180 protein-coding genes, 7 tRNA genes and 1 pseudogene (1 of these 188 cut by a window edge) are annotated in these 214,817 nt (G+C 42.1%); 87 read left to right on the top strand and 101 right to left on the bottom strand.

Going from position 1 to position 214,817, the window contains the following annotated elements; all coding sequences use genetic code 11:
* The 9 genes from CL667_12390 to CL667_12350 all read right to left on the bottom strand — a co-directional run.
* The coding region (locus CL667_12390) for a hypothetical protein (GenBank protein MAL18496.1) at window positions 1-94 on the bottom strand (94 nt) is incomplete at its 3' end.
* Window positions 95-151: 57 nt separating this feature from the next.
* Window positions 152-223, bottom strand: a tRNA-Thr gene (locus tag CL667_12385).
* 4 nt (window positions 224-227) lie between these two features.
* Window positions 228-303, bottom strand: a tRNA-Gly gene (locus CL667_12380).
* Between the two features lie 7 nt (window positions 304-310).
* Window positions 311-393 (bottom strand) — tRNA-Tyr (locus tag CL667_12375).
* Window positions 394-420: 27 nt separating this feature from the next.
* Window positions 421-493: transfer RNA gene (locus CL667_12370), tRNA-Thr, on the bottom strand.
* Window positions 494-560: 67 nt separating this feature from the next.
* The gene (locus CL667_12365; GenBank protein MAL18495.1) at window positions 561-1,208 is read right to left on the bottom strand and encodes a DedA family protein; all 648 of its coding nucleotides are present in this window, start codon (window positions 1,206-1,208) and stop codon (window positions 561-563) included.
* Complete coding sequence (locus tag CL667_12360) at window positions 1,208-1,684, bottom strand: 2-C-methyl-D-erythritol 2,4-cyclodiphosphate synthase (GenBank protein MAL18494.1); 477 nt, start codon at window positions 1,682-1,684, stop codon at window positions 1,208-1,210. The genes CL667_12365 and CL667_12360 overlap by 1 nt, the downstream gene beginning before the upstream one ends.
* A gap of 5 nt (window positions 1,685-1,689) precedes the next feature.
* Complete coding sequence (ispD, locus tag CL667_12355) at window positions 1,690-2,379, bottom strand: 2-C-methyl-D-erythritol 4-phosphate cytidylyltransferase (protein MAL18493.1); 690 nt, start codon at window positions 2,377-2,379, stop codon at window positions 1,690-1,692.
* Between the two features lie 2 nt (window positions 2,380-2,381).
* Window positions 2,382-3,437 carry a tRNA preQ1(34) S-adenosylmethionine ribosyltransferase-isomerase QueA gene (locus tag CL667_12350; protein MAL18492.1) on the bottom strand — a complete coding sequence of 352 codons (1,056 nt, stop codon included), beginning with the start codon at window positions 3,435-3,437 and terminating at the stop codon, window positions 2,382-2,384.
* A 166-nt stretch (window positions 3,438-3,603) separates the two neighbouring features.
* Between CL667_12350 and CL667_12345 the strand changes: the two genes are divergently transcribed.
* The 9 genes from CL667_12345 (at window position 3,604) to CL667_12305 (ending at window position 14,410) form a co-directional block, all read left to right on the top strand.
* Complete coding sequence (locus CL667_12345) at window positions 3,604-4,122, top strand: hypothetical protein (protein MAL18491.1); 519 nt, start codon at window positions 3,604-3,606, stop codon at window positions 4,120-4,122.
* A gap of 16 nt (window positions 4,123-4,138) precedes the next feature.
* Window positions 4,139-4,603, top strand: a complete 465-nt coding sequence (locus CL667_12340; protein MAL18490.1) for a hypothetical protein — start codon at window positions 4,139-4,141, stop codon at window positions 4,601-4,603.
* A 3-nt stretch (window positions 4,604-4,606) separates the two neighbouring features.
* Window positions 4,607-5,026 carry a ribosome silencing factor gene (gene rsfS, locus CL667_12335; protein ID MAL18489.1) on the top strand — a complete coding sequence of 140 codons (420 nt, stop codon included), beginning with the start codon at window positions 4,607-4,609 and terminating at the stop codon, window positions 5,024-5,026.
* Between the two features lie 6 nt (window positions 5,027-5,032).
* Window positions 5,033-6,016, top strand: a complete 984-nt coding sequence (locus CL667_12330) for a D-glycerate dehydrogenase (GenBank protein MAL18488.1) — start codon at window positions 5,033-5,035, stop codon at window positions 6,014-6,016.
* Between the two features lie 27 nt (window positions 6,017-6,043).
* A complete protein-coding gene (locus CL667_12325) occupies window positions 6,044-9,955 on the top strand; it encodes a hypothetical protein (GenBank protein ID MAL18487.1) in 3,912 nt (1,303 codons plus the stop codon).
* A 73-nt stretch (window positions 9,956-10,028) separates the two neighbouring features.
* Entirely contained in the window at window positions 10,029-11,372 is a 1,344-nt protein-coding gene (locus tag CL667_12320; protein MAL18486.1) for an MATE family efflux transporter, read from the top strand.
* Window positions 11,373-11,434: 62 nt separating this feature from the next.
* Complete coding sequence (locus CL667_12315) at window positions 11,435-12,541, top strand: type III polyketide synthase (protein MAL18485.1); 1,107 nt, start codon at window positions 11,435-11,437, stop codon at window positions 12,539-12,541.
* Window positions 12,542-12,543: 2 nt separating this feature from the next.
* Window positions 12,544-13,239 (top strand): hypothetical protein, encoded by a 696-nt coding sequence (locus CL667_12310; protein MAL18484.1) that lies wholly within the window; start codon window positions 12,544-12,546, stop codon window positions 13,237-13,239.
* Window positions 13,226-14,410 carry an oxidoreductase gene (locus CL667_12305; protein MAL18483.1) on the top strand — a complete coding sequence of 395 codons (1,185 nt, stop codon included), beginning with the start codon at window positions 13,226-13,228 and terminating at the stop codon, window positions 14,408-14,410. The genes CL667_12310 and CL667_12305 overlap by 14 nt, the downstream gene beginning before the upstream one ends.
* On the opposite strand, the gene CL667_12300 is transcribed toward CL667_12305, so the two are convergent.
* Both CL667_12300 and acnA read right to left on the bottom strand, forming a co-directional pair.
* Entirely contained in the window at window positions 14,407-15,552 is a 1,146-nt protein-coding gene (locus tag CL667_12300) for a hypothetical protein (protein MAL18482.1), read from the bottom strand. The two genes, CL667_12305 and CL667_12300, sit on opposite strands and share 4 nt — an antisense overlap.
* 217 nt (window positions 15,553-15,769) lie before the next feature.
* Window positions 15,770-18,481 (bottom strand): aconitate hydratase AcnA, encoded by a 2,712-nt coding sequence (acnA, locus tag CL667_12295; GenBank protein ID MAL18481.1) that lies wholly within the window; start codon window positions 18,479-18,481, stop codon window positions 15,770-15,772.
* 259 nt (window positions 18,482-18,740) lie between these two features.
* Here acnA and CL667_12290 point away from each other — a divergent pair, with 259 nt between their 5' ends.
* The 5 genes from CL667_12290 (at window position 18,741) to CL667_12270 (ending at window position 22,276) form a co-directional block, all read left to right on the top strand.
* Window positions 18,741-19,184 carry a 50S ribosomal protein L13 gene (locus CL667_12290; GenBank protein ID MAL18480.1) on the top strand — a complete coding sequence of 148 codons (444 nt, stop codon included), beginning with the start codon at window positions 18,741-18,743 and terminating at the stop codon, window positions 19,182-19,184.
* 6 nt (window positions 19,185-19,190) lie between these two features.
* Window positions 19,191-19,577 (top strand): 30S ribosomal protein S9, encoded by a 387-nt coding sequence (locus CL667_12285; GenBank protein MAL18479.1) that lies wholly within the window; start codon window positions 19,191-19,193, stop codon window positions 19,575-19,577.
* 138 nt (window positions 19,578-19,715) lie between these two features.
* Window positions 19,716-20,615, top strand: coding sequence for a 30S ribosomal protein S2 (gene rpsB, locus CL667_12280; GenBank protein ID MAL18478.1), 900 nt, complete (start codon window positions 19,716-19,718; stop codon window positions 20,613-20,615).
* 33 nt (window positions 20,616-20,648) lie between these two features.
* Window positions 20,649-21,482, top strand: a complete 834-nt coding sequence (locus CL667_12275) for an elongation factor Ts (protein MAL18477.1) — start codon at window positions 20,649-20,651, stop codon at window positions 21,480-21,482.
* A gap of 74 nt (window positions 21,483-21,556) precedes the next feature.
* A complete protein-coding gene (locus CL667_12270) occupies window positions 21,557-22,276 on the top strand; it encodes a UMP kinase (GenBank protein ID MAL18476.1) in 720 nt (239 codons plus the stop codon).
* 125 nt (window positions 22,277-22,401) lie between these two features.
* Here the strand turns inward: CL667_12270 and CL667_12265 are convergent, their stop codons facing one another.
* The 5 genes from CL667_12265 to CL667_12245 form a co-directional block, all read right to left on the bottom strand.
* Window positions 22,402-23,388, bottom strand: a complete 987-nt coding sequence (locus tag CL667_12265; GenBank protein MAL18475.1) for a hypothetical protein — start codon at window positions 23,386-23,388, stop codon at window positions 22,402-22,404.
* Complete coding sequence (locus CL667_12260; GenBank protein MAL18474.1) at window positions 23,370-24,599, bottom strand: imidazolonepropionase; 1,230 nt, start codon at window positions 24,597-24,599, stop codon at window positions 23,370-23,372. The genes CL667_12265 and CL667_12260 overlap by 19 nt, the downstream gene beginning before the upstream one ends.
* 78 nt (window positions 24,600-24,677) lie before the next feature.
* A complete protein-coding gene (locus CL667_12255) occupies window positions 24,678-26,327 on the bottom strand; it encodes a urocanate hydratase (GenBank protein ID MAL18473.1) in 1,650 nt (549 codons plus the stop codon).
* 75 nt (window positions 26,328-26,402) lie between these two features.
* Window positions 26,403-26,954: a hypothetical protein gene (locus tag CL667_12250; GenBank protein MAL18472.1), complete on the bottom strand. Its 552-nt coding sequence runs from the start codon at window positions 26,952-26,954 to the stop codon at window positions 26,403-26,405.
* A gap of 121 nt (window positions 26,955-27,075) precedes the next feature.
* Entirely contained in the window at window positions 27,076-28,209 is a 1,134-nt protein-coding gene (locus tag CL667_12245) for a cystathionine gamma-synthase (protein MAL18471.1), read from the bottom strand.
* Window positions 28,210-28,420: 211 nt separating this feature from the next.
* Here CL667_12245 and CL667_12240 point away from each other — a divergent pair, with 211 nt between their 5' ends.
* Complete coding sequence (locus tag CL667_12240) at window positions 28,421-29,713, top strand: hypothetical protein (protein MAL18470.1); 1,293 nt, start codon at window positions 28,421-28,423, stop codon at window positions 29,711-29,713.
* 28 nt (window positions 29,714-29,741) lie between these two features.
* Here CL667_12240 and CL667_12235 read toward each other — a convergent pair whose 3' ends face one another.
* From CL667_12235 to CL667_12225, 3 genes are all read right to left on the bottom strand, one after another.
* Window positions 29,742-30,977, bottom strand: coding sequence for a peptidase M48 (locus tag CL667_12235; GenBank protein MAL18469.1), 1,236 nt, complete (start codon window positions 30,975-30,977; stop codon window positions 29,742-29,744).
* An 81-nt stretch (window positions 30,978-31,058) separates the two neighbouring features.
* On the bottom strand, window positions 31,059-31,505 hold the full coding sequence (locus CL667_12230; protein MAL18468.1) for a hypothetical protein: 447 nt from the start codon (window positions 31,503-31,505) through the stop codon (window positions 31,059-31,061).
* 57 nt (window positions 31,506-31,562) lie between these two features.
* Complete coding sequence (locus tag CL667_12225; protein MAL18467.1) at window positions 31,563-32,018, bottom strand: magnesium transporter; 456 nt, start codon at window positions 32,016-32,018, stop codon at window positions 31,563-31,565.
* A 221-nt stretch (window positions 32,019-32,239) separates the two neighbouring features.
* Here CL667_12225 and CL667_12220 point away from each other — a divergent pair, with 221 nt between their 5' ends.
* The 8 genes from CL667_12220 (at window position 32,240) to CL667_12185 (ending at window position 42,535) form a co-directional block, all read left to right on the top strand.
* Window positions 32,240-33,181, top strand: a complete 942-nt coding sequence (locus tag CL667_12220; GenBank protein MAL18466.1) for a ring-cleaving dioxygenase — start codon at window positions 32,240-32,242, stop codon at window positions 33,179-33,181.
* Between the two features lie 62 nt (window positions 33,182-33,243).
* A complete protein-coding gene (locus CL667_12215) occupies window positions 33,244-33,912 on the top strand; it encodes a phospholipase (GenBank protein ID MAL18465.1) in 669 nt (222 codons plus the stop codon).
* A gap of 71 nt (window positions 33,913-33,983) precedes the next feature.
* Complete coding sequence (locus tag CL667_12210) at window positions 33,984-35,552, top strand: potassium transporter KefC (GenBank protein MAL18464.1); 1,569 nt, start codon at window positions 33,984-33,986, stop codon at window positions 35,550-35,552.
* Window positions 35,549-36,073 (top strand): disulfide bond formation protein DsbA, encoded by a 525-nt coding sequence (locus CL667_12205; protein MAL18463.1) that lies wholly within the window; start codon window positions 35,549-35,551, stop codon window positions 36,071-36,073. The genes CL667_12210 and CL667_12205 overlap by 4 nt, the downstream gene beginning before the upstream one ends.
* A 15-nt stretch (window positions 36,074-36,088) precedes the next feature.
* Window positions 36,089-36,346 (top strand): hypothetical protein, encoded by a 258-nt coding sequence (locus tag CL667_12200; GenBank protein ID MAL18462.1) that lies wholly within the window; start codon window positions 36,089-36,091, stop codon window positions 36,344-36,346.
* Complete coding sequence (locus CL667_12195) at window positions 36,346-37,731, top strand: hypothetical protein (protein ID MAL18461.1); 1,386 nt, start codon at window positions 36,346-36,348, stop codon at window positions 37,729-37,731. The genes CL667_12200 and CL667_12195 overlap by 1 nt, the downstream gene beginning before the upstream one ends.
* An 89-nt stretch (window positions 37,732-37,820) precedes the next feature.
* Window positions 37,821-39,488, top strand: coding sequence for a fused response regulator/thioredoxin-disulfide reductase (locus CL667_12190; GenBank protein MAL18460.1), 1,668 nt, complete (start codon window positions 37,821-37,823; stop codon window positions 39,486-39,488).
* Between the two features lie 161 nt (window positions 39,489-39,649).
* Window positions 39,650-42,535, top strand: coding sequence for a hypothetical protein (locus tag CL667_12185; GenBank protein ID MAL18459.1), 2,886 nt, complete (start codon window positions 39,650-39,652; stop codon window positions 42,533-42,535).
* Window positions 42,536-42,791: 256 nt separating this feature from the next.
* Here CL667_12185 and CL667_12180 read toward each other — a convergent pair whose 3' ends face one another.
* Both CL667_12180 and CL667_12175 read right to left on the bottom strand, forming a co-directional pair.
* Window positions 42,792-44,639, bottom strand: a complete 1,848-nt coding sequence (locus tag CL667_12180; protein ID MAL18458.1) for a TIGR03545 family protein — start codon at window positions 44,637-44,639, stop codon at window positions 42,792-42,794.
* Window positions 44,640-44,643: 4 nt separating this feature from the next.
* Window positions 44,644-45,156 (bottom strand): TIGR03546 family protein, encoded by a 513-nt coding sequence (locus tag CL667_12175; GenBank protein ID MAL18457.1) that lies wholly within the window; start codon window positions 45,154-45,156, stop codon window positions 44,644-44,646.
* A gap of 193 nt (window positions 45,157-45,349) precedes the next feature.
* Here CL667_12175 and CL667_12170 point away from each other — a divergent pair, with 193 nt between their 5' ends.
* Window positions 45,350-46,708: a hypothetical protein gene (locus CL667_12170; protein ID MAL18456.1), complete on the top strand. Its 1,359-nt coding sequence runs from the start codon at window positions 45,350-45,352 to the stop codon at window positions 46,706-46,708.
* A gap of 159 nt (window positions 46,709-46,867) precedes the next feature.
* A complete protein-coding gene (locus tag CL667_12165) occupies window positions 46,868-48,094 on the top strand; it encodes an 8-amino-7-oxononanoate synthase (protein ID MAL18455.1) in 1,227 nt (408 codons plus the stop codon).
* Between the two features lie 277 nt (window positions 48,095-48,371).
* Here CL667_12165 and CL667_12160 read toward each other — a convergent pair whose 3' ends face one another.
* Window positions 48,372-49,151, bottom strand: a complete 780-nt coding sequence (locus CL667_12160) for a biotin--[acetyl-CoA-carboxylase] ligase (protein ID MAL18454.1) — start codon at window positions 49,149-49,151, stop codon at window positions 48,372-48,374.
* Window positions 49,152-49,245: 94 nt separating this feature from the next.
* Window positions 49,246-49,545 (bottom strand): glycoside hydrolase, encoded by a 300-nt coding sequence (locus CL667_12155; protein ID MAL18453.1) that lies wholly within the window; start codon window positions 49,543-49,545, stop codon window positions 49,246-49,248.
* A gap of 934 nt (window positions 49,546-50,479) precedes the next feature.
* Between CL667_12155 and secA the strand changes: the two genes are divergently transcribed.
* From secA to CL667_12135, 4 genes are all read left to right on the top strand, one after another.
* Window positions 50,480-53,875 carry a preprotein translocase subunit SecA gene (gene secA / locus CL667_12150; GenBank protein MAL18452.1) on the top strand — a complete coding sequence of 1,132 codons (3,396 nt, stop codon included), beginning with the start codon at window positions 50,480-50,482 and terminating at the stop codon, window positions 53,873-53,875.
* Between the two features lie 237 nt (window positions 53,876-54,112).
* Window positions 54,113-54,874, top strand: a complete 762-nt coding sequence (locus CL667_12145) for a hypothetical protein (protein ID MAL18451.1) — start codon at window positions 54,113-54,115, stop codon at window positions 54,872-54,874.
* 53 nt (window positions 54,875-54,927) lie between these two features.
* The gene (locus CL667_12140) at window positions 54,928-55,521 is read left to right on the top strand and encodes a hypothetical protein (protein ID MAL18450.1); all 594 of its coding nucleotides are present in this window, start codon (window positions 54,928-54,930) and stop codon (window positions 55,519-55,521) included.
* Window positions 55,522-55,524: 3 nt separating this feature from the next.
* A complete protein-coding gene (locus CL667_12135) occupies window positions 55,525-56,493 on the top strand; it encodes a hypothetical protein (GenBank protein ID MAL18449.1) in 969 nt (322 codons plus the stop codon).
* 10 nt (window positions 56,494-56,503) lie between these two features.
* Here CL667_12135 and CL667_12130 read toward each other — a convergent pair whose 3' ends face one another.
* The 5 genes from CL667_12130 to CL667_12110 form a co-directional block, all read right to left on the bottom strand.
* Complete coding sequence (locus CL667_12130; GenBank protein MAL18448.1) at window positions 56,504-56,881, bottom strand: bleomycin resistance protein; 378 nt, start codon at window positions 56,879-56,881, stop codon at window positions 56,504-56,506.
* A gap of 66 nt (window positions 56,882-56,947) precedes the next feature.
* Window positions 56,948-57,379, bottom strand: coding sequence for a MarR family transcriptional regulator (locus CL667_12125; GenBank protein MAL18447.1), 432 nt, complete (start codon window positions 57,377-57,379; stop codon window positions 56,948-56,950).
* 112 nt (window positions 57,380-57,491) lie between these two features.
* The gene (locus CL667_12120; protein ID MAL18446.1) at window positions 57,492-58,394 is read right to left on the bottom strand and encodes an EamA family transporter; all 903 of its coding nucleotides are present in this window, start codon (window positions 58,392-58,394) and stop codon (window positions 57,492-57,494) included.
* A gap of 77 nt (window positions 58,395-58,471) precedes the next feature.
* Entirely contained in the window at window positions 58,472-58,804 is a 333-nt protein-coding gene (locus CL667_12115; protein MAL18445.1) for a hypothetical protein, read from the bottom strand.
* A 38-nt stretch (window positions 58,805-58,842) separates the two neighbouring features.
* Entirely contained in the window at window positions 58,843-59,640 is a 798-nt protein-coding gene (locus tag CL667_12110; GenBank protein ID MAL18444.1) for a hypothetical protein, read from the bottom strand.
* Between the two features lie 254 nt (window positions 59,641-59,894).
* Here CL667_12110 and CL667_12105 point away from each other — a divergent pair, with 254 nt between their 5' ends.
* Together CL667_12105 and CL667_12100 are read left to right on the top strand one after the other, a co-directional pair.
* Window positions 59,895-62,387 carry a hypothetical protein gene (locus tag CL667_12105; protein MAL18443.1) on the top strand — a complete coding sequence of 831 codons (2,493 nt, stop codon included), beginning with the start codon at window positions 59,895-59,897 and terminating at the stop codon, window positions 62,385-62,387.
* A gap of 193 nt (window positions 62,388-62,580) precedes the next feature.
* Entirely contained in the window at window positions 62,581-64,959 is a 2,379-nt protein-coding gene (locus tag CL667_12100) for a hypothetical protein (protein ID MAL18442.1), read from the top strand.
* Between the two features lie 13 nt (window positions 64,960-64,972).
* Here the strand turns inward: CL667_12100 and CL667_12095 are convergent, their stop codons facing one another.
* From CL667_12095 to hutH, 4 genes are all read right to left on the bottom strand, one after another.
* Window positions 64,973-66,532 (bottom strand): hypothetical protein, encoded by a 1,560-nt coding sequence (locus tag CL667_12095; GenBank protein MAL18441.1) that lies wholly within the window; start codon window positions 66,530-66,532, stop codon window positions 64,973-64,975.
* A complete protein-coding gene (locus tag CL667_12090; GenBank protein ID MAL18440.1) occupies window positions 66,516-67,937 on the bottom strand; it encodes an amidohydrolase in 1,422 nt (473 codons plus the stop codon). Before CL667_12090 ends, CL667_12095 begins: the two co-directional genes overlap by 17 nt.
* Window positions 67,938-68,047: 110 nt before the next feature.
* The gene (locus CL667_12085; protein ID MAL18439.1) at window positions 68,048-68,524 is read right to left on the bottom strand and encodes a hypothetical protein; all 477 of its coding nucleotides are present in this window, start codon (window positions 68,522-68,524) and stop codon (window positions 68,048-68,050) included.
* 64 nt (window positions 68,525-68,588) lie between these two features.
* The gene (gene hutH, locus CL667_12080) at window positions 68,589-70,073 is read right to left on the bottom strand and encodes a histidine ammonia-lyase (protein ID MAL18438.1); all 1,485 of its coding nucleotides are present in this window, start codon (window positions 70,071-70,073) and stop codon (window positions 68,589-68,591) included.
* 140 nt (window positions 70,074-70,213) lie between these two features.
* Between hutH and CL667_12075 the strand changes: the two genes are divergently transcribed.
* Window positions 70,214-71,893: an MFS transporter gene (locus tag CL667_12075; GenBank protein ID MAL18437.1), complete on the top strand. Its 1,680-nt coding sequence runs from the start codon at window positions 70,214-70,216 to the stop codon at window positions 71,891-71,893.
* Window positions 71,894-71,974: 81 nt separating this feature from the next.
* Here CL667_12075 and CL667_12070 read toward each other — a convergent pair whose 3' ends face one another.
* Window positions 71,975-72,643 (bottom strand): hypothetical protein, encoded by a 669-nt coding sequence (locus CL667_12070; GenBank protein MAL18436.1) that lies wholly within the window; start codon window positions 72,641-72,643, stop codon window positions 71,975-71,977.
* A 167-nt stretch (window positions 72,644-72,810) separates the two neighbouring features.
* On the bottom strand, window positions 72,811-73,692 hold the full coding sequence (locus tag CL667_12065) for a hypothetical protein (protein ID MAL18435.1): 882 nt from the start codon (window positions 73,690-73,692) through the stop codon (window positions 72,811-72,813).
* Between CL667_12065 and CL667_12060 the strand changes: the two genes are divergently transcribed.
* Window positions 73,595-74,968, top strand: coding sequence for a tRNA uridine-5-carboxymethylaminomethyl(34) synthesis GTPase MnmE (locus CL667_12060; protein MAL18434.1), 1,374 nt, complete (start codon window positions 73,595-73,597; stop codon window positions 74,966-74,968). The genes CL667_12065 and CL667_12060 overlap by 98 nt on opposite strands.
* Before the next feature lie 3 nt (window positions 74,969-74,971).
* Here CL667_12060 and CL667_12055 read toward each other — a convergent pair whose 3' ends face one another.
* On the bottom strand, window positions 74,972-76,027 hold the full coding sequence (locus tag CL667_12055) for a hypothetical protein (protein ID MAL18433.1): 1,056 nt from the start codon (window positions 76,025-76,027) through the stop codon (window positions 74,972-74,974).
* A 256-nt stretch (window positions 76,028-76,283) separates the two neighbouring features.
* The gene (locus CL667_12050; GenBank protein MAL18432.1) at window positions 76,284-76,928 is read right to left on the bottom strand and encodes an NAD(P)H-dependent oxidoreductase; all 645 of its coding nucleotides are present in this window, start codon (window positions 76,926-76,928) and stop codon (window positions 76,284-76,286) included.
* 195 nt (window positions 76,929-77,123) lie between these two features.
* Here CL667_12050 and CL667_12045 point away from each other — a divergent pair, with 195 nt between their 5' ends.
* Together CL667_12045 and CL667_12040 are read left to right on the top strand one after the other, a co-directional pair.
* Window positions 77,124-77,669 (top strand): hypothetical protein, encoded by a 546-nt coding sequence (locus CL667_12045; GenBank protein ID MAL18431.1) that lies wholly within the window; start codon window positions 77,124-77,126, stop codon window positions 77,667-77,669.
* Between the two features lie 116 nt (window positions 77,670-77,785).
* On the top strand, window positions 77,786-77,950 hold the full coding sequence (locus tag CL667_12040) for a DUF1328 domain-containing protein (protein MAL18430.1): 165 nt from the start codon (window positions 77,786-77,788) through the stop codon (window positions 77,948-77,950).
* 108 nt (window positions 77,951-78,058) lie between these two features.
* Here the strand turns inward: CL667_12040 and CL667_12035 are convergent, their stop codons facing one another.
* Window positions 78,059-80,446, bottom strand: coding sequence for a hypothetical protein (locus CL667_12035; GenBank protein ID MAL18429.1), 2,388 nt, complete (start codon window positions 80,444-80,446; stop codon window positions 78,059-78,061).
* A gap of 245 nt (window positions 80,447-80,691) precedes the next feature.
* Between CL667_12035 and CL667_12030 the strand changes: the two genes are divergently transcribed.
* Window positions 80,692-81,111, top strand: coding sequence for a hypothetical protein (locus CL667_12030; protein ID MAL18428.1), 420 nt, complete (start codon window positions 80,692-80,694; stop codon window positions 81,109-81,111).
* 98 nt (window positions 81,112-81,209) lie between these two features.
* Here the strand turns inward: CL667_12030 and CL667_12025 are convergent, their stop codons facing one another.
* Entirely contained in the window at window positions 81,210-82,178 is a 969-nt protein-coding gene (locus tag CL667_12025; GenBank protein ID MAL18427.1) for a hypothetical protein, read from the bottom strand.
* Window positions 82,179-82,508: 330 nt separating this feature from the next.
* On the opposite strand from CL667_12025, the gene CL667_12020 reads away from it, so the two are divergent.
* The 3 genes from CL667_12020 to CL667_12010 are packed head-to-tail and all read left to right on the top strand — an operon-like array spanning window position 82,509 to window position 85,072.
* Window positions 82,509-83,459: a glyoxalase gene (locus tag CL667_12020; GenBank protein ID MAL18426.1), complete on the top strand. Its 951-nt coding sequence runs from the start codon at window positions 82,509-82,511 to the stop codon at window positions 83,457-83,459.
* A complete protein-coding gene (locus CL667_12015) occupies window positions 83,449-84,309 on the top strand; it encodes a 3-oxoadipate--succinyl-CoA transferase subunit A (protein MAL18425.1) in 861 nt (286 codons plus the stop codon). The genes CL667_12020 and CL667_12015 overlap by 11 nt, the downstream gene beginning before the upstream one ends.
* On the top strand, window positions 84,302-85,072 hold the full coding sequence (locus CL667_12010; protein ID MAL18424.1) for a 3-oxoadipate--succinyl-CoA transferase subunit B: 771 nt from the start codon (window positions 84,302-84,304) through the stop codon (window positions 85,070-85,072). Before CL667_12015 ends, CL667_12010 begins: the two co-directional genes overlap by 8 nt.
* Window positions 85,073-85,203: 131 nt before the next feature.
* On the opposite strand, the gene secG is transcribed toward CL667_12010, so the two are convergent.
* The gene (gene secG, locus CL667_12005; protein MAL18423.1) at window positions 85,204-85,587 is read right to left on the bottom strand and encodes a preprotein translocase subunit SecG; all 384 of its coding nucleotides are present in this window, start codon (window positions 85,585-85,587) and stop codon (window positions 85,204-85,206) included.
* Between the two features lie 94 nt (window positions 85,588-85,681).
* Here secG and CL667_12000 point away from each other — a divergent pair, with 94 nt between their 5' ends.
* Window positions 85,682-86,599: a mechanosensitive ion channel protein MscS gene (locus CL667_12000; protein ID MAL18422.1), complete on the top strand. Its 918-nt coding sequence runs from the start codon at window positions 85,682-85,684 to the stop codon at window positions 86,597-86,599.
* 82 nt (window positions 86,600-86,681) lie between these two features.
* Here CL667_12000 and CL667_11995 read toward each other — a convergent pair whose 3' ends face one another.
* Window positions 86,682-87,365, bottom strand: a complete 684-nt coding sequence (locus tag CL667_11995) for a hypothetical protein (GenBank protein MAL18421.1) — start codon at window positions 87,363-87,365, stop codon at window positions 86,682-86,684.
* 53 nt (window positions 87,366-87,418) lie between these two features.
* Window positions 87,419-87,796, bottom strand: a complete 378-nt coding sequence (locus tag CL667_11990) for a GxxExxY protein (protein ID MAL18420.1) — start codon at window positions 87,794-87,796, stop codon at window positions 87,419-87,421.
* 143 nt (window positions 87,797-87,939) lie between these two features.
* On the opposite strand from CL667_11990, the gene CL667_11985 reads away from it, so the two are divergent.
* The 5 genes from CL667_11985 (at window position 87,940) to CL667_11965 (ending at window position 95,988) form a co-directional block, all read left to right on the top strand.
* The gene (locus CL667_11985; protein ID MAL18419.1) at window positions 87,940-88,878 is read left to right on the top strand and encodes a hypothetical protein; all 939 of its coding nucleotides are present in this window, start codon (window positions 87,940-87,942) and stop codon (window positions 88,876-88,878) included.
* 349 nt (window positions 88,879-89,227) lie between these two features.
* Entirely contained in the window at window positions 89,228-90,898 is a 1,671-nt protein-coding gene (locus CL667_11980) for a hypothetical protein (GenBank protein ID MAL18418.1), read from the top strand.
* A gap of 1,247 nt (window positions 90,899-92,145) precedes the next feature.
* Window positions 92,146-93,711, top strand: a complete 1,566-nt coding sequence (locus CL667_11975; protein ID MAL18417.1) for a sodium:proton antiporter — start codon at window positions 92,146-92,148, stop codon at window positions 93,709-93,711.
* A gap of 108 nt (window positions 93,712-93,819) precedes the next feature.
* Complete coding sequence (locus CL667_11970; GenBank protein MAL18416.1) at window positions 93,820-95,025, top strand: hypothetical protein; 1,206 nt, start codon at window positions 93,820-93,822, stop codon at window positions 95,023-95,025.
* An 84-nt stretch (window positions 95,026-95,109) separates the two neighbouring features.
* Entirely contained in the window at window positions 95,110-95,988 is an 879-nt protein-coding gene (locus CL667_11965) for a hypothetical protein (protein ID MAL18415.1), read from the top strand.
* Window positions 95,989-96,516: 528 nt separating this feature from the next.
* Here CL667_11965 and CL667_11960 read toward each other — a convergent pair.
* The 9 genes from CL667_11960 to CL667_11920 form a co-directional block, all read right to left on the bottom strand.
* Window positions 96,517-96,810: a hypothetical protein gene (locus CL667_11960; protein MAL18414.1), complete on the bottom strand. Its 294-nt coding sequence runs from the start codon at window positions 96,808-96,810 to the stop codon at window positions 96,517-96,519.
* 366 nt (window positions 96,811-97,176) lie between these two features.
* The gene (locus CL667_11955; GenBank protein MAL18413.1) at window positions 97,177-97,998 is read right to left on the bottom strand and encodes a dienelactone hydrolase; all 822 of its coding nucleotides are present in this window, start codon (window positions 97,996-97,998) and stop codon (window positions 97,177-97,179) included.
* Between the two features lie 145 nt (window positions 97,999-98,143).
* Window positions 98,144-99,343, bottom strand: a complete 1,200-nt coding sequence (locus CL667_11950) for a restriction endonuclease (GenBank protein MAL18412.1) — start codon at window positions 99,341-99,343, stop codon at window positions 98,144-98,146.
* Window positions 99,344-99,391: 48 nt separating this feature from the next.
* Window positions 99,392-100,666, bottom strand: coding sequence for a DNA (cytosine-5-)-methyltransferase (locus CL667_11945; GenBank protein MAL18411.1), 1,275 nt, complete (start codon window positions 100,664-100,666; stop codon window positions 99,392-99,394).
* A 66-nt stretch (window positions 100,667-100,732) separates the two neighbouring features.
* Window positions 100,733-100,930, bottom strand: coding sequence for a hypothetical protein (locus CL667_11940; GenBank protein MAL18410.1), 198 nt, complete (start codon window positions 100,928-100,930; stop codon window positions 100,733-100,735).
* 15 nt (window positions 100,931-100,945) lie between these two features.
* Window positions 100,946-101,125 carry a DeoR family transcriptional regulator gene (locus tag CL667_11935; protein MAL18409.1) on the bottom strand — a complete coding sequence of 60 codons (180 nt, stop codon included), beginning with the start codon at window positions 101,123-101,125 and terminating at the stop codon, window positions 100,946-100,948.
* Window positions 101,106-101,432: a hypothetical protein gene (locus CL667_11930; protein ID MAL18408.1), complete on the bottom strand. Its 327-nt coding sequence runs from the start codon at window positions 101,430-101,432 to the stop codon at window positions 101,106-101,108. The genes CL667_11935 and CL667_11930 overlap by 20 nt, the downstream gene beginning before the upstream one ends.
* Before the next feature lie 161 nt (window positions 101,433-101,593).
* Window positions 101,594-104,470 carry an acylaminoacyl-peptidase gene (locus CL667_11925; protein MAL18407.1) on the bottom strand — a complete coding sequence of 959 codons (2,877 nt, stop codon included), beginning with the start codon at window positions 104,468-104,470 and terminating at the stop codon, window positions 101,594-101,596.
* Between the two features lie 402 nt (window positions 104,471-104,872).
* Window positions 104,873-105,139 (bottom strand): hypothetical protein, encoded by a 267-nt coding sequence (locus CL667_11920; GenBank protein ID MAL18406.1) that lies wholly within the window; start codon window positions 105,137-105,139, stop codon window positions 104,873-104,875.
* 175 nt (window positions 105,140-105,314) lie between these two features.
* On the opposite strand from CL667_11920, the gene CL667_11915 reads away from it, so the two are divergent.
* On the top strand, window positions 105,315-107,525 hold the full coding sequence (locus tag CL667_11915) for a dipeptidyl aminopeptidase (protein ID MAL18405.1): 2,211 nt from the start codon (window positions 105,315-105,317) through the stop codon (window positions 107,523-107,525).
* Window positions 107,526-107,806: 281 nt separating this feature from the next.
* Here the strand turns inward: CL667_11915 and CL667_11910 are convergent, their stop codons facing one another.
* Both CL667_11910 and CL667_11905 read right to left on the bottom strand, forming a co-directional pair.
* The gene (locus tag CL667_11910; protein MAL18404.1) at window positions 107,807-109,105 is read right to left on the bottom strand and encodes a peptidase M24; all 1,299 of its coding nucleotides are present in this window, start codon (window positions 109,103-109,105) and stop codon (window positions 107,807-107,809) included.
* A gap of 397 nt (window positions 109,106-109,502) precedes the next feature.
* Window positions 109,503-110,033 carry a hypothetical protein gene (locus CL667_11905; GenBank protein MAL18403.1) on the bottom strand — a complete coding sequence of 177 codons (531 nt, stop codon included), beginning with the start codon at window positions 110,031-110,033 and terminating at the stop codon, window positions 109,503-109,505.
* 395 nt (window positions 110,034-110,428) lie between these two features.
* On the opposite strand from CL667_11905, the gene tilS reads away from it, so the two are divergent.
* The 4 genes from tilS to CL667_11885 all read left to right on the top strand — a co-directional run bounded on the left by tilS (window position 110,429) and on the right by CL667_11885 (window position 115,849).
* Window positions 110,429-111,775 carry a tRNA lysidine(34) synthetase TilS gene (gene tilS / locus CL667_11900; GenBank protein MAL18402.1) on the top strand — a complete coding sequence of 449 codons (1,347 nt, stop codon included), beginning with the start codon at window positions 110,429-110,431 and terminating at the stop codon, window positions 111,773-111,775.
* A gap of 1 nt (window position 111,776) precedes the next feature.
* A complete protein-coding gene (gene hpt, locus CL667_11895; GenBank protein ID MAL18401.1) occupies window positions 111,777-112,343 on the top strand; it encodes a hypoxanthine phosphoribosyltransferase in 567 nt (188 codons plus the stop codon).
* A gap of 47 nt (window positions 112,344-112,390) precedes the next feature.
* Window positions 112,391-115,669: a hypothetical protein gene (locus CL667_11890; protein MAL18400.1), complete on the top strand. Its 3,279-nt coding sequence runs from the start codon at window positions 112,391-112,393 to the stop codon at window positions 115,667-115,669.
* A gap of 91 nt (window positions 115,670-115,760) precedes the next feature.
* Window positions 115,761-115,849: transfer RNA gene (locus CL667_11885), tRNA-Ser, on the top strand.
* Window positions 115,850-115,907: 58 nt separating this feature from the next.
* Here CL667_11885 and CL667_11880 read toward each other — a convergent pair.
* From CL667_11880 to CL667_11860, 5 genes are all read right to left on the bottom strand, one after another.
* Window positions 115,908-118,067, bottom strand: coding sequence for a hypothetical protein (locus tag CL667_11880; protein ID MAL18399.1), 2,160 nt, complete (start codon window positions 118,065-118,067; stop codon window positions 115,908-115,910).
* A gap of 4 nt (window positions 118,068-118,071) precedes the next feature.
* A complete protein-coding gene (locus CL667_11875; GenBank protein ID MAL18398.1) occupies window positions 118,072-120,816 on the bottom strand; it encodes a hypothetical protein in 2,745 nt (914 codons plus the stop codon).
* A 51-nt stretch (window positions 120,817-120,867) separates the two neighbouring features.
* Window positions 120,868-121,611 carry a hypothetical protein gene (locus CL667_11870; protein MAL18397.1) on the bottom strand — a complete coding sequence of 248 codons (744 nt, stop codon included), beginning with the start codon at window positions 121,609-121,611 and terminating at the stop codon, window positions 120,868-120,870.
* A 10-nt stretch (window positions 121,612-121,621) separates the two neighbouring features.
* The gene (locus CL667_11865) at window positions 121,622-122,779 is read right to left on the bottom strand and encodes a hypothetical protein (protein ID MAL18396.1); all 1,158 of its coding nucleotides are present in this window, start codon (window positions 122,777-122,779) and stop codon (window positions 121,622-121,624) included.
* A 184-nt stretch (window positions 122,780-122,963) separates the two neighbouring features.
* A tRNA-Ala gene (locus tag CL667_11860) sits at window positions 122,964-123,040 on the bottom strand.
* Window positions 123,041-123,186: 146 nt separating this feature from the next.
* On the opposite strand from CL667_11860, the gene CL667_11855 reads away from it, so the two are divergent.
* Window positions 123,187-124,092, top strand: coding sequence for a hypothetical protein (locus tag CL667_11855; protein MAL18395.1), 906 nt, complete (start codon window positions 123,187-123,189; stop codon window positions 124,090-124,092).
* A gap of 81 nt (window positions 124,093-124,173) precedes the next feature.
* Here the strand turns inward: CL667_11855 and CL667_11850 are convergent, their stop codons facing one another.
* A complete protein-coding gene (locus CL667_11850; GenBank protein MAL18394.1) occupies window positions 124,174-126,603 on the bottom strand; it encodes a hypothetical protein in 2,430 nt (809 codons plus the stop codon).
* A 145-nt stretch (window positions 126,604-126,748) separates the two neighbouring features.
* Here CL667_11850 and CL667_11845 point away from each other — a divergent pair.
* Window positions 126,749-126,821 (top strand) — tRNA-Arg (locus CL667_11845).
* On the opposite strand, the gene CL667_11840 is transcribed toward CL667_11845, so the two are convergent.
* The 4 genes from CL667_11840 to CL667_11825 are packed head-to-tail and all read right to left on the bottom strand — an operon-like array spanning window position 126,819 to window position 129,690.
* The gene (locus CL667_11840) at window positions 126,819-127,589 is read right to left on the bottom strand and encodes a hypothetical protein (GenBank protein ID MAL18393.1); all 771 of its coding nucleotides are present in this window, start codon (window positions 127,587-127,589) and stop codon (window positions 126,819-126,821) included. The two genes, CL667_11845 and CL667_11840, sit on opposite strands and share 3 nt — an antisense overlap.
* Before the next feature lie 46 nt (window positions 127,590-127,635).
* On the bottom strand, window positions 127,636-128,295 hold the full coding sequence (locus tag CL667_11835) for a hypothetical protein (protein MAL18392.1): 660 nt from the start codon (window positions 128,293-128,295) through the stop codon (window positions 127,636-127,638).
* A gap of 38 nt (window positions 128,296-128,333) precedes the next feature.
* A complete protein-coding gene (locus tag CL667_11830; GenBank protein ID MAL18391.1) occupies window positions 128,334-128,618 on the bottom strand; it encodes a hypothetical protein in 285 nt (94 codons plus the stop codon).
* A gap of 25 nt (window positions 128,619-128,643) precedes the next feature.
* Window positions 128,644-129,690, bottom strand: a complete 1,047-nt coding sequence (locus CL667_11825) for an iron ABC transporter ATP-binding protein (protein MAL18390.1) — start codon at window positions 129,688-129,690, stop codon at window positions 128,644-128,646.
* 175 nt (window positions 129,691-129,865) lie between these two features.
* Between CL667_11825 and CL667_11820 the strand changes: the two genes are divergently transcribed.
* The 4 genes from CL667_11820 to CL667_11805 all read left to right on the top strand — a co-directional run bounded on the left by CL667_11820 (window position 129,866) and on the right by CL667_11805 (window position 133,129).
* Window positions 129,866-130,357, top strand: coding sequence for an SPOR domain-containing protein (locus tag CL667_11820; protein MAL18389.1), 492 nt, complete (start codon window positions 129,866-129,868; stop codon window positions 130,355-130,357).
* Between the two features lie 249 nt (window positions 130,358-130,606).
* Window positions 130,607-130,954, top strand: a complete 348-nt coding sequence (locus CL667_11815; GenBank protein ID MAL18388.1) for an anti-anti-sigma factor — start codon at window positions 130,607-130,609, stop codon at window positions 130,952-130,954.
* Window positions 130,955-130,966: 12 nt separating this feature from the next.
* The gene (locus CL667_11810) at window positions 130,967-131,389 is read left to right on the top strand and encodes an ATP-binding protein (GenBank protein MAL18387.1); all 423 of its coding nucleotides are present in this window, start codon (window positions 130,967-130,969) and stop codon (window positions 131,387-131,389) included.
* 93 nt (window positions 131,390-131,482) lie between these two features.
* Entirely contained in the window at window positions 131,483-133,129 is a 1,647-nt protein-coding gene (locus CL667_11805) for a hypothetical protein (GenBank protein ID MAL18386.1), read from the top strand.
* On the opposite strand, the gene CL667_11800 is transcribed toward CL667_11805, so the two are convergent.
* The 7 genes from CL667_11800 to CL667_11770 all read right to left on the bottom strand — a co-directional run bounded on the left by CL667_11800 (window position 133,122) and on the right by CL667_11770 (window position 143,159).
* Complete coding sequence (locus tag CL667_11800; protein MAL18385.1) at window positions 133,122-134,627, bottom strand: lytic transglycosylase F; 1,506 nt, start codon at window positions 134,625-134,627, stop codon at window positions 133,122-133,124. The two genes, CL667_11805 and CL667_11800, sit on opposite strands and share 8 nt — an antisense overlap.
* A gap of 252 nt (window positions 134,628-134,879) precedes the next feature.
* Window positions 134,880-135,749 carry an EamA family transporter gene (locus tag CL667_11795; GenBank protein MAL18384.1) on the bottom strand — a complete coding sequence of 290 codons (870 nt, stop codon included), beginning with the start codon at window positions 135,747-135,749 and terminating at the stop codon, window positions 134,880-134,882.
* 44 nt (window positions 135,750-135,793) lie between these two features.
* Window positions 135,794-136,201, bottom strand: a complete 408-nt coding sequence (locus CL667_11790) for a hypothetical protein (GenBank protein ID MAL18383.1) — start codon at window positions 136,199-136,201, stop codon at window positions 135,794-135,796.
* Window positions 136,202-136,304: 103 nt separating this feature from the next.
* On the bottom strand, window positions 136,305-139,799 hold the full coding sequence (locus CL667_11785) for a copper transporter (protein MAL18382.1): 3,495 nt from the start codon (window positions 139,797-139,799) through the stop codon (window positions 136,305-136,307).
* Between the two features lie 18 nt (window positions 139,800-139,817).
* The gene (locus CL667_11780) at window positions 139,818-140,939 is read right to left on the bottom strand and encodes a hypothetical protein (GenBank protein MAL18381.1); all 1,122 of its coding nucleotides are present in this window, start codon (window positions 140,937-140,939) and stop codon (window positions 139,818-139,820) included.
* Complete coding sequence (locus tag CL667_11775; GenBank protein ID MAL18380.1) at window positions 140,936-142,402, bottom strand: hypothetical protein; 1,467 nt, start codon at window positions 142,400-142,402, stop codon at window positions 140,936-140,938. The genes CL667_11780 and CL667_11775 overlap by 4 nt, the downstream gene beginning before the upstream one ends.
* Before the next feature lie 52 nt (window positions 142,403-142,454).
* Complete coding sequence (locus CL667_11770; GenBank protein ID MAL18379.1) at window positions 142,455-143,159, bottom strand: hypothetical protein; 705 nt, start codon at window positions 143,157-143,159, stop codon at window positions 142,455-142,457.
* 196 nt (window positions 143,160-143,355) lie between these two features.
* Here CL667_11770 and CL667_11765 point away from each other — a divergent pair, with 196 nt between their 5' ends.
* Entirely contained in the window at window positions 143,356-144,267 is a 912-nt protein-coding gene (locus tag CL667_11765; protein MAL18378.1) for an EamA family transporter, read from the top strand.
* Window positions 144,268-144,275: 8 nt separating this feature from the next.
* Complete coding sequence (locus tag CL667_11760; GenBank protein MAL18377.1) at window positions 144,276-145,997, top strand: hypothetical protein; 1,722 nt, start codon at window positions 144,276-144,278, stop codon at window positions 145,995-145,997.
* A 10-nt stretch (window positions 145,998-146,007) separates the two neighbouring features.
* Here the strand turns inward: CL667_11760 and CL667_11755 are convergent, their stop codons facing one another.
* Both CL667_11755 and CL667_11750 read right to left on the bottom strand, forming a co-directional pair.
* Window positions 146,008-147,732: a hypothetical protein gene (locus CL667_11755; GenBank protein MAL18376.1), complete on the bottom strand. Its 1,725-nt coding sequence runs from the start codon at window positions 147,730-147,732 to the stop codon at window positions 146,008-146,010.
* Window positions 147,732-148,997: a hypothetical protein gene (locus CL667_11750; protein ID MAL18375.1), complete on the bottom strand. Its 1,266-nt coding sequence runs from the start codon at window positions 148,995-148,997 to the stop codon at window positions 147,732-147,734. Before CL667_11750 ends, CL667_11755 begins: the two co-directional genes overlap by 1 nt.
* Window positions 148,998-149,083: 86 nt before the next feature.
* Between CL667_11750 and CL667_11745 the strand changes: the two genes are divergently transcribed.
* Window positions 149,084-150,250: a hypothetical protein gene (locus CL667_11745; GenBank protein MAL18374.1), complete on the top strand. Its 1,167-nt coding sequence runs from the start codon at window positions 149,084-149,086 to the stop codon at window positions 150,248-150,250.
* Here the strand turns inward: CL667_11745 and CL667_11740 are convergent.
* From CL667_11740 to CL667_11710, 7 genes are all read right to left on the bottom strand, one after another.
* Window positions 150,242-151,039: a glycosyl transferase family 2 gene (locus tag CL667_11740; GenBank protein ID MAL18373.1), complete on the bottom strand. Its 798-nt coding sequence runs from the start codon at window positions 151,037-151,039 to the stop codon at window positions 150,242-150,244. The two genes, CL667_11745 and CL667_11740, sit on opposite strands and share 9 nt — an antisense overlap.
* 185 nt (window positions 151,040-151,224) lie before the next feature.
* The gene (locus CL667_11735) at window positions 151,225-152,310 is read right to left on the bottom strand and encodes a glycosyl transferase (GenBank protein ID MAL18372.1); all 1,086 of its coding nucleotides are present in this window, start codon (window positions 152,308-152,310) and stop codon (window positions 151,225-151,227) included.
* A 5-nt stretch (window positions 152,311-152,315) separates the two neighbouring features.
* A complete protein-coding gene (locus CL667_11730) occupies window positions 152,316-153,608 on the bottom strand; it encodes a hypothetical protein (GenBank protein MAL18371.1) in 1,293 nt (430 codons plus the stop codon).
* Window positions 153,595-154,806, bottom strand: coding sequence for a hypothetical protein (locus tag CL667_11725; GenBank protein ID MAL18370.1), 1,212 nt, complete (start codon window positions 154,804-154,806; stop codon window positions 153,595-153,597). Before CL667_11725 ends, CL667_11730 begins: the two co-directional genes overlap by 14 nt.
* Window positions 154,807-154,814: 8 nt before the next feature.
* Entirely contained in the window at window positions 154,815-155,765 is a 951-nt protein-coding gene (locus tag CL667_11720) for an aspartate carbamoyltransferase (protein ID MAL18369.1), read from the bottom strand.
* Entirely contained in the window at window positions 155,758-156,291 is a 534-nt protein-coding gene (locus CL667_11715; protein MAL18368.1) for a bifunctional pyr operon transcriptional regulator/uracil phosphoribosyltransferase, read from the bottom strand. Before CL667_11715 ends, CL667_11720 begins: the two co-directional genes overlap by 8 nt.
* A gap of 98 nt (window positions 156,292-156,389) precedes the next feature.
* Window positions 156,390-157,121, bottom strand: coding sequence for an SAM-dependent methyltransferase (locus CL667_11710; protein MAL18367.1), 732 nt, complete (start codon window positions 157,119-157,121; stop codon window positions 156,390-156,392).
* Between the two features lie 127 nt (window positions 157,122-157,248).
* Here CL667_11710 and CL667_11705 point away from each other — a divergent pair, with 127 nt between their 5' ends.
* Together CL667_11705 and CL667_11700 are read left to right on the top strand one after the other, a co-directional pair.
* A complete protein-coding gene (locus CL667_11705) occupies window positions 157,249-158,454 on the top strand; it encodes an ADP-forming succinate--CoA ligase subunit beta (GenBank protein ID MAL18366.1) in 1,206 nt (401 codons plus the stop codon).
* A 94-nt stretch (window positions 158,455-158,548) separates the two neighbouring features.
* Window positions 158,549-158,920 (top strand): hypothetical protein, encoded by a 372-nt coding sequence (locus CL667_11700; protein MAL18365.1) that lies wholly within the window; start codon window positions 158,549-158,551, stop codon window positions 158,918-158,920.
* Window positions 158,921-158,928: 8 nt separating this feature from the next.
* Here the strand turns inward: CL667_11700 and bshA are convergent, their stop codons facing one another.
* Window positions 158,929-160,071: an N-acetyl-alpha-D-glucosaminyl L-malate synthase BshA gene (bshA, locus tag CL667_11695; protein MAL18364.1), complete on the bottom strand. Its 1,143-nt coding sequence runs from the start codon at window positions 160,069-160,071 to the stop codon at window positions 158,929-158,931.
* Between the two features lie 220 nt (window positions 160,072-160,291).
* Here bshA and CL667_11690 point away from each other — a divergent pair, with 220 nt between their 5' ends.
* Window positions 160,292-161,047, top strand: coding sequence for a YebC/PmpR family DNA-binding transcriptional regulator (locus CL667_11690; protein MAL18363.1), 756 nt, complete (start codon window positions 160,292-160,294; stop codon window positions 161,045-161,047).
* Between the two features lie 4 nt (window positions 161,048-161,051).
* Window positions 161,052-161,696: a hypothetical protein gene (locus tag CL667_11685; protein MAL18362.1), complete on the top strand. Its 645-nt coding sequence runs from the start codon at window positions 161,052-161,054 to the stop codon at window positions 161,694-161,696.
* Window positions 161,697-161,871: 175 nt separating this feature from the next.
* Here the strand turns inward: CL667_11685 and CL667_11680 are convergent, their stop codons facing one another.
* On the bottom strand, window positions 161,872-162,069 hold the full coding sequence (locus tag CL667_11680; protein ID MAL18361.1) for a hypothetical protein: 198 nt from the start codon (window positions 162,067-162,069) through the stop codon (window positions 161,872-161,874).
* Between the two features lie 145 nt (window positions 162,070-162,214).
* Between CL667_11680 and CL667_11675 the strand changes: the two genes are divergently transcribed.
* From CL667_11675 to CL667_11665, 3 genes are all read left to right on the top strand, one after another.
* Window positions 162,215-163,960 carry a hypothetical protein gene (locus tag CL667_11675; protein ID MAL18360.1) on the top strand — a complete coding sequence of 582 codons (1,746 nt, stop codon included), beginning with the start codon at window positions 162,215-162,217 and terminating at the stop codon, window positions 163,958-163,960.
* Window positions 163,957-164,724: a hypothetical protein gene (locus CL667_11670; GenBank protein MAL18359.1), complete on the top strand. Its 768-nt coding sequence runs from the start codon at window positions 163,957-163,959 to the stop codon at window positions 164,722-164,724. Before CL667_11675 ends, CL667_11670 begins: the two co-directional genes overlap by 4 nt.
* Window positions 164,725-164,819: 95 nt before the next feature.
* Window positions 164,820-166,193 (top strand): peptidase M20, encoded by a 1,374-nt coding sequence (locus tag CL667_11665; protein ID MAL18358.1) that lies wholly within the window; start codon window positions 164,820-164,822, stop codon window positions 166,191-166,193.
* A 250-nt stretch (window positions 166,194-166,443) separates the two neighbouring features.
* Here the strand turns inward: CL667_11665 and CL667_11660 are convergent, their stop codons facing one another.
* The 8 genes from CL667_11660 to CL667_11625 form a co-directional block, all read right to left on the bottom strand.
* Window positions 166,444-167,928 (bottom strand): hypothetical protein, encoded by a 1,485-nt coding sequence (locus CL667_11660; protein MAL18357.1) that lies wholly within the window; start codon window positions 167,926-167,928, stop codon window positions 166,444-166,446.
* Window positions 167,921-169,279: a hypothetical protein gene (locus tag CL667_11655; protein ID MAL18356.1), complete on the bottom strand. Its 1,359-nt coding sequence runs from the start codon at window positions 169,277-169,279 to the stop codon at window positions 167,921-167,923. Before CL667_11655 ends, CL667_11660 begins: the two co-directional genes overlap by 8 nt.
* Window positions 169,280-169,289: 10 nt before the next feature.
* Window positions 169,290-170,549, bottom strand: a complete 1,260-nt coding sequence (locus CL667_11650) for an RND transporter (GenBank protein MAL18355.1) — start codon at window positions 170,547-170,549, stop codon at window positions 169,290-169,292.
* 141 nt (window positions 170,550-170,690) lie between these two features.
* Entirely contained in the window at window positions 170,691-172,919 is a 2,229-nt protein-coding gene (locus CL667_11645; GenBank protein MAL18354.1) for a Na-K-Cl cotransporter, read from the bottom strand.
* A 65-nt stretch (window positions 172,920-172,984) separates the two neighbouring features.
* Window positions 172,985-173,407, bottom strand: a complete 423-nt coding sequence (locus tag CL667_11640; protein MAL18353.1) for an aspartate 1-decarboxylase — start codon at window positions 173,405-173,407, stop codon at window positions 172,985-172,987.
* 10 nt (window positions 173,408-173,417) lie between these two features.
* Window positions 173,418-174,269, bottom strand: coding sequence for a pantoate--beta-alanine ligase (locus CL667_11635; protein ID MAL18352.1), 852 nt, complete (start codon window positions 174,267-174,269; stop codon window positions 173,418-173,420).
* A 64-nt stretch (window positions 174,270-174,333) separates the two neighbouring features.
* Window positions 174,334-176,079 (bottom strand): 2-oxoglutarate dehydrogenase, E2 component, dihydrolipoamide succinyltransferase, encoded by a 1,746-nt coding sequence (sucB, locus tag CL667_11630; GenBank protein MAL18351.1) that lies wholly within the window; start codon window positions 176,077-176,079, stop codon window positions 174,334-174,336.
* Window positions 176,080-176,282: 203 nt separating this feature from the next.
* Window positions 176,283-176,912: a hypothetical protein gene (locus tag CL667_11625; GenBank protein ID MAL18350.1), complete on the bottom strand. Its 630-nt coding sequence runs from the start codon at window positions 176,910-176,912 to the stop codon at window positions 176,283-176,285.
* A gap of 232 nt (window positions 176,913-177,144) precedes the next feature.
* On the opposite strand from CL667_11625, the gene CL667_11620 reads away from it, so the two are divergent.
* From CL667_11620 to CL667_11605, 4 genes are all read left to right on the top strand, one after another.
* Window positions 177,145-177,714: a ribosome recycling factor gene (locus CL667_11620; protein ID MAL18349.1), complete on the top strand. Its 570-nt coding sequence runs from the start codon at window positions 177,145-177,147 to the stop codon at window positions 177,712-177,714.
* Window positions 177,715-177,785: 71 nt separating this feature from the next.
* Window positions 177,786-178,154, top strand: a complete 369-nt coding sequence (locus tag CL667_11615; protein ID MAL18348.1) for a four helix bundle protein — start codon at window positions 177,786-177,788, stop codon at window positions 178,152-178,154.
* Window positions 178,155-178,184: 30 nt separating this feature from the next.
* Entirely contained in the window at window positions 178,185-181,715 is a 3,531-nt protein-coding gene (gene smc / locus CL667_11610) for a chromosome segregation protein SMC (protein ID MAL18347.1), read from the top strand.
* Between the two features lie 127 nt (window positions 181,716-181,842).
* A complete protein-coding gene (locus CL667_11605; protein ID MAL18346.1) occupies window positions 181,843-182,733 on the top strand; it encodes a hypothetical protein in 891 nt (296 codons plus the stop codon).
* A gap of 40 nt (window positions 182,734-182,773) precedes the next feature.
* Here CL667_11605 and CL667_11600 read toward each other — a convergent pair whose 3' ends face one another.
* The 3 genes from CL667_11600 to CL667_11590 all read right to left on the bottom strand — a co-directional run bounded on the left by CL667_11600 (window position 182,774) and on the right by CL667_11590 (window position 187,192).
* Complete coding sequence (locus CL667_11600; protein MAL18345.1) at window positions 182,774-183,931, bottom strand: O-succinylhomoserine sulfhydrylase; 1,158 nt, start codon at window positions 183,929-183,931, stop codon at window positions 182,774-182,776.
* Between the two features lie 86 nt (window positions 183,932-184,017).
* On the bottom strand, window positions 184,018-186,519 hold the full coding sequence (locus CL667_11595) for a zinc carboxypeptidase (GenBank protein ID MAL18344.1): 2,502 nt from the start codon (window positions 186,517-186,519) through the stop codon (window positions 184,018-184,020).
* Between the two features lie 181 nt (window positions 186,520-186,700).
* On the bottom strand, window positions 186,701-187,192 hold the full coding sequence (locus tag CL667_11590) for a transposase (protein MAL18343.1): 492 nt from the start codon (window positions 187,190-187,192) through the stop codon (window positions 186,701-186,703).
* Window positions 187,193-187,439: 247 nt separating this feature from the next.
* Between CL667_11590 and CL667_11585 the strand changes: the two genes are divergently transcribed.
* Window positions 187,440-189,029: an exopolyphosphatase gene (locus tag CL667_11585; protein ID MAL18342.1), complete on the top strand. Its 1,590-nt coding sequence runs from the start codon at window positions 187,440-187,442 to the stop codon at window positions 189,027-189,029.
* Between the two features lie 112 nt (window positions 189,030-189,141).
* On the opposite strand, the gene CL667_11580 is transcribed toward CL667_11585, so the two are convergent.
* The 5 genes from CL667_11580 to CL667_11560 all read right to left on the bottom strand — a co-directional run bounded on the left by CL667_11580 (window position 189,142) and on the right by CL667_11560 (window position 194,879).
* Entirely contained in the window at window positions 189,142-190,515 is a 1,374-nt protein-coding gene (locus tag CL667_11580; GenBank protein MAL18341.1) for a peptidase M28, read from the bottom strand.
* Between the two features lie 40 nt (window positions 190,516-190,555).
* Entirely contained in the window at window positions 190,556-190,975 is a 420-nt protein-coding gene (locus CL667_11575; protein MAL18340.1) for a hypothetical protein, read from the bottom strand.
* Between the two features lie 127 nt (window positions 190,976-191,102).
* Window positions 191,103-192,428: a hypothetical protein gene (locus tag CL667_11570; protein ID MAL18339.1), complete on the bottom strand. Its 1,326-nt coding sequence runs from the start codon at window positions 192,426-192,428 to the stop codon at window positions 191,103-191,105.
* Window positions 192,425-193,186, bottom strand: coding sequence for a hypothetical protein (locus tag CL667_11565; protein MAL18338.1), 762 nt, complete (start codon window positions 193,184-193,186; stop codon window positions 192,425-192,427). The genes CL667_11570 and CL667_11565 overlap by 4 nt, the downstream gene beginning before the upstream one ends.
* Window position 193,187: 1 nt before the next feature.
* Window positions 193,188-194,879 (bottom strand): hypothetical protein, encoded by a 1,692-nt coding sequence (locus tag CL667_11560; GenBank protein ID MAL18337.1) that lies wholly within the window; start codon window positions 194,877-194,879, stop codon window positions 193,188-193,190.
* 294 nt (window positions 194,880-195,173) lie between these two features.
* On the opposite strand from CL667_11560, the gene CL667_11555 reads away from it, so the two are divergent.
* From CL667_11555 to CL667_11490, 14 genes are all read left to right on the top strand, one after another.
* Window positions 195,174-195,674 (top strand): hypothetical protein, encoded by a 501-nt coding sequence (locus tag CL667_11555; protein ID MAL18336.1) that lies wholly within the window; start codon window positions 195,174-195,176, stop codon window positions 195,672-195,674.
* Window positions 195,675-195,926: 252 nt separating this feature from the next.
* Window positions 195,927-196,571 carry a GNAT family N-acetyltransferase gene (locus CL667_11550; protein MAL18335.1) on the top strand — a complete coding sequence of 215 codons (645 nt, stop codon included), beginning with the start codon at window positions 195,927-195,929 and terminating at the stop codon, window positions 196,569-196,571.
* Between the two features lie 85 nt (window positions 196,572-196,656).
* Entirely contained in the window at window positions 196,657-197,853 is a 1,197-nt protein-coding gene (gene argG / locus CL667_11545) for an argininosuccinate synthase (GenBank protein ID MAL18334.1), read from the top strand.
* A complete protein-coding gene (locus CL667_11540; protein MAL18333.1) occupies window positions 197,846-198,808 on the top strand; it encodes an N-acetyl-gamma-glutamyl-phosphate reductase in 963 nt (320 codons plus the stop codon). The genes argG and CL667_11540 overlap by 8 nt, the downstream gene beginning before the upstream one ends.
* 2 nt (window positions 198,809-198,810) lie before the next feature.
* Window positions 198,811-199,620: a pyrroline-5-carboxylate reductase gene (gene proC / locus CL667_11535; protein MAL18332.1), complete on the top strand. Its 810-nt coding sequence runs from the start codon at window positions 198,811-198,813 to the stop codon at window positions 199,618-199,620.
* A 1-nt stretch (window position 199,621) separates the two neighbouring features.
* Complete coding sequence (locus CL667_11530; GenBank protein MAL18331.1) at window positions 199,622-200,749, top strand: aspartate aminotransferase family protein; 1,128 nt, start codon at window positions 199,622-199,624, stop codon at window positions 200,747-200,749.
* A 202-nt stretch (window positions 200,750-200,951) separates the two neighbouring features.
* Window positions 200,952-201,902, top strand: a complete 951-nt coding sequence (locus CL667_11525) for an acetylornithine carbamoyltransferase (GenBank protein ID MAL18330.1) — start codon at window positions 200,952-200,954, stop codon at window positions 201,900-201,902.
* Window positions 201,899-202,660: an acetylglutamate kinase gene (gene argB, locus CL667_11520; protein MAL18329.1), complete on the top strand. Its 762-nt coding sequence runs from the start codon at window positions 201,899-201,901 to the stop codon at window positions 202,658-202,660. Before CL667_11525 ends, argB begins: the two co-directional genes overlap by 4 nt.
* A gap of 41 nt (window positions 202,661-202,701) precedes the next feature.
* The gene (locus CL667_11515; protein MAL18328.1) at window positions 202,702-203,775 is read left to right on the top strand and encodes an acetylornithine deacetylase; all 1,074 of its coding nucleotides are present in this window, start codon (window positions 202,702-202,704) and stop codon (window positions 203,773-203,775) included.
* A 123-nt stretch (window positions 203,776-203,898) separates the two neighbouring features.
* Window positions 203,899-205,194 (top strand): argininosuccinate lyase, encoded by a 1,296-nt coding sequence (gene argH / locus CL667_11510; GenBank protein MAL18327.1) that lies wholly within the window; start codon window positions 203,899-203,901, stop codon window positions 205,192-205,194.
* A gap of 87 nt (window positions 205,195-205,281) precedes the next feature.
* A complete protein-coding gene (locus CL667_11505; GenBank protein MAL18326.1) occupies window positions 205,282-205,824 on the top strand; it encodes a 2'-5' RNA ligase in 543 nt (180 codons plus the stop codon).
* 74 nt (window positions 205,825-205,898) lie between these two features.
* Entirely contained in the window at window positions 205,899-206,855 is a 957-nt protein-coding gene (locus CL667_11500; protein MAL18325.1) for a zinc-binding oxidoreductase, read from the top strand.
* Between the two features lie 66 nt (window positions 206,856-206,921).
* On the top strand, window positions 206,922-207,113 hold the full coding sequence (locus CL667_11495; protein MAL18324.1) for a CPXCG motif-containing cysteine-rich protein: 192 nt from the start codon (window positions 206,922-206,924) through the stop codon (window positions 207,111-207,113).
* 1 nt (window position 207,114) lies between these two features.
* On the top strand, window positions 207,115-207,693 hold the full coding sequence (locus tag CL667_11490) for a hypothetical protein (protein ID MAL18323.1): 579 nt from the start codon (window positions 207,115-207,117) through the stop codon (window positions 207,691-207,693).
* A 66-nt stretch (window positions 207,694-207,759) separates the two neighbouring features.
* Here CL667_11490 and CL667_11485 read toward each other — a convergent pair whose 3' ends face one another.
* Entirely contained in the window at window positions 207,760-208,083 is a 324-nt protein-coding gene (locus CL667_11485) for a cupin (protein ID MAL18322.1), read from the bottom strand.
* 281 nt (window positions 208,084-208,364) lie between these two features.
* Window positions 208,365-208,970 (bottom strand): hypothetical protein, encoded by a 606-nt coding sequence (locus CL667_11480; protein MAL18321.1) that lies wholly within the window; start codon window positions 208,968-208,970, stop codon window positions 208,365-208,367.
* 71 nt (window positions 208,971-209,041) lie between these two features.
* On the opposite strand from CL667_11480, the gene CL667_11475 reads away from it, so the two are divergent.
* Window positions 209,042-210,385, top strand: a complete 1,344-nt coding sequence (locus CL667_11475) for a hypothetical protein (protein ID MAL18320.1) — start codon at window positions 209,042-209,044, stop codon at window positions 210,383-210,385.
* A gap of 65 nt (window positions 210,386-210,450) precedes the next feature.
* Here CL667_11475 and CL667_11470 read toward each other — a convergent pair whose 3' ends face one another.
* Window positions 210,451-210,885 (bottom strand): hypothetical protein, encoded by a 435-nt coding sequence (locus CL667_11470; protein ID MAL18319.1) that lies wholly within the window; start codon window positions 210,883-210,885, stop codon window positions 210,451-210,453.
* A 399-nt stretch (window positions 210,886-211,284) separates the two neighbouring features.
* On the opposite strand from CL667_11470, the gene ggt reads away from it, so the two are divergent.
* Window positions 211,285-213,018, top strand: a complete 1,734-nt coding sequence (gene ggt / locus CL667_11465; protein ID MAL18318.1) for a gamma-glutamyltransferase — start codon at window positions 211,285-211,287, stop codon at window positions 213,016-213,018.
* A gap of 410 nt (window positions 213,019-213,428) precedes the next feature.
* On the opposite strand, the pseudogene CL667_11460 reads toward ggt, so the two are convergent.
* Both CL667_11460 and CL667_11455 read right to left on the bottom strand, forming a co-directional pair.
* Window positions 213,429-214,128 (bottom strand): annotated as a pseudogene (locus tag CL667_11460) (hypothetical protein).
* 129 nt (window positions 214,129-214,257) lie between these two features.
* Window positions 214,258-214,817 carry the end of a hypothetical protein gene (locus tag CL667_11455; protein ID MAL18317.1) on the bottom strand. The gene runs 1,330 nt beyond the window's last position, so 560 of the gene's 1,890 nt are visible here — the last part of the coding sequence; its start codon lies off the right edge, out of view; its stop codon occupies window positions 214,258-214,260.

The following is a 214,817-nucleotide window of genomic DNA, read 5'->3' as shown; positions in this document are numbered from 1 at the left end:
TGGCCGCCGTCAAGGTCGTCTTCCCGTGATCTACGTGTCCAATCGTGCCCACGTTCACATGGGGCTTATTCCGTTGAAAGGTCTCTTTTGCCATGATTAAGCTGTTTTGTTAAGTATTGTTTATAAATTCATCAAAAAAATATTCGACCTGAGCCGATACTCGGATTTGAACCGAGGACCCCTTCCTTACCATGGAAGTGCTCTACCTCTGAGCTATATCGGCATCGTTGAGCGAGCGACCGGGATCGAACCGGCAACATTCACCTTGGAAGGGTGACACTCTACCAATTGAGTTACGCTCGCTTACGCGTGGGGAGAGCAGGATTCGAACCTGCGAAGTCTTACGACAACAGATTTACAGTCTGCCCCAGTTGGCCGCTTTGGTATCTCCCCAGAATAACAGTAAAATTTAGTCCGCTGAGCCAGTGACCGGATTCGAACCGATGACCGACGGTTTACAAAACCGTTGCTCTACCAACTGAGCTACACTGGCTTTTCGCGAAAGACTTCAAAATTAAGTATGATAGCTTTGATTGTCAATAAGCTTTTGTGAAAAACTTTCACTCTTTCTCATCTTTTACGTTACTTTTCTTTCTGCGATAAGAAAAGTATGCCTTACCCCCCACGAACAGCACGATTAAGGCCAATATCACCTTCCCATAGTTAGATAAGTACTCGCCGATAACCGGCCAATTGTCACGTATTACCCACCCCATTCCCAGCAATAGACTATTCCACAGAATCGAACTCACCAAAGAACTGAGAATTGTGGGTATCACTTTGAGATGTGAGATGCCAGCTGTGAGCGAAATTACAGAACGGGTACCGGCCAAAAATCGATTTAGAACAACAACGCCCTGGCCCCACTTTTCCATCCACTTCTTACCTCGTGCAAAATATTTATAGTCAATAAATCTAAGTAGAAAATGGCTATCTCGATTTTCTTCAATTTGCCCACCCCATCTGTGGCCAAGCCAATACATCGTCATGAATCCTGCAACCGAAGAAATGACAGTAAGACTCCAAATTGGGAAAATCTGAATCAACCCTTCTGCCGCAAGATACCCGCCAAAGGCAACAATTACGTCGCCAGGCATCGGCGGGACCAAATTCTCTACATAAGCAATTCCAAAAAAGATAAGATACACTCCCAATGGAGGTACTACACTAATCCAATCAACAATACTCTGTACAATTTGATCTGCCATCAGCTTGCTTTAACAATGAGTGCAACTGCCTGGGCAATTATCCCTTCTTCCCTTCCTGCAAAACCCATTTTTTCAGAAGTTGTAGCCTTCACTGATATGTCCTCAGCCGAACAGTCTAGTTCGCTCGCTATACTTTTTCTGATTTCATCAATATAAGGACGAAGTTTAGGCTGCTCTGCTACGACTGTCGCATCAAGGTTACCTAGTTTATAGCCTCGGTCCTGGATTAGATTATAACTTTCGCGAAGCAACTTACGGCTGTCTGCATTTTTGAATGCCGGATCAGTGTCCGGAAAGTGAGACCCAATATCTCCAAGAGCGAGCGCCCCCAAGAGTGCATCGGTTATGGCATGAAGTAAAACATCGGCATCGGAATGACCAAGCAAACCCTTTTCGTATGGAATTTCAACTCCTCCAAGAATCAGCCTTCGACCTTCTTGAAAGCGGTGAACATCATAACCGTACCCAATCCTGATTTTATTCATGACCCTTTTCCTATAATTAGTTCGGCAATTTTTAAATCTACAGGATAGGTAATTTTTAAATTTTCCCGGTCACCTTCCACCATCTGTACCTTTCCGCTGATGCGCTCCACCAATGAAGCGTCGTCCGTACCAACATACCCATCACTGATGGCTGACTCGTATGCATCTATTAACAGTTGGCGCTGAAAAACCTGAGGAGTTTGCGCTTGCCAAAGAAAAGATCGGTTAGGTGTTTCTTGAATAGTTAAGGACTCATCTACTCTTTTTATAGTGTCTTTTGCAGGCACCCCAAGCACAGCACCGCCAACCTTCTCTGCTGCACGGCAACATTCTTCAATCAATTCAACCCGCACAAAAGGACGAACGGCATCGTGCACTGCAACCAAGTCTATTTCTTCACCTACATGCTTGAGGGCATTATATATAGAAAATTGCCGCTCTTTTCCTCCCTCCACAATATCGAAATGCACATCGGTAACGAAATGGCCAACTATATTCTCTATCTCATTAATATAGCTTTTGGAGGTTGCTACAATTATCTGTTTTACTTCAGAGAATTCTAGAAACCGGGCAATCGTGTGCTCAAGAATGGATTTCTCTCCCACCTTTATAAACGGCTTGGGAATTGCAGAAACCATTCTCTCGCCCGATCCTGCCGCCGGTATTATGACCGACAGTTTTGACATTCTTAAAGAATCAACATTGCATCACCGAATGTAAACAGTCGGTAATCATTCTTTTTGGCTTCTTCGTAAGCTTCCATCAAGAAATCATATCCTGCAAAAGCAGCAGAAAGCATCAAGCGAGTAGACTCAGGCTGATGGAAATTGATAATCAACCCTTCTGTAATCTTGAAGTTATACGGAGGATAAATAAACTTATCTGTCCAACCTGTTCCGGCTTTTGACATTCCGCTTGCCATTACACTGGTTTCAATGGTTCTACAAGAACTTGAGCCGATGGCAATAACTCGGTTTTTCTTTTTCTTGAGCGTTTCGTTGATCTTGTCAGAAGTATCTTTAGAGATAAAGAAGTTATCTGAGTCCATGCGGTGCTTAGTCAAATCTTCAACTTCCACATTTCTGAAAATACCCCAACCTATATGAAGAGTTGTAGGTAAAAACTCTACACCTTTCTTTTTGATTTTGTCTACCAGCTCTTGGGTAAAATGCATGCCTGCTGCCGGTGCAGCAACTGCTCCTCGCTCAGTAGCAAATATTGTTTGATAACGCTCTTTATCTTCTTCAACAGGCTCTCTTTCCACATAAGGAGGAAGTGGCATCTTACCGAGCTCATCTAATCGATTATAAAGCTCCTGATTTGGACCTTCATATAGGAAACGAATTGTACGGCCACGGGAAGTTGTGTTATCCACTACCTCAGCCATCAGTTCTTCGTCTTCTTCTCCGAAATACAGCTTGTTTCCGATTCTGATTTTACGCGCCGGTTCTACCAGTACATCCCAAAGCATATTTTCAGGCATGAGCTCTCTGAGTAAGAAAACTTCAATATCCGCTTCGGTTTTCTCCTTTTTACCATTGAGGCGTGCAGGGAATACTTTCGTATTATTATAAATCATGATGTCATCTTTATTCAGATACTCATGAATTTTATCGAAGGTTGTATGTTCGATTGTTCTTTCTGCACGATTAAGAACCATCAACTTTGCTGAATCTCTTTTTTTCAGCGGTTCTTCAGGAATGTTTAAATCGTCAGTCTCAAATTTGAAATCGGTGAGCTTCATTAGCTTTCTATAGGTTTTTCAGTACAGTTAGAAAAGTTGATTAAAATAGCCTTTTTTTTTGGCGATTTCAATGCACCCCTACATTCTCTCTTGTTTATTATTATTTGCCAATTCGTTATACTTATGTAATTGCTCTTGCGTTCAACTGTAAACCTTTGCGAGCACCATGAAAAAATTATTCACACTCACTTTTGTATTCGCTCTATTTTTGAGCTTTCAACTTTCTGCCCAACTCAGAGAGGACTTACCTGCCTATAACGACTTTTCAGGGCCTGTTATCAATAACCAAGAGGCTACCGTTCAGACATGGCTTAGTAATTTTTTTCAGAATAACGTAACGATGAGTCACTCTTATTCCATGAACTTTGGATCGGTTGGCGGCAATTATCAGAATGTGAATTCATACACAAACACGCTCAATTTTCTCTTTACAGAAAATTTAACCGGGCGCATGGATGTTTCTTTTCTTCATTCTCCTTTCGGAGCCTCCAATTTTGTTGACACAGATAATAACATTGGTGGAGAGGTGCTCATCAGAAATGCTGAGTTGAATTACAAGATAAGTGATAACGCTCATATTCAGCTTCGTTACCAGCAGTTACCTAGCAACTACGGGTACTTCAATCCCTATGGTTATGGCTTTAGTCCTTATGGTAATAATCGTTTTGGCAATACCTGGTACTAGTAGAAATGATTAGTTGATGGCAGATACAAACGGCAAAAGCTCTTCCGGTACAAACGAACTTTTTTTAAATGCTGCCATCGGGTTTTTAAGTGTACTCTTAATTGTTCTGGTCGCCGCACTTTTCACTCGTATTATTTATCCCAGAATATTTAATGAAAGAGCTGAACTACAATCAGAGCTGATAAGCGAAATCATCCAAATTGAAGTCCTGAATGGGTGCGGGATTTCAGGAATAGCAAATTCATATACCGGTTTATTGCGTAAAAATGGTTTCGATGTAGTTGAAACCGGTAATTTTGAAACGTTTGACCTCCAAGAAACCATTATAATATCAAGGAGCGGTGTTATGGATAATGCCTACCGGGTAGCAAATGCCTTGGGAGTATCACAGGCTAACGTAATAAGAGAATCCTCTCCCGACTTTTATCTCGATGTAAGCGTAATTATAGGACATGACTTTGAAAAACTTAATACTGATTAATTTATGACAGACATTAAACAACCGGCAAAGAAACAATTTAAAAATTCCTATTCGGATGACTCTCCAAATTCACAAGAAATGGTGGAAGTTATCACAGAAGCTTTACTAAGCCGAAAAGGTAAAGAAATTACCGTGCTGGATGTTTCAAAGCTTACCACACTTACCGATTATTTTGTAGTCTGCCACGGTAACTCTGATGTACAGGTTAAGGCTCTTTCTGATGCTGTTGAAGAAGACATCAGAGAAAAGATGGGTGAAAGAGCTTGGAAGAAAGAGGGACTTCAGGGTCGCTCATGGGTTATCCTCGACTTTGTAAACATTGTAGTCCACGTAATGAGTAAAGAGAAGCGCGACTTTTACGGTCTTGAGCGCATGTGGAATGATGCAGAGGTGACTTATATAAAAGATGAGGACGAGGAGTAAACTTTCTTGAGTTCTTCGTTACCGCATATCCTTGTTACAGAACCCATTCCTAAAAATGTAATTTCATTTCTAAGGGAGCACGGTACAGTTACCGTAGCAGAGAAAGGCACTTATCAGACTGAAGAAGACCTTATCCGAGACATTCCTTCTTATGATGCTCTTTTGTGCATGCTTTCTAGCCCGGTTACTGAAAAGGTTTTAGAAGCAGGTGAGAAACTTCAGGTAGTGGCAAACTTTGCCGTCGGATATGATAATATCGATGTTGAGGCTGCGCATAAGAGAGGCGTTAAAGTAGCCAACACGCCCGATGTTCTTACCGAAGCTTGTGGCGACTATGCCATGGGTTTACTTCTGGCCCTTTCAAGAAAGTTCAAAGAGGCTGAGCAATACTTAAGGGATGGTAAGTTCAAAGGCTGGGAACCACTTGGGTTTCTTGGGATGGAGTTGAGAGACCGAACTTTAGGGATCATTGGAATGGGGAGAATAGGTCAGGCTTTTGCCCATCGCGCCAAAGCTTTTGGGATGAATATCATTTATCACAACCGTACTCCTATCGACTCTGAAACTGAACAGGAACTTAAGGCTGAATATATCAAAGACCACAAAGAGCTTGCACGGCGGTCTGATGTGATTAGTTTGAATTGCCCGCTCACCCCAGAAACTCATCATTTGGTGGATAAAAAGTTTTTGGAAACACTTCCCGGTCATGCCTTGCTGGTTAATATTTCAAGAGGGGCCGTTATTGATGAGGCAGCTTTAGCAGAAGCACTTCATAATAAAACTATAGCCGGTGCCGCTCTGGATGTTTTTGAAGAAGAACCAAAAGTTCATCCTAATCTGCTTTCTGCACCTAACACCGTCTTGCTTCCCCATATTGCGAGTGCTACCCACCGAACGAGAGAGGATATCGGAATGCTGGCCGCAGAAGCAATCACCTCCGTTCTTGATGGCAAAGCTGATCATAAAATACCAAACTTGATTAGCCCCTAATTTACGCTCATATTCGTTGAATAAATTATGAGCAAAGCTATCTTGAAATCCCCCATTCACAACAATACCTGGGCGCTTGCCTTCCTTCTTACATTAGTTGCTCTAATGTATGGGATATTCGAGATTTGGACAGAACAAGGCGACCTTACCGAGCTGGAGCAAACCACCCTGGCCAATGAAGCGATTAATACCGCACTTCAAAACTATCTCAATTTTGAGCAGGAGTTTGTAAACCAAAGCAACCAGTTTTCAGTGTTTGCAAAGCAACAGCTTCAGAATAACGAACCTCTTAGTTCAATAACAACTGAAGCAGATAAGGAATATGATTTTTGGGGTATTTCTTTATTTAAAGGGAATGAAAATATTCTTTGGACGGGATTCTCTCCACAACAAGTTTCACCTGAAGTAAAGCCTACCGGTAATAATGCCTATGTAAGCATTGAGCAAAGCAATAATGTGACTTTTCTGAATTATAGCACGCATATTACAGCTCAACTGAATGACACATTGATTCAATACACAGTAATCACCCGTAAAAAGGTGAAGCAGGAAAACATTCTGCCCATTGGCGATGATTCCGAACTAATGCCTTCTGACTTTTTACAGCCTGAGGCCGATTATCCGGTCCACTTCAGCTTTTTTGAAGAACCACCCCAAAACCCGCAATTCATTACAAGGATATCGACTCAAAGTGTAGATTCAGCCGGCGTTATTTATACTCTAAAGGATGACTACTCTGAATATCGCTCCATTAAGCAAAACCAATACTTTTTGTACCGGGCCATTTTCTATGTTGTACTGATAAGCCTGATCACGCTTTTCCTTATCTCTATTTCTCGAGAACTCACTACCTGGAAATCTTTATTGTTGAAGTTATTTGCTATTACTCTGGCATGGCTTTTCTTCTCCAACATCGACTATGGAGTGGGATGGATTGAAATCTTTTATGCTCTGGGTCAACAAGACTTCGAAGCAATAAAACCCCTTGTCAAATATGGGGTACATTCGTTCTTTATTCTGCTTTTGACAATCGTTTGCTTCAATCCATTGTTAAGTTCAAGTCTTGAAGTCAAGAATTCCTCAAGTGTAATCACTACCGTTCTAATAGCTTTCTTTGGTTTTCTCAGCGCTACCCTGCTTCATTTTTATTTATTGGAAACCTATTCCTTATTTACAGAGACATCCATTGCTGTTTTAGATCTTGAAGTTTTCCCACACTTGGAGACCTTTCTTTTTTATGTGATTTCCGGAGTATTCTGCATTTCATCTATTACACTGCTCACCATTTTAGGATGGTTTCTGATGAAACTCACTCCTCAGTCCCTGTCTGTTTCATTATTGATTATGCTGGGTGGATATTTGATTGGGCTTTTTGTCATTTTTGTTTTGAGTTTATATCCCGAAAAAGCGGGATGGCTGGTACTCACTACCACTTTATTCTTTGCGACTATACTTGTTTTCATTTTTCTGGCACACCGAAACCCGGCCCTATTTACTTTTGCATCCCGGCTCAGGCTTCTGCTCCTTTTTAGCTACATCGCAGTTTGTATTTCCTATATCGCCGTTTACAAAGGTTACTCCATACGCCTGAACAGCCAAATGGAAAAAGCAGCTCAGCTTTTTGTTGATGAAGAAGCAACACAGGCTGAAATAATTGCCCGAAACTTGCTAACTCAGTTAGAGCAGTCCGTATCTAATCTCACTTTGAATGACTTTATTCAGCGGCCTGCTTTTGTAGAAAATTATTTTACTCAGCAAACCCAGAACCTTTTGCAACAAGACTGGGAGCGTTTTTCGATTTCAACTCAGCTTGTAAATAATCAGGGTGAAATTATTGGAGAATATTCCTCTGATCTGGATTCTCCGGCCTGGACTCGTGCCTTTAATATGCTCTCGCTGGTCATTCCTTTTGAAGAGGAACAAATCCGTGTTGAAAATCTTCGCCCTATTGTCCGGGAGCGTCCACTTAATGAAGCCAACTCAAACTACTCTTCCTTCCGCCGGGCGTGGATTCCTCTTTATCAGGATGGAAATACTGAACAACGCATCGGCTGGATATTGTGCTCAGTGTATCGCGAGCGTCCTCAATATGAGAAACCCCTCCGTGCTGTTATTGCTTCTGAAGGGAGTGAAAGCTGGAATGCCTCCATCAGCATTATCGAGTATATCGACGGCCTTGCTGCACGCCGGAATATTGTTGGAACACCTTTAGACATTCCCGGATATCTAAGCTTACCCTCAGAGATTCTCTCAGAGACCAAATCTGACTCCTCTTTTTATCGAACAACGGGGTTGGGCAATCAACATATCCGCGAGTACTTTGTGGCATCTTCAGCTAATCAAATTATACGAGCAGCAACCAACGATCCCGGTTTTGATAATCACCTTTTTTCAGTGATCCGGTTTTTCTTTTGCGTACTCATAATTGGGCTGTTGGTTTTAGGTTCATTATTCTGGAAAAAGGATCTCAATATATTAGGGCATAATCGACGCTTCCGAGATCGCCTGATTGACCGCTTTATTTTTGCTTCGCTGATTTGCCTGATGGCATTAATTGGAACAACCTACTATGCCATAAAAAGTCAAAACCAGAAAGGCGTTCAGGATCAATTGCTGAGCAAGCTTGATAACCTCACGGAATCTATATCATTTCAGGAATCTCTCTCGCCCGAAGAGTCCCGCATTCCCCTCAGTGAATTGACTTCTACCCTGGATGCTGATGCTGCCCTATACCGTGATAATACCGTTGATATTTCTACAACAAGCCAAATTTATAATCAAAATTTATTGCCCCGTATGCTGCCCTGGGATGTGTATGAGTCTATATATAGCCGTGGCAACCAGCAGGTAACACGGAAAGTAACCCTGGGGAGTCAGCAGTTACTTATAGGATATCAGCCCTGGCTTAATGAGGATAGTGAAATTGCTGGCATTGTTGCGATTCCGACCTTCCTAGAAGCCCCTAAGTTTAATGAACAGCTACTTTCAACTACCAGCTACCTTCTTGGTTTCTATGTAGTGATATTTGGGTTTTTCATTATTGGAGCTGCCCTTATCTCAACTCAGCTAACCTCTCCCCTTGAGGCTTTGCGGGAAGGACTTAAAAAGATTTCCGGCGGTGATTTAGAAACGACTTTACCTGTTAAGAGTAAGGACGAAATTGGTTCTCTTACCAATGCCTATAATGTGATGGTTTACCGTCTTAAAGATCTGCAACAAGATTTAGCCAAAGCCGAACGGGAAGCGGCATGGAAAGAAATGGCGCAGCAAGTTGCTCATGAAATCAAGAATCCGTTAACCCCAATGAAGCTCAACCTACAACATCTTCAAAGGCAACTGAACGTTTCAGAAGAAGACTTCATAAAAATGAAGCCGCAAATTGAGAAAGTTGCCACGAACATGATTGATCAGATTGAATCGCTAAGTAAAATAGCTTCCGACTTCTCAAAGTTTGCGCAGCCAACCGAGCAGGAATTCAACGAGATTGAAGTCAATGCTTTATTGGAATCTATTGCTGAACTGTATAAGTCTGAAGATCAACTAAAGATAGTATCTGAACTCTATCCCGAGGAACTTTATGTAATGGGAGTGAAAGAGGAACTTAGACGGGTATTGGTAAACCTCGTGAAAAATGCGACTGAAGCAATGCCCAACGGCGGAGAGATAACGCTCTGTTCTCTTACAGATGATGACAAGTCTTTCGTTTTGATCGAAGTTATTGATAATGGGGAGGGAATTCCGAAAGAAAACAGCGAGGACATCTTTGTGCCTAATTTCTCAACCAAGTCAAGCGGAACAGGTCTGGGATTAGCGATCTCCAAAAAGATTATTGAAGAACATGACGGTAAGATTTCTTTTGAATCTACCCCGGGTGAAAAAACCACCTTTAAAATCAGCCTTCCAATTCACCACAAAGAATCCAAGTACCGCAAGGATTAAAAGCCGGTCGTTAGGATTTTTATTCAAACTTAATCTCTATTGGTGAATATTTGTCCGTACCTTTGCTGCCCTGATGAACAATTCCCAAAAAGAAATAAAAAAAGAAGGGCTCAAACTTGTAGCGATTGGCAGCCCTATTATTGCTACTCAGCTACTTCGCATGGGGCTTAACTTCACCGACACCGTAATGGCTGGAAACCTGTCAGCCCTTGACCTCGCCTCTGTAGCTATTGGAAATGCTATCTACATGCCTATCGGGATTTTCTGCATGGCTACCCTCATTGCCATCAACCCCATTGTATCTCAGTTTTTAGGAGCCCGTGAATTTGACCTGATTGGGAAAAGTGCCCGCCAAATGTTTTGGCTGGTTTTGATGCTGGCTATTCCATGTTTCTTCCTTATCCGAAACCTTGAGATTGTAATGCAGCTTATGGGTGTAACTGCTGAAATTATCCCCATTGCTGATGGATACCTCAAAGCGATCTCCTGGGGCATATTACCATTACTAGCCTATGCAGGTGTTCGGTATTTCAGTGAAGGATTATCAGTCACCAGACCGGCTATGTACATTGCTGCGGCCAGCTTGGTTTTAAATGTGGGTGCAAATTATGTGCTTATGTATGGGAAATTAGGTTTCCCTCAGCTTGGTGCTGTTGGAACAGGATATGCTACTTCCATCATAAACTTATTCGGGGCCATTGTATTTATTGCTTTCACGGCTTCTTTTAAACCTTTTAAGCGATTCAATATTTTTGCCCGGACTAAAGGCCCGGAGTGGAAGTACATCCGAGAGTTAATTACGGTAGGAGTTCCTAATGGGATCAGTTCTTCTATGGAGGTACTTCTTTTTGCTACGGTCAGTTTATTGATGGGGACACTCAGCGTGAAGGCTGCCGCTGCTCACCAAATTGCTATAAATGTTGCGGCTACCATGTTTATGATCCCCTTTGGACTTTCCATGGCTATCTCCCAAAGAGTAGGGTTTTCTCTGGGTCAAGGTTCAATGGAAAAGGCTCGTTTTCGGGGATTTGTGGGGATTGCTATTTGTGCCGGAGTCATGACCCTCACGGCCATGCTTCTATTTCTCGCTCCGGAATTCATCATCAGTATTTACACCGATGACATCGAAGTAGCGGGAGTTGCTGTTACGCTGGTTTTTATGGCCGCTATATTCCAAATCTCTGATGGACTTCAGGTAGGAGCATTCGGTGCTCTTCGCGGATTAAAAGATACGCGCGTTCCCATGATTGTGAATTTCATCTCCTACTGGCTCGTTGGCTTCCCAACGGGATATATTCTTGGAATTTATCTTGGCTTTGGTCCTGAAGGATTATGGATTGGGTTGATTGGAGGGCTTTCTGTCGCCGCTATCTTGCATAATTATCGATTCAATAAACTCACGAAAATCAGATCCTAAGATTTGAATGAAGCCTGCCCCCAAAAGGTTTGGATAACACACGCAAATTGTTATCCTTCTGCATGCCCGTTTTCATTCATGACATAGCGACTTCGGTTCCCCCATTTTTCAGTGATCAGCAGCATATTCGCGAGGTCATGAAGAAGCATATCGGCACGGATCGGAAATCTGAAGCTATAATCCACCGCATTTATACTCAATCCGGAATTGAGAAACGCCATTCTGTAGTACAAGATTTTGAACCCAACAAATACGGGCAGTTATTCTTCAACGGACAGGTTAAAAGTGACCCCGGAACAGCAGCCCGAAACAAGGTTTATGAGAAAGAATCAAAAAAGCTGTTTGTAGATGTGGCTCGAAAGCTTCTCGCTGATAACCCACACATTTCTTCGAATGAAATTACCCATGTAATTACCGTTTCCTGTACCGGTTTTTATGCTCCCGGCCCGGATTATGAAATCGTAAAAGCCCTGAAACTAAAACCTTCTACAGAACGCTTTCACGTCGGTTTTATGGGCTGTTATGCCGCTTTTCCGGCTATGAAAATGGCTAAATCATTTTGTATTTCTGATCCAGATGCTGTGGTATTAGTCGTTAGTGCTGAACTATGTACCCTGCATTTTCAATTCAAGAATGATGTCGATAATCTACTTTCCGGATCTGTTTTTGCTGATGGTGCCGGGGGGATGATTGTCTCTTCAAAACAGCCCAAGAAGCAAGCGTTTGAAATCAGCAAGTTTGCTTCCTCTCTCGCCCCAAAAGGCGAAAAAGATATGGCCTGGACCATCGGTGATTCCGGCTTCGACATGATATTATCGACCTATGTTCCAGATATCATACAGGAAAACCTGGAGACCGTTATCAAACCGCTCTATCATGAATACGGAATAACGAATGATGACATCAACCATTGGGCCCTTCACCCCGGCGGACGCTCAATCCTTGACAAAATTGAGAGCAATCTTGAGTTGAAGCCAAACCAAATTTCAGCTTCCCGCGAGGTGCTTGCCGAATATGGAAATATGAGCAGCGCTACTATACTATTTGTGCTAAAGAAACTAATGCAGTCTGATTTGCAGCCCGAACAACGCATTTTATCAATGGCTTTCGGTCCCGGACTAACCATTGAAAGCGGTCTTTTTAGTGTTCATCATCCCCAGTCTTTGTAGTCATGGCAACCTTTCTTTCACAGAGACAGCCCGACTTAGTGGAGCAAATGGATCGGGAGAATTGTAACCGAATCTTGTTAAAAAACACCTATGAGCAGTTTCCGCTCATCAACACATTACTTTCTAAATGGAAGAAGGTTTATAAGAAAGAGCTGCTGCCCGAGATGTCAGAAAATAGGATCTATTCACTGTTAGATATTGGTTTTGGTGGTGGTGATATCCCCATTAAACTTGCTCAGTGGGCTAAAAAAGATGGCATTCAGCTAAATATCACAGCGATTGATACAGATATCAGAGCTTTTAATTTTGTACGGGAAATATATCCCGAAGGACTTGTTAACTGGAAACACTGTTCCTCCACGGATCTGGTGTTGAATAAGGAGAAGTATGACTTTGTGATTTCAAATCATGTTCTGCACCACCTCTCTGAAAACCAGATCCCCACTCTTCTGAAAGAAAGCAGAAAGCTTGCTACCAAAAAGATAATTTTCTCTGATATTGAGAGAAGCGCAATTGGATATGGTCTTTTCAAAGTGATTACCCCTTTTATATTTAAAAGCTCGTTTATTACAGAAGATGGACTCACTTCAATTAAGAAAAGCTTCACTTACCGTGAACTACTAAAACGTGCTCCTCAGGGTTGGAAGGTCAAGCAAATGTTCCCATTTCGATTACTTCTGACCTATGAAAAAAGCTAAAACTGACATACCGGTTGTCATTGTAGGAGGAGGCCCGGTTGGACTATTTCTTGCCATAAGTTTGCTGAAAAAGGGAATTAAATGCAGAGTCTTGGAAAAGCGTAAAGAGCCCGTTCCTGATTCTCGTTCACTTGGTATTCATCCTGTTTCATTGGAGCTTTTTGATGAACTTGGCATCACCGAACCTTTCTTACGCGAAGGCTTAATAATTAAAAAAGGCCTCGCTTTAACTGCAGATAAAAGCTTAGGTGAAATTTCTTTTGAAGATTGCCCGCCACCCCACAACTACATCTTAGCTTGCCCCCAGTTCACCACCGAAAAAATTCTACGAAAAGAACTTTATAAGCTTGATAACCAGGCTCTTGTTCTTGGGGCTGAATTCGAGTTTTTGAATGAAATGGATGACCACATTGAGGTGGTTTATTCTACAGATGAACAAGCAAGTCAACGTTTAAGAGGTGCTTTTTTGATAGGTTGTGACGGTAAGAATAGCTCAGTCCGCCAACATGCTTCTATTCATTATTCCGGCAAAAGATATGATGACACCTATATTATGGGTGATTTTGAAGACACCACTGATTTTGGGCCTGATGCTGCAGTCTTCCTATTAAAAAATGGACTCATCGAATGTTTCCCGCTTCCAAATGGCATGCGCCGCTGGGTTGTTAAAACAGACCACTATCATTCTGACCCAACACAACTCCAATTAGCTGAATTAGTCAGCAATAGAATTGGGTATAACCTCACTAATATAAAAAGCACGATGCTGAGTAGTTTTGGTGTTCAGCATTTTATGGCAGAAAATTTCTGCAAGGGCAGGGTTGTTCTTGCAGGTGATGCTGCTCATGTGGTTAGTCCCATAGGAGGTCAAGGAATGAATCTTGGCTGGCTTGACTGCAAAGAGTTAGCAACCTCCCTCGAAGATATCACGAATTATAGGGGGGCAAAATCTTCGGAATACGCTTTCCAAAAGCTACTGTCTTATTCAAAAAAACAGCGAAAAATCGCTTCGAAAGTAGCGAAACGGGCTGAAATCAATATGGCTCTTGGAAGAAAGTCTAACTTTCCGTTTTTGAGGAATGTATTTATAAAGGGAATGCTGCATTCACCTTTTAAAACTAAGGTAGCTGAACTCTTTACTATGCGTGGCCTGAGCAGCTGGTGGATTTAAACTGGAAACGATAAGAAACAGGTTGAACCAATTTCTGCATTTTTGTTATACCTGATTGTGCCCTCAAGCTTACTAACCAGAGACTCAATAATAAGCTTTCCATGTGGACGATTATTTTTATCGTCAGATTCTTCACTAAACCCAATTCCATCGTCAGTTACGATAAGTGCAATCTTGTCTTTGCTCGTTTTCTTTAAGCTGATTACTATTTCACCAGTATTTTTCTTGGTGAATGCATGTTTATAAGCATTAATTAAAAGCTCGTTTAGTATAAGTCCGCATAACATGCTTCGGTTTGGGTCAAGAGTAATCTCTTCCAACTGTATATTCAGTCTGATGTCTTTTTCAGATGTGTCAAAAACCTTTTCCACATTTTGGGCAATTGCTGTCAGATATCGGGATAGTTCTAACTTTTCTGAATCGCGCTGATCATATAACAGTGAATGAGCTTCTGCTACTGACCGAATTCTTGAATTCGTAGAACTCAATAAGTCGCGATACTTTTCATCCTTTACATCACGAAGATCAAATTCGAGAAGTCCACATATCATCGACAGGTTATTTTTCAGCCGATGGTGAATCTCCATCATTTGCATATCCCTTTCTTTCAGCTTTTCCTCAATCTCATCGTACCTTTTTGAACGTTCAATAGCGGAAGAAACATGCAAAGCTAGTGACTCAAACACAGGGACATCTTCATTTTCAAACGACTTCCCTCCTTTTTTGTTGATAGCCTGAAGAACACCGAATGCATTACCCTTGCTATCCTGCAAAGGAACACAAATAATATTTCGTGTGGTAAAACCGGTTGACAAATCCTTCCAAAAAATATCACTTTCAACTACATCATTAGAAATGAAGGGTTGATTATAAGAGATTACCCAACCGCCAATTCCTTTGCTTTTAGGCACTCTCATACCCATAATTTCATCTTTAACCGGACCGGTAGGAATACTGACGTTTAAATCTCCGGTCGATTCATCGAGAAGCATTAGTGAGCTAGCCTCAGAATTCATCACAACCTTGGCTGCCTCCATACACTTGCGCAAAACTTCCTTGAGTTGTAAGGTTCTATTTATACCATCTACAACATGAAGCAGAAGTCTTTCATACCCGAAAGTCTCTACATTTTCCTCGGCCATTTTTTTATTTCGATCTTTGATAGGATTACCCGAAATGGTGCTAACGTGTACCTTTTTTAATTATTAAAAAAATTCTGGACCCCTCCAATTTGGCAAAATGTAGTAATTGTAGTGCACAATAAAAAAGCACAGATTAAAAAATCTGTGCTTTTGAAATTACATTTTACCAACCGTAGAAAAAGGTAATAGCCTTTTTCAGTTGAAGTATGTTGCTAAATCAATTCTGTTCTTTACTTTTTTTCAAGTAATCGAGCAGTACTGTGTGCAAGATTCCACCATTTCGGTAGTAATCAACTTCAACCGGGGTATCGATTCGGCAATCAGTCATAAACTCAATTACCTCACCACCGGTTTTAGTGGCTGTGACTTTTATTTCGCCACGAGCTTCCACATCATCATCCACGTGGATGTCAAATGTTTCTGATCCGTCCAATCCAAGTGTATCTGCACTTTCACCTTCTTTAAACTGAAGTGGAAGTACACCCATTTGGATAAGGTTAGAACGGTGAATACGCTCGTAAGAAGTCGCAATTACCGTTTCAATACCTAAGAGTGCGGTACCTTTGGCAGCCCAGTCACGAGATGAACCCGTTCCATACTGCTTGCCGGCTAAGGCTACTAATGGTGTATTGGATTCTTTGTATTTCAGAGATGCATCATAAATAGTCGTGATTTCATCATCAGGGAAATACTTGGTATAGCCACCTTCTTTGCCTGGGGCAAGTTGGTTTTTGAAGCGAACGTTGGCAAAAGTACCACGTGTCATTACGCGATCATTACCACGTCGGGAACCATAAGAGTTGAAGTCCTTCTTCTCCACATCATGGTCTTTCAGATACTTACCTGCCGGTGAGTCTTCTGCAATATTACCTGCAGGAGAAATGTGATCAGTAGTGATAGAATCCCCAACCTTAACAAGAGCTCTTGCTCCTTTAATTGGTTTGATCGGCTCAGGCTCTTCTGACATTCCCATAAAGAATGGCGGCTCCTGAATGTATGTTGATTCATCACTCCAGTCGAACAGGTCTCCACCTGAAACCGGAATTTCTTCCCAAGTTGGCGATTCAAAAATATCACCATACATCTTATCAAAAAGCTCTGGACGGATAGCAGCATCTAAGTGCTCAGCAATTTCAGCTGTTGTAGGCCAGATTTCTTTTAGATAAACATCTTTTCCATCTTTGTCTTTACCCAAAGGCTCCGTAGCAAGATCAATGTCTACACTACCAGCCAGTGCATAGGCAACAATTAGTGGAGGAGAAGCCAAATAGTTCGCTTTCACCCAAGGGTGAATTCGTCCTTCAAAGTTACGATTCCCGGATAAAACACCGGCAGCAATCAGGTCTCCTTCTTTAATAGCCCTTTCAACAGCCTCTGGCAATGGACCGGAGTTACCGATACACGTTGTGCATCCGTACCCTACCAGGTTAAAGCCAAGCTTGTCCATATATTCTGTAAGACCAGCTTCTTTAAGATATTCGGTTACTACACGAGAACCCGGAGCAAGTGATGTTTTCACATAAGCGGGAACTTTGAGTCCTCTTTCGACGGCCTTCTTCGCTACAATTCCGGCTCCCAGCATTACGCTTGGGTTGGAAGTGTTGGTACAAGAGGTGATGGCAGCGATAACAACGTCACCGTGCTTCATCTCAATCTCTTGCCCGTTTTTGTACAGGCCTTTATTAGCTAGTTTTTCCTGAGCCAGATTGAATCCCATAGTAGGATTATCACTGGTCAATGAATTTTCAAATGCTTTCTTCATATTACCGAGTGTAATACGGTCATGCGGTAGTTTTGGCCCGGCAAGCGATGTTTCTACCGTGCTTAAATCTAATTCGAGCGTTGAAGAAAATTCCGGATCCGGAGTATCATCGGTTCTGAAAAGTCCCTGCGCTTTGGTATAGTTTTCAACCAATTGTACAAGTTCTTCTGAACGTCCGGTTCTTCTCATATACCGGAGAGATTCTTTATCAATAGGAAAGAAGCCCATTGTTGCTCCATATTCGGGAGCCATGTTTGCAATAGTAGCTCTGTCAGGAAGGCTCATGTTACTGAGTCCGTCTCCATAAAATTCAACAAACTTACCTACTACGCCGTGCTCACGTAGCATTTGTGTAACAGTAAGGGTAAGGTCAGTTGCAGTGACACCTTCACGAAGTTTCCCGGTTAATTTCATTCCGGTTACTTCAGGAACTAACATTGAAATCGGTTGCCCCAACATGGCAGCTTCCGCTTCAATACCACCAACACCCCAGCCAAGAATGCCGAGTCCGTTAATCATCGTGGTGTGGGAATCAGTTCCCACCAATGTATCAGGATAAGCTGTTGTGGAACCGTCTTCTTCTTTACGGGTGAAAACTCCGCGACCTAAATACTCAAGATTTACCTGGTGAACAATTCCACGACCCGGAGGTACTACACGGAAATTATCAAAAGCTTCTTTACCCCATTTCAGGAATTCGTAACGTTCATTGTTACGTTCCATCTCTTTCTCAACGTTGAACTCGAGTGCGGCATCGTTACCGAACATATCAACCTGAACGGAGTGATCAATTACTAAATCTACAGGAACTTGGGGGTTGATATCGGTTGCTTCCCCACCCATTCGTTCCATCGCAGATCGGAGTGCAGCTAAATCAACCACTGCAGGAACTCCGGTGAAATCCTGAAGGACAACACGGGATGGTTTAAAAGGAATTTCTCCCTGCGGGTCTTTGGCATTATAGTTAGCCAATGCCTCAATATCTTTTTCAGTTACTGCATATCCATCAAATTCTCGCAGTACCGCTTCCAACAATATCTTTACTGAGAATGGTAGTTTATCAACTTTATCATAACCCAGCTCTTTTAGTTTTGGAAGACTATGCAGATAGGCCTTTCCCGAACCGGTTTCAAATTCAACTCTGGTTTCTTTCAGTTTGTCGCTCATTTTATACTCAATTTAGATTTTCCTTCTTCTACGCCCAAAGGTACAAATCTTTTGGCGCTTTGTCTTTATCTTGTCACTATAAATAGAATTGGAGCTGCCTATTTAATAGGATTTAATATTAATACAAAAGTTAACGCTGATTAAATCCATTGGCCAATCTGAGAATAGTGGAACTTTCTACCCTTCTGCTATTGATATCTACCAGAATAACTTCTATCTTATTCGACTTTCCAATTTGACGAAATAAAAGAGTTTAATCGTGGACACATTAAGTTTTAAGACATACTCAGCTAAACCCAGCGACATTGAAAAAAAATGGGTACTCATTGATGCTGAAGATCAGCCTCTGGGTCGCCTGAGTAGCGAAGTAGCAAAAATATTGAGAGGCAAAACAAAGCCAACTTTCACTCCTCACATGGATACCGGTGATAACGTAATCGTTATCAATGCGGAAAAAGTGAAACTGACTGGTAAGAAAATGACGGACAAAACGTACTTCCGTCACACATTCTACCCAGGTGGTGAAAGATTTGAAACAGCTGAAGAGATGATGGAGAAAGATCCAACATCTTTAGTTACTACTGCTGTTAAAGGCATGCTTCCCAAAACAAAGTTAGGCAACAAGATTGCCACTAACTTGAGAGTGTATGCCGGACCTGTACATCCGCATACTGCACAAGAACCTGAAATCATTGAGCTTTAATCAATAATGGCACAAGCGAATTACATAGGACGACGAAAAACAGCAACGGCTAGATTATACATCCAGCCGGGTAAAGGCGAGATTATCGTCAATCACAAACCTATCGAAGAATATTTTCCAGTTAAAGCCCGACGTAACATCGCTCTGCATGCAATGAGTGTTACTGAAACGGAAGGCAAGTACGACATTAAAATCACTGTTCGTGGTGGTGGAAGTACCGGACAAGCCGGCGCCATATCTCACGCACTTGCTCGTGCTTTGGATGGAGAGAATGAAGACATGCATGATGTTCTTAAAGGACATGGACTTCTTACCCGAGATGACAGAATGGTAGAGCGTAAAAAATACGGTCAGCCTAAAGCTCGTAAGAAATTCCAGTTCTCTAAGCGTTAATATTTACGCAACCAATTTTTTCAAAACACAATCACACATGTGTGGCGACCCTGCGTTTGGTGTCTCAGGCTTGACCTGAGATTGACGTTCGGGAATGACCCGCACAGAGGATTAACCTAAACTTACATACTTAATACAATGCCAAAAGCTGCATCTATACAAGACCTGCTAAAGTCAGGCGCTCACTTCGGTCACCTTACCCGACGATGGAATCCAAAAATGAAGGACTTCATCTTCATGCAACGCAACGGGATTCACGTCATTGACCTGAAGAAAACACAATCATATTTACAAGAAGCCCTCGATGAGATCCAAAAACTTTCTCGTGCTGGCAAAACTATTCTTTTTGTAGGTACTAAGAAGCAATCTACAGAAATCATCAAAACCGAAGCGTTACGCTGTGGAATGCCACACATTACGCACCGCTGGTTAGGTGGTATGTTGACTAACTTCAGTACTGTTCGCAAAAGTATTTCTCGTATGGAAGAAATTGAGCGCATGAAAACAGACGGTACGTTCGAAGAATTGACTAAGAAAGAAGGTTTGATGCTTCAGCGTGAGCAAGACAAACTTAATGATACCCTTGGCGGTATTAAAAACATGGGTCGCCTGCCCGGTGCTATTTTTGTTGTTGATATTATTAAAGAGCACCTCGCTGTTAAGGAAGCTATCAAACTTCACATTCCTATTATTGCGATGGTTGATACCAACAGTGATCCAGACGTTCCTGACTTTATTGTTCCTTGTAATGATGATTCAGCGCGCACGATCCAATTGGTAGCTACTCAGGTTGCTGACGCTATTATTGAAGGTTCAGCTGAACGCGAAGCACAGCAAGAAGACGACGTGATGGAACAAGCTGCTGCTGATGCTAAAAGTGAGAAGAAAGACGACGATGTTGATGTTAAAGACGCTGCTAAAGGAACTAAGCTGCGTTCTCGTCGCAAGAAAAAGTCTTCTAAGAAAGATGACAACAAAAAAGCTGACAAGGCAGAAGCAAAAGCTGATGCTGACGACAGCAATGATGAAGAAGAATAAAAATTTTCAACACCTAAAATACTATTCAGAATAATGAGCATTTCTGCTAGTGACGTAAAAAAACTTCGTGATATGACCGGAGCGGGCATGATGGACTGTAAGAAAGCCCTCTCTGAAGCCGACGGTGATTTTGACCGTGCCGTTGAGATCCTTCGTAAAAAAGGACAGAAAGTATCCGAAAAGAGATCTGACCGTGAAGCGAACCAAGGATTGATTCTGAGTCGCATCAATGACGAAAAAACAAAAGCTACTCTCCTCGAGATTAACTGTGAGACAGACTTTGTTGCACGTAACGAAGAATTCCAGGAAGACGCTGAGTCTTTCCTAAACGCTGCTTTCGACAACGACATCGACAATGTAGATGATCTGTTGAAAATTGAGCTTGATGGTTTGACTATCGAGAAGCACCTGGAAGAGATGGTGGGTAAGATTGGTGAGAAGATCGAGATTAATAACGTAGTACTTGTTACTACCGAAGGAACTCTGATTTCTTACATTCACCCAGGAAACCAGTTAGGTGTACTTGCTGAATTTGACGGCGACCTTACAGATGCTGAAATCGGCAAAGATGTTGCTATGCAAGTAGCTGCAATGAAGCCTCTATCTGTAACACGTGATGGCGTGGACAGCACTCTTGTTGAGAAAGAGCTTGAAATCGCTAAAGATCAGTTACTAAATGAAGGCAAACCTGAGCATATTGCTGAGCAAGCCGCTAAAGGTAAACTGCGTCGTTTCTACGAAGAGCGAGTTCTTCTAGAGCAGAAGTTTGTGAAAGACAATGGTGTTTCCGTGAAGGAATATCTCGAGCAAAATAATGCTCCCCTTGTTAAATCCTTCCACAGGCTGCAACTCGGCGAAAACGACTAATAAATTTTCTTTACATTAAGGCTGTCAAAATTGACAGCCTTTTTTTTGTCTTATAAAAAATAATCGAGGATAACGTGGGAAATAAATACAATAGAGTGCTTCTCAAACTCAGCGGTGAAGCACTTTTAGGTGAACAAGGACACGGAATTGATGCGGATATTTTAAGCGCTTACGCTAAAGAGATTAAATCCATTCAGGAAGCAGGCGTTCAGGTTTCTATTGTAATTGGAGGAGGTAACATATTCCGCGGTGTTAAAGGAGCAACTGAAGGCATGGATCGTGTGCAAGGTGATTATATGGGAATGCTTGCCACCATGATCAATAGCATGGCATTACAGGACTCCCTCGAACAGATTAATGTACAGACTCGCCTTATGAGTGCTATCCGCATGGAAGCTATTGCAGAGCCTTACATCAGAAGGCGTGCAATCCGTCACCTCGAAAAAGGACGCGTGGTTATCTTTGGTGCTGGCACCGGAAACCCATATTTCACTACAGATACAGCCGGTTCTCTCCGCGCTATCGAAATTGAATGTGATGTAATCCTAAAAGGAACCCGCGTGGATGGAATCTATGATTCTGACCCTGAGAAAAATCCTGACGCTAAAAAGTTTGATGTAATCACCGGGGATGATGTCCTCAAACGACGCTTGTCTGTTATGGACTTAACCGCTTTCACTCTGTGCCGCGAAAACAAAACCCCGATCATTGTCTTCAATATGAATAAAGAAGGCAACCTGAAGAAAATTGTGGTGGATGGTAAGGACGAAGGGACTACGGTTACCTGGGATTGATTTAACACCTTTAAGATTGTCATTCTGAGCGGAATCGAAGAATCTTCAAAGCTTAATGCGACTATTTTAGGTTTTCCAATCTCTTGAAGATCCTTCGGGAGTACCCTCAGGATGACTTTGTTGTTTCAATCAAAAAGGAAACCGTACACAAACTGAGCGGCTAATTTCACTGTCCGGTTGTCGAGGTCGTGTTTGGGATTGACTTCGGTGATTTCGAACACTCTAAGGTTCTCTTTTTGTTTAGCGTGATGAATACATTCCATCACTTCCCTTCCTGAAAAACCAACAGGCGAAGACGCACTTACCCCCGGGGCATCGGAAGCCTGAATAGAATCCATATCTAATCCCAGAAAAAATGGACGGGTACCAATCTGTCCTAATATATGCTGAAAAGCCGGGCTGACTCTCTCATCTAACACATCCTGCAAATAATGTACATTCACGCCTAATTCTTTAGCATTTTCTAAATAATAGGCTCCGTTTGATTCCGACCTAATCCCAAATTCATAAAATTGCTGCGGGCTTAAATAATGATCTTCAATGAGTTTTCGATAAGGCGTTCCGCTTGTCATCTCCTCAGCTATGCGCATATCTAAGTGGGCATCGATATTGATGGCAGATATCTCTCGTTCATTTTCAGCCAAAGCCCGGACATCCGCATAAGAAATATCATTTCCCCCACCTAATACAATCACCCTTTTATCATCTCTCAAAAACTCGGAGACAATCGTAGATAGTCGATTATGGATTTCTTCCAATGCATCGGGGTTTTGATTCAAATCAGGGAAGTCAGTAATCTCTGAAGAATCAAATAAGTCAGTTATCACATTTCCTGCATCGAATAGTTTAACCGCATTATCTCTTTTTACCTGAAGTTTATAGAGTTGCTCACGGATTTTATTCGGTGCTTCTGCCGCTCCTATTCTCCCATTATTTCTGTACACGCCTTCATGTTGTGGACATCCAATTAATACATGAGTTGCCTGATCATAATCCCGTTCTTCAAAATACATCTCTTGCACAAACCAGTGATCATTCGGGTCATGAGATCGTACTGACCTCATTTCATCTGAAACCGGTTTAAGAATTTTTTCTAATCTCGTGATGCCCAAACCTTTTCTCCCTTTTTGATAACAGTATGCACGTGATTCTCCCCGAAAAAATAAGCCAGGTCTTTGTAGTTATTGGTATCCAAGAGCAAGACATCTGCCTGAAATCCCGGAGCGATGCAGCCGAGTTTCTCTTTCTCCAACGCTTTGGCTCCGTTCTGCGTGGCACAGCTCAATGCTTCTTCTACCGACATTCCCATTTTGGTGCAGGCCATGCTCATCAGTAATTGCATGGAAATCGTCATGGACGAACCCGGGTTAAAATCAGTAGCTAACGCAACCAGCGCTCCACGATCTAACAGCTTTCGAGCTGGGGAATAAGGAATATTCAGAAAGTAGGAGACGCCGGGCAAAACAGTAGCCACGGTATTTGATCGGGCAATTCTTTCGATATCTTCCTCACTTAAAACCTCTAAATGATCTACCGATATGGCATTCAGGCTAAGTGCCATTTCTACACCGCCAATATCGTTAAATTGGTTCGTGTGAAGTTTAGGCTTGAGTCTATATTCCAAACCCTTCTCTAAAATCCGGCGAGATTCATCTACCGTAAAATAGCCATCTTCACAGAACACATCACAGTAATCGGCCAGCTCGGCAACCTCGGGAATCATAGCCAATACGTCTTCCAGATATTCTTCTTTGGTTGAATTTTTTGGGACGGCATGAGCTCCTAAAAAAGTAGCTGATAGTTCAACAGGTTGTTCTTCTTTAAGCTCGTTGATTACCTCCAGCATCTTGCGTTCATTGTCTAAATTCAACCCATATCCACTTTTAATTTCCATCGTGGTAATGCCCTGCTTCAGAGCTTTTTGCAAACGAATTCGAGCAACATCTTTTAGCTGCTCTTTGGTAGCCAGTTGGGTAGCCTCAACAGTAGAAACAATCCCGCCTCCCTGATCTGCAATTTCCTCATAACTCATTCCTGCTGAACGCATCGCAAATTCATCGGCTCGATTTCCGCCAAACACTAAATGGGAATGAGAATCTACAAAACCGGGAACAGCTGCCTTCCCTTCCGCATCTAAAATAGTGGGATGCCCTTCTACCTGCTCCAGCACTTCTGACAAAGATCCCACGGACTTAATAACTCCATCCGAAATATAGATCGCTCCGTTTTGAATAACATTCAGACTCCGAAGCTCTGAGCCTCGTAGCACACCCGGTTTTGGTGTGGCAATTTGAGATATGTTTTGAATTAATAAATCAGGCATAGGTGTTAGATTTACAATATGATAATCAATCCGTAGGGACGTATCATGATACGTCCCTACGGATGATATTTCTGCCAATTATTCTAAAAAAGGCAATTTCAGTTGATGTTCTTTCGCGCAATCAATGGCGATTTCGTATCCGGCATCGGCATGGCGCATGACTCCGGTTGCAGGATCATTCCATAGAACGCGATTCAATCTTGCCGCTGCGTCATCGGTTCCATCCGCAACAATCACCAAGCCCGCATGTTGTGAGAACCCCATCCCCACACCACCTCCATGATGAAAAGAAACCCAGGTTGCGCCTGATGAGGTATTCAGTAAAGCATTCAAAATCGGCCAGTCCGATACCGCATCAGATCCATCTTTCATAGCTTCGGTTTCACGGTTTGGACTTGCCACAGATCCGGAATCAAGATGATCGCGGCCAATAACGACCGGTGCTTTCAGCTCTCCACTTTTCACCATTTCGTTGAAGGCCAGTCCGAGTTTATAGCGCTGACCTAATCCCACCCAGCAAATGCGGGAAGGCAATCCCTGAAAGTGAATCTGGTCTTTGGCCATATCCAGCCAATTGTGAAGGTGAGGATCGTCGGGAATGAGTTCTTTTACTTTTTGATCGGTTTTATAGATATCCTCGGGATCACCGGAAAGTGCAACCCAACGAAACGGGCCAATTCCTTTACAGAAAAGCGGACGAATATACTCCGGCACAAAACCGGGGATGTTGAAGGCATCTTCCACCCCTTGATCGAAAGCTTCCTGACGAATATTGTTTCCATAGTCAAAAGTAGGGATACCTTGTTTCTGGAAATCCAGCATCGCCTTCACTTGTATCGCAATTGATTTCTGAGCCTTTAAAGTTACTTCTTTAGGATTCGACTTCTGCTTTTCCAGCCATTCATCCACCGTCATTCCCAACGGCAAATACCCGTTTAATGGATCGTGTGCGCTAGTTTGGTCGGTGACGGCATCCGGCAGAATTTTACGTTCTAAAAGTTTTGGATAGGTATCAGCAGCATTGCCATGAAGGCCTACTGTGACCGGTTTTTTGTCTTCCACTGATTTCTCAATAATCCCCAGCGCTTCATCCAAAGAAGTGGCTTTTTGATCGACATATCCGGTTCGAATTCTCATATCAATTCGGTCTTCCCGACATTCAACAGCCAGCATACTGGCGCCGGCCATTTTTGCGGCCAAGGGTTGAGCTCCGCCCATCCCTCCAAGTCCGCCCGTGAGAATCCACTTTCCGGACAAGTCACCACCGAAATGCTTTTTCCCCATGGCTACGAATGTCTCATAGGTTCCCTGCACAATGCCCTGACTTCCAATGTAGATCCATGATCCGGCCGTCATTTGTCCGTACATCATCAGGCCTTTTTTATCGAGCTCGTTGAAGTGATCCCAGTTTGCCCATTTTGGCACGAGATTCGAGTTGGCGATCAAAACCCGGGGAGCATCTTTGTGGGTTTTGAAAATCCCGACCGGCTTCCCTGATTGAACCAACAGTGTTTCTTCGTCACTCATGGATTTAAGGGATTCCAGTATGCCATCAAAACTTTCCCAATTACGGGCGGCGCGTCCGATACCTCCATACACCACCAGTTCTTCCGGCTTTTCAGCTACATCCGGATCGAGATTATTCTGGATCATGCGGAAAGGAGCTTCCGTCAGCCAGCTTTTACAGTTAAGGTTTGTTCCCGTCGGCGCTTTAATTGTTCTTCCCATCTCCTGTAGATTTTATTCCTGTAATCAACTCCACGGCAGGAATGTACAGGAATTTTTGGGAAGACTCATCTCAAACTAATTCTCAGTCTCAACCCCTACAAACTCATTGAAGTTTTGCTCCAGATAGGCATCGGTTCCTACATACTCTAAAATCTGAACATATAGTTCTTCGGGAATAAACCCGGGCTGACCGGCAATAATCTCTCCTTCCGAATCAAAGAAAATAAAGGTGGGCGTTCCTGTGATTCTCATGGCTCGGCTAAATTGCATTTGGGTCATCTGTTGACCTCGGAAAGTCAATGAGTCCTGAGATTCAGTGTCCATCCAAACGGAATAGAAATGCTCATTGGTGAGTTCTTTAACGGATTCCTGCGTAAAAACTTCTTTCTCCATCTTCTTACAATAAGTACACCAGGATGCATTTCCATAAACCAGCACTTTTTTATCATTTTCACCAGCCAGTTTAATTGCTTCTCCCAGCTCCTTCCACTCAAACATATCGGGGCGGTTTTGGGATTGTGCGATAGAAATCCCAAGCAGTGAAATCAGTAATACCAGAACACTTTTCTTTGTCATATAAACTATACTACGCTTCGGTTTTATTATTGATGACACTAACGAATACATTATTACGATGTTATTGTTGAAGGGGCTGAAGTCATTTGGTGGCAAGCACCAAGAAGATCCCTACCTTCACCATAAAGACCTTAGAGATTTTTAGACGCTTTAAAACCTTCTTTATCTAAGGCTAAGATAAGGCTAATTGCAAATCTTCAATAATATCATCCGGATGTTCCAGCCCTACACTTAGCCGAATTAAATTATCGGGTGTGGGTGACTCTTCGCCTTCAGACGATTTTCGGTGTTCCCAGATGCTTTCAATTCCACCTAAACTGGTGGCTGCTTTAATCATCTTGCTTCCTGAAACAGCTTTTATCGCCTCATTCGCTCCCCCGTGAACCAGAAAAGATATCATTCCGCCGAAATCATCCATTTGCTCTTTGGCAATTTCGTGGCCGGGATGAGTTTCCAATCCCGGGTAATACACTTCTTTTACTTTGGGGTGATCATTCAAAAAGGCAGCCACCTTACGAGCATTTTCGTTGTGTGCTCTCATCCGGTATGGAAAAGAACGAATACTTCGTGAGAGCAACCAGCAATCCTGAGGCGAAGGAACGGCGCCTTGAACTACCTGAATGGTCCGAATTTTATCAAACAGTTTTTCACTGCCGCGAGTTATAACAGCACCGCCCAAAATATCACTGTGTCCACCCAAATATTTAGTGGTTGAGTGAATGACAACGTCAGCTCCAAGATCCAGCGGACGCATATTGTAAGGAGTCGGCCAGGTATTATCTACCGCAACGATTGCACCATATTTCCCGGCGAGCTTGTTAATCTTGATCACATCTGTAATCAATAGTCGTGGATTAGAAGGAGTTTCAACCCACACCATTTGGGTATTTTCTTTAAGCTTGGAATCTACTTCCTCAAGATTCGTCATATCGATAAACTCAACCTCGAGGTTCCAACGCTCCGCAAATTCCCAAACCAGCTTTCGAGTTCCGAAGTAAACGTCCTCAGGAACCAATATATGGGCACCGGAGTCCATGGATTGGAATACCGATGAAATAGCCGCTATACCGGAAGAGAACGCCGCGCATGAATCCCCATTTTCTAAATCCCGGATTACATGTTCGAGCTGTACCCGGTTCGGATTCGACAAGCGGGAGTATTTCCAATCGTCCTCTTTGCGTCCTCCTTTTCGGTGTTCAAAAATGGTGGACATTTCGATGGGGGGAACAACCGATGCATTCTCTTCTGATGCGTGATCCATCCCGGAATGAATAGCTATGGTCTCAATATTTTTTTTCATGGGCATATTCTCTATTTAGCCAAAAATAAATAAAATATCGGCGATCCTCCTTAATTTATTTTGGTTCCGACCGATAAAATAAAGCCTAAACTGTGTTTAAATAGTTAAAGAAGATTCTCTTTTTCTTTCGTTCTTTATTTTTTAGTTGAATTGGCTTTTATGACATAAATCACTTTTTTATAATCACTTCTGTTTACAATATTCAACATTCTGATACATGGCAAAATTTTGGGATAGGTATAAATCTAGGGTAAATAGAAATTGTATTGGGGAATTAACTCACACAGAGGGACTCGAATATTGGAAAAATAAGCTTTTTGCGTCTCTCATTATTCACCTAATGCCGCTTGGCATTATGATCATTATCCCCTCGGCCCTTGTTGTTTTCTTTCTGGGTCAATTAACCCTGGCGATTATCTATATCAGCTTTGGAATCGCTATTTCGTTAATCACGCTATACCCAAACCTGAGAGTAAGTTTACGAAAATACCTTTTTCTATTTCTTATTTACTCAGTCGCAGCCATTCTTATTTTTTTCATGGGAGATCATGGAGCCGGCTTAACCTACCTATTTGGGGCCACTGTGTTTTCCCTATTGATATTAAGAACCAGAATCGGCGTACTAACCATATTTATAAATATCGGTATCTGCATTATACACGCCTTTTTCATTTATAATGAGATGGTTGAATATCCTTTGAGGGATAGTTTTCAAGTAGCTTCATGGTTTGCCATTTCCGCAAACTCCATATTAATGAGTATTGTGGCGGTGATATTTATGCCGATGCTTTTCAAAGGACTTCAGGAGACTATTGAATCTCAGGATAACCTAAAACAGAATTTGTTGGTCCAGCAGAATGAACTGGAAAACTCACTCAAAGAAAAGAATACGCTTCTAGCTGAAATCCACCATCGGGTAAAAAACAATCTCGCCGTTATCTCAGGAATGCTCCAACTGCAATACTTTAAAGAAAAAGATGAGCTATTGCGAAAAAAGCTAATTGACAGCACCCTGCGTATTAAGTCAATGGCTAACATTCATGAGCAACTTTATCAGTCCAATAGCTTTTCAAACATGGCTTTTGATCAGGGCTTGAAAGATTTGGTTCAAACCATTTTAGACACTCTCGACTATGATGCGAAGATTGAGACTGAATTTAATCTCGAGCCGTTAAATTTAAATATTGGTCAGGCGGTTCCCTGTTGCTTAATTGTAAATGAAGTGCTTACGAATGCAATTAAACATGCCTTTATTGATAGAAACAAAGGACTCATTTCTTTTAATCTTGAGCATATTGATCACCAGCTCCGATTAGAAATTTCGGATGACGGGGTAGGTTTCAGTGAAAACAAAGAATCAGGTCTCGAAGACTCTTTGGGCATGGTATTAATTTCAACCCTCGCCGAACAGTTAGACGCAGATTATACGTATGGATCAAACCCATCTGCTCCCGGTTCAGTTTTTAGCATACAGTTCAAAGTTACTGACAGCCCCGATAGCCTTGCCTAATGAAACGAATGCAAACGGGTTAGTTCTATCACCCTTTCGATTTTAAATTCCGAATTCGCTCCAGCACGGGCGGATGCGAATAATTCAGAAATACGTAGAACGAATGGGGCGTCAGGTTAGAGAGGTTATCCTTGGAAAGTTTCTTCAGGGTAGAAATCATGTCTTCAGGTTCGCCCGTTGTTTCTGCAGCATAATTATCCGCTTCAAACTCATGTTTGCGGGAAATCATCTGCATAAAGATGGATAAGATCATATCAATTGGAGCATAGAGCATTCCAAAGAAAATAAGCCCTACATATACCGACATTTCATCCATATAAAAAGCGTCAAAAAGCCCTTCTGCTTGTAAGAAAATAGACAGCAAAAAGAACATCACACCCGTTTGGGCAATACTGGTTATCATTCCCTTTATGATGTGCTTTTTCTTGTAGTGACCAATCTCATGTGCCAGCACCGCTACTAATTCCTGGATGGTGTGATTTTCAATCAGCGTGTCATAAAGTGCGACTCTTTTATTCTTCCCAAAACCTGTAAAGAAAGCGTTGGATTTGCTGGATCGCTTAGAGCCGTCAATCACGAATAATCCCTGTAAAGGGAAGTCTACTTTATCGGTATAATTTTCTATGGAGGTGCGCAATTCGCCTTCTTCCAGTGGGGTGAATTTATTGAACAGCGGCATGATCCATGTCGGTGCTACATACTGCATGATGAGCGTGAAAGCTGTTACTGCTCCCCAGGCATAAAGCCAGGCTAAGTCTCCCGCATACATAAAGAACCAGAGGATTCCCGCAAGTAATGGAGTTCCGATAAGCAACCCTAAGCCTAAGCCCTTCACCATATCCATCACAAAGGTCTTTGGTGTTGTTTTGTTGAAGCCAAACCGTTCTTCAATCACAAAAGTAGAATAGATACTGAATGGGAGGGTGATGATCGTTTTTGAGAAGATCAGAATGCCGATGTAGATCAAACCGGTAACCAGTTCCCCAAAACCCCATGCCCGTACAATTTCGTCAAGCCAGTTGAAGCCTCCGGAAAACCAGAATCCTAGAACCAGCGCCAGATCAAAACCACCGGTCAAAAAGCCAAACTTTGTTCTAACTTTAGTGTACTCCTGTGATTTGGCATAAGTGTCTTCGTCATAAACACCCTCAAACTCCTCGGGCAGTTTCTTTGAAAGAGATTTTAGATTCAGGTAGTTGGAAGTGATATCCAGAATAAAATCGATGGCGATGGTCACCAGAATAATGATGGCGTAAATATTCACTGAAATAGGTTTTTAGATCCTTTAAAATTCAAAGAATAAAGGTAAGCATGTTTAGCCGGATTTATATATCGATAAACTACTCTAATTCAGGGATACTTTATCAATTTTCAGTTCTACAACGTAATCTTTCTTAGGAATCGGGTTTTGATAAGTTTGGGGATAAGGTGAGACTTCACTTAGCTGTATAAAATATTCTTTAACTAATAAATTTTGATCAAGCCTTTCATGAGTATTTAACACTAAATCAATCTCATCTCCCTTAACAATTACTTTAAATGTTACTTCAGCATTTCCTGCCCATGCGCAAAATGCATCCATCGGACATCTCCCTTCGTTTACCTCTACAAATTCAATGCTTAGGTCTTCTCTTTCGTTATAAATCGCATTCTTATACTGCAAGCTAAATTCCTGTCCCAGCTCGAAGTCTAAATCTGTGACCTCAGTATTGTTATCAAATAATGGAGCTTCGCAAGATGCGAATAATAAAACCGTACATATCAGAATGGTAAGTTGTGTAATTGATCTCATAATTCTCCTCGTTTAGATCATGCTGATAGTAACGTTTATTTCGAGATTATTGTATCTCTATTCTGAATACGGGCTCTCATAATCTGAAATTTCTGCAATATAACTGGTCAGCATTCCAAACAAAAAGTTTACAACAACTAAGAGAAACGTTACTCCTACTCCAAGCCAATACTGTTTTAAGGCAATACTTACTCCTACCCCGGCCGCCATCAAAATGGTTGCTGCTGTTGTAAGATACCGAACAACCGTTTCCGATGAGCTTTTAAGGATTGTACCTGCCCCAATAAAACTAACACCCACAATTACGGCATGCACCATACGGATGGGGTCCACGCCCATTCCTTGCGTCTCAATTATTTGACTAAAGTCTTCAATCACTACTCGTCCCAATGAAACCAGCAAAGCTGCTGAACCGGAAATAATCATGTTCGTTTTTAAGCCGGCTGGCTTTCGTTTCCACTCCCTTTCGAATCCTAAAATTCCACCTAAGATCAATGCAATACCTACATCCATCAATACGCATGATTGCGCTAATAAATCCATAGTTCTAATAGCTTAAGGTTCCTGATTTTCTTTTCTCATTTATATAAAAGGATCAATCCCGACTTTGTTCCTCAGAATAGAGAATCACCTATCACAGCTATAGAGAATAACAAATTAGTTTAATATTAAACTAATGAATGATTAATTGTATATTTGAGTTGTGATAAGCGAATTACAAAACACCTGATATAATGAAACATCAAAAAGGAATACACCACATAACGGTACTTGCCGGAGAAGCTCAAAAAAATGCGGAATTTTATACCCATGTACTTGGTATGAGGCTGGTCAAGAAGTCAGTAAACCAAGATGATCCGGGTACCTACCATCTATTTTATGGTAACCAATCTGCTAATCCGGGATCAAGCTTAACGTTTTTCCCATGGCCAAATGCGGTAAAGGGAAAACCAGGAACCGGAGAGGTGGTAAACGTAGGTTTACAAGTTCCTGAAGGCACTCAGGATTATTGGAAAACCCGTCTCAACGATAATGATGTTGATTTCGAAGAAGTGGATGTTTTCGGAAGAACTGCTCTTCGATTCCAAGATCCCGACGGATTAGAATTAGACATCGTATTTGAAGGCGATGCTAAAGAAAAAGTCGAGAACGTTGATTACGTAGTTCCTTTTGAAAAAACCATTCAGGGATTTTGGGGTGCACGCATGAAGCTGACCGAAAAAGATCATACTGAAAAGCTTATCAACGAGCTATTTGAGTTTGAGGAAGTAGCTCAGGAAGGCAACCAATACTTATATCAAACGGATGCTACTATCGGTCACTCGGTTATTATTGAAGTAGCAGATGCCCCTGAACATGGACAAAATGGACGAGGTATTGTCCATCACATTGCATTCCGTGCGGAGAATAAAGAAGAGCTTGATCAGCTTCGCCAGAATGTAGGAGGACGCGGACTTAACCCAACTCAAATCATTGATCGGCATTGGTTCAATTCTGTGTACTACAGAATCCCTGCCGGCGTACTTTTCGAGATGGCTTCTGACGATCCCGGTTATACTGTAGATGAGGAATTCGAAGCACTGGGTGAGCACCTGATTTTACCTCCATGGCTAGAAAGTAAAAGAGATCGCATTGAACAAATTCTACCTGATATCAAAGTCAGTTACGCAAAGTAGTAGTTTGATGCTTTTTTGAAAGCTATAATACTTTATGATTTTTAATCTTTATATACCAAATAATGAGTTTTTTCACAGCAACAACAGATACTAATTTTGAAGGACCACACCAGCAAACTAATGTTGCAGAGGCAGGAACACCTGCTTCAGAGGCCAATGCAGCGATGATTATGATTCATGGACGTGGAGCGACTGCACCTAGTATTCTCGAGATGGTTTCAACGTTCGAAACAGATAAGAAAATCGCATACCGTGCCCCTCAGGCTAATGGAAATACGTGGTACCCTTATTCTTTTCTTGCCCCAACCGATCAAAATCAGCCGGGATTATCATCAGGACTTCAAAAGATCCATGATATCATAGAAGAACTGGAGTCTGAAGGTATTTCTAAAGAGAACATATACCTGCTCGGGTTTTCACAAGGGGCATGCCTGGCATCCGAGTTTGTAGCCCGTCACCCCGCCAAATATGCCGGACTTATCGCACTAAGTGGTGGAGTAATTGGTGATGCAGTAAACCCTGAAGAATATAGCGGAGACCTCAATGGTACTCCTGTGTTTTTGGGCTGCAGCGATGTTGATGCTCATATACCCAAAGAACGGGTAAATGAAACAGAAGAATTACTGAAGAAGTTAGGCGCCAGCGTTACAAAAAAATTATATCCGGGCATGGGACACCTTGTCAACAATGATGAGATTGAGCATATTAATGCTCTACTTAATTCAAAATGAAAGATGAAAAATTAAAAATAGGGCTTGCACCAATTTTTTAATTTTTCATTTTGAATCTTTAATTCACATATATGGAAATTCTTTGGCTGGCAGCTGCCTATGTTCTCGGGATGGCTGTATCCCGACTTAAACTCCCACCGCTGGTCGGCTTCTTGGGCGCCGGTATCGTTTTGTCCTTTTTTGGGTTTGAAACTACCGATACACTTCATGAGATTGGACACCTCGGTGTTCTATTTCTGCTATTTACCGTAGGCCTTCATCTTCGGATTAAGAGTATTATTCGTCCTGAGGTTCTGGGCGCCGGAGGTATCCACCTGGCGCTTACGGCCGCTGTTTTCGGATTGATAGCTTCCTTCTTTGGCTATGGGCTAACAGAATCCATCATTATAGGTATACTGCTGGGCTTCTCGAGTACCGTTTTAGCAGCTAAAGCACTGGAAGACCGTGGCGAGCTAGGCGCCTATCATGCCCGTGTTTCCATCGGGATTTTGATTTTACAGGATATTGTAGCCATTGCTCTATTGGCATTAACCGGTGGCGGAGTTCCTTCCGTTTGGAGCTTTGCATTGCTGGCACTTCCTCTTTTCCGACCTCTTATACTAAAAGCTCTGGTTGCCAGCGGACATGATGAACTACAGCTTCTATTCGCTCTGATTTTAGCTATTGGCGGAGGTGCTTTATTTGAAGTTGTTGGGCTTTCATCAGAGCTGGGAGCTTTGGTTGCCGGAGCATTAATTTCTGGACATAAATTAGCCGATGAACTCACACACAAACTCTGGGGACTTAAAGAAGCCTTTCTTGTTGGTTTTTTCCTTGAAGTTGGACTCGCTGGATTACCCGAATACAACGAACTCATTTTCTGTTTGGTGATTTTGGCCTTACTCCCACTTAAATCTGTCTTGTACTTCTTCTTACTGGTAGGTTTCAAACTCCGTTCACGAAACTCATTTCTGGTGACAACCACCTTAACTTCCTACAGTGAATTTACGCTGATAGCCGGAATAGTAGCTGTTTCAGGAGGGTTTATCCCCGAAACCGTAGTAACCAGCTTTGCGTTGCTGGTTGCCGTTTCCTATGCTATTAATGCGCCACTTTCATCTAATGTGAATGCCATTTGGAGTCGCTTTGAATATTCTTTGCTAAAGTACGAGCGGGACGTGAAACATCCCGGTCAACAGGTTATTTCTTTGGGAAGTGCCAACTATCTGGTAGTGGGGATGGGACAAGCGGGCTCATCTGCCTACAAATATCTTAAATATTATGAGCACAAGGTTATTGGAATGGATGTTGATCCCGCTAAAATTGAAGAGAACATTCAGGAAAAAAGACGGGTAGTTTATGGTGATGCCCGCGATCCTGAACTTTGGGAAAACATTGACCTCTCAAATATTAAGGCCATTATGCTGGCAATCCCCAACCCCGGCACAAAAGTAGAAGCCACACAGTTGCTTCGTAAATATGGTTATAAAGGAGATGTAGTTGCACTCACCATGAGAAGCGATGAGCATAAAGCCTTGCGTGAGGCTGGAGCAACCGCTGTTTGTCTGCCAATGTCTCAAGCCGGCAAAAAGCTTGCTGAGTTAAGCCTGGAAGAAGGTAAATCCGAAAGCACTTCTTTGAACTTAACCTTCGACCGATGAGCGATTTATATATCGACCTTACTGAGGATGACTATATCCTGGGTAATCCCGAAGCGAAATTCACTTTACTTGAATATGGTGATTATGAATGCCCCTATTCGCGAATGGGTTATCGGTTCGCCCAAATGCTCCTCAAAAACTATCCAGATACGTTAAAATTTTCGTTTCGAAACTTCCCCCTACGGAAAAAGCATCCCAATGCACAAATAGCTGCAGAAGCCGCTTTATGCGCCGGGAGTCAGAATCGGTTTTGGGAAATGCACGATCTGCTTTTTGAAAATAACCGCGCCCTCAGCGAAGCCAAAATTATCGAATTCGCTGAAGATATCGGACTGGACATGTACAGATTCAAAGTGGACTTAACTACTAATGAATTTGCAAAGCAGGTCACAACTGACTTTCGGGGAGGCGTAAAAAGCGGCGTTGACGATACCCCCACCTTTTTCGTAAATGGTGAACGATATTCCGGTGAGTTAGACTATAAAGAATTAAAGGCGTTTATTGAGACCTTCCAGAAATAACTAATTGATCCTCATATGCCCTGCACTCACAAAGACTCGATTACCGTAACAAGCACCTCAATTGATGTCTGTCAGGATTGCGTTGAACAAGGAGATTCATGGGTTCACATAAGAATGTGCATGAGTTGTGGTTATGTGGGTTGCTGTGATTCATCCAAGAACAAACATGCACGGGCTCATTTTGAAGAGTCAAACCATCCTATTATTCGCTCTATTGAACCCGGCGAAGATTGGCGCTGGTGCTATATTGATGAACTATATTTCCGTCCCTAATGGATGATTATATTTTAAAAGGCATTCAGACATTTCCCCAATTTTCAGGTGTTCCTGAAGGTGAACTCCGAGCCTACATCAACTTATCAGAGGTGTGCACCTACCAGCCTGATGAAGTTATTATCAAACCCGGCGATGAAATCAATAGAATGTACCTGGTGCTGGATGGGAATATAAAGTTACAAATAAAACGGGGCGAGCAATTTACCGTTATTGACAATTTTGAGGGCGGAGACCTTACCGGGAAATTACCCTTCTCCAGACTTCAGTCTTCCATAGCTTATGTAACGGTAATGGAAGAAACCACTATTCTGGTAACCCATGAAGACAAGTTCCCCGAATTGGCATCACACTATAAACTCATTGAGTCTTTTGTACACGCCCTGTCTGATCGAATTCGATATTTCACAACTGAGCAACAGCAGAATGAAAAATTGGTTGCTTTAGGTAAGCTCTCCGCGGGTTTAGCCCATGAGCTAAATAATCCGGCTTCAGCTATGGTCAGAAGCGCTACTGCCTTGAAAAAAAATCTACACGCCAAGCCTGAAAAATTTAAAAAAATGATGGAGCTGGAGCTTAGCAGTGAGCAAGTGGATGCCATCAATGAACTGATTTTTACAAAGCTCAAACAAGATATTCCAACCCTTTCGCTTATGGAGAAAACATCTCTGGAAGATGAAATAGCTGACTGGCTGGAAGATCATCAGATTGAAGAACCCTACGAACTATCAGAAACCTTTGCCGAGTTTGGTTTTACAGAAGAAGAACTTCAGACCATAAAAGATTTGGGCTCGGAAGAAATGCTTGGCGCTATTCTGAAGTGGGTTGAGGATGTTTTTGTAACCGAAAAGATGATCGACGAAGTTGAAGATGCTTCCCGCCGAATTTCTGACCTGGTTTCCTCCATCAAGACGTATTCTCATATGGATCAGGCTAACGAGAAACAGCCGGTTGAGCTCATTAAGTTGTTCAAGAGCACTCTCAACATTTTAAATCATAAGATTAAAGAAAAGCAGGTTAGCGTTGTGGTTGACGTGCCTGAAGATTTGCCTGAATTTTGTGGGTATGTAAGTGAACTGAATCAGGTGTGGATGAATTTACTGGACAATGCAATTGATGCCTTAAATGATGAGGGCAAGATTGAAATCTCAGCTAAAACTACTAAAGGCGATCTCAGAATCTATTTCAAAGATAACGGAGAAGGAATTCCTGAGGACATTCAGTCAAAGATCTTTGATCCCTTTTTTACAACCAAAGGAGTCGGGCAAGGCACGGGACTTGGGCTCGATTTTGTCCGTAAAATTGTATCCAAACACGAAGGCACTATTTCTGTTCAATCCCAACCCGGAGAAACTATTTTCGAACTTTGTTTTCCACTAAATTGAATTCAAAATTAAAGATGAAAAATTTAAAATTGCATTGAGCATTTTTCCGAATCTTCACCTTTAATTTTAAATTTTGAATTCCCGAAGGGATGAGTAAACCCATAATTTTTGCGATTGATGATGATCCACAGGTGATACGCACCATTACCCGGGATTTGCGTAGTCAGTATCGGAATGATTATCGGATTTTAAGTACTGATTCAGCCAAAGAAGCCCTTGAAACACTCCCGGAGCTTAAGAAAAAGGGGGAGACGGTAGCTTTATTTTTAAGTGATCAGCGGATGCCACAAATGCTGGGCGTTGAGTTTTTAGAGAAGGCGAAAGAAATTTTCCCGGAAGCCAAGCGGGTTCTGCTGACTGCCTATTCCGACATGGAAGCTGCCATAAGTGCGATCAATGATGTTCAGCTGGATTACTACTTATTGAAGCCCTGGGATCCTCCCGAAGAAAAACTATACCCGGTCCTTGACGATCAGCTGGATGAATGGCTTGCCAATTTCAAACCCGAGTTTCGGGGGATTCGACTTGTGGGCTATCAATACTCTCCGAAGTCACATGCTATCAAAGATTACTTATCCGGTAACCTGATTCCCTATCGCTGGTTAGATATAGAAGGCAATGAAAAAGCGAAAGAGCTACTAAACGACCACAAAGTAAATACGGAGCATTTGCCGGCCATCTTTTTTGAAGATGGAAGTCATTTTACAGACCCATCCCCAAAAGAAATTGCAAAGAAGCTGGGTCGAAGTCCCACTGCCTCTGAGAATATTTATGACGTTGCAATTATTGGTGCGGGGCCGGCTGGCTTAGCTGCAGCTGTTTATGGAGGTTCAGAAGGGTTAAACACACTGCTGATTGAAAAAAGAGCTCCCGGTGGACAAGCTGGAACTAGCTCAAGAATTGAGAATTATCTCGGCTTTCCTAAGGGACTCAGTGGTTCTGATTTAGCCCGGCGTGCAATCACCCAAGCCAAGCGTTTTGGAGTGGAATTTTTATCCCCACAAGAAGTGGTAGATATATCACTCACCGACCAGTATAAAACCATAAAAATGGTAGATGGTTTTGAGGTAAACGCAAAAGCAGTAGTAATTACCACCGGAGTGAATTACCGAAAATTAGAGAGTAAAGGTATCTCTGATTTCACCGGTGCCGGAATTTATTATGGCGCTGCCATGACTGAAGCTCATGCTTTCAAAGATAAAAAAGTATATATCGTTGGTGGTGGGAACTCAGCAGGTCAAGCCGCTATGTATTTATCCACTTTCGCAAAAGAAGTCAAAATCTTGATTCGCGGTGAATCGCTTGTTTCCAGTATGTCTTCCTATCTAATCCATCAGCTTGATGACACAGATAACATCACAGTGATGCCACATACTGAAATCGAAGAAGCTTGCGGGGAAGGGAATCTTCAAAAACTGATCTTGCACAACAATGAGGAAGACAATCGGTTCGATGTTGAAGCTGATGGCCTATTCATTTTCATAGGTGCCCGCCCCTACACTGATTGGATTAAAGCAAATGTCATCAAGAGTGATCGTGGTTTTATTGAAACCGGCAAAGAGCTTCACCGATACGATAACTTCTCAAAAACCTGGAAGCTGGAACGCCAACCTTATCTTTTAGAAACCTGTTCTCCGGGTATCTTTGCCGCAGGTGATGTACGCGCTGGAGCAATGAACCGAGTGGCTTCTGCCGTGGGTGAAGGCTCTATGGCTATCAAATATGTCCATGAGTATTTAGCAGATTCCAATACCTGACATTACTTAATAAATCCTTTACCTCTCTCCACTATAAATCTGTTATATTGTTAATGATGTGTAATTCCCGGTAATAAGGACAGGGAAGCTTCCACCGGCACAACCGTAAATCGTGCTGTCACCACTTCTTGTATAAAAATAATCATCAAATTTGGAAGGCAATGGCATACCCCAAAACCATCAACCATAAAGCAGCAATTCTTACTTTTGTACTGTCGCTGTTTTTTGCATCCTCTGCATTTTCACAAAGCTGTCCGGCACAAGGGACACAAATTTTTCCTGACTTAGCAGGACAAGAATTACTGGATGCTTTGGTTCAGGAATATGGAACTACCGACAACATCAGTTATGATAACGCCAGAGATATTCTCTATTCTGAAATTGATAATAAAAATGATTCCCTAACCACAATTTATACCGGCTATAGAATCTATCTCGACCCAAATAACGATCCAAGTACCGATGCTTTTGGTAAAGACGTAAACGCCGAACACAGCTGGCCGCAAAGTAAAGGAGCTTCAACAGAGCCTGCTCGTTCCGACATGCATCATTTATTTCCGGCGTATTCCCGAGCCAACAGCGCCAGGGGAAATCATCCGTACTATGAAATTCCGGATCAGGAAACAGAGACTTGGTGGCGACTCGATCAGGATGTTCCCAATCCCGATGGCAATGTAATTGATGAATACAGCGAGTACAGAGACTCACACCCAAACTCTGATTATTCCGCAAGCTGGGAACCCCGAGAAGTTTCCAAAGGTGATGTCGCCCGAGCCGCTTTCTATTTCTATACCATGTATAAAACTCAGGCTGATGCTGCCGACCCTATTTTCTTCGAAATCCAGAAAGACTTCCTTCGCAACTGGAACACTGTAGATGCTGTTTCCACAACCGAGTACAATAGAACCTGCGCCATTGCTGAAATTTCCGGTAATGACGTCAATCCTTTTGTGATTGACCCCTCCCTCGTTGAACGTGCTTATTTTGAAGGCGAAATCAGCCAGACCAATGTTGAGTTTTCAGCTACCGTACTTTCTTTTGATGAAAGTCAGTCTTCGGTTGAAATTGAAGTTTCTATAACCAACCCTAATGCAGATACAGCAACCACCGTTGATGTGGTTTACTCAGGCGGAACCGCCACTTCCGGCGATGACTTCCAGGCATTCACTACCCAAACACTCACTTTTCCGGCTGGTTCTCTGGATCGTCAATCTGTGACGATAAACCTAACGGACGATAATCTTGAAGAAGGGAACGAGACCATTATTCTGGGCTTAGAAAATGCTTCCGGACCTGAACAAGCAGTAATCGGGTCAGCTAACTCGACTGAAATTACCATTCGCGATAATGATGGACAAACCCCTTCTGCTGCATGGGTCAATGAAATGCATTATGACAACGACGGCGGTGACCAAGGTGAGTTCGTTGAAATAGCTGTGAATGCCGAGTTCGCAGACCTAACCGATGTTACCCTGAGCCTCTATAATGGAAATGGCGGCTCTGTTTACGCCACTTACTCTGGAAGTGATTTCACTGCTGGTGATACTGAAAATGGTATTTCATTCTTTTATGTAGATCTTCCTGTTAATGGATTACAAAACGGAAGTCCGGATGGAATGAGCCTCGATATTGGTGGCGAACTGATTCAATTCCTTTCTTATGAAGGAACTTTTACCGCTACTGACGGTCCAGCTCAGGATATTGAAAGTACTGATATTGGAATTGAGGAAAGCGGGACGGCTCCGGTCGGAAATTCCCTTTCCCTGGCAGGAACCGGTTCTGGTTATGCTGATTTTAGCTGGGAAAACACCGAAAGCAATACAAAAGGATCAATCAACACCAACCAGACCATTGAAGGTAGTGGCTCCGGAACCGAAACGACCCTCGTAGATTTCGCTGCTGCAGAACAACTTATTTTGGAAGATGAGGGAAGTGTAGAAGTAGCACTAAGCATCACAAATCCGAATACTGAAACAGCTACGATGGTCTCTGTTTCTCAAGTTGGAGGAACGGCTACCGAAGATGATTTTGAAAGTTTTGCTACTCAAAACCTAACTTTCCCAGCAGGCTCATCGGATAATCAGTCCTTTTCTATCTCTATCGCAGATGATGATATGTATGAGAAAAATGAAACCATTTTACTGGCTATCGAAAGTGTCAGTGGACCTGCTAATGCTGAGATTGGAATAACTGACACTCTTTCTATAACCATACAGAATGATGATAATCCTAATACCACTTATATGTGGGTAAATGAAATTCACTACCAGAATGCGGGACCAGACAGCAGTGAGTTTGTTGAAATTGCCTTTCTCTCTGCTATTCCGGTAAAACGTAATATGGATATTGAAGATGATATCACCCTAACACTATACAATGGTAATAGTGGTGAATCTTATGCTTCTTTTACAGGAGAGGACATCCAGGCCTCGGAAAATAATGCGGACCCACACTTAATTTTCACTGTTGATGTTACTGGAATTCAAAATGGCGATCCGGATGGCTTAAGTATTTCATTAAGTGGAGAATTACAGCAGTTCATATCATACGGCGGGAGTTTCGCAGCAGTTAATGGTCCGGCTAAAGATTACCAAAGTATAGATATTGGCATTACTGAATCTGAGGCTGCAACTTCCTCTTTCTCTTTAGCTCTGACAGGTACCGGTTCTACTTATCAAGACTTTACATGGACTGTAAGCGAATCTTCTTCCAAAGGTTTTGAAAACGATGGACAGGAATTCCGTATTCCCTCTTCCAACGAAGACGAAAACCCAACCATCGCCGAAGATTTCAAACTTCACCAAAACTACCCGAATCCGTTTAACCCAACTACCAACATTAGTTATGAGTTGAAGAATGCGGTGGATGTCACCCTTTCCGTTTATAACGTGTTGGGGCAAAAAGTAGTGACGTTGGTCAGCGGAATGAAAACCGCCGGATCCCACTCTGCTACTTTTGATGCTTCTGGCTTATCGAGCGGCGTATATTTCTATCAGCTAAGAGCTGGAGAAGTTACCTTTACCCAAAAGATGTTGCTGTCGAAGTAGATCCTAAGTTACCGTAAGGGCGTATCGCAATACGCCCTTACTTTTTAAGACTATTTCTGAACAGTTAGGTTGATTTGTATTTAATAAGTTGTCACCCTGAACTTGATTCAGGGTCTGAGGTGCGAAAAACAAGATGCCGATACATCTCTCAATAAAGCATCGGCCTATTCAGATGCTGAATCTAGTTCAGCATGACAACACAACTATTTTAGAAAAAGGAATTCGCTTTCTATAGTCTTGTGAAATAAAGGACAGATTAAAAATCGATGCCGATTTTGTCTTTAATTTTATCCTTCACGGAATCTTCCAACTCTTTTTTACGCTCTTCGAGTTCTTTCTTTTTCTCTTCTACTACTTTGAGCTGCTCTTCTACTTTGGCCTGAATTTCTTCGTACCGTTGGCGTAACTCTGCTTCTTTCTCCGCTTTAAATTCTTCGAGCTGTTCTTTTTTACCTTCTACCTGTTTCTGAACTTCAGCTTCGATTTTACGCTTGGCGTTTTCCACTTCCTGGCTTACAGTCTGCTTTAACGCATTCATAAATAAATCATCCACATTAGACCGAACTCTGACCCGTAACGGCCCATCTACATTATCAATCAAGGCAGCAACGTCAATTTGATCAGTACTACCAATCGCATTTCGAATCAGGGATTCTATTCTATTCTTGGGCTGACCCGCTGCCTCAAAATCAAAGCTGATATTCTTAGCCAAATAGTCGATCCGGCTATCTATTCGTTTATCGATGATATTCATATCCACATTCAGCTCTCCCTGCCCTGTTTTGAGCTCATAAGGGAGTAAGTCCGAAGGAGATATTCTGGCTTTCGAAAGAGTAAAACCTGAATAATTTACGTTGAAGCTTTCACGAGGCTCTTCTTCTAAATAGTTCAATTCACCGTTCACCGTCAAGGCTACCTCGTTTTCATCCGTCCCATTGATATCAAACTTTACCGGCTCGCCTGTTTTCTTTTGGCTGCTGCTGATATTGGTTACCATTCCGGAAATATCAATATCCGACTTCGTTCTTCCAGAAAGCTCTATGTTTTTAAACCAAAATCCGGGATAATCATATTTGTCACTGAATTCATAATCGAGACCTTCGTATCGAGGAATTTCCTGTGTTGAATCCTCATCACCCACTAATCGGCTCCCATACTCGCGGGCAATAGCTACATACTCTAAATAGGCCGCATAATCGCCCAGTAAATTCTGGCCGAATAAAGCCGTTCCGATGTTTTGAACATCCAAATCCGGAAGTTTTGCCACATTTAAAGCTCGCTGGTAGTCATCCCGAATCCAGTTATCTACCTGACCCAAGTCATCCCGAGTGGTTCCGTAATCTTGCTCAAAGTCACTCTTCAGGTTTTCAGCGCGGGTCTTGAGAGAGTCAACCTGCTTACGCAGTTTCTGGACATTTTCAATAGCCTCAACCACCTGCTTAGGGTTCTTTATCTCCTTTGGTTTGATGGCCTCAACAGTTGTCCGAACTTCAGCAATCTCCTCATTTACCTTTGTATTTTTGAAGGTGCTATCCCACTTACTGTAATTCTGCTGAATGCCGTTTCGAAGAGAATCAATTTTATCAACGGATTGAATATTTACCTTCGCCATCAGGCTGTCCACGTTTAAGTCGTTGCGAACATCGGTAAACTTAACTTCGGCATTTTTTGAAGCCTCGCTGCTAACCTGACTTACCACCCCATATACAAATCCCGGTTCGCTGTCTTCTTCAATTTCTTCCGGCATCTCGAAAGCACCGTCCGTTTCCCTTTCGGTATCTATCTGAAATCCGGTTAAGCGGACATTATCTACGATTACTTTATTCTTCAAAATTAACGGCCAAAACTCCATACTGAATTCAGTATCGCCCGTTTCGAACGTATTTTGCATAGTATTGTTTGAATTAGCCACCTGAAGCCGCCCCCATTTCACCTGCAGATCCCAGAGACTAAATTCAAAGTCATCCAATTCTACTTTTGCCTCATTCAGCAAACTTGCCTGATATTCAACTTGCCCCTCAACCCACTCATCAGTAATGAAAAAAGTAGCTGCGAAGCCAATCCCTACTAATATTAAAACTGTAATTATTCCGCCTATTCTCATGACCCTATCCTCTCACTCTGCTTACCGTTTCATAAATACTGTACAGCTTGGTTCCCTTGAAGGCCTTAACCACTTTCCATTTCATCATTTTTTCGTGGATATGTTTTCTGTACTGAAGAACTCCATACTTAGCTAAAGGAAACATGGGTATGCAAAGTATGATAGCCGTCGCTAAACTCCCGATAACAACTGTATTATAAAACTCCGTAAGGGCAATCCATTCATTATTATACATGCTGGTCCAGGTTTCCTGCATACTTTCAAGCTCGAGCAGCCAAACTCCAAAGCTGTGAAATAACGGATCGGCCAGGTATGCAATCCCGCTAAAAATAGTGAATGATAAAAGCGCCATCCCGATGTTCACTTTAAGCACCAAAATCAAAACTACAATCAGGAGATTATGCAGGGAAGAAAGGGGCGTGAGGCCGATAATCATACCAAGTGTAATACCGCCTGCAATTTGGCCGGGTGAAGCCTCTGATGCCAATGCTTTTAACAGCTTGGCGATGTATCTCATAATTAAGAACATAATTGCACCTTAGTTTACTTTTTGATCAAAATAATGAATTCACATCGAAATTCTCATTGGGACTGTAAACAGAATATAAGTCCTTTGGTAAAGTTATCTGAGTATCCATTTAAAAGAATCTGCTTTTAGAGCGATTAAAATTTATATTTCTTATTGAATACTTAACATTTACTTCCACATCATGGTCAGCCGATTTATTTTACCCGCCCTAATTTTTACCGGACTTTTAGTTTCCAGTTGTGATCTTAACAATGCTAAAAACCCTTTAGAAGCTGCTTTTCCCTGTGAAGACGGATTAGCGATGGGAACCTATTCCTGCGAGAATGTTGACCTCTTTTCAGAACTATCCATTTATGAATTAAGCGGAGATTCGGTTGGGGTATATCTGAATGACATTTGGGGCTGGAAAGACAGTAAAACAAATACAGAATATGCCCTTGTTGGCTTAACCAACGGAATGGCTTTTGTGGATATTTCCAAACCCAATGAACCTGTTGTTGTAGCTCGGCTTCCGGAATCTAACCTCAACGCCAAATTCAAAACACTCAGCATTGACCAATACCCGGCCTGTAATTTAGGGCTTGGCGAAACAGCACGTTCAAAGTCTATTACCCAAGGGTCTTCCTGGAGAGATGTGAAAGTGTACGACGACCATGCATTTATTGTGAGTGATGCCCAGCCTCACGGCATGCAGGTGTTGGATCTCAAGAAATTAAGATCCTATAAAGGAGAAGTACTGGAACTAACTCATGACGCTCTCTACGACCAATTTGGTCCTGCCCACAATATTATAATTAACGAAGAAACCGGATATGCCTATGCTGCCGGTGTTACTCAATCCGAGGTTTGCGGAAGCCGAAATGAATCCGGCCTTCACATGATTGACATTAACGATCCCAAAAATCCAAGCTACGCCGGCTGTTACATTGACACAGAACCCGGCTTTTACAGAGTGGCCCCCGGTTATATTCACGATTCCCAGTGTGTGATTTATAATGGCCCGGATTCTGAACATCAAGGCAAAGAAGTATGCTTCAACTCTGCCGAAGGTAATGTGGTGATAGCCGATGTTTCTGATAAAGCCAGCCCAACCACTATTGGCTTTGAGCGCCAGGCCCAAATGCAATATTCTCACCAAGGGTGGCTTACTGAAGACCAATCCTACTTTTTAATGAACGATGAACTTGATGAGCGGAATTTAGGGCGAGGAACCAAAACGTACATTTGGGATGTCCGTGATTTGGATAACCCTGAATTTGTTGGTTATTACGAACACGAAACTAATTCTATAGATCACAATTTATATATAAAAGGAAATTATGCTTACGAGTCCAATTACAATTCCGGGTTACAGATATTGGATTTATCAGGAGTAGCATCTGCTGATCTCGAACGGGTTGCTTTCTTTGATACCCAGCCTCAAACCGATGCAGCTTCATTTAAAGGTACCTGGAGCAATTACCCTTTCTTTGAAAGCGGCCTAATTGTTTTAAGTGATATCGAAACCGGTTTATTTGTAGTACAGCCAAACCTCGACTAATTATACTATCAAAAGTGGTTTTTAGCAGGTTTAAAGGAATGTTACCAGAATGTTACCTTCTTTGAGTTAAGAGCATATTTCCGTACATTTACCTCGTTTTACGCTTGGCCTCCCCGGCCATCAAATCACAATTAGAGCGATAATCTCAGCGCAATTTATATGGATTTATTTGACAAGCTTGAAGGCCGACCAAGTCCACTCGGCCCATTTACATCGGAAGGTTATGGGTACTATACTTTCCCAAAATTGGAAGGACCTTTAGGACCAGAAATGCAGTTCAACGGCAAAGACATGGTCGTTTGGAGCATTAATGATTACCTCGGCATCGGAAGTAACGAAGAAATTAAAAAAGTAGACACCGAAGCTACTGCACAATACAGCCTTAGTGCACCAATGGGTGCCCGGCTTATGACTGGTAACTCTACCGAGCATGAAGCCCTTGAAAAAGAATTGGCTGAATTTGTACACAAAGAATCAGCTCAGCTTTTGAACTTCGGATATCAGGGAATCATGAGTACCATTCATGCCCTGACCGATCGGAATGATTTTCTGATTTATGACGAACTCAGTCATGCTTGCATTGTAGACGGAAAGCAGCTTTCTATGGCGGATAAATCCGTTTTTAAGCACAACGATATTGAAAGCTTTAAAAAGCAGCTTTACCGTGCAGATCGCAACCGAAAAGACAATTCTTCTATTCTTGTAGTTACTGAAGGTGTGTTCGGCATGACCGGAGACCTCGGTATCCTCAAAGAAATTATTGCATTGAAAGAAGAAGTCGATTTCCGCCTGTTAGTGGATGATGCTCACGGTATTGGTACCATGGGTAAAGACGGATCTGGTGCAGGAACACATCTTGGTGTTCAAGACGGAATTGATGTGTACTTTGGTACTTTTGCCAAGTCATTTGCATTAATTGGTGCTTTTATCGCTTCCGAACCTCGGGTTATTGAGTTCCTGAAAGCAAATGCACGAAGTCAGGTATTTGCCAAATCTCTGCCTATGCCAATCACGGTTTCCGCACGTAAGCGACTTCAAATGATTAAAGACCATCCTGAATGGAGAGAAAAACTTTGGAACAACACGCTCAAACTGCGTGAAGGCCTTCGTGATATTGGATACACCGTTCTTCCATCTGAAAGTCCGGTTACCCCAGTATTAACGAAAGGTAGTACTGACCTTTGTCAGGATATCATGCGCAAATTGCGTGAAGAGCACGGAGTGTTTGTAAGTGGTGTTGCTTATCCGGTAGTTCCAAAAGGAACTGTACTGATTCGCCTCATCCCTACAGCCGCTCATAACGATGCTCATATCGACAAGACCTTGAAGGCGTTTGAAGCCATCAAAGAATTTGTATTCGAAGCTGCATCAAAAATCAGCGCTTAAGAATACATAACTGTTTTAAACAGCAAAGCCCGATTGAGTAATCAATCGGGTTTTTTTATGAACAAGATTATTTGAACTGTAGTCATCCCTGCGAAGGCAGGGATCTGGCTGGTGCTATTAGCTCACACATAGCGCAAGCGGACGCTTGAACCAGAAATGCTTTAAATTAAACTAAACCGAAATCACGGATATCCTAAAATCAAATAAATCAGGGTTCACAGTGTGGTTTTGAACCATGATTTGTAAGATAATCATGATTTACCTGGTGGTGCATTAATCAAAAACGAACCCGAACCTGCTCATACGCAAAAGTCTTCACATCAAAATCTTTATCGAGAGCCAGCAGAGCACCGGCATCATTCACTCCTAAAAACTTATACTCTCCTTCAAGCTCTTCATTATTTACGATGAGATTTGTCCACTCCCCAAAACCAATCATCTTGCGGTTGATATGCTTTACCAAATCAGGACTGAACTGATTCCATAACCGATAATAATATTCAATCTTTTGAACGACCTCCGCCAGTAACTCTTCTCTGCAAAACGAACCCGAACTTTCTTTACTCAAGGATGTAGCCTTTTCTTTAAGCTCCCCCTCAAAGCACTTCTGATTTACATTCAGGCCAATCCCTACAACTACCCGCTCTACTTTACTGCCCGAAAACTGTGTTTCAGTCAAAATTCCACAGAGTTTCTTCCCATCGCACAGAATGTCATTGGGCCATTTCAGTTTTGTTGATATATCGGCTTGGGCATCGATAACATCAGAAACAGCCAGTGCACAAGCTAAGGTTAAAAGTGTAAAACGCTCTCCCTTTAGGGGTTCAAAAACCAAGCTGAAGGTAAGATTTTGCCCCGGCTCAACCTGCCATTTTCGCTCGTATTGACCGCGACCACCCGTTTGGTGATCAGCAACGACCAAAGATCCGTGATGAGGTGCACTCGAATCCATTTGCTTGGCATAGGAATTTGTGGAAGGCAATTCCTTAAAAAAATAAAAGCTACGCCCTAACCAGGACGTAGCTACATGCTTTTCAAAAAGCTCTGGATTAAACAAAATTTTATACCAAGTTAGAATGCTGACCTGTTTCAGTTACATATAAAGTATAACAAACCTCAGAATGTTCCATCCACAAAATAGCCCGCACTAACTATTTGCCGATGGCTACTACAGAATCTTCTGTTCCAAATTCATTGGGAACATATTTATCAGCAGAATCATCATTCTCCCATCGCTCGCCATCAATGTAGTACTTGAACTTATATTCATTTTCCGGCTTCAGGCGAAGGGTTGTCGTCCATTTGTCTTTTTTCTTTTCAAGTTTCTCTGAACCGGTATCCCAGTCATTAAACTCTCCGGCGACAGCTACTTCTTTGTCTGCCCATTCTGCGGGAAGTGCCAAGGTTACTTTACAAACCGTTCGTTTTGGTGTGAATTCTTTTGAAATCATAACAGGTAATTTTATTCATAGTGATTGAGAACACCCAAAAGTTATTTATAAAATTTAATCAAAACAAAAAATTGACAATAATTATAACGTCATTATATTTTATATAACTTAATTATTTAGGTATTTATCTTTAATAAATTAATTAATAATTAAATGAAAGCGTTTCTACTCCTAAGCTATTGTAAGGCATACTGTTTTTAGGCTTAGAAATTAAAAGTTTTGATTCATTCAAATTCTAATGTTTAGTTGCGAATAATTGCCGGTTTCCCTCACTATTCGCAAATACTAGGTTAATGTTCATTGTCGGCCGATAATTATTCCAAGCCCTTTACTCCGACCTCTCTAAATCTCTCCTTCTCAAGGAGAGACTTGTCCGAGCCTATTCTTAGTATTTATGCCGGGTTAGAGTTTAGACGCTGTAGTGAACTGCTTGCCTTCTTTAACATATCCGTCATCGCGAGGAGGCCGGATTACCGGAAGGCCCCAACCCCTTACGACGTGGCGATCTCCATAAACTATTTGGGATGCCGAAAAGGGAGATTGCCGCGTCGATATACATCTTAATCTTACTTCGACAATGAGACTCCTCGCAATGACGGGGCTTGTTTAAAACCCGATCTTTTGCTGAATGGACTCTCAAGACATTTACCACGTCCCTCTCCTTGCTTTGGAAGCCAGTGCTGAACTCGATTCAGTAAAGACAGAAGAGGTCGAAAGTTTGGTAAGCTTCTTAAGAAGAAATATATAACCATTCTGTATGCCTTATTCCCAAATCGATCATTCAGCTCATCGATTAATCGCCGTTCATTTCTGCCAAAATATATTCTGGCAAGATATTTGTAATCATTAACGTGCAAACAGTTGAACCGCCCTTGATATAAGGTTAACTTCAACCCATACAATAAAATTAGTCTCAGAGTACGAGTACCCCATTATGGATATATTAGAAACCGTCGGTAAAGCAATAACCAAAGTATTTGGTACCAAGAGTGAAAAGGATATTAAGAAGATCCAGCCGATCGTAGATGAAATCAAGAGCTATGAAGACCAAATTAAGCAGCTCAGCGACGATGAGCTAAAGGCTAAAACCGAAGAGTTTAAACAAAAGATTAAAGACGCCACCGCCGAAACGGTCGATGAAATCCAGAAGATCAAGAAAGACCTGGATAATATTGAGACCCTTACTCCCAGCGAACATCGGGAAATGGCTGAGCATCTGGATGAACTTGAAGAACGAGAGCTCGACATTATTGAAGAAGTATTAGATGACATTTTGCCTGAGGCTTTTGCGGTTCTTAAAGACACCTGCCGTCGATTTGTCGGTAAGTCCTGGAAAGTAGGCGGTAACGATATAACCTGGGAAATGGTCCCCTACGACGTTCAGCTAGTGGGTGCTATTGTGTTGCATCAGGGACGTATCGCTGAGATGAAAACGGGTGAAGGTAAAACGCTCGTTGCAATCTTCCCGGCTTACCTTAATGCCCTAGCCGGGAAAGGCGTTCACGTAATTACCGTGAACAACTATCTGGCTATTCGTGATGCTGAATGGAACGAGCCGATTTTCAACTTCCACGGACTACATGTGGATTGTGTGGATCGCTATCAGCCAAGTACCGAGCAACGACGCAAGGCTTATAAAGCGGATATCACGTACGGAACCAATAACGAATTTGGCTTTGATTACCTCCGTGACAACATGGTGGTTGAGCAAGAACAATTGGTTCAGCGTGATCATCACTATACCATTATTGATGAGGTTGACTCTATTCTGATTGATGAGGCGCGTACTCCTTTGATTATTTCCGGACCGGTTCCACAGGGGAATCAGTCTGATAAATATGTGGAGATGAAGCCCAGGGTGGAATCTTTGGTATTAGCTCAGAAAAAATTAGTAGCAAATCTGGTTAAAGAAGGAAAAGCGCTACTGGAAGAAGGCGATGAAGAAAAAGCCGGGCTTGCCCTTTTCCGTGCTGTACGTGGATTTCCAAAAAATTCACAATTGAGAAAACTTCAGCAGGACCCAAAAATTCAAAAACTCATTCAGAGTACGGAGTCTTTCTACCTGCAGGATAATGCCAAGAACATGCCCGTAGTAGATGAGTATTTATTTTATGCGGTTGATCCGAAAATGAATTCCATCGAGATGACGGAGAAAGGACGGGAATTCATCACCAAAAAAGGAGAAGATGAAGATTTCTTTGTGATTCCAGATTTGGGTGAAGAAACAGCAGTCATCGAAAAAGAGATTGATACCCTTCAGGAAGAGAAGCTGCAAGAAGTTAAAACCAACGACGAATTCAGCGAAGAGTATAAAGAGAAGAAAATTGAAGAAACGAAGGGTGAAATCAGACAGGAGCGTGAAAAACGTTTCAACGATCTGCACCGATTATTTGCTGAACGTGGAGACCGTATCCATACGGTTAATCAGCTTTTAAAAGCCTACACTAATTTTGAGCGTGAAGAAGAATACATCGTTCAAAATGGCAAGGTTAATATTGTTGATGAGCACACCGGACGTGTACTTTCCGGTCGTCGGTATTCTGACGGATTGCACCAGGCGATTGAGGCGAAAGAGAATGTGAAAGTTGAGGCTTCCACACAGACCTACGCCACCATCACCTTACAGAACTACTTCCGAATGTATAATAAGCTTGCCGGTATGACCGGTACTGCCGAAACGGAAGAAGGTGAATTCAATGAGATTTATGAACTGGATGTGGTTGTAATTCCAACCAACAAGCCTATTGCTCGAGACGATAAGGAAGATCTTGTTTTCAAAACCAAGCGGGAAAAATTCAACGCTACTATCCAGAAAATTCAGGAGTACCAAGACAAAGGTCAGCCGGTATTGGTAGGTACAACCAGCGTTGATGTTTCGGAAACGGTAAGCCGTATGCTGCAGCGTGCTGGCATATCACATAATGTTCTGAATGCTAAGCAACATGCTCGTGAGAGTGAAATTGTGAAGCAAGCCGGTGAAATTGGAGCCGTAACCGTTGCTACTAACATGGCCGGTCGTGGTACTGATATCAAGCTGGCTAAAGGCGTTAAAGAAAGAGGTGGATTGGCCATTTTAGGTACCGAACGCCATGAATCCCGCCGTATTGATTTGCAGCTTCGCGGTCGTTCCGGTCGTCAGGGTGATCCCGGTGAATCCCAGTTTTATGTATCACTGGAAGATGATTTGATGGCGCTGTTTATGTCAGATCGTGTTGCCAACGTGATGGACAAGCTTAGTTTTGAAGAAGGCGAAGTTATTACTCACCCATGGATTACCAAGTCACTGGGCCGTGCTCAAAGTAAAGTAGAGCAGAATAACTTTAGTATTCGTAAGCGTCAGCTGGAATATGATGATGTACTGAATAACCAGCGTAATGTGATTTATGCCCGCCGACATCACGCGCTGTCCGGAGATCAACTTCGAACGGATATCATGGATATGCTGGATGACCTGATTGAGTCACTGGTAGAAGAACACGTGGCTGCAGGTGACTATGAAGGACTGCATGAAAACATCCTTCGCCACATCGCTGTTGATGTTGAATTCGATAAGGATGAGTGGTTCAAGATGGGCGAGCGCCAATTAGCCGACCATATTGTAGATAAAGCACTTGAAGCCTATCGCGCTAAAGAAGAGCGCATGGCCAAGCCTCTTTACCAGGTGATGAAGCGAATCACCGAAGCAAATCCTGAAAACCGTCCTGACAAAGTTCAGGTTATTTTTACGGATGGTATTCGCCGAATGCGAATCGTTGTTGATGTTGAATCAGCATTGGAAAATGAAGGCCGTGAAGTAGCCAGATCTCTTGAGAAAAGTGCTATCCTTTCTATCATTGATCAGAAATGGATGGAGCACTTGCGTGAATTGGATTCTGTGAAAGAAGGTATCGGACTGAGATCTTTTGCTCAGAAAGATCCATTGTTAGAATACAAGCGTGAAGCGTTTGATATGTTCAAGATGCTGCTGGATGAAATTAACCAAGAAGCTATTTCATTGATTTGGAAAGCTGTCCCTGAAGTTCAAGCCGAAGACAACAAACTGGAAAAAGCTCAGAAGCAGAAATCCAGATTTGACACCTCTTCAATGGAAACTCAGCATGCTGATTCAACCGGAATGGGACTTAAAGCGCCTTCTCCTGAACAACAGAATGGCGGACAAAAACCACAAGGTGGAAATGCAAAACGCCAGCCAGTAGAAGTTGCTGACGAGCCCGGCCGAAATGATTACGTGACTGTTCAGAATATGAATACGAACGAGACCAAAGAGGTCAAGTGGAAGTATGCCAAGCGAATGGTTGAAGATGAAGGCTGGATTGTTGTAGAGAAGTAAGTTTATAGTTTTGGTTAAGCTCAAAACTATGAAGGTCATTTCGCGGCGAATGCCCGAAATCTAGATGTTAGCCCTTTATCAAAAGCTTATTTCGAACTACCATCCAGATCCCTGCCTCCGCAGGGATGACCATAAGTTGTTACTTCATTTCCTCCTTTTTTAGATCTAACAACACACTATGTAGGTATATATTTTTTCGCTATGTTTGTCACGAATTAACTAAATCAATCGGCAGAATTGGAAGTACTAGGCATCGACATAGGAAGCTACGGTATAAAAGGCGCTATCGTAGATATAGAAAAGGGTGAGATTGTATCCAAGAAAAAGACAACGGATAAAATTGAAGACACCCGCCCCCATAAGCTGATCTCCAAACTTCATAAAGTAGTTAAGAAATTCGATTGGGACGGCCCGATTGGCTGTGCCTTCCCTGCCGCCACCAGTAAAGGCATAGTGCTCTCTACCACCCGCATGGATAAAGGCTGGGTTGATGCCGATGCTGACCACCTTTTCACAGAAATAACCGGCTGTAAAGTAAGCGTCATTAATGACACCGACGCAACCGGATTAGCGGAAATGAAATTCGGAGTAGGCAAAGAACAACGTGGAACCGTATTGGTCCTGACGGTTGGGACCGGCATTGGATCCTCCCTTTTTATAGATGGCACCTTGGTTCCAAATACAGAACTGGGTCAAATTGAGATCAAAGGAATTAGTGTAGAAGAGAGAGCCTCAAACCGAGCCCGAAAAGAAGAGGGAATTCGAAAAAAGACCTGGGGTAAACGCCTGCAGCTCGTGCTTGAGCATTATGAGTCTTTGTTCCATCCCGACCTTTTTATTCTTGGTGGACAGCTTTCTAAAAAAGCCGATAAAACCTTTCCCTACATTAAGATTAAAACGAAATTTAAAGCCGCCAGTTTACTGAATAACGCCAGCATTGTGGGAGCTGCTTATTATGCTGCTTCCGTTCAGCTAAAGAATAAAGAGTTTTATAGGTAGTTATAAAGAGGATAATCTTACGATATTCCTTCTAATAAAAAGTTAAGAGATTAATGAGATTTGTAGCTTTTCTATTTGTATCAATGTCTATTCTTTTATTTGCTGGTTGCTCTCTATTTCCCTCAAACAACGAAGACAAGTTTGAGCCTTTTTTCACTGCTGAAATTAATGGAGAACCATATGATGCGAGATACATTGATAATAAGCTAAGAGCCGATGCTAGTCTCACTAACCAAGGAAATCTACTTTATCTTAATGTTTTTGGTGATCAGTGGGATCCTGAATATTATCCCTATTTCGAACAAATTGGGTTTTCTGTAGACTACATCGAAAACAAAACTGAGTACTCATCGATACTTGATACGGTTGGAGCTTTTCGAAATTTATATCTTGGGGGTAGTTACTACGAAGTAAATGGAGACGCTACTATTTCAAAGTATGATGCTAAGAATGACACTCAAGGTTATTTAGTAGTTAACTTCGAACCTCAGAAGAATGGTAAAACCATCGTTTCCGGGACATTTGAAATGAGGGTAATAGTCAATCGCAGAGCGGATCAATATAGCTTGAGGGCTAATCAAGACACCTTATACATTACTAATGGCAAGTACCGGCTTAAGCTTGACGATCGGACGGAGGGAAATTAGAAGATGAAGAAATTCGTAATTCTTTTATTACTCTTAAGTACTCTTTTCAATTGTACCATTCTGAATGACAAAGAACAGCCTTCGTCAGACGAAGGTAAAATAGTCTTTTCTATGCCTGAGAGCCCTGACAGGGGGACGTATCAGATTTATAAGATGAATCCAGATGGCAGTGGACAAATAAAACTCACTAATATAAAAAAAGGCGGTGCCTACGATCCTGCCTGGAGCCCGGATGGAAAACAAATAGCATTTACTTCAAGCCAAAAAAGTACTAGTGTAGGGCATTCTCTTTACCTCATGGATGCAGATGGTGCAAATAAAAGACCCATGAAATTGCTTCCAGATAATAATAAGATTGCCTACAGTGGAAATTATCCTAACTGGAGCCCAGACGGAGAAAAAATAGCATATTCATTCTGCAATGATTGTAATAGCTTCGGACTTAATGATGATATCCTAATTTACGATACAACCAGTGATAGTATTTATTCGGTGTTCACTCACCCAGCAAGTGATACCAGTCCCAAATGGAGCCCGGATGGGGAGAGTATAGCCTTTACTTCTAATCGAGATTATTACCAATCAATAGAAGACAGCGCTAATACCGATATTTATTTAATCGATGCTACTGGTACTAATCTAAGGAGGCTAACCGATACAGGAAATGCCGGGCGGCAGCTTTGGTTCTCAAGTGGTGAAGAGCTCCTGTATTGGTCAGAGAACCAGCTCTTTCGGTTGAATATTGAAACAAATAATTCAGAATTAATCCCTGTAAATCTAAGCTCTGAAATAGGATTTAGGCCATTAAGTTTTGTCGAGGGAGATAATAAGATTTTACTCGATACATTTAGTTTTGATAGTTCTAAAAGAGAACATTCTCTTTACATATTAGATTTGGTTACACAAGAACTCACCAAAATTAAGTCCGCAAATTACTTTTTTGGAGCTAGTTGGTCTGAAAAAGAAAATTAAGCATGATTGTCTATTTATCTGAATGAAGCGCAATCCGGTTCCCTTCTGAATCTTTAATTACCGCCATAAAACCATGATCGGGGGAAATCTGTCTTTTAGGAATGGAAATTTCTCCTCCTGCATCTTCAACCTTGTCTAATACTTTTTGTAGATCAGGATTGGCATTCAGATAAACCAACGGCCCTTTAGAATCACTCGGATAATAGTAATCTGCATTTTTGATAAGGGAGCCGCCTACCCCTTCCGGCTCAGATGGGAATAAAGCCATATCCAGTCCATCGCCTAAATTCATAGAATACATCTCAAAGCCAAAGATAGCTTCATAAAATGCTTTGGATCGTTCTATATCTGTTACAGGAATTTCAAACCAATTGACTGCATTCTTCATAATAACCCCATTTAATTTGATGTCTATTGGATTGTAGATTATCAGAACTCCAAAAACAAGTAGAAATTAAGACCGTGCTTTTTCGAGCAATACATTCAGTTGCTCGGCCTCATCTTCAGAAAGTAAGGCAAACTCACCGTCCAGTTCATCCAGCCGGTCTTCCACCTGAGCTAGTAACCGAAGCCCTTCATACTTAATAAAAACCTGTATTAGCCGGCCATCTTTAGGGTCTTTTCTTTTTCTGACTAATTCCTTTTTTATCAACCGATCGACTAAACGAGAGGTATCTGAACTTTTATCCCTCATCTTCGCCTGAATTCCTTTAGTGGACATCGGCTCGTTATTCGCTTCTTTCAGAATCCTTAGAATAGAAAGCTGTTGCTGGGTAATATCGAATTCTTCGAGAAAGTCTTTCATCGTAGTTCGTAACCATACTTCCGTTTCAAGTATATTCGCACGGAGTTCTTGCCATACAGTTTTGAGAGCTGCTTCAGCCATAGTCAGAATGTTTTATTTCAAGAATGTAGATGATTATTAATTGCGCTAAATATAATGTCTAAACATTAATGTTCAAACAAAATGATTTAAAATCAGCCCTCAAATGAATTAATCACTGCTTGTCATACTTAGCAGCCTGCTTTGTCTTCCCTCTTTCAAGCACTATAAAATTCCCTGAGAGAATAAAACCAACGCCGACTATCCCCAATACTGACCATGTGTAATTCTCAAAAACAGTGGAAATTATCAAAGCAATAATTGGCACTACGAGCTGTACATATCCGGCCCGGCTCGCCCCTATTCTGCCAATCAAACTTAGGTAAGCACCAAAAGCGAATACCGATCCAAAAACAGCTAAATACAATAGCGATAAACTGTAGGTGATATCACTTTCATAGGAAAACGTATATCCACTAAAGAGTGCAACTGCTGCCATAGCAATAGCCCCATAAGTCATCCCAATGGCATTGGTTTGAAGTATGGGTAAACCGGCTGACTGATTTCGGGCCGAAATAATATTCCCAAGCGAAGCAATGTATGATGCGCCTATGGCCTGAAGCAGTGCAATGGATGCCGCATCGGAGAAGGAAAAATTCAGCAGGTCTTTATAGAATATCATCACAATTCCGGTCAAACCAAGAACCGCACCGCCATAAACTTTCCAGGGGATGACGTTTTTTAAGAAAATCCGGCTGTTGAAAATATTCATGAAGAGCATGGTGGAAAAGATGAGCGCTACAAGTCCACTGGTTAATACTTGCTCGGCTAAATAAACCATCCAGTAATTGAAGCCGAATAAGAACAAGCCCTGCAGTAATATAAAGCCATGTTCACTTCTGTTGAACGTCAGGTTTAGTTTTCTGAATTTTGAATAGACCAAAAGGATAACCCCGGCGAGCAAAAACCGATAGCTAACCGAGACAATAGCGTCAACCTCACCAACCTGAAAGGTGATAGCGAACCAGGTAGAACCCCAGATTAGCGCAGGGGTGAGATATAGAAAGATATTTTTCAAGTCAGCCGATGTTACTTAACCGACATAAACTAAGCAATAGCTAAGATCTTGAATTGTAGAAAAGCTGATCTTTTAAATCACCCAACACAGTTTACACACCGGGTGGTGTGGGGCATATATTCAAGCCGGCCAAAAGGAATTTCACCCCCACATTTTGTGCATACGCCAAAACTATCTGATTCGGAATTATCCAGCGCCCGTTCCAGCTTCTTAAGCTGCTGCTTTTTTTCTCTGAGCGAAGATTCATTTATGGTTTTGTTGTTGATGGCATCCATCCGAGAAATACGGCCAATAGAAGCGTCCAATGGAATGGGCTTGACCAATTCCTGAAGTTCTGCTATTTCCTCTTTTGTTTCCTCTATTCTTAAGGCAATGATCTTTCTAAGTTGCTGTTTTTCAGTTTTTGTCATTATTCCCCTAAGAGGTTGCCTGAAACTTTTATGCCTTTTTAGTCCAAATAGTGCAAGAGTTTCCATAACTCACTGCCAACCACATCCCTTGTTCTGATGATAGCATCCATTGTTTCTGTGAAGTTCGCACTAGGCATCACGCTGTTCATGATTTCATTGGTAAAACCATATTCAATGTTGGCTAAATCATCGTAATAATTAGCCGTAGCGAAGTTATAGTCATAGCCTACTCCTCCAGGTTGCATGATAGAATAGGTTCGCCAGTTGTGCATTTTCTTGGTTCTAACTCGTTCTTCATGAAGAGGTTTTGCAATATCATTCTCCAGTGCAAGATATTGACTTTCCATTCCGGGCTTCACTCGCATATAGTTTATCACCAAATACAGGCTATTTGATGAATCCATGGGATCCATAATCCCAGCCTCCGTCTTCCAGAGTTCTGAATATTGGTGTGTCACAATTTCCATCGACCTCTCCAATAAATCATCGTCCCGGCTCGAAAGCTTCATCGACAAGGTTTGATTAGCTTCCATAATTGCCTCAAGGCTTTGGTAAGTCCTGATTAGAACATAATTGTACTTACTTAACTGTCCGCCAGGATATATAACCTTATAGAAATAAGTACCCGTAATATTCTCCGATGCCATCTCTTCATCAAAAATGCCCTGCCAGTTTGAACTAACTAGTTCTTCAAATTGTGCAAGATCTTTAGAATCTACTTTCAGGTAATCGATATTGAGATAAGCTCCCTCCTCCGTCTGTGCAAAGCTTAAAGTTACTAGTAATAGCGAACATAGAAATGTAACTAACCCTACTTTTTTCATAACGGACTCCATTAATTAATCCTTGACTAAAAGTATAATAATGCGGCACAAATTCAAGTTAAAAAGCTATTCTGCGTCCTATTATGGTTTATATCAATGAAAAGTAAGTCTTATAGCGCTAAGACTGTCATCAAACCAAACACATTTAACCGTATCCCCCTTCTTCATGAATCTAACTGGCTTCAAAGGAAAAATAGCATTAACATGTTATACTTAATTAGCATAAAAATAATATATTAGCGTAAAATTATAACAAACGTTTCCCAATGCTTTCTCTATTCATTCACTCTTTTAAAAAAATAATCTTCTTAAGTTTAGTAGTCGTTATTGCAGGTGGAGAAGATTTAAAAGCTCAAAATTATCAACCGGCTGTAGATTTTATAAAACAGTTCAAGAATGTTCAGGACCAGCTTCCCCGTGAAAGCGTTTATCTGCATACTGACCGCGACTGGTATTATTTTGGAGAGCGTATCTGGTTTTCGGCCTACACCGTTTCTGGTGGCTACTTGTTGCCCTCTGAGCTCAGTACCGTTTTATATGTGGAACTGGTAGCACCGGATGGCACCATCGCCAAAAGGGAAATGGTAAAAATGGAAGCCGGCAATGGGAGCGGAAGCCTTACCTTTGAAGATGTTGATGAAGCCAGTGGAACCTATGAAATAAGAGCTTACACCAAGTGGGGTTTAAACTTTGGAGAATCCTATGCCTTCACTAAAAAAGTTAATGTCTATACCGGCACGGATGACATCGAAGCTGAAACTTCAAGTGATGAGTTTGATGTCCAGTTTTTTGCCGAGTCAGGTCATTTAGTAGACGGATTATCAACAAGCCTCGCCTTCAAGGCCATCAGCAATAATGGGCTCGGAACAACCATTGAAGGCACTATTTACGATAGTGATGACCGAGCCATTACAGATTTCAGCTCCTCTCATTTAGGCATGGGTGCTATTGATTTTACACCGGAAGCAGGGCAGAACTATTATGCCATGCTGGATGGGGAAAAATTCTCGCTACCTGAAGTCATGGAAGACGGAGCTATACTGAATATCGGCCTTAAGAACGACTTTTTTACCGTCAACCTTCAGGCAACTGAGTCTGCCGAAAATCAGGCTTTCTTGCTTTTTGCTCATGTTCGCGGAACTGTTTATCACGCTGCTCCAATTGCTGAAGCTGAACGCGGTGTTTCAGCTATGATTCCCCAGAATAATTTCCCCACAGGCATTGTACACTTCACACTGCTGAATGGACAGGGAGAAGCCGTAGCCGAACGACTCGCTTTTGCAAAAAACCCTGTTGACCAACTTGATATCACCACCTCGCTTAACAAATCTGCGTTTACAACCAGAGAACGCGTTAGTCTTGATTTCGAAGTTCAGGACGAGAAAGAAGGACTACTGCAAGGAACAGCCAGCGTTTCCGTTTTTGATGATAACATCCATTCCTATCAGCCTAATAGTGGCGACATCACTACACACTTCCAACTAGGCACTGAGATTAAAGGATACATTGAGCAGCCAGGCTTCTATTTCAGTGATGCACCAAATGCCGATGCATATTTGGATTTATTGATGCAAACTCAGGGATGGAGAGCCTTCGCTATGGACACAGAAGAACTGAAGAAACAGTTGGAAAATCTCACCCCGCCTGAAACCGGAATTGAAATAACTGGGAGAATAACTTCCCTTTGGGGAGATAAACCATTGAAAGACGCAGCTGTGTTTTTGGCTGTTGGCAGCGATAATAGTCAGTCTCAGATTATAACAACAAATGAGGAAGGTTTATTTACTGCCAAAGATCTTGAAGTTCAAGGCCGAGAAGTCGTGAATGTACGAGCCAACCGTGATGGTGGGGGCGATCGTCTTTGGATTGAAATGGATGAACAATTTGCAGAATTTGCCGATCAGTGGGATCCTGTTGTTCAATCTCCATTTGCTCCTGCAACTGATACAGAAGGACAAATAGAGCAAGAGCCCGTAGATCTCAAAAAACGTTCTGAAGCAGCTATAGCAAGCTCGGAAATCCTTGAGGGAGCAGAGATGTCTGGAGACTTAGGTGAATTTACGGTAACCGGAGAAGCCGAAACTGATAGTTATACCGAACAGGTTTTCTCAGAAGGAGAACTTAGCGGTTCTGGAACCCAGGTTAATATGGATGAAGCCGACTACCTGCGGGATTTACCCATCGAGCAGATTCTCAATCAGCTGCCCGGCGTTCAGTATAATTCTCAAAGCAACTCGGTCACTATTCGAAATTCGTTCTCAAGTATTAGTTCGGGGCCCCTACCTCCCCTTATTATTGTTGATGGGGTTGAATCTGATTTTCAGTTTGTGAGTGGCATCAACACGCAGGATATCAAAAATATTACGGTTGCACGAAGCTCTTTAGATCTTGCTATCTACGGAGCCCGAGGCGCCGGTGGAGCCATCATTATTACAACCCGAAGTGGAACCGGACTTTCTTCTCGAAATGAACGGGGTACCCGAACTACTTATGTTGAAGGCTTTCAGGAGCCTACAAACTTTTATTCCCCTAAATATGGGATCACTGTTCCCAAAGACATAGCTCAACTTGACAACCGTATTACCCTTCACTGGGAACCTGAGTTCAACTTTTCAGACGATAACAATACGATTGAGTTCTGGACAAGTGATGTTGCCTCCCAATACCGTATCGTGATTGAAGGAATTACCGAAACAGGAACTCCATTTTATAAAACTCAGACTTTTATTACCGAAGATTCTATGGATACAAATGAATAGCTTATAGCAGTCGTATTTTTCACCTCACATGAATATGTCATGTTGAAGTAGCCTCTATCTTTTATCTTTATACTCCATTCAAAAAGGAAATAGGATTATGAAATATCTAGACAGGTTTTCGAGACTTCTCTTCAAAGTAATAATAGTCGCTCTTCTTTTACCAATTAGTTATACAACGGTTCAGGCTCAGAGTATGGAGCCTGCCATTGAGTTTATCAAGCAGTTCAAGGGACTGCAGGATCAGTTGCCACGTGAAAGCGTATATCTGCATACCGACCGCGACTGGTATTATTTTGGGGAACGCATCTGGTTTTCAGCATACTCTGTAGCGGGGGGATATACACTTCCCTCAGATCTCAGCACTGTGATGTATGTTGAACTGGTTTCTCCAGATGGCAAAGTAGCTAAACGTGAACTTATCAAGATTGAAGAGGGACGCGGACAGGGAACGCTAACTTTTGAGGATGTTGATAAAAGTACGGGTACCTACCAACTCCGGGCGTATACCAAATGGGGACTTAATTTTGGCGAGTCTTATGCTTTCAAAAAACCTATTCAAATCCTAAATCCCGACGGCAGTACCGGGATTGCTTCCAAAAGTGAGGAATTTGATCTTCAGTTCTTTCCAGAATCAGGTCATTTAGTGAATGAACTTTCAACAACGCTGGCTTTTAAATCTATCGGGGAAGATGGCTTGGGACATAATATTGAAGGCACCATCTATAGTGAAAATGGACAGCCTGTAACTGATTTTTCTACTCAGCATAATGGCATGGGCTACGTTGACTTCACCCCACAGGCCAACACAAGTTATTATGCCCAGGTTGAGGACAAAAGAATCCCCTTACCCGAAGTCAAAGAAGAAGGTGCTATTCTGAATGTTGATCAAGAAGGTGACTTCTTTACCGTTGACCTGAAAACGGCGGGGGCTTTCGATTCGCAATCCTACTTCCTATTTGCCCATGTAAAGGGACTGATTTTTCATGCAGCTCCTATTTCTGAAGGTAGCTCAGCTATGATACCAAAAAATCAGTTTGCGTCCGGCATTGTCCATTTTACTCTTCTTAGTGAAGACGGGAACCCTATAGCCGAACGACTTAGCTATGCCCAAAATCCGGTGGATCAACTTGAGGTAAACACCAATCTGAATCAGGAAGTATATGCGGCTCGAGATCGGGTCAAGCTAGACCTTGGTGTCCGTGACCATAACGGAACGCAAATTAATGGAACAGCCAGTATCTCTGTTTTTGATGATAATCTGAGGAAGTATAAAAAAGATGGCATTGACATTACATCCCATCTTCGGTTAGGAACTGAAATTAGAGGACATATTGAAAATCCGGGATTTTACTTCAGCGACATTAAAAATGCGGAGCCATACCTTGATTTATTGCTCTTGACCCAAGGCTGGCGTGCATATCCCATGCAGATTGATGCAATTAAAGAACAGCTTGAAAACCTTGTCCCACCTGAAACGGGGATTAGTCTTTCCGGAAAAATCACTACGCTTTTATTAGATAGGCCTATTGAAGATGCCGTTGTATATGCAGAGACTGGTTCAAACAATGAAAATTCCCAAATCATAACAACTGATAAAGACGGGCTTTTTGAGATAGATGACCTTATGGTTTCCGGAGTACAGAATGTGACTTTAAAATCAAATAAGGAGAATGGCAGTGACAAAGTCTGGATAACCGTTGATGATCAGTTTGAAGACTTTCCCAAAAATTACTCTGATACTCCACAGTTAGAATTATCCCGGGAAGCCACGAAGGCTCAAGATAATAATCAGCAAATTAACACTGCTGACCGGGCAAGTTCTGCTATTAGCAAGTCGCAACAAGCTGATGACTTTGAATGGTCTCAGGATCTTGGAGAAATTACCGTCACCGGCAATTCAGAATTTAGCGCTGATCTCCAGCAGTACCTGGATAATGCTGGAGGCCGGTCAATTTATGTTGATATGGCAAAAAGAGATTACTTAAGAAACTTGCCAATAGAACAGGTATTTAACCTGGTGCCAGGTCTAAGGTTTAACCCCATAGATAATGCAGTAAGCCTTACCGGAAGAGGTGCAGATGGAGATGAAAATGAGTTTCGATATTTTGTAGATGGGATTCCAACCTATTTCGAGTTTGTTAAAATGATGGATTCAGAAGACATCAAGTCTATGATTATTACAAGAGATAGCGATGTTAATTATTTAGGAAGTGTACCTACTTCCAGTACTATCATTATCACCACCCATACAGGAAATGGTGTGCAGAAAAATGTCAGAGGACTAAAAAACTCATACGTTCAAGGGTTTCAGGAACGGGCTGAATTCTATCACCCAAAATATAATTTAACCGTCCCAAAAGACCTTGCGGAGCGAGATGATCGTATTACCCTTTTCTGGAATCCAGACGTTAACCTTTCCTCAGAAGGAAACGCTATTGAATTCTGGACCAATGACATCTCCTCCAGCTACCGCATTGTGATTGAAGGAATCAGTGAGGACGGCAATACATTCACCCATACTCAAACATTCCGCTCAGGCAGTGATATTAGCTTGAATTCAGAAAATCAGTAGAAATGGAAATTGATTAGCGGGAAGCCATCATTCCACGGGCTTTTCCTAATCCTAGTACTGAACGGCGCCGATCCGGGGTTCGCTCTAATTGTTTTTTATAAGCTTCAAAAGCCTGTTCGTACTCACCCATATCCATCAGAACGTCACCTAATAATTCATAAGATGGCTTAACGATTGTGGGTGGGCCAAAATCAATGGGAAGCTCGGCTTCCATTACCACTGTTTCTTTCAACAGGTCTAATCCTTCTTCCTGATTTCCTTCATCAATAAGAAGAAGACTCTTGATCTGATTCATTTGGATATTCCGATCTGGATTCTCAGGAATTTGCATAATTTGGTCCAGGTTTTGGCGAGCTTTCTCTGGATCTCCCATTTTTATTGCAGCTAAAGCGGAAGTGAAGAAGTAATTCAGTCCATTGCGATTTCCTGATTCATAATCAGCACTCCATTCTTCAGCAGCTGCCCATAATTCGGTACCTACTATATAATGACCTCTCATCACTGAAAAATGCCATTTCTCACTTGCAGTGGGTTCTCTTTTGATACGGTCATAGCAGTTCTGTAATACCTGCCGTGCCTTTTCATCCTGCCCAAATTGCACATATCCATACTCCAACCACCAGGGGTAGTGACCACAAACAGTCATCCGCTCATCCAATTCTTTTTGGCGAGTTTGCTGAACATCACGGGCAACAATATTAGCATCAATGGTTTCTCCCCACATTCCAAGCGCTAAAAAAATATGCGAGGTCATGTGCTGAGCGTGAGCCGCTGATGGTGCAATTTCAGAATAAGCTTTAGCCATCGGTAACCCCAAAGGTGCATGAATGGGATCATCAAAGGAATGAATGAGATAATGGGCAGCTCCGGGGTGTTCTGGATTCGCATTCCAGACATCAAATAACTCTGCGGCTGCTTCCATGTAAATCGCAAAGTCGCGCCCCTCGTGAGCTGTTCCCAAAATTGAGAGTCCATAAAAAGCCGTAATCTCATGATCATCAGGGTATTTTTCATGAAGGTCTGCCATGTATTCCATATACAAATCATCCCGCTCTTCTTTGGAAAGTCCCTGTGTTTCATCGGTATTTCCATATAGCACTTCAAGAGACATCAACAAGTCTTTTTCTCTTTGGGTTGAAGCCTTCTCTTGTCGCTCATCGACAGTTTCTCCTAACTTGCTTAAAATCCCCATTGCTGCTACTCGATCTTGTTGCATCCAAATCGGGTGGTTATGACTTTTAGCCTCCCCATAATATGCCATCACAAAATCCGGGTCTTTCTCTTGCGCCCGCTGGAAAGCTCGGGCAGCATCAGCATATTCAAAGTTATGCAGGAATTTCATGCCTTCTATAAAATCGGCTTGAGCTGACTTATTTCCCGAATTCGGAAAGTTAATTTTCCCGAGTTGTTTATTCTGTGCCTGAGCACTAGCGCCCAAAATCATGAGCGTTATAATTAGTAGAAATGAAGTATATACAGTTTTCATGAGATGCTTTTTAAGTTTGCAGCCTTTGCTGAATTCAAAATAATTGGAAAAACAAGAAATCACTAAGTTCTTATTTAGAAGATCCAACCTCTATAAGGTTTCCTTTAATCATGACATGGGATAAAGATCGCATGTTTGAAATATCCTGAGAAGGGTTTTCATCCAGAATAATCAAATTGCCGAATTTTCCAACTTCAAGGGTTCCAAAATCATCACCTCTTCGCATGGATTCCGCTCCATTTTTGGTGGCCATTACAATCAAATCTTCAGCTGTAATGCCAGCTGACTGCATTGCTTCAAGCTCATCAAAAATTGAAACCCCATGTAGTGTTCCCGGGTTTCCGGCATCCGTACCAACCACTACCGGTATTCCTGATTCATGTATAGTTTTTAGGTTTTCATATTGAATTACTTCCGGCATATCTTCCTCATAATTAAATGACCGAAGTCGTTCCTTAAAATTTTCTGTAAGCCTTGGATGGTCTTTAAATTGTGATGCGGTTGTAATCAACTCTTTGGTTCTTGTATCTATGCATCCATTGGGATCGTTGACCGGAATAGGTTCAATATCTGCCGCTGCTTTATATGCAAGCATGTATCCCGCACTCACAATCAGCGTTGGGTTATAGTAAGTTCCGTTTTCTTTAGCCATCTCCAGGAATTCTTCATCTACTTCTACATCTCCTACACTATGTACTAATAGCTTTGCGCCGTTTTCCAATGCGAATTTGGCCTGCTCCAGCGTTGTAGCATGGGCGATCATCTGGTTGCCTTCTTTTCTAATTTCTTCCGCCGCTGTTGACACCCAATCCTTATACTCATCACTTCTTGTATTTATCTGCCAAAACTTGATCCCCGTACTCCCTAAGGAAGAAAGGTATTGAACGGTTTTCACCCCCGTTTCTTCTGAGTCTAGGTTCACAAGTACCCGATCTGAGGGTAAGTCAAATGGAGCGCCCGGAGCTGGGGTGAGAAGTGGTCCTGCTGCCGCTACATGTGGTGCTTTAGGATTATTTTCTGCTTCTTCCTGTAAATCAATCGTCCATGAAAAACCACCGACATCATAGACCCCCGTTATTCCGGAACATAAATACGAGTCATAATAGCGCTGGGGGTTTTGCTTTTGATAAGCGGCAACATCCGGGAACGGATATTCGTCTGTGATGTCCATAGCATCCGGACGACCATCAAAAAAACCGGTCTGTGAAAAGTGCATATGTGCATCAATCATACCCGGTGTAATGTATTTTCCGGAAGCGTCAATAGTCTCAGCATTAGACGGAATTGAACAGTCACCCTGTTCACCCACACATTCAATCCGACCTTCTCTAACTATAATTATGCTATTTGAAATAGCTTCAGCTCCGGTCCCATCAAACAAAGTTGCTCCAGAAATAGCAAAGGTAGAATTTTTTGGTTTGGCATTTTCGCAAGATGTGAAGGTAAGGGCTACAAGGCATCCGAAAGAAAAAAGAATAGTAAAGAATCTCATTTTGGGAGCTTAATTGAATTTGATTCAATTACGTAATAAAAACGCCAAAATAAAACACATTGCCCCACATCAAGTTATTGCAGTACTCCCTTTGTGTGAAGTAACAAATACTAGTATGTCACATTACTGAAATAGTAGTATGCCATTATTCCAGCTGCCATAACTTTTAACCCTGTAGCTGCCATGAACCCGACAAAAGAACCAATGGCAGACTTCATTGCTTTATCCGAATTATTTCCACCAATAATCTCTCCTACAAAAGCTCCTGCTAAGGGACCAAGAACAAAACCAATAGGTGGAAAGAACAAACCAAAGATCAATCCTACTACAGAACCGGTAATGCCATAAGAAGAACCCCCAAATTTTTTGGTACCCCAGGCTGGAATTATGTTATCGAGGAAAAAACCTACTGTGATTACCACAACGGCCCAGAAGATCAAAAACATCACAGAAAAAGGGGCGTGTAAAAACTGAAGGATTAACAATCCAAAGTAGCTGAATGGCAATCCCGGAACTACCGGTAAGAAAGCTCCGGCAAGTCCTGCTAAAATAAATAAAGCACCTATGATGATTAAGATTGTTTCCATGGTAACTACACGTATCCAACAACCTAAGGTTTCATTCAACTACTTTAGGCTGTTGGAACTCATATTAATTCAGTTTCAACGGATCTATTAAATTCTTGTCCAGCAGCAAGTCAACTGCCACATTAATTTCATCTTTAAAGAAATGATCTTCATGAGCATGGGGAATTTGTTCCCTGATGTATTTATGCGCTTGCTCCACGCCTTTCCCGGGTTTCAATGGGGTACGGAAATCCAATGCCTGAGCTGCTGTAAACAATTCTATAGCCAATACCTGTTCCACATTTTTGAAGACATTCAATAATTTTAACGCCCCAACACTTCCCATACTTACGTGGTCTTCTTGTCCTAAACTGGTAGGAATCGAATCTACAGAAGCCGGATGGCAAAGTACCTTATTCTCCGATACCAAAGCTGCGGATGTGTACTGCGGAATCATAAAACCGGAGTTAATTCCTGTTTCTTCCATCAGTAACTTAGGGAGTCCGTCGTGCCCTCCCAGCAATAGATAGGTTCTTCTCTCTGAAATGCTTGCCAATTCTGCTAAGGCAATGGCCGCATAATCTAAAACCAGAGCAAGTGGTTGCCCATGGAAATTCCCTCCGCTTATAATATCACCGTTTTGGAAAACCAGCGGGTTGTCTGTTACTGAATTGATTTCGGTTTGAACCGTTTGCACGCAATGCGATATCGCATCCCGACTAGCGCCATGAACTTGCGGAATGCATCGGAGTGAATATGGATCTTGGACTTTCCCGCAATTTCGATGTGACTCTAAAATTTCACTTTCTGCCAACAGTTTTCGCACATTCTCAGCAACTGCTTGCTGACCGGAATGTGGCCTTATCTCATGAATGCGTTTATCAAAAGGCTTAATACTTCCCTGCAAGGCCTCCAAACTCATTGCTCCTAATAAGTCTGAAGATTTTAAAAGCCGGAGTGTTTTTTCTAACACAAAAGCCCCATAGCCACTCATCAGCTGCGTCCCATTAATAAGAGATAGGCCGTCTTTGGGTTGAAGGTCAATAGGTTCCATGTTATGCTTTTTAAGCAGCTCTTCAGCCGGGATAGTGTCCGTGCCGTCTTCATTCCAAAAAGAGCCAAATCCTAACAAGGGAAGTGACATATGTGCCAGCGGAGCTAAATCTCCAGAAGCCCCTACACTTCCTTTTTCGGGGATAACCGGGATCAGATCATGGTCAACGAAATAAATCAGTCGGTCGAAAGTCTCTTTAGAAATACCAGAATATCCAATACCCAAAGCGTGGATTTTGAGCTGTAGCATAAGCCTTGAAATCTCTTTGGAAATCAAATCTCCGGTTCCAACGGCGTGAGAAAGAATCAGATTCCTCTGAAGCTGCTTAAGCTGATCGGCCCCAATGCGTTTAGTGGCTAAAACCCCAAATCCCGTGTTGATTCCATAAAAAGCTTCGTTTTTTGTTAAAGCCTCATCCACAATAGCCCGTGCATTCAGCACCGGACCAGGATCTTTTTTTAGTTGAGATATTGACTGTTCAATATCTGAATACAGGCTGCTGATCTTTATTTTCATCTCTTACATCCGTTTTTTAACTCTTGCAGAAGGTCGTTACAAACTATCCCGAATTCAATCCTTTCTTGCAACCGAGTAGCTCTTTAGGTATCATCACCCACTTTATAGAATATTTAAACCCTAACCAACCTTTACACATTATGGCAAACGGGAATCCCGCCACTGCAAATGACTTTTTTGGACATCCGCGTGGCTTATCAACATTATTTTTTACTGAACTTTGGGAGCGCTTCAGTTATTATGGCATGCGCGCCCTCTTGGTTCTTTTCATGACGGCAGAAGCTCTTGGCGATAATCCGGGTTTGGGATTTAGTGTTGGTGAAGCAACTGCTATTTATGGTATCTATACGTTCTTTGTATATGTGCTTTCCTTACCCGGTGGTTGGGTAGCTGACAACATTTGGGGGCAGAAAAAAGCCGTATTTATTGGAGGTTGTATTATTGCAGCCGGCCACTTCAGCATGGCTGTACCAACAACAACCTTCTTTTTTATCGGACTTGCCCTTATTGTAATCGGTACCGGTCTTTTGAAGCCAAACGTAAGCTCTATGGTAGGAGATATCTACCCTGAAGGCGGAGCTCGCCGTGATGCAGGCTTCTCCATATTTTATATGGGTATTAACCTTGGTGCTATTCTTGGCCCTCTTCTATGTGGTCTGCTTGGTGAAGGTTACAACTGGCATTATGGATTTTCACTCGCCGGTTTTGGAATGGTACTTGGCCTGATTTCCTACAAGATTGGTGATAAGTATCTGGAAGGTGCCGGAGATCTTGATGAGAACTTTACCAAAGAAGAAGTAAATAGAAAAAGTAAAATCTTCTATACCGTCTCTTCTATTCTTATCGCTGTTGTTGTTGTATTTGGGTTCCTTCAAAGTTCAGGAGCTATTAATGTAGCATTGGATGTATTGGCTCAAAACCTTGGTATTGTTGCCGTAATCATTACACTTTTATTCTTTGGGTATATCATCTTTTTTGGAGGACATACTCAACAAGAGAAAAAACGATTAGGCGTAATTTTCTGGCTGTTTATCCTCGCCGCTTTATTCTGGAGTGGATTTGAGCAAGCGGGTTCATCATTGAATCTATTTGCTGCTGAATTAACCAATCGTGCTGCCGGACCAAGTGAATTCCTGGGCGGATATGGTTCTTTTATTTTGACTGCCATTCTAGCCATTCCTATCGGCTGGTATACATTAAAAGCTTTTAGGAGAGATGACCTCTGGCAAGTAGCTAAAATTGCCTTGGTAGCCTCTGCTGTAGGTGTCCTTGCCTTTTTCTACTGGGTTTTTACTCAAATAGGCAGTGGCTGGATTATTCCTGCAAGTACACTTCAGCTTATTAACCCAACCTTTATTGTGATCTTTGCTCCTATATTTGGATTTATGTGGACTTGGCTCGCATCTAAAAATGCTAACCCTTCAATTCCTGTTAAGTTTGGCTTGGGTCTTTTCGGACTTGCCGCCGGATTCTTTGTTCTAGCCTGGGGTTCAGCTAATGCATCATCCACAAGCTTGGTTTCCCCCGCATGGCTGATTGTCACGTACTTCCTGCACACAGTAGGTGAACTTTGTTTATCACCTGTAGGGCTTTCCTCTATGACCAAACTCGCACCAAAAAACCGCGTTTCTCAAATGATGGGAATCTGGTTTGTAGCAGCTGCATTAGGAAATCTCATGGCCGGATTACTTGCAGGTCAGCTCGAGACTCTAGCTCCATCTGGACTTTTCCAGAGTGTTGCTCTTATTGTAGGTGGCGGTGGGATTGTAGCACTCCTTGCTGCACCTCCAATCCGTAAGCTAATGGGTGACGTTGAATAAAGACTCAGAAATATTTTAAAATAGAAAAGGCTTCTTCATTACTGAAGGAGCCTTTTTTTATTCTGACTGATCGGTGTTTTATTAAAGCACGGAATATTGATTATGGTACTCAATCAAAGTAACCAAACTCTCGTGCCCGGCCTCTCTTGACCAGCCCAAAGCAGTATCACCGTTTCTATTTTCAGTATCTATGGCGCCATTGCTAAGCAGTGCTCTTGCCATTTCAAAATTTCCTTTTGAAGCAGCAATCATAAGTGGCGTAACGCCTGCCTCACTTTGTTTATTAACATCTGCGGCAAAAGCCAGCAGTGAAATTACCGCATCCATATCTCCTTTGTGAGCGGCTATGTGTAAAGCAGTAAAACCGTCATTTCTAAAAGCATTAGGATCTGCCCCATGCTTAAGTAAAACCTCAACGGCTTGTTGGTTATTTTGAGTGATAGCTATAATCAGCGGAGTATTTTGATCTGAATTTTGGTGATTCAAATCTGCCCCCAGCTTCACCAATTTACGTACAGCATCGGTATTGCCATTCAGTGCAGTGTAGAAAAGCGGGGTATTACCTTTGATGTCCTCAACATTTGGATCTACTCCTTTATCAACCATTACACCAATGGTATGGGCATCGCCTTCATAGGCTGCTTTAAATAATTTACTTGTTTCTGTTTGTGATTGGGCTTGTACGGAAAGCGCTGAAACCAAAATCGCGCATAGTACTACTATTGATCTCTTCATATCTCTTTCTCTCATTTTTTGTTCGAATTAAACATCACCATCTCTCTCACTTTTTTTGGTGGGATGTGAAATTCGCTACGCACGCCCAAGAGGAATTGTTTCAGCTTAAGACTTCCAACACATCATTTAACATAAAGTTAACAGCCCAAGGTAGTCTGCCGGATCAAGATTCCATACAGATTCTACTTAAAGCCCTGTGCAAATCCGACCCCGATAAAAAACGTCTCCGATTCTAATTCATATCCAGAGTTAATATCGATCTGTGCCCCATCATTTACCGTCAATGTCACTCCGCCTTCTATATACTGTTGATTTGTACCACTGCTATAAATTCCGGCATAGCCCGCATAGATTCCTACATTTTGTTGGCTCGGAACCGTAAAGCTTGGGGTCAGTGTAAACAACCAGTTGTCTTCTTCATCCCCCACTGATGGCGTGTACCCTAAATTTGAAGAAACCCCAACGAACTCAGTTATAGACTGATCTGCCAGAACAAATAAGGAGGGGATAATTTCATTGTTTGTGAAGGCTTCTGAACCTACCGGAAAGCTTATTTTTCCTAAAGCAGAAACACTTGTATTGCCTTCATCAGAAGTGAAGAAGTTATATTTTGCGGCAAGCCCAATATCGTTAAAACCTTTTCTCTCAACATTAGTGCGGTCAAAACTTTGTGTGGTATATGAATTCAGCAAGGCCCTTACTTCAAACCCATCAAAAACACCAAGGCGTAAAAGCATTTGACCAATATCGAATTGATTTACAAACTCACTCGTTGTTACAAGCACGCCGGTCTCCAATCCAAATACTCCTTTTTCAGTAACGGCTGACCCATTTCCAATTCCCGGCCGGTCGGGCGTATAATTCTCCTGAGCATGAATTAATTGAGGACTTAACAAAAAGCATAAGGCTGCGATCAGATGTGTATATTTCATAAAATTATTTTTTTGTAGATGAATACCTTTAAATATGAATGAAATAGCAGAAAAACCACCCATCGCTGCCATTGCTACACCTGTTGGAGAAGGTGGCATAGCCGTTATTCGAGTTTCGGGATTGAATGCCATTTCCAAAGTGAACGAAGCCTTTAAAGACAAAGACCTGACGAAGCAGGATTCTCATACCGTCCATTTCGGGAAAATCATGAATAAGAATAACCTTCCAGTTGATGAGGTTTTGGTCACCCTGTTTCGTTCTCCAAAATCTTACACCGGTGAAGAAACGGTAGAAATTTCTTGCCACGGTGGTGTTTTAGTTACCCAATCTGTTTTAGAAACTATTCTTGCTCTTGGAGTGAAGTCTGCCGAACCCGGGGAATTCACCCAGCGAGCATTCTTAAATGGGAAGTTAGATCTGGATCAAGCTGAAGCCGTCGCCGATCTCATTCATGCCAAAAGTTCAAAAGCATTGGATGCCGCCCATCAGCAACTCGAAGGTCAGCTTGGTCATCACATCAAAAGCTTTAGACAGCAAATTATTGACGCTACTGCGATGGTAGAGCTGGAGCTCGATTTCATTGAGGAAGATGTAGAATTCGCGAACAAGGAACAGCTTCAGAAACTACTCGAAGATCTTGATGAAGAAATCACCAAACTGCTCGAAACTTATGAAACCGGACGTCTGGTAAAAGATGGTGTCAAGACCGTATTAATTGGCCGGCCCAACGCCGGAAAGTCTACCTTGCTGAATACGTTGGTGGGCAGTGACCGAGCCATTGTTACTGAAATTGCAGGAACCACCCGCGACACCATCGATGCCGACTGGAGCTACGATGGATTGCTGTTCAAACTCATCGACACAGCCGGACTGCGAGAAACCCAAGATATAGTGGAAGCTGAAGGGGTTAAAAGATCACAGAAAGCTTTTGAACAAGCTGATTTAGTCATTTACTTAAAAGACTTATCTCAGGCTTTTACCGAAGATGAACGGAAGGAAATTGCTGATTTTCAGAAAAGATCTAAAGAAACACCCTTCATTTTAATTGGCACCAAAGCCGATATTGAAGCAGAAAAAGAATGGCGTACCGAATTTGATCTCAAAATCTCAGCCCTTGAAGGAGAAAAAATCAAGGAGCTTAAACAGTTGCTGAAAGACCGTGCTTTGGAAAACAAACACTACGACGCCTCGAGTCTGCTAGTTACCTCTACCCGACACCGTGACGCCCTCCAAAAAACAAAAGAACATGTGCAGTCTGCTTTACGTGCTTTGGCTCAAGATATGACTGGAGACTTTCTCTCTATTGATTTACGGGCGGCTCTAAAAGAGCTTGGAACAATCACCGGAGAAATAACAAATGAAGATGTCTTAGACAGCATATTTTCCCGCTTTTGTATCGGGAAATAAAATTCAACCTGTAGCCATATTAATTCTTTTACTCTGTGAAGACCCGGCAATATCACTCCGTTTGAATTTTACCCTTCCAACAGTACCAGAATGAGCTGACTCACTTTCTATTTCAAATGTACCGCCCAGTTGTGACGTTAGTTGCTCTACCATTCTAAAGCCCATTCGGTCTACCCGCTGAAACTTTTCTTCGATATATCCAATGCCCGAGTCTCGCACCTCCAAAGTCACATTATCAGCATCGCCGAGGCTTATATAGATCGTCACATTGCCATATTCCTGATTTGGATATGCGTGCTTATAGACATTATTTAGGAGTTCTGATAGTATTACCGAAAGTGGAATGGCCTGATTTACGTTGAGAATAACTTCCTCTATTTCAAGGTGATATTGAAGCTTTAGATCCCTTTTATCCTGTATGAGATCAATATCGCTCACTATCCTTTCTATAAAGTTGTTGAATTGAATTTTATGCAACCCATCCTCATTATAAAGTCCTTCATGGATCATAGCCATAGACTGCAACCGAAGCCGACTTTTTTCAAGTGCTGTTATTTTATCTTCCTGAGCCAACTCCAGATCAAGCATCCCGGCCATAACGGCAAGATTATTCTTAACCCGGTGATGCACCTCACTCATAAGTACTTGTTTCTCATTTTCTGTATCAAGTACCCTATCTTTTAATAAGAACAGATCTGTTACATCATTCTGTATCCCCAAATAATATACTGTTTCACCCTCGTCATTTAATATTGGGGATATACTGAGCCGGTTGTAGAATAGCTGTCCGTTTTTTTTATAATTCCGGAGAACAACCCGTGTCGGTCTTCTCTTTTTCAACTCAGATCTTAGCGTCACCAATGCTGCCTGATCGCGATCGTTTCCCTGAAGAAATCGACAATTTTTCCCAATTACCTCTTCTTTTGAATAACCCGTCATCTCGCAAAAGGCATCGTTACAGTATATTAGGGGTTGCCCCTCTTTCTTCATATCTGCAATTACTGCCCCTTCCTGACTCTGATCGAAAGTTTTGGCAAGAATTTCTACTGTCTTTTCCATCTTATAATGTGTTGTACTCTTTTACTATTTACTATAGTAATTATCGGCAATATGGAAAATTTATTAAGTGCTAAGTAGCAGAAATATCTTTCTAATAGGAAGGGTAGCAACTCGTTAGCACATGACTTTGGGAAAGCTCCGCTCAAGAACTGAATAGGTTTAGAATATGCGCTGAATCAAATTTTCAGCAATTTTGTAGATGAAAATAATAAAGCCCGCAATAAGCGGGCTTTATCTAACCAATAACAAATGATCCTTATGCCATCTGAGGAACATTTGGTTCTATAAATAATTCATCTTTCGGACGGCGGACTTTCTTCATAGGTGCGAGCCAATCATTTTCTTCATCTCTGTAGCCTAAAGCCATCAACGAAACACTATGAAGACCTTTCGATTCTAAGTCCAGAAATTCATCCAATTCTTCATTCTTAAAACCTTCCATTGGGCTTGCATCAACTTCCTCAATAGCTGCAGCAGAAAGCCCAAAGCCGAGCGCTATGTAAGCTTGTCGGGCGGACCATTCGCGTTGTTCTTCAATCGTTCTTGAAGCTACTCCATCAGCCATATCACGAAGCGGCTTTAGCTCTTCTTCATTTAAGTCACGGATCTCACCGGTAAGCTCTACAAAATTATCAATACGTTCTTGAGTAACCTCATTCCACGCAGCAAAAACCAGCAAGTCTGAACTTTCTGTAATCTGAGGTTGTCCGTAAGCAATCGGCTTAATCTTTTCTTTAATCTCCTGATCTTGAATATGAATAACCGTAAAGGGCTGTAAACCGATTGAAGTCGGAGCCATCCGAATAGCTTCCAAAATGTTATCCAGCTTTTCTTCCGGTACTTGATCGCCGTTCATTTTCTTTGTTGCATATCGCCACTTAAGCGCTTCTTGAAATTCCATAATCAGGATAATTGAGTGAGATTTTATGTGCTTTTTATTTAATCAATCAACATACTGAGTGGTGATATCCTTCCTGTTAACCCTTCTCAAGTTTAGATAAGCCCTATAGAACCTCTCTATGAATACTATTCTAATGGTGATTATTCTTGATTTTTTTTATTTAAAGTGATTAGAAACAAGGTTGAGGGTTGAGATATGAAAAAGCAGTTTTTTATTACTAGTCTTTCTGTATTACTCCTAATTATTATTACGAATCCTGTATTTGGTCAGCAGGTTTCAAGTTTGAACAAGTATTGGTTTCAAACCGGACTTGGCGGTTCTCCAGAAGGATTATCCATAGCGCTCGGCGCGAGTCTGCAGTCAGGCAAATTAATAGGGACGATCAAAGCTGAAGCTTCAAGTCAACTTTTGTTTCCTGAGTCTTCGGCATTAGCAACTGCTTTCATGGTCGGCACCTCTTTACAAAAGCCTTCAAATAATTCTGAACGCAGTTTATCTCTTAATCTGCAAGCCGGTGTTGGTACCTTCACTTTTGAAGAATGTGTAGAGAGTTGCGGGATCTTATCTTCACCCGATCCTAAAAATTCTCGTGAGACCGCAATTTCATTTCCTATAAACGCCCAGATGTTAGCTATTCTGTCTAAAAACATAGGGTTTGGTTTTGAAACAGGAGCCCATTTCAATTCCATCAAAATATACGCTTCGCTTCACTTCACGGTTATCGTAGGAAAATTCAGATAAATAATCATTCTGTGGCAACATGAAGTTGAAAGCTGGGTAATCGGCCCGACTTCAATTTGGAACAAACGCACGTTCATCCCATTCAACTAGTAATCACTAATTAACTAGAAACATTTATGTTACGATGGACGATCACTTTTTTTGTTATAGCGATAGTTGCCGGTATCCTTGGTTTTGGAGGAATCGCAGGAGCTGCGGCAGGGATTGCTGAAATTTGTTTTTATATCTTCATTGTACTGTTCATTGCTTCTCTCATTTTCGGGAAACGCCCCAAGGTTTAATCTTCTTCATATCTGAAGCCCCATCTTACTACAAGAGATTGCTAAAAAAACGTAGCACGCTAAAAAAGTGAGTGGGTAGTAGATCGCTAAATTTAATCAACGCCCCTGTTACTCACTCCGTAAACTTTTAACCGGATTTTCTGTAGCTGCCTTATAAGATTGAATGCTAACCGTGATTCCCGCAATTAGCATGGAAATAACCATTGCTGCTAAGAATGGGTAAACATCCAGATCGATGCGGTAGCGGAAATTAGCGAGCCATTCCCTTAACAAATACCAGGCAACCGGCAAGCTGATGATGTTAGAAAGCAATATCCATTTCAGAAAGTCCTTGCTGAGCAATACTCCAATGCCAGTAGTTGTAGAGCCCAGCACCTTCCTAATCCCAATTTCTTTTCTTCGTTGTTGAACTGTGAATACAGACAGGATAAATAACCCAATAGCTGCAATAGAAATGGCCAATATTGAGAAATGACGGATCATCTGAGACAGCGTTTGTTCTGTGTTATACTGTTGAGCAAAAGTATCGTCAAGGAAATTATATTCAAAAGAACGGTTAGGCAGGAAAGAGCTCCAAATTTCCTCTACTTCTGTTAGTGTGTTACTTATATTTTGGTCATCAATTTTCAATGATACCGTCGGTAATGCTTCTCCATAAAACATGATCAGTGGCTCCACTTCATGCCGGACGGTGGCAAAGTGAAAGTCCTCAACAACACCTACTATATTTAAAGTTGTTGGATTCTCGCTATTTGCTCCGAATGTTAGAGTTTTGTTGGTCCCGGTGTCCCAGCCAAGCATCCTCAGAAAAGACTGGTTTACCAAAACAGAATTACCCGAATCAGCATATTGAGGTGAGAAATTTCTCCCTTCAGCAATCCCAATACCCATCGTTGGAATGTAATTATCATTGATGTTTGTCACGCTACTGATAATATTTTCCTCTGAGGAAACACCCTCAGGAGTTACACCTGACCGACCATATTGAGATCCTATTTGTTGAACCGAGGCTCCAACCGATTTAACACCCGGAACTTTGGCCAGTTCATTATAAAAAGTAACCGCGTTGTCAGGGTTTTGAAATTGTCCAGCATTCAGGGTTACAATTTGGTCACGATCATACCCCAAATCAGCATTAAAAATGAAATTCATCTGCTGAAATACAACAATGGTTCCAGCCAACAGAGCTATGGAAATCATAAATTGAAGAACTACTAGGGAGTGCCTCAAAAAAGAACCTTTTGAGCTACCCGAAAATGCTCCTTTCAAAACAGTGGTAGGCTTGAACGATGAAAGCACAGCGGCTGGGTAAAGACCGGATAACATCCCAATCAACAAAATTCCTGCAATCGAAGCACCAACAAACTCTATTGTCAGCAGCCAACTGAAATCAGCATACCGGGAGTACATATCATTTAAAAGCGGAAGCGCTGTATAAACAAGAACGGCCGACATCAGAAAAGCCAATAACACAAGAAAAATTGACTCTATTAAATGCTGAGCTATGAGCTGACTTCGCACCCCTCCAACCACTTTTCTTAATCCAATTTCTTTGGCACGAGATGCTGAACGGGCCGTCACCAGGTTCACATAATTAAAGCAAGCAAGAATGAGTACCATCAAAGCAATGGCCATCATGATATACACATTACTGATATCGCTTTTCCGGTTATTTACATCGAAGAGAATTTCTGATGAATTCAAGTGGACATCAGAAAGCGGGATAATTGTAGGGAAAAACATTTCGTATCCACCGTTATCGGTAGCAACCTGCATTATCCGGTCAGCAAATTGTTCGGTATTTCTTGGACGGTCAAAAAGCACATAGGTTTGAACTGAGATTGAACTCCAGGATTCCAGAAACTGAGAGAATCCTTGTTGGCCTTCGCCTGCTACCATCGCTTGCAGCAGCTCAAACTCAAAGTGGGAGCTCGGTGGAACATCTTCCATCACCCCAACGACTTCAAGTAGGTTTCCCTGCTGATTTTCAATGCTTTCTCCGATAATGTCCCTTCTGCCAAATACCCGATCTGCGAAGTTTGTGGTTACAACTACCGTTCCGGGACGGGTTAAGACATCGTCAACTGAACCCCGAATTAGTCTAAAATCAAAAATCTTAAAGAATGAGTTCTCTGTGAGGTAAGAAGTTTCAACCAAATAATTTTCATTGTTGTACCGAATGGTACTTTGACCCTGGTTAATGATTCTCACCGATTCAACAATCTCTGGTAAGTTTTCTTCCAGCGCCGGACCTAACGCTGGATAAGAGACGCCCACTCGTTGTGAAGAAACACCACGTGCTTTATCGATGGTTACTACCCGGCCAATACGTTCGTAATTGGAATTGAATTTATTGAAGCTTAGATCTTCCCAAACATAAAGCCCTAAAATGATGAAGGCCGAGATTCCCAAAACTAAACCAAGTAAATTTACCCCGGTATATCCTTTATGCTTTATCAGGTTTCTCCACGAGGTCAGAATATAATTTTTAAACATGAGCACACCTTTTATTAATTATAGACGAAGACAAAATTCTGTGCATTTACGCACTAAATAGCATCAGGTTGTCTAAAAGACGAATGAAAACAGCAAAAAGGTGTAAAATTGCTTTTCTGGTTTATAACTTTTCCTGACACGAACGCTTCTACCCTTTTCTAATGCATTTTAAAAAGCTTGGATCAAACTTATATCGCTTCACGACATTATGTATATTATTCGGACTCACCCAAAAAAAATCTAGTATGAAAATTCGATATCTATTATTTCTCGGCGTAATATTTTTATCAGCTTGTCAGTCACCACAACAAGAGCCTGCTCCTTCTGATGCAGAAGCTACTGTAGGTCTGCTTCAACACAACGTCTACTTCTACTTGAATGAAGATGTCACTGAAGATCAGATTGCTGACTTTGAAGCCGGGCTAGAAAAGCTCATGTCAATTGAAGAAATCCATAGTTACCAATTAGGTGTTCCCGGATCTACAGAAGAAAGAGAGGTCACCGATCATAGTTTTGGCTACTCCATTTTCAGCTGGTTTAAAACCATGGAAGATTATGAAATCTATGCCGAGCACCCTACCCACTTAGAATTCATTGACGAATACAGTAGCCTTTGGGCAGATGTGAAAGTTTACGATTCTGAAGTTATTAGTGCATCCGAGTAGTAAGGCTTCACAAATAGCAGTCTAACTTATCTATGTTTAGCCATCATTGTTCAAACTTAGGATGGCGATTATATTTAGACATCGCCTCCCTAGGCTATTTAAAAGCTATTTAAAACCGTTTCAGCATCAGCGCCATAGTCTATCAATCCAAGGGATGAGATGACCTCATCTCCTTCCATTGTTGATGATTTAACTACGCCACCCGGCACGTTTTCAGAAGTTACTCTCCATAGCTTCAGCGAAATCTCGGGAGCAACACCAAAGTCGATTAGGTCTGCTGTAAAAGTTCCCTTAGGTACTTCTATAGAAATACCTTTTTCTTTTATCGCACCATCAATAGATTCCTCTGTTAGTTTCTGGGGCTGAGAATACCACCCTTCAGATACTGGCCTTTCCTGAGCTTCCGAATCCCCTATTTTTTCTCTTAGCCTAACAATACGTTGTCGATCTTCTGCAAATAAAACTTCCGCAGTATATGAAGCTTCTTCATCCTCTTCGTCGTACATCATTATTTGCCACCATTGTTGACCATTATCTAATTCCTTTAAAAATCCTTTCTTCATAATGGTACTCACTTCGCCTTCATCATCAGAAAGCTGCCATTGGGTCCACCCGCCTTCCGGATATTCCTCAACTTCAAGCTCGTACCCATACCCGGTAAAAAGGTAGTTAAACATCATCGGGTACATATTGACGTTCATATTGATTCCAAAATTCAGAGACGCCATCTGCACTTCACCGGTAAGCCGGGCCGTGACAGTAGAACCATTATCGGTAGGCATTGTTACCACCATATTATTCGGCATGAAGTTATCCGCATACACTGATATGCTATGCACGCCCAGTGACCCAAATCTAAGCTTTGCCTTTCCGTTAGCACCTGTGGTTGTCTGCCTGCCGTTTGAAGCCTCAACCTGAGCGCCCTGAACCGGATTTCCATCCTGATCTAAAACCTCTACCGTCACAGAGTTAATGGGGACTTTGTTCAGCATTTCTGCACCTGGCATCATGCACCCTGAAATTAAAATCATTGTTGCTACAACCAGTATCCCGGAAATCCGTTTCATTTGTCCACCTATAGTTCTGTTTAAATAGTAGTTTGTACCTCTTTATGCGATATTAAATGATTAGAACAGTCATTTCAAGTGTAAATTTTGCTCAAAAAAGTTATTCCTAACTTGAAAGCTGCTGAATAACCCTTTTACTCAGATGGGATGACTGTTGAAAAGCTACGCACAGATTGTGAGGGAGACTTCAAAAAGTGAATGCCCAGATGCGTATGAACATCATAAAGATCGCCTTATGAAGTTTCTGAACACGAAATAATTCGGATTAAAGAAATGATTTCCCTTCTTTAAAATGTTTCAACATTAAACAAATTAATAAAACTAGCAGAAATGGATTTAAGTAAGGTTATAAAAGGACTTCATCACGTCACGGCAACAGTTAATGATGCACAGGAAGACTACGATTTTTACACCAAAACATTGGGGCTCCGACTGATAAAGGAAACGGTCAATTTTGATAATGAAGCCGTTTATCACTTTTACTATGGCAATGAAATTGGAGAGCCCTCAACCGTTTTCACAACTTTTCCCTATAAAGATCAGGGTGTAAGAGAAGGTGTAATAGGAAATGGACAAGTTGTTCAAACTTCTTTTTCTGTCCCTGTTGATGCTATTGATTTCTGGAAAGCGCGCCTGAAAGAACATGCTGTTTTGTTTACTGAATCTGTTCGCTTTGGAATGACAACCCTCGTTTTTACCGATCCCTCTGGTTTGATTTTAGACATCACCGGAACGGATGAAGATCAGCGTACCCAGAAAGTATGGACAAATGATCAGGTTGATGAAGGGCAGGCAATTAAAGGTATCCACAGCGTTACTTTTAGTGTTGAAGATGGTGATGCGACCGGGGATTTCATGAATACTTTTGGATACCGAAAAGCAGATCACGAAGAAACCCTGACTAAGTACGAAGCAGGAGAAGGCGGCCCTGGTAATACCGTAATTATGAGGTCAAATCCTGAAGGAGAAACCGGAATTAACGGCCTCGGGACCGTGCACCATGTAGCTCATAGAGTAGACACCTTAGAAACTCTGGAAAAAGTTCGCGCCTACATTGCCGATGAATTAGGGATGCAGATTACTGAAGTGAAAGATCGAAAATATTTTAAATCAATTTATTTCCGCATTCCCGGAAATGTACTATTTGAAGTTGCTACCGAAGAGCCCGGCTTTTTGGTTGATGAAAGCAATGAAGAACTAGGCACTTCTCTAAAATTACCGGACTGGCAAGAAGTACGAAGAGAAAAAATTGAAGAGAACTTACTCCCTTATGAACGATAAAATTCAACCCTTAAAAAAGGCAATCTCTGAACATATTCAGGATGGAGACTCTGTAGCACTAGAAGGATTTACCCACCTCATACCTTTTGCTGCAGGGCATGAAATCATCCGCCAAGAGAAAAAAAACCTGACCTTAATTCGCATGACTCCCGATCTCATTTACGATCAGATGATTGGAATGGGTCTTGCCAAAAAGCTAGTCTTTTCATGGGGAGGAAATCCGGGTGTTGGATCTTTACATCGCCTTCGTGATTCAATCGAAAATGGATATCCTCACACCATAGAAATTGAAGAACACAGTCATGCCGATATTTCCAGCGCGTATGTAGCGGGCGCATCGGGATTGCCTTTTACAGTCCTTCGTGGATACACAGGAACCGACCTCGCCAAACACAATCCCGAATACGTGAAATGGATTGAATGCCCTTTTACTGGTGAAAAACTTGCTGCAACGCCTGCCATCAACCCTGATGTTACCGTCATTCACGCCCAACAAGCTGACAAGAAAGGAAATGTGAAATTGTGGGGCATTATCGGCGTACAAAAAGAAGCAGCGATGGCAGCCAGGAAAATCATCATCACGGTAGAAGAAATTGTGGATTCTTTCGATAAAGGAGATGTAAATGCAACCATCATTCCCCACTGGTTGGTCACCGCTATTTCTGAAGTACCGGGAGGTTCAAAACCCTCCTATGCTATGGGCTATTACAAGCGAAATAATGATTTTTATAAAAAGTGGGATGATATCTCCCGAGACCGCGACACCTTTCATTACTGGATGGATAGCCATGTTTTACAAGTAGAAAATTTTGAAGAGCACCTTACTAAAATGGAGGTCAACCATGGCTGAATATACCAAAGATGAGATCATGACCGTGACCGCAGCCAATTTGCTTAAAGATGGTCAGGTTTGTTTTGTAGGAATTGGTCTTCCGAGTGCGGCCTGTAATTTAGCCCGGCTTACTCACGCCCCAAATGCAGTTCTGATTTATGAATCTGGAACTATCGAAACAAATCCCGACGTACTACCGCTCTCCATTGGGGATGGTGAATTAGCAGAAACAGCCAGTCATGTAATTCCCGTACCCGAGGTTTTTAAGTACTGGCTACAAGCCGGAAAAGTTGATATCGGGTTTTTAGGTGGAGCACAAATCGATAAATTTGGCAACATTAATTCAACCGTAATCGGGGAGTATGAAAACCCAAAAATTCGCCTTCCAGGTGCCGGTGGTGCTCCCGAAATAGCATCGAATGCCAAACAAACTCTGGTAGTGATGCGTCACTCAAAACGAGCTTTTGTCGATAAAGTTGATTTTATCACCTCTGCCGGTTATTTGAATGGAGGAAGTGAACGGGGAGATTTAGGAATTCGCGGAGAAGGTCCGGCCGTCATTATTACGGATTTAGGAATCTTGAAACCTGATCCTAAAACCAAGGAATTTTATCTGGAGAGTATTCACCCCGGGGTAACTGTGGAGGAAGTGCAAGAGCATACAGGTTGGGATTTAAAAATCGCGGAACATATAAAAACGACTCCTGAGCCCAGCAAAGAATACCTTAATGTACTCCGAGACTTAAATCAACGTACCGAAAAAGCCCACGCCGGATTTTAACCGAACCCTGTCTCTATCACTTAGTTTCATATTAAAAAACCCTTTTCTGGAAGCTCGAGATCTAATCCAATAAAAAAAGCCTCGCTTAACTGAATGAACGAGGCTTTTAAATTCTTAAGAAGAATCAGCGCTTAGTTTTCGCTGTCTCCTTCAGTAGCATCCTGAGTATTCCCCTGTTGCTGCGGAATAGCCGGTGCCGTTTGAGAAGGTGATTCAATAGGAGCATTTACTCCCGGACCACCGCCTTGTAAAATACTCTCATTTACCTGACCCCGGTCAATGGCGAAGTTAGCCAATACGCAAAGGGCCAGAAAAATAGCTGCAAGTATACTTGTTGATTTCGATAGCAAATCTGCTGTTCGGCGAGCACCAAGGCCTCCGCCGCCACCTCCACCAAGAGCGCCACCACCGCCCATTCCAGAGATTCCTCCTCCCTGTCCAGGTTGCAGTAAAACAACTACAATTAACAGGAAGCAAATGATTGCTATAATTCCTACAATAATATTATAAAGCATGTAATTAGATTCTTATCTTTTAGAAGGGAGCAAAGATATCCATTTTTATATACTATCCCAAGCATTAGCTACTCAAAAATAATAAACAGCATCAATGCAAGAGTTAACAGATGAAATTCTCGGTTTTATTAACAACTCTCCCAATCTAACTATACAGATTGTCGAAACACTGGTTATTATTCTGGTGCTTTGGATTATCCGGATTATTGGCATCAGGATTCTTCAGCATAATGTTGATGATAAAAAGAGTGTTTATAAGTGGCGTAAGAATATTACCTACTTCACCTTTTTTATTGGCTTTTTGATTCTCGGTCAGGTTTGGTTTGAGGCTCTTGGCTCTCTCGGTACTTTTTTAGGATTGCTTTCTGCCGGTATCGCTATTGCCCTGAAAGATCCGGTTACCGACATCGCCGCCTGGCTATTCCTGATTTGGCGAAAACCCTTTGATATTGGAGATCGCATACAGATAGGCCCGTCTAAAGGAGATGTAATTGATATACGGGTCTTTAAGTTTACTATTCTTGAGATAGGCAATTGGGTAGATGCAGACCAAAGTACCGGCAGGGTAATTCACATTCCTAACCATAAGGTATTTACGGAAGACCTCGCCAACTATACCAGTGACTTTGAGTTTATTTGGAATGAACTTGGCGTGCTGGTCACTTTCGAAAGTGATTGGAAAAAAGCCAAAGAAATCCTGAAAGAAGTGGTTGAAGAGAATATGCATGAATTTGTTGAGCAGGCTCGGGAAGAAGTCAAAAAAGCCGAGAAGTCGTACCTCATTCAATATCGCTATCTCACCCCTATTGTTTACACTGACGTGAAGGCCAGCGGAATCAATTTATCTATTCGCTATCTCTCCGACCCCCGAAAGCGCAGAGGCATCTCACAAGCCCTCTGGGAATCCATACTCGATCGCTTTGACGAACATGATGACATCGATTTCGCCTATCCAACCATCCGCTACTACGATAACCCTAAAGAAGGCAAGCCCGGAACTACTCCCAACTGAGATTAAAAATTCAAAATGAAAAATTGAGAACCAGCGGGTTAGCAGTTCTATTTTTCATTTTGAATTATACATTTTTAATTCCTCAGTCCTCATCAGTGCCGTCGTAGTTGCGCAGTTTTGGAATGGGCTGAATAAGCTCTTTCGAGTTATTGGACAAGTCATTTACTAATTCAGGAACTCTCACAACGGACATATCCGGCAGCAAGTAATTCCCTTCAAAGCCATTTTCAAGCATTTCAGGGGCATCGCCACCAAGCCATAGCCCATAGTCTTTCTCTTCTAAAACTACAGGCATTCTATTATCTAGAGGTTCCACCAAAGGATTTGCTTTCATTGTAATCACAGCATAGGAGTGCTTTACATGGCCATCTTTTTCTTTATAGGAAGTACAAATTCCGGCAAACCCCGTCACATCACGGTTAATAACCCGAAGATAAAAAGGCAGCGGATCTTCTACCCTTTCCTTCCATTTATAAAATCCGGATGCAGGAATAATGCAGGGAGTTGATTTAGCTAACTGCTGAAGGCTTTTATCGTCTTCAAAACTTTCCTGAGGGACTTCAAAAAAGTCTTCTTTCCCATCTTTTTGATCTAGTCCCCAAACTGAACTTACCACTTCCCGAATCTCTCCATCTTTCACAATAACAGGCATCGTGGTGCCGGGGATCACATTGAAATTGGGATCGAATAAACTTTTAGAATCTGTTTGTACTCCAAAAACTTCTTCGATCGTCATTTTATCGGCTTCTAATACGTATCTCTTCATGATAATTTGGTTATTCGCTGAGTTCGCTATGTTAACGCAAAGATCGCTGAGTATTATAAATTATTTACGACTCGATGGATTCCATCTTTTAGCAACTTACTGTTAAAGTTGATTAGAAGGCCTAATTTTTTGTTTGATAGTTTCAAATACGAAAGCAGTTGAGCATAGTGTACAGGCGCTAAACTTTCCACAGCTTTTAACTCTATCACCACTCTATTATTTACGAGCAGGTCCATCCTAAATGCTGTATCAAACCGCATCTCTTTATACATAAGTGGGACAGAAACTTGCCTCTGTACGTGTAACCCTCTTTGTTCTAATTCAAAGAATAAAACCTCTTCATAGATAGATTCAAGCAGTCCCGGCCCAAGTTCTTTATGCACTTCTATGGAAGTTCCGATTATAATTTTTGATAATTCATTTTCAATCATTACCGATGAAACTATTTATAAATGAAATAATCAACTCAGCGTACTTTGCGGTTCTCCGCGTTCTCTGCGACTATTTCACTTCTACTTAGAACAGAGTTTTTTTACTACTTTAGCTATCAATTCATCCCCAAGTAAAAATATTCATGCGAAATCCATTTTTTAATCATCAGGAAAACAGGCTTCGGTCCTTTTTCAGGGTGTTCTTATTTATCTTTCTATTCATCATCATGATGGGTATTCCATCTTTGATCCCCATCCCCGGACTAGATTATTTAGTCAGATCCCTGCTCATCTTTGGTCTTTTCTATGTGATGTTTCGCTTTGCTGATCAGCGCTCCTGGGATTACGCTGGCTTGTTGATTAACAGGAACTGGATAAAAGAATGCGCCGCTGGAATTGGGATTGCAGGCGGAGTCATGGGGCTGATCTTTCTAGTACAGTGGCAATCCGGAACCCTGGAAATAACAGGGTATGGGTGGGATAGAAGTAGCCAGAACGGGTGGGTTATGCCCTTTCTGCTTTTCTTTTTTCAGATGGTTTGTGTAGGGTTTTATGAGGAACTCATGTCTCGTGGATATCTAATCCCAAACATTACAGAAGGATTCAGTTTCGGAAGTATTTCCCCTCAAAAGGCTACAATAGGAGCTATCTTTTTAAGCTCTGCCATCTTTGGGCTTCTTCACGCCGGCAACCCTAACTCTTCTTTAATAGCTGTAATTAATATCACTCTGGCTGGGATTATGCTGGCCGTCCCCTATGTACTTACCGGTCGGCTCGCGTACTCTATAGGAATTCATTTCTCCTGGAATTTCTTTCAGGGAGGTATCTTTGGTTTCCCTGTAAGTGGCATGGAATTCCGAAGTTCCATCATCCAAATTCAGCAAGGAGGAGAAAGCTGGTTGACGGGAGGTTCTTTTGGTCCTGAAGCAGGCGTTATTGGGATACTTGGTATACTGCTAATACTTATCCTGAACCTGTTCTTGATCAAGAAATCAGAAGGGATGCTTAAGAATGCAGAGCTCTTTTCTAAAAGATTTATTGAAGTTAATCCAGCTAAAGAGCCCATTAAAGATTCTGAATGAAATCCCGGATCAAGTCCGGGATGACAAGAGTCCGGTCAGAATAACAACTTCATGAGTTAAAAGCGCCGTCATTCCTGCGAAGGCAGGAATCTGGATAGTTTTGATAACAATGAAATTAATCACACATCGAAATTAATCGCACATCCAGATCTCGGGCATTCGCCGCGAGATGACTTTCTAATCTTATACCCAAAAACCCCCTCAAACTTCATTATTCAATGCTTCCTGTTCAATGTTCAATATTCTCTGAGCTTCATTTACATTTTTTGTATATTGAAAAGTCTTTTAAGTGAAAGACACGATCTTTGAAAATTGAACTATAACGCCAAAATTGAAAGAGGTGTAAACATTGTCTTTTGAAGAATTTGGCCTCAGCCCCGAACTATTGAGCGGGCTGGCCGACGTACGAATTGAAAAACCCACACCTCTCCAGAACGAAGTTATCCCATCAGCGCTACAAGGCAGACATATGCTTGTAAAACATGAAGCTGGTGATGATGGAGCATTTTTAATCCCTGCATTGCAGAAACTGACTACGAACGGAGAGATTGCTGGCACACGAGTTTTAATATTAACACCATCCATTGAGCGAGTTAAGGAAATAGACGAAACGGTTTGGGCTATGGGCTACCATGCACAAATCAGCAGCGCGGCACTTTCCATGAAAGGAATTCGCACTGCACAAGAAGAAGCGATTAAGGATGGAGCACCGGTTGTGATTGCAAATCCCGGCCGGTTAATTGAAATACTGGATACTAATAAGCTAAAGCTTACCGACGTGGATCTTGTCATTATTGACGAAGCCCACGGCATGGAGGACTATAACCTGGTTAGCCGGGTAAAGGACATCATGAAGCTTGTTAAGGGTGATCCTCAAGTGCTTATTTTTTCTGAATCCAATAACAAACCTACACAACAGCTTACCGAGGCTTTCCTTAAAGATCCTATTGTTCATGGCTTTGATGAATCTAATGTTGACGCTGCGGCAGATACTAAATCAGATTCTTCTGATGCTAAGGCGGAAGATCAGGATGAGTCTAAAGCAGATGCACAGGAAGAGGAAAAAGAACAGGAAGAATTTGTTCTTAATCAGGATGAAATTGACCGCAAGCTTGCTGAAGCAAGTGTAGACGTTGTACTGAACCCTGAGAAAAATTCAGAGGAAGAAGAGCAAAGTTCTGAAGAAAGTGAAAAAGAAGCGGAAACTGACACCTCATCTGAAGATGAAGCAGACCCAACCGTTCCTAAAGATCTGACTCAGGCTTATATCTATGTGCCTCCAAGAGCAAAAATATCTACCCTCCTTGCTCACCTTGAAGATACTTTAACCGACAAGATTGTCGTATTTGCTGCATCTAAGCGCACCACTGACCGACTATTTCGCATCATCCGCAAAAAAGGATGGGGCGTGGTTAGCATCAATGAAGGGTTAAAGGAAGAATACTACGAAGAACGCTTCGGCAAATTCACTTCCGGCGACATGAAAATTCTACTGGTTGGCGGATTATCGGCTACAGAAGTAGAGCTGAATGAAGTGAAGCAGGTCATTAACTATGATGTGCCTAACGAAGTGGAAGAGTATAAATATCGTGCTGAGCTGGTTGGTAATGGAAAAGCAGCCCGCATGGTTTCTCTGGTTTCAAAAATGGATAAAGACGATATCGACGAGATTGTCGAGAAAGTCGGATTTGCCCCAACTGAAATCCCGCTTCCTGAAGAAGTGAAAGAGAAGAAAAAGAAGAAAGAAAACGATAAGAAGTCTTCGAATAACGGCAAGAGCTCTAAAAAAAGTAATAATAAGAGTAACAAAAAACGTAAGAGCAAAAGCAACAACGACGATAATGACAGTCGTGACCGCAAGCGCCGTAAAAAGCCTAAGAAGGAAAAATCTACGAACGGACTTCCACGTCCAAGCTATGATGGACTTTCAGGCGGAAAAGAAGGTAAGAAAGACAGAAAACGGCCAAGTCCCGGTAAATCTGACGGTGCCTTTGGATGGATTAAAAAACTGTTTGACTAAGAGATCACAGATTTATGTGATTGTGTGATTACACAGATTTTAAGGCGCAGCTGGTTTCAGTTGCGCTTTTTTTGTTTTCAAGCCTTACCAAAACCCCTCCTTGTTCCTCCCCTTTGGAAAAGGGAGGAGACGCTTTAATGAACTAATTACCCTCAATATTACAACTGTCTTCGCGAGGAGACTGGATTTCTGGAAGGGCCTAACCTCTTACGACGTAGCGATCTCCCTGAACTATTTGGGATGCCTGAAAGGGAGATTGCCGCGTCGATATATATTTTGAACCTGCTTCAACCACGGGGCTCCTCGCAATGACTAGCCTTATTTAAAACTCCACAGTCATCCTGAGGGTACTCCCGAAGGATCTTTGCCTGCATTGTTTACCAAGCTTTTCACTGAGCACTTCTCCTTGAGAAGGAAGCCAGTGCTGAACTCGATTCAGTAAAGACAGAAGAGGTCGAGATATTTGAAGAGGATACTTTCTTTGATTTAACATCTTGCCCTTCCCGAACCCCTCCTTGTTCCTCCCCTTTGGAAAAGGGAGGAGACGCTTTTATGGACTAATTACTCTCAATAGTACACCCGTCTTCGCGAGGAGGCTGGATTTCTGGAAGGCCCTAACCTCTTACGACGTAGCGATCTCCATAAACTATTTGGGAGGCCCTAAAGGGAGATTGCCGCGTCGATATATATTTTGAACCTGCTCCAACCACGGGCCTCCTCGCAATGACGAGGATTTTAAACCACCCCAGTCATCCTGAGGGTACTCCCGAAGGATCTTTGCCTGCATTATTTACCAAGCTTTTCACTGAGTCCTTCTCCTTGCGAAGGAAGCCAGTGCTGAACTCGATTCAGTAAAGACAGAAGAGGTCGAGATATTTGAAGAGGATACTTTCTTTGAACTAACATCGTGCCCTTCCCGAACCCCTCCTTGTTCCTCCCCTTTGGAAAAAGGGAGGAGACGCTGTATTGAACTAATTACCCTCAATAATACACTCGTCTTCGCGAGGAGGCTGGATCACCGGAAGGCTCCGATGCCATACGACGTGGCGATCTCCATAAACTATTTGGGAGGCCCTAAAGGGAGATTGCCGCGTCGATATACACCTTAATCCTACTTCGAAAATGAGGCTCCTCGCAATGACTGGGGTTATTTTTAACTCAGTAGTCACTCTCATCCAACAAATGAATTTGGGTTTCAAATTCTCAATTGCTACCATCCCACTGCAGATTAAATCAACCTATACCCTATGAGTAACGATTTCGCGCAAACCAAGCAGAAATGGAAAGACCCTAAAACCCGCCGTAAGATTGGGGTTGGTGCTTTTATAGTATTAATCATCGCTGGGGTATATGCCGGAGTGAATCAGGTTTTTCCGGAACAAAATGGTCATTACGGGTTTTGGTCCATCATGCCGCCGCTGGTTGCAATCGTTTTAGCCTTTTATACCCGTGAGGTTGTCAGTTCACTCTTCATTGGAATTTGTTTGGGTGGGGTGATTTCAGGGAAGCTCAATATTGTACAGGATTTCTTAATACCGTCCGTAGGTACCGAAAGCTTTGCTTTAATTATCATCGTTTATTTGTGGGCTTTGGGTGGATTAATAGGAATCTGGACCCGAACTGGAGGAGCTGAAAAGTTCGCCGTTTGGGCCAGCGAAAAAATGGTTAGAGGACCTCAAACCGCAAAATTCTTCACCTGGATGATGGGACTCATCTTCCACCAAGGCGGAACTATAAGTACCGTTTTGACGGGAGCTACTGTTCGCCCTATTGCCGACAAACACAAAGTCTCGCACGAGGAATTGGCCTATATGGTTGACTCCACCGCCTCCCCGGCCGCAACGCTGATTCCCTTCAACGTGTGGCCATTTTATGTCGGCGGACTCATCATCGGCACGTTGCCACTTTTTGAAACCACTCAGCAAAGCATCGCTTTTTTCTTCTCAGCTCTCCCTTATAACTTCTATGCTATTTTTGCCATACTCATCACACTGACTTTCGCTTGGGATAAATTCCCTTTTGTGCCCGGAAAGAAAATGAGAGCTGCCATAAAGCGGGCTCGTTCAGGAAACGGGTTAGACCGCGAAGGTGCTTCCCCCATGGCCGCCGATGAGCTGACTAAAAATGCCGTTCCGGAAGATTATAATCCCGGATTGATAGACTTTTTTGGTCCCATTGGGACACTTTTAGGCGTCGCGATTATCCCATATATCATTACCCGCTTTTTTATGGGGATGGGCGAAAATGCCGTTTTACTGATTGCTGAAGCTTTTATTCTTGCTGTTTTAGCCGGATTCGGAATTGCTTTAGCCAAAGGCATGAAGCTTCAGGAAGTCATTGACGGATTTATAGATGGCTGTAAAGGAGTAACCATTGGTGCTATCATTCTTGCCTTGGCTGTAACCTTGAAAGAAGTAGCTGATGCGGTAGGTACTGCACCTTATGTGGTAGATCTGGTTGGGGATGTAATCCCGGCCTTCCTGCTTCCCGGCTTGTTGATGGTGCTTTGCATGCTGATCGCCTTTTCTACCGGAACGTCTTGGGGAACCTACGCTGTTGTCTTTCCCGTCGCTATTCCATTAGCCTGGGCTGTGGTTCCTGATCCATTTTTTCTCACGCTTTGTTTTTCTGCAGTGATTGGAGGTTCCGTGTTTGGTGATCAATGTTCTCCGATTTCGGATACCACCATTTTATCCTCACTGGCAACGGGGTGTGATTTGATGGATCATGTTCAAACCCAATTTCCTTTGGCCATATTAGCGGGTTTGTTAGCCGTTATTTCGTATGCCGGAATGGTGATTTTCTTTGTCTGATGGATTTTAAATACCTACTCTAAGCAGAATTCAGGTACTCAATCTAAACTTGAAAAAGCTCCGTACTAGTAATTAACTATAATGGTGATTTTTTTGATACCTTGAGGCATGGCCAATCAATCAACAGAAGAAAAAGATCTTCACAAAGCGGCAAATCGGGTACGTGAGTTAAATAATCTCACTTTAGATGTTACTGAGCATGATGAAGTGCTTCAGTCTTTGTCACGACTACTGACAATGGTCACGGGGTCGAAATTTTCTCAGGTTAATATTTTTGACGGATCAACCCAGTATACCATAGCTTCAGATGGAGCGCTATTTCCACCACTTCCCAAAAACAATACCTTTTGCACTTATACATTGCAAAAAGAAGCCGCGCTTGAAATTCCTGATATGTCCCAAGACGACCGGGTTAAAGACCACGCTGCGGTAACCGGAGAGGAGCACATTCGCTACTATTATGGAGAACCGCTTATCACCTCGAATGAAGTTGCCATCGGAACGGTATGTATTATTCACGATGACGAATTACAGCTGAGTGAAAAAAGTAAGGAAATCGTAAAGAATATCGCTGATCAAATTACCCGACACCTTGAATTAAAGAACGAGTTGGTCAGTCAGAATAAAAAAGTTCAGCAGCAGCAATCTACCCTTCGTAAGGTTATACATGATTTGAGAACACCGATTTCAGGCATCATCGGCGGTTTATCTATGATTGACAACAATGAAATAGGACCGAAGTTTAAGTCCGTTCTTGAGTTGGCAAAACAGTCGAGCAAAAACCTTATCGACTATGTGAACAGCAGCCTTGAAAAGGCTATAAATGCCGAAGAAGAAACCAGTTTTATTACAGCATCTACCCTCAGAGATAAACTGCTTTCTCTCTATAAACTTCAAGCCGACAGTAAAGAGGTGAAGCTACATATCTCGGCTGAACTGGAGAATGAAGAGCGGATAACCACCTTATCTTCAGGCGACCTCATTAACGTGATTGGGAATATGATCTCAAATGCGGTCAAGTATTCTTCAAAAGACGAGTTGGTATCCGTAGAAATCGGATATAAAGATGAGGACCGGGATCAGTACAAAGTGACAATTTCAGATCAGGGAGTTGGGATGAACGAAGAGCAGATCAAGGCTATTTCCTCCCTCGAACGCAACCACTCTACTGAAGGAACAAACAATGAGAAGGGATTTGGTATAGGATTAAAAGAAGCCCTCCGCACCCTTACTCAGCATGAAGGCACTTTTGATATTGAAAGCGCTGAGGGCAAGGGAACTACTTTTACGGTGTATTTTCCACGCAAGCACTAGCTTCAAAAATACCTAGTTTGGGGGATCGAATTTCCAGACCGGCCTGAATAGATTTTAAGCAACTTTTAATCGCACCAAGTTGCTATGAATCGTTCTTTATTATTTCTCCTGCTCACATTTCTATGTACTCAGGTTGCCAACGCCCAATTGACCTACAACACGTCCTATTCCAACCCGGAGGAAATCCATAGCGGATACCTCGGCCTAAACTACTTCACGGTTGATGCCGGCTTCAGCAATACCTCAGGCGCTTCCATTTGGAGCGTGGGAGCCGACGCCCTATATCCTATTTCAGACCGGCTTAACGTTGAAGCCCTCGCATTATATTCACTTTTTTCTCTTGCCAAAGAAGGACCGGCTTTTCTATTTAGCCCGGGGGTAGAGTTCACCCTTACCAAAAAAACTAAAGAGCAAACGGTTCCGGTTTTACTCGGTTTTAGTTATGAAAAAGACTACATCAATAACAAAGAAATTCAAACCTGGTCTACAGTGAAGCTGCCCGGTGATGTAACCCGCGAACTGGTTCTTCGTGGCGGACTATATCTCCGTAACAGTGCTTTAGAGTATGAGGAAAACTTTACTTATTACGATATCACCAATGTATTTCATGCCGGGGTTTATGTGGGTGCTGGGTACAATTGGAAAAGCTACCTTCAAGTGCAGGACAGTGACGGCTATGAATTTGCTGCAGGCCGATTCATCCGCCCCTTTGCTGATGTGATGATCATACCCACCAGCGTTGATCTTGAACTCAACAATGCCCCGGCCAAAACCATCAAAGAAACATTAGGGTGGAGAGTCGGCGGTGTGATTGTAGCCAAACCGTTTACCAAAGAACTAAACTTTGGGCGAAAATTCGGGTTTTTCGGGAATTTCATTTATCGACTGGAAGTTGGTCAACGCCCCCTTGAAGGGTTTTATGTAACCTCGGGTATTTCTTTTGGGTTGATGAAGTTTAAGTAGGTTGGGCGGCCCAGAGTCATCGCCCCGGAACGGGGCGTAAGAAATGTAGTAACGAGCAATGTCATCCCGAAGGAGAGAGCGCAAGCGAAAGACTGAGGGATCCCCTTTTCAGGCATCCCAGCTCGTTAAAGCATACGCCTTTGCAACATTGAGCCCTCTTCTATGGGATCCCTCTCTCCGCATGCGCTTCGTTCGGGATGACAGAGGCAATTGCGTACATCTCTTAGCCACCCTGTGGGTGGGCGTTGTTCTTTGAACAACCCCTATGGTTGTCATCCTGAGCGCCCTTGTGGTACTAACGACATTGAAGTTTGAACGCGAAGGATCTCAAACTCAGACATGGGCAACTGTTTAACTTTTGAGATCATAAGCGAAAGACTGAAGGATCCCCCTTTCATGCATCCCCACTCGTTAAAGCATACGCCTTTATAACATTGTGCCTCCTTAATAAAGATCCCTCTCTCCGCATGCGCTTCGTTCGGGATGACAGGGTCATTGGCGACATTTCTTGCCGCCCTTTGGGCGAGATTACTTTTTAAGTAATTTTGGATAGAGGTCTTCCCAGTTTGGGTTGAGGGATTCGATTAGGTTGATCTTCTTTTCTCGTCTCCAGCCTTTGATTTCTTTTTCTCGCATGATGGCATCCTGAACCCACTGGAATTCTTCGAACCAGATTAGCTTATCGGCATTGTATCTTGAGGTAAATCCTTTAAAAACTTTTTCCCTGTGCTGACTCGTACGAATGATCAGGTTGTTCGTCATCCCCGTATACAAAACCCCGTCCTTTCTGTTGGTTGTGATATAAGTAAAATACGTCTTCATATTACGTAAGAGCGACTCCAAACCCATTCCTTACAAAAAACATGACGCCCTAGCGTCATCGTCCCGAAACGGGGCGTAAGAAGTGCAGAAACGAGCAATGTCATCCCGAAGGAGTGAGCCCTAAAGCGAACGACTGAGGGATCCCCTTTTCATGCATCCCTGCTTTTTAAAACATACGCCTTTGCAACATTGTGCCCCCTTCCATGGGATCCCTCTCTCCGCATGCGCTTCGTTCGGGATGACAGGGGCGTTGCGTACACCTCTTAGCCACCCTGTGGGTGGGCGTTATCTGGCGATAACAAAAAAAGGATGCCATTGTTCATGACATCCTTTGTAGAATAAACTATATCCTTTAATGTGAGTCTATCACATTTCCGTGTCAGCAAAAGTTTCGCTGAAGAAAGTCTTCATCTCTTCCCAGGAAAGGCTGTCGGCCTCGGCATTGTAAGCGAGGGGGAGTTCGAACTTCTGACCTAGTGAATCCGCACCGGGATTGGTGTAGGCGTGAACTGCTCCGTCATAGCTGATATATTGATAATCGGCGTTAATGTCTTCGTATCCGCTGGTGAGGTTGGCTACTTGCTCTTCCGTTACAAACGGATCGTCTGCGCCGTTAAGGACCAGCACTCGGGATTTCACCCCTTCCTGAGGCATCACCGGAAGCTGAAGGCCCGCATGGAAAGCAGCGATACCGTCCAGATCAGCACCGGAGTTAGCCATGGCCAGAATCACGCTTCCGCCAAAGCAGTATCCTATGGCACCGATTTTGGTGGAATCAACATTGCCCCGGTTTTTGAGGGTTTCCAAGGCGGCATTGAAGCGAGCCTCGGCGGTTTCGAAATTACTCATCACGTTGTTGGAGAACTTCATGGCATCATCCGGATGCGTGGCTTGCTTACCGTTTCCATACATATCTACGGCGAGCGCTACGTAGCCCAGCTCCGCTAGTTTGTCGGCACTGTTTCGGGCATGCTCATCATGGCCCCACCATTCGTGAACCACCAAAATTCCCGGTCGCTGTTGAAAATCATTTTCATCCTGGGCAATGTACCCGTTCATCGTCGTTTCACCAGTGGAGTAGCTGATCTCCTGCCCCACCACATTGACTTGGTTTCCGTTGTACTTTTCATTTTGCCCACATGCTCCAATCAAAAATAGAATCGCTGCTATTGGTATAAATCTTTTCATAAATAAGTTTTCGTAGTTCGTTAAAATTGACTCTTACTTCGGTGGGTATAAAGAAGATGCAGGTGGAAAGGTTCCGGTGAGGTGATAGGGATTGTTTATGTGGGTGATGTGGAAAACCCTAAACAATCTACATAAGATTATTTAGTCAACAATTGTCCTGCTTTTCCTTAGTCAAATTAATAAACTCGGATAATTTCATTAAGTAATCTAATTGCAAATCATCATATGTTGAGTGTAAATCTTCCGGCAGAATTAGTTGTAAATTATTTGCCCTCATTTCATCAGTTTGGTTTACGGTAATACTGGGTTCAAGTGTAAACAGGTTTTTCATTGACAATCTCGCTGCTTCTGACAATACTTGACGCCACCTGTCTTTACAAGTCGACTTTACACCTAACATTGTTAAACATTCTATTGGGTAAGATTCCTTTTTATAATCTTCTATACTTGGGAAAATAAAATCAGGTTTGGAACGATTTTCTGTGATCTTCCCATGAGCATAATTCAATTCATAATCGTCAAATATTTTGGCTAAGTGATATTCTAAAGCATACCCAATTCTTGACTTCCTTCTGTTATGAACACTTAATGAATACTTTATAAAGTTGTCAACATCGTCAAAACCTGCTTCTAATTTTTTATTGACTTTGAACTCCTCTAAAGTTTTAAATAGTAACTCTTCTCTCTCTATCCAAGTTACTAAAGCTTTATCCGGATCATCTAAAGAAGAAACATCTGGCAAAGTACTTCTAGCAAAACTTGAAAACTCATAGGTTGATGGGAATTCTTCCCCAAATTTTTCAAGTATTAAGTCAAGGTAATTTTCATTCCCACTAACTGTTTCAATACCTAACTCTTCAATTATTAATTTTGAGGCAAAGGATAACTCTTCGTCTGTTTGATCTTCAAAAACCTTGGTATCAAAGTTATCCAACTCTCCAGATAGACCAAATAACCAAATTAATTGACTTTCAATTGTACTTTCAGAAGCACAAATAATCGTAACAAAAGTATCATCTTTAAGTTTTAACAAGATTAACAAGTCACTAGATTGGGCGACCTTAGTTACATCATTAGTCGGAAAGTAAAGCCTGTATTCAGAACGCGTTGGGTGATTTTCCCGGGCATCATACCACGTCAAAAAACCACTTTCAATTAAACTATTTTCGTCAGTCAGATATAAAAACTTTGAGCTAACCTTAACCCTTTCTTGACCAAATATTTTCTTGAGTTGCGCAACACCATTAAATTCATGCTGATTGGATGTCTCAAGATTAGCCTCAACATTACTAAGTCTTTTTACTGCAATACTTGTAAAATAATTGGATAGTTGTCCCCGATTCATTTTTTATATTTTTCCTAAAATTTCAATCAATTTTATTTTGAAATAACATTAGCCATCGTAAGCATATCGCTTATCATCTGTACCAGAAAAGATAAATATTTGACCTGAATGCTTTTTTTCTTCAACAATGAAGGGACTCATGAATTTTGCAATATCTTCTACAACAGGGACAGCAACAGCATTACCAAATTGCTGGTAAGCCTGAGTATCAGAAACAGGGATAATAAAACCATTTTCAGTTGGTCTATCAAAACCCATCAATCTGGAACATTCTCTTGGAGTAAGTCTTCTTGGATTTTTTCCTTTTTGTTTCAAAAGTATTTCTGAACCATCTTTATAATATCGAGCTGAAAGAGTTCTAGATGTGTCATTAGGACCTACCAAACCAAAACCAAAACCATTACCTCTCTTTCTATGCTTCTCAGCATAATCTTGAAGATAATTCCACAGTTTATCACTTAATGTATATTTATCATTAACCGTAGCTTTTTCTCCAATTGTATATGGTGGTTCTTCTTCCTGTGATCCGTTTTGGGGATGTAAAATAGATTCTAGCTTTGGACCAGTATCTGTAGAAGGAATGTTCAATTCATCGAAATTAAAGTCCATATCAGTTCGAAACCCTGCTATAAATATTCTTTCCCTATGTTGCGGTAAGTACGATTTAGCATCTATAACTCGGGTATCAAAATAGTATCCTAACTCCGTTAAAGTATCTTTTATGACTTGAAATGTTTTTCCTCCATCATGACTTACTAGGTTCTTAACATTTTCTAACAGGATTGCAGAAGGTTGGTGATGCTTTAATATTCTTGCAATATCAAAGAATAGAGTTCCTTGAGTCTTATCTTCAAATCCATGCGGAGTACCTAAAGAGTTTTTCTTTGAAACACCCGCTATTGAAAATGGCTGGCAAGGAAAACCAGCAAGTAATAAGTCATGTTCAGGGATGTCTTCTTCTTTAATCTTGGTTATATCACCGGCTATAGCATGATCTAATTCGTAATTGGCAGAGTAAGTTTGTCTGGAATATTTGTTCCATTCACTTGTAAAAACACATTTACCACCTACCCCTTCAAAGGCTCTTCTCATACCACCAATACCAGCAAAAAGATCTATAAAGGTAAATTCTGTTTTACCATTTGCTCTATAAGTAGTCCCATTTTCAGCTATCCTTATTAGTTCGTCAAAGATGGGCTTTTTTGGCTTAGATTTTCCATTCTCCCACCTATATACCTGCCTTTTACTATAGTCAGTAATATTAGCAACATCTTCAATTGACAAACCCGCTTTTTCTCTTAAAGTACTGAACTTGTTTTCCATATATGGGACTGATTTTGACATTTTGTCCCAAAGATAAACATAATTCTTACATATCAAAGAAAGTTTTTAAAAAAAATCTTTATCAATACAAGTAATTTCACTAACTCTATTTTCCCACCTATCGCCCGGTTCACATTCCTCCACCCAATCTTGAAGCATTTCACCGTTCCAGTCTTCTTCATTTTCTAAACCAAGCACATCTTCAAAAGTGAGTATATTTGAAAATCCACGGCCGGTTTTATCTTTCCAAAAAAGCTGTTTCATTGTTCTATCGTTTAATTAGTATCCATATTTTTTTAGAATTTCTGTCATTTTATAAATGGTCTCATCCGTTAAAGGTCGTTCCCCATTCAAGATCATATTTAAATACTGACGGGAAATTCCCACTTCCTTACAAAAAGCTGACTTGTTTATAGCTGGTCGGGTTTCGAAAAAGCATTCAAGGTCTTTGGCATTCATATTTTAGAGCACTTCTGATTTCAGCCCAAACTTTGGCTGTTGGCTTAATATATCTTTTCTGCCCAAAATCCAGAAATAGTCCTTTTGAATCTAGTATATCTTCTAATCTCCACCCAGAACATGCGGGTTTCCATTCTTTCGTTTCTTCAATAAACTCTTCGGGGATCGCTATTCTTTTATCACTTTCACTCAGCACGATTTTAAACCGAAACATCTTATCTGATGCTTCTTCTTTTCCCCTGATGTTTCCGCAAAACATTTGCGTCCCTGTGAAAAACTCTGATAGACTCTGTTTTTCATTAATCATTTTTAAAACTTTTCGTTTGAAGTTGTTTACAATATAGTAAACAAAATAATTGTTGTCAATAACGTAAACAAAATGTGCGAAATATTCCTTTTACATTGACTCACACCCCAACTTGCAAACCTCACCGGAAGGCGCAAATTCACCTTCCGCATTGCACTTCTCTACTCCTCCAACTCAAATCCCTGATTTTTACCTTTCTCGATGGCGGGTACTCCGTATTTCATCCAGACCGGCTCGGGTGCACCCATCAGGTAGTGATCGAAAAACTGCTGCATCCGTCGCTGCAGGTCTTTCCGGTTTACGCGCTTGCGCAGGTTATGCGCCTCATCATTATATGTGAGCATCCAGACCGGCTGACTCAGTCTCTTGAGGGCCGTAAAAAATTCAATGCCCTGATACCAGGGTACGGCTCCGTCGGCATCGTTATGCATCATCAGTAGTGGAGTATCAACCCGGTCCGCAAAAAAGAGCGGTGAGTTCTCGATGTAGTACAACGGTTTTTCCCATAGCGTACCGCCAATCCGGCTTTGCGTTTTCTCATACTGGAACTGCCGGTTGAGTCCGGATCCCCATCGAATACCACCGTAGGCACTCGTCATATTCACTACGGGAGCGCCGGCCATCGCAGCCTTAAACATATTGGTTCGGGTAATGATATGGGCAATCTGATACCCACCCCAGCTTTGTCCCTGAAGTCCAATATTATCCTCGTCCACAAAGCCCTTATCAATCAGATTGAGGGACATTCCGATCACAGCATCTTCTGCGCTACGTCCGGGATTACCAATTTTGTAGGTTATGTCGGGCATGGCCACGATATATCCGCGACTGGTGTAAAAGGCGGGAGTAATAATAGAAGCGGATGGAGCGGGCGCCCGGTAGCGGTGTAGTCCGTCTGAGCTGCGCTCGTAGAAATAAACAATCATAGGGTATTTCTTCTCCGGGTCGAAGTTTTCGGGAGTGTACAGCAACGCATCAAGCGACTCACCATCCAGGCTCGTATAGTTGAAGAGTTCCACATCACCCCAAAGATAGTTCTTCTGCTGTGGGTTCGCATTGGTGACCTGCTCAAACTTCCTGAAACGGTTGTCGGTAATGTGAATATCGGGGTATTCTTTGAAGGTGCTTTTTCGAACTATCCAGCTATTATCTTCCCTTGCCTTCTGAGGAGTATACAGGTTGTAATCTCCTCTTGTGAGTTCCCTGGGCTTGCTGGCCGAACCAAATTCGGTACGAAGCACCGCCGATGATTTGTCAGATTCATAGGTGGCACTCAACCACACCTCATCGGAAGAAAACCACCGGCTTTCGGGATCTTTAGAAAAGGAGCGGTAGGTTATCTCGTTCTCTCTGCCATGGCCATCAGTGAGGATATAGGGATCTGCATTTCCGGCGGGATCAAATACCCAAAGGTCGTACCTATCACGGATAATAAGTTGGTTGTCATCTTTGGTCCACCCTTCTACTCCGTATGGTCCGGGGTCGGAAGGACTATCATGCAGTTCATCATAAAAAGGGATATCCAATTCATCCGTAAGAGAAACTAATGCCTGTGTTTCCAAATTTTTGACGTACCAGTTACGGTCTTTATAATCGTACCAAGCGGCGTAGGTGCCTCCGGGAGAAAGCGTGAGGGAAGCTTTCACCTTTTCACCAAACTGCTTCCGCTCTCCTGTTTTCACATCCACCCAATAAACATCATTATACATCGGGTATCCTTCCCACTGCTTGAGATACATATAGGGCAAGTTGTGTGTGCCAATGGCATAGTCTGCATCTCCCCGGTCCGGCACCGAAATTGATCTCATTTCATCATCTTCGAGCTGAATGAAGGACTTTTCTGCAATGTGATAAACACTTTTATAGGTTCTCTTCTTGTCCTCATCGATCTGCAATTTCTGCTCCGGTTGCAGGCGGTCGTCTTTCCAGTTCCAGATATCCACCGAGGCAATATCAATTTTCTCAACGGTAGTGTCTCTGCGAAACGGCTCGGGTGCAATTCCAAAATAGAGCCGGTTTCCGTTGTGGGAAAATTCGGGGGAAGCGTATTCGTTCACCATCCATCCCTCATTCAGCAAGTCAGAAGATTCATCGACGAGTGCCTCTGCTTCATCCATTCCTTCTTCCCAGAAGTAGAGTGTGTAAAACTCAGGTTCGGCATCCTCATCGGCTTCTTTCTTTTTATCTTCAGCTTCTTCACCTTCGCCGTTCTCTTCATCGGCGGGTCTGGCCAAGAACGCAATACGTGATGCCGAAGAATCCATCACCACAGACTTGTAAGACTGCAGTCCGCTGCTGATGGTCATTGTATTGCCGGTTTCTGTTTCAAGACTATGAACTCCGGGAGTCTGAACCGAATCTTCATCGGCCATTACATAGACCAAACGCTCTCCATGTCTGGAAAAGAAATAATCTTCTACATACTCGATCATCGTCTCTTCTCCGGTTTCAAGATTCCGAAGTACTAACTCCTGTTCAATAATCGTCTCGGTCGTAGTGGAATCAGCATCATCTGCAGACTCTCCTTCTACATCGGTTTCAGATTCAGCTTTTTTCTCCTCGGTATCCCGATCGTATAAATACGCCAGCCATACTCCAGATCGCTCCGGTAGTTTAAAAGATCCAACCTCAGGAAATGTTTCCAAATCGCCTTCATAGATCGAATAGACCGCCAGGGTATCATCAAACTTCTCATCTGGCTTCTCCCCATCGATCAGCGCCTGCCTTACCATGTCATAAGGAGCCGTAATGAAATGAACCAAGGTTCGGCCATCATAACTCACTTCAAAACGTTCACCACGCGCATGCGAGACCTCTTTGTTATTGCGAAGGTTTTGCACCTTGATTGCACCGTCGCCTTCCTGCGGATTGAGTGCATATATCAAAAACCGACCGTCGGGCGTGAGGGTTTGTCCGGAGATGGACTTCCACTGATCAAAGTCTTTATAAGTGAGAGGAACTTTGTTCTGGGCGGTGCCTACCTCAGCAAGCATTACAAGAAAAAGGAAAGAGAGTAGAAAAGAGATCGATCGGTTCATAACAGAGGAATTTTATTACGAGTTGTGTGGGCTTACAGAAGCGGCCATTTTAGAGCTAGTGATTTTACTGCGACTATAATAGTAAATCCTAAACAGTATTGGCGAATTATCTGGGATTGAGTGGGTTTTTAGTTTATTAGTAATTAGTAGTGAGATTTGAGTATTGAGTGGGTGTTTTGGCAACAGATATCACTAAGGAGCTCCCTTGCCCTGGCGCATACTTGATAACACACCTCAATTACATAAATACCCTCAGATCTAGGTTCTACATCCACTTCATTAATAAAGTGCGTTAGGGAAAGGGCCGGGGATAGGGTCCTGTTTGATTAGGATACCAACCTATAAAGCTCCAATACAAAATATATGCAGAGCCAATTGTCATCCCGAGTGATTACTGGGTTGCTATAGGTGACCTAGCAGAACACGAGGGATCTCAAAGATTGAACGAATTGCCATGGCTGAGTTTGAGATCCTTCGCGTAAACATTCCCAGGCTTAATTCAAACATCCCTTTGCTCAGGATGACAACAATTGGGGCTTCATAATAATAATTGACCATTTTCAACTTTCCATAAACCTCTTCTCTCTTATCCAAGCAACCAAAGTCACCAAAGAGCTCCCTTGCCCTGGCGCATACTTGATGACTCGCCTCAATTGCATAAATACACATAGATCTAGTTTCTATATCCACTTCATAAATAAAGTGCGTTAGGGAAAGGGCCGGGGATAGGGTCCTGTTTGATTAGGGAAACACAAGCCAAGTATCAAAACACCCCACTTGCAAACCTCGCCGGAAGGCGCGTACTTACCCTTCAATCATTTCTTAACTCCAAGGGTACTTCACTATGTCACGCATCCTGTTTTTTATCCTGCTTGCAGGGATTCTTTCACAAACCCATCAGCCGGCCTACGCGCAAGAGCTTAAAACCTTCACTCCGGATCAGATGCTGGAAGTGGAAAACACCAATATCACCGGCATTACGAATGACGGGCGATTTGCAGCCGTCACCTCCTCATCACAGCGCGACCGGCTGGGGATTGACCATTTCAAATTTGCCGACCCAACCTATGTACAGCAACGCAAATCCCGCCTGTATGTATTGAATACTGAGAGCGGGGAGCGAAATGAAGTCACCGACGGACCTACCGTCATTCAGGCCTCGGCCTGGTCTCCCGATAACCGAACGCTGGCGGTCATCCTGATGGACAAGCAGCGGGTTACCTTGCATATGTATGATGCCGAACGGAATCGCCTGCGAGAGTTCAAACCCAAAACCGACCTGGAGATCGCTTCCAATACCGACCTGAACTGGATGCCGGATGGAACGGGATTGATGCTGTCTTTAAGAGTCGATGGGTGGAGAGCTAAGGCCGATTCTATGTACACGTCCACCAACGACGGCCCGGTAGTGATTCAGGAATCTGACAAGGATTTCCTGGCCTGGGATCGGGTATGGATGCAAAATGATCAGTCGGTGCTCGCGCTGGTCAATACCGATTCACGGCAAGTCACCGAACTCACTGATGAAGTTATAATTGCTTCACTCAATATCCCTGAAGACGGATCTTTTGTCGCCGTGACGGAGGAATTCCCCCTGAAAACAAATTATACCCGATCTGATGATGCCAGCGAAGAGATGATGTACACCATCAGTCTGAATGATCCGGCTCTTCGGGATACCCTGATTTCCCGAACCGAGAAATCGCTGAATCTGGATTGGGATCCTGCCGGAACTTCGTGGGCCTGGACGGAGGAGGGAAAAGTCTTTATCCGCCATATCGCAGATACAGCCGTAACTGAGATTACAGCCGATCGTTATGAGTTTATTGAGAAGGAAGATACCACCAGCCTGAAGTTCAGCTTCAGCCGGTGGAGCGAAAGCGGAGCCTCGATGCTGCTACGTTCCGAGAAAGGATATCACCACATCGACACCGCGGGAACTGATATGGAACTGGTTTTTGAGTTTCCGGAAGATGAAAACAGTGAACCGCGCCTGAACCTGATGCATTGGTCAGATGATGATCGCTACCTGTATTTCACCTCTTCCGCCCGCGACGAATGGCAACGTGGAATGGTTCGATATGATATCGAAACTCAGGAAATGGAAACGCTCATGGTGGATGATCAACTCTATTCGGACTGGAATTTTGCCGAGGATGCGGATGTCCTCCTTTTTGAACGAGCCGAGGGAAATCATCCTTACGAAGTCTATGTCAGCAATTACGAACTGAGCGACCTTCGCCAACTCACTGATTTCAATGATTGGCTCAGCGAATACAAAATCCCTGAAACCGAACTCATTCAGTATATGGATGTGGACGGCGATACCCTGTATGGCGTACTTTATTATCCCGCCAATTATGAGGAGGGAAAGCAGTATCCGCTGATCGCTTATATCTACGAGAATTTCTTTGATAATTCCTTTAATGCACTGGCTAACGTCCTGGCCAACCGTGATTATTTTGTCCTCCGCCCTTCTGTAGATCTCGAGCTGGGTTATCCCGGTGAAGGTTGGGTGAAGGGCGTGACCACCGCCATCAACAAACTCATGGAACGTGGCCTCGTAGATGGCTCGAAGCTGGGCGTGGAGGGCATTAGTTATGGCGGGTACGGAACTAACCTTCTGATCACACAAACGGATCGCTTTGCGGCTGCTATCAATAACTCCGGCAAGGTGAATGCCATCAGCTTTCTGGGTGATAGTCCTAAAATCGGTACGCGAAATTATTCTGCTGCAGAAGTGGGACAGGATCGAATCGGACAGACGTTCTGGGAGGCCCCGGATAAATATGTGGCCCATAGCGCCGTCTTTTTTGCGGATCGCATCACGACCCCTCTGCTCATCTTAAGTGGAGAAGGCGATTGGAATGTCCCGGCCGACAATCAGCGGGAAATGTATTATGCCTTGCGCCGCCTCGGCAAGGAAGTGAAGTGGGTGAATTACATGGATGCAGGTCACGGCGCTGGTTTGGCAGGCACCGAGGAGGATTTCTACCACCAGTGGGAAACGGTGTTTGATTGGTATGAAAAGCATTTTGAAGGGGAGGAGGAGTGATTTGCGAGTGATCGATGAACCGAACGACCGATTTGTGATTTTTCTTTAACCCACCCCAGCCATCGGACGACTCTTTGTGGATTTGATGTCCTGCCCTTTTATCCAGTCGTCAGATGGTCTTTTTTTGCACCACTTTCTGCTGAGCCACCTTTTCGCTCCGACGCAGAGCGTCAGGAGCGAGTCGTTATTAACTCCCACAGAATTAGTCATGGGTCGTTGGTCATTGGGATTTGGGACTTGGGACTTGGGACTTGGGACTTGGGAGTTTGGCACTTATAATTCTACTCCACCAGCACCAACTCTTCTTGCGGAGGAATCAAAAACTCAGCGCCGTTTTCGGTAATCACTACCATCTCCTCTACGGAAATAGTTTTGTAGGTGCTATCCGTTAAGGGCCAGCTGTGGAAACCGTCGAAGGCAAATACCATCCCAGGTTTTAGAATTTTTTGAGCTGAAGGGCGAATTGATGGAGATTGCGACCCGCCTAAATTTGGCCCCGTATCATGAGCGACATAGCCCACTGGGTGGCCCGTACTCCACATCACATATTCTGATTCACTCTCTTCCATCAGTGCCCGCTGTGCTGCATCTACTTCTACTCCCTTCACTCCCGGTGCCATTGCATTGAAGGCTGCTCGGTTTCCGGCTCTGGCCGACTCCCAGTAAAACTGGATATCCTCCGGAGCTTCTGTCTCGCCCTCTTTTAGCACATACGCAAAACGTTGAATGTCACTCACCCATCGGTCGTACAGCTTGATCCCAAAATCTGTTTGGATGACATCGCCAGGCATAATCACTTTGTCAGTGGCGTGAGAATGTCCACGATCAGCGCCTGAATTTACGTTAGGGTTTTGGGTTGGATTCCATGCCTCTCCTACTCCATACTCTTCCATCTTCGCATCCAAAAAAGCCGCAACTTCAGCGTCCGTGGTTACACCGGGTTCAATAATTTCATACGCCTCAATCTGCCATTGAGCCGTCAATTCTGCTGCTTGGGTCATAATATCTACTTCAGCAGGGAGCTTGACAGAAAGCCATTCGTAAATCAATTCTTCTGATGAAACCAGCTTGGAACTCAGCGATGAGCCAAGTGCTCTTTCCAGTGCCTGTCGCTGCGTGAAACTAAGCCCATCTGCCTGTACATTCGATGTGGAGGAATTGATGGCAATTCGATCAAAATTTTTTGTCTTGATAAAATCTGCAGACTGTTCCATTGCTGAAGTTCCCCGAGCAACCGGAATCACGGTATCATGGATATCCAATTCGTCCAGCGCTGTCGCTTCTCCGGATGGAGAATAGACGCGGGAGTGAAATCCTTCTTCATCCACATAAAAAAGAAAAGCGGCGGTACCTCCGGCATTTTCTCCACCGATGTGGTCGGCAATTGGATCGTTGTTATTTTCGCGACATATGACAATCCATGCATCCACATTTGCGACTTCCATAGCTTGCGGTAACAATGTTGAGATCCGCTCTTTGCGAATTTCGGGCCACGGTGATTCACCCCATTCAATCGGTGGTTGGGATTCCGTAGTACAGGCAGAAGTCAAGAATACAAAAACTATTAAGTAGCGGAGCATAGATTGGATGTTGGTTATAAATCTGAAAGAATATCGATGATTGTAGGGTATCAGACAAACGGGAAGCTGGAGCTACCTAGAGGCCGTTCTCCAAGCAGGAGCTTGGGAACGTGGGATGTGCTAATGACCAATGACCAATGACCAATGACCAATGACCAATGACCAATGACCAATGACCAATGACCAATGACCAATGACCAGAATACAAATTTTGAGTGTTCGGAGAGTAGTTTTTTAGGCGGGTATAATACTTCTCTTTACACAAGCGAATGGGTTTTAACCCTGAGCGGATCGGTGATTGTATAAGGGACATTGAATTTTAATCTGCCCAGCCATCGGACGACTCTTTGCGAGTTTTATATCCTGTGCCTTAACAAAGTCGTCAGATGGGGTGTTTTTAAATAGTCTCTTTCACATAATACCCTATATCAAATTCATCCATGGGGGATGTTTTTCGGAGATAGAGCGGGTGGTGTGGGTGGCCGGCTTTGGATATTTTCCCACGGGTAAAAAATCGATTCCCTTTTCCTGATATAGCTTCATAAATATCCTGGAGACAACGGGTAAGGTAAGGGCGTTTTTCAATCAAAGTTCCCCATGCGCACCAGATATCAACACCGGAACCTGCTTTCTTAATCAGGTCTTCAATAACCTCTACATTTTTGTCATGGATTTTTTTCTGGAAGTGCTTATGCATTTTATCCGGATTTGTGGCACGCTGAGGATAAAGGTTGAACATTAACCAGCCATCATAATCTTTCTCAATGGCAAAACGAGCGACGGAAGCAACCGTTGGGTCTAGGTCACCCGGCTTGGCTGTGGATGGATTCACCCCAAAACAGATAAGCGGATTATCACCCTCTTGGCCTAATGAGTATCGAGTCAGCGGTTCATCGTGATGGTAAATCCAGGGGCGGTCGGGGTACATAATGTGGGTTTGGTTCAGCTTTTTTTGAGGGTGGGAATATCCAAATTACAATGACCAATGACCAATGACCAAAATTGCCCAACGGGTAATGCCCTTCCTCAGGACGGCTATGGATATCGTATAAGGCTGTGTCATCCCGAACTTTGCGAACGCGAAGTTCGGGATCTCTTTTTCACACATACCAATCTACTAAAAGTTTTGTAAGATAGAGGTCTTCTTAGGGCAGATCTTTCACGCCATCGCGAGCTCCTTGTTCAGGATGACATTGCCTCTTATTTCATCTCTTTAGCCGCCTTTCAGTCGGGCATGGCCGAGCGGCCACAAGTTTAATTTTAGAATTAGGAGATTGGTACTTAAGCCCTCGACATTCTCCCTTATTCCCCCTACTTTTTTTCATGGCAAAATCGGTGACAAAAAAACTACAAAAGCAGCTCAAAAACTGTCTGTCAGACTATTTTGATAACGATGCTTTTTTCATTCTTGGCGTTAGCGGCGGACCTGATTCAATGGCTCTGCTTTATCTTTTCTATAAGCTTAATTTAGATGGATTAGTTGTTCATGTGAACTATGCCAAACGAGGAAAGGAGTCCGATTCAGATCAGGAACTCGTCGAGCAGATGGCTTTTGCCTGGGGGTTTGAATGTTGTTCAATCCGGCTCAACCCTGAAGAAGCGGAAGGCCAAAATTTTCAGGAATGGGCCCGCAATCAACGCTATCAGTTTTTTCGGGATCTAAAGGGTGATTTCAAGGCAGATGCCATAGTTACCGCACACCACCGCGATGATCAGGTTGAAACTATTTTGCAGAAGATATTCCGGGGTAGTGCGCCCACAGCATGGCAAGGTATGAGAGTTTGGGATGGTGAATTATTTCGTCCCCTGCTTTCCTTTTCCAAACAGAACCTCCTGACTTTTTGCGATGCTGAAGCTATTCCTTTCCGCACTGATAAAAGTAACAAGTCCTCCGAATACGCTCGTAATTTCCTTCGTAATGAGTTCACCCCAAAAATGGATAGTCTATTTCCCGGGTGGGAGAAAAATATCCTGAGCCTCACGGAGCACGCTCAAACCTTTGAGGCGAGCATGAATATCCTGGCTGATCAGGTTTCTTCGTCCAACTTCATTCACCGTGAGAAATTCAATGAGCTGCCTGCAATCCTAAAAACGGCCGTACTTAAAACCATTCTGGATCAGGTGGGTCTGGAGGGTGAATATTCTAAAGGACAGCTCAAAGAGCTCGCAGAAGTAGATTCTCTGCAAACCGGCAAAAAGCTGCGTATTGGAAATGTGTTGTTGATTCGCGACCGGAATGAAATCCGTATTGAGCCTGATAAGGAAGATGGGGATTCGGATAAAATTGCCATTCTCGAAAAGCGATTAGTCGACAAAGCAGTTGAAAAACGTGGAATCAAGTTCAGGCTAAAATCCCGCCTCAGCAAGAAAGCGAGCCTCCAACTGGATTCGGATAAACTTGCCTGGCCACTTGTACTCAGAACCTGGGAGGCCGGTGATGCTTTTCATCCTTTGGGCATGGATGGGCATCAAAAAGTCTCAGACCATCTTACCAACCGTAAAATTCCTTCACATTTGAAGGAAAAGGCTTTGGTATTGTGCGGATCAGATAGTACTATTTATGCCATTATTTACCCTGTTTCAGCAGTTAACGGAGAGCGAGGAGCCGTTTCGGAAATAGCCAAATACAACTCCAGTTCACAAACCTTTTTGACCATTAATTTTACTTAGTATGAGTTCATCTTTTTACCAGCCGGATACATTAACATGCAACGGCGAGAATTTTAAAATCTTCATCACAAAAGAACAGATTGACGAGCGCATGAATCAGCTGGGTAACCAGCTTGATAAAAAATATGAGGGCAAAAAACCGATCTTCATAGGCATCCTGAATGGCGCTTTTATCTTCCTTTCGGATTTGATGCGACACGTAAGTATTGACTGTGAAGTTGATTTCATGAAGCTTAGCAGCTATGGTGATAAAAAAGTATCCTCTGGCGAAGTCACTGAACTGAAACATATTGATGCAAAAATTGAAGGGCGTCATGTTATTTTAGTTGAAGACATCGTTGACACCGGCCTTTCCATGAATTATATGGTCAAGCGGATTAAAGAAAATGACCCTGCCTCCGTTGCCGTTTGCACCCTGCTTCACAAAAAAGCAGCTACCAAATATGAAGTACAATTAGACTTCGTGGGCTTCGAAATTCCTGACGCTTTTGTATTGGGATATGGCCTTGACTACGCGCAGCTGGGACGAAATCTATCCCAGATTTATGTTATTGATAAGGATGAATAGTATAATGTGCGGTGAAATGGCTTAGGTTTTTTGTGATCACTTGAATTATGGTTAGAAAAGGAATTTTATTTTTTTTACTCCTCCTTTTTGTTGAATCCGCTTCAGCATTCCAGTTACCTTTATTGCAACGCCTTGACACGCTTACCCATCGCTCCTGGACTCTGGAAGACGGCCTTCCCGTAAATACCGTTAACAGCATCACCCAAGATTCTCTCGGTTTCCTCTGGATTACAACTTACGATGGTCTGGTTCGCTTTGATGGCATCGATTTTAAGGTTTTCAACTATTCCAATACTCCATCCATGCCGCACAACAGGGCTACTCTGATCCATATTCAGGATGGTATAGGCATTTGGGTTGCCCTTGAATATGGCGGGGTGATATTGATTCAGGATGACACTTTCACTCACTTTGGAGATAAAAATGGCTTCACTAGTTCTGACATCACCAAAATTATGGAGAGTTCAGATGGACGTATGTTTTTCATTACCCATAGTGGGCTTTTCGTTTATAATGGAACTCAATTTTCCAGAGCCTTTGAAACTGAGATAGCCCGCCAAAATCAAATCCATGACATTATTGAAGCTGATGATCAAACCATCTGGATTAGCACAAATCATGGACTTATACATTTAGACCAAGGTAAAGTGACGTCTTACTTCATAAGTGCGGAACAAAAAGATGTCCGAATGCTGGATGTTCATCAAACTTCTGATGGAGCAATTTTGGCAGCGACAGAAGCCGGACTTTTTAAGTGGATTGATGGCGAACTACATAGCCTTCCAAAATACGCTCCTCTCTCAGATGCTCCCGTCTTGAACGTTTATGAGGACGACCAAATTCTTCTGTACCTAACGCAAGGAGGTACGTATCAGGATAAAGGAAGCCGAATCGAAAAACTACCGGATTACGCTCTTCGCACTCAGGAAACCTATCATCATTTCTTAAGAGATCAGGATGAAACGCTTTGGCTAGTCGGAGATGGAGGCACTTTAAGTGTTTTACAAGATGGGACCCTGCAAAAGCTTAACGATGTAGAGGAAGTTAAAGACTACTACATCAATAACATCTTTGAAGATCGGGAGGGGATTATCTGGCTGAGTACAAACACTAATGGTTTGATTAACGTAAGCCGATCAAAGGTTCGAAATATTGGAACTCCTGAAGGCCTTTCCGGAGATAATACACTGGCAATGTTTGAAGAAAACCCCCAACGGTATTGGGTGGGAACCCGGGGCCACGGTATTAATGTACTTGAGGGAAATGACATACGAACCTACGACGTCGCTGATGGCATCGCTTCTAATATTATCCAGGCAATTGGAAAGGGATCCGATGGTAACATATGGATTGGATATCACCAGAAAGGCCTGGATAAATTTACTGGCGATGGTTTCCAAAATTACACCATCGGAAAAAATGTAGAAATCAATGACGTTCACTCAATTTTTAAATCCAGTTCCGGGCAACTTTGGGTAGGTACCTATGGAGGATTGGTTAAGTTCGACCCCATAAATGAACAGCACGAAATTTTTAATCTGGATGACGGTTTAGCCGGATATAAAATCCGCTATATCACTGAAGACCATGATGGAGCACTCTGGGTGGGAACACTCGATGGTGGAGTGAGTCGTTTCCATGAGGGGACTTTCACCAATTATACAGTTGAGTCTGGCTTATCCTCAAATAACATTCGATCAATATATGTAGATGAATCCGAGCCGGGCTCCATCTGGGTGGGAACTGAAAATAACGGCCTTAATCGGATTAAAGAAGGAGAGGTAACTTTCATTAATACCGAAGATGGACTTCCTGATCATATTATACATTGGGTTTCTCAGGATAGCGAGAATTGGCTTTGGGCATCATCAAATCGTGGCGTTTTCAAAATTCATAAAAGTGAACTAAATGCTTATCTGGATGGTGAAGTTGGCGCTTTTACCCTTCTGCACTTTGGGCGTGAAGAGGGCATGAGAAATCCTGAAGGCAACGGTTCGGTACAGGAAGCAGGATTGAGGACTTCCAACGGAGACTTTTGGTTCGCCACACAAGAAGGGGTCGCTATATTTAAATCGAAGCCAAGCCGGGCTGGTAAAGTCCCGCCAAATATTTTCATAAAAAATGTTGTAGCAGGGAACACTTCTTATGAAGCTTCAGAAGTTCAAATCCAGAAAGAGTATAAAAGCTTTGATGTCAATTTTCATGGCCTGACCTTTGCTGCTCCCGAAAAAACACGCTATCGATATAAACTCAACGGCTACGATGACGATTGGGTTGAAGTTTTTGGAGAACGAACCGCATCGTATGTGAATGTGCCCTCCGGAGATTACACCTTTGAGGTTTCAGCGGCAAATACTGACGGCGTATGGAGTACTGAACCTGCCGTTGCAATGATTAGCATCCAGCCTTTTTTCTATGAACAAGTATGGTTTTATTTATTGCTGGTTGTCATTATTGGGGTGGGCTATTACTCTGCCTCACAGGTCAGATATAAGTACCTCGTTCGCAAGCAAGAACAACTCCAGAAAATTATTGAAGAGCAAACAGCCGAGCTCCGAAAAGAAAAATCAGATATTCAGGAGAAGAGTAAAATCATTAAGCTCCAGGCTGAGGAACTGGAGGAGAGCAACAAAACCAAGGATAAGTTCTTTTCCTTAATAGCTCATGACTTACGCAATCCATTTCAGGCTATTTTGGGATATAGTGAAATGATGATTGACGAAGTTGAAGAAGCAGACCGAAAAGAGCTGAAAACTAGTCTTGAGTATATCCACGCTTCATCAAAATCGTTGCTGGAGCTGGTGGAACACCTACTTAGTTGGGCTTCACTCAATACTGGAAAAATTCAACCCGAACCAGAGAAAGTAAATCTTCAGGAATTAATTGAAAGGACCCATCAACTATTTGATCATGTAGCTCAGCAAAAAAACGTCACTCTGGAAAGCGACATCCCAAAAGAACTTCACTTAAATGCTGACCTTAATATGTTGCAGACAGTTTTGAGGAACCTCATTTCTAATGCCATTAAGTTCACCCCAAATGGTGGGAAAGTAATTACCCGGCTTTTTCAGGATAATGAATTTTACGTTATCGAAATTGAAGACAACGGTATAGGCATGTCTTCAAAACTGGTAAACGAACTTCTTCGGCTCGACACCAATACCTCACGTATCGGCACTAATGAGGAAAAGGGAACAGGGCTTGGGCTTCTCATTTCTCGTGAAATGGTGGGACTTCATAATGGTGAAATACAAGTTAAGTCAAGCGTTGGAACCGGCTCTACTTTTACCCTTCGATTTCCTAAAGAAGGGTTGGCTATCTCATAAAATACAACTAAAAAAAACCGTTCAGAATAAAGCTCCAAAAAGGTTGCTATTAGTCCTGAAAGGTCGCTATATTTGTTGCCCTTCAAAAAACGGAGAGGTGGCTGAGTGGCTGAAAGCGCTCCCCTGCTAAGGGAGTATACCTCTAACGAGGTATCGAGGGTTCGAATCCCTCCCTCTCCGCATTTATTCAGGATAAACACACAATCTATCCTGAATTTATTTTTTACTCCCCCCCCCCTTACTTTGTCTTCATAATGAAGACCCCATTCCAATCGGGACCGGGCTGATTTTCTCGCATCATTTCACACCGATCTATAAATATTCCGGAAGGGTTACGTCTGTATTTTTCGAGTTTCTCAGAGGCTTTGAATTTTGAAATGGCCTCATCCCATTCTTGTTTGAAATAAAGATCAAGCGCTTCTTCATACAATCCAATACACTCTTTCATGGGTTCTTCAACATCATCTCTAAGCCCGGCTATCTCGTACACTTTTACCGGCTTCGTTCTTCCTTTAACTACAATATGATCGAGCAAACGAAACACACAATCATCACCGAATTTCTCCGCCTCATTTTTTGTAGATTCCGTAACCATCGTGAACACCTCATACTTCTTAGCCCCTGTTTCACACCTGGAAGCTAAATTCACATTGTCTCCCATCATCGTGTAGTTGAAGCGCCGGCTTGAACCCATATTTCCTGTAACCATCAACCCAGTGTTCATCCCCATTCTTTGCTGCATGGTATACACCAGTTCAGGCCAGCCGTCCTTTTTCCATTTCTCTCTTAGTTCAGCCAGCTGCTTTTGCATTAATTGCGATGAAATACAGGCTTGAAGGGCATGATCTTTTTGAGGAACCGGTGACCCAAAAAAAGCAACAATGGCATCGCCGATGTATTTATCTAAGGTGCCGCCTCGGTTATTCAGAGTATCGGTCATCGTACTCAGATATTCATTAATAAGCTTAACAAGCTGCTTCGCCTCAAGCTGTTCGGAGAATGTTGAAAATGAAACAACATCACTGAAAAAAGCCGTCATATACGTCTCTTCACCGCCAAGCTGTGGTTCTTCCCCCGATTCTATCATACGGTCAACCAGTTCGGGTGATACATAGGATGCGAACATCCCTTTAATCCTCCGTTTCTCTTTTTCCTCAATGTAATACTCGTAACCAACCATACTTATCTGGGTTATCACCACAGCTAGAATTGGGCCTGTGATCATCATCAAAACATTATGATCTATAAATGCCCAATAAGTGATGGCCGTATATCCGCTGCCCAAAATTATGGATACCAGCAGTCCCCAGTTTGCATTCCCAAAACGATTCAAAAGTGCCAGGCTCAGGCAAAAGAAAACCATGATGAGTATAGTGTACCATCCACGAAACCGGTCTATATAGTTACCATCTATAATTGTTTGAATGGCATTCGCATGAATTTGATATCCGGGTCGCTCATTGTTGCCTTCGTTGGCAAAAGGGGTAGGGTAAAAATCCTTAAGCAACGCCATTGTGGAGCCAACTATAACAATTTTGTCTTTGAAAGTTTCTTTTGCCAGATGACCAATATCAGGGTCGTCGAAGGCATTAACTTCGAACCCAAGCCCAGACTCAAAAACTGTAGTGTACGTCGAGTCATCAATAACTTCCTCATAAGAAACCGAAGGAAATGTGCTTTCCGGTCCATAGTAATTGATAAGAAAAGAATTGCCTCGTTCTTTCAAAATCTCAAAGGGACCAACGCTGAAATAGTCACTTTCGGGATTGGGGCCGATGGGATCAATTTCATCATAAGAGAAACCGTAATATTCCCGCAGAGCTTCGATACCTAAACGGTAATAATTTGTACCCTGATGCTGCTGACCAAATCGGTACGAGCGTATGGCTCCGTCTAAATCCGGGTAAACCTGCACCAATGCGACTTTATTAGGGTTACCGGCCTGGAGCACTCTGTTTGGAAATAACTGCGAAACCTCCACTGAGTTGTTTATTTCAATTCGCTGGAGATCACCGGCTAAAGTTACGTTCCCGTATTTCTGCATGGCCTCAGCAAATAGCGTATCGTTTTTCGGCTCATAGATATCAGGATTATTGAACACCACATCGAAAACAATGACTTTTGCGCCAGCTTTATTCAGATTCTCAACGAGCTTGGCGTGCAAATTGGTGGGCCATGGAAATTTGTAAGGAATCTCCTCATCTGCCTTTTGGCTGATTGCTACTAATACAATTGGTGAGTCAGAAACATCCAGGGGACCACGCCATTCAAAAAGCTGATCGGTGTACTTGAGCTCTAAAATCTGAACGGGCTTGAGGAGTATCAAAATAAGTGAAAGCAGAAATGCAGCAAGGGCTATAAATACAACTGATGAAATTCTACTTTTTTGTTTTGGCATCTACTTAAAAACTGAAAACATATCGAAGCTGAACAATTCTGTCATTAGCTCGGCCACTTACATTCGTTAGATTAGAATCAAATACTAAGGCATGATACTCATTAAAATTATATCGTGCTCCTGCCTGAATTACAAAAGTTGAAAAGGTGCTTTTAGTTATATCATCTCCCAAAATAAAGTAATCATCGTAAACATTATCGTTTAACTCATCACTGTTTGGGTTATCACGAATCAGCAGCATTCTGTTCTCTGTCTTATTCTGAGTGATAGCTAACCGGCCGTTTACCGTTAATTTGTCTTCCATCATCCTAAAATTACCTCCGGCATACATTCCGAAAATATTAATTTTGTTCAGCCCACTCCCTGCTTCAGTATTGTTATAAGTAAACCCAAATTGGGTTTCTAAAGGAAGGTCGCTAAATCTGGAATTTAAACTCAGGGAGAAAGCAGAACTTGCGATATCACCATAAGCGAATACTTCATCGGTCGTATTCAGGTTTGTATAGCTCAGCGAAATATCGTTTCGGGCATTCATCAGGCTAAATTGTTGCGTGATGGATGTATTGATATTTACAGAATAGTTAGATCGGGGAGTTGCTGTGCTAAGAATAATCAGCGTATCCTGCCCATTGATATTTCTTTGTTCCTGCCGGATGTTTTGTACTGCGGCATTCACCAAATCATCTGACAGTAAGAAGTTTTGCCGCTCTACTCCATTATCACGGGTACGATATCTGAGTCCGGCACTTACCCTTGGCAAGCTACGGTCTACCGGATACCAGCTCACATTAGTGCGATAGGTATTGGTATTAGTGGTCGCATCACGGGTGCCGGTCACATTATCGTTTAGGTTTTCATAGCCCAGTGTCACATACATTCTGTTTGAAAGGAAATTAAGCCGGTCAGAAATAGTAAAGCCGGCCACATCTTTTCGAATGGTTGAGTTGGCGAGGGAATTAAAACCAGGACCAATCCAGCGGTATTGAAGCCTGAAGTTGTTGTTCGGATACCTAAGCGAAAGTTCACTATTGGTCGCCAAAATACCGGTCGGGAAAAACGCATTGCCGCTCAGTTCTCCACTTTCATCTTCAGAGATTCTAAAAGGAAGGGTATTCATATTTTCGTTTACGATAATAAGCCAGGAAAGCTGTTCCAGTAAATCAGCCGTTTTTTGATTTACATCGAAACCCAGATCCTCAGCACGCTGTACAGTGAGCGGACCGTCATAAATATTGTTATTAAGTGCGCTGATTACCGCTTCCGACTCCAGTCTGACTCTGTTATTCAGCAACCCCATTTTAAAATCTGCCCCTGCGACAAGATTGCCTTTCGGTTTTACATTCCCTCCCCGAACGTCCAGCCGATCCGGATTTGCCAACAAACTGTCTATATCATCTGAATTCAGGTTACTGCCATACACTGCTGAAGAACTTGCTAAATCAAGATAATCCCTGACATTAAAAATGGAAGTGGTGTCATCCTGAATCCTTAGTGCCTGTATTCCAATCTGAAACTTTTCTTCGTTACCAAAGCCAATTCTTCCTCCTGTAACCTTTCGCTGAAAACTTCCTCTTCCCCCTTCCTGATACGTTAGAAGGAAGTTTTGATCAACAACTGAATCGGCACCGACTACCACATCTTCAACCAAAAGGCTGTCATATTGATTGGTAATTTCACGGTCTAATTCCCCGTATATAAACTGCAGGTTGATGTTCTCATTAAGCAAATGCAAAGACGTGTTCAGCCCATGAACTCTTCGCCCTGAGATTGTAAACTGACTCATTGTTGGATACACATGGCCAGCTTCAAAATCCCACCAGTCGCCATAGGCTAAATCAATTCCATATCTATTTTGGGGCTGAAGTCGTACTGATTCCTGAGAGGTCAAATAGCCATTGAGGGAATACCGGAAATCTCCATAGGCTCCATTAATATTCGTTCGACCGGTGTATGCATTGTTCACGTCTCCGGAAATAATCTGATTACGTGCCGTCAATTCAACCCTGCCTTGTGGAATTCGACTGGGACCAAATCCCTGAAAGCTCGCCTGTCCCGGAGAAACAACCGCAAACCTCCAGTCTGTCACAGCAAATACTTTTCCTTCTGTTTGGTATTCAAGTGAAATAGTGTGTGGCCCTGAACCAAGGTCTTTAGGTATATAAGAAATATAGTATGCACTGGTGTCGGCCTCGGCGGTAACATCTTTTCCATCAATGAGCAGTTTAAATACACCGGGAGGCAAATCAGACTTTTCGTAGAACAACGCCAGAGCAATGACTACATCATCAGTAGTGACTCCATTACCGGGGCGTGGAGAAAGAATGGTGTAATCAACTCCTTCTAACTGTTCCTTTTGCTCACTAAGCTGCTCAACCACCTCAACTTCAACAGGGTTCTCGGAAGGTAGGTTATTGGGGAAAAATAGTGTTTCGCCTGAGATAAGCTGAACTTCCAAATAATATTCGACCGTACTTACATTTTGGTTTCTAATATCCAGGGAAGCCGTCAGCCCTCCATTTTGAAAACGAACTTCTTGCTGTTGATAGCTAAAATCCCCATCAAACCTGTAGAAAAGGTTTGCTTGCTGTAAATCTGCCTCAGTGATTCCGGGCAGGCTGAACTCCAGCGTATTCGTACTCCCTTTTTGTAAAGCAACAGGAGCTTGATGCTGAATGGTATATTGGCCATATGCATTCGCTGCAGCCAACATCAGAATTAGTAGTGTTGTACCTTTTTTAAAAAACCCCATTACAGGTTAATTGTTGATTTACCTTAAGCCTTAAACCCAAGAATTGTGCTGTTAATTATTTCCTTTTTCAAAAACATCAATTCGAACTTCCCTTAGCTGCCCATTTTGATCACGGAAGCGCAATATGATTTCTTTCTCGACTAAATCATTTTCGATTTCGTCAAAACCTTCATTTAGTTCGCTTAACTGCTGATCATTCAGAGTACCCGAATCTATGTTATTTCCTTGCTCGTCCACCCGTGCGAACATCTTCTCAAATAGAGAGACCGTTTGCCCCGAGTTAAGTGCTGTCACATCTACTTGTCCTTCCTCTACCCAAACATATCCTTCTGAAGTACTGCCAAAGTCTGTACCCTGTACCGAAGCTAACGACCGATTGGTCGCCACTTCAAAATCATTTCCACCCTGAGGCTCAACGTTTAAAAAGATTTCACCGTTAATAATGTTAATCCTCGTATTCATCGCTTTAGATGCCGTTGCAACATCACCATTGATAATCAGCAAAGAACTTGGTTTTACTTTAGCTACACTGGCATCCATAAAAACAACCAAAGCAAAGCCTTCATCATCCGTTTCCAAAGAATCTCCGCTAAAGAGCTGCTCCCCTTTATTTTCACTTAAATCTAATTCCATCATCTTGTCAACCGTCATATTCCGAACTTCTACAGTCGGTTTGAAATGCTTAACAATAGCTATAGAACGATCAGATTGGGCCTGAACGTACTCCGGGCAGATAAAACTTAGTATCAGTACCAGGCCAAATAGTATGTAAAAATATCGTAGCAAAATTTTCATAATAATCCCTCTAATTTCCAGCTACAATTATGTCTTCATCTCGTATTTTCTGAAGAAGCTCATCCAATTTTATACCGGCAGCGGTCCCTGTAAATTCCTGCCCATCATACGAAAGAGATTCAAGTGTGAAGCCCCTGTTTTTTAAACTTTGATATGCTTCTTGCCCAATCAATTCAACAATTGCTTGTTCAGCTTCCTGTGATACGGGCAGCGTGGCCGTCACCTTAGAGGCATCTTTAAGTGTAAAACTCCATATCTCAGAAGAAACATCTTCACTATCTCCGCTGGATTGGACTGTTTTCAAAATTCTCCAGTAATAGGTTTTACCTGCCTCCAAAGATTGCGCGCCGGAAGCCGGAAACTGAAAAGAGGTGCCTTCAACAATAACATCAAGGTTTTCAAAAGATAGCAACGAACCGCCCTCACCTATTGGAGAAGAACTTTTCGCACTCTGAAGTAGTGACTCAGGACTATCCTGCCCCGTCTGTTCAACGACCAAAAGTCTATAGGTCACACCCGTGTTGCCTTCCCAACTAAATTGAGGATAAGGATTTGTGATTTCGGCCAGCGATCCGGCTACATCTCCCGGGCTCTTGAGATAGATCTCACTTTCGTCAAAAGATAGGGCTCCGCTATCACCCCCTCCAATCTCTGCTACATCCCGGGCAAGATTTTCTCTGCCTCGGGCATCTGTAACTCTAAAAAGTATGACTTCCAGCGAATATACATCCCGTGGTAAAGAGGTTGAACCGGAAAGATTGCTTAAAAAGTTATCCCCTTCTGTGGTGAGCCCGCCGCTAAAAGTGACCGGCGTAGAGATACCCGGAATTCTTTCATTGGCTAAATCATTGTTACTGAAGTACAGTGTTTGAAAAGGGCTTAGTGAAAATGGTCTTGAAGAACTTTGAGTGACTTCAGCTATAGTTCCGACTTTTGCGGCGCTAATAATTAACTCCAAATATAAGTTATCTATCTTTTCGCCAGTCAGGTTTTCAATTGTAGCAGATATTAAAGAAGGCCCATTGCCTTCTGCATCAATACCAAGACCAGTTAGACTGAGCACCTGAGAATTTTCTAAGATTGAGCTTGGCTCTACATCAAGATTTACACTTTGAGCAAAAACAATATTAGTGGGAACAACACAGCAAAGTGTAAGTACGATTAACACGAGGGGTAGTTTTTTCCATCTCTCAGTCATTGAAACTCCGATATTATAAACTATTACATCTATTTTAAAGTATACGAAGCTTACAAACAAGCGATTCGGCAAAGTTTAATTTTTGTGATACCATGGAAACTGTAAACCAAAATATACCCCATAAAAAAAGCCTAAGTCAATTAAGATTAGGCTTTTGTGGAGCTACGGGGATTCGAACCCCGGACCTTCGCGCTGCCAGCGCGACGCTCTAGCCAACTGAGCTATAGCCCCTAAGAATTTCAAAGATACCTGTAGTATGAAACTTATGCTAACTTTTTTAGCTTTTTTTCTTTTGATACCACAGCAGAACCATTATTTTCTTTTAAAATGATGTATATTATAACCCTAATACTTAATCGAATTGGAGAAATCTTAATATGAAGCGAATTATCCATCTTCTCGTTCTTACACTATTCTTAGTAGGTGGTACTGTAGTACAATATGGTTGTGGTTCTGACGAACCCGTAGTAGAAGAACCTGTTGATACTGACGGTGACGGACTTACTGATGCTGAAGAAGCAGAATTAGGAACTGACTCAAACTCAGCTGATTCTGACGGTGATGGCTTAACTGACGCCGACGAAATTAACGTCCACGAAACAGATCCACTTAACGCGGATACTGACGGTGACGGACTTAATGACGGAGACGAAGTTAACTCTTATAACACTGATCCTAACAATACTGATTCTGATGGCGACGGTCTAACTGACGGTGACGAGATCAATAATTACGAAACAGATCCTAATAATACGGACTCTGATGGTGATGGTCTTAGTGACTATGACGAAGTAATGACTCACGACACGAATCCTAATAACGCGGATTCTGATGGCGACGGATTTACTGACAGCCAGGAAATTGACATGGGTACTAACGCAACTGATGGCAGCGATCCTGTTTATCTGGACGAAGATACCTTCTCAACTATCAACTTTGACTTTGATCGTTCTACTATCCGTAGCGATGCATCCGAAGCACTTATGAGCAATGTAGAGACTTTGAAAGAAGCTCCTGCATTCCGTGTTCGTGTTGATGCTTACACTGATCATGTTGGTGGAGACCAGTATAACTTACGACTTAGTCTAAGACGTGCTAATGCTGTTGTAGATTACTACACAAGCAATGGTATTTCTGAAGACCGTATCGAACCCCGTGGTTTAGGAAAAGCTCCTGTTGAGTGTTCTGAGTCTGAAATGGACGCAAACACACCAGGTTGTGAAAGAAACCGACGCGCTGAGTCACACCCAATCAGCACATTGAAATATCAGAAAGGAATGTAATTCCAACTGATTTTCAGTAAACATTTTAAAGGCTCGCTGATATCAGCGAGCCTTTTTTATATCCTTATATTTTATTCTCCTCTAAAAGAACCGGGCAATACTGACACCTACATAGAATCCAGGATTGTCAATACGATAAGCCACATCTGCCCTCACAAGATTAAAGATATTACTTAACGACAGACCGGCTTCCATGTGCCAGTCATTAGTCGTTACCGGAGAAAAACCATAGCGGCTATTAAACTCATTTACCTGTTCTTGCTTAACCCAAGTTCTCCCTACACCACCAAAAGCTATAATACTTAAGCCTGTTTGGGTGGCATTTCTCCAGCCCAACATTTCAAGGGGCACGCTCTTAAAATTGTGTTCTGCGTTTAGGGAAACATAGCTAGCTCCCTCATATGGAATAAATCGTTTTGCTCTGAATGCTCCAAAAGGAGTTACTGCGCCCAAAGCCACATCAAGGACTTCGTTTTTCTGTATTGGTAAATCGCCAACATAGGTTCCCGCATTCAACCGCATATCCAATGTATTTGGGAAGAACCTTCGCTGGTAAAACGTTTCATATCTACGATAGAGATCAATCTTAAATCGGGTATAATCCCAACTGCTTCCGAGCAGTTTAGCCGATTGCTCGACGCTTACTGAAAAATCATTGGCACCCACCGCTCCAAATGCTTTTTTATCTTCGCCTATACTATATGATAGCCTTAACGCACTCAATGTCCCTTCATCGATGTAACTGTTTGGGCGCTGAATCAAGTCTCTTCCAAGGATATCATAGCTTGTTTTGTAATTGATAGCTGAATGCTCTTCGTACATATAATTCAGTCTGATTGTCCCACTGAATCTACTTCTTAGGCGATAAGATGCTCCCAAATTCACACCCTCCTTTCGGTAGTAATCAAAATAGTCAGGGTACCCAAACAGGTTGGAAATACTCGTCATAAAAGGCATATACATATCAGAGTTGTATCGTGAATCTGTCTTAGCCTTATATCCTGAATAAACGGCAAATCGCCTAGTGTTTTTCAATGGCCACCAGCCTAGCTGTGCACCATATGAAAAGGTACCCTCTCCATATCCCGTACTAAACCCACCAAACACCTTCGACATGATTCGGTTGTCAACATAATAGCGCTGATGTTGTAGCCCTCCATAAAAAACATCTACCCGGTTAAACCTGCCTTGAGGTGTTAGGTTATTTATAAATCTTGAAATCGGTCCTGGTGCTTTACTGTTTCCTATACGATTTGAATCGCTCCGTGCACTGCTGCTTCCACCACTGCTGCTAACGCTTACTGAGCCTTCTGATTCTTCATCTTCCCAATCAATAAACCTTGTGAAGAAACCGGTGGGCCTAAAAGCTTTTTCTAAAGTTGCTGTACTATCTACATTTTCATAGGCTATTTCTTCTTCACTATCCAAAGGAATGATATCCACTTCGGTTACAAAGAGTGAATCTCCTGAATTTATCGTTGTGGAATCGACAGATAGTGTGTTTAGGGAATTGAACAAAGTATCAGGAAGCGTAATATTGACTTCATAATTATTCATCTTAGCAACCTGCTTAAACCCAATGGGTGGGAAACGCAGCCCCACAAGTCCAACTTCGATCAAGCCATTAATACGCACGTCAACCGGAAGCCAGTAATCGCCGCCAAAGTTGCTAAATTGTTGGGAATAGGAAAGATCAAAATCCTGAACAGGCGGAGGAAAAACAACAACTGAGTTTGGTTTTAGATCAACTTCAAGCAATGCATATTCTTCTCCCAACACAAAAATAGTCCCTTCAAAAAGAGGCTGTAGCTTACGGTTTGAAGTTACAGATAGCTCATATACAACCTGCCCATCCAGCGCCCGGATATCTTCTAATTCAAAGGTGTAATACTTTAATGCATCAGGGTGAGTAACACCAACTACATCAAAGCCTGCTATATCTAAATTGTCGTCATAGAAATTGGGCAGGTAGCTTACACCGGCAAAGTTGCTTGCTGCGTCGATATTAGCTGTTTGTCGCTTCGATTTTAGAATTTCACGGGATCCTCTTTTTTTATCCCAGTAGGCGACTGAAATACTCTCCGAGATGGATACGATAGAAGTGTCATTCTTTAACTGTTGCCGGGTGTAGGCTTCGGCTTTATAAGTATTCAAGTTGGCGCGCCAAATTTTCTTTCTTTTGATCACTTCTCTCATAATAGCTATAGCAGGATCTTCACCCGTCACTACAATTTCACCCATAGACGCCACCGAGGGCTTCATGACAAAATCGACAGGATCAGCATTTGAACTGACCGTTTTCTCCTGACTTTCAAACCCAATAAACCGAGCGACCAAAGTAACCGGAAAACTCGGCACAATGATGCTAAATTCACCATCCTGATTTGAAATCGTACCTTTATAAGTATCCTTGATAATAACGTGGGCAGCAGGAAGTGGCTCTCCTGTCTCAGCATCGATAATTTTTCCCGTTACTTGTCTTTGAGCTAACACCGAAACTGAACTGCCGATTAGAAAAAGAAAAATGATAATCGCAGATTTTTGCATCCCTATTCAATTAGATTAAGTGTAAACAGATACTGAACTTCTACTTATGTAATGGTGATTAGTTACACTAACCTACGTATATTTTGAAAAATCATTGCACAACTACATTGACCCTGTAGTTCAATTGGATAGAATAGGGACCTCCTAAGTCCTAGATCTGGGTTCGATTCCCGGCGGGGTCACTTTTTTTCTTGATAAACAAATTTATAAATTCTTTTCTTGTCTTGCTCTGGGTGTAATTGGTTAGCTTTTTCGAAACCATACTTTTTTGCTAACCTCAAACCTTGATCAGAAACGGGATACGTATAAATTGGTTTTCTGCCAAGCCTCTCTCTAACAATTGATTTTAAGACCCCAATCGAATAAGCCTTAGAATATAAATCCTTTCCTGCAATACAAGCTATGTAATGACCTTCCGGCTCCTCTTCCTCCTTACAAAGATTATCTGCAGTAAATTCTGCCCCATATATCTCATCTCTTTCAAGCATTATTTTTGTTTCCTTGTTAACAGGATAGATTATAATAAAGCCCATATAATCTACAACTGTCCTGAACTTTAGTTTTTTCTTCTTTTTAAGAAGCCAAGTGGTATTTGAGTTTTTTATATGAAACTGTTTTATCTGATTTAAATCAATTCTACTACTTCCAAAATAATATTCCAACAATTCATCAAATGCTTCGAACTCATGAGTTGACATTAAGCTGTCTTCATAAACTTCATCTTGCTTACTAAACAATTTTAATCCTTTGTAGTCTAGGTAAACAAAAAGCACACCCAAAAAAAGCGTTGCTAGTGCAATAAAAACTAAAACATTCACAGCAATAACATGATGTTTTGGATTGAGTATTTTATTTAAAAAGTATTCGTCAACACTTAGTATCCCAACAAATAATGAAGCTCCAAAGCCAATTAATCCTAGTCCAGTTTCTTTATATTTTAAATCTTCCATAATTACTTATAACATTCTTCAGAATTAAATAAGATAATAAAACTTTTCAGCTATCAAACTTTCCGTTTAATTTTAGTAGACTTAGCCCTTCAAAATCATTGACGACCAACTGACATGATTGCAGTTCCTGATGCGAATGTGTTGTTGCCACTCCCACTACCATGGCGCCGGCGCTTAGCCCTGATTGAACCCCAGAAATAGAATCTTCAAAAACCACACAGTCTTTCGGTGATACGTTTACGGCTTTTGCAGCTTTCAGGTAAGGCTCAGGATCCGGCTTACTCTTTGTGACGTGGGAGGAATTCAAAACAGCATCAAAATAGTCCTCAATTCCCAGCCCCTTGAGAATATGATCAGCGTTTTCTGCAGGTGCCGAAGTTGCCACAACCATCTTTATATCATGCTCTCTTAGCCGATCCAGGAAATCAATGATTCCAGAAACTTTATGTTCTTCAGGGTCAAAAACATCGCGGAACATTTGTTCTTTTTCGTCGGCTAGCTCCTGGATTTTTTCTTGTGGGATATCTCCAAAAACAGCCGGTATCCAGTCTTGATTCGTCCTTCCGTAAACTTTCTCCCGGAGCTCTTCATCGGAAACCGTGAGGCCGTATTTCGTGCAGAACTCATTAATTGTTGTTTTATGAATGGGATTGCTATGCACAATCACGCCATCCATATCAAAAATAACCGCAGCTATATTGTTCATTGATAAAGTGAGTGAGTGGGTGACTAAATTAAGTTCCTTTAGTTAAGCTTTGTTTTGCCTCTCATTAAGGCACCAAGAATTGCTGTAAATAATGCGGCACCAATTATTGACCATATAACAGGAAAAGGACTCCCGTCAATATCTATAGTCCAAAGTTCGGGAAGTCCTAGTTCAGCGGCGATCCATTTACCAATAATGGCTCCCACAAACCCAACACCGGCCGAGATTAAACAGCCTCCAAAACTATAGCCGCTTATACTTTGGCCGATTCCACCGCAAATTGCGGCAATTAGAAGTAAAACTAAGAATCCAAAAAATGACATTTGCTCAGAATTTTGATTAAGATTATCAGGCTTTCTGTTCTAATACCACTGCAGGCTCCAGAGGTTTCACAATAACGTGTTCATCCACATCAAAAAGTAGCCGATTGTCTGTATGAACGATGTATTTGTCACCTTTAAATAACACGTGATAGGTAATATCGTGTCCCCGAAATTCTCTTCCGGTAATTATTCCACTTTCGCTGCCATTGGCTTTACATCGCTCAATCGTAAGGTGTTCTGGCCGGATAGAACAAAGTATCAAACCCTCGGCTTCTTTGTTGATCTTTACTGGACCTAGTCGTGTTTCTACATTATCTGAGCCATCGGCGTGTGCTCTGAAAAGATTCGTTCTTCCTAAAAATTGTGCTACAAACTGTGTTTTTGGATGATAATATACTTCTTCAGGAGTCCCGATCTGCTCTATTTGCCCGTTATTCATAACCGCAATTCGGTCGGCAAATGAAAGTGCTTCTTCCTGATCGTGTGTTACCAAGATTGCGCTCATTCCGGATTTCTTTAGGATGGCGCGAACTTCTTTTCTAGTTGTGTCCCTCAGCATGGCATCCAGTCCTGAAAAAGGTTCATCCATCAAAACTAATCGAGGCTTTGGTGCAATAGCACGCGCAAGAGCAACACGCTGCTGCTGTCCACCCGAAAGTTCATCCGGCATGCGATCCTTATACTTCTCCATTCCTGTCCGGCAAAGCACTTCTTCCGCTAAAACAGGCCGTTTTCTGCGTTCAACTTCATGCAAACCAAAAGCCACATTCTCAAGGGCATTCATATGTGGAAAAAGCGCATAGTCCTGAAATACAAAACCAATCTCTCTCTTCTGTGGTGAAAGCCGCTTATGGGTACTCTCAACCAGTTCTTCTTCAATATAGACTTCTCCTGCTTCGCATTGTTCAAAACCAGCAATTAAGCGCAGTGTGGTAGTTTTACCACAACCACTAGGTCCCAGCAGTGCAAAGATTTCATTCTTCCCGACTTCAAAGCTGACACTGTTTACTACAGGGCCGCTTTGGTCAAAAGACTTTGTTAATCCGGATATGTTTAAAAGAGGGTTTTCCATGGTAGTAGCTGAACCAAATTATGTTCATTTAGATTCAGTCTACATAAGATACGTACTATTCTATTACTTCTGAAAGTTTTGATGCGTCAATATTTGTGAAACAGTACGGGATGACGTAAGTTTAATTCGTCTCGGGATTACACGTATATCTTATAATTAACTAACTACTATTCTTATGAAAAAACTCAGCATCTACACCATTTTGTTGGCCATGGTAATGTTAAGCTTCCAGGCTTGCGGGCCTAGTGAAGAAGAACGAAGAGCGGCTGAAAAGGCTCGACTTGACTCGCTCAGACAGGTTGAAGAGCAACGTATTGCAGAAATGATGCAGGCACGTGAAGACAGTATAGCCCGAGCTCAAATGCAGCAAGAAGTTGAGGAAGAAGAGCAAGGCCCAAATTTTGCTGAAGATGGAACTTATATCGCTCAAGTTGGAGCTTTTCGTTCAGAGGATGCAGCCAATAATTACAAGGCCAAGTTAAGTGATCGTGAATATCCACATGTATATACGGTTAAAATTGGAAACGAAGAAACCGGTGACGTTTGGTACAGATTAAGAGTTGGCTTCTTCGCAGATAAAACTGACGCTGAAGAATTTGGTGCAGAATTAGGAGCCGAGCTCAACACAGGATATTGGGTTTCTAAGGTTGAACGCTCCGGAAGCTAAGAGATAGTTTACTGTAAAAATAATTTATAGTTGTATCTCTCCCAAGCATTTGCTTAATTGTAGGTGCGCTCAAGTAGCGTCTCTCTTGATGAATAGTCAGGCCATCACATATGAAAAATGTGATGGCCTATTTTTTTGCATCTTTTTTATTCATGATTCGTAACCTTCCACTCCAAAAAACTTTCCTAATTCTCCGGTTTACGTTATTATGCAACTTCAACATTATTCAGAAACTTTAATTCAGGCGGAATGAAAAATTTCAGTATCGCTACCAGGCAAAATGAAAACGTAAGTATACTGGATATCAGTGGGGAACTTGACGCACACACGGCTTCACATTTAGAGAACGCGCTTAAGTCGCTTATCGATGAGGAAAGTTATGCCATTATTGTAAACTGTGCCGGGCTGGACTATATAGCCAGTGCGGGGCTAGGAGTTTTCATGGCTTATATCGAAGACGTTCGTAGTTTAGGCGGCGACATCAAATTGACCAACATGAATGACCGTGTTTACAACGTGTTTGATTTGCTGGGGTTCCCAACGTTATATGATATCCTCGAGGACGAAAGAGAAGCCCTTCAAAGCTTTGATAACTAAATAATCAAGAGAGTGGCAGGAACTAATCAAATACAAACCCTTTCTGTTGAAGCTTCTACAGAGCACTTGGCGAAGGTGCGGGATTTTGTTGCGGCCCATGCTGAAAACATCGGGCTCAGCCAAAAAGATATTTCTGAAATTCGCCTGGCTGTTGATGAAGCATATACGAACATCATCAAACACGCCTATAAAAACTCCCCGACCGAGAAAGTTAGTATTGAAATTGGATCTGATGCCAATAAATTGTGGATATCACTAATGGATGAGGGCAAAAGTTTTGATCCAAGCACTTATAGTGAACCCGATCTTATGCAGCGAATTAAAGAAAAGAAACGCGGAGGAATGGGGGTTTATCTCATCAAGAAACTTATGGATCAAGTCCAATACAACCGCACTGGTGAAACCAACGAGATTCGAATGGTCAAAAAACTTTGACGCATCGTGGAAAAAAAAGCCTCTCTTTCCTTATCTAATACTGAAGAACGCCAAAGCCGATTTGAGCTTAGAACACTGCTTGAAACCAGCCGGATGCTCATCGAATCGCAAGAACCTGATTTTGTTCTGAACAACCTGCTTCTCATCACCATGGGGAAACTATTGGTTCCCAAGGGTTTGATATTGATTAATAAAGGTCTTGATGACGAGTACTTGGTCAGCCGTGTAAAAGGGCGAAATGAGCTGAATGAGAATGATACTATAAAGCTCGAGTTCGATAAAGCAGCTTTAGAAAACTCGGTGCTCTATTCAGAAGACCACCCTGCACTATCGGATAAACTTGGGCTACCTGAGGGAAGCATCTTTTTTAATCTGCGGACAACAAATCACCACCTCGGTTTCTTATGCCTGGGACCAAAAGGCAATAAAAAAGCACTTTCCAGTAGTGAACTCGAATTTATCGAAAGCCTGGCTATAATTTCGTCGGTAGCTATTGCTAATTCACGGATGTTCCAGGAACTACGGCTTATAAACAGAAAGCTAGATCGCAAAGTCCATGATCTTCACACCTTGTTGGAACTGAGTAAAGACTTCAACATGATGGTTGATCGGGATGAAATTGCCCGGACCTTCAAATTTGCGATGCTCGGTCAAATGCTCATCAGAACCTTCTTTTTTGTATTAGATGTTGATGACGAAAAATCAATTATTGCCAGCAGCGGACTCAAGGAACAACCATCAATAAAGGAACTGAATACACTTTTTGAACTTGAGGATGTTTACTATTGTGATGACGATCATGATTGTCCCTTTCTTGAGAAAAATGAAATTCGACTTGTCATCGCACTTCGTTTTCAAAATGAACGGATTGGGGTTGTTGGAGTGGGAGCTCCTGCAAATAATGATGCCTATGGAAAAGAGCAGGTTAACTTTCTTCAGTCTTTAGGAAATCTTGCGCTGCTCACTATTCAAAAAACGCTGCTACTGGAAGAACGTATTGAAAAGCAGCGAATGGAAGAAGAACTCAGCCTTGCCAAAACGATTCAGGAAGGCTTGTTACCATCACCCATTCCCAAAATCAATGGCTTTGATCTTGAGGCAACCAATATATCTTCCCGGCAAGTGGGTGGAGATTATTTTGATATTCTACAAACCCCTGACGAAGGCCATATATTAGCAATCGCGGATGTTACAGGAAAAGGCGTGCCTGCATCATTATTAATGGCCAACCTCCAATCTATGTTGCATGCCCTGGCTCCGATCGACATTTCTCTCTCAGAAGCAACTGGCAGTATAAATGACATTATCCACGTAAATACGCCGCCAGATAAATTCATCACCTTCTTTTGGGGTAAAATTTCTGCTGATGGAAAGCACTTTAATTATGTAAATGCCGGTCACAATAATCCGCTCTTGTTCAGAGATGGTGTTGAAGAACCTCAGGAACTGGATGCCGGTGGTGTGATTTTAGGTGCTATGCCCACTTTCGCACCCTATGATTCAGCCACAGTAGAGATGGAATCCGGAGATGTACTCGTGTTTTATACAGATGGAGTCACTGAAGCAATGAATCCTGATCAAACAGAAGAGTATGAAGAAGAGCGGCTCATTTCCTGCCTGAAGGCAAATCTGGATAAATCCTCCAAGGAAATTATGGATGCTGTCATTACCGATATCACTGAATTTTCACAAGGCGTTCAGTACGATGATATCACAATACTGGTTCTAAAAGTCAATTAAGCGTCTTAAAGCCTAATACCCCTGAGCTGGGTCGTGTCTTATCTGAATTGTAAGCCAGAATTGTTTGATAGGTATTGTATCGGTTCATTATCTCATTAACATATCTGACCGTTTCTATCCCTCTGCAAAACCCATAACGGGCATTTTGATAGTACTTTCTCTGCATTAGCTTCAATAAAGCTTCTGACACATACTCCCATTCATTAGGGTTATGGTTGTGGTCGATAGCCAGCCTTCTGGCGTCCGCGACATGTCCCGATCCGGCATTATATGCTGCAAGTGCAAATGACCATTGATTGGTAGAGTCCAAGTATGAGTAGTGCTTCAGATGGGATTCCAAAATTTTTGCTCCTTCTCTGATATTGACTTCAGGTATATAAAGTGAATCAGAAGAAATTTCAGAAAATCGTGGCAATACCTGCATGATTCCCACTGCTCCGGCCCAGCTTACTGATGTTGGGTTGAATTTTGATTCCTGCGCAGCCACAGCGGTGAGCATTACCCAATCTAAGCCTTTTTCCTCTGCAGCCTCTCTGATCATATCATCATAAGGAGAAATGGTCCCATATTGTTCTCCCTGATAATTTGGACTGAAGTAGTCTGCTATCTGGTTGCCTGACTCAAAATATTTTTTCCTAAGGACATTCAGAAAAGCGGATCGCTTTGGCACACCATCTTCATTAAAACGAAAATGCTTGTATAGAAATTGATTTAGTTTGTGCTCCAGATCCGGTGCATTTTTTCGGACGGCCCAGGCAATTGTATCACTTTCAGCAATAAGCGGACCTTCTACCAGTCCAGTCATATACTTACTAGCCGCATCGTAAATATTGTCATCTGCTATTGTGGCATCATAGGTTCCATCAGCAACCTGAAACAGTACGGTTTCAGTATCCATGTCTTCAGGGATGATATTGATGGCTATCGGAAATCCTTCATCTCTCAATTCTTTTAATCGAACGTAATAAGAACTGTTCCGGCGAACGCTAATCTGGATGCCTTCCATATCTGATATGCTTTCAGGCTTAAAACCAAGTTCTTCTGAAACCACAATAACCTGATCTACCATATTATAGGGCCTTGTAAACTCAACCAGCTGTCTTCGTTCAGGTGTTATGGTATAATTTGCGGCTATGATATCGCCCCGCCCACTGTTCAGAAGGTCGTAAGGGCTTTCATCAGGCCCCGTAATGACTACCTCAAGTGCAAGGTCGTTTTGTTTAGTGAAGGCTTTTAGAAGCTCATATTCGAACCCAACCTGAATTCCTTTATATAAAAAGTAGGACCCTGAGCTGTAGCTGGTAATCATTCGTAATACTCCATTACTTTTGATTTCAGCAAAATCTTTTTGGACAGGCTCACTCACAGAAACAGTAAGTGATTCACTCTCGGCAGGGGGCTCCGAGTTTTGAGAACAACTAAGTAAAAGCAAAGCCACAAATCCGCTCAGCAGCAAATACTTAGATATTCCAATAATTTCATTTCGATATAAAAGCATTCTGTGACTTTGGTTTCATTATCAATCAAATACCATAATGAAGCTACATTTACACGTGCTGAGTTAATGATACACGTAATTTCGCTGAATTACAGCAATCTTAGTAATGTTTAATCTAACCATAGGTTTCTAACGCATTAACTTCTATAAAGGTTCGCCTAACTAATTAACTAAATAATTTTGATAGGCTTACAGGCATGCCGAATAATTAGCCTCACCATTTTTACCCTAAAAATATTTATAAGCCACCCGCTAGGTTCTTTTACGGGCTGGTTTTTTCTTCCAGGTGAACGCTACCCCAACTAATGTCACAAAAATGGCTACAAAAGATAAGATTGGTGGTAACTCTCCAAGAATAAAGAAAGCCAGGGCAGTAGCAAATATTGGCTCAGTAAGTATTAGAGTTGAAAGTAATGTTGGTGAAACATACTTGACGGCATAGTTTAAAGAACCATGCCCCATAATTTGTGGACCTATAGCTAGTCCAAGCCCAACCCATAGCAACAGTGGGTCAAATTGTCTCGGAATACCTTCAACCACTATTAGTATAGCTACACAGGTTATAGCCGCATAGCCATACACCGGAAATACATAGCCAAGCCATGATCTGTTTTGTCTGATTCTTCTACCAATCAAAAAATAGACGGCAAAGATGGCAGCGGCAGCAAAGGCCATTGCATTTCCTAGTAATGGATTAGAAAAAGTGGCCTCAGCATTGTAATCAGAAATGCCTAAAAGAACGGAACCGGCAAAGGCAACAAATACTCCAACCCAAACGGTTGGTGCAAATTCCATCTTGTAAAGCGCCCTTTCAGCTACAATTAGCATGATTGGATGGATGGTTACTAATACGGAAGCCGAAGCTACGGAGGTGTAGTAGAGTGAACTAATCCAAAGTATGAAGTGCAACCCTAAGGCAATTCCTGCAAATGCGATCCATTTACCTTCATTCCCTGTTGATTTGACATCGTATTTTTTACTCTTTTTTTGAAAGAGATATAAAGGAATCAATAAAATGAATGCAGCTACTGTGCGCACCGATACCAAGAGTAAGGCTGAGTATTCCGTGGCGAATTTCACCAGAATCGGAGCAAAGCCAAAGGTAGTTAAGCCAATAGCCAGTATTAGGTAAACTTTAACTTTGGAATAAGCCTCGCTCAAAATATCTACCTGATTCTATCCATTGACCGCACCAACTCTTCATCTTTTTTAATAAATCGAAGAGCTAAAACCTGGCCAACTAATCCCAACAATACAAGTCCTGTGCCAAGGGCTTCATCCCATAAATAGGTTCCAATTCCTCCTAAAGAAAACAAGACACCTATACTAAACCCAAGGGCAATAACCTGAAGCAATGCAGACCTCTTTACCCAGGAGAGCTGGTTTTTACGATTATTATATAGAAAGACAGAAACTACATTCAGTACCATAGCAATGAGTAGTGAACTGGCTAAGCCCAGCCCAATCCATTGTTGAGGATCAGTCATTGCTTTTTCATAAATCGGGGTAAAATAGACCGCAAGGTTTAGCAGTGTTGCTACAGCCAGAAATATTGTTTGAATTCGTTGTATCACAGAAAGAATTTTTTGAGTTTTCTTTTAAGATAAAAGTTTTTGCCAACAAAAAAGTCCGCACATTTTAGATGTGCGGACTTTGAATGAATTCAGTTAAACCCTGTTATCCCGGTGATGATTCTAAAACAGGTTTTTCTTTCGGTTCGCCATTGAGCTCACTTTGATCTTTAATAATACCTGGCTCTGTCGTTCCAAACATAGTATTGTTAAGAGAGCGACGAGTACGTTCAATCACACTGTAAAGAACTGGTACCAGAATGAGCGTCAATGCTGTCGCAAATGTAAGACCAACAATTACAGCAATAGCCATTGGGCCCCACCACGCAGCTTGCTCACCACCCATATAAATGTACGAGCCAAGGTTGGTAAAGAACTCAATTGGACTACCAACCAAGACGATATAGTCAAAGTTGAAACCTATAGCCAGCGGCACCAATCCAAGTGTGGTTGTAATAGCGGTGAGGATTACTGGACGGAAGCGAACTTTTCCAGCCTGAATCAAAGCATCTCTTAAATTTAAGCCATCTCTTTCTCTCAGGATGTCAACATAGTCAATAAGTACAATGGCGTTGTTAACTACAATCCCGGCAAGTGAAATAATTCCGAGGAATGCCATCAAGCCAAATGCCATCTGGAAGGTTACCAATCCATAGAATACACCGGCCATGGACATGATTACCGAACTGAGAATAATTAATGGTTTTGCAACGGAGTTGAACTGAGATACCAGAATAAAGGTGATTAAAAATAAGGCAATCAGGAATGCGATCCCCAAGAACTCAAAAGACTCATCCTGTTCTTGCTGCTGTCCCGTCCAGCCATAGTTATATCCTTCAGGCAGACCTTGCAGATAATCAGAGAGTACACCTTGAACTTCGGCTAGTACCGCGTTCGCCTGATAACCTGAACGAACATCTGCACTAATCGTAATTACTCGCTCAGAATCTTTGTGATTAATTCCGCCTAAACCATCACTCACTTCCCAGGTAGCCACTTCTGAAAGTGGGATCTGGTTTCCTTCATGAAAGATTGTTAAGTCCCCCAGAGTACTCATATCGTCACGGTATTCATCACTCAAGCGGACAATAATATCATATTCATCTTTCCCGTCACGGAATTTCGAAGCTTCAACTCCATTAATAGCTTGTCGAATGGTCATCCCAATTACATTGGTGCTTAACTCATAGAGTGCTGCTTTTTCGCGATCAACCTCAACTCTCACTTCCGGCCTTGGCTCAGGTAGATTAGACTCTAGTCCATCCATTTTGGCGAATACTGAATCTTCTTCAAGGATGGTTAAGACCCTATCTGAGATGGTTGACAACTGCTCCATATTCGAGCCATAAATCTCGAGGTTAACCGGCTTTCCGGTAGGGGGACCGTTTGGTGGTTGCTCTACCGTAATTTTTGCACCCACAATATTTTCCGTCATGTGATTTCTAAGAAACTCCATGGCCTCAAATACATCCCCTTCGCGTTCCTGAAAATCCACAAAGTTCAAAGCGACGGTGCCTTTATTCGGAGTATTGCCGCCACCACCTGAACCAGGGTCAGCTGTAATGCTTGCACCGGAGGTAGAAAGCACACTGTTTACATCGACGTAGTTTGGAAGGTTTTCAACTCGATCACGTACCTGATCTACGATTGATTTCGTAAAGTCAACATCCGAACCGATTGGGGTCTCAACTTGTACATATACATCTCTTGGAGGAATATCTTCCGGGAAAAACTCGGTACCCGGATTAAATGCCATCAATACAACCACGCTTGATAGAAGCGCAAAAATTGAAATAACGATTGTGCTTTTTCGGTGATCTAATGCCCAAACCAGTGATGATTCATATTTAACCAGCACATTATTTAAACCCTCTCTTTGCCACCAGCGTCCAACAGGTTCGAGGAAATATTTATTGGAAAGCCAGAAAGCCACACCTAAGATTATGACCATCATCCAGCTTACAAAACTCGAGAGCAGTGCAATTATCGCAAAAAAGGCTACTCCGCCGAATAAAATTCGTTTCCCATTTTTGGTTAAAGTAGCTCTGTTCTCCTGGCCGTCAACTTTCATGAAAAGAGCACAAATTACCGGGTTTATTATCAACCCAACAAACAGCGAACTTGAAAGTGTTATGATCAACGTTTTTGGGAGATAGCTCATAAACTGCCCAACAACACCTGGCCAAAATACCATGGGTGCAAAAGCTGCAATGGTAGTCATAGTACCGGCAATAATAGGCACAGCTACTTCACCTGTACCCTTTTTTGCTGCCTCAAAGTTATCATACCCTTCTTCTAAATATCGGTAGATATTTTCCACCACTACAATTGCATTATCCACAAGCATACCCAAAGAAAGGATAAGTGAGAAAAGTACAATCATATTCATGGTAATACCTACTGCAGAAAGTACAATAAAAGACAAAAACATAGATAGCGGTATTGATATACCCACAAAAGAAGCATTTCTAACTCCAAGGAAAAACAGCAACACACCTACCACTAAAATTAACCCGGAAATAATATTATTCTCCAGGTTGCTCACCATATTTACCACATCCACACTTTGATCATTGGTGATTTTATAGGTAGTTGTGGGCGGAAGAGTCTTAAGCGCTTCATCCAAAATCGCCTTAGTACGGTCACCGGTTTCCAGGATATTTTCTCCTGTTCTTTTCTTAACACCGAGGGTAATTACAGGTGCTGTTCCAAGTTCCGAATAGGTTTCCCGTTCTTTAAAACCGAATGTTACATCAGCCACGTCACGGACATAGATTGGACTTTGGTTTTCCCCTTTAATAACGATGTCTTCTAATAAAGCAGGATCTTCATACTGGCCCGGAACACGAAGCAAAAACTTCTTTGTCCCCACCGAGATATCCCCACCGGGAACCGTAACATTCTCTGCAGATATTGCCCCAATAATCTCTCCAAAGGCAATTCCATAGTACTTCATTTTTGCCAGGTCAACATCTACCTGTACTTCTCTCTCCAAAGCACCGGTTAAATCTACGCCAAGAACTGACGGGATGGCTTCAATTTTATCCTGCAGATCTTCTGCAATCTCCTTCAGTATCTCTTCATCATACTTTCCCGAGAGGTTCACGTTCATTATTGGGAACTCTGATAAGTTGATTTCCTGTACTATCGGGTCTTCAGCATCTTCGGGTAATTCAGGCTTTGCCAAATCTACTTTTTCCCTCACTTTTTGCAGGGCATCTTCAATATCAACACTAGGCTCAAACTCCATATTGATATTTGAATACCCTTCCGATGAGGTTGAAGTCATGGTCTTCACATCCGAGATGTTACTTAACTCATCCTCCAGCTTCCGTGTTATCAAACTCTCCATATCCTCAGGAGATACTCCGGGATAAACCGTCACCACAAATATATTTGGAATGTTGATACTCGGGAAACTCTCTTTCGGAATATTGATGTAGGAAACAATCCCCATCACCGCTACCAGTGTAATCAATACCAACACACTAATGCGATTATTTATTGAAAAAGTGGATAGCCAAAACTCCTTGCGCTTTCCTTTCTCTGGCAAGGAAGCACCGTTAATATTTTGTCCGTTTTGTTGTTGATCGGTACTCATAATGATTTCCGAATAAAATTAATTTGCTGCTATTTCTGTGCTGGGTGATTCCTTCTCAGTAACGCGCATGCCATCATCCAAAAATGCGGAACCGATGGTTATCAGTTTATCACCCGGTTTTAGCCCATTTTCAATAATTACATCTGTTTTATAGGATGGACCCAATTCTATTACTCTCTCGCTCGCTATGGGATTACCTTTTTCATTTTCCGAAAGCACGTACACTACATACCCATTTCTTTTGGAGTAGATATATTCTTCGCTAATAAATATTGAGCTGTCTCTTCTCAGTGTATTTAGCCTGATATTAGCGATCATATCCACTTTATACTGGTTTGCTTTTTGGGGAAGGGCAACTTCAATCCGAAATGTTCTGTTTTGCGGATTAATACTGCTCCCTGTGTAAGCGATGGATGCATTTAATGTGTCACTGTCTTGTGTATCAAACCAAACTTTAACATCGTCACCGGTTCGCACAACATCAGAGTAACGTGCTGGTACTCCCGCTGATATGATATAGTCTTCAGAACCAATAAGGCGTACTACTGGTGTGCCTGCAGCAACCATTTCACCAACTTCAACCATCCTGGACTCAAGCTTGCCTGTGAAAGGTGCTTTAATACTTGTGTTAGCTAAATCAACTTTTATGGATTCAAGGGATGACTTTGTTTGCTCATAGTTATACTTGGCATTCAGGTATTCGATCTCTGATCCAATCCCATCTTCCTCGTACACTCTTTTCAGGCGTTCGTAGTTTTCCTTGGCTTGTCCTGCAAGGGCCTCTAAACGTGCTTTTTCCTGCATCAATTTAGCGTCATCTATTTTGATGATGGTTTGTCCTTTACGAACAATCTCACCTTCGTTTACTGCATAGGATATAACCCGTCCGTTAACTTCAGCAGAAATCATTATATCATTTGATGTTTCCACCGTACCAATAACCCGGACATAGCTTGTAAAAGTACCTGTGCTAATATCCTGAGTAACCACATTTACCGTCTTTATAAGCTCTTCTGCATTCTCAGAAGTCTGCGCATCATCACTTGAACAAGCACTGACTAAAGCAAGCAGCGAAAGAGTAATTAGAAAATTAAATTTTTTCATTTTGATTGAGTTCTTGTCTTTTTTGTTAAAAATCATTCTACATCCATTTCTATTGTATCAACATAAGGCACCTGACCGGTTGCCAGATCATACTGTGCTTTTGCACTTAAATATTGAAATACCATCAGCGCGTAATTCACTTCAGCCTGACGTACTTGTACTTCAGCATCTGTGACTTCTATTTGTGAGCCAATACCATTCTCTAATCTTTTAAGTGATCTTTGATAACCTTGCTCAGCCTGACTTAGGGCTTGTTTTCTGGCTTCAGCTGTTTCAAATGCTTTATTGAGTTCTTCTGCCGCTGAAGCAATTTCATTTTCAGCCGCCAACTCTGCACCACGTATTTGTTCTTCAATATCCTTGCGGGCTATTTGGGAACGTTGAACATCAGCCAGCCTTTTAAATCCTTCAAAAAGAGGAAGGCTTACGTTAATACCCAAAGTTTGAAATCGAGCATTGTTCTCAAAGAAGGTAGGCTCATCCGGTTCAGCTGCGCTCCACTGTAGATTGTATGAGGCTGTGATGGTAGGGAGAAAGCGACTTTTTACAGCCTGAATCTCTTTTTCATTTAAATCGAGCCGGGCGTCTAATATTCTAAGGTCGCCACGATAATCAATAAAACCTGGCCATTGCTCTTCTTTTTTCTCGTAAGTAAATGGATTCATTTGATCCACTTTCTTAATAACCATATTCGCATCCGAATCGGCTTCATCAGAGATGATATCGAAATCGTTCAATTCGCCTATGATTTCAAAATTGATACCCAACGGAATTCCGAGAGCTACTTTTAAACTCCTGTAAGCTTCGTCAACACTATATTGGGCTTCGATTAGTTGTGGGCGCTGATTACTTAGCTGAACTTCAAGTTGCAGTACCGCATACTCATCAACTAAGCCTGCCTTTTGTCTTGCCCGGTTATCCCTCAGGTTTTGTTCCAGCCTGCTGATTTGAGCCTCTTGCAACCTTAGCTGTTCTTTAGCCACCAAGGCCTGATAGTAAGCAATCCGGGTTTGTGTGATAATTTGCTGAGTAGTTGCTCTTAAGTTTTCCTGCTGAACGGTTTTAAAAATTTCAGAAGTTGAAAGGCCTACAAAAACTTCACCCCTAAAAATGTTTTGAGTAACCGTGAATCCGCCTTGCCAGTTGTTATCAGTTCCAAAGGCAACAGGTACTAATGTTCCTTGCTGACCTCCAAAAAATTCTCCCGGCACAAATTGTACGGGGATCTCAAAATTACGGGTGTAATTGAGGCTTGAAGCAATATTTGGGTAGACTTCACTGTAAGCAATTCTCACAAGCTGATCAGCATCTTTAACAGATAGCAGAGCCCGGTTCACTTGTGGGTTATTAGCAACAGCAACTTTGATAGCGTCCTCTAACGTAAGTTGAGCATCGTTTAAAAGAGAATCACCTTTAACCTGACCATATATAGATGAGGTAGTAAGAAAAAACAATGCTGCGACTATGATTACAGCCTGCTTGAGTGAGTTGAGTATCATGAATATTAAAGTTCTAAAATTAGATTCAAAAAAAGCGAACGCTTCTACGGTTTTAATTTAGGTCTGTTTCAAAAAATGACTTGGAGTCATCCTGAACATCTTGATCTCCAGTGGCGATTCCACAACCAATCAGCTTCATATATCCCTCAAACAAAGAATCCATCTGTATGTTATTCTTTTCAAGTAATTGGAAGTGGGGCGTATTTTGATGTAGATAAGCCATATTAACCATCCCATGCGAGGTACTCCAAAGTAAGACAGCCAACTCTTTGGGATCGTAAGAGCTATTGATCGTGCCATCTTGCATACCAATTTGGATAGCCCTGACCATGCTGGTAAATGATGTATTCATATTACCCTGACACATTTCTACATAATCACTGTCATCAAGTTGATTAGTGTCTTTCAGGTTATCAAAGAAGCGCATTGACCGGAAAAATTCAGGGTGAGCACGAACGAAGTTTAAAAAAGTAGCCCCTATAGTGTATACCATTTCAATGCCCGGAATATCTTTAGTCAGCACTTCTGCAATTTGGCCTGATAACATATCCGTTGCCTTATTGCAGATCCCAAGAACAAGGTCAGTTTTATTCTTAAAATATTGATATAAGGACCCCTTGCTAACTTCTGCTCGTTCAGCAATCTCGTCCATATTCAGGTTGTCCAATCCTTTTTCAAGAATCAGCTCTTCTGCCGACTCAAGAATCAGCATCTTTTTCCTTTCTTTTTCGCGCTCTTTGCGCTCAGATGTTCCCATAATTGACTTAAAGTCATTTTTTGAATTGAGGTCACAAAACTACGGACATTCTCAAATAGTTCCCAATCTTTTTAGATAAATAAATTGTTAACAGAATAGGCCTGCTTAGAATCACTGTCCGTGATTTACAATCAAGAATACGTTCGGTTTAAAACCCATTAACCATTACCTTTGGCCTCACCAAACTTTACCGTATTTGAATCGCTCCTACTTCATTGACCTCAGCTTAGTTCTCGTCGCTATTATTTGGGCTTTAAACTTTAGCATTGTAAAAGTCTCTTTGCGCGAGATTGATCCATATAGCTTTAATGCTTTGAGGTTTATTTTTGCTACGGCACTACTTTGGTTTGTCGCCCATAAAAGAGGCTATTCTCTTAAAGTTGAAAAAGAGCACTTTTGGAAAATGGTCGGTATTGGGATAGTGGGAAACCTTTTCTATCAAATGTTTTTCATCATCGGGGTTAACTATACCTATGCCGCCAACGCAGCTGTCATGTTAGGTACTATCCCAATTTGGGTAGCTCTACTCTCTCAATTTTTTACGGATGAAAAACTTACCCCCCTTAAAGCGATTGGTGTTTTCTTTGCATTTACCGGAGTCACTTTCATTATCATGGGAGGTCAGGGGACGCTCTCTTTTGAGTCGGAGACTTTTTTAGGGAACATCATCACGCTGATCGCTGCCATCTGCTGGGCAACTTATACCATTCTTTCCAGGAAGTATTTGAAAGTGTACAGTCCCATACAATATTCCGCATTTATGTCGGTTGTTGGGCTTGTCAGCTTACTTATAGTGGGCCTTCCCTTTTTGATAAAACTAAACTGGAGGGAAATTACCATGATAGGATATGGTGGTATCTTTTACAGTGGGGCTTTATCCGTAGGCCTCGCTTATATCATCTGGAACAACGGAGTAAAAAAGATCGGAGCTGTACGAACTGCAGCTTATCAAAATCTGGTACCTGTACTCGGTCTTATTTTTGGGCTTGTTTTATTAGGTGAAGAACTCTCAGTTCTTCAATATATTGGAGCTGTTTCAGTAATTGCCGGTATCGTTTTAGCCCGACTAAATTCAAATCCATTCAAGAAACATATTCAACCAAAGTGAAAAATTATTTGAATACGATTAATAAAAGCTTTTTCAAGATTTTCCTGTTATTTGGGATCATGTTATTTGCAACGAATCCCGTATCAGGACAAAATCAAAGCAACAATCAAAGTGCAACAGGCCTAAACTTAAACTTCGATATTTTTGACGGGACCTATTACTCAGATCCTTTAGGAATTCAGCTTGCAGCACGGCAATTACCTTATGACGAGATGATAGATAAAAGCACCTATAAGCTTGGTGTTAATGATTTGCTTTCAATAAGGGTAGAAGCTTCTAAAAATTTCTTTATCCGAGGCGTAATGGTTAACCCGGCCGGAGATGTGATTATACCTTCAATTGGTCCTATTAACGTTGACGGATTAACTATTACAGAAGCTGAAAATAAAATTGCTAAAGAATCTGAAGAGTTTGTCAAAAACGCTTCCGTTGTTATCACCCTTGAAAGCCCCAGACCTATTTATATTCAAGTGACAGGCGGAGTGCCGTATCCCGGAAAGTATATGATTCCTTCTCAATCCAGAGTAGATCAAGCCATTTACTCCTCTGTTACGGACGGTAGCCGTGATTTAAGAAACGCTTCTCTTTCAAACTCCAGTGACTTTCTTACCAAGGGAAATTATGCCTATCGCAATATTCGTATTGAGCGGGAAGATGGCACTGTGGATTACGCAGATTTAGTGTCCTACTTCCGTCTTGGTAATCCCGAATTTAACCCAATGGTAAATGATGGGGATGTTATTATCCTGAAAAAGACGAACATTGAAACCCCAAAAGTCAGTATTTCAGGAGCAGTAAAAGCTGATTACGAATTTCAATACATCAAAGGAGACACCCCAAAGCGGTTGTTAGAAATTGGAGGTGGATTTGAAGTGATTGCGGACACGTCTTTCCTCATGGTATTCAGAAGAACGGATAGTGGTGCTGAAAAAATCACTGTTCAACCCGAAGATTGGAATACCTTCAAGCTACAACCTAATGATCGAGTGGTTGCCCCATTTAGTGATGAAAGGAATACTTCTGCCTCAGCATGGGTTTATGGTGAAGTTGAGATACCAGGGAATTTCCCAGTCTATTCTGGTGAAACAACAGCCTTGGAGCTACTGGAACTCTCAGGCGGTCTAACTGATAATGCTTTGCCTCAAGCGGCTTACCTAATGAGAAGCGGTGGTTTCAGAAATGAAATACCCAATAAATTTAATTCTCAGTTAATGAGCCGAACTTCAGACCAGCTTGTTCAGGGTCTCGAGTATCTTGAAGCCGAAACTAAACTAAGCCAGGATAAGGTATTTATCGATTTAAAAGATGACAGCCAGCTTTCTGGACTCAAGATTTTTGATGGCGACCGGCTATATATTCCTCGGGATGAGAATACCCTTTTTGTTTTCGGGCAGGTTAATAACCCCGGTTACTTTCCCTACACTCCCAATTCCAAAGTAATGGATTATGTATCCCGCGCCGGAGGTTTTGCTCTTTCCGCAGACAAGGAACGAGTATTCGTTATCAAGTCAGGAAATGCCACTTGGTACAAACCCGGAGAAACTGAAATAGAATCCGGCGACCGTATTTTTGTGGATCGCCAGCCGGTAGAAGAGCTTAATGCGTTAAGAGCTTACAAGGTACAACAGGCTCAACTCCGTAATACTCGCACCCAGTTGATAATGACTGCTATTACTACCATTACTGGAATTATTACGACTTACGTGGCTATTCAGAATATTCGTAATTAACTACTTTAGGTTATTCTAGGAAGTGAAGTCGGTATGAAAGAATAGCTGTGATTGCTAACATTTTTGGAATCACGCTTTTCTTTTCAAAAGTGTATTCTATATCATTCTTGAGTTCTTTATCTAGACTACCTAAGTCACGTTTCTGATAAATCCCGTCTATGCTATCCCTTAGTTTTTGGTTTTCAAGATACCATTGTTCAAATGGGTTCATATTTTTACTTTCGAACCCAATTTTCCTTGCTACATAATTCTTCAACCTGTTTTTAAATGCCAAAGTTTTATGGACTGGGTTATTGGAAGGCTTTGCCTCTGTTGCCGCCCAGTTAAAAGAAGCTAGTTGAGTCTGGCACTCATTCATCCAGTCTAAGTAAATTGCTTGTTTATATTTATACATGTCAGGTATAGACAGGCAATAGCTCAAAAGGTCTTTATCATAAAAAGGGGAAGCTGAATCTCCTAAATGAGAACAAGCCCTGTCCCCATTCATCGTTCCATTAATTTGCCTTTGCTCTAATGAAAACACCTCGGCATCTGCTCCGTTAAATTCATCGTTTTTCATTTTTCGAAGCAATTCAATTTTTGAAGAAATCTGCTTATCAGGGCTAAAGAAAAGCTTACCTAACAAAGCTTCTACATCATTCTCTTTAAACGTAAAAGACCCAAATAAAACATCCCCAATTTGACCTGAATGAATTAAGCCCTTTCCCATTAGATTTGCTTGCTGAATGGCATATTGTTGGTGTGCAGCCCCGTAATAACCTACTAACCCATCATTTGCCTTTACAAAATCATATTCATTGCCTGACAGGTAGTCCCCGCTATTCATGGGAATAAAGTTGTGATTGAAGCCAAGGTCTTCAGCAATCTGTTTGGCGATTTTCTCGTCTGGAGTTTTAGGTTTTGAGAAAGTAAGTGAGTGAATTTTCCCCTTTGTGCATTGAGCACCTAACATCGCGTTTACCCTTGAATCCAACCCACCACTTAATAAAGTGAAATGTTCATATGAATACTGTAAGTCTTTGTTCCATTCATTCTCTACAGCCACCACCATTCGTTCATTAATTCCTTTTATGAATTCACTTTTGTCTGCCTTTCTCTCTGTCTTTTTAATGCTGAAGTACTTCTTTTCATCAACCTCGAAGGAGTCCAGACTAACAGAGGTGATAGTACCATAGGGCAGTTTCTTTATCTCTTTTACAGGGGTAAGGTTGTCGAGCATATATCCGCAGGTAAGCAAGCATCGGAATCCATCAGGATCTGGTGTTATTGACAAACCTGCATCCCGCAGTGATTTTGAAATCACCTTAAGTTCTGATGAGAAAAAGGCTACTTCTTTTTCTTTATTGATATAAAAGTATAATGGCTTGGTTGAAAGGTGATCCGTGAAGATGAATAGTTTTTTCTCCCTTTTATCATACACAAAACCACAAAATTGACCCTTGATATCTTCAATAAATGATATCCCATTCTTTTGATATTCTCTTAGAAAGAATTTCTGGAAATCTTCAGGCTTTGCTGAATATGTAACCCCCTCAAATCCTATTACCAAATGATCGTTTACCTGTTCCAAAAATCTATCCTTGCTAAATTTTGACAGCGCACTTCTTCCATAGGTGAATAGCTCATCAGCATGCTCTTCACTTACTATTCCCGGCTTTTTATAGCTATAAAAATGTTGGTATAGATTATCCCCAAAAACCTTCTTCTTTGATAATAATCCGTAGATACCTGCCATTACTTCACTGGTTTGGTTAAGGAATAAATCCACAACAGGTTGGTTGATTGCACTACTGCACTAACTGCACTAAACAGAATTAAGGCCATATACACACTACCCAAATTTGCTCCAATTATTAGAGCCAAAACTCTTGAAACAAAAAGAGCAATTTCAAAATAGAATGACTTGTTGTGTTCGTTGTAGATGAGGGGAATATAGGTAAGGGGTGATATCAGAAATACTACAAACAGAAATGGAGCCAATATTTGAACAAACTGCCCTGATATGTACCATTCATTTCCGAATACAAATTCAAATATTTGTGGACCGAAAATCGTCAAAATTCCAAATGGAATAATTGAAAGCAGGAACAGGCGTTTGATCGTTTTCTTGATATAACTTCTAAGGTTAACTCCGTCATTAAACATCTCAGAAACCTTTTGACTTACTACCTGATAAAAAGCGCGGCCTATAAGTTGTACAGGTACAACACAAACCATATAGCTTAGCCCATAATAACCTACAGTATCTTCGCTAAAGAAATAGCCGATCAGAATTGGTGTTACACTTAACGAGAGATTGTTCACTAAAGCATGAGGCGCATTTACCTTGAGAAACTTCTCATACTTTTTCATCAAATAGCTGGCTCTCTTAAGCGAAAAAGCAGATGATAAATAGTTATCTACACGACTAAGCTTAGCAACTAAATAAGAGGAGGAAAAGAATTCTCCAGAAAGTTTTCCTACAATCAGCCCACTATTCAATAAACCAAAAAATCCGAAAACTACTTGTACTCCACCTGTGATAGTCGACTTAATGGTTTTACTTACTGAAATTGGCTTGTATAGCTTCTCCCTGTTCAAGGCGTTTTGAGATGCCTGAAAAATAACAAATAGAAAAATATTGACTGGGAGTAAATAGACATATACGCCCATCGACTCAACATTCATTAAGGAGAGGAACTGGTTATCAAAAAAAAGAAGTGCCAAAATTAAGGACAGACATATGCCCGTTGCCAAAATTATTGCGACTTTAAAAAGGTGCTGGGCATTATGCCTACTCTTTGTAATTAAAATCGCATAATCAAACCTTCCTGAAGCAAAAGAACTAAAGAGAGATAATACAGCCAGGTAAATAGTAAATACACCAAAATCACTAGCTCCATACATTCTGCTTATAATCGGTGAAACCAAAACCGGAATAAACATTGAAAAGCTGTTTCCAATAATAAGCGTGAAAATATCTCTTAAATCATTCGGAATTTTTTCGAATATGGCTTTCATTTATTCAGCTTATATTCAATTGTATTTTTTGAGAGTGACTTCAAGGAATGATGCCTGTAATCTGAATTAATAAAATTGTAACAGTTTTGAAAATAGCTTTAATTAGTCACCTTTTCCCAACAGAACTTCATCCTTTTCACGGAAAGTTTATTAAAGATCAGCTTGAACTGTTAAAAAACAACCCAGAGCTACAGGTTGAACTCATAGTACCTACGCCCTATTCAATACCCCTTACACGAAGAAATAAAAAGAACAATTCTATTCTTTCTGGCCCCGCTACTAGCACACGCTTGAAGTACCTTTCTTTTCCTAAAAAAAGATTCCCAACCGTTATTGCTAAATCCATATCAAGAAAAATTAAAGCCAATTTTACAAATTCCTCTTTTGATGTTGTTCATATTCACTGGCTTTATCCAGACGGGTTGTGCATTCCAGCTCTTAAAGAAATGGGGTTTAAGACCATATTAACTATCCATGGCAGTGATTGGTATCAAACCAGAGAAGATCCGATGTTAGTCTCTTTACTTGAAGAAGTGTTACTCCACACCGACCGCATTTTATATTCCGGCCCTCAACTAAAAGCAGACATTGAAAAAGTTTATCCTGAATTAGCTTCAAAATCGGATGTGATATACAACATGGTAAATGAAGACATATATAGGGTAACGGATGAAGTCCAAAAGAAAACATCCCTTAAGGCATTGGGCTGGAATTCCTCCAAAATTAATGCTCTTACTGTAGCAAACATTCGGGAAGAAAAAGGCGTTGATATCCTGACTGAAGCCATACGATTTTCACCAGAACTTAATGGGGTAGATTTTCATATTGTTGGCTCTTCAAGAGAAGATGACTTTAGTAAAGAAATTTTTAAAACCATTAAAAAATCAGATAACATTTTCTATCATCCTCCTGTACCTCCTGATAAACTTTTAACTTATTATCAAGCTGCTGACTTTTTTGTACTCCCCAGTCGCAGAGAAGGTTTTAACGTATCCATCCTGGAAGCTATGAGCTGTGGCTTACCGGTTGTTTGCACAGATGTTGGAGGCAATAGTGAACTTGTTGATAAAATGACGGGCATTATAAGTAAGGAAATTACTCCGGATAAACTGTGCGGTGCAATAAAAGAAATGCAATCTGATTATGCCCGCTTCAATAGTCAGGCTATCCACAAAATGGTAAAGAGTAACTTTGGCAAAAAAGCTTTTTTAAACCGCTTACTCCCCAATTTCAAAAAAGCTTTATTAAAGTAACTTTCTGTAGAACTTCTCTCCGAAAATCTTTCCTACGTAATACCTAAATAATAAAAACCAGAGCTTGAGCTTCATTTTTAGCCAAAATAGGATGCCTACGCTCTTAAACCTTTCATCATGTTTCTTATAAAGATATTTTGCACCATGAATTTTTTTGTCAAAGTTGGTACTTATTTGGTTTATAGATCTGAATTCTTTTGTTAACACCTCATCAACATAGTCAACGGTATATTTTTCAGTGAAACGAATCAGCAAATCATACTCATGGCTTGATTGTAGTTTTTCATCAAACCCCCCTATTTCTTTTACATATTCCGTCTTAAATAGCATAGTTTCAATTCCGGAGACTGCAAACTTTTCCAAGAGTTTTCTATGAACGTCTCCCTTAACCTTGTTTTGCTTAACTATCAGAGTACCTGACCGTTCATCATTAGCATGACAAGTAACCATCCCTAAGCTGGGATCTCTATTATTTTTGAAACAATATAGCTGCTTTTCTAGCTTTTCCGGAAAGAGGATATCATCATCATCCAAAAAGTTAATATATCTGCCTTTAGCCTCACTTATACCTCTATTTCGCGAATAACACGCCCCTCGGTTTGTTTCATTTCTTAAATATTTGACGTTGCTATACTTTTCCACTCTAGATAAAATATCTCCCTCACCCGACGCATCATCAACCACGATTATTTCCACATCATGAAAAGTCTGATTTAAAACAGACTTTACAGCCCTTTCAAGAAGTTCCGGCCTATTAAATGAAGGTATTACTACTGATATTTCTGGCATATTAATTTTAAACGTGAGTAATCTTTTCTTGTAGCTGAAGATACACACCCATTCGAAAAGGAATTCCTATTCTTGTCAATAACCCTTGCATCTTTCCGGTATTGAGCGGTTAGTTAATACGTGTCTTGACTCATCATTCCTTTTCTATGGAAAGAATTGATCAACTCAGCAAAATAAAATCAGTTTCACCAACCTTTGACTTGGAAAACGAATTTTCGGATTGATTGATATAAAAAACCACTGAAGTGTCCAATTTGCATCACAATTATGCTTCCGATAGTATGAATCCATAATGAAAAGACTCCGGGTGAGGATTCCTTAGCTGTCCAACTCTCAGCTTTAAAATTATCACGCTCTTTCAAGACAACACGAAAAGATTCAACCAGCAATATAACTAACAGTAAAAATGAAAAGTTAACTGACTGAAGATTGTTAGCACTGAATAAATCAACCAATAAATAAATCAGTAAGAAGCAGATAAAAAAGAACGGTATTGTCCCTCTGATCGGAGAACTTTTAGGGTGAAGCAATTTTGTTAGTAGCCTGCCCCGACCATATCGAAAATATTGCTTAAATAATCCGGGATAGGAATCTCTAGGATAGTACCAGCTTTTAATTTCAGGACTAACAAAAATACTTTCACTGCCAAATTGTTCAATAAATCTGAGGTTTAATTCAGAATCCTGATTGGTAATATTTTTGGTGCTAAACCCGCCAACTTCTTTTAAATCCTTAGTCCAGAAACACCCAAGAAAAACCGTGTCGGCATATCCTGAGTAATTTTCATTCATGTATTTAGCACCACCATTTCCCAGAAAACTTTTTACCGCTAGTGAAGTACCAGCTTGTACTTTGTTAGACGCCACATAGCGTTGTGAGCCTCCAACATTTTTTGATTTCGTACCCAAAAAAACTTCAATATTCTTGGCTAAATAATCATCTTGATATAGGCAATGCCCATCTGCTCTGAGAAATATTTCACCCTCAGCCTCTTCAATCATTCTGTTAAGGGCAAATGATTGGTACTTCTCAGGGTTTTGAATCAGCTTAATTCGGTCATCATCAATAGCCATTTTTTTGACTAGTTCTTGTGTATTGTCAGAGCTTCCACCATCGGCTACTAAAATTTCAACTAGATTGGGATAATCTGTAGACTGAAAATTAGATATAACTCTCTCAATATGATCTTCTTCATTCAGAACAGGGATGCCGACCGTAACCGATGGCAACTTTTTTGATTCTGCAGTATGATTTTGCTCGTCTCTTATGATAACCTCTAATACTCCTTTGTAGTTTCTAACTTAGCTTTATTGCCTGACGAAGTTTGTACAAATTTATTAGCCACAAATATTAATCCAATCACAACAAATAAGATACTGTTATAATACATTCCGCCTAAAAAGTTATAGAAAACAAGATAAGCAATGAAAGTAGCAAATAACGAGACAGAAATAGCTCTTTCTGCCGTCACATCACCTGATAATTTTATCGAAGATATTGCCGTCTTGCCAATTACATACAATATCCCCATAAATAGGCAGAACCCAATGATTCCCAATTCAGCAAAAACAGCATAAAACTGATTATGTGGTTCGTAGATACCTAAGGTTGTATCAGAGGGGTGGTATGTTTTAAAAACAGTGGAAAACCCTTGAAACCCAATACCCATTAGATAACTATCTAAAATCATATAGATAGCGGTTACCCCAAGCAGTATTCTATATTTAGATGAATCATCTGAAGATCCAGCAAATATATTAATAAATCGTTCTAAGAAACTTAACGTTAACTGCCTGATTGATTCACTGGCTGAAAAAGCCAGCAGAAATGCTACAAACATGTACACCAGTATCCGGTAGTTTTTCGTGTAGTAGATAACTACAAAAGTTCCTATTGCGATGGCAACCCAAGAACTACGAGAGTAGGTTAGCAAAACAGAACCAATTATCAAGCCTATCAACCCAAACAATGCTAACCTTTTCATGAACGACTTCTCCATACTGAAGAATGCCATAAGTATCATGGTGGGTAGAAAATAATTGCTGGCAAAAATATTGGGGTCTAATGCATCTCCCGAACTACGCATTAGTTTTTGCCCCTGATTTAAATAGTTAAATGCTGCAATCTCAGGATTAAGATAAACCTGTGCTAAGTTATAACAAGCAATAATTACTGAAATACCAATAACTGCGTAGCATATTTTTTTCAGCTGCTCAAATGATTGAACACTATCATAAATCAGATAAGTCATTGCAATCAATACTATAAACCGGAATACAAAGAACAGAGCTTCTTCTCTGTCTGGAGTGTAGGTAATAGAAAGAAATATTAATCCTACAAAAAGTATATAAAGTGTCTCCAGGCCATATACATCTATAGTGAAATTGCCATTGATGAGTTTTGCAGCTAAGAAGATTAAAAAAGAAAAGCCCAGACCAATTTGAAAGAGACTTATAGGTAAAAGTGAGCTTCCGTCTTCGCCAACAAAAAACACTCCAGTGATTAGCGCTCCAACTGCGAGCGGTAATACTAAAACAACTCCACTAGAGAGACGATCAATGGTTAGCATTGCTACTAAAGCTTAAAGCTGATGTGAAGGTCCGATACCTTTTGTAGTCTTCCGGATTTTCCTGCTTCCACTTATCAAAATAAATTTTTACAAAGGCTACAACAAAACCAAATAGAAAAGCTGCTATCATTATATAAGCTCTTTTGGGGCCATACTTATATGTTGGCATCACGGGCTTATCGATAATCATCAGTCCTGATGTCGCCTCCTCAAAACTCAGTTTTTGTTGCTCGAATTGTGGGTACAGTACTTTGTAAATCTCTTCCTGCACCATTACCTCTCTATATCTTCTCAAGTATTCAATAAACAATGCCGGCATTTTTTCGACAGGCTGGAAAATATCGAACTGACCGTCCGAAGTCTCTAAGCCTTCACCCGATCCTTTGATCAAATTATTGTATCTCCGGGAAAGAGCCTGTTTTTGTGTCCTTAAATCCGTTAGCCTGGAGCTGTTTTCACCCATCACATCTTGCAAGTAATTTATCTGTATCTCCAGTTTTACAAGCTCGGTTCTAACCTCGGCTATAGCACCAATCTGAGCTTTAGCCTGCTCTTCTACCTCAAGTATTCCATATCTGCTTTGAAATGCCACCAAACTGTCTTCAGCCTCCTCCATATCTGCAAGATTCTGTTCTAGCCTATTCTTTATGAGTAAATAGCCATCTTCAACATTCTTTTTGTTCAATTTTTGAACTTTTGAATCAACTATCTCATAGTATCTTCTTATCAAGTCATAGACACGTTCAGGCTCATCTCCTAGATAAGCGAGCTTTAATGCAATAATAGAGTTAAACCCAATACCTCCTTCCCTTATATCTTCAATTTCAATACTGCTATCAAAAGACTTTCTAAGGGATTCCGGTATGTCAGAACCATAGACTTCAGATAAGTTAAATTCTTCAATCAGCTGATCTTGAATCTCAGTACCTCTAAGCAAAATCAGTACCTGCTCTGCTGAAATACTTCCGCCACCCATTTGTATATCTGCAAGCCCGTTTAGCAGTCCACCTCCAGAAAGGTTAATAGAATTACCATCAGTTACTACAAAAGAAACCTCAGACCGATATGTTTTAGGCCAAACGAAGGCTAAAATCGTACCCAAGATAGTAGCTGTCAGTACAATTATAGCTATTGTCTTTTTTCTTTGAGCCAATGTTGTGGCTACATCAATAATGTCTATTTTTCTCTGATTGCTCATACTTCTTTTTAAACTCTATTTCCGCCACTTAATAAATATAAAATCGCCATTCGTACGGCAACCCCGTTTGTCACCTGATCTAAAATTACGGCCCGATCGCTGTCTGCTACTTCGCTTTCCATTTCTACACCCCTGTTAATCGGACCCGGATGCATTATTTTAAACTCGGGATATTTTTCCAGATGAGAAAGCTTTATTCCGAATCTTTCATGGTATTCCCTTAATGATGGAAAAAACTCGGTTCCCGACTCCTGTCGCTCTAATTGAATGCGAAGTGCCATTGCTATATCACACCACCCTAGTGTTTCTTCTAAATTATAAGAAACCTCTACGCCCATGTCTTCAACATAAACCGGGATCAATGTTTTTGGACCACATAACACCACCTCGGCACCTAACTTTTTTAAGCCGATAATATTAGATCTAACCACCCGACTGTGGGCGATATCACCAATAATGGCCACTTTTTTTCCTGTTAAATCTGGATGGATCGTCTGCATGGTGAACATATCCAACAGTGCCTGAGTAGGGTGCTCGTGCGCTCCATCTCCTGCATTTAGGATGGCCGCATCTACACATTTGGTTAAAAAGTGGGGTACACCCGGACTCTCATGCCTAACCACAACCATATCAATTTTCATCGAGCTGATATTTCGAATGGTGTCTTTCAGTGACTCCCCTTTTTTTGTACTAGAGGAGCTGGTCGAGAAATTGACTACATCAGCACCCATTCTTTTTTGAGCAAGCTCAAAAGAAAGCCTTGTGCGAGTGCTGTTTTCATAAAAAAGATTAACGATGGTCTTATCGCGAAGTGTTGGAACTTTAGGAACCGGCCTATCTAAAATTTCTCTAAAGTACTTGGCTTGTTCCAGAACGTACTTGATATCATCCGCAGAGTAGTCAGCAAGGCCAAGTAAATGCTTTTGTTTGAAATGATAATCTTCCAAGGAACTACTCATTATCTTGAACCTCCACTTCAACTACATACACTGCATCTTCGCCGTCTAGCTCATTCACTTTCACTCTTACTTCTTCATTTTCATAGGTTGGAATATACATCCCCATGTAATCAGCAGAAATTGGCAGTTCTCGGTGACCCCGATCGATCATACAGCAAAATTTGATACTTCTGGGTCGGCCATATGCCATTAAAGCATCCATCGCTGACCTTACCGTTCTTCCCGTGTAAAGTACATCATCTACCAATACAATATCACGGTCGTATAGATTGAAAGGTATTTCGGTTACTTTAACTTCCGGCATTTTTAGCTTAGACCGGTAATCATCTCTATAAAAAGTAACGTCCAGCACACCAAAGTCGATCTTTTGATTAAATGATTTTTCTATTTCATCAACGATGCGTTTACCGATGTGCACACCTCGGGTTTGCATCCCAACAATGGCAAGGCGTTCAGCATCATCATAGCCTTCCAGAAATTGATGAGCAAACCGCAGGTACGTGCGGTTCAGATCTTCGGCAGTCATGATTTGTGCTTTCTTCAAGCGAGATTACCTTCTTTTTTTGATCGCTAAAGTTAGCGGTTGTGAGCAGTAAATGCCAAAGTAAAGTGCTTTCATGCAATCTATTGTTTAGGGCCTAAAAACTCTAATACCACTATCCAGGAATATTTCTTTAAACCAGGCAGAAGATTGAATAACATCTCGTCTAGTTTAGACAACGGGCCATTCATAAAAGAAGCGAATGATGAGATTATTGATGTCAGGTTAAAATGATATTTGTTTACTGATTCAAAGTATTCCTGAGTCATCTCAATATCTTTCATTAATAGGGGGTGCTCGTCATCCGTGCGCATCTTCGGAGTTAGTTTCCGGTATAGATTAATTATCGGGTTATGACCTAGTGGTTCAAAAAAAATAGCCCGCCCGTCTTTCTTCAAGGTTCTGCTTATCTCTTTATATGCAGCACCCAATTCTAAATGGTGAAGAATTCCGGATCCGCAAATCACATCAAATGAGTTCGATTCAAAGTCAAGGTTTTCGGCATCCATAACATAAAACTCGATATCCAACCCTTCTTCTTCAGCTTGCTCGCGAGCTTGATCAATAGCGACATCAGATATATCAATTGCTGTAACTTTCGCACCCATCTTTGCAAGACTAAACGAGGAACTGCCGGGGCCACATCCATACTCAAGTACTTTTTTACCCTTTATATCTCTTTCTATGAGTGAATGATACTTCCCCTTGCTTTCACTAGCCGACTTATAATACTTTTTAGCTGCAGATCTAGTATTCTTTGCAAAGGTCTCATTATGAAACTCTTTTTCACTTTTTAAGCGTTTCTCATTACTCATTTTATAAATCTATATTGTAAAAGGATATCTAATAGCACTGTCATGCTAAAGTTACCTTTCTTTTAGCTCCTAATCTCGGTATTATTGGCACCCGAAAAATCGCTTTTAAATACTTAAAATTGTATCCATGAAAATACACGAGTATCAAGCTAAAGAAATTCTTGAGAAATATAACGTCGCCGTTCCTGCTGGAATAGCCACAACTACTGTTGAAGAAACAGTGAATGCTGCTAAAAAGCTAAAAGATGAAGGTGCTTCACTTTTTGTTGTGAAAGCTCAGATTCATGCTGGTGGACGTGGCAAAGGTCGCACTAAAAAGAACAATGCCAAAGGCGTAATCCTCTGCAAGTCGATTGATGAAGTTAAAGAAGCTGCAGAGTCTTTATTAGGTGACGTACTTGTTACCATTCAGACCGGTGAAGAAGGCCAGCTTGTACAAAAGCTTTACGTAACTGATGGCGTTGATATCAAATCTGAGTTTTACCTTGGTATTTTGATGGACCGCGCGGTAAGCAAGAATGTAATCATGGCTTCTACCGAAGGTGGAGTTGAGATTGAGAAAGTTGCTGAAGAAACTCCTGACAAAATTGTTAAAGAATGGGTTGAACCTGGAATGGATCTTCAGCCAAATCAAGCTCGAAGAATTGCTTTTTCATTAGGACTTGAAGGTGATGCGCTCAAAAAAGGCATTAAATTCATTCAGGCTCTATATAAAGCCTATGAAGAAACCGATGCCAGCATGTTTGAAATCAATCCGCTGATTGTTACTCCAGACAATGATGTATATGCATTGGATGCTAAGGTAACATTTGACGACAACGCTCTTTACCGCCACAAAGATCTTGCTGAATTAAAAGACGAAGCAGAAGAAGATCCTTCAGAGTTAGAAGCACAGAAATACGACCTCAACTACATCAAGCTTGATGGAAATGTTGGGTGTATGGTGAATGGAGCCGGACTCGCAATGGCGACTATGGATATTATCAAGCTATCCGGTGGTGAGCCTGCTAACTTCCTTGATGTTGGTGGCGGAGCAAACGTTGAGACTGTGAAAAACGGATTCCGAATTATTCTTGAAGATCAAAACGTGAAAGCCATCTTGATTAACATTTTTGGTGGAATTGTCCGTTGTGATCGTGTTGCAAACGGTGTTATTGAAGCCGTTAAAGATCCCGAAATCGCTGAAAAGGTTCAGAACGTACCGATTATCGTTCGCCTTCAGGGAACCAACGCTAAGGAAGCAAAAGAGATCATCGATAACAGTGATCTCAATGTAATTTCAGCTGTACTTCTTAAAGAAGCTGCTGAAGAAGTTTCCAAGGTCCTGGCTTAACAAAGCTCTTTTTATTAAACAATTCTAAGCCTGGTCTTATACAGATCAGGCTTTTTTTATTTATAATAGACCTATCAACCATAAATGAATTGTTATGAAGTCATTTGCTATCGAAATCGAATCAATTGCCAAAGGCCCGAAAGAGCTCACGTACCAGCTTCCAATTCAAGCTAAGATTCAGAAACAAATTCCTGGAAAAGATCGCCCTGATTACTTTCTAGCTGAGTTGGAAACGCCTGTTTTTTGGGTTGATGAAAAGCAGGATATTAATACTGAAGTAACCCATCTCATTCTCTGCACAAAAAAGAAGAGCCAGTTTATTGCCAGCGACATGAAAGAGGTTATTGTGGCTATTGCTTATGTAATAAATGACGCCGTGCTTACAGAACATACCCTTGACTTCAAAAAGTGTAAGTATGTTGCAACAGGCAAAGCAAACGCTTTGAAAAAATGGGGTTTATTTTAAAACCGGGCTCAAGCTTTTTCGAGTAATTTCGCGCTTACTTCTTCATAAAATCTCTCATACTCTTCAACCACCACATCCTGATTGAAGCGCTCAGCTTGTTTTCTGGCGTTCTGAGCAAGTGTTTGGTGAAGCTCGGGGTTGCTCAGTATTTTGACTCCATATTCGACCATACAATCGATATCATCAAGATCACACAGATACCCGGTTTCTCCGTGTATGTTAACTTCCGGTAACCCGCCTATATTAGAACTGATAACCGGCACACTACAACTCATTGCTTCGAGTGCTGCAAGGCCAAACGTTTCAGAGCCTGAAGGGATCAAAAACAAGTCTGCGATTGAAAGCACCTCTTCTACTTCTTCAAGCTTGCCTAAAAACCGAACATGTTCACAAATTCCAAGATCACGACATTGCTGTTCTGCTTTCTGCCGGTCCGGACCATCTCCGGCAAGCAGTAGTTTAGCTTCGATACCCGCGTCTAAAATTTTTGAAAAAACAGTAACTACTTCAGGTACACGCTTTACTTTCCTAAAGTTTGATACGTGAACCACTACCTTTTCATCATTCGGGCAAATGGCTTTTTTAAAGTGACTTTTATTCGACTTCTTGAACCTATCCAGATCAATGAAGTTTGGAATCACTTTGATATCCTGTTTAATGTTAAACCGGTCGTATGTTTCTTGTTTCAGAAATTCTGATACGGCCGTAACGCCATCGCTCTTGTCGATGGAAAATTCTACAACGTGTTTGTAACTCGGGTCACTACCGACCAGCGTAATATCGGTTCCATGAAGGGTTGTTACTACCGGGACGTGGATACCCTTTTCCGCCATAATCTGTTTTGCCAGATAAGCGCTTGTCGCATGAGGAAGTGCATAATGCACATGAAGTAAATCCAGATCCTGATATTCGATTAAATTCACCATTTGAGTGGCTAGCGCCAGATCATACGGAGGGTACTCAAATAAAGGATAGGAATTTATCGAAACTTCATGATAGGTTATTCCAGTTTGAAGAGTATCGAGCCGGGCCGGCTTGGCATAGCTCATCATATGTATATTATGTCCCTTTCGAGCCAGTGTTTTAGCTAATTCTGTGGCTACAACACCACTTCCACCAAAGGTAGGGTAACAAACAATTCCTATATTCATTCCAACAAGTTAGAAATATTTCGTTTGATATATTGAACCTAAAAATACACAAACTATTGTAGTGATTAGGAGCTTAACACAAGGTTTAACAGTTTGGTTTCACCGATTATCATTTCAGATTAAAACCCCAATAAAAATCTGTTACATCATTTCTAATCCATGCGCTCAATTTTGTATATTCATTCTTTATTACACCGCAATAATTTGATGATAACTTCCTATGGCAGGACATTCGAAATGGGCGAACATTCGCCACAAAAAAGCTAAAGAGGACGCAAAGCGTTCTAAAGTCTTTACAAAACATATTAAAGAAATCACGGTTGCAGCACGGGAAGGCGGCGGTGATGTCGATGGGAATCCGCGTTTATCACTGGCTATAGATAATGCCAAAGCAGATAACGTGCCTAAGGATAATATTGAGCGAGCCATCAAACGTGGCACCGGTGAAGACTCAGACGGTGCCAGTTATGAAGAGGCAACGTTTGAGGGATATGGTCCGGGTGGAATCGCCTATTTTATTGAAGTGACTACCGACAATAACAATCGAACGGTAAGTGACATCCGTCATATTTTTACCAAACATGGAGGTAATATGGGCACAACCGGATCCGTTGGTTACATGTTTGAGCAAAAGGGCATGATTCAGGTACCATCAGGTCACTTGGATGACGAAGAGTTTATGCTTGAAGCTATTGATGCCGGAGCAACAGATGTAGATACTGATGATGAAATGTTTGTCGTTTATACTACTCGTGAAGAACTTTTTGATGTGCGAAATCGTCTCGAAGAAGCCAATTATGAAATTGAAAATGCAACATTGATTCGGGAAGCCGTAACCGAAACTAAAGTTGATGAAGATACGGCCATTTCAAACCTGAAGATGATGGATAAGTTTGAAGAGAATGATGATGTCAACAATGTGTTTACTAACATGCTGATGGACGAAGAAACCGTAGCCTTAGCTGAAAACCTATAATATCTTGATTCGAATATTTTCATATATCGCCCTTTTCGTATTGCTTACGGCTTCTGCTGTGAATGACGGAAGAAAGGCTAATGAAGCTTATGAAAATGGAAATTATGAGGAAGCCGAGCAGCTCTATCTTTCTGCTATTGAACAAAATCCAGATGATGGCAGGCTGTATTTTAATCTGGGTAATGCTCAGGCAAAACAAGGTAAGATTGAAGAAGCCATTCAGTCTTATATGGAATTTCGCGGTTTGGCAACTTCACCACAAGACAAAGCAAAAGCAGAATATAATATTGGAACACTGCTTGCCGAAGCTAAAAAATGGAAACCTTCCGCAACACATTTCAAAAATGCTCTGAAGCTAAACCCAACTGACTTTGATGCAAAGCATAACCTTGAACGTGCACTTGCCGAGCAAGAAAAAGAAGAAGGTGATGAGGACCAGCAACAGGAGAATCAAGAAAATCAGCCTCCTCCCGAGCCGAGCCAATATGCTATTGCCATGAAAGAACAAGCTGAAAAATTAGTGGCTCAGCGTAAGTATTCCGAAGCCTATAATTTGATGCAGCGAGCTCTCGAAGCCGATGAAACGGTGAGAGCTTTTAATGATTTCATAGAAAGAACGAAAAATGTTTCTGACATTAACTCCAATTGATAGTATGAAGAATTTACTTACTCTTACTTTTTCGATTCTGCTCGCCTCTTCGGCTTGGGCTCAATCTGCCGATGAATATTTCCATGGCGGAGCTCAGTCTTTTATTAATGCTGACCTTCAGACAGCTATCAATCAGGTCCAAAATGGGTTGAATAATTATCCTAACGATCCAAAGTTAAATGCTCTGATGCAAAAGCTTCAGGAAGAACAGGAGAAACAACAACAGCAACAGAATCAAGACCAGCAGCAGCAACAGCAGCAGCAAAACCAAGAGCAACAGGAGCAGGAACAACAAGAGCAAGAACAGGAAAACGAGGAACAGCAGGAGCAACAGGAACAGCAAGAAAGTGAAGGTGAAAATCAGGAAGAACAAGATCCACAGGACATGAACCCTGAAGACCTGAAATCACAGCAAATCAGCAAAGAGGACGCTGAAAAAATACTGCAAGCCCTGGCTCAAAAAGAAAAAGAACTCCTAAAAGAATTCAAGAAGAAAAAATCGGATGGAAGCGCCAAGCATGAGAAAGATTGGTAAGCTATTTTCTGTTTTTTTTCTGTTCATTGTACTAGCCTGTACCAATTCAATTCAGGCACAGAATATTACTGTCTCATCTTCCCTCTCAGAGACTAATATTTATTCGGGTGAGCAGGTTAGCCTTCAGGTTGTAATTTCAGGATCCAGCATGGGATCTGTTCAGCAACCTGCACTCCCCGAAATTGAAGGCCTCAGGTGGTTGCGTGGCAGCACATCAAGGGGACAAAAGTATTCACTGGTTAATGGAAACCCAACAGTAACCTACACATTTGGATATTCACTGATTGCTCAGTCTCCCGGAGAATACACGCTGCCTTCTATTCAAGTTGAGATTGACGGTTCTGAATATCGAACTCAGCCAGTAAACTTCAGGGTACTTGATCCTGCAACTATCAATTCAGGAGAGGCCGAACGTGCTCCCGAAATTTATGTTCGGCTTGAGCCAAGCACTAATTCTCCAGTTGTTGGTCAGCAGGTAGTTGTAGATGTTGTTCTTTATTTCAAAAATGGAATTGAAGTATCTTCATATCAACCTACGCCCGGCTGGAAAGCAGAAGGTTTCTGGAAAGAAGAACTCGAATATCCGCAACGAGCCCAAACATCCTCTACCATTGTTAATGGAGTTCGGTACCAGCGGGCACGACTTATACAATATGCCCTTTTCCCTACTAAATCGGGTGAACTTACACTCAGCCCCTTTGAAATAACGCTTTCGGTGAGGAAGCAAAGAAGTTCATCAGATCCCTTTGGGTTTGGGCTTGGGCAGGAGCGAATGAATATACAGTCAATACCCGTAGCTTTAGATGTACGCGCTCTCCCTGATCCTGGCAATGCTGAGTTTATAGGAGCCGTTGGAGACTTTGAAATCACCAGAGAAATCACCCCGAAAAATGCATTTGTAGGTGAGACTATTGAAATCACCACACGTATTACAGGAAGCGGAAATGTTCCCCTGATTAATAAACCTAATTATACATTTCCGGAAGAGCTCGAGAAATACAATCCCCAGCAAAGTTCTAATATTGACCGAAGAAATCGTCAGATTTCAGGTACCCGAACTTTTACTGACATTGTAATTGCACGGAATGAAGGAGAGTATTCCATCCCGGAAACCCGAATCGCTTATTTTGATCCTTCCGGAAACCGGTATCGGATAACAGAATTATCCCCATTGAACTTTATTGCAAAGCGGGATCCAAATGCGACTACCGTTGCCCAAACTGATTTACGGTTTGAGATTAAACCCATTACCGGACTTGCTCAATGGACTTCCACAAATCCTGAACCACTTTACCAAAAAGGCTGGGTTTGGACTCTTATCATATTACCGATTTTATTGACAGGTGGAGCTTTTGGCTTTAAGCATTATCAGGACCGCATGAGCACAGATATCGCTTTTGCTCGTTCAAGAACCGCATCAGACAAAGCTGACAAAACCTTGAAAGAAGCCGAAGCAACTGATGATTTGAAGCAAGGATATCACTTACTCGAAAAAGCACTTGTTCAGTTTATAACCGATAAGCTTAACTTACCACCGGCCGGATTATCTCATCAAGATATTATCACAAAAGTGGAAGGGTTCAATAAACCGGAAATCACTACCGAGTTAAAGCAGCTTTTAACTAAGTGTGAGACTATCGCTTATGCCCCAAATGCATCCCAAGAAACCCTGTCTGCTGATATCAATAAAACCAAAGAAGTCATAAAGAAAATTGGGAAACTGGTATGAGCCGAATTATGATTTCATTTATTTTCTTCTTGTTGATTGGATTTGGAGTTCAGGCTCAACAATCCACTCAAGCTACTTTTGATGAAGCCAACACCTTATTTGAAAATGGTGAACTGGGCGAAGCTATGAGTCTATATAAGTCCATTGCTACATCCGGCGAGGTTTCTGGAGCTTTATTTCTAAACATGGGAATTACTGCGGTGCAGCTGGACTCCATGGGATTAGCTAAGTACTACTTCTTAAAAGCCAGAGATTTTGAAACAACCCAGCAACAAGCAGAAACTGCGATCGATTATGTAAATAGCCAGTTTAGCCGTCAATCAGCCAAGCTCCCAAAACTACCCTGGGATAGAGCCGTGCAGTGGATAAATGATGTGCTTACCGCATCAGGATTATTTATAATCGGATTCTTCGTCACCCTCTCAGGACTGATTTTATTATATCTCGGATGGATGAATAAACTTCCGCTTGAAAAGACCTCCACAGCCATTCTGGTTTTGGTGATCGCAGGATCCACTTTGGCGGGGTTAGCTTTTTATGCTGACTATGTGAATCAACGATATGACGAAGCTGTTTTGGTTAGCAACTCACAGCGGGTTTTGCAGTCACCTAATACAGAAGCCACGCTCGAAAGTATTGCCTATGAAGGCTACGATTTGACGGTAGATCACTGGGAAAGTGAAAAACATCCTGATTGGCTGTACGTCAGGCTAGGAAACGGCCAATATGGGTGGATAAAAAACGAAGGACTTAAAATATTGTAAACTTTAATTGCAGGCAGAAGTTTAAGCTCAGCATGGTTATTTTTGCACCGGATTATTTTTTGCCTTTGCCTAACCATAAATAACGTTTTCTCTTAATGAGTACTACTCAAGAATATATTGATCAGAATAAAGACAAATTTGTTGAAGAGCTGTTTGAACTGCTTCGGATACCCAGTATCAGCACTGACTCCACTAAGAAAGAGGAAATAAAAAAAGCGGCTAGCTTTCTGGTTTCACAACTTGAAAGCATGAAATTGGAGACAGTCAAAACTTTTGAGACGCCCGGTAATCCGATTGTGTATGCCGAGCATTGCCCACATGATGACCGCCCTACGGTTTTGATTTATGGCCACTATGATGTTCAACCTTCTGATCCTGATGAATTATGGGATACGCCCCCTTTTGAACCAACGGTGAAAGACGGACTCATTTATGCCCGTGGTGCAAGTGATGATAAGGGACAAGCTTTTACTCATGTCAAAGCCCTTGAGTCTTTTGTTGAAACCGGTCAAGAAATCCCTGTAAACGTTAAGATTGTATTAGAGGGAGAAGAAGAAATTGGATCGCCTAATCTTGTCCCTTTTCTTGAAGCAAACCAAGATCTGTTGGCGTGTGATATGGTTCTCATTTCTGATACAGCAATGTTCGGGAAAGACCAACCCTCCATTACCTATGGCTTACGTGGGCTTGCATACATGGAAGTTGAAGTGGTTGGGCCAAATCGTGATTTACACTCCGGGGTATATGGCGGTGCCGTTGAAAATCCGGTAAACGTACTTTGTGAAATTATTGCAAAATTGAAGGATGAAGACGGTGTCATTCAAATTCCCGGCTTTTATGATAATGTAATCCCTCTTACCGAAACGGAACGGGAAACGTATAAACAACTTCCCTTTGACGAAGAAGAATATAAACGCACATTAGATGTTAAGGCCCTCCACGGCGAGAAAGGCTATAGTACTTTAGAAAGATCTTCGGCTCGCCCAACCTTAGATGTAAATGGAATTTGGGGAGGTTACACAAAAGAAGGAGCTAAAACGGTACTACCTTCCAAAGCTAACGCTAAAGTGAGTATGCGCCTCGTTCCAGATCAGCATCCCAAGGAAATTGCTAAAATGTTTAAAGAACATGTTGAGTCCTTAGCACCTGATACCGTGAAAGTTACTGTGAGTGAACACCACGGCGGCTTCGCTTCGGTTACGGATCTCGATTTTTACGGGCTTAAAGCAGGAGCCAAGGCTTTTGAAGACATTTATGGTACAGAAGCATTGTTTTCCAGAGAAGGCGGCTCTATCCCGATCGTTGCGGATTTTAAACGTGTTCTTGGAGTTGAATCCATCCTGATGGGCTTTGGATTGACAAGCAATGCCATCCATTCTCCAAACGAGAACTTTTCACTGAAAGATTTTCACCGAGGCATCAAAACTTCCGCCCGCTTTATGGAATTGCTTCCTGATTTTTCTTCTTAAGAGTTCTTAAGGGCGAAAGGAACTTCATCTGAGTCCGATGAATGTTTAAGGGTGGGGCATTTTGTATTCATCTTTTGGCGGATGTCTGCATTATGAATTTGTTTGCTATTTACAATCGTCAGACCGCTGAGACATCCTATCCCTGTTCAGGTTTTTTACTGAAGCGGTCGGACGAAATTGGACCAAAACCGTTCTGCGAAAATCTGTTTGATCCGTGTTATCTGCGTTCTATTCCTACGTAATCATTGACCTAAATATCAGTGTCCAGAACTATAGGTTGTCCTCGTTCAAAATTGTATAAAGTGAGTCTGCGAAGATTGTAATATCCCGTCCAGTAATTTCTAAGCGACTGAATGTAGCTCCTTCTGGCACTGTCCTTTTCGTTTTGGGCAATGAATAAGTTCGTCACATCAATCTTCCCAATCAGGTATCGGTTTTTTGCCACTTCATAGCGCCGGTCTGCAATTTCATCAGAAGTCTCCGCCAATTCAACCTGACTGCGAAGCTGAGAAAATTCCCTCACAGTACTCCTTACACTCAGGTCAAACTGAAGCTTTTGATAAGCAATAGTATTTGCTGTTGCAGCCTGTTGATTTCTTGCGGCCTGAATTTCTGCCGTATTCTTCCCCCAATTAAAAATCGGGATTTGAAATCCTAATGTGAAGAATTGGCGGTTTTGAGGGTCACTATATACATCCGCAAAATCTTCTGCTGTTTGGTTTAACCCATAACTAGCCTGAATACTTGCGGAAAAGCCAGCCTCTTTTCGAGCCTGATCATAGGACTGGTTGGCCTGAATCTCACTAAGCTCAAACTCCAAGGATGTGCTATTATTCTCCCTGGCAAGCTCCAGAGCTTTGTCAATATCGATGTTCAAAACGGGTGCATCTTCCGGTATAATTACTTCAACCGTGGTTTGATCCGGAATCCCTAAAAGCGCCTTAAAATTTTCTTCGGCTCGCTGGAAGTTTAGATTAGCCGTGGTAAGTGAAGTCTCAGCATTTCTTAACGCCAACTCACTTTGAAGCAGGTCATTTTCCGCAATACTACCTACCTGATATCGCCCACTTGAAATATTATAGATCGAATCGTTAACGGTGACGTTGAATTCAGCTACTTCAACATTGATCTTAGCCAAGAGAAAATCAAAAAAGCTTTGTGTTACATTGAAAGACAGATCTTCCATGTCTTCCACAAACTGTTTCTGAGCTATCTGGTAGCGAAGTGGTTCAATTTTATTTCTCCATTTTAGGCTATTGAACTGAAAAAGCGGCTGGAAGTAGGTAGCGACTAAAGGGGTACTTTGCCACCGATAAATGTTTTGGTCGTTGAGCCCTCCATCAAAAAGAATAAGCCGATTAATACCGCTCGATAGAGATAATCGCCCGCCGGTTGGCATTATATTTTGATTGATCGAGAGGTTAACCGATGATTGGGACTGACTCTCCTCTTGGTAGGTTGTTGTACCGTCGTCAAGCCTGTTGGCTGTAATCGCTCTGCTAAAACCCGGAACATCACCATCCAAATCAAGGCTCGGGAGTAAATCGGCACGAAATGATTTAAACCTCCATTTTGCTGAAACCAGCTGAAAGTTCGCTGCTCGGGCCAACGGGCTATTTTCTTTTGCGATAGAAATACTTTCGTCTAAAGTAAGCGTCCGTTGATTTTGAGCCTGTATGTTCAGCGAACCGAAGGCCAGGGCAATGATCAGAAGTCCAAAAAAATGCTTATTCATGTCGTAATGCGTGTACAGGGTCGTGTTGGGCCGCTCGTTTTGCCGGGTAATATCCAAATACTACCCCGATAACAACGGCAACTCCGAATGAAATTAAAATTGAAATAGGTGTTACCACCGTGGCTATCTCAGCACTAGCCTCAATTGCATAACTGAAAGCCATTCCCAGGATAATGCCAATCACTCCACCCGAGATACTAATGGTAAGAGCTTCTGTGAGAAACTGTAGTTCGATATCTTTTTTCTGTGCTCCAACTGCCATACGGACTCCAATTTCCCGATATCGTTCTACCACAGAAGCCAGCATAATATTCATAATCCCAATACCCCCAACAATTAAAGAGATCGATGCTATGGAGGAGAGCACAAGGTTAAAAATTCGCTTTGTTCTCTGCTCTTGCTGAAGAAGTTGTTCCGGTACAATAATTTCATAATCAACAACACCGTTATGGCGGCGTTTTAACATCCGGGAAAGAACTTCCGCTATAGAAACACTGTATTTTGAATCCGTGACGCGAACAATGAGTTTATCCAACTGGTGATAGTTCTCTGACCCAGCTTCCTCTTCCTCATCATTTCCTCCAAAAATCATAACGCGCATTCCGCCGCCGGCTGAGGCATCAATGTCATCTTTTGTAACCAACCCACGGTTCTTAAATCTCAACAAAATGGTTGTGGCAGGAGTAAAAATATCGAGATTATAATTACGGATACCCAGGCTTTGAATGTTCTCTGTTGTAAGTTCTTTCTTCTCTAAAACCCCAATAACAGTTAGCCAAAGGTTACCCACCTTTATCTTTTTACCCATCGGATCTTCTCCGGCAAAAAATTTGGCTCTTACATCGGAACCAATTATACAAACGGGAGATGAGTTTCGTATTTGTTCGGTGCTAAAATTATTTCCGTTTTGAATGGTGAAATTATTAATCTCAAAATATTCATCATTCACTCCCACAACTTTTCCGCTGCGCATCCGGGCATTTCGGATAAAGTTTGTATCAAAAATAATTTCAGGGCTTATATACTCTACCTCCGGCATAATTCGCTTAATGCTATTCAGATCCTGCAGCGTCAACCCAGGGGAGTATTTTCTTTGATTGCCTTCTGATTCGCCATCTTCACCAACCGTTCCTTCAACCTGTTCCATTATCGGCTGAATGATGACATTATTGGTACCTAATAGCTGCATTTGAGATAAGATCTCTTGCTGAGCTCCGGTTCCAATGGCGAGCATCGCAATTACCGATGCTACCCCAAAAATAATCCCCAATGAAGTAAGTAAGGCTCGAAGTTTATTGCGCTGAATCGCTTCAATCGCAATATCAAAATTGTAGAGTATTTTATTTAGCACGGAAGTTCCTTTATCGCTTAGTGATTGGTTCACTGAGCATCTTTCTCTCTACACCAGCGGTATCTTCAGGCACCGTCAGATATAACTCGTCATCTATAGATACCCCGTTATAAATAACTACTGAGTTGTCGTTCATCTCACCTAACTCCACCTGTTGCATCAATGGGTAAATTCCGTCTTTCTTAAATACAAAGCTTAAAGAGTCAACGGCATGAACAGCTTCGAGTGGCACAAACAGAGCATCATTCGTTCTGTTGATCAGGATTTTGTTGCTTGTGGTCATAGCCGGGCGCAGCAAACTGTCTCTCTCATTTATTTCAATTATTACTTCAAACACTTTGGAGTCATAATTTTTTCTTTGCTCTCCAATGTTTGCTACATCCGTAACGGTACCGGTTAGCTTTTTATCCGGAACTGCATCTAGCCCAATAGTTACTTTCTGGCCTAACGCTACTTTTTGAATGTCCACTTCGTTGATATATGTCACAGATTCCATCACCGAGAAATCAGGCAATTCGGCTACTACCGGACTCCATGCACTTATCTGTTCTCCTTCTGTAATCTTAGATCCGTCCCAGTTTCGGCGATATATCACCATCCCTTGATCAGGAGCATACACGGTAAACTGAGTCATTAACTCCCTAATCTTTCTGATCTCATTTTGTTTCTTGGTGAGCTCAGCTTCTACTTCACGAAGTTTAGCTTCATTCTGCTTTACCTTAGTCTGATAATTTTTTGTCTCCTGGGCTAACTGGCGCCGTGCTTTATCTAAAGAAATCTCTGCTTGCCGCTGTACTGCAGGTGACTCATACTGCGACTGATCTACCTCAATCTGGCGTTCTTCTAACGCAAACTCCAGGTTGATCAAATTATCCCTGGCCTGCGATAACTCAAGCGTACTATCTAACTGCGCCTGAGTAACCTGAGATTCAGCACTTTGCAGATCAAGTTGTGCATCCTGAAGTTTACCCATGATTTCAGAACGATCAAGTTCCGCAATGAAGTCCCCCTCTTTAACGATGGTTCCTTCTGGGATTAAACGCTGTATTGTTAAGTTATTTACACGAAACTCGCGGACGCCCTGAGGGCCGGTTATTTCTGTAGAATTTTTAGCTCGAAGTTCTCCGGTGCTCGTTACATCAACAACAAATTCACCCTGTGATGGGCGGGTTGTAAGCTCAATAGCTTCTGTACTTTCCCCTCCGAATATGAACCAAGCCCCTAATGAGAGGACAAATGCGATAGCCGGAATTAAATATTTTTTCTTCATGTGGTAAATAGTTTAAAAAAGTGAAGCTAAATATACTTCTTTTATACATTGACGAGTGTACTAAGTAAATAGTTTTACAAGTACGCTAATGTATTGATTTTATTGTCTTATAAACAATAAATATATGTGAATAGTGAAAAATCACTCCTGACTCTGCATTAAAACATCCCCAAACGATATTTCTTCTGCCGCAAGAATGAGCATAGTTGTGGGAAGGCCCTTTAATCGCTCCTGCATTTTTTCGTAATAGGCTTCGAAATTTTCGTCCGGTTGCGCCATCCCCAGAAAAACCAGATCTGCATCTTTTGAAGATTCGTGCAAAATTTCGTCAAAGGATCGGCCTTCTGAAACTAAGATTTCGGCAGTAGCGCCGGTTCTGGCTTTTTCAATAAAACCGGAGACATTTCGATAAGCGTCTTCGGCTGCCTTTTCGGAGTCAACCACCATTTTGATCCGCACTTCCGCATCCCACCAATCGCGGCTAGTCTTTAATAAATAGGCGGCTATCATCATCAACCCGCCATTTCCTTTTAGACCGCCCCACCAAACATCAATTGTTTTCTTCTCCCCATAACCTTTCTCCTTGTCATCATGCACTATGATTATATTTCTTTTAAGCCGGTGAAAGTTTTGAATCATCTTACAATATTGCTTCCGAATTTTAAGGTCTTCACTATCACCCAAAATAATGGTGTTGGGCACCAAAGCTCCCAATCCATATGCTTTAACTAGCCTTTCCGCTCCTTTAAAAGCATCGGGTTCTGAAGTAACTCGCACCAAAGCTTGCACACTTCGGCTTGCCAGGAAATCTCTTATGGACTTCTCCATTTGTGCGATTTTTTCTGGAAGGATATTTTTGCTTGTCAAAACCGTAGCGATCGTCATTAATCCACGGTTATGGGTTAGTGATAGAGCAAAATCAATAAGGTGCCATCTTTTGGTGGGCGCTCCGGTAAGTACTAATGGATTGGGTCGCCATGTTTTTGCCTCCTCACTGGAACCTAAATGAAGCAGTCCCGCACGGGTAATAGCCATCCAGATTCCACGCCTTACATCACCCCAAGCCGACTGTAGCTCTCTACGCTCTAGCCATACATAAATCGCTATTACAAACAGGAATGCAATGCCGGTAGCCAAAGCATTGATTAAAAACATAACACTAACACATCCTAATGCTCCCAAAATGGAAAACGCCCAGTGTACTTTAAACTCGGGCCGAAATGAAGGACTCTCAAGTAATCGCTCTATACCCGCTGTGATATTCAGGACTCCATAGGTCGTTAAAAAGAACATGGTAAGAATTGGAGCAATCAGGTTTAAATTCCCAAAATAAACAGCCGCAAGTGCAACCCCCAGTGTTACTATAGTTCCTATACGCGGAGTGTCATCCTTGCCATCACCACGACCTAACCATCCTAACCAACGGGGCAATACTTTATCACGGGCAAGAGCCTGCAAAACTCTTGGGGCGCCCATAATACTCCCAACCGCACTTGATAAGGTAGCCCCCCAAACACCAATCAAAATAGCATCTCCCCAATACGAAATCTTTCGCATAATTAATGGGTCTTCTATCAACGTGAGTGCATCTGCTCGGGTTGCTAAGATGATTGGAAGGACCATGTAAATCACATAACCAACACCAATGGCATAAAATGTACCTTTTGGTATCGATTCTTTGGGATCCTTTAGATCTCCGGACATATTGACTCCGGCCATGATACCAGTTACGGCAGGGAAAAATACCGCAAAAACAACCCAGAACCCGGCCGAATTCTCAGGTGACGCTCCCCACATTTCTATACTTGACTGCTCAACGGGACTTCCAAAAATCAGTGAAAGCAAGGAGAGCACAATCCCAAACATGATGAAATACTGAGCCCGAATTGCCGCTTTAGCTGAAATTAAAGCCAATAAAGCCACTGCTATGGTTGTGACGATACCTACAACTTTTATGCTCAGTTCAGGGAAGACGCCTACCACACTTTCAGCAAAACCGATGGTATAAAGTGCAATTGAAAATGCCTGGGCAAGATATAATGGGATCCCAATTGCCCCGCCTGACTCAATTCCAAGCGAACGGCTTATCATGTAATATGCCCCTCCTGTTCTTACCCGCTGGTCGGTTGCAATGGAGGCAATAGAAAGGGCTGTCAAAAAAGTAATGGACGTTGCGATGGTTACGATAAGAAGAGTACCAATCAGCCCAACATTACCTACTACCCATCCAAAACGCAGGTACATAATAACCCCGAGGATGGTAAGAATAGATGGGGTGAATACACCGCCAAAAGTACCCAGCCCTTCGCTGGAAGATTTAACTACCTCTTGAGCCTCGGGCACATTTCTCTTGAAAATATTATTCTTCATCAAAATAGGATGAAGGAATACTCAGGGCACGATTTACAAACTTGATATGTGAGGAAATAAACTGCTTAGTCAATGAGGGTGTTGTCAACCAAGCCGGATTTCATATCGTAAGATGTTCCAGGCTGAGTGTTATCCAGTATTTCTTTTGGATCGTTATTCTCATCAACTATAACTACTCTCGGCTTATGCTCTTTAGCTTCTTCCGGAGTCATCTCGGCATAGCTGATTACAATAATTCTATCCCCAACATGGGTCATGCGAGCAGCGGCTCCATTCAGGCAGCAAACACGACTTCCTCTCTCTCCCGGAATGGTGTAAGTTTCTAAGCGAGATCCATTTGTGATATTGAGCACCTGCACTTTTTCGTAGGGCAGAAGATTAGCGGCATCCAGCAAGTCCTGATCGATAGTAATACTACCTTCATACATCAGGTTGGCTTCGGTCACTGCCATTTGGTGCAGTTTTGATTTAAACATCGTGATCTTCATGGTGCTACTTTCAGAGGTCTAAAATTATATTATCAATGAGGCGAGTCTTTCCTAAATAAACAGCGCCGGCGAGTATATATGTTTTCCCAGGCTCCAATTTCTCTACTGGATGCATCTCTTTCTGTGAAAACACATTAAGATAATCATTTTTGAATCCTTTCGCTTCCAACTCATCCTGCTGGTGTTTTAACAATAATGAGGGCTCATCCACTCCATCCCGAATTTGCTTCTCTACATACTGCAGTGCCCGATATAGACTTGGCGCAATCTTCCGCTCCTGATCACTCAAGTAAGCGTTACGGCTACTAAGAGCTAACCCATCATTAGCACGTGCAATAGGTCCGGCAATCAGTTTTATGTTATGGTTGAATTCTTCCACCATTTGGGAAAGGATCTGAAACTGCTGGATATCTTTTTGCCCGAACACGGCAAAATCCGGTTTTATAATGTTAAAGAGTTTATTCACCACCAACACAATCCCTTCAAAAAAACCGGGGCGACTTACCCCATCCATATGTTCATTAAGCGTATCTATCTTGATGCTCAAATATTTTTTATCTGAGCCATACATGATTTCGTCATTTGGAGTAAAAACCGCTGCAACGCCTTCCTTTTCACAGGCCTTCAAGTCTTCTTCCATTTGGCGGGGATAGCTCTCAAAATCTTCATTAGGGCCAAACTGCTCGGGATTTACATAAATTGAGACAACTACCTCGTCAGCATTCTCTTTAGCTAAACGGATCAGTGATAAGTGTCCTTCATGCAAAGCACCCATAGTTGGCACAAAAGCTATGGTTTTGCCATCGGCTCTTAAACCGGCAACCGCTTCTCGAATTTCATTTATGGATGCAATTTGCTTCATGCTCAAATAAAAAGAGACGCCAATTTCATAGCGTCTCCAAATTTTACGAAGATGAGAATTCTATTTAAACCGAACGATCCATATCAAAATCTTCCAGAATCTCTTTGATGCGATTCAAGAAAGCTCCGCCATGGGCGCCGTCAATAATTCGGTGATCATAACTCATAGATAGATACATCATATGACGGATCGCAATTACATCTCCGGCTTCGGTTTCCATAACAACGGGGCGTTTTTCAATAGCGCCGGTTCCAATAATGGCAACTTGTGGCTGATTTATAATTGGTGTACCCATCAAGTTCCCAACACTTCCGTAATTGGTTAAAGTGATAGTACCGCCTACCAAGTCATCAGGACTTAATTTCTTGCTTCGGGCTTTTTCAGCTACTTCATTAACTGCATTTGCAAGACCAACCAGGTTTTTCTCCTGAGCTTTCTTAATTACAGGCACAATCAGTCCGCCTTCACCTCCGGTTCCAAGCGCTACCGCAAGGCCAAAGTTAATGTCTTTCTTAAGGTGAATTTCATCACCATTTACAGAACTGTTAATTAGTGGAAATTCAAGCATCCCTGTTATAATAGCTTCTACAAACAGTGGAGTAAATGTCAGTTTAGTGCCGGTTTTATCAAAGAACTTGCCTTTATTGGCATTTCTCCATCGCACCATATTAGTAACATCCACCTCAGCAAAAGTAGTTACATGAGCAGAGGTCTGTTTTGACCGAACCATATGCTCCGCAATCATCTTCCGCATGCGGTCCATTTTTATAATCTCAACATCACCGGAAGGTGAGTGAGATACATCCAGCTGACCTGCTGATATTGACCCGTCTGAAGACTTCGATGTTGAAGTTGGCTTACTAAGTCCACCACCTGAAGGTTTGCTCTGCTGTGCTGGTGCAGAAACTTTCCCGGATTTTCGATCATCTACATATGCCAGAATATCTTTTTTAGAAACCCGTCCACCTTGACCTGAGCCATCAATACTCTCAAGTTCTTGCTGACTGATTCCTTCTTCTTTTGCTATTGACCGAACTAGTGGTGAATAAAATCTTCCATCATCACCTACACGCTGTGGCTCTGACCCACCGGAACTTCCATTTGAAGAAACCGCAGCAGGCTGTGTTTCTTGTTTAGCCGGCTCAGCTTTGTCTTCTTTCTTAGGAGCTGAGCTGCTTGATTTAGGACTGGCCGAAGCACCCTCACCTGTAGCAATTATTGCGATGGTTTGACCAACCTCAATCGTGTCATTTTCTTCGGCGAGAATTTCAACCAGTGTACCTGCCGTTGGAGAAGGTACTTCGCTATCAACCTTATCAGTTGAGATCTCTAAAAGTGTTTCGTCTTCTTCTACCTTATCGCCTACCTGCTTTGACCAGCCGATTACTGTAGCTTCAACAACAGACTCACCCATTTGAGGCATTTGAACTTCAATACGTTCGCCTTCGTCTCCACCACCTGAGCTTGGTGCCGGGGCAGACTCTTCTTCAGGCTCAGATTCTTCTGTAGCCGGCTCTTCGGCTTTAGCTTCATCAGTTCCACCAGAGGATACATCCCCTGCAGCATCTGCATCGGTTTCAATAATGGCAATCGGTTTTCCTACTTCAATCACATCTCCTTCTTCAGCAAGTACTTCAACAAGTACACCCGCCTCAGGAGAGGGCACCTCAGTGTCTACCTTATCGGTAGCAACTTCGAGCAAGGTTTCATCCACCTCAACAGTATCACCAACGTTTTTGGCCCACTCTATTACTGTGCCTTCCATTACCGATTCGCCCATTTGGGGCATAACCACTTCTACCTTCGCCATAAAATTGTTTTGTTTTCGCCTGTAAGGCGGTTTTTAAGGAATTTTCAACGGACCCTAAAGTTCATGATAATTCCAATTAGTTCAAAATAAGTATCGTTCCTTTAAAATTTGGAAAAGCGCTTTTTTAGAGGGCTAGACAACCCATACTTATTTAAATTATGTTACATGCGGCTTCTTATGAGAGTTCAGCAATTCTTAGTTTACTATTCAAATGGGGCTCTGTTTTTTGCATGTGCAAAATTGTGATGGATAGCTTTAAAGTTTTTCAGATCCCCAAACCAGTTCATTGCCTCTTCATTTTGAATTTTTGTAAGCTTATCTAATGTATATGCATGCCAACTACTGAAAGGCCAGTCGCTTAGATTTTCAGTGAAGCCGTGGTGGATGGGGTTGTTATGAATGTAAGCGATAAGGCGGATGAAGTATTCATCGGAGTGAATTAGTTTTCTTTGAAATGGTCTTTTGAATAATGAGCCCTTTCTATCATACATGTTGTTATAAGCTTTGGTGTATCCGTTGAACAAGTTACTAAACTGTTGAGATACCAGACCTGACAGGTTTTGGAAACCTGTCAGGTCTTTGCTCTTTTTAGATTTTTTCTCTCTATAAAAATCTTTCAATACATCCTCACTTTTCACCCGCACCATCAAATGCAGGTGATTAGGCATTAAGCAATAGGCAAAGGTGTCAACTACAGGGTGTACATGGTATTGATACTTCTCTAAAAAATAGTTGTAATTTTCTTTACTCCGGAAGAGATCTTCATCACCATTTGCATGTGTCCAGATATGATAGGTATGCCCCGATGTTAATGGAATTACCTGTTTTGACATAGTCGCTGTTATTTTCATACCTGATAGCTTTTTAAAGACCTATCGGGTATAGGTTTTACACAAGTTCTCTTATCAAATAGTAAGAGCGTCAAAACGCATATTCCTTACAAACTAAATTTTATGTCGACGTCAGACCTCATAATAGTTCAACGTTCTTCAGGGTTTGTCCTCATTAATGATTTTGTTAACTTCGAAAAGTTAGTCACTCAGCATAAATAAAAGACTCGGCATTATGATATCGCAAGAATTACAAGAAATTATTGATGAAGCTGACCTCCATATGGACGAAGCAACAGGATATTTTAAAAAAGAATTATCACATGTAAGGGCAGGAAAAGCTAGCCCGGCTCTGCTTGAGGGCATCAAAGTAGAATATTATGGTTCCCAAACACCGCTACAGCAGCTTGCTAATGTAAGTGCTCCCGAAGCTCGCCTGCTGGTTGTACAGCCTTATGATAAAAGTGCCATGGAAGATATTGAAAAAGGAATTATGTCGGCCGGACTTGGACTCAACCCAAACAACGATGGCGAGCGTATTTTAATCCCACTTCCTGTTTTGACTGAAGAACGTCGTAAGGAATTGGTCAAGCATTCAAAAGACATTGCTGAAAAAGCAAAAATCAGCATCCGAAATACACGCCGTGACGCCAATGACTCCATCAAGAAAAAAGTAGAAAGCGAGTCCCTTTCTGAAGATTCAAAGTTCGAAGCTGAATCAGAAGTGCAGACACTTACTGACAAATACACTGCCAAAGTGGATGAGTTAGTTGAGAAGAAAGAAAAAGAAATAATGACTGTGTAAGGGATACGAGTTGCGGGTTACGGGTTGTTCTTACCTTTTCAACTCTATTGCCATCTTTTTAAAATGTATTTATGAAAAGTTATACAGACTTAGATATATACAAGATGGCTTATGAGCTGGCACTTGAAGTTCATAAACTCACAATGACCCTTCCGAAATACGAAATGTATGAGCAGGGGAGTCAAGTTCGTCGTTCATTGAAAAGCATAAAAGATAACATAGCAGAAGGGTATGGGAGAAGACGGTATAAAGATGAGTTTATTCGATTCCTGATTTTTGCTAATTCTTCTTGCGACGAAACAGTCTCTCAGCTCAACATGATCAGTGATATTCACTTTAAAGAAAATCCTCTTACTGATTTATTGAACAGATACGATATATTAGGACGCAAAATTAATAGTTTCATCAATTATGTTGAAACGAGCTGGAAAATAAACTAACCCGCAACTCACACCTCGCAACCCTAACAAATGTATATATCCGAACTCGATCTTCAGGGATTCAAAAGTTTCGCCCATAAAACAAAGGTGAAGTTTGATAGCGGAATTACGTCTATTGTAGGCCCCAATGGTTGTGGGAAGTCTAATATTGTTGATGCACTGAGATGGGTTTTGGGCGAGCAGCGACCTTCCTTGTTACGTTCCTCTGCGATGGCTAACGTTATTTTTAATGGAACTGCTCAGAAGAAAGCCCTTGGGATGGCTGAAGTATCCCTGACTTTTGTGAATGACAAAGGGATTCTGCCAATCGAGTATAGCGAGGTAACCATTACCCGTAGGCTTTACCGCTCCGGAGATAGTGAATATCTGATTAATAACACTTCCTGCCGGCTTAAAGATATTATGGAGCTTTTTATGGACACGGGGATGGGTTCAGATGCCTACTCTGTGATTGAGCTCAGGATGGTTGAAGAAATTCTTAATGATAAAAACAACGACCGCCGTCGTTTGTTTGAGGAAGCCGCCGGTGTTACCAAGTATAAAGATCAGCGAAAGAAAACCATCCGAAAGCTGGAATCAACGCGGAAGGATTTACAACGGGTTGATGATTTATTGGTTGAACTCCGCAAAAAAGCTCGGTCTCTTGAAATTCAAGCTGAAAAAGCTGAAAAGGCAAAGGTTTATAAAGATGAACTTGAGATCAAAGACAAAGCGCTGACCCTTCATGAGTTCAACAAGATAAAGTCGGAGCTGGAGCCTCTTAAAGAGCGTATCTCCAATGCAGATAAAGAAAAGAAGGAGATTACAAAAGCTGCTGAAGATCTGGAAGAGGCCGATGAGAAGTCCCGTAAGGAACTCATTGAAAAAGAGAAGCAGCAGGCCGAGGCACAGCGCCGGGTAAGTCAACTCCATAATGCTATTCGGGAGGCTGACACCAATCTCCGAATCACCAAAGAGAAAATTGAGAACGAGAAAAAGGTGATTACGGAATATGGCAAAGACATTGAGCAGGGAAAAAAGGATTTAAAGGAACTCAACGAACTGCTCGATTCAAGTCGTAAAAAGCTGGAATCTTTTGATGATGATTTAGATAAATCAGAGAAAGCGCTCGAAGATTCGAAGAAGAAATACGGACAGATTCAGCAGCAATATAATCGTGAACGATCTGAGCTTTATGAGATCGAGGTGCAGATTAGTGCTACCAATAACGAACTCAATCAACTTCAAACCAAACGGATTAAAATTGAGAGCCGCCTGGAAAATACCGAAGGCGATTTAGAGCGAATTAATAACGAGATTGTTGATCTGAATGATGAGATCGACAACATGAATGGCGAGCAAGGGCTGATTGAAAAGAAACTCGAAAAACTGGTTGTAGAGCGGGATGAGCTTGAGGAAGAATTAGAAACATCCCGCGAAAAACGAGAGCAGTTTGCCGAGAAGCAGAACGAAATTAAAGACGAGCTCCGCACCCTTCAAAGTAAAAGAGAATCGCTGGAATCTGAGATCCGATTGATGAACGATCTCGCCAGTTCGAATGAAGCTTTTCCAGGCAGCGTAAAATTCCTGATTGAGAATCACCGATTTGAATTCAAGGAAATGACGACTGTTTCAGAAGTTTTTAATACCGATGAAAAGCATGCCGTCGCCCTCGAGTCTGTGCTTGGTGATGTCCTGAACTTCGTGGTTGTTAAAACACTGGATGAGGCCAAGCAAGCAGCTAAAATCCTTAAAGAAAATGATAAAGGCCGAGCGACTTTTATTCCGCTCGACCAGCTTGCAGCAACCTATCCCGTTAAAGATGGAAGTCTTTTTGATCAGGTGAAATCGAAGCGGGAATATTCTGCCTTGAAGCAGTTACTGCTTGGGAATGCCATGGTTTTTGATTCCGTGGAGGATGCTTACGCCGGCACTAAGAAAGATGATGAACTTATTGGCGTGACCTATGAAGGCGAAGTAGTCACCAATTCCCGATTCTTCCAAAGTGGAAGCAAAAGTAAAAATGCCGGAATTCGCGTTGGACTGAAAGACAAAATCGAGAAGCTCGAGAAAGAGGAAGCCAAGACTACCAAAGAAATTTCCAAGCTTGAAGATTACCTTCAGCAAATTGTAGAGAAATACGAAAAGCTGGATATTGGGGAGCTCAGTAAATCACTCAAAGAGAAAGAGCAGGAAGTCCGCCGACTGGAGCAGCAACAGCACAGCTTATCTTCCAAAGTTCAGGTATATCAAAAGAATATTGGCGAACTGGTAAATCGTAAAGATAACCTGAAAAGCAGTGAAGGGACTGCTCAGGAAGAACTGGATTCCATTCAGCCCAAACAAAAAGAACTGCAGCAGAAAATGCTGGAGATGGATGAAAAGCAGCAGGAGAAAAAAGAACTTCTTGAAACGCTGGAAGAAGAACGCTCCATAGCCCAAACCCGATATAACGACACTCAGCTAAAGCATCAGGATCTTAAAAATAAAGTTGAGAACCTGGAGCGGGAAGTTCAACGAGCAGAATCCGGCATTGAGAATGTAGAACGGCGAATCAAAACCCGTACTTCCATGACCGAGGAAAGTAAGGAAGAGATTGAAACGCTGAGTGCCCGTATCAAAGAGCTTCAAGCCAGTATTGAGAAGAATGCCGAGGCCAAAGAGAAGGCGGATGAAGCTCTTCAGAAAGCGGAAGAAGCGGCAGCCAAACAGCGAGGCAAAATCAATGAAATTGAGAAGGAGCTGAAGGAAGTCCGCCGAAAGAAAGAGGTGAATATGGAGCTGGTTCACCACCTTGATATGGCGTGTGAAAAAATGGAGATGCAAAGTCAGGCTCTTTCCGATCACATCTGGGAAACGTATGGAATCCTGATGAAGCAGATTGAGGGCGCTGAAATGCCTGAAGATAAAACGCCGGAAGAAGTTAAGGAGCGCATCAGCTGGCTAAAGCAGAAATTGAATAGCATTGGCGAAGTTAACCCGCTGGCCATCGAAGAATATAAAGAAGAGAAAGAGCGCCTTGATTTCTATGAAGAACAAATTCAGGATTTAGCAGAGGCCGAAGAGCAGCTTCTCGAAACCATTGACGAGATCAACGAAACAGCAACCCAGCGGTTTAATACTACCTTTGAGCGCATCCGTGTAAACTTCCAAAAGGTTTTCAAGACTCTTTTTGAAGCGGATGACTACTGCGATCTGATTATTGAGGAAGATGTAGAAGATCCGCTGGAAGCTCGTATTGAAATTAAAGCTCAACCTCGCGGTAAACGCCCATCCGGGATTTCCCAGCTTTCAGGCGGAGAAAAAACGCTGACCGCAATTGCACTTCTATTTGCTATCTATCTGGTAAAACCTTCCCCGTTTTGTGTTTTGGATGAGGTTGACGCTCCACTGGATGACGCTAATATCGAGCGCTTTGCTAAAATGATTAAAGAGTTTAGCGAGCAGACTCAGTTTATCATCATCACACACAACAAAAAGACCATGAGTAAGGCTGAGATGATGTACGGAGTCACTATGCCGGTCACCGGTGTAAGTCGCCTTGTTGGGGTGAAGCTGGACGAAGTGGAAGATGTGCTGTAAGAACATTGAACAAGGAACATTCAACATTGAATGTTGAAGTGTTTTTTTATTTGTCAGTTTAACCTTTAGATCACTTAACGCCATGATTATTCAAAAGCTTTCCTTTCTTAGTTTTTTGATTCTTTTAATGGGATGTCAAGCACTGGAAAAATCCCCCGCATTTGAATCCCTTCCTCTTTCCGATCAAACGGTGACAATGCTGGGCGATACCATCAAAACGGACATTCAGCAGATACCCGAGCGTTATTTAATTAGGATTGATTCGCTGAGCTCATTGGCACTTGAGGAGAATGAGGTAGTAGATCATCTAATTTGGGAAGCGCGTAAAACAGCTTATTCCGGAGATTATCGACAGGCTGTTCAGCAATTCACAGATGCGATTCAACAATTTCCGAATTCAGCGAGATTATACCGCCATCGAGGACACCGATATTTAACCCTCCGCGCTTTTGATTTAGCGATTGATGATTTTCAAATGGCCGCACAGTTATTTCGTGGTAAAGATGATATTACCGAGCAAGATGGCATGCCGAATGCTCAAAACATTCCCCTGAGTTCGCTTCAAACCAATACCTGGTATCACCTTGGGTTGGCTCATTATTTGAAGGGCGAATACGATCAGGCAAACCTTGCTTATGCAAACGGACTTCAAGTTGCTAAAAACACCGACATGCGGGTCGCCTTTATCTACTGGAAGTATATGACTCTCCGTAAACTCGGTCGCGATATGGAAGCAGGTAATCTGCTGTCACAGGTTTCACCGAATATGCAACTGATTGAGAATACCAGTTACCATGAATTACTGATGGTCTTTAAGGGTGTTTTTAGTCCTGATGAATTATTAGGAGATGAAAATACCGCTCTTGATAACGCCACTCTCGGCTATGGACTTGGGTTCTGGCATGACATAAACGGCAGACCCGGACGTGCTCAACAAATTTGGCAAAATGTATATGACGGTGGAAACTGGGCGGCATTTGGATATATAGCCAGCGAAGCGGAGTTGGCTCAAAATTAAATGGGGTGGCTGGCGTTTGAGGTTTTTCGCAGAATTTAAATCACAACGCCTGATCTACATCTTCCCAGATATCTTCCACATGCTCAAGCCCAATTGACAGGCGAATGAGTCCCTGAGTAATGCCAACCATTTGGCGTTCTTCTTCCGAAAGTTTGGAATGAGTTGTAGAAGCGGGATGTGTGGCGATGGTTCTTGAGTCACCCAGATTAGCAGTCAGAGATAGCATTTCAAGTGAGTCCAGAAAGTTCTTACCTGCCTCCAATCCACCCTTGATTCCAAAAGTCACAATTCCCCCGCCCATCGACATTTGTTTTTGGGCGATGTCGTATGCCGGATGAGTTTCCAAAAATGGATATTTTACCCATTCCACCTGATCGTGATCCTGGAGCCGTTTCGCAACTTCAAGGGCGTTTTGAGAATGACGCTCCATACGAATCTGCAAGGTCTCTAAACTCTTAGAAAGCATCCATGCATTGAATGGCGAGAGGCAGGGCCCTGAATGCCTCGCAAAGGCTTCAATTTCATCAATAAGCTCCTGCTTTCCTACAATCGCGCCACCCAAACCACGACCTTGCCCATCTATGTACTTCGTAGCAGAGTGAATAACCAAATCAGCCCCAAATTCAATCGGGTTTTGAATCACCGGGGTGGTAAAGCAATTATCAACTACGTAAATAAGATTGTGCTTTTCCGCGATCTCTTTGGCCTTCGCCATGTCGATGATATCCAGCGCCGGATTCGATGGGGTTTCGAGGTAGATAATTTTAGTGTTTGGGGTGATGGCATCTTCCCAAGTGTCCATTTCTCCGGCTGACACATAATTGGTCTTTATGTTCCACTTCGGAAAAATCTGGGTAAATAATTTATGGGTTGAGCCAAATACAGATCGGGACGAAAGCACCTCATCACCGGCATCTAACAGAGCTGCAAAGGTTGAAAATACAGCAGCCATTCCGGAGGCCGTTGCCCATCCGGCTTCCGCTCCTTCCAGTAAAGCAATTTTATCAATAAACTCATCTACAGTGGGGTTTGAGTACCGGCTATACACATTCCCATCTTCCTCTCCTGCAAACATAGCTCGCATGTGCTCGGCATTGTCAAACACATAGCTGGAGGTCATGTAAATAGGCGTGGCGTGCTCTCCAAACTTTGTGCGTTCGGTTTGGGTGCGGATGGCTTTTGTTTCCTTACGTTTCATGTTTTAAGTGTTCGGGTGTTTGAGTGTTTTAGTGCGAAGGCGTTGAGCTATATTTATAACCTAAACACTTTCACACTTAAACACATTTAGTTTCCAACAAAGAAAACAGCATTCCCAAAAAGCAGTTTACCATTATGCCAGAACCCGCGGAACAATGGATTATCTACCATATAAACTACATTCCCCCTACCCATATTTTGAACTCCAAAGGCTAAGGTATGCTCTAAAGATTCTTTGGCTTTATTTCCTACAAAACCACTTCGGTGCGCTCCAGGCTTTGCTGCGCCAACATTCCAGCCATTTTCTAAATAATCGTATGCTGAGGATCCCAGCTTTAGCGACATATATTCTTCCTCATACCCAAATGCGAGTGGATGCGAAGTGTCCATCGTGATTTCATAAATACTGCCGGGATTCGAATATTGAGCTCGTTCCCGTGAGGCCTCTCCATATTTTTGAAGCTTATCTTCAGGATTTTCACCTTCAATTTCTTCTTCTCTTTCCTTGAGCTCCAGATTAAAACCATCCTTACCAACCAGATCATTATTTGCATTGCCCAAGGCTATGAGTGTACCACCATCTCGAACCCAATCTGTGATAGTTTCAAGCTCATCGCTACCCAAAACTCCATAGGTGTCCGGCAATATCATTACATGATAATCACTCCAATCTACTGAGCCAACATCTTCAGCATCAATCAAATTCACGGGGTAATTAATCTGCTGATCAAAGTAATTCCAAATGTGGCCTACCATGTTTGAACTGGTTCCGTCACCGGAAAGAAGTGCAACTTTAGGGGCTTCGATATATCGAACTGACGAGGACCCAAAGTCTTTACCTGAATCCACAAAACCAGTAGCCACCGGGGTGACAATTCGATTCAATAATCCGGCTTCATCTTTAACGATTTGATCAAAGTTACTGCCCAGCTGTTCATTTCCATTTCGGGTGATAATGAGCGTTCCGGGTGCATATTGCTTTCCGTTCAAGCTAAAAGCTTTTTCTGCATATCGAACGGCGACTCCTTCATCCAGCAGCCTGGCCAGATATCTTAAATCTTCTATGGAATTCCATTTTGCGAGGTAGGCATAGGGTTTGTCTATAACGGGTGTGAGCTCGTCTTCCATACTCATGGAAAGTGGGCGGGTTTCTACCTGTCCTTTGATTGCATATCCATCTACCCCATAGGCATAATGTGTTTCCCAGGCAGTAATGTCGTAAGTAAGGGAATCAGCTAATTCCGGCTTCGGCTCAAATAATACACGCACTAATGTGCCTTTGGGTTGATAGGTACTTATTACATAATCTCCTTCCTCTATAGACACTCGTCCGGTTTCACCGTTGCTGTAGTCATAGCCATTTGCATTGGAGGAGCGGGAGGCAACACCAAACTCAATTTCCTGATTTAACAAGTAGCGCAAAAGGCTGGATACTTTATCCGGATTGCTGCTCTTCTTCACAATGAATGTCTTGTACTCACCCGCACCATTTTGGGTAGTACTCGTAAAGTAATCAGAGAATTCCTGTATCACCTTTTGGTGATTTTGAGAAGTGATTTCTATCGTTGACAATCCGCTTACGCTGTGATGAGTAAGGCGGTCTTTCAGTGTCAACGTATCCCCTTCGGCTGTTATCACTCCACGGCCACCGGAGCTGTGCCCGGCTTGTTCGTAGGTCATCCCAATAGCACCGTTGAAAGTAGGCCAGGTATCGCCGTAGCTGGGATAGAACAAGTCAAAAACTTCGCGGGTGAAATAAAGCCAGTTTTCTTCATCAAAATACTTGGTGTGATTTTTCCCAATCATCGTCTGGAAGTCACGCTGCCAGTCCGTAATCGCCATATGCATTGGCTCTGCTGCAGGTGCAAAGTAATAGGGAGAGTTGTAACCCTGCTCGTGGAAATCAACATGAACATGAGGCATCCATTGGTTGTAAACTTTAACCCGCTGCTGACTTTCTACCTGTGTTTGCCATGCCCAATCGCGATTCAAATCAAAATAGTAGTGATTGGTTCGCCCACCCGGCCACGGTTCATTGTGCTCTCTGGTTTCGGGATGAACGTTTTTCTCTTCACCAACCACACTTCTAAACCAATTCACGTAGCGATCACGACCATCCGGATTTACCATTGGATCCATGATCACAACCGTATTTTCTAACCAGCCGGCATTTTCAGCTACTAATTTATACACCGTATTAAGGGCAGCCTCGCTGGATGAAGTCTCATTGCCGTGTACGTTATAGCTCAGCCATACAATTGCTTTTTGATTCGTGGTAGGAGTCCCTTCCTCTAAATCGGCCAGCCGTAAATTATTGACACGTATTTCTTCCAGGTTTTGGTGATTTCCTTGGGATGTAACTACAGCATATACCAACTCACGCCCTTCATTGGTTTTTCCATATTCAGTCAGCGTAACCATTGGCGATTCCTCCGCCACATGCTGGAAATAGTTCAGAACTTTATAGTGAGGGGTCCACTTTTCTCCTAACTCATAACCCAAAAATTCAGCGGGCGACTGCACCTGAGACCATGCGGTTGATGTTAGTAAAAGAGTTCCTAAAACAGCTAAAACAACAGATTTCTTCATGCTCAAATTTGATTATTCCGTATTACCGGTAATAAATTACTTAAAAGTTAGCTAATGTTAGGTATTCCAAGATGATTGGGCAAGAAGGAATTTAGGTGAGTTTATCTGTAATCTGATAAGTCAGCATAATCTCGTTGAGTAGCTCCGCTGCTCAACGCCACCCGGAGGCTCCGCCTTCTTTTTACCCTGAGAATAGTTTAACTGAAACCACAGTATTATCCTCACCCAAGTAGCTTCGAGCTGATGAATATTTCCAATGCTCAGGTAATTCTACAAATCCTGCTTTCACCGGATTTAGATGCACATATTCAATTTTCTGCTGCATCATTTCCAAATTTGAAACCTGCTTGGGATGCACCCCTTCTTGCCAAATCTGATACTCGCTATCTTTATGCTTCGAATGCTTATAAGCCTTCAATTCCGAAAGAAAATATCTGCGGTTAAATGCTTTCAGATAATCAATAATGCATCTGGCCGTGTACGATTTAAACTTTCTTATTATATCAGGTAAGCCTTCTGCCTGAATGATCATATGGATATGATTGTGCATAAGCACATACGCATATACATCTACCTTTTCTTTGTCTTGAAGATGTTTTATGGACTCAATGATGATCTTGCTAATATCCTGATAAACAAATAACGAAATCCCTTTTACTGTGGTACAGGTAATTAAATAGGGATAATGTTCTTCTTTAAACTTGAATCTCGTTTTTCCCTTGTCTTTTTACCGGTTAGAGGGATATGAAAGGCATTCCTTACAATCTTTTTTTGAGGCAGAGCCTCTTCGGGACATTGAGCAGCGGAGCTACTCAACGAGAACTAACGAGAACTAACGAGAAGAAGCATAATCAGTACTATCAAAACTCAGCACTTTTGGTTATGATTGATGCGTACATTAATCAACCTCTTTTTCCGCTTTGATCGTCAGCAGCAACAGCAATCAGGTTACACCCATCAAACGCATCGCCGCTATTGATATCGGCACCAACTCATTCCACGCCATTATTGTGGATATTTATTCTGATGGCAGTTTCAGAACCCTCGATAAGCTCAAGGAAATGGTTCAGCTTGCCAAAGGCGGGATGGGGAAAAGATTATCAGATGGGGCTTTTAAACGGGGATTGACGGCACTCAAAAATATTAAGCGGCTTGCTGATAGTTATGAATGTGAGGAGATTTTAGCCTACGCCACCAGTGCTATTCGGGAAGCAGAAAATGGCGGTGAGTTCATCCAAAAAAGCATCGATGATATTGGTGTGAAGATAAATGCCATTCCGGGCCGTGTTGAAGCAGAGCTTATTGGATTAGCTGTTCGTCATGGAGTGAAATTGACAGAAAAACCTGTGCTTGTAGCTGATATTGGGGGCGGTAGCGTAGAATTCATTCTGGGAAATGAGAAGGAATTTTTCTTTACAGCGAGTAAGAAAATCGGGGTTTCCAGGATGACCGAGATCTTTAAACCTAAAGACCCCATCACCACAGAAGACATTAAAACGCTGGAAGGTCATTATGAAGAAAAGCTTCAGGATGTAGCCCAGGCCTTTGCGCTAAACCGAACAGATACGATTATCGGTTCTTCCGGAACCATGGAAAACATCGCCCAGATGATTGCGAACCGGAAGGACAAATCTATCGACATGACCATCAATGAGATGGAGTTTTCGGCAGAAGATTTCAGGAAATTTTATGACTGGTTTATCAAACTCTCCAAGAAAGAACGGCGTAGTGTTTCCGGTTTAGACACCAAACGAGTTGGCTTCATCAATACCGGGGTGGTTCTGCTCAACTATATGATTCGAAAATTTGGAATCAAAACGGTGAAGATTTCATCTCAAGCTTTGAGGGAAGGGATTGTTATTCGGTACCTCAAAAAAGAAATGATTGGACTTCAATGGACCGGAGCTTTTGCCGACCCCCGTCGCAGAAGTGTCTTTGAACTGCTCCGTAAAACGGACTGGCATGAGACTCACTCCCGTCATGTGGCCAATATGGCGCTTACCATCTTTGATGCTCTGGAAAAAGAACTGGAACTCACCCTTCAGGATCGGGAACTGTTAGAATACGCCAGTTATCTGCACGATATCGGATACTACATTTCGCACTCTAAACATCATAAACATGCATTGTATATCATCCGCCACTCAGATTTGAAAGGTTTTAAGGAAGATGAAATTCAGATAATTGCAAACGTGGCCCGCTATCACCGGCGGTCTACACCTAAGAAACGACATAGTGAATACTGGAAAATGCCGGCTCCTATCCGGAAGCGTATTAAAAAGCTATCCGGGATTTTGAGGGTGGCTGATGGATTAGACCGAAGTCACTACCAAAACGTAAAAGACCTGCAAGTGTATTCTGAGGATGACTATATCAAGATTAATATCCGGACGGAAGGTGAGCCTCACTTAGAAATTTGGGGAGCGGAGCGAAAGGCTGAGTTATTCAAAGAAGTAACAGGGAAAAAACTGAAAATAGAGCGGGTTATAGAGCCCAGCTATATCGGGTAAACAAATACGCTCCGACGCAGAGCATCGGAGCGAGTAGGCTTTCTATATTAATTTGGACTTAAAAAAGTAGAGCGGACAGCCTGTCCGACCTACGTTTTTGTACTGAATTTACTTAGTCACCAAAGGAACCGTTCGGTCCGGGAAATACTACCGGACTTTCAAACCCATCTTTTGATACGCTTGCTACGCCGAAGTAATAGTTATCAATTACAACGTTTTCGAGGGTATGCTCGGTGGCATCGGCCGGGACAAACACACTTTTCTGCCATTGATTGGCATCGGTTAGTCGCCAGTAAATTTTATAGCCGGCCAGCTGTGGATTTTGTTCGGCATCAAGTGCCTTCCACTTCAGGGTTGTGCTTGGGCGGACGGCACCTTCAATTTCAACTTCAGCGGGTGGACTTGGAGCCCAACTCATTCCTGCCATTACTACTGCGTTCAATCCGGTTAGCTTAGCTGCGAAGTCAAATTCCACTTCATCCAGAACATCTCCGTATTCAACGCCATCTTCAGTTCTTAAATCCTGATGCTGTCGGTTATAATCTTCGTTGGTTTCCATAATTCGAACGCCAGGGAATCCGGCTGCATTAAATGGGCGATGGTGTCCGCCTCGGCCAAATCGGTCCAAGCGGTAAATCATCATCACGTCCAAATTTCGGATATAATCATCCGCCATCTTATCTACATAACGAGCCAGATTTCGTGATGGAGAATCAACTTCGCCACCGGTATAGCGACGAATATTTCCTTCTCTTTCCGTCTCTACCGCACGGGTTCCTTCCGAAAACACACGGGCCGTTGTATTATCAATTACCTGATTAATGCCCTGAATATTTCCAATCATATCATTATTCAGCACTCCCTTGAGGTCCATATCATTCTCTTTCATGTATTCTGCGAGAATCTGACCTCCGAATAATCCTTGTTCCTCGCCTGAAAGTGCTGCGTACATAATTGAACCTTCAAATTCATAGTTCGTCAAAACTCGAGCAGCTTCCAATGCACCGGCAACACCGGAAGCATTATCATTCGCGCCGGGAGATTCAGACTCACCATCCAGGGCATCAGAAACACGAGAATCAATATCGCCACTCATCATAATAAATCGGTTTGGATCTGCCGTCCCTCGCTGTATGGCAACTACATTTACCACATTGGTGGGTTCGGGAATCCGTCGAGTTCCTTCAATCACATCACTTACATAAAATACTTCCAGGCAACCTCCGCAATCAGCAGAAATTCGCTCGAATTCAGCTTTGATCCAGCGCCGGGCAGCACCAATACCGCGAGTGTCAGAAGTGGTGTCCGATAAAGTATGGCGGGTGCCAAACTCAACTAAAGTTGTGATATCTGCCTCGATGCGTTCAGCTGAAGGAGCAGCCCCAATTTCACGAAGTACTTCCATTTGCAAAGTCTGAGCAAGTGTGCTTCCCAGAAAAACCGTAGCGAAAAGAATAGATAGAATAGTAGCTTTAACCGATTTCATAAATGTATTTTTTGTTGAAATTATTGTGTAATCATCCTGCTTAGTCATCCTGATTCAAAAATTCCTGCAGGTTTTCCTGAAATTTTGCCTGAGCTTTTAATCCGGCACGGTGACCAAAATAAGCGCCTGTTCCGCAAGCAATTATTATGGTAAACATGAAAGTGAGCTTGGAATTCCCTAAACCGGCATCATAAATCTGAACCCAAACCAGTGGCGGAATGGCAACCAGTAAACCGAATACATAAGGGATAGGGTTTGGTCCCTGAAGGCGACGCATAAAGCGGCGGCCCGTTATAAAAATGATGTTCATATACACCAGACCAAAGCCTAATAAAACAAGTAATCCCGCAAAATTTGGCGAGTTTATCAGACTCATGAATTCAGAGGAAAAAAGGGTAAAGGCGGCTGAAATCATCAACACACCGGAAGCATAAAAAATTAACCGAGGTATATTATCCAAAACAGGCTGCTTTGTTCATTTAATGAATATTAAGGTAAGCTGAAATTCCTAAAAAGAAGGCCCAAATTCCAATGCGAACATATCTTTTAACGGAATTCAAAAGTATTGTGACAGGGATGTTGAATTCTTACCGTGAAGAAAGCCAAATTTCAGGATTTACAAATTCAGTTCCATCTCTTACGGCAAAGAAAAGGACTTCTCCTAATTCTGATGTTGCCACTCCTGAGCTGCCTATTTTATCTCCCACTTGCAAAACCGAGCCTACTTCAACTGTGATTTCGCTAAGGTTGCCATAGGCCGTGTAGTAGGAGCCGTGTTTAACAAACACCACGTCACCATACCCAAGCATTGGCGAGATGTTGAATACATAACCCGGCGAAACGGCCTCAACGGTTGTTCCTGATTCAGCTACAATATCAATTCCGGGGTGCTCTGTTACTGATCCGTATAACGGGTTACGTATCCTCCCAAATTTTTTACCGACTGTCTTACTATCTACCGGCCAGCGCAAGTTCCCTTTTGACTGAATGAAAGCATTTTCATAGGTAAGTAAGATTTCATCACTCACAAAATTTTCGCGCGTGATGGGTTTGGAATATTTTTCAACTTCATCGGCTCGGCGTGCGGCATCAGCTATATTTCGAGCCTCTGCTAATTTCCTTAAACGCTCATTTTCAGCTTCTCGCAACGACTCTTCTTCAGTAATTAAACTGGTGAAAGCACTTTCGAGGTTCTCTTTTTCCTGACGGGTTTTGCGGAGTTCTTCCAGCCAGGTGCTTCGCTCTTCCTTGATGCGTTCAACTGTTTGCTGTTGCTGCTGGCGCTGGTCGCCCAGTTCTTCTTTTTCAATCCGAATCTCTCCAATGATTTCTGAATTCTTTTGATAACTGTCCCGCAAGTCTTCCTTTACCTGATCCAGCTCATTCTTGTTTTTACGGATGAGAACAGCCTGCTTTGCCTTCTGTTCCTCAAAACGCTGAAGGTAATTCGAGCGCACAACCATTTGATTGATAGATTCAGAAGTCAGCAGTAGTTCTAAATTTCCGGCTCGCCCGTTTTTATATGCGTACAATATAATCTGCTTATAGTTTTCAATGAGCTGCTCAAGTTCTTGCTCACGAAGTTCTATTTCTTTTTCTGTCAGACTAATCTCTGCTTCAATCTGGCTCTGCTCTTCTTCCAGACTGTTGATTTTATCATCCTGAAGGGCAATCAGATTGTTTAAGGATTGAAACTGCTCGAATGATTTATCAAATCGCTGTTCGGCCTGACTTACCCGCTGCTGGTAATTCTTAATACGGGCTTCCAGCACATTAATCTCGGCACGGGTATTTTCCTGCCGTTTTAAAAGCTCCTCTCTCTTTTCCTGATAGGTTTGGGCAAATGATTCCATTCCCAGCGATAACACAAAGATCACAACTCCAATAATTCGCAACCAGCTTGTTGATTTCATAATCGTTGAATTACAATGTCGTTGGGGATATCAATTTCGAGATCCAGTTTATTGGGATTCACTTCAAGGCTTCTCACTAAGAAGACAACCCGTGAATCTCCGTCTGCGCTAAAGATCGTTATTTTTCTTGGTAAAGTGAATCCATTCAATTCACCATAACTTTCATAAATAATCCTGGAGTAGGGAGCCATTCCGCGCCGGGTTTGTTCTACCTGCTGAACCCAGCCTTGCTCCTTATTTACAAATACATGAGCGCCATTTTTTAACCGAAGCTGATAGGAATTATTGCTTTGCCAAACCGACTGCACATCTTCCGCTTCAACTTTATAATTAACAAGATCCAGAATGTTGATAGAAGCCAACTCATTCAGGCTGGTCATGCGCCCATCATAAATCGATATCTTTTGGGCAACTTTATCCACACGGTTGTAAATCAGGATGGAATCGGAATCGACCAACATCTGCCCGCCTTCGATACCAATACGGTTTTGAATAGTAAGTAAACTCAGCTCCTTATTGGCTTGGAAATCTATGGTCGCCCGATCGCTATTTCCCGGCTCACTAACCAATGCACGGCCTTTGCCTTTAATTGATGTGAGTTCCGCGCCATAGTCCGGAATAAGAGAAACCACCTCTTCTTCAGAGGCATCTGTTCTGCTGTAATCCCCCTCCGACACTGTTCTTGTTGAGGAACAAGCAGACATGATACCGGCTAAAATCAAAATAGCTAAAAGGGAAAAATGAGAGGATAACTTCACACTAATTGATTTTTTCCTGCAAATGAGTTCGGGTTGAATCTTTTTCAAGAGCTTGTCTCCACCAATTCTGGGCTTCTTCCATATTACCCAATTGTTCTTCTACATCGCCTCGGTGTTCGAGTACTTCTGCACTTGCGGCTCCCGTATCTATCGCTGCCTGAATGAACCGCTCTGCTCTATCATAATCACCAAGCTTAAAATATACCCAGCCTACCGTGTCCAGATAAGCCGCATTTTCGGGAGCAACTTCAATAGCTTTAAGTGCTAATTCTTTCGCACGTTCCAGATTTTCTTCTCGAACCGATAAATTATATGCGTAGTTATTCATCGCATTGTCATTATCAGGGTCATAGCGAAGTGCTAGTTCATAGGCTTCATCCGAGCCCTCATTATTTCCGAGATTAGCTCTTACATCACCTAATGTACTATACACTATGGATTTAAAAGGTCGCCTCGCAGGTGCACGGGTTGCATTTTCAAGCCACTCCTCTGCTTTCTCGTTTTGATTACTCAGCATGTAGGCACTGCCCACAAAGAATTGGATAAAAGAATCATCCGGCACTACTTCATCTGCTTTCTGCCCAACCTCGATTGCTTTCGCATATTCTTGCTGACCCATCAACAATTGCAGTCTTTGTCTCCAGGCTATATCATCCTGAGGGAGCAGCTCGTTAGCTATTTCGAGCTTTTCCAAGGCTTTTTCAGGCTGTCCTATTTGTGCAAAAAATTCTCCAGCTAAAGTGAATGCGGGGCCGTATTCTGCCTCGGCTTCTGTGAGGGCATCCATTGCTCGTTCGGTTTCAATTCGAAGCTGTACATTCTGAGAATCCTGCTGTGAACGACTATATAAGAATTGAGCAATATCCATTTTCTGTAGTGGCTCAATTAAAGGATCTGAAATGAAGTTGGTCAATAATGTGCCGGCACTGTCCCATTTTTGTTCATCCAGATATATACCGGCCAGATTAATCAAAGACTGGGGATCGCGTGCATTCCGGTCAAGAGCATCTGTGAGTACTTTTTTGGCTGAAGTTGTATTTCCGATCTGCACATAATACTGTCCCAGCATATTCAACATCTCCAGATTATCGGGATCAATCTCGCGCACTTTCTCTAACTGAGCCACGGCTGAATCAGGAACAACTAAAGCCTCATAATTTCTGAATTTCAATAAAAGCACCTGAATATCAGGGCCTCTAAGGTTTAAGATCTCGTCAAGCATCTGATTGGACTTCACGAATTCGCCGTAGTCTATATAGGTATCAGCAAGCATATACAATGCGTTGAAATCATTCGGATGATAATCAAGAAGTGCGTTCAGTTCATCAAGTGTGGCTTGATTCCGGCCGGCGCTTCTATAGATTTGGGCTAGTTTCAACCTAAACCATTTATCCTCAGGATCACTATCGACGGCTTGTTTTCCATAAAGTGCGGCATTGGGAAGGTCGTCCAGCGCAAGATAGGTATCTGCCAGCGCGTAGCTAACCCCGGGTGCATTTGTCAGACTGCGGCTTGCTTTGAGTAGTAACTCTTTTGCAGTATCAAATTCTTCATTTTCAAAAGCCTCAATGCCTTGTATATAAGCAGCCTTTCCAGATATTTCTTCCTCCATTTGAATTTGAGCAAATGCAGGTTTTCCCGTAAAAAACAGGATACTTATAAAGGTAATTATGAAATATTTCATGGCAGTCATATCAACGCTAAGTATAACAGGAAAGTGTGATTTTTGCTTGGTCGACTACTAAACAAAAAAAGAGCCGGAGAATATCCGGCTCTGAACTAAATGTGCAACACTAAGCTGCGTCTCTTTTGATGAACTGTTCTGATCAGATTAAGGTGAATTCAATGATCCTTCGTTCCCTATTGATTTCATCATATTCATTTCACCATAAATGTGCGCAACCTTATTTCATCTTTGTTGTATTGATACAATCTGTGTTTTGCTAAGAATCTTCCATTCACACCATAAACTCAAAACCTTCCGATTATGAAATCAATCCCTATAAATAAATTACTGCCCGCTCTCCTAATAGTTTCTACTGTTTTAGTGGGAGCCAGCTCAATTGATAGCACAAGGGTTACAGATTATGAATACCTGACCCAAAAACTGACCAGCGTTCACGAATACACACTCGAAGTTTTCGAGGCTATGCCTGCCGAGGACTTCGCCTTTAAACCTTCCGAAGACGTCCGAACCTTTTCCGCTCAGGCTTTTCATATTGCTTACAGCACTGAGTTTTTCAAAAAGAGATTCAACGGTGAGCAAGTTGCCTGGGAACCCGGCGATGAAAACCGAATGACCAAAGAAGAACTGATAAGCTATTTCGACACTCAGTTTAAAGAGATGTCTGAATTTATTATGGCTCAGGATGCTAATCCCCAATTAACAGCTGGCATCGTCAGCTTCCTAGACCACCATTCTCACCACCGGGGACAGATGATCACGTATTTAAGAGTCTCCGGGATTGAACCTCCACAGTACCGCTAAAATTCAAGAAACCTGAGGTAAGATTAAAATATGCGTCAGGGCTTGTTTTAAAGCGTCATCTTTGTTTACTTTCTACCCATGCAAACTTTATGCACATATAGGATCAATTTTACTGCACTCCGGCGGATTCCGCGACGGCGGTAGTCATATCTATATTGCTGCTTTTTAAGTAGCGCTCATCTTTTACCGCAAGATCCTAACTAACAACTTCACTCAGAAGAAGTTTACTCACTCATTACTTATTCTCACAACATGTCCGTTCACATTCATATCGCCAAAGCGCATCATACCTCATATGCAGAAGATATCTGTGCTATGATTGAAGAAGCCGCCCACAAACGAGGAACCGGTATTGCTAAGCGTGACCCTGATTACATCAAAAAGAAAATTAAAAATGGAAATTCCGTCATCGCACTAGATGATGGAAAGCTTGCTGGCTATTGCTACATCGAAATCTGGGAAAACAAAAAATATGTAGCGAACTCAGGCTTAATTGTCCATCCTGATTATCGAGGACAGGGATTAGCCAGCAAGATTAAAGCCAAAGCATTTGAACTTTCCCGCAAGAAATATCCAGGATCTAAATTATTTGGGATTACGACCAGCCTCCCGGTTATGAAGATAAACTCTGACCTGGGCTATCGACCGGTTACTTTTTCTGAACTTACACAGGATGAGACTTTTTGGAGTGGATGCCAAAGTTGTCCTAATTATGACATCCTTACACGCAATGAGCGCAAGAACTGCTTGTGTACCGGAATGATGTTTGACCCGAATAAACCCAATAAGAAAACGAAGCAGGAACGAGAAAAAAATATCGCCAAGTACTATCGCTGGGTGAAATTGAAGACCGTTAAGTTTCTGGATTTCATAAACCCAATAAATCTCTTTTTATAAATAACCTAAAGTCATTCCTGCGAAGGCAGGAATCCAGATCCCGAATCAAATCCGGGATGACCTTTAAAAGAATCTAAATGATATCATGAGCAAAAAGAAAAAAGTATTACTCGCATTCAGCGGTGGACTCGACACCAGTTATTGCGCCATTTGGCTGGCAAAAGATCAAGGCTTCGATGTCCATACCGCGGCCGTAAATACCGGTGGTTTTGATGCAGCTGAAGAGAAAGCATTAGCAGAAAAAGCCAAAAAACTAGGGATAGAAAATCACACTATGCTGGATGTAGAAGACACCTTCTACGAAAAAGGCATCAAGTACCTGATCTTCGGAAACGTGCTCAAAAATCATACTTATCCACTATCAGTAAGTGCGGAACGAGTTTTCCAAGCCGTAGCTATTGCCGAGTATGCAAAAGAAATCGGTGCTGATGCGATTGCCCATGGAAGTACCGGAGCTGGAAATGACCAGGTTCGTTTTGATTTAGTCTTCAATGTGATTGCTCCCGATCTGGAAATTATTACTCCGATTCGTGATCAAAAATTGAGCCGTGAAGAAGAAGTTGAGTATTTGAAAGAAAATGGCATTGATCAGGAATGGGCAAAAGCAAAGTACTCGATCAATAAGGGACTTTGGGGAACTTCAGTTGGTGGAGCTGAAACGCTGACTTCCCATAAAGGACTACCCGAAGATGCCTGGCCAACAAAGGTCGTTGATCGTGATTCGTTATTAGTTCAAATCGGTTTTGAAAATGGTGAACCAGTAACGATTAACGACGAACGATTAACGACGGTAGAATTAATTAAGAAACTGAATGAAATAGCTTCTCCTTTTGGTGTAGGTCGAGACATCCACGTCGGCGATACCATCATTGGGATTAAAGGTCGTGTAGGATTTGAGGCGGCAGCTCCGATGATCATCATTAAAGCACACCAGCTTTTGGAAAAACACACGCTCGGTAAGTGGCAGTTATATTGGAAAGATCAGCTGGCCGAATGGTATGGAATGCTGATGCACGAAGGCCAATACCTTGATCCGGTGATGCGCAACATCGAGACCTTTTTGGAAGACACCCAAAAAACTGTCTCTGGAAAGGTGTTCGTCAAACTTGATAACAAGCACTTCGAACTGGAAGGCGTTGAATCTGAAAATGATTTAATGGGCTCCAAAGCGGGTCAATATGGTGAAATGAATAACGCCTGGAGTGGAGATGATGTGAAAGGATTTACCAAAATTTTGTCGAACTCCATGCTTATTCAACAAAAAGTACAGAACAATGATTAAAGCAGGCATCATAGGCGGAGCCGGATACACAGCAGGTGAGCTCATCAGAATTTTACTTCATCATCCTGAAGTTGAAATAACTAGCGTGGTGAGCAGAAGTCATGGCGGAGAGTTTTTGTACCAAGCTCACCCTGACTTAGAAGGAGAGACGGAACTCAAATTTGATTCAACGTTATCACAAGATGTTGATGTTGTTTTACTCTGCTCAGGTCATGGAAAATCGAAAGCGGTAGTGGAAGGAGACATCATTCCAAAGCAGGCAAAAATTATAGCCCTCAGCTCCGATTATCGCATAAAAGGCGAACATGATTTTGTGTATGGCTTGCCTGAACTACATCGCGATGAAATTAAAGCTGCCAATCATATTGCAAATCCGGGCTGTTTTGCCACTTGTATTCAACTCAGTTTATTTCCACTGGCAAAAGCAGGCTTATTGAATACTTCAGTACATGTTACAGCCATCACCGGAAGTACGGGCGCGGGACAGAACCCAACTTCTACCACCCACTTTAGCTGGAGAAGTAACAACGCCTCCATTTACAAAGCATTTACGCATCAGCATTTGGGGGAGATTAGTCAGAGCCTAAAGCAATTACAGTCGGATTTTGATCAGTCCATTCACTTCATTCCCATGCGTGGAGCATTCACCCGTGGAATTCTTGCCGCTTGCTATTTGGAGCTGAATAAGTCTGCTAAAGAAATTCAGGAGTTGTATCAAAATTATTACAAGGATCATCCTTTTGTCACGGTATCCGATTCTTCACCGGATATAAAACGTGTGGTTGGAACCAATAAAGCTCAGGTTCATATTCAAAAAGAGAATGGACAGATTTTGATCACCGGAGTGATTGACAACTTGCTGAAAGGGGCATCCGGACAGGCTGTCCAAAATATGAATCTGCTATTTGGACTGGATGAAACTTCCGGACTCAATTTTAAATCCACAGCATTTTAATTATGGCTAAGAAACATGACATCGCAATTATTGGGGCAGGAAATTTAGGCATTGCCATAGCGAAGGGAATTAGCGGAGCGAAATTGGCTAAACCAAAGAACATGTATTTGACGCGTCGGCACCTGGAGAAGCTGGACCATCTCAAATCTCAAAAGTTTAAAATAACTTCCGATAACAAAGATGCCGTCCAGAACTCTGAATACATTTTCCTCTGCGTTCAACCCAAACAACTGCCTGCTGTTTTGGAAGAAATTAATTCAGTCTTAGACCCTGAAAAGCATGTCTTGATTTCAACTATAACCGGCGTTGAGATTGCGGCTATTGAAGAACACCTTGAACAAACAATGCCTGTAATTCGGGCCATGCCAAATACGGCTACGGCTATACAGGAGTCGATGACCTGCCTTTGTGCAAAGAATGTTTCTGATCAACAGCTTAAAGAAGTTAAGAAGCTGTTCGAAGCTCTGGGTGAAGCTATGATCATTGATGAAAACCTCATGAAAGCCGCCACCGTTTTAGCAGCCAGCGGAATTGCCTTCTTCCTTCGATATATCAGAGCAGCTACTCAGGGCGGAATTCAACTTGGATTTCATGCCGATGAAGCCCAAAAAATTGCGATGCAAACTGCACGTGGAGCCGCATCACTTTTGATTGAAGGCGAAAATCACCCCGAAACAGAAATTGACAAAGTAACCACACCGCAAGGCTGCACCATTGCAGGTCTCAATGAAATGGAGCACCAAGGACTCAGCTCTGCAGTAATAAAAGGACTCCTTGCCTCCTTCGAAAAAATTAACACCATCACCCAATAACATGAATTTATTCCAGGTTTACCCCCTTTTTGATGTGGAGCCCGTTAAGGCCAAAGGTCATTATGTGTATGATGCAGAAGGCCAAAAGTATCTCGATTTCTATGGCGGTCATGCGGTGATATCTATCGGTCATTCTCACCCCCACTATGTGGATCGGATAAATGCCCAGCTAAATGATATCGGCTTTTATTCAAACTCTGTCCCAATCGGTATTCAGCAGGAACTTGCCAAAAAATTAGGGCAGATTTCCGGCTATGGCGACTGGAATTTATTCTTATGCAATTCCGGAGCCGAGGCTAACGAAAATGCCTTGAAAGTGGCTTCAGCTTATAATGTACGAAAGAAAATACTGGCGTTTAAAGGAGCTTTCCATGGGCGAACTTCACTGGCTGTGGCTGTTACCGACAATCCGAATATTGTATTTCCGGTGAATGAAGGCACTGAAGTCCTGCGCTTCGCATTCAATGATTTTGAGGGTGTTGAAAAGGCGCTCAAACAAGAAGATATCAGCTCTGTAATTATTGAAGGCATACAAGGAGTTGGGGGCATTGAAAGTCCAAGTGCCGAGTTCTTTAAACATCTGCGAACCCTTTGTGACGATACCGGAACCGTTCTGATTCTGGACGAAGTGCAATCCGGCTTTGGGCGAACGGGTAAGTTTTTCGCTCATCAACATTTTGATATTGAACCCGACATCATCTCGATGGCTAAAGGAATGGGTAATGGATTTCCTGTAGGCGGAGTGTTAATTCATCCAAAATTTGAGGCTTCTATTGGGATGCTGGGAACCACTTTTGGCGGAAACCACCTGGCTTGTGCCGCATCCTTGGCAGTGTTGGAAGTGCTGGAGCAAGAAGGGCTTATGAAGAATGCAGATAAGCTCGGCGGTTACCTGAAAGAAGAGCTCGCTAAACTTCCAAAGGTTAAGGAAGTTCGTGGATTTGGCCTGATGATTGGCGCTGAATTTGAAGAACCCGTTGTTGAATGGAGAAAAGAAGTGCTCTATAAGCACCACATTTTTACCGGTTCTTCTTCAAACAAAAACGTATTGCGGTTACTCCCTCCCTTGGGAATTGGTAAAGAGGAATGCGATCAATTAATTCAAGCCCTCAAAGAGGTTATTAAATGAAATTTCTACTAAACAGAGGCTTGTCTTTGCGAGGAGCCTCAACGACCCAATGTAAGCTCGAAAACTTAAACGACGACGCAATCTGCCGGAACCCAAATCCCAAGTTAATTAGGGAGATCGCCACGTCGATTACATTCAACTCTTTTCATAAAACCAGGCTCCTCGCGATGACGAGACTTTTAATTTTTAACCCCACATACTAATGAAATCATTTTTATCTATAAAAGACGTCCGTGATTTACCAAAGCTGGTTAAAGTTGCGCTGGAGATCAAGAAAAATCCACACGTTTATAAAGACCTTGGTCAGAATAAATCTATGTGCCTCATCTTTTTGAATCCAAGCCTGAGAACGCGGCTGAGTTCTCAGAAAGCTGCTTTTAATCTTGGGTTGAATACGGCGGTCTTGGACGTTGGAAGTCAGGGCTGGCAGCTAGAGTTTGCGGATGGTGTCGTCATGGATTCCAACAAGGCAGAACACATAAAAGAAGCTGCTGCAGTCATAGGATCATATTTTGATGTTGTTGCTATTCGTGCTTTTGCAAAACTTGAAGATAGGGAAGAAGATTATAGCGAACAGGTGATGGAGGCTTTTAAAACATACTGTCCCGCGCCGGTTATAAACATGGAATCCGGAACCGGTCACCCACTGCAAGCGCTTGCCGACCTTATCACCATAGAAGAGCATAAAAGCGTTGATAAGCCAAAAGTGGTGTTAACCTGGGCTCCCCATCCTCGGGCATTACCACAGGCGGTAGCCAATTCGTTTTCCAGATGGATGCAGGCGGCGGACTTTGACCTCACTATTACTCACCCCGAAGGTTATGAACTAGTAGATGAAGCTGTTGGAAATGCCAAGGTCGATTACGATCAGAACAAAGCCTTTGAAGGTGCTGATTTTGTATATGCCAAAAACTGGAGCAGCTATTCCAGCTATGGTAAAATACTTTCTACCGATCCGGAATGGATGGTCTCAAAAAAGAAAATGGGACTGACCAATAATGCTAAATTTATGCACTGCCTTCCGGTTCGCCGTAATGTGATTGTAGAGGATGCAGTCATAGACAGTGAAAACAGCCTGGTTATTCCTGAAGCAACCAACCGAATTTATTCCATGCAGGTGGTTCTTCAACATATCTTAGAGGGGTTGAAATGAAGTCAGTGAAGGTCATAAAAGTTGGTGGAAAGGTAATTGATGATGATCAAAATCTGGATGCCTTTTTAGCATCATTGGTTTCTATCAAAGGACCAAAAGTCTTGGTTCACGGTGGGGGTTCAATTGCTTCAAAAATGGGAGAACGACTTGGCATCAAACCAAATATGATAGAGGGCCGCCGAGTCACTGATGCCGAAACACTGGAGGTTATCACCATGGTTTATGGCGGACTGGTCAATAAAAAAATTGTCGCCAAGCTTCAGGCTTTGGGAGCAAATGCGGTCGGACTTTCAGGAGCCGACCTCAACATCATTCCAGCCAAAAAACGCAATCCTGAACCCATCGATTTTGGCTGGGTTGGCGATGTTGAAAAAGTAAATACCCAATGGATTTCTGAATTCTTGAACGGAGATGTGATCCCTGTCCTGGCACCTCTCACGCACGATGGAAGTGGACACATGTTGAACACCAATGCCGATACCATTGCCTCAAAGATAGCATCAGCTTTATCAGAAGACTTTGAAACAGAGCTTATGTTTTGTTTTGAGCAATCCGGCGTCATGAATGAAGACAAACTAATAACCGAACTGAATCTGCTTTTGTACCGGCACTTGAAAGGCACCGGAATTGTCACAGAAGGAATGATCCCAAAACTTGACCTCGGATTCGCAGCCCTTACCAACGGGGTGAAGAAAGTCAGCGTAAGGAGCTTTAAAGAAGTATATAAACCTAAATCAGGAACAACATTAGTATCGTAGTTTGAACATCAATGTTTGAACTATAACTAGTTAAGGAAACAATGAGTGAAATTGAACAACTTACAGAACAGGCCATTGAGCTGCTAAAAAAACTGATTTCTATTCAGTCCTACAGTGGCGATGAAGATAAAACCGGAGACCTGATTGCTGCTGTATTAACCGAATTTGGTTTTGAAGCTCAGCGAAAAGGCAATAACATTTGGGGCTGGTCAGGGGAGATCGATCCTAAAAAACCGACCATCATGCTAAACTCGCATCATGATACCGTTAAGGCTTCATCAAAGTGGACGAAAGAACCGTTCACTCCAACCATAGAAGATGGAAAGCTTTTTGGCTTAGGAAGTAATGATGCCGGGGGCCCTTTGGTTAGCCTGTTAGCTACTTTTGTTTATCTGTCCAAAAAAGAACAACCCTACAACCTCATTTTTCTTGCTTCCGCGGAAGAGGAAACTTCAGGGAAGAAAGGGGTTCCTATTGTTCTTCCGGAATTGCTTGATATAGATTTTGCAGTCGTTGGTGAGCCGACTTCTATGGATTTAGCCATTGCTGAGCGTGGGCTGATTGTGCTTGATTGCATATCTCATGGAAAAAGCGGCCACGCCGCCAGAAACGAGGGCGAAAATGCGTTCTACAAAGCAATGAAAGATATCGAGTGGTTTAAGACCTTTGAGTTTGATCAGGATTCTGAAGTGCTCGGCTCTATCAATATGACGGTAACCATGATTGAATCTGGAAGTCAGCATAACGTGGTTCCGGATGAATGCCGGTTTGTGGTTGATGTGCGCCCAAATGAATTTTATACGAATCAGGAAGTGGTGGATATTATACGAGAGCATGTGGATTGCGACGTAAACCCGAGATCCACTAATCTCAACGCTTCCGGTGTAGACCTTGACCATCCATTTGTGAAAAAAGCACAGACTCTCGGAATTAAAACTTATGGATCAAAGACCATGTCAGATCAGGTTCATATGGATTTCAACAGCGTAAAAATTGGGCCGGGAAATACTCACCGCTCCCACACGGCAGATGAGTTTATCTATCTGGATGAAATTCGCAATGGCATCAAAATCTATATTGAGCTTTTGGATGGTTTGAACTTGGAACGCGGATAACATTGATTTTACGGATAGTCGCTAATTTAATTTATATCTGTGATGATCTGCAGAATCCACGTCACCCGTGTTCTAACTCTTTCGTGCTTTAAAGCTTTCATGGTAAATTAAAAATTAATAATTATGAGCAACAAGAAACTTTGGGAAAAGGGAATTAAAACCGATGCATTCATCGAGCAATTTACTGTAGGGAAAGACCGTGAGCTTGATCTGGAACTGGCTAAATATGATGTACAGGGAACCATAGCGCATATCACGATGCTGGAATCGGTGGGATTGTTGGAGAGTGATGAGCTCGAAATCCTGACTAAGGAATTGAACCGGATTTTGGCAGAAGTCATTGAGCCCGGCGATTTCGAAATTGAAGATGGCGTTGAAGATGTTCATTCCCAAATCGAACTTATGCTGATCCAAAAGCTGGGAGATGTCGGTAAAAAAGTCCATTCCGGTCGCTCCCGAAATGATCAGGTGTTAGTTGATATCCGATTATACCTGCGAGATCAGATCAAAGAAATAGCACAGCTTTCTAAGAAGCTTTTTAATACGCTGATTGATCAAAGTGAAGCCACGAAGGAAATACTACTTCCGGGATACACACACACTCAGGCTGCCATGCCGTCTAGTTTTGGGATGTGGTTTGGAGCTTATGCTGAAAGCTTAGTTGATGATTTGGTTTTGCTGGAATCTACCTATCACATCATCAACCGAAATCCGCTGGGATCGGCTGCCGGCTATGGGTCTTCCTTTCCTTTGAACAGAACCATGACTGCAGAACTTCTCGGGTTTGAAGGCCTGAATGTGAATACAGTATATGCCCAAATGGGACGTGGTAAAACAGAACAAACGCTTTCTTTTGCCATGGCCGGACTTGCCGGGACTCTCAACAAATTGGCCGCCGATGTTTGTCTCTACAACAGCCAAAACTTCAAATTCCTGAAGTTGCCCGATGAACTCACCACCGGTTCCAGTATCATGCCCCACAAAAAGAACCCGGATGTTTTTGAGCTGATTCGTGCCAAAACCAATGCACTAAAAACACTTCCCAACCAAATTATGATGGCCACCACTAATCTGACTTCCGGCTACCATAGGGATTTCCAGATTTTGAAAGAGTTATTGTTTCCAGCTATTGAAGAATTGAAAAGCTGCCTATTTATCACCGAATATGCCGCCGGACAAATGGGCGTAAATGACAAAATTTTAGACGATCCAAAATACAAACTCATCTTCTCCGTAGAAGCTGTGAATGAATTGGTGAAAGAAGGCGTCCCGTTTCGGGATGCTTATCTACAGGTAGCCCAGCAAATCGAAGATGGAAGTTTTGAGCCACCGACTGAACTTAATCATACCCATGAAGGCAGTATTGGGAATTTGGGTAATGAGGAGATCAAAGAAAGACTAAACAATCTTGAGATATAATAGATTTTAGACTCTAGATATAAGACATAAGATGTAAGATTATCTCGAGTCTAAAATCTTACATCTCATATCTAACTACTATAACTCATGAACCAACTGTACTTTATAGCTTTAATTCCTCCCAGTCCGCTTAAGGATGAAATACAGGAGTTGAAGCTGGAGGTAAAAGAGAAGTTCAAAAGCTCCCACTCGCTGAATGCTCCTCCACATATCACCCTACTCAGTCCTTTTCGGCTGGAAGATGAAGACACCAATCAATTAAGTTCTCTGCTGGAAGCTTTTATTCAGAAATTTGAACCGGTTGAAGTGCACCTTAATAACTTCTCTACCTTCCCACCCCGGGTTGTTTTTATTGATGTAGAACAAAGCCCGCAACTCATGGAAGTGCAAGAAAAACTGGAAGCACTGGCTCGATCTCATTCTGAACTCTTCAACTACAATTATGCGGAACGGCCTTATCACCCTCATGTAACACTCGCCTTCAAAGATCTCACCAAATCCAATTTTTACAAAGCCTGGGAGGAGTTCGAAAATCGAGAGTTTAAAGGCTCTTTTAAAGCAAATACTCTTTCTGTTTTAAAACATAATGGTGAGTCCTGGAAGGTTATCGAGACTTTTTCACTTAAATAGCATTTAGCGGAATGCACTGTTTTGTTCACTTGTTTTGATATCAAATAGAAAAAGACATTCATCAACACATATTTATGAGCAATACAATGAACGCTGCTTATTTAGAGCAGTATGGAGATTTTGACAAGATTAAAACTGGAGAACAGAATAAACCTGAGGCCGGCGAGGGCGAAGTACTAGTTCGAGTTAAAGCAGCAGGTGTAAATCCGGTAGATGCTGCAATTGTGGGCGGTCACCTCAAAGATGCTATCCCCGGAGAATTCCCCTTAATTCCCGGATGGGATGTTGCAGGTGTGGTTGAAGAAACCGGTCACTCGGCAAGTCGCTTTAGCGCCGGAGATGAAGTATATGCTTATGCACGCCGACCTAAAATTCAGCACGGGACTTTTGCTGAGTATATCAGTCTGCCCGAATCTTATCTCGCTGAACGACCTTCTAATATTTCTATGGAAGAAGCGGGCGGAATCCCATTAGTTGGGTTAACAGCTTATCAGTCAATTTTTGATTTTGGGGAGTTGAAAGAAAATCAAACTTTACTCGTGTTAGGAGCTTCGGGTGGAGTTGGCACCTTAGCTATTCAGCTGGCAAAATCAGTTGGTGCAAATGTTATTGGTGTTGCAAGTGAAGCCAATCACGAATACATGAAAGAACTTGGTGCTGACCACACCATTGATTATCAGGATACACATGTCGGTGAGGCCGTGAAAGAAATTCACTCAGATGGAGTAGATGTGATTTTCCATTGTTCCCGTGGAGATTCTTTTGCACAAGTCATGGAAACTGGTGTGCTGAAAGAAGGTGGAAAAGTAGTTTCTATCACAAACAGCAAACCTGACATCAGTGATGATATTGACTTTAAATATGTATTTGTAGAGCCTAATGCAGAACAGCTCGAGCACATTGCTGTATTAGCAGACAGTGGTAAAATTTCTTTACCCGTCACAGAAACATTCACTCTTTATGAAACCGGAGACGCCCTGCAGAAGGTTCAATCCCTTCACACCCGAGGGAAATTAATAATCACTCCGTAGTTACCTTTTCAAAAATTAGTTAAGCCGAGCCTTCAAGCTCGGCTTTTCTTATAAATCTCATAAATCATGACAGGCGAGTTTGAACATACTTTTATGTGTCCCTACTGTGGAGCTCAGATCAATATGATTTTAGAGCAATTTTATCCAGAACAGGAATACATCGAAGACTGTGAAGTCTGCTGTAACCCCATCAACATTCACTACAAATTTCAAGGCGAAGACCTTATCTATTTTGAAGCTTCATCAATAGGACAATAATATGCCAATCATAAACCATGAAATGACGATTGAAGAGGCCTGGGGAAAGGTGTTAAGTGAACTGAATGCCGCCTCAAAAAATCCCGGACATGCTTTTCGATATCTAAGCCTTGCCACTGTTGATGCAAAAGATCAACCGTCTCAGCGAATGGTGGTTCTTAGGAAGTTCAGCCAACATAATCGCTTTACTATCTACACAGATGCCCGATCCGGTAAAGTTGAAGATCTCATAGATAACAATTCTGTGAGCCTTCTTTTTTATGATCACGACCAAAAACTTCAGGTCACTGTCAAAGGTAGCGCTAAGGTTTTATCTGATGGCGAAGGGAACCTTAACCACTGGACAGAATCCGGCTCTAAAGGAACTCATTCCTACACTTCAGTTAAGAGTCCGGGAGAAGTTATCCAAAAGCCTGATGAGGCCTACGAGTGGAATCTTGAGGACTCTGAACATTTTTGCGTGATCCATATTGAGTCGCACAGTATGGAATTTCTTCAGCTTGATGGTCATCGGCACTTGCGATCTTTCAGAGAGCTGTCGTCCAATGGATCTTGGAAAGAGCGTTGGATTGCTCCTTAATTGCCTTCAAAAAGAAAAGCCCGATGAAAAATCATCGAGCCTTAAAGAACTAAATCTCATATGTCATTACTGTAGATGCGCCGGCGGTGAAGTCGCCTCTACAGCTGAGAATGTTTCTAAAATTTTATACGTGTGCTCTGCTTCTTTAGGTACTAAATAGGAATTACCTTCTGTCAGCTCGATCACTTTATCGTTTACGTGTAATTCTGCCTTACCCTTAAGCACGTAACCAACTGTTTCATAAGAATGGCTGTGCATTTCTTTGTCGGCTCCCGGCTCTTCATCTCTCCAAACTCTAAGTCCTACATTTTCTCCGGATGCCAGGATTTCCTTCACATCATTTCCCTCGGTTAATTTTGCTTCTGCGACTTCTTCTGTTGCTGTACTCATATTCTGTCTCTTTTGATTTATTTGAATTAGTCAAAAACTACAACAGGATATCAGGCAAAGGCATTTCATTGAGTTTAGACTGGTGTTTTAGGATACATTTCAAAACCGATTTTTGTGAAGAGGAACGTACGCGACAAGAAGCTCCTGCTTCGTCATGCTACCTAGGAAGCTGGAGCCTCCGGGACTGCGTTGCTAAGCCAGAGCTTAGCAACGAGGTTAAGCAAATAGGTTAACACCCACCAAAATCTTGAGGCAGTTAATGTGATAGGCAAAGCCATCCCTCAAACAAAAAAGAACTCCTCATCTACCTCCTGCATCAGCCTCCAGTCTAGTTGATCCAGAATATATACCAGATGAAAGAATCGATTTTCATCGGTTTTTACTACATAGTTAAGTTCCTTGGTAACCATCACGTTTTCCATATGCCGGGTAGGAATATCCATCACCTGTGCGGAGTTAATTTTTCCGGATTGAAATCTATAAGGCTGCATTCGCTGAATGAGGGGTCGCTCCGTACCATCATACTGCTTTTTAGCTACCTCTTCCGGGAGCAGCTCAAAACGATAAGGCACCATGCGATGTGCTCGTGAAGGCAGGTGCTTATGGCGCTGTACATAAACGAGTACGCGGTCTATGGCTTTTCCTTCATAACCGGGCGCTGGCACTAAACTCCAGAGCAACTCTTCTTCATTAAACATGAGGTCCAAGATATCCCCCGTCTTTGTTTCCACTGTGTAAAACGACTTCATCACCCCGCCCTGAACTTTACTGTGGCAAGACCGAACCTGGGCAACATCCCTGCGATAGGACAAACGCCAGTCCGGGTAGCGGACTCCTCCGTACCGGGTAAAAATTGCCAACATATCTATAAGCGGAAATTTGTTCATGACCAGTAATTCTGTTTGGTCATTTTAAACTATACACATATTTTGTACATATCAATATATATGGAGAGAAAATGCCAAATAAAAAGCCGCACCCTTATCAGCCCGAACATGATGTCCACCGAATAACCCTATATAACACCGTATACCCTGAGCATCAGCATCGCTCCCAAAAAGACCGCTTGTACCTGCACTTTGACTTCGCATGCTTCTACGCTCAGGTAGAACAGCTTCGAAGAAAAATGTACGGGTTGCCGCTAATTATCGGGGGATGGAGAAAGGAAAATGGTCAGGTAAAAGGGATTGTGGCTACAGCCAGTTATGAGGCCCGGAAGCTGGGTATCAAAACCGGCATGAGTGCCTTTGAAGCCTATCAGCTTTGCCCGCATGTGTGTATGCTCCAGGTAGACTATGACGCATACACCGCCATATCAAAGCAGGTTCATTTTATATTTAAGGAATTTGCTCCCGTCGTGGAGCGGTATTCTATGGATGAGTATTTCATGGAAATCGATTTTCTTAAAGGTCGTACTCGCCAACAAATCAATAGTTTTGCTCAGCGGCTCCAAAAACGTATTTATCAGGCCACCTGCTTAGTGGGAGCTATCGGAATTGCCCGATCCAAGACCTATGCGAAACTTGCCAGCAGTTTGGACAAGCCCAAAGGACGAAGTCTTATTCTTACGGAAGACGAGGAGCGCTCTGAGATCTGGCCCCTCGACGTCAATGAAGTATGGGGAGTTGGCAGGCGCAGGCATGAGCACATACTTGCTGAAGGCTATAAATCCATCGGAGATGTAGCTGAACGGGGTAACCAAAAAACTTTTATACGGCTGTTCGGGGCCAACTTTGGTAAGATGCTGTTCCAAACCATTACCGGCAAAGATCAGGGACGGGTGATGGAAGAAATCTCTGAGAACTACGAGCCAAAAGGTGGTGTGAGCTATGGACACACTTTCTCGGAAGGATCAACTGATTTAGAACGGGTAAAAGGAGAGTACGCCATTGCCGTTCAACAAGTATGCTACCGAATGAGAGCCTATGGTATTCGGGCTAATTCATTTTCCGGAGTGATCGGTTTTAATGAGCAGGATAAGCCCGGGATTGGATTTCGGTTTGTAACATCTGCCCATACCAATATCGATGACTACGTATACCAAAGCCTCATGGAAAAAATTGAACCAGGGCTGAAAGAAATATGCAGTCATGACATCGAGATTCGTAACCTGATGCTGGGGACTTATGAGATTGACAAAACGAACCAGCTTAATGTCTTCTTTCAGGATGATGAGGATAAAACCGCCCGGGTCAAAGCAATGGACGAGATCAAAAATCGATTCGGGCAGAAGTACATTACTAAAGCAAATACCTTATACCGAGTGGAAGGCAATACGCACTTTCTGGAGAGGAATGTTTGAATATGGCATCTTTTTTTACTGGAAGCTGGAGCTACCAGTAAAAAATCTGCTATTAGTTGGCAGACTTACAATTCAGCCTTTACTTGTTTGAAGTAATCCAGCACTTTCTCCCAGTTTTCAAACCCTTCCTGTGCAAAATGGATATGGGTGCCCTCAAACTTATCAACTCCTCTTGCGGTACGATCATCAATTATATAATCTCCATTCACAAGGTTTTTGTGATGACTCAGGATCAGCCTTTTGTAAGCCTTATCCCCAATATATTCTTCTACCCATAATCGCTTATCGATCCAGGAAGTAGGGTTATCCCAAGGGGCGGTTGACAGTATATAAGTATCGAAGTTTTCAGCCAACCAATGGTAAGCTTCAATGGCTCCAGGTAAAGGCTTCATAGTAGAAAAAATGCCCGGCACGTTATCAAGGTCATCACCGTAAGACTTTTTCTCGTCTTCTGATAACTGATCAATACCCGACTGGAAGTTGACTAACACATTATCCATGTCAACAAAAACACGTATTTGATTACTCATTGTTATATGAATTTTGATTTTAAGATTTGATGGGAGAGTAAATGTGATTTACAGTTTAAGCTACCTCTCAATTTTTCCCGAAATCACCTTAAAAGATAAGGACTGAATATGACACATTGTGTCAGGTCTTATTTTAATATTTTAAATATCACTTCCTTCCTTATCTCTCCACATTAATGCCCCACTTTGATTACGCCTTTTCAGCTCGTGACTACTCTAAACACAGCTCGTCACGAAGCTCTGACTTCGTGACGCCACCGGAGAAGCTCCAGCTTCCCACTAAAATATCCGGGGCTTTCTTTCCTCCCCTTTTGTAAAAGGCACTTCTGGGTTGTATAATCCTACGTATTTAAATTAATCAGCTGTTACATGAAATCTTTTTTCTACTCTTCTACTCTCTTCCTCTTTGGGTTACTTCTTATCTCCCAAACTGCTTCTGCCCAAATTGACCGGGAAGCCGGGAATTTAATCTCAACGCGCTCTGAGGTTATTGCCCAGCGAGGCATGGTAGCCACCAGTCAGCCTTTGGCCACTCAGGTTGGTCTGAATATCCTTCGGAACGGAGGCAATGCCATTGATGCTGCCATCGGAGCTAATGCCGCCATGGGCTTGATGGAACCCACCGGAAATGGAATCGGCGGTGATCTCTTTGCTATTATTTGGCATGCCGAAAGCGGGAAACTCTATGCCCTCAACGCCAGCGGTCGCTCCCCACAAGGTTTGTCTTATGATCGACTGATGGAGATTCTGGACGCTAAAGGCGAAGATGATATTCCTGCCTACGACCTTCTTTCTGTATCCGTACCCGGAGCTGTGGATGGCTGGTTCGAAATGCACGAACGTTTTGGTTCTGTTGATATGGATATGATTTTATCTGAACCTATTTATTATGCTGAAAACGGGTTTCCGGTTAGCGAAGCGATCTCTGCTTCCTGGCGACGAAGCGTTCCCTTTCTGAAGAACCAGCCCGGAGCTTTTGAAGAGACTTTTTCCATTGATGGGGAAGGGCCTGAAAAGGGTGAAGTCTTCCGTAATCCTGACCTCGGCAATACCTTCCGCTTGCTTACAGATCAGGGACGGGATGCATTCTACAGAGGAGAAATAGCGCAGAAAATTGATACATGGATGAAAGAAAACGATGGCTATCTCCGCTACGAAGATTTCGACAACCACCATTCAGATTGGATAGAACCGCAAACCGTAAATTATCGGGGTTATGATGTGTACCAGGTGGGCGGCAACGTACAGGGCACAGCCGTCTTACAGATATTAAATATTCTGGAAGGATTTGACCTATCGGAAACCGGATTTGGGTCAGCCGAAACCCTGCATCTAATGATTGAGGCCAAAAAGCTTGCTTTCGAAGACCGCGCCAAACACTATGCCGATCCCGATTTTCATGAGGTTCCTTATGATAAACTGTTATCCAAAGAATATGCAGCCGAGCGTCGAAAACTCATCGGTGACCGGGCACTTAATGACATCACCACCGGGGTAGATGTAATTGAAGATGGTGACACCATTTATCTTACAACCGCAGATGAAGAAGGCAATATGGTTTCACTCATTCAAAGTAATTTTCGAGGAATGGGTACCGGGTTTGTGGTTCCGGGCACGGGATTCAGTTTTCAAAATCGCGGAGAATTATTTTCCACTGACCCTGATCACCCAAATGTATATGCGCCCGGAAAAAGACCTTTTCACACCATTATTCCCGGATTTGTTATGAAAGACGGCAAGCCGATTATGGCCTTTGGTAATATGGGGGGTGGATATCAGCCGATCGGTCATGTCAGTATTCTTACCAACATCATCGACTTTGGGATGAACGTTCAGCAAGCCGGAGATGCTTTTCGGTGGGAACATTCCGGCTCCACTCAGCCAACAGATAACCTCTCAGACAATCTTACAACTACGGGACAAGTGAGTATTGAGTCCGGCGTAGATTTTAGTGTTGTGCAAGCCTTAAGGCAAATGGGACATAACGTTCAGATTGGAGACAGCTTCTTCGGACGCTTCCAGGCTATTATGCGCGACCATGAAAAAGGCGTGTACTTTGGAGCCTCCGAATCCCGGGTTGATGGGCAGGCTGCCGGATACTAAGTATCACATTTCATACTCGTCACGAAGCTCTTGCTTCGTGACGCAGTTGAATACGCATTAAGTCTGCTATTTTAGATTTTTCTTTTTCGACTCACCCCCATTCTTCTCCTCATTGAAGGCATATAAAACTACATTGATTAACTATTACCTATTATTACTTACCGAATAGGAACCAATGAACTGCCAAAACAAAATAGATTTGGTCAGCCAGGCTCCTCTACCGTATATTGGTCGGAGTTGCTTCAAATAAAAGCACACTATGAAGTAAACTTTAGTATTTCTCCCCAGACAGTTCCCCTCATTCGATAACTATATCCTTGTCCCAAATGCTTTATGCAATTATCAGTTATTAGTACCGGACTGTTTTAAGCACCATGAATTGATGACTTCGTTTTTTGAAGCTGGACCTTTCGGGAATGAATCTGCTTTATAACCTTAGCTAAAAAGGTTCCTGTGGCAGGGTCTAATATCTGAACCTTGGAACCTCTCCCTGTTCTTTCTTATAGCCTGTTGCAGAGCGTTTATCAGGAACATCAGTATTAACCTTCACCGTAGTTTTTGAATTGTCGGCTAAGCCATCTTTTAGGATATCATCTACGGCTCTTACTATAAAGTTTACCACAGGTTCGGGGGTGTACCGTACTCCACGGCTCTTTCTTAGTGAAGGGTCATATTCAGCCAAGAACATTTCATAAAAGTGAATGATAGGGTCTTGTTGCTTGGTAGCTTTGATCTCTCCACCTACTACTTCGGCAATGCGAATAGAGATGATAAACTATCCCTCTCGGAAAGGTGAAAATCGAGATGATCCGTAAATATAAGATTAGGGAGCCCGTCTTTATAACGGTTGAATTGCTCCTTATTCTTTTTCTTTCCACTCAGGTCGGGGTCGGCAATATCTTTAGCCTCTACATAACCAACGGGAATATTCCCTTTAGTGAGAATGTAATCGGGCGCTCCAACATCTGAACGCTTCGGCTCATTGGTTACTAAAATATCAGGGAGAATAGATTCTAAAAGGGTTTGTCAGTCTCCTCTGTAACTGTGCCCCCATGAGTACCCCGATTTATAGTGCCTATTTAACTCTTCAACGTATTCCTGAATGGTCATAGACAAATAATTTGGTTGGCTCTTAGGCCAACAAAATCAGGTATTAATGACAAATCTTTCTATGATTAATTTTAAACTATTATGATTTTTCACGTTCAGTTTCATTATGCAGATTTTGGCCAGAAGTCATCATTTAATCAATAGCATCTTTCTGGTCTGGGTGAAGTCCCCCGCTTCGATGCTGTAGAAATACATTCCGCTCGACAGATTGGGTGCATCGAAATTAACCGTATAGGTGCCTGCACTCTGCTGCCCATCCACCAGTAGTGCCACCCGCTGACCCAGCGTATTGTTTACCTGAATCCGCACCCGCGAAGCCTCGGGCAAGGTATACTGAATCTGTGTGGATGGGTTAAAAGGGTTGGGGTAGTTTTGGTTTAACTGAATCTGAGTGGGATAATTCTGAACCTGGTTCAGTGAAGTTACCAAATCATCAGTGCCAAAAATTAAAACCAGGTTACTTACATCTGATTGATAAAACCCCATAAGATCCAACAATCCATCCCCATTAATATCCGCAAACTCATAATCCAATGAAAATCTGCTACCTCTGCCTGGTCCATGTATAGCGATTCCATCTTCCTCGCTTAAATAGAATAAATCGATAGTAGGATCATACTCTTCTTTACCGATCAATAGATACAAATACCCCATCTTAACTTTTTCTCCATCAGCAACTGGTGCTGACG

This window comes from Balneola sp. (assembly GCA_002694685.1).
Classification (GTDB): Bacteria; Bacteroidota; Rhodothermia; order Balneolales; family Balneolaceae; genus Gracilimonas.
The sequence above is the reverse complement of the archived record's forward strand: the minus strand, read 5'-3'. Positions and strand labels throughout refer to the sequence as shown.

Bases quoted from the DNA above. Each gene is read 5' to 3' on its own strand.
- CL667_12365 (MAL18495.1), bottom strand. From the start codon at position 1,208: ATGGCAGATCAAATTGTACAGAGTATTGTTGATTGGATTAGTGTAGTA.
- ispD (MAL18493.1), bottom strand. From the start codon at position 2,379: ATGTCAAAACTGTCGGTCATAATACCGGCGGCAGGATCGGGCGAGAGA.
- CL667_12350 (MAL18492.1), bottom strand. From the start codon at position 3,437: ATGAAGCTCACCGATTTCAAATTTGAGACTGACGATTTAAACATTCCT.
- CL667_12345 (MAL18491.1), top strand. From the start codon at position 3,604: ATGAAAAAATTATTCACACTCACTTTTGTATTCGCTCTATTTTTGAGC.
- CL667_12340 (MAL18490.1), top strand. From the start codon at position 4,139: ATGGCAGATACAAACGGCAAAAGCTCTTCCGGTACAAACGAACTTTTT.
- rsfS (MAL18489.1), top strand. From the start codon at position 4,607: ATGACAGACATTAAACAACCGGCAAAGAAACAATTTAAAAATTCCTAT.
- CL667_12325 (MAL18487.1), top strand. From the start codon at position 6,044: ATGAGCAAAGCTATCTTGAAATCCCCCATTCACAACAATACCTGGGCG.
- CL667_12320 (MAL18486.1), top strand. From the start codon at position 10,029: ATGAACAATTCCCAAAAAGAAATAAAAAAAGAAGGGCTCAAACTTGTA.
- CL667_12315 (MAL18485.1), top strand. From the start codon at position 11,435: ATGCCCGTTTTCATTCATGACATAGCGACTTCGGTTCCCCCATTTTTC.
- CL667_12310 (MAL18484.1), top strand. From the start codon at position 12,544: ATGGCAACCTTTCTTTCACAGAGACAGCCCGACTTAGTGGAGCAAATG.
- CL667_12305 (MAL18483.1), top strand. From the start codon at position 13,226: ATGAAAAAAGCTAAAACTGACATACCGGTTGTCATTGTAGGAGGAGGC.
- CL667_12300 (MAL18482.1), bottom strand. From the start codon at position 15,552: ATGGCCGAGGAAAATGTAGAGACTTTCGGGTATGAAAGACTTCTGCTT.
- acnA (MAL18481.1), bottom strand. From the start codon at position 18,481: ATGAGCGACAAACTGAAAGAAACCAGAGTTGAATTTGAAACCGGTTCG.
- CL667_12285 (MAL18479.1), top strand. From the start codon at position 19,191: ATGGCACAAGCGAATTACATAGGACGACGAAAAACAGCAACGGCTAGA.
- rpsB (MAL18478.1), top strand. From the start codon at position 19,716: ATGCCAAAAGCTGCATCTATACAAGACCTGCTAAAGTCAGGCGCTCAC.
- CL667_12275 (MAL18477.1), top strand. From the start codon at position 20,649: ATGAGCATTTCTGCTAGTGACGTAAAAAAACTTCGTGATATGACCGGA.
- CL667_12260 (MAL18474.1), bottom strand. From the start codon at position 24,599: ATGCCTGATTTATTAATTCAAAACATATCTCAAATTGCCACACCAAAA.
- CL667_12255 (MAL18473.1), bottom strand. From the start codon at position 26,327: ATGGGAAGAACAATTAAAGCGCCGACGGGAACAAACCTTAACTGTAAA.
- CL667_12250 (MAL18472.1), bottom strand. From the start codon at position 26,954: ATGTATTCGTTAGTGTCATCAATAATAAAACCGAAGCGTAGTATAGTT.
- CL667_12245 (MAL18471.1), bottom strand. From the start codon at position 28,209: ATGCCCATGAAAAAAAATATTGAGACCATAGCTATTCATTCCGGGATG.
- CL667_12240 (MAL18470.1), top strand. From the start codon at position 28,421: ATGGCAAAATTTTGGGATAGGTATAAATCTAGGGTAAATAGAAATTGT.
- CL667_12230 (MAL18468.1), bottom strand. From the start codon at position 31,505: ATGAGATCAATTACACAACTTACCATTCTGATATGTACGGTTTTATTA.
- CL667_12225 (MAL18467.1), bottom strand. From the start codon at position 32,018: ATGGATGTAGGTATTGCATTGATCTTAGGTGGAATTTTAGGATTCGAA.
- CL667_12220 (MAL18466.1), top strand. From the start codon at position 32,240: ATGAAACATCAAAAAGGAATACACCACATAACGGTACTTGCCGGAGAA.
- CL667_12215 (MAL18465.1), top strand. From the start codon at position 33,244: ATGAGTTTTTTCACAGCAACAACAGATACTAATTTTGAAGGACCACAC.
- CL667_12210 (MAL18464.1), top strand. From the start codon at position 33,984: ATGGAAATTCTTTGGCTGGCAGCTGCCTATGTTCTCGGGATGGCTGTA.
- CL667_12205 (MAL18463.1), top strand. From the start codon at position 35,549: ATGAGCGATTTATATATCGACCTTACTGAGGATGACTATATCCTGGGT.
- CL667_12200 (MAL18462.1), top strand. From the start codon at position 36,089: ATGCCCTGCACTCACAAAGACTCGATTACCGTAACAAGCACCTCAATT.
- CL667_12195 (MAL18461.1), top strand. From the start codon at position 36,346: ATGGATGATTATATTTTAAAAGGCATTCAGACATTTCCCCAATTTTCA.
- CL667_12190 (MAL18460.1), top strand. From the start codon at position 37,821: ATGAGTAAACCCATAATTTTTGCGATTGATGATGATCCACAGGTGATA.
- CL667_12185 (MAL18459.1), top strand. From the start codon at position 39,650: ATGGCATACCCCAAAACCATCAACCATAAAGCAGCAATTCTTACTTTT.
- CL667_12180 (MAL18458.1), bottom strand. From the start codon at position 44,639: ATGAGAATAGGCGGAATAATTACAGTTTTAATATTAGTAGGGATTGGC.
- CL667_12175 (MAL18457.1), bottom strand. From the start codon at position 45,156: ATGAGATACATCGCCAAGCTGTTAAAAGCATTGGCATCAGAGGCTTCA.
- CL667_12170 (MAL18456.1), top strand. From the start codon at position 45,350: ATGGTCAGCCGATTTATTTTACCCGCCCTAATTTTTACCGGACTTTTA.
- CL667_12165 (MAL18455.1), top strand. From the start codon at position 46,868: ATGGATTTATTTGACAAGCTTGAAGGCCGACCAAGTCCACTCGGCCCA.
- CL667_12155 (MAL18453.1), bottom strand. From the start codon at position 49,545: ATGATTTCAAAAGAATTCACACCAAAACGAACGGTTTGTAAAGTAACC.
- secA (MAL18452.1), top strand. From the start codon at position 50,480: ATGGATATATTAGAAACCGTCGGTAAAGCAATAACCAAAGTATTTGGT.
- CL667_12140 (MAL18450.1), top strand. From the start codon at position 54,928: ATGAGATTTGTAGCTTTTCTATTTGTATCAATGTCTATTCTTTTATTT.
- CL667_12135 (MAL18449.1), top strand. From the start codon at position 55,525: ATGAAGAAATTCGTAATTCTTTTATTACTCTTAAGTACTCTTTTCAAT.
- CL667_12130 (MAL18448.1), bottom strand. From the start codon at position 56,881: ATGAAGAATGCAGTCAATTGGTTTGAAATTCCTGTAACAGATATAGAA.
- CL667_12125 (MAL18447.1), bottom strand. From the start codon at position 57,379: ATGGCTGAAGCAGCTCTCAAAACTGTATGGCAAGAACTCCGTGCGAAT.
- CL667_12115 (MAL18445.1), bottom strand. From the start codon at position 58,804: ATGACAAAAACTGAAAAACAGCAACTTAGAAAGATCATTGCCTTAAGA.
- CL667_12110 (MAL18444.1), bottom strand. From the start codon at position 59,640: ATGGAGTCCGTTATGAAAAAAGTAGGGTTAGTTACATTTCTATGTTCG.
- CL667_12105 (MAL18443.1), top strand. From the start codon at position 59,895: ATGCTTTCTCTATTCATTCACTCTTTTAAAAAAATAATCTTCTTAAGT.
- CL667_12100 (MAL18442.1), top strand. From the start codon at position 62,581: ATGGAGCCTGCCATTGAGTTTATCAAGCAGTTCAAGGGACTGCAGGAT.
- CL667_12090 (MAL18440.1), bottom strand. From the start codon at position 67,937: ATGAGATTCTTTACTATTCTTTTTTCTTTCGGATGCCTTGTAGCCCTT.
- CL667_12085 (MAL18439.1), bottom strand. From the start codon at position 68,524: ATGGAAACAATCTTAATCATCATAGGTGCTTTATTTATTTTAGCAGGA.
- hutH (MAL18438.1), bottom strand. From the start codon at position 70,073: ATGAAAATAAAGATCAGCAGCCTGTATTCAGATATTGAACAGTCAATA.
- CL667_12075 (MAL18437.1), top strand. From the start codon at position 70,214: ATGGCAAACGGGAATCCCGCCACTGCAAATGACTTTTTTGGACATCCG.
- CL667_12070 (MAL18436.1), bottom strand. From the start codon at position 72,643: ATGAGAGAAAGAGATATGAAGAGATCAATAGTAGTACTATGCGCGATT.
- CL667_12060 (MAL18434.1), top strand. From the start codon at position 73,595: ATGAATGAAATAGCAGAAAAACCACCCATCGCTGCCATTGCTACACCT.
- CL667_12065 (MAL18435.1), bottom strand. From the start codon at position 73,692: ATGGCATTCAATCCCGAAACTCGAATAACGGCTATGCCACCTTCTCCA.
- CL667_12055 (MAL18433.1), bottom strand. From the start codon at position 76,027: ATGGAAAAGACAGTAGAAATTCTTGCCAAAACTTTCGATCAGAGTCAG.
- CL667_12050 (MAL18432.1), bottom strand. From the start codon at position 76,928: ATGGAATTTCAAGAAGCGCTTAAGTGGCGATATGCAACAAAGAAAATG.
- CL667_12045 (MAL18431.1), top strand. From the start codon at position 77,124: ATGAAAAAGCAGTTTTTTATTACTAGTCTTTCTGTATTACTCCTAATT.
- CL667_12040 (MAL18430.1), top strand. From the start codon at position 77,786: ATGTTACGATGGACGATCACTTTTTTTGTTATAGCGATAGTTGCCGGT.
- CL667_12035 (MAL18429.1), bottom strand. From the start codon at position 80,446: ATGTTTAAAAATTATATTCTGACCTCGTGGAGAAACCTGATAAAGCAT.
- CL667_12030 (MAL18428.1), top strand. From the start codon at position 80,692: ATGAAAATTCGATATCTATTATTTCTCGGCGTAATATTTTTATCAGCT.
- CL667_12025 (MAL18427.1), bottom strand. From the start codon at position 82,178: ATGAAACGGATTTCCGGGATACTGGTTGTAGCAACAATGATTTTAATT.
- CL667_12020 (MAL18426.1), top strand. From the start codon at position 82,509: ATGGATTTAAGTAAGGTTATAAAAGGACTTCATCACGTCACGGCAACA.
- CL667_12015 (MAL18425.1), top strand. From the start codon at position 83,449: ATGAACGATAAAATTCAACCCTTAAAAAAGGCAATCTCTGAACATATT.
- CL667_12010 (MAL18424.1), top strand. From the start codon at position 84,302: ATGGCTGAATATACCAAAGATGAGATCATGACCGTGACCGCAGCCAAT.
- secG (MAL18423.1), bottom strand. From the start codon at position 85,587: ATGCTTTATAATATTATTGTAGGAATTATAGCAATCATTTGCTTCCTG.
- CL667_12000 (MAL18422.1), top strand. From the start codon at position 85,682: ATGCAAGAGTTAACAGATGAAATTCTCGGTTTTATTAACAACTCTCCC.
- CL667_11995 (MAL18421.1), bottom strand. From the start codon at position 87,365: ATGAAGAGATACGTATTAGAAGCCGATAAAATGACGATCGAAGAAGTT.
- CL667_11990 (MAL18420.1), bottom strand. From the start codon at position 87,796: ATGATTGAAAATGAATTATCAAAAATTATAATCGGAACTTCCATAGAA.
- CL667_11985 (MAL18419.1), top strand. From the start codon at position 87,940: ATGCGAAATCCATTTTTTAATCATCAGGAAAACAGGCTTCGGTCCTTT.
- CL667_11975 (MAL18417.1), top strand. From the start codon at position 92,146: ATGAGTAACGATTTCGCGCAAACCAAGCAGAAATGGAAAGACCCTAAA.
- CL667_11970 (MAL18416.1), top strand. From the start codon at position 93,820: ATGGCCAATCAATCAACAGAAGAAAAAGATCTTCACAAAGCGGCAAAT.
- CL667_11965 (MAL18415.1), top strand. From the start codon at position 95,110: ATGAATCGTTCTTTATTATTTCTCCTGCTCACATTTCTATGTACTCAG.
- CL667_11960 (MAL18414.1), bottom strand. From the start codon at position 96,810: ATGAAGACGTATTTTACTTATATCACAACCAACAGAAAGGACGGGGTT.
- CL667_11955 (MAL18413.1), bottom strand. From the start codon at position 97,998: ATGAAAAGATTTATACCAATAGCAGCGATTCTATTTTTGATTGGAGCA.
- CL667_11950 (MAL18412.1), bottom strand. From the start codon at position 99,343: ATGAATCGGGGACAACTATCCAATTATTTTACAAGTATTGCAGTAAAA.
- CL667_11945 (MAL18411.1), bottom strand. From the start codon at position 100,666: ATGGAAAACAAGTTCAGTACTTTAAGAGAAAAAGCGGGTTTGTCAATT.
- CL667_11940 (MAL18410.1), bottom strand. From the start codon at position 100,930: ATGAAACAGCTTTTTTGGAAAGATAAAACCGGCCGTGGATTTTCAAAT.
- CL667_11935 (MAL18409.1), bottom strand. From the start codon at position 101,125: ATGAATGCCAAAGACCTTGAATGCTTTTTCGAAACCCGACCAGCTATA.
- CL667_11930 (MAL18408.1), bottom strand. From the start codon at position 101,432: ATGATTAATGAAAAACAGAGTCTATCAGAGTTTTTCACAGGGACGCAA.
- CL667_11925 (MAL18407.1), bottom strand. From the start codon at position 104,470: ATGAACCGATCGATCTCTTTTCTACTCTCTTTCCTTTTTCTTGTAATG.
- CL667_11920 (MAL18406.1), bottom strand. From the start codon at position 105,139: ATGTGTATTTATGCAATTGAGGCGAGTCATCAAGTATGCGCCAGGGCA.
- CL667_11915 (MAL18405.1), top strand. From the start codon at position 105,315: ATGTCACGCATCCTGTTTTTTATCCTGCTTGCAGGGATTCTTTCACAA.
- CL667_11910 (MAL18404.1), bottom strand. From the start codon at position 109,105: ATGCTCCGCTACTTAATAGTTTTTGTATTCTTGACTTCTGCCTGTACT.
- CL667_11905 (MAL18403.1), bottom strand. From the start codon at position 110,033: ATGTACCCCGACCGCCCCTGGATTTACCATCACGATGAACCGCTGACT.
- tilS (MAL18402.1), top strand. From the start codon at position 110,429: ATGGCAAAATCGGTGACAAAAAAACTACAAAAGCAGCTCAAAAACTGT.
- hpt (MAL18401.1), top strand. From the start codon at position 111,777: ATGAGTTCATCTTTTTACCAGCCGGATACATTAACATGCAACGGCGAG.
- CL667_11890 (MAL18400.1), top strand. From the start codon at position 112,391: ATGGTTAGAAAAGGAATTTTATTTTTTTTACTCCTCCTTTTTGTTGAA.
- CL667_11880 (MAL18399.1), bottom strand. From the start codon at position 118,067: ATGCCAAAACAAAAAAGTAGAATTTCATCAGTTGTATTTATAGCCCTT.
- CL667_11875 (MAL18398.1), bottom strand. From the start codon at position 120,816: ATGGGGTTTTTTAAAAAAGGTACAACACTACTAATTCTGATGTTGGCT.
- CL667_11870 (MAL18397.1), bottom strand. From the start codon at position 121,611: ATGAAAATTTTGCTACGATATTTTTACATACTATTTGGCCTGGTACTG.
- CL667_11855 (MAL18395.1), top strand. From the start codon at position 123,187: ATGAAGCGAATTATCCATCTTCTCGTTCTTACACTATTCTTAGTAGGT.
- CL667_11840 (MAL18393.1), bottom strand. From the start codon at position 127,589: ATGGAAGATTTAAAATATAAAGAAACTGGACTAGGATTAATTGGCTTT.
- CL667_11835 (MAL18392.1), bottom strand. From the start codon at position 128,295: ATGAACAATATAGCTGCGGTTATTTTTGATATGGATGGCGTGATTGTG.
- CL667_11830 (MAL18391.1), bottom strand. From the start codon at position 128,618: ATGTCATTTTTTGGATTCTTAGTTTTACTTCTAATTGCCGCAATTTGC.
- CL667_11825 (MAL18390.1), bottom strand. From the start codon at position 129,690: ATGGAAAACCCTCTTTTAAACATATCCGGATTAACAAAGTCTTTTGAC.
- CL667_11820 (MAL18389.1), top strand. From the start codon at position 129,866: ATGAAAAAACTCAGCATCTACACCATTTTGTTGGCCATGGTAATGTTA.
- CL667_11815 (MAL18388.1), top strand. From the start codon at position 130,607: ATGAAAAATTTCAGTATCGCTACCAGGCAAAATGAAAACGTAAGTATA.
- CL667_11805 (MAL18386.1), top strand. From the start codon at position 131,483: ATGCTCATCGAATCGCAAGAACCTGATTTTGTTCTGAACAACCTGCTT.
- CL667_11800 (MAL18385.1), bottom strand. From the start codon at position 134,627: ATGCTTTTATATCGAAATGAAATTATTGGAATATCTAAGTATTTGCTG.
- CL667_11785 (MAL18382.1), bottom strand. From the start codon at position 139,799: ATGAGTACCGATCAACAACAAAACGGACAAAATATTAACGGTGCTTCC.
- CL667_11780 (MAL18381.1), bottom strand. From the start codon at position 140,939: ATGATTTTTAACAAAAAAGACAAGAACTCAATCAAAATGAAAAAATTT.
- CL667_11775 (MAL18380.1), bottom strand. From the start codon at position 142,402: ATGATACTCAACTCACTCAAGCAGGCTGTAATCATAGTCGCAGCATTG.
- CL667_11770 (MAL18379.1), bottom strand. From the start codon at position 143,159: ATGGGAACATCTGAGCGCAAAGAGCGCGAAAAAGAAAGGAAAAAGATG.
- CL667_11755 (MAL18376.1), bottom strand. From the start codon at position 147,732: ATGGCAGGTATCTACGGATTATTATCAAAGAAGAAGGTTTTTGGGGAT.
- CL667_11750 (MAL18375.1), bottom strand. From the start codon at position 148,997: ATGAAAGCCATATTCGAAAAAATTCCGAATGATTTAAGAGATATTTTC.
- CL667_11740 (MAL18373.1), bottom strand. From the start codon at position 151,039: ATGCCAGAAATATCAGTAGTAATACCTTCATTTAATAGGCCGGAACTT.
- CL667_11730 (MAL18371.1), bottom strand. From the start codon at position 153,608: ATGCTAACCATTGATCGTCTCTCTAGTGGAGTTGTTTTAGTATTACCG.
- CL667_11725 (MAL18370.1), bottom strand. From the start codon at position 154,806: ATGAGCAATCAGAGAAAAATAGACATTATTGATGTAGCCACAACATTG.
- CL667_11720 (MAL18369.1), bottom strand. From the start codon at position 155,765: ATGAGTAGTTCCTTGGAAGATTATCATTTCAAACAAAAGCATTTACTT.
- CL667_11715 (MAL18368.1), bottom strand. From the start codon at position 156,291: ATGACTGCCGAAGATCTGAACCGCACGTACCTGCGGTTTGCTCATCAA.
- CL667_11710 (MAL18367.1), bottom strand. From the start codon at position 157,121: ATGAGTAATGAGAAACGCTTAAAAAGTGAAAAAGAGTTTCATAATGAG.
- CL667_11705 (MAL18366.1), top strand. From the start codon at position 157,249: ATGAAAATACACGAGTATCAAGCTAAAGAAATTCTTGAGAAATATAAC.
- CL667_11700 (MAL18365.1), top strand. From the start codon at position 158,549: ATGAAGTCATTTGCTATCGAAATCGAATCAATTGCCAAAGGCCCGAAA.
- bshA (MAL18364.1), bottom strand. From the start codon at position 160,071: ATGAATATAGGAATTGTTTGTTACCCTACCTTTGGTGGAAGTGGTGTT.
- CL667_11690 (MAL18363.1), top strand. From the start codon at position 160,292: ATGGCAGGACATTCGAAATGGGCGAACATTCGCCACAAAAAAGCTAAA.
- CL667_11675 (MAL18360.1), top strand. From the start codon at position 162,215: ATGAGAAAGATTGGTAAGCTATTTTCTGTTTTTTTTCTGTTCATTGTA.
- CL667_11670 (MAL18359.1), top strand. From the start codon at position 163,957: ATGAGCCGAATTATGATTTCATTTATTTTCTTCTTGTTGATTGGATTT.
- CL667_11665 (MAL18358.1), top strand. From the start codon at position 164,820: ATGAGTACTACTCAAGAATATATTGATCAGAATAAAGACAAATTTGTT.
- CL667_11660 (MAL18357.1), bottom strand. From the start codon at position 167,928: ATGAATAAGCATTTTTTTGGACTTCTGATCATTGCCCTGGCCTTCGGT.
- CL667_11650 (MAL18355.1), bottom strand. From the start codon at position 170,549: ATGAAGAAAAAATATTTAATTCCGGCTATCGCATTTGTCCTCTCATTA.
- CL667_11645 (MAL18354.1), bottom strand. From the start codon at position 172,919: ATGAAGAATAATATTTTCAAGAGAAATGTGCCCGAGGCTCAAGAGGTA.
- CL667_11640 (MAL18353.1), bottom strand. From the start codon at position 173,407: ATGAAGATCACGATGTTTAAATCAAAACTGCACCAAATGGCAGTGACC.
- CL667_11635 (MAL18352.1), bottom strand. From the start codon at position 174,269: ATGAAGCAAATTGCATCCATAAATGAAATTCGAGAAGCGGTTGCCGGT.
- sucB (MAL18351.1), bottom strand. From the start codon at position 176,079: ATGGCGAAGGTAGAAGTGGTTATGCCCCAAATGGGCGAATCGGTAATG.
- CL667_11625 (MAL18350.1), bottom strand. From the start codon at position 176,912: ATGTCAAAACAGGTAATTCCATTAACATCGGGGCATACCTATCATATC.
- CL667_11620 (MAL18349.1), top strand. From the start codon at position 177,145: ATGATATCGCAAGAATTACAAGAAATTATTGATGAAGCTGACCTCCAT.
- CL667_11615 (MAL18348.1), top strand. From the start codon at position 177,786: ATGAAAAGTTATACAGACTTAGATATATACAAGATGGCTTATGAGCTG.
- smc (MAL18347.1), top strand. From the start codon at position 178,185: ATGTATATATCCGAACTCGATCTTCAGGGATTCAAAAGTTTCGCCCAT.
- CL667_11605 (MAL18346.1), top strand. From the start codon at position 181,843: ATGGGATGTCAAGCACTGGAAAAATCCCCCGCATTTGAATCCCTTCCT.
- CL667_11600 (MAL18345.1), bottom strand. From the start codon at position 183,931: ATGAAACGTAAGGAAACAAAAGCCATCCGCACCCAAACCGAACGCACA.
- CL667_11595 (MAL18344.1), bottom strand. From the start codon at position 186,519: ATGAAGAAATCTGTTGTTTTAGCTGTTTTAGGAACTCTTTTACTAACA.
- CL667_11580 (MAL18341.1), bottom strand. From the start codon at position 190,515: ATGAAATCGGTTAAAGCTACTATTCTATCTATTCTTTTCGCTACGGTT.
- CL667_11570 (MAL18339.1), bottom strand. From the start codon at position 192,428: ATGAAATCAACAAGCTGGTTGCGAATTATTGGAGTTGTGATCTTTGTG.
- CL667_11560 (MAL18337.1), bottom strand. From the start codon at position 194,879: ATGACTGCCATGAAATATTTCATAATTACCTTTATAAGTATCCTGTTT.
- CL667_11555 (MAL18336.1), top strand. From the start codon at position 195,174: ATGAAATCAATCCCTATAAATAAATTACTGCCCGCTCTCCTAATAGTT.
- CL667_11550 (MAL18335.1), top strand. From the start codon at position 195,927: ATGTCCGTTCACATTCATATCGCCAAAGCGCATCATACCTCATATGCA.
- argG (MAL18334.1), top strand. From the start codon at position 196,657: ATGAGCAAAAAGAAAAAAGTATTACTCGCATTCAGCGGTGGACTCGAC.
- CL667_11540 (MAL18333.1), top strand. From the start codon at position 197,846: ATGATTAAAGCAGGCATCATAGGCGGAGCCGGATACACAGCAGGTGAG.
- proC (MAL18332.1), top strand. From the start codon at position 198,811: ATGGCTAAGAAACATGACATCGCAATTATTGGGGCAGGAAATTTAGGC.
- CL667_11530 (MAL18331.1), top strand. From the start codon at position 199,622: ATGAATTTATTCCAGGTTTACCCCCTTTTTGATGTGGAGCCCGTTAAG.
- CL667_11525 (MAL18330.1), top strand. From the start codon at position 200,952: ATGAAATCATTTTTATCTATAAAAGACGTCCGTGATTTACCAAAGCTG.
- argB (MAL18329.1), top strand. From the start codon at position 201,899: ATGAAGTCAGTGAAGGTCATAAAAGTTGGTGGAAAGGTAATTGATGAT.
- CL667_11515 (MAL18328.1), top strand. From the start codon at position 202,702: ATGAGTGAAATTGAACAACTTACAGAACAGGCCATTGAGCTGCTAAAA.
- argH (MAL18327.1), top strand. From the start codon at position 203,899: ATGAGCAACAAGAAACTTTGGGAAAAGGGAATTAAAACCGATGCATTC.
- CL667_11505 (MAL18326.1), top strand. From the start codon at position 205,282: ATGAACCAACTGTACTTTATAGCTTTAATTCCTCCCAGTCCGCTTAAG.
- CL667_11500 (MAL18325.1), top strand. From the start codon at position 205,899: ATGAGCAATACAATGAACGCTGCTTATTTAGAGCAGTATGGAGATTTT.
- CL667_11495 (MAL18324.1), top strand. From the start codon at position 206,922: ATGACAGGCGAGTTTGAACATACTTTTATGTGTCCCTACTGTGGAGCT.
- CL667_11490 (MAL18323.1), top strand. From the start codon at position 207,115: ATGCCAATCATAAACCATGAAATGACGATTGAAGAGGCCTGGGGAAAG.
- CL667_11485 (MAL18322.1), bottom strand. From the start codon at position 208,083: ATGAGTACAGCAACAGAAGAAGTCGCAGAAGCAAAATTAACCGAGGGA.
- CL667_11480 (MAL18321.1), bottom strand. From the start codon at position 208,970: ATGAACAAATTTCCGCTTATAGATATGTTGGCAATTTTTACCCGGTAC.
- CL667_11475 (MAL18320.1), top strand. From the start codon at position 209,042: ATGCCAAATAAAAAGCCGCACCCTTATCAGCCCGAACATGATGTCCAC.
- CL667_11470 (MAL18319.1), bottom strand. From the start codon at position 210,885: ATGGATAATGTGTTAGTCAACTTCCAGTCGGGTATTGATCAGTTATCA.
- ggt (MAL18318.1), top strand. From the start codon at position 211,285: ATGAAATCTTTTTTCTACTCTTCTACTCTCTTCCTCTTTGGGTTACTT.